The sequence below is a fragment of the Candidatus Poribacteria bacterium genome (assembly GCA_021295715.1).
Classification (GTDB): domain Bacteria; phylum Poribacteria; class WGA-4E; order WGA-4E; family WGA-3G; genus WGA-3G.
In genome coordinates this window covers 1-230,686 of sequence record JAGWBV010000003.1, presented here as the reverse complement: position 1 = coordinate 230,686, position 230,686 = coordinate 1, and the positions used below count along the sequence as shown (strand labels likewise).

Annotated in this window: 185 protein-coding genes, 3 tRNA genes and 2 pseudogenes (1 of these 190 cut by a window edge); 104 read left to right on the top strand and 86 right to left on the bottom strand. The window is 48.7% G+C overall.

The genetic code is table 11. From position 1 onward, the window contains the following. The 7 genes and pseudogenes from J4G07_01985 to J4G07_01955 all read left to right on the top strand — a co-directional run. A pseudogene (locus J4G07_01985) lies at positions 1-3 on the top strand (NADH-quinone oxidoreductase subunit L); it begins 2,170 nt to the left of the window's first position. 287 nt (positions 4-290) lie between these two features. Further along, complete coding sequence (locus J4G07_01980) at positions 291-1,799, top strand: NADH-quinone oxidoreductase subunit M (GenBank protein MCE2412749.1); 1,509 nt, start codon at positions 291-293, stop codon at positions 1,797-1,799. 220 nt (positions 1,800-2,019) lie between these two features. Beyond that, positions 2,020-3,510 (top strand): NADH-quinone oxidoreductase subunit N, encoded by a 1,491-nt coding sequence (locus J4G07_01975; protein MCE2412748.1) that lies wholly within the window; start codon positions 2,020-2,022, stop codon positions 3,508-3,510. 77 nt (positions 3,511-3,587) lie between these two features. Beyond that, positions 3,588-3,658, top strand: a tRNA-Gln gene (locus J4G07_01970). Positions 3,659-3,679: 21 nt separating this feature from the next. Continuing rightward, positions 3,680-3,751 (top strand) — tRNA-Glu (locus J4G07_01965). A 102-nt stretch (positions 3,752-3,853) separates the two neighbouring features. Continuing rightward, positions 3,854-5,917 carry a thioredoxin domain-containing protein gene (locus J4G07_01960; protein MCE2412747.1) on the top strand — a complete coding sequence of 688 codons (2,064 nt, stop codon included), beginning with the start codon at positions 3,854-3,856 and terminating at the stop codon, positions 5,915-5,917. A gap of 232 nt (positions 5,918-6,149) precedes the next feature. Further along, on the top strand, positions 6,150-7,025 hold the full coding sequence (locus tag J4G07_01955) for a phytanoyl-CoA dioxygenase family protein (protein MCE2412746.1): 876 nt from the start codon (positions 6,150-6,152) through the stop codon (positions 7,023-7,025). 64 nt (positions 7,026-7,089) lie between these two features. Here the strand turns inward: J4G07_01955 and J4G07_01950 are convergent, their stop codons facing one another. Together J4G07_01950 and J4G07_01945 are read right to left on the bottom strand one after the other, a co-directional pair. After that, on the bottom strand, positions 7,090-7,899 hold the full coding sequence (locus J4G07_01950) for a phytanoyl-CoA dioxygenase family protein (GenBank protein ID MCE2412745.1): 810 nt from the start codon (positions 7,897-7,899) through the stop codon (positions 7,090-7,092). 150 nt (positions 7,900-8,049) lie between these two features. Next, complete coding sequence (locus J4G07_01945; GenBank protein ID MCE2412744.1) at positions 8,050-9,330, bottom strand: hypothetical protein; 1,281 nt, start codon at positions 9,328-9,330, stop codon at positions 8,050-8,052. A gap of 309 nt (positions 9,331-9,639) precedes the next feature. Between J4G07_01945 and J4G07_01940 the strand changes: the two genes are divergently transcribed. Beyond that, a complete protein-coding gene (locus J4G07_01940; protein ID MCE2412743.1) occupies positions 9,640-10,254 on the top strand; it encodes a hypothetical protein in 615 nt (204 codons plus the stop codon). Here J4G07_01940 and J4G07_01935 read toward each other — a convergent pair. From J4G07_01935 to J4G07_01925, 3 genes are all read right to left on the bottom strand, one after another. Continuing rightward, entirely contained in the window at positions 10,251-11,324 is a 1,074-nt protein-coding gene (locus J4G07_01935) for an alcohol dehydrogenase catalytic domain-containing protein (GenBank protein ID MCE2412742.1), read from the bottom strand. The genes J4G07_01940 and J4G07_01935 overlap by 4 nt on opposite strands. Before the next feature lie 180 nt (positions 11,325-11,504). After that, on the bottom strand, positions 11,505-12,017 hold the full coding sequence (locus tag J4G07_01930; GenBank protein ID MCE2412741.1) for a tRNA methyltransferase: 513 nt from the start codon (positions 12,015-12,017) through the stop codon (positions 11,505-11,507). 202 nt (positions 12,018-12,219) lie between these two features. Then, a complete protein-coding gene (locus J4G07_01925) occupies positions 12,220-12,882 on the bottom strand; it encodes an aldo/keto reductase (GenBank protein ID MCE2412740.1) in 663 nt (220 codons plus the stop codon). Positions 12,883-13,302: 420 nt separating this feature from the next. Between J4G07_01925 and J4G07_01920 the strand changes: the two genes are divergently transcribed. The 7 genes from J4G07_01920 (at position 13,303) to J4G07_01890 (ending at position 21,574) form a co-directional block, all read left to right on the top strand. Beyond that, positions 13,303-14,448 carry an amidohydrolase family protein gene (locus J4G07_01920; protein ID MCE2412739.1) on the top strand — a complete coding sequence of 382 codons (1,146 nt, stop codon included), beginning with the start codon at positions 13,303-13,305 and terminating at the stop codon, positions 14,446-14,448. After that, positions 14,445-16,055, top strand: a complete 1,611-nt coding sequence (locus J4G07_01915; protein ID MCE2412738.1) for a tetratricopeptide repeat protein — start codon at positions 14,445-14,447, stop codon at positions 16,053-16,055. Before J4G07_01920 ends, J4G07_01915 begins: the two co-directional genes overlap by 4 nt. Positions 16,056-16,238: 183 nt before the next feature. Beyond that, positions 16,239-17,849, top strand: a complete 1,611-nt coding sequence (locus tag J4G07_01910) for a CRTAC1 family protein (protein MCE2412737.1) — start codon at positions 16,239-16,241, stop codon at positions 17,847-17,849. A gap of 648 nt (positions 17,850-18,497) precedes the next feature. Continuing rightward, positions 18,498-19,334, top strand: coding sequence for a hypothetical protein (locus J4G07_01905; protein ID MCE2412736.1), 837 nt, complete (start codon positions 18,498-18,500; stop codon positions 19,332-19,334). An 89-nt stretch (positions 19,335-19,423) separates the two neighbouring features. After that, positions 19,424-20,269, top strand: coding sequence for a LamG domain-containing protein (locus tag J4G07_01900; protein MCE2412735.1), 846 nt, complete (start codon positions 19,424-19,426; stop codon positions 20,267-20,269). Between the two features lie 91 nt (positions 20,270-20,360). Next, entirely contained in the window at positions 20,361-20,747 is a 387-nt protein-coding gene (locus J4G07_01895; GenBank protein ID MCE2412734.1) for a VOC family protein, read from the top strand. A 32-nt stretch (positions 20,748-20,779) separates the two neighbouring features. Beyond that, on the top strand, positions 20,780-21,574 hold the full coding sequence (locus tag J4G07_01890) for a phytanoyl-CoA dioxygenase family protein (GenBank protein ID MCE2412733.1): 795 nt from the start codon (positions 20,780-20,782) through the stop codon (positions 21,572-21,574). Positions 21,575-22,032: 458 nt separating this feature from the next. Here the strand turns inward: J4G07_01890 and J4G07_01885 are convergent, their stop codons facing one another. The 7 genes from J4G07_01885 to J4G07_01855 all read right to left on the bottom strand — a co-directional run bounded on the left by J4G07_01885 (position 22,033) and on the right by J4G07_01855 (position 29,386). Further along, entirely contained in the window at positions 22,033-22,791 is a 759-nt protein-coding gene (locus tag J4G07_01885) for a class I SAM-dependent methyltransferase (protein ID MCE2412732.1), read from the bottom strand. Positions 22,792-22,994: 203 nt separating this feature from the next. Continuing rightward, positions 22,995-23,756: a sugar phosphate isomerase/epimerase gene (locus J4G07_01880; GenBank protein ID MCE2412731.1), complete on the bottom strand. Its 762-nt coding sequence runs from the start codon at positions 23,754-23,756 to the stop codon at positions 22,995-22,997. A 53-nt stretch (positions 23,757-23,809) separates the two neighbouring features. Continuing rightward, complete coding sequence (locus tag J4G07_01875; GenBank protein MCE2412730.1) at positions 23,810-24,829, bottom strand: Gfo/Idh/MocA family oxidoreductase; 1,020 nt, start codon at positions 24,827-24,829, stop codon at positions 23,810-23,812. A 75-nt stretch (positions 24,830-24,904) separates the two neighbouring features. After that, positions 24,905-25,957, bottom strand: coding sequence for a zinc-binding dehydrogenase (locus J4G07_01870; protein MCE2412729.1), 1,053 nt, complete (start codon positions 25,955-25,957; stop codon positions 24,905-24,907). 66 nt (positions 25,958-26,023) lie between these two features. Further along, the gene (locus J4G07_01865; protein ID MCE2412728.1) at positions 26,024-26,308 is read right to left on the bottom strand and encodes a hypothetical protein; all 285 of its coding nucleotides are present in this window, start codon (positions 26,306-26,308) and stop codon (positions 26,024-26,026) included. A gap of 117 nt (positions 26,309-26,425) precedes the next feature. Then, positions 26,426-27,262 carry a formate dehydrogenase accessory sulfurtransferase FdhD gene (gene fdhD, locus J4G07_01860; protein MCE2412727.1) on the bottom strand — a complete coding sequence of 279 codons (837 nt, stop codon included), beginning with the start codon at positions 27,260-27,262 and terminating at the stop codon, positions 26,426-26,428. 48 nt (positions 27,263-27,310) lie between these two features. Beyond that, the gene (locus J4G07_01855; protein MCE2412726.1) at positions 27,311-29,386 is read right to left on the bottom strand and encodes a tetratricopeptide repeat protein; all 2,076 of its coding nucleotides are present in this window, start codon (positions 29,384-29,386) and stop codon (positions 27,311-27,313) included. 257 nt (positions 29,387-29,643) lie between these two features. Between J4G07_01855 and J4G07_01850 the strand changes: the two genes are divergently transcribed. Continuing rightward, positions 29,644-32,034 (top strand): ATP-dependent RNA helicase, encoded by a 2,391-nt coding sequence (locus J4G07_01850; GenBank protein MCE2412725.1) that lies wholly within the window; start codon positions 29,644-29,646, stop codon positions 32,032-32,034. Here J4G07_01850 and J4G07_01845 read toward each other — a convergent pair. The 11 genes from J4G07_01845 to J4G07_01795 form a co-directional block, all read right to left on the bottom strand. Then, positions 32,031-33,026: a PD40 domain-containing protein gene (locus J4G07_01845; GenBank protein MCE2412724.1), complete on the bottom strand. Its 996-nt coding sequence runs from the start codon at positions 33,024-33,026 to the stop codon at positions 32,031-32,033. The two genes, J4G07_01850 and J4G07_01845, sit on opposite strands and share 4 nt — an antisense overlap. A 36-nt stretch (positions 33,027-33,062) precedes the next feature. Then, positions 33,063-33,695, bottom strand: a complete 633-nt coding sequence (locus tag J4G07_01840) for a hypothetical protein (GenBank protein MCE2412723.1) — start codon at positions 33,693-33,695, stop codon at positions 33,063-33,065. 14 nt (positions 33,696-33,709) lie between these two features. Further along, positions 33,710-34,615 (bottom strand): hypothetical protein, encoded by a 906-nt coding sequence (locus J4G07_01835; protein ID MCE2412722.1) that lies wholly within the window; start codon positions 34,613-34,615, stop codon positions 33,710-33,712. A gap of 114 nt (positions 34,616-34,729) precedes the next feature. Continuing rightward, positions 34,730-35,662, bottom strand: coding sequence for a hypothetical protein (locus J4G07_01830; protein MCE2412721.1), 933 nt, complete (start codon positions 35,660-35,662; stop codon positions 34,730-34,732). A 116-nt stretch (positions 35,663-35,778) separates the two neighbouring features. Next, complete coding sequence (locus tag J4G07_01825; protein ID MCE2412720.1) at positions 35,779-36,336, bottom strand: hypothetical protein; 558 nt, start codon at positions 36,334-36,336, stop codon at positions 35,779-35,781. A gap of 71 nt (positions 36,337-36,407) precedes the next feature. Continuing rightward, positions 36,408-37,034, bottom strand: a complete 627-nt coding sequence (locus tag J4G07_01820) for a hypothetical protein (GenBank protein ID MCE2412719.1) — start codon at positions 37,032-37,034, stop codon at positions 36,408-36,410. A 122-nt stretch (positions 37,035-37,156) separates the two neighbouring features. After that, positions 37,157-39,178 (bottom strand): TonB-dependent receptor, encoded by a 2,022-nt coding sequence (locus J4G07_01815; protein ID MCE2412718.1) that lies wholly within the window; start codon positions 39,176-39,178, stop codon positions 37,157-37,159. Beyond that, complete coding sequence (locus J4G07_01810; protein ID MCE2412717.1) at positions 39,175-39,591, bottom strand: carboxypeptidase-like regulatory domain-containing protein; 417 nt, start codon at positions 39,589-39,591, stop codon at positions 39,175-39,177. Before J4G07_01810 ends, J4G07_01815 begins: the two co-directional genes overlap by 4 nt. 161 nt (positions 39,592-39,752) lie before the next feature. Then, positions 39,753-40,766 carry an NHL repeat-containing protein gene (locus J4G07_01805; protein MCE2412716.1) on the bottom strand — a complete coding sequence of 338 codons (1,014 nt, stop codon included), beginning with the start codon at positions 40,764-40,766 and terminating at the stop codon, positions 39,753-39,755. Between the two features lie 56 nt (positions 40,767-40,822). Beyond that, positions 40,823-41,965, bottom strand: a complete 1,143-nt coding sequence (locus J4G07_01800) for a DUF1501 domain-containing protein (GenBank protein MCE2412715.1) — start codon at positions 41,963-41,965, stop codon at positions 40,823-40,825. Between the two features lie 125 nt (positions 41,966-42,090). Beyond that, positions 42,091-43,476: a DUF1800 domain-containing protein gene (locus J4G07_01795; GenBank protein MCE2412714.1), complete on the bottom strand. Its 1,386-nt coding sequence runs from the start codon at positions 43,474-43,476 to the stop codon at positions 42,091-42,093. A 404-nt stretch (positions 43,477-43,880) separates the two neighbouring features. Here J4G07_01795 and J4G07_01790 point away from each other — a divergent pair, with 404 nt between their 5' ends. The 26 genes from J4G07_01790 to J4G07_01665 all read left to right on the top strand — a co-directional run bounded on the left by J4G07_01790 (position 43,881) and on the right by J4G07_01665 (position 77,608). Continuing rightward, positions 43,881-44,168 carry a hypothetical protein gene (locus J4G07_01790; GenBank protein ID MCE2412713.1) on the top strand — a complete coding sequence of 96 codons (288 nt, stop codon included), beginning with the start codon at positions 43,881-43,883 and terminating at the stop codon, positions 44,166-44,168. Positions 44,169-44,531: 363 nt separating this feature from the next. Next, positions 44,532-44,732: a hypothetical protein gene (locus J4G07_01785; GenBank protein MCE2412712.1), complete on the top strand. Its 201-nt coding sequence runs from the start codon at positions 44,532-44,534 to the stop codon at positions 44,730-44,732. A 167-nt stretch (positions 44,733-44,899) separates the two neighbouring features. Then, a complete protein-coding gene (locus J4G07_01780; protein ID MCE2412711.1) occupies positions 44,900-45,901 on the top strand; it encodes a hypothetical protein in 1,002 nt (333 codons plus the stop codon). Positions 45,902-46,177: 276 nt separating this feature from the next. Next, entirely contained in the window at positions 46,178-47,077 is a 900-nt protein-coding gene (locus tag J4G07_01775; protein MCE2412710.1) for a hypothetical protein, read from the top strand. Then, complete coding sequence (locus J4G07_01770; GenBank protein ID MCE2412709.1) at positions 47,007-49,139, top strand: T9SS type A sorting domain-containing protein; 2,133 nt, start codon at positions 47,007-47,009, stop codon at positions 49,137-49,139. Before J4G07_01775 ends, J4G07_01770 begins: the two co-directional genes overlap by 71 nt. 141 nt (positions 49,140-49,280) lie before the next feature. Then, complete coding sequence (locus tag J4G07_01765) at positions 49,281-50,354, top strand: hypothetical protein (protein MCE2412708.1); 1,074 nt, start codon at positions 49,281-49,283, stop codon at positions 50,352-50,354. 211 nt (positions 50,355-50,565) lie between these two features. Continuing rightward, positions 50,566-52,512: a sigma-70 family RNA polymerase sigma factor gene (locus tag J4G07_01760; GenBank protein ID MCE2412707.1), complete on the top strand. Its 1,947-nt coding sequence runs from the start codon at positions 50,566-50,568 to the stop codon at positions 52,510-52,512. Between the two features lie 336 nt (positions 52,513-52,848). Then, the gene (locus J4G07_01755) at positions 52,849-54,702 is read left to right on the top strand and encodes a tetratricopeptide repeat protein (protein MCE2412706.1); all 1,854 of its coding nucleotides are present in this window, start codon (positions 52,849-52,851) and stop codon (positions 54,700-54,702) included. Between the two features lie 150 nt (positions 54,703-54,852). Next, positions 54,853-57,912 carry a sigma-70 family RNA polymerase sigma factor gene (locus J4G07_01750; protein ID MCE2412705.1) on the top strand — a complete coding sequence of 1,020 codons (3,060 nt, stop codon included), beginning with the start codon at positions 54,853-54,855 and terminating at the stop codon, positions 57,910-57,912. Between the two features lie 55 nt (positions 57,913-57,967). Next, positions 57,968-58,972, top strand: coding sequence for a PD40 domain-containing protein (locus J4G07_01745; GenBank protein ID MCE2412704.1), 1,005 nt, complete (start codon positions 57,968-57,970; stop codon positions 58,970-58,972). 97 nt (positions 58,973-59,069) lie between these two features. Next, complete coding sequence (locus J4G07_01740) at positions 59,070-59,495, top strand: hypothetical protein (GenBank protein ID MCE2412703.1); 426 nt, start codon at positions 59,070-59,072, stop codon at positions 59,493-59,495. Between the two features lie 703 nt (positions 59,496-60,198). After that, a complete protein-coding gene (locus J4G07_01735) occupies positions 60,199-61,641 on the top strand; it encodes an ABC transporter permease (protein ID MCE2412702.1) in 1,443 nt (480 codons plus the stop codon). A gap of 77 nt (positions 61,642-61,718) precedes the next feature. Further along, positions 61,719-62,564, top strand: coding sequence for a LamG domain-containing protein (locus J4G07_01730; protein MCE2412701.1), 846 nt, complete (start codon positions 61,719-61,721; stop codon positions 62,562-62,564). Between the two features lie 336 nt (positions 62,565-62,900). Continuing rightward, positions 62,901-63,104, top strand: coding sequence for a hypothetical protein (locus J4G07_01725; GenBank protein MCE2412700.1), 204 nt, complete (start codon positions 62,901-62,903; stop codon positions 63,102-63,104). Then, positions 63,094-63,405 carry an ABC transporter permease subunit gene (locus tag J4G07_01720; GenBank protein MCE2412699.1) on the top strand — a complete coding sequence of 104 codons (312 nt, stop codon included), beginning with the start codon at positions 63,094-63,096 and terminating at the stop codon, positions 63,403-63,405. The genes J4G07_01725 and J4G07_01720 overlap by 11 nt, the downstream gene beginning before the upstream one ends. After that, positions 63,375-64,274: an ABC transporter permease subunit gene (locus tag J4G07_01715; GenBank protein ID MCE2412698.1), complete on the top strand. Its 900-nt coding sequence runs from the start codon at positions 63,375-63,377 to the stop codon at positions 64,272-64,274. The genes J4G07_01720 and J4G07_01715 overlap by 31 nt, the downstream gene beginning before the upstream one ends. A 64-nt stretch (positions 64,275-64,338) precedes the next feature. Further along, positions 64,339-67,236, top strand: a complete 2,898-nt coding sequence (locus J4G07_01710; protein MCE2412697.1) for a sigma-70 family RNA polymerase sigma factor — start codon at positions 64,339-64,341, stop codon at positions 67,234-67,236. A 57-nt stretch (positions 67,237-67,293) separates the two neighbouring features. After that, complete coding sequence (locus J4G07_01705; protein MCE2412696.1) at positions 67,294-68,052, top strand: DUF1080 domain-containing protein; 759 nt, start codon at positions 67,294-67,296, stop codon at positions 68,050-68,052. A gap of 257 nt (positions 68,053-68,309) precedes the next feature. Beyond that, a complete protein-coding gene (locus tag J4G07_01700) occupies positions 68,310-69,389 on the top strand; it encodes a mandelate racemase/muconate lactonizing enzyme family protein (protein ID MCE2412695.1) in 1,080 nt (359 codons plus the stop codon). 399 nt (positions 69,390-69,788) lie between these two features. Further along, positions 69,789-70,595 (top strand): DUF547 domain-containing protein, encoded by an 807-nt coding sequence (locus tag J4G07_01695; protein MCE2412694.1) that lies wholly within the window; start codon positions 69,789-69,791, stop codon positions 70,593-70,595. A 191-nt stretch (positions 70,596-70,786) separates the two neighbouring features. Beyond that, positions 70,787-71,821 (top strand): Gfo/Idh/MocA family oxidoreductase, encoded by a 1,035-nt coding sequence (locus tag J4G07_01690; GenBank protein ID MCE2412693.1) that lies wholly within the window; start codon positions 70,787-70,789, stop codon positions 71,819-71,821. 262 nt (positions 71,822-72,083) lie between these two features. Further along, positions 72,084-73,196, top strand: a complete 1,113-nt coding sequence (locus J4G07_01685) for a terpene cyclase/mutase family protein (GenBank protein ID MCE2412692.1) — start codon at positions 72,084-72,086, stop codon at positions 73,194-73,196. Positions 73,197-73,430: 234 nt separating this feature from the next. Then, positions 73,431-74,258 carry a carbon-nitrogen hydrolase family protein gene (locus J4G07_01680; protein MCE2412691.1) on the top strand — a complete coding sequence of 276 codons (828 nt, stop codon included), beginning with the start codon at positions 73,431-73,433 and terminating at the stop codon, positions 74,256-74,258. 488 nt (positions 74,259-74,746) lie between these two features. Then, on the top strand, positions 74,747-75,643 hold the full coding sequence (locus J4G07_01675) for a DUF58 domain-containing protein (protein ID MCE2412690.1): 897 nt from the start codon (positions 74,747-74,749) through the stop codon (positions 75,641-75,643). Positions 75,644-75,645: 2 nt separating this feature from the next. Then, positions 75,646-76,182 (top strand): O-acetyl-ADP-ribose deacetylase, encoded by a 537-nt coding sequence (locus J4G07_01670; GenBank protein MCE2412689.1) that lies wholly within the window; start codon positions 75,646-75,648, stop codon positions 76,180-76,182. Between the two features lie 217 nt (positions 76,183-76,399). Further along, positions 76,400-77,608 carry an MFS transporter gene (locus J4G07_01665; protein ID MCE2412688.1) on the top strand — a complete coding sequence of 403 codons (1,209 nt, stop codon included), beginning with the start codon at positions 76,400-76,402 and terminating at the stop codon, positions 77,606-77,608. Positions 77,609-77,735: 127 nt separating this feature from the next. Here the strand turns inward: J4G07_01665 and J4G07_01660 are convergent, their stop codons facing one another. Together J4G07_01660 and J4G07_01655 are read right to left on the bottom strand one after the other, a co-directional pair. Continuing rightward, complete coding sequence (locus J4G07_01660) at positions 77,736-78,203, bottom strand: hypothetical protein (GenBank protein MCE2412687.1); 468 nt, start codon at positions 78,201-78,203, stop codon at positions 77,736-77,738. Positions 78,204-78,245: 42 nt separating this feature from the next. Further along, a tRNA-Leu gene (locus tag J4G07_01655) sits at positions 78,246-78,331 on the bottom strand. Between the two features lie 237 nt (positions 78,332-78,568). Here J4G07_01655 and J4G07_01650 point away from each other — a divergent pair. Next, positions 78,569-79,318, top strand: a complete 750-nt coding sequence (locus J4G07_01650; GenBank protein ID MCE2412686.1) for a LamG domain-containing protein — start codon at positions 78,569-78,571, stop codon at positions 79,316-79,318. 280 nt (positions 79,319-79,598) lie between these two features. Further along, positions 79,599-80,090, top strand: a complete 492-nt coding sequence (locus J4G07_01645; protein ID MCE2412685.1) for a gamma-glutamylcyclotransferase — start codon at positions 79,599-79,601, stop codon at positions 80,088-80,090. A gap of 10 nt (positions 80,091-80,100) precedes the next feature. Here J4G07_01645 and J4G07_01640 read toward each other — a convergent pair whose 3' ends face one another. The 5 genes from J4G07_01640 to J4G07_01620 form a co-directional block, all read right to left on the bottom strand. Continuing rightward, the gene (locus J4G07_01640; protein ID MCE2412684.1) at positions 80,101-81,846 is read right to left on the bottom strand and encodes an arylsulfatase; all 1,746 of its coding nucleotides are present in this window, start codon (positions 81,844-81,846) and stop codon (positions 80,101-80,103) included. Positions 81,847-81,947: 101 nt separating this feature from the next. Then, the gene (locus tag J4G07_01635) at positions 81,948-83,135 is read right to left on the bottom strand and encodes a pyridoxal phosphate-dependent aminotransferase (GenBank protein MCE2412683.1); all 1,188 of its coding nucleotides are present in this window, start codon (positions 83,133-83,135) and stop codon (positions 81,948-81,950) included. A gap of 90 nt (positions 83,136-83,225) precedes the next feature. Next, positions 83,226-84,095: a DnaJ domain-containing protein gene (locus J4G07_01630; GenBank protein ID MCE2412682.1), complete on the bottom strand. Its 870-nt coding sequence runs from the start codon at positions 84,093-84,095 to the stop codon at positions 83,226-83,228. A 179-nt stretch (positions 84,096-84,274) separates the two neighbouring features. Next, entirely contained in the window at positions 84,275-85,414 is a 1,140-nt protein-coding gene (gene mtnK / locus J4G07_01625) for an S-methyl-5-thioribose kinase (protein ID MCE2412681.1), read from the bottom strand. A gap of 15 nt (positions 85,415-85,429) precedes the next feature. Next, positions 85,430-86,428: an aspartate-semialdehyde dehydrogenase gene (locus tag J4G07_01620; protein ID MCE2412680.1), complete on the bottom strand. Its 999-nt coding sequence runs from the start codon at positions 86,426-86,428 to the stop codon at positions 85,430-85,432. A gap of 457 nt (positions 86,429-86,885) precedes the next feature. On the opposite strand from J4G07_01620, the gene J4G07_01615 reads away from it, so the two are divergent. The 7 genes from J4G07_01615 (at position 86,886) to J4G07_01585 (ending at position 92,240) form a co-directional block, all read left to right on the top strand. Next, positions 86,886-87,167 carry an HU family DNA-binding protein gene (locus J4G07_01615; GenBank protein MCE2412679.1) on the top strand — a complete coding sequence of 94 codons (282 nt, stop codon included), beginning with the start codon at positions 86,886-86,888 and terminating at the stop codon, positions 87,165-87,167. Between the two features lie 291 nt (positions 87,168-87,458). After that, the gene (locus J4G07_01610; protein MCE2412678.1) at positions 87,459-88,517 is read left to right on the top strand and encodes a GHMP kinase; all 1,059 of its coding nucleotides are present in this window, start codon (positions 87,459-87,461) and stop codon (positions 88,515-88,517) included. Between the two features lie 115 nt (positions 88,518-88,632). Further along, positions 88,633-89,640 (top strand): MoxR family ATPase, encoded by a 1,008-nt coding sequence (locus J4G07_01605; protein ID MCE2412677.1) that lies wholly within the window; start codon positions 88,633-88,635, stop codon positions 89,638-89,640. 14 nt (positions 89,641-89,654) lie between these two features. Beyond that, positions 89,655-89,849 carry a hypothetical protein gene (locus tag J4G07_01600; protein MCE2412676.1) on the top strand — a complete coding sequence of 65 codons (195 nt, stop codon included), beginning with the start codon at positions 89,655-89,657 and terminating at the stop codon, positions 89,847-89,849. Positions 89,850-89,879: 30 nt separating this feature from the next. Beyond that, on the top strand, positions 89,880-91,259 hold the full coding sequence (locus J4G07_01595) for a UDP-glucose/GDP-mannose dehydrogenase family protein (GenBank protein MCE2412675.1): 1,380 nt from the start codon (positions 89,880-89,882) through the stop codon (positions 91,257-91,259). A gap of 99 nt (positions 91,260-91,358) precedes the next feature. Then, a complete protein-coding gene (locus J4G07_01590; protein MCE2412674.1) occupies positions 91,359-91,919 on the top strand; it encodes a DUF309 domain-containing protein in 561 nt (186 codons plus the stop codon). A gap of 42 nt (positions 91,920-91,961) precedes the next feature. Then, a complete protein-coding gene (locus J4G07_01585) occupies positions 91,962-92,240 on the top strand; it encodes a hypothetical protein (GenBank protein MCE2412673.1) in 279 nt (92 codons plus the stop codon). Positions 92,241-92,249: 9 nt separating this feature from the next. On the opposite strand, the gene dgoD is transcribed toward J4G07_01585, so the two are convergent. Together dgoD and J4G07_01575 are read right to left on the bottom strand one after the other, a co-directional pair. Then, positions 92,250-93,374 (bottom strand): galactonate dehydratase, encoded by a 1,125-nt coding sequence (gene dgoD, locus J4G07_01580; GenBank protein ID MCE2412672.1) that lies wholly within the window; start codon positions 93,372-93,374, stop codon positions 92,250-92,252. Between the two features lie 10 nt (positions 93,375-93,384). After that, positions 93,385-94,449: an exo-alpha-sialidase gene (locus J4G07_01575; protein ID MCE2412671.1), complete on the bottom strand. Its 1,065-nt coding sequence runs from the start codon at positions 94,447-94,449 to the stop codon at positions 93,385-93,387. A gap of 136 nt (positions 94,450-94,585) precedes the next feature. Between J4G07_01575 and J4G07_01570 the strand changes: the two genes are divergently transcribed. Beyond that, entirely contained in the window at positions 94,586-95,266 is a 681-nt protein-coding gene (locus J4G07_01570) for a class I SAM-dependent methyltransferase (protein MCE2412670.1), read from the top strand. Positions 95,267-95,269: 3 nt separating this feature from the next. Here the strand turns inward: J4G07_01570 and J4G07_01565 are convergent, their stop codons facing one another. Next, on the bottom strand, positions 95,270-96,073 hold the full coding sequence (locus J4G07_01565) for a class I SAM-dependent methyltransferase (protein ID MCE2412669.1): 804 nt from the start codon (positions 96,071-96,073) through the stop codon (positions 95,270-95,272). 256 nt (positions 96,074-96,329) lie between these two features. On the opposite strand from J4G07_01565, the gene J4G07_01560 reads away from it, so the two are divergent. Further along, positions 96,330-97,082, top strand: coding sequence for a phytanoyl-CoA dioxygenase family protein (locus tag J4G07_01560; protein ID MCE2412668.1), 753 nt, complete (start codon positions 96,330-96,332; stop codon positions 97,080-97,082). Between the two features lie 18 nt (positions 97,083-97,100). Here J4G07_01560 and J4G07_01555 read toward each other — a convergent pair whose 3' ends face one another. From J4G07_01555 to J4G07_01545, 3 genes are read right to left on the bottom strand one after another with little or no spacing between them, the layout of a single operon-like run. Continuing rightward, positions 97,101-97,565: an NUDIX hydrolase gene (locus tag J4G07_01555; GenBank protein ID MCE2412667.1), complete on the bottom strand. Its 465-nt coding sequence runs from the start codon at positions 97,563-97,565 to the stop codon at positions 97,101-97,103. Positions 97,566-97,573: 8 nt separating this feature from the next. Then, positions 97,574-98,827 carry an amidohydrolase family protein gene (locus tag J4G07_01550; GenBank protein ID MCE2412666.1) on the bottom strand — a complete coding sequence of 418 codons (1,254 nt, stop codon included), beginning with the start codon at positions 98,825-98,827 and terminating at the stop codon, positions 97,574-97,576. Between the two features lie 31 nt (positions 98,828-98,858). Then, positions 98,859-99,701, bottom strand: coding sequence for a carbon-nitrogen hydrolase family protein (locus tag J4G07_01545; GenBank protein ID MCE2412665.1), 843 nt, complete (start codon positions 99,699-99,701; stop codon positions 98,859-98,861). A 159-nt stretch (positions 99,702-99,860) separates the two neighbouring features. Here J4G07_01545 and J4G07_01540 point away from each other — a divergent pair. Together J4G07_01540 and J4G07_01535 are read left to right on the top strand one after the other, a co-directional pair. After that, a pseudogene (locus J4G07_01540) lies at positions 99,861-100,974 on the top strand (mandelate racemase/muconate lactonizing enzyme family protein). A 125-nt stretch (positions 100,975-101,099) separates the two neighbouring features. Continuing rightward, positions 101,100-102,041: a zinc-binding dehydrogenase gene (locus J4G07_01535; GenBank protein ID MCE2412664.1), complete on the top strand. Its 942-nt coding sequence runs from the start codon at positions 101,100-101,102 to the stop codon at positions 102,039-102,041. Between the two features lie 157 nt (positions 102,042-102,198). Here the strand turns inward: J4G07_01535 and J4G07_01530 are convergent, their stop codons facing one another. From J4G07_01530 to J4G07_01490, 9 genes are all read right to left on the bottom strand, one after another. Further along, positions 102,199-103,326, bottom strand: coding sequence for a mandelate racemase/muconate lactonizing enzyme family protein (locus tag J4G07_01530; protein MCE2412663.1), 1,128 nt, complete (start codon positions 103,324-103,326; stop codon positions 102,199-102,201). Between the two features lie 246 nt (positions 103,327-103,572). Beyond that, a complete protein-coding gene (locus J4G07_01525; GenBank protein ID MCE2412662.1) occupies positions 103,573-103,935 on the bottom strand; it encodes a hypothetical protein in 363 nt (120 codons plus the stop codon). Between the two features lie 116 nt (positions 103,936-104,051). Next, positions 104,052-105,464 carry a hypothetical protein gene (locus J4G07_01520; GenBank protein MCE2412661.1) on the bottom strand — a complete coding sequence of 471 codons (1,413 nt, stop codon included), beginning with the start codon at positions 105,462-105,464 and terminating at the stop codon, positions 104,052-104,054. After that, a complete protein-coding gene (locus J4G07_01515; protein ID MCE2412660.1) occupies positions 105,464-105,853 on the bottom strand; it encodes a hypothetical protein in 390 nt (129 codons plus the stop codon). Before J4G07_01515 ends, J4G07_01520 begins: the two co-directional genes overlap by 1 nt. 29 nt (positions 105,854-105,882) lie before the next feature. After that, positions 105,883-106,710 carry a phytanoyl-CoA dioxygenase family protein gene (locus J4G07_01510; GenBank protein ID MCE2412659.1) on the bottom strand — a complete coding sequence of 276 codons (828 nt, stop codon included), beginning with the start codon at positions 106,708-106,710 and terminating at the stop codon, positions 105,883-105,885. A 31-nt stretch (positions 106,711-106,741) separates the two neighbouring features. Continuing rightward, positions 106,742-107,545 carry a phytanoyl-CoA dioxygenase family protein gene (locus J4G07_01505; GenBank protein ID MCE2412658.1) on the bottom strand — a complete coding sequence of 268 codons (804 nt, stop codon included), beginning with the start codon at positions 107,543-107,545 and terminating at the stop codon, positions 106,742-106,744. 172 nt (positions 107,546-107,717) lie between these two features. Next, complete coding sequence (locus J4G07_01500; protein MCE2412657.1) at positions 107,718-108,152, bottom strand: superoxide dismutase family protein; 435 nt, start codon at positions 108,150-108,152, stop codon at positions 107,718-107,720. Positions 108,153-108,372: 220 nt separating this feature from the next. Then, positions 108,373-109,176 carry a phytanoyl-CoA dioxygenase family protein gene (locus tag J4G07_01495; protein ID MCE2412656.1) on the bottom strand — a complete coding sequence of 268 codons (804 nt, stop codon included), beginning with the start codon at positions 109,174-109,176 and terminating at the stop codon, positions 108,373-108,375. A gap of 158 nt (positions 109,177-109,334) precedes the next feature. Then, positions 109,335-111,497, bottom strand: a complete 2,163-nt coding sequence (locus tag J4G07_01490) for a sigma 54-interacting transcriptional regulator (protein ID MCE2412655.1) — start codon at positions 111,495-111,497, stop codon at positions 109,335-109,337. Positions 111,498-111,993: 496 nt separating this feature from the next. Here J4G07_01490 and J4G07_01485 point away from each other — a divergent pair, with 496 nt between their 5' ends. After that, positions 111,994-112,404: a VOC family protein gene (locus J4G07_01485; protein ID MCE2412654.1), complete on the top strand. Its 411-nt coding sequence runs from the start codon at positions 111,994-111,996 to the stop codon at positions 112,402-112,404. A 131-nt stretch (positions 112,405-112,535) separates the two neighbouring features. On the opposite strand, the gene J4G07_01480 is transcribed toward J4G07_01485, so the two are convergent. Both J4G07_01480 and J4G07_01475 read right to left on the bottom strand, forming a co-directional pair. Beyond that, positions 112,536-114,380 carry a hypothetical protein gene (locus tag J4G07_01480; GenBank protein ID MCE2412653.1) on the bottom strand — a complete coding sequence of 615 codons (1,845 nt, stop codon included), beginning with the start codon at positions 114,378-114,380 and terminating at the stop codon, positions 112,536-112,538. Positions 114,381-114,459: 79 nt separating this feature from the next. Then, on the bottom strand, positions 114,460-115,830 hold the full coding sequence (locus J4G07_01475; protein MCE2412652.1) for a hypothetical protein: 1,371 nt from the start codon (positions 115,828-115,830) through the stop codon (positions 114,460-114,462). Between the two features lie 520 nt (positions 115,831-116,350). Between J4G07_01475 and J4G07_01470 the strand changes: the two genes are divergently transcribed. Then, positions 116,351-118,273: a hypothetical protein gene (locus J4G07_01470; GenBank protein MCE2412651.1), complete on the top strand. Its 1,923-nt coding sequence runs from the start codon at positions 116,351-116,353 to the stop codon at positions 118,271-118,273. Between the two features lie 48 nt (positions 118,274-118,321). On the opposite strand, the gene J4G07_01465 is transcribed toward J4G07_01470, so the two are convergent. Continuing rightward, positions 118,322-120,355, bottom strand: a complete 2,034-nt coding sequence (locus tag J4G07_01465) for an SUMF1/EgtB/PvdO family nonheme iron enzyme (protein ID MCE2412650.1) — start codon at positions 120,353-120,355, stop codon at positions 118,322-118,324. Between the two features lie 422 nt (positions 120,356-120,777). Here J4G07_01465 and J4G07_01460 point away from each other — a divergent pair, with 422 nt between their 5' ends. Continuing rightward, positions 120,778-122,268 (top strand): glycoside hydrolase family 32 protein, encoded by a 1,491-nt coding sequence (locus J4G07_01460; protein ID MCE2412649.1) that lies wholly within the window; start codon positions 120,778-120,780, stop codon positions 122,266-122,268. Between the two features lie 26 nt (positions 122,269-122,294). Here the strand turns inward: J4G07_01460 and arsM are convergent, their stop codons facing one another. Beyond that, a complete protein-coding gene (gene arsM, locus J4G07_01455) occupies positions 122,295-123,056 on the bottom strand; it encodes an arsenite methyltransferase (protein MCE2412648.1) in 762 nt (253 codons plus the stop codon). Between the two features lie 72 nt (positions 123,057-123,128). Then, positions 123,129-124,019 carry a creatininase family protein gene (locus J4G07_01450; protein ID MCE2412647.1) on the bottom strand — a complete coding sequence of 297 codons (891 nt, stop codon included), beginning with the start codon at positions 124,017-124,019 and terminating at the stop codon, positions 123,129-123,131. A 188-nt stretch (positions 124,020-124,207) separates the two neighbouring features. Here J4G07_01450 and J4G07_01445 point away from each other — a divergent pair, with 188 nt between their 5' ends. Continuing rightward, positions 124,208-125,017, top strand: a complete 810-nt coding sequence (locus tag J4G07_01445) for a LamG domain-containing protein (protein ID MCE2412646.1) — start codon at positions 124,208-124,210, stop codon at positions 125,015-125,017. A 146-nt stretch (positions 125,018-125,163) separates the two neighbouring features. On the opposite strand, the gene J4G07_01440 is transcribed toward J4G07_01445, so the two are convergent. The 4 genes from J4G07_01440 to J4G07_01425 all read right to left on the bottom strand — a co-directional run bounded on the left by J4G07_01440 (position 125,164) and on the right by J4G07_01425 (position 130,191). After that, the gene (locus J4G07_01440) at positions 125,164-126,906 is read right to left on the bottom strand and encodes a phytanoyl-CoA dioxygenase family protein (GenBank protein MCE2412645.1); all 1,743 of its coding nucleotides are present in this window, start codon (positions 126,904-126,906) and stop codon (positions 125,164-125,166) included. Between the two features lie 51 nt (positions 126,907-126,957). Next, positions 126,958-128,382 carry a sulfatase-like hydrolase/transferase gene (locus J4G07_01435; GenBank protein ID MCE2412644.1) on the bottom strand — a complete coding sequence of 475 codons (1,425 nt, stop codon included), beginning with the start codon at positions 128,380-128,382 and terminating at the stop codon, positions 126,958-126,960. Between the two features lie 173 nt (positions 128,383-128,555). Then, positions 128,556-128,939: a hypothetical protein gene (locus J4G07_01430; protein MCE2412643.1), complete on the bottom strand. Its 384-nt coding sequence runs from the start codon at positions 128,937-128,939 to the stop codon at positions 128,556-128,558. Between the two features lie 112 nt (positions 128,940-129,051). Further along, a complete protein-coding gene (locus J4G07_01425; GenBank protein MCE2412642.1) occupies positions 129,052-130,191 on the bottom strand; it encodes a DegT/DnrJ/EryC1/StrS family aminotransferase in 1,140 nt (379 codons plus the stop codon). Positions 130,192-130,476: 285 nt separating this feature from the next. Between J4G07_01425 and J4G07_01420 the strand changes: the two genes are divergently transcribed. Next, positions 130,477-131,829, top strand: a complete 1,353-nt coding sequence (locus tag J4G07_01420; GenBank protein ID MCE2412641.1) for a sulfatase-like hydrolase/transferase — start codon at positions 130,477-130,479, stop codon at positions 131,827-131,829. A 6-nt stretch (positions 131,830-131,835) separates the two neighbouring features. Here the strand turns inward: J4G07_01420 and J4G07_01415 are convergent, their stop codons facing one another. Together J4G07_01415 and J4G07_01410 are read right to left on the bottom strand one after the other, a co-directional pair. Further along, positions 131,836-132,897 carry a cupin domain-containing protein gene (locus tag J4G07_01415; GenBank protein MCE2412640.1) on the bottom strand — a complete coding sequence of 354 codons (1,062 nt, stop codon included), beginning with the start codon at positions 132,895-132,897 and terminating at the stop codon, positions 131,836-131,838. A gap of 22 nt (positions 132,898-132,919) precedes the next feature. Next, complete coding sequence (locus J4G07_01410; protein MCE2412639.1) at positions 132,920-133,456, bottom strand: hypothetical protein; 537 nt, start codon at positions 133,454-133,456, stop codon at positions 132,920-132,922. Between the two features lie 151 nt (positions 133,457-133,607). Here J4G07_01410 and J4G07_01405 point away from each other — a divergent pair, with 151 nt between their 5' ends. The 7 genes from J4G07_01405 (at position 133,608) to J4G07_01375 (ending at position 141,617) form a co-directional block, all read left to right on the top strand. Further along, positions 133,608-134,645 (top strand): Gfo/Idh/MocA family oxidoreductase, encoded by a 1,038-nt coding sequence (locus tag J4G07_01405; protein MCE2412638.1) that lies wholly within the window; start codon positions 133,608-133,610, stop codon positions 134,643-134,645. A 59-nt stretch (positions 134,646-134,704) separates the two neighbouring features. Continuing rightward, entirely contained in the window at positions 134,705-135,856 is a 1,152-nt protein-coding gene (locus tag J4G07_01400) for a cysteine desulfurase (protein ID MCE2412637.1), read from the top strand. Positions 135,857-136,039: 183 nt separating this feature from the next. Then, on the top strand, positions 136,040-136,627 hold the full coding sequence (locus tag J4G07_01395) for a Uma2 family endonuclease (GenBank protein MCE2412636.1): 588 nt from the start codon (positions 136,040-136,042) through the stop codon (positions 136,625-136,627). Between the two features lie 35 nt (positions 136,628-136,662). Further along, a complete protein-coding gene (locus J4G07_01390) occupies positions 136,663-138,711 on the top strand; it encodes an AMP-binding protein (protein MCE2412635.1) in 2,049 nt (682 codons plus the stop codon). Between the two features lie 126 nt (positions 138,712-138,837). Further along, on the top strand, positions 138,838-140,055 hold the full coding sequence (locus tag J4G07_01385; GenBank protein MCE2412634.1) for a DUF362 domain-containing protein: 1,218 nt from the start codon (positions 138,838-138,840) through the stop codon (positions 140,053-140,055). Positions 140,056-140,134: 79 nt separating this feature from the next. Next, positions 140,135-140,887: a phytanoyl-CoA dioxygenase family protein gene (locus J4G07_01380; GenBank protein ID MCE2412633.1), complete on the top strand. Its 753-nt coding sequence runs from the start codon at positions 140,135-140,137 to the stop codon at positions 140,885-140,887. Positions 140,888-141,188: 301 nt separating this feature from the next. Then, complete coding sequence (locus J4G07_01375) at positions 141,189-141,617, top strand: hypothetical protein (GenBank protein MCE2412632.1); 429 nt, start codon at positions 141,189-141,191, stop codon at positions 141,615-141,617. 129 nt (positions 141,618-141,746) lie between these two features. Here J4G07_01375 and J4G07_01370 read toward each other — a convergent pair whose 3' ends face one another. The 3 genes from J4G07_01370 to J4G07_01360 are packed head-to-tail and all read right to left on the bottom strand — an operon-like array spanning position 141,747 to position 144,284. Continuing rightward, positions 141,747-142,529, bottom strand: coding sequence for a LamG domain-containing protein (locus tag J4G07_01370; GenBank protein ID MCE2412631.1), 783 nt, complete (start codon positions 142,527-142,529; stop codon positions 141,747-141,749). Between the two features lie 27 nt (positions 142,530-142,556). Next, positions 142,557-143,420: a phytanoyl-CoA dioxygenase family protein gene (locus tag J4G07_01365; protein ID MCE2412630.1), complete on the bottom strand. Its 864-nt coding sequence runs from the start codon at positions 143,418-143,420 to the stop codon at positions 142,557-142,559. 12 nt (positions 143,421-143,432) lie between these two features. Continuing rightward, positions 143,433-144,284 carry a phytanoyl-CoA dioxygenase family protein gene (locus tag J4G07_01360; protein ID MCE2412629.1) on the bottom strand — a complete coding sequence of 284 codons (852 nt, stop codon included), beginning with the start codon at positions 144,282-144,284 and terminating at the stop codon, positions 143,433-143,435. Between the two features lie 230 nt (positions 144,285-144,514). On the opposite strand from J4G07_01360, the gene J4G07_01355 reads away from it, so the two are divergent. The 4 genes from J4G07_01355 to J4G07_01340 all read left to right on the top strand — a co-directional run bounded on the left by J4G07_01355 (position 144,515) and on the right by J4G07_01340 (position 150,023). Beyond that, on the top strand, positions 144,515-145,693 hold the full coding sequence (locus J4G07_01355) for a hypothetical protein (protein ID MCE2412628.1): 1,179 nt from the start codon (positions 144,515-144,517) through the stop codon (positions 145,691-145,693). Between the two features lie 537 nt (positions 145,694-146,230). After that, entirely contained in the window at positions 146,231-147,322 is a 1,092-nt protein-coding gene (locus J4G07_01350) for a transposase (GenBank protein MCE2412627.1), read from the top strand. A 259-nt stretch (positions 147,323-147,581) separates the two neighbouring features. Then, the gene (locus J4G07_01345) at positions 147,582-149,024 is read left to right on the top strand and encodes a circularly permuted type 2 ATP-grasp protein (protein ID MCE2412626.1); all 1,443 of its coding nucleotides are present in this window, start codon (positions 147,582-147,584) and stop codon (positions 149,022-149,024) included. A 9-nt stretch (positions 149,025-149,033) separates the two neighbouring features. Next, positions 149,034-150,023, top strand: a complete 990-nt coding sequence (locus J4G07_01340; GenBank protein MCE2412625.1) for an alpha-E domain-containing protein — start codon at positions 149,034-149,036, stop codon at positions 150,021-150,023. Positions 150,024-150,093: 70 nt separating this feature from the next. Here J4G07_01340 and J4G07_01335 read toward each other — a convergent pair whose 3' ends face one another. Then, positions 150,094-150,915, bottom strand: coding sequence for a transposase (locus tag J4G07_01335; GenBank protein ID MCE2412624.1), 822 nt, complete (start codon positions 150,913-150,915; stop codon positions 150,094-150,096). 276 nt (positions 150,916-151,191) lie between these two features. On the opposite strand from J4G07_01335, the gene J4G07_01330 reads away from it, so the two are divergent. The 4 genes from J4G07_01330 (at position 151,192) to J4G07_01315 (ending at position 158,911) form a co-directional block, all read left to right on the top strand. After that, entirely contained in the window at positions 151,192-154,578 is a 3,387-nt protein-coding gene (locus J4G07_01330) for a transglutaminase family protein (protein ID MCE2412623.1), read from the top strand. Between the two features lie 140 nt (positions 154,579-154,718). Then, a complete protein-coding gene (locus J4G07_01325; protein MCE2412622.1) occupies positions 154,719-157,424 on the top strand; it encodes a circularly permuted type 2 ATP-grasp protein in 2,706 nt (901 codons plus the stop codon). Between the two features lie 115 nt (positions 157,425-157,539). Beyond that, positions 157,540-158,439, top strand: coding sequence for a transglutaminase family protein (locus tag J4G07_01320; protein MCE2412621.1), 900 nt, complete (start codon positions 157,540-157,542; stop codon positions 158,437-158,439). Positions 158,440-158,626: 187 nt separating this feature from the next. After that, positions 158,627-158,911, top strand: a complete 285-nt coding sequence (locus J4G07_01315) for a nucleotide pyrophosphohydrolase (GenBank protein MCE2412620.1) — start codon at positions 158,627-158,629, stop codon at positions 158,909-158,911. A gap of 13 nt (positions 158,912-158,924) precedes the next feature. Here J4G07_01315 and J4G07_01310 read toward each other — a convergent pair whose 3' ends face one another. From J4G07_01310 to gap, 5 genes are all read right to left on the bottom strand, one after another. Continuing rightward, complete coding sequence (locus J4G07_01310) at positions 158,925-160,205, bottom strand: glucuronate isomerase (protein ID MCE2412619.1); 1,281 nt, start codon at positions 160,203-160,205, stop codon at positions 158,925-158,927. 122 nt (positions 160,206-160,327) lie between these two features. Beyond that, on the bottom strand, positions 160,328-161,374 hold the full coding sequence (locus tag J4G07_01305) for a Gfo/Idh/MocA family oxidoreductase (GenBank protein ID MCE2412618.1): 1,047 nt from the start codon (positions 161,372-161,374) through the stop codon (positions 160,328-160,330). A 653-nt stretch (positions 161,375-162,027) separates the two neighbouring features. After that, on the bottom strand, positions 162,028-162,447 hold the full coding sequence (secG, locus tag J4G07_01300) for a preprotein translocase subunit SecG (protein ID MCE2412617.1): 420 nt from the start codon (positions 162,445-162,447) through the stop codon (positions 162,028-162,030). Between the two features lie 134 nt (positions 162,448-162,581). Continuing rightward, positions 162,582-163,346 carry a triose-phosphate isomerase gene (gene tpiA / locus J4G07_01295; protein MCE2412616.1) on the bottom strand — a complete coding sequence of 255 codons (765 nt, stop codon included), beginning with the start codon at positions 163,344-163,346 and terminating at the stop codon, positions 162,582-162,584. 11 nt (positions 163,347-163,357) lie between these two features. Then, positions 163,358-164,362 (bottom strand): type I glyceraldehyde-3-phosphate dehydrogenase, encoded by a 1,005-nt coding sequence (gene gap / locus J4G07_01290; protein ID MCE2412615.1) that lies wholly within the window; start codon positions 164,360-164,362, stop codon positions 163,358-163,360. Positions 164,363-164,760: 398 nt separating this feature from the next. On the opposite strand from gap, the gene J4G07_01285 reads away from it, so the two are divergent. From J4G07_01285 to J4G07_01250, 8 genes are all read left to right on the top strand, one after another. Next, the gene (locus J4G07_01285; protein MCE2412614.1) at positions 164,761-165,582 is read left to right on the top strand and encodes an RNA methyltransferase; all 822 of its coding nucleotides are present in this window, start codon (positions 164,761-164,763) and stop codon (positions 165,580-165,582) included. Positions 165,583-165,666: 84 nt separating this feature from the next. Then, on the top strand, positions 165,667-168,792 hold the full coding sequence (locus J4G07_01280) for a fused MFS/spermidine synthase (protein ID MCE2412613.1): 3,126 nt from the start codon (positions 165,667-165,669) through the stop codon (positions 168,790-168,792). Between the two features lie 531 nt (positions 168,793-169,323). Then, positions 169,324-171,363, top strand: a complete 2,040-nt coding sequence (gene aspS / locus J4G07_01275) for an aspartate--tRNA ligase (protein ID MCE2412612.1) — start codon at positions 169,324-169,326, stop codon at positions 171,361-171,363. Positions 171,364-171,446: 83 nt separating this feature from the next. Further along, positions 171,447-173,042: a dicarboxylate/amino acid:cation symporter gene (locus J4G07_01270; GenBank protein ID MCE2412611.1), complete on the top strand. Its 1,596-nt coding sequence runs from the start codon at positions 171,447-171,449 to the stop codon at positions 173,040-173,042. Positions 173,043-173,236: 194 nt separating this feature from the next. Beyond that, complete coding sequence (locus J4G07_01265) at positions 173,237-175,513, top strand: AI-2E family transporter (protein MCE2412610.1); 2,277 nt, start codon at positions 173,237-173,239, stop codon at positions 175,511-175,513. Between the two features lie 333 nt (positions 175,514-175,846). Then, complete coding sequence (der, locus tag J4G07_01260; GenBank protein ID MCE2412609.1) at positions 175,847-177,295, top strand: ribosome biogenesis GTPase Der; 1,449 nt, start codon at positions 175,847-175,849, stop codon at positions 177,293-177,295. 136 nt (positions 177,296-177,431) lie between these two features. Continuing rightward, on the top strand, positions 177,432-178,403 hold the full coding sequence (locus J4G07_01255; protein ID MCE2412608.1) for a D-glycerate dehydrogenase: 972 nt from the start codon (positions 177,432-177,434) through the stop codon (positions 178,401-178,403). A gap of 179 nt (positions 178,404-178,582) precedes the next feature. Continuing rightward, a complete protein-coding gene (locus tag J4G07_01250) occupies positions 178,583-179,911 on the top strand; it encodes an NCS2 family permease (protein ID MCE2412607.1) in 1,329 nt (442 codons plus the stop codon). A 293-nt stretch (positions 179,912-180,204) separates the two neighbouring features. Here the strand turns inward: J4G07_01250 and J4G07_01245 are convergent, their stop codons facing one another. Then, complete coding sequence (locus tag J4G07_01245; GenBank protein MCE2412606.1) at positions 180,205-181,077, bottom strand: phytanoyl-CoA dioxygenase family protein; 873 nt, start codon at positions 181,075-181,077, stop codon at positions 180,205-180,207. 240 nt (positions 181,078-181,317) lie between these two features. On the opposite strand from J4G07_01245, the gene J4G07_01240 reads away from it, so the two are divergent. The 5 genes from J4G07_01240 to J4G07_01220 all read left to right on the top strand — a co-directional run bounded on the left by J4G07_01240 (position 181,318) and on the right by J4G07_01220 (position 185,479). After that, positions 181,318-181,863, top strand: coding sequence for a hypothetical protein (locus tag J4G07_01240; GenBank protein MCE2412605.1), 546 nt, complete (start codon positions 181,318-181,320; stop codon positions 181,861-181,863). Positions 181,864-181,934: 71 nt separating this feature from the next. Then, a complete protein-coding gene (locus J4G07_01235) occupies positions 181,935-183,344 on the top strand; it encodes an amidophosphoribosyltransferase (protein MCE2412604.1) in 1,410 nt (469 codons plus the stop codon). Positions 183,345-183,392: 48 nt separating this feature from the next. After that, complete coding sequence (locus tag J4G07_01230; protein ID MCE2412603.1) at positions 183,393-183,698, top strand: hypothetical protein; 306 nt, start codon at positions 183,393-183,395, stop codon at positions 183,696-183,698. Next, a complete protein-coding gene (locus J4G07_01225) occupies positions 183,688-184,728 on the top strand; it encodes a phosphoribosylformylglycinamidine cyclo-ligase (protein ID MCE2412602.1) in 1,041 nt (346 codons plus the stop codon). The genes J4G07_01230 and J4G07_01225 overlap by 11 nt, the downstream gene beginning before the upstream one ends. Continuing rightward, positions 184,715-185,479, top strand: coding sequence for a hypothetical protein (locus tag J4G07_01220; protein MCE2412601.1), 765 nt, complete (start codon positions 184,715-184,717; stop codon positions 185,477-185,479). Before J4G07_01225 ends, J4G07_01220 begins: the two co-directional genes overlap by 14 nt. Before the next feature lie 60 nt (positions 185,480-185,539). On the opposite strand, the gene J4G07_01215 is transcribed toward J4G07_01220, so the two are convergent. From J4G07_01215 to J4G07_01175, 9 genes are all read right to left on the bottom strand, one after another. Further along, the gene (locus J4G07_01215) at positions 185,540-186,490 is read right to left on the bottom strand and encodes an energy transducer TonB (GenBank protein MCE2412600.1); all 951 of its coding nucleotides are present in this window, start codon (positions 186,488-186,490) and stop codon (positions 185,540-185,542) included. Positions 186,491-186,708: 218 nt separating this feature from the next. Then, positions 186,709-188,967, bottom strand: a complete 2,259-nt coding sequence (locus tag J4G07_01210) for a carbohydrate binding family 9 domain-containing protein (protein MCE2412599.1) — start codon at positions 188,965-188,967, stop codon at positions 186,709-186,711. Positions 188,968-189,067: 100 nt separating this feature from the next. Then, a complete protein-coding gene (locus J4G07_01205) occupies positions 189,068-191,314 on the bottom strand; it encodes a TonB-dependent receptor plug domain-containing protein (GenBank protein MCE2412598.1) in 2,247 nt (748 codons plus the stop codon). A 63-nt stretch (positions 191,315-191,377) separates the two neighbouring features. Next, entirely contained in the window at positions 191,378-193,600 is a 2,223-nt protein-coding gene (locus J4G07_01200) for a TonB-dependent receptor (GenBank protein ID MCE2412597.1), read from the bottom strand. Positions 193,601-194,042: 442 nt separating this feature from the next. Next, positions 194,043-194,891: a phytanoyl-CoA dioxygenase family protein gene (locus J4G07_01195; GenBank protein ID MCE2412596.1), complete on the bottom strand. Its 849-nt coding sequence runs from the start codon at positions 194,889-194,891 to the stop codon at positions 194,043-194,045. Positions 194,892-195,190: 299 nt separating this feature from the next. Beyond that, a complete protein-coding gene (locus J4G07_01190) occupies positions 195,191-196,267 on the bottom strand; it encodes a formylglycine-generating enzyme family protein (GenBank protein MCE2412595.1) in 1,077 nt (358 codons plus the stop codon). 69 nt (positions 196,268-196,336) lie between these two features. Beyond that, a complete protein-coding gene (locus tag J4G07_01185; GenBank protein MCE2412594.1) occupies positions 196,337-197,119 on the bottom strand; it encodes a lipoate--protein ligase family protein in 783 nt (260 codons plus the stop codon). Beyond that, a complete protein-coding gene (locus J4G07_01180) occupies positions 197,119-197,751 on the bottom strand; it encodes a hypothetical protein (protein ID MCE2412593.1) in 633 nt (210 codons plus the stop codon). Before J4G07_01180 ends, J4G07_01185 begins: the two co-directional genes overlap by 1 nt. Positions 197,752-198,305: 554 nt before the next feature. Continuing rightward, positions 198,306-201,332 carry a hypothetical protein gene (locus tag J4G07_01175; protein MCE2412592.1) on the bottom strand — a complete coding sequence of 1,009 codons (3,027 nt, stop codon included), beginning with the start codon at positions 201,330-201,332 and terminating at the stop codon, positions 198,306-198,308. Positions 201,333-201,648: 316 nt separating this feature from the next. Here J4G07_01175 and argG point away from each other — a divergent pair, with 316 nt between their 5' ends. After that, a complete protein-coding gene (argG, locus tag J4G07_01170; protein ID MCE2412591.1) occupies positions 201,649-202,887 on the top strand; it encodes an argininosuccinate synthase in 1,239 nt (412 codons plus the stop codon). A gap of 4 nt (positions 202,888-202,891) precedes the next feature. On the opposite strand, the gene J4G07_01165 is transcribed toward argG, so the two are convergent. From J4G07_01165 to J4G07_01130, 8 genes are all read right to left on the bottom strand, one after another. Beyond that, positions 202,892-203,884, bottom strand: a complete 993-nt coding sequence (locus J4G07_01165) for an AAA family ATPase (protein ID MCE2412590.1) — start codon at positions 203,882-203,884, stop codon at positions 202,892-202,894. 270 nt (positions 203,885-204,154) lie between these two features. Further along, complete coding sequence (locus J4G07_01160) at positions 204,155-205,513, bottom strand: sulfatase (GenBank protein MCE2412589.1); 1,359 nt, start codon at positions 205,511-205,513, stop codon at positions 204,155-204,157. Between the two features lie 49 nt (positions 205,514-205,562). Next, positions 205,563-206,129: a Uma2 family endonuclease gene (locus J4G07_01155; GenBank protein MCE2412588.1), complete on the bottom strand. Its 567-nt coding sequence runs from the start codon at positions 206,127-206,129 to the stop codon at positions 205,563-205,565. Positions 206,130-206,320: 191 nt separating this feature from the next. After that, positions 206,321-208,741, bottom strand: a complete 2,421-nt coding sequence (locus tag J4G07_01150; protein MCE2412587.1) for a VWA domain-containing protein — start codon at positions 208,739-208,741, stop codon at positions 206,321-206,323. Positions 208,742-208,777: 36 nt separating this feature from the next. Beyond that, the gene (locus J4G07_01145) at positions 208,778-209,773 is read right to left on the bottom strand and encodes a Gfo/Idh/MocA family oxidoreductase (protein ID MCE2412586.1); all 996 of its coding nucleotides are present in this window, start codon (positions 209,771-209,773) and stop codon (positions 208,778-208,780) included. A 36-nt stretch (positions 209,774-209,809) separates the two neighbouring features. Continuing rightward, on the bottom strand, positions 209,810-210,784 hold the full coding sequence (locus J4G07_01140; GenBank protein MCE2412585.1) for a Gfo/Idh/MocA family oxidoreductase: 975 nt from the start codon (positions 210,782-210,784) through the stop codon (positions 209,810-209,812). A 49-nt stretch (positions 210,785-210,833) separates the two neighbouring features. Beyond that, complete coding sequence (locus J4G07_01135) at positions 210,834-212,048, bottom strand: Gfo/Idh/MocA family oxidoreductase (GenBank protein MCE2412584.1); 1,215 nt, start codon at positions 212,046-212,048, stop codon at positions 210,834-210,836. A gap of 169 nt (positions 212,049-212,217) precedes the next feature. After that, complete coding sequence (locus J4G07_01130; GenBank protein MCE2412583.1) at positions 212,218-213,159, bottom strand: dihydrodipicolinate synthase family protein; 942 nt, start codon at positions 213,157-213,159, stop codon at positions 212,218-212,220. A 229-nt stretch (positions 213,160-213,388) separates the two neighbouring features. On the opposite strand from J4G07_01130, the gene J4G07_01125 reads away from it, so the two are divergent. The 14 genes from J4G07_01125 to J4G07_01060 all read left to right on the top strand — a co-directional run bounded on the left by J4G07_01125 (position 213,389) and on the right by J4G07_01060 (position 226,356). Beyond that, on the top strand, positions 213,389-213,835 hold the full coding sequence (locus tag J4G07_01125; GenBank protein MCE2412582.1) for a cytochrome c maturation protein CcmE: 447 nt from the start codon (positions 213,389-213,391) through the stop codon (positions 213,833-213,835). A gap of 61 nt (positions 213,836-213,896) precedes the next feature. Then, on the top strand, positions 213,897-215,918 hold the full coding sequence (locus J4G07_01120; protein ID MCE2412581.1) for a heme lyase CcmF/NrfE family subunit: 2,022 nt from the start codon (positions 213,897-213,899) through the stop codon (positions 215,916-215,918). A gap of 18 nt (positions 215,919-215,936) precedes the next feature. Beyond that, the gene (locus J4G07_01115) at positions 215,937-216,494 is read left to right on the top strand and encodes a cytochrome c-type biogenesis protein CcmH (protein ID MCE2412580.1); all 558 of its coding nucleotides are present in this window, start codon (positions 215,937-215,939) and stop codon (positions 216,492-216,494) included. Between the two features lie 57 nt (positions 216,495-216,551). Then, positions 216,552-216,899, top strand: coding sequence for a hypothetical protein (locus tag J4G07_01110; GenBank protein MCE2412579.1), 348 nt, complete (start codon positions 216,552-216,554; stop codon positions 216,897-216,899). Between the two features lies 1 nt (position 216,900). Beyond that, entirely contained in the window at positions 216,901-218,220 is a 1,320-nt protein-coding gene (locus tag J4G07_01105) for a carboxypeptidase regulatory-like domain-containing protein (GenBank protein MCE2412578.1), read from the top strand. Beyond that, positions 218,213-218,608, top strand: a complete 396-nt coding sequence (locus tag J4G07_01100; protein ID MCE2412577.1) for a hypothetical protein — start codon at positions 218,213-218,215, stop codon at positions 218,606-218,608. Before J4G07_01105 ends, J4G07_01100 begins: the two co-directional genes overlap by 8 nt. Positions 218,609-218,612: 4 nt before the next feature. Beyond that, positions 218,613-219,224, top strand: a complete 612-nt coding sequence (locus tag J4G07_01095) for a HEAT repeat domain-containing protein (protein ID MCE2412576.1) — start codon at positions 218,613-218,615, stop codon at positions 219,222-219,224. A 390-nt stretch (positions 219,225-219,614) separates the two neighbouring features. After that, positions 219,615-221,399 carry a 2-oxoacid:acceptor oxidoreductase subunit alpha gene (locus J4G07_01090; GenBank protein ID MCE2412575.1) on the top strand — a complete coding sequence of 595 codons (1,785 nt, stop codon included), beginning with the start codon at positions 219,615-219,617 and terminating at the stop codon, positions 221,397-221,399. Positions 221,400-221,417: 18 nt separating this feature from the next. Continuing rightward, the gene (locus J4G07_01085) at positions 221,418-222,326 is read left to right on the top strand and encodes a 2-oxoacid:ferredoxin oxidoreductase subunit beta (protein MCE2412574.1); all 909 of its coding nucleotides are present in this window, start codon (positions 221,418-221,420) and stop codon (positions 222,324-222,326) included. 27 nt (positions 222,327-222,353) lie between these two features. After that, the gene (locus tag J4G07_01080; GenBank protein MCE2412573.1) at positions 222,354-223,181 is read left to right on the top strand and encodes an ABC transporter ATP-binding protein; all 828 of its coding nucleotides are present in this window, start codon (positions 222,354-222,356) and stop codon (positions 223,179-223,181) included. A gap of 26 nt (positions 223,182-223,207) precedes the next feature. Next, positions 223,208-223,900, top strand: a complete 693-nt coding sequence (locus tag J4G07_01075) for a heme exporter protein CcmB (GenBank protein ID MCE2412572.1) — start codon at positions 223,208-223,210, stop codon at positions 223,898-223,900. A gap of 104 nt (positions 223,901-224,004) precedes the next feature. Continuing rightward, positions 224,005-225,306, top strand: a complete 1,302-nt coding sequence (gene eno / locus J4G07_01070) for a phosphopyruvate hydratase (GenBank protein MCE2412571.1) — start codon at positions 224,005-224,007, stop codon at positions 225,304-225,306. Positions 225,307-225,373: 67 nt separating this feature from the next. Next, complete coding sequence (locus tag J4G07_01065; protein MCE2412570.1) at positions 225,374-225,655, top strand: septum formation initiator family protein; 282 nt, start codon at positions 225,374-225,376, stop codon at positions 225,653-225,655. Between the two features lie 296 nt (positions 225,656-225,951). After that, positions 225,952-226,356: a DUF5069 domain-containing protein gene (locus J4G07_01060; protein MCE2412569.1), complete on the top strand. Its 405-nt coding sequence runs from the start codon at positions 225,952-225,954 to the stop codon at positions 226,354-226,356. 84 nt (positions 226,357-226,440) lie between these two features. Here J4G07_01060 and J4G07_01055 read toward each other — a convergent pair whose 3' ends face one another. Both J4G07_01055 and J4G07_01050 read right to left on the bottom strand, forming a co-directional pair. Beyond that, entirely contained in the window at positions 226,441-227,499 is a 1,059-nt protein-coding gene (locus J4G07_01055) for a Gfo/Idh/MocA family oxidoreductase (protein MCE2412568.1), read from the bottom strand. Positions 227,500-227,699: 200 nt separating this feature from the next. After that, positions 227,700-228,380, bottom strand: coding sequence for a DUF1080 domain-containing protein (locus tag J4G07_01050; GenBank protein MCE2412567.1), 681 nt, complete (start codon positions 228,378-228,380; stop codon positions 227,700-227,702). Between the two features lie 507 nt (positions 228,381-228,887). Here J4G07_01050 and J4G07_01045 point away from each other — a divergent pair. After that, positions 228,888-229,793 carry a hypothetical protein gene (locus J4G07_01045; protein ID MCE2412566.1) on the top strand — a complete coding sequence of 302 codons (906 nt, stop codon included), beginning with the start codon at positions 228,888-228,890 and terminating at the stop codon, positions 229,791-229,793. A 20-nt stretch (positions 229,794-229,813) separates the two neighbouring features. On the opposite strand, the gene J4G07_01040 is transcribed toward J4G07_01045, so the two are convergent. Next, positions 229,814-230,650, bottom strand: coding sequence for a phytanoyl-CoA dioxygenase family protein (locus tag J4G07_01040; protein MCE2412565.1), 837 nt, complete (start codon positions 230,648-230,650; stop codon positions 229,814-229,816). Positions 230,651-230,686: the final 36 nt, after the last annotated feature.

Sequence of the window (230,686 nt, the reverse complement as noted above, 5' to 3'; positions counted from 1 at the left end):
TAACTGTTGGGTTTTCACCCCGCACTCCATTCCATTACGCGCAGGGACTTGGTGTCGCACAAACCCGTAGCCCGTAACGAAGTGGAGGTTTTCTAATTGTTCGCAAGGCGTTAAATGAAGGGGTTAGTTTCATAACGATTTTGGGGGCTCCGCCTGCTCCGTTGTTGCAGGCTGCTGTCTTAAGTTAATTTTACAAAACGCATAGTCCGTAATGAAATGGAGGACGGGTATACGGAAAGGCATTCTAAACCTTAAACCCGCCTGACCGAACCGCAAGGAATAATTAAAAAATGTTACTGTCGCTAATGATTTTTATCCCGTTGCTCGGGATGATCGCTGTTTTACTTCTGCCGCGCGAGTCAGAGGAACTGGTTAAACGCGTTACGCTCCTTTTTACACTCATTCCTCTCGCACTCGCTGTCGCTTTATTCATATCCTACGACCGCTCGACTGCAGGAACGCAGTACGTCGTCAACGTTCCTTGGATCCAAGCATTTAATATCCAATACCACATCGGCATTGACGGACTCAGTGTGACGCTTCTGCTCCTCACTGCACTCTTAGGTCCTATCTGCGTTATTGCCTCTTGGCGCAACATCGAGAAAGGTATCAAGGCTTACATGGCGTTGTTCCTACTGCTCGAAACCGGGATGCTGGGTTTCTTCGCTGCCTTGGATCTGTTCCTTTTCTACGTTTTCTTTGAACTGACACTCCTGCCGATGTACTTCCTTATCGGTATCTGGGGCGGACCGCGCCGCGAATACGCTGCGATTAAGTTCTTCCTTTATACGCTCTTCGGTAGTGTGTTAATGTTGGTTGCGATGATAGCGGTCTATCTCAACAGTGGAGCACCGGGTGCGCGGACCTTTGATATTCCGACCCTCATTACGTTAGCATCTACAGCAGGACACGCCCTTAACAACCCCGACTTCCAGATCTGGGTTTTCGTGGGTTTCTTTATCGGGTTTGCCGTTAAGGTCCCGATCTTCCCGTTCCATACATGGCTTCCCGATGCACACGTCGAAGCACCGACAGCCATTAGCGTTATCCTTGCGGGGATTCTCCTAAAGATGGGAACTTATGGACTGGTTCGGGTTAACATGGCGATGTTCCCACAAGGCTTGGACCATTTTACGAACGGGATAGGTTTCTGGGGCAATAGTCTTGCACTTCTTGGATTTATTAATATCGTCTACGGTTCCTTCTGTGCGTTGGCACAAACCGACTTTAAGAAGTTGGTGGCGTATTCCAGTATCGGGCACATGGGCTTCGTTATCTTGGGGCTTGCCGCTCGAAATGATAGTGGCATCACCGGTGCGATTCTTCAGATGTTTAACCACGGTGTCATCAGTGCGATGCTCTTCCTACTCGTTGGTGTTCTTTACGACAGAGCGCACCACCGTGAAATCAATGGATTCGGCGGCCTGGGAAGTAAAATGCCCGTCTATACTGGCATTACGACGCTTGCGTTCATGGCTTCTTTGGGACTGCCCGGCTTGAGCGGATTCGTCGGAGAGGCACTCTCCTTACTCGGTGCCTACGATAGATTCAAACTGTTGACTATCTTGTCCACAATTGGTATTGTTGTCGGTGCGGCATATTTCCTCTGGACGCTTCAACGGGTTTTCTTGGGGACACTCAACCCTAAATATGAAAAACTGTCCGAAATCAATGGACGTGAAATCTTGACACTGGTGCCGCTTGGAATCTTAACCATCGTGCTTGGTGTCTGGCCCAACTTCGCTATTGATATGTTCAGAGAGTCGGTTACCAACCTCATCGGTGTCCTGCATCAGTAACGGCAGTAGACACATTATCATTCCGAGTCGGTTACCAACCTCATCGGTGTCCTGCAGGTAAATTAAAAACGGATTCTGTCAATCAGGTAAATGAGAAAGCCTGCAACAATACGCAGAAACGCCCAAGCAAAGACCCCAAGCAAAAACACGCAGGCGGTTATACGCCGATAAACATTATTGAACCCACGCACCTGACCGAACCGCAAGGTATAATTAAAATATGCAACCCTTAAGCAACATCGAAAGCCTCCTCTACTTCAGTCCAGAAATCCTCCTTGTGATTTTTGCCGCCGCTGTTGTGCTCCTTGACCTCGTCGTGAAGGATAGAGAAAGTTCCGCCGTCGCACATCTCTCCCTCGCAGGCTGTATTTGCGTTTTTGCCGCTGTCCTTATCACACACTTCTCTTTCGGCGATGAAGGTCCTATTTCTCTCTTTTTGGGAATGGTCCGACTTGACGTGTTTTCCAGCTTTTTCAAAGTTTTGTTGCTGCTCGCAACGGCTGCAACGATTCTCTTTTCTCTCCGCTCCGAGGAACTCGACGCACGATTGAAAGGCGAATACTACGCGCTCTTGTTAGCCATTACCCTCGGAATGTTCCTGATGGCTTCGTCAACGAATCTGTTGATGATATTCATCTCGTTGGAAACGGTGAGTCTTACCTCCTATATTCTCGCTGGATTCTTGACGCATAACCCCCGTTCGAGTGAAGCCGCATTCAAATATATCACGTATGGGGCAGTCGCGTCGGGAACCATGCTTTTTGGATTGTCCCTACTCTTCGGGATGACTGGCTCCGGCGATCTCGGTCAAATTAGCGTGCGACTCACCGAGCTCCTCGCATCTGGGGATGTTGCCCCTCTTGCCGTGCTGATTGCGATAACCTTCATTCTTGCGGGTGTAGGCTATAAGATAGCCTCAGTCCCGTTTCACATGTGGTCCCCTGATGTCTACGAAGGCGCACCTATTCCAATCACTGCTTTTCTGTCGGTTGCCTCAAAATCCGCAGGTTTTGCCTTGTTCATCAGGTTTTTCTACTCCGGGTTCGGCAACTCTGAATTGATGCAAGCTGTTGATTGGACCTTTATGTTAGCAATAGTCTCCGCATTGACGATGACTGTCGGAAATCTCGCCGCTTTGCCACAGCAGAATGTGAAACGTTTATTGGCTTATTCCAGCATCGCACACGGGGGTTACCTTTTGATGGGCGGTGTTCTGCTTACCTCTGAAGGCGTCGGCGCTATCCTCTTCTACCTCGTTGTTTATCTCTTTATGAACTTAGGCGCGTTTTATGTCGTTGTCCTGATTGCGAATGAGGAGGGGAGTGAAATGATTGAGGGCTACCGGGGTCTCGCCTCGCGTGCACCATTGGTCGCTTGGGCAATGGCGATTTTCCTCTTTTCGCTGACAGGGATTCCGCCGTTCGCGGGTTTCTTCGGAAAATGGCTACTCTTTGCCGCTGTCCTTGAGCAAGGATATTACTGGCTCGCATTTGTCGGTCTACTCAATAGCGTCGTCTCGCTCTACTATTATGCCCGTATTGTGAAAGCGATGTTTCTCGAAGATGCTGCGGAGGAAACAGCGCAGGTCTCCTTTTCTACCGGCACGTTCGTGCTCTTGAGCGTCTTTGTCATCCCAACGATTCTCATTGGATTCCTCAATATTTTCTATACCCTTTCCAATATCTCAGTCTCGGTCATACCAATGCAGTAAATTCTTGAAAAAGAATTGACAAACGCTGTTAATTAAGATATACTTAAAAACGCAACAGGTCTGCAAATGTGGATCAATGCCCGGTCGTCTAATGGTAGGACGCGTGGCTCTGGACCACGTAGTGAAGGTTCGAGTCCTTCCCGGGCAGTCCCTTTCATTCTATCAATGTGCCGCTATCGTCTAGGGGTTAGGACGGGTGGTTCTCAGCCACCAAACCGGGGTTCGAATCCCCGTAGCGGTATCCTCTTCACTTGGACGGGCGGGGTTTCTTAGCACCCGCCCATTATCTTAAGCGCGCAGATATCCTCTGAGTTAGCGTCCCACACATTGGAGAAATGCCCACATGCACGATACATCTCAGCATACCAACCGCCTTATCCATGAAACAAGCCCTTATCTGCTCCAGCACGCGCATAATCCCGTTGACTGGTATCCGTGGGGCGAAGAAGCGTTGACGCGCGCCAAGGATGAGCAAAAGCCTATTCTTCTGAGTATCGGCTACTCCGCTTGCCATTGGTGCCACGTCATGGAACGTGAGTCCTTTGAAAATGAGGAGATCGCCGCGGTCATGAACGAACTTTTCATCAATGTCAAGGTCGATAGAGAAGAGCGCCCTGATTTAGATGAAATCTACATGAACGCCGTCCAGATCATGACGCGTCAAGGCGGCTGGCCCATGACAGTCTTCCTCACGCCTGATCTGAAACCCTTTTACGGCGGAACCTATTACCCACCGACTGACAGATACGGTAGACCCGGGTTTCCAAAGGTGATGCACGCTGTTGCCGAGGCGTTCAGCGATCAGAATGTGGAGGTCCTACAGCAAGCCGACCAAATTACCGCACACCTTACCCAGATGAGTAACGTCGTTGACCCGCACCACCATGAACTCACGGAAGAATTGATGACCCATGCTTTTCAGCACTACCACTCCCAATTCGATTCGCAACACGGTGGATTCGGCAATGCCCCTAAATTCCCGCCCAGCATGGGATTGCCTTTCCTGTTACGCTATTGGCATCACAGTGGCAACGCCAACGCCTTAGAGATGGTCGAGCTTACGCTGGAGAAGATGGCGCGCGGTGGTCTGTATGACCAACTCGGTGGCGGTTTCCACCGATATTCCACCGACGCACACTGGCTTGTCCCGCATTTCGAGAAAATGCTTTACGACAACGCACAACTCGTCGTCGCCTATTTTGAGGCGTACCAAGCCACTCAGAAACCGTTCTATCGCGATATAGCCACCGAAACCCTCGACTACCTTCTTCGCGAGATGTACGACGCAGAAAACGGCGGTTTCTATTCCACCCAAGATGCTGATAGCGAAGGCGTAGAGGGCAAATTCTTCGTCTGGGAACCGAACGATGTGGAAGACATCATCGGTGAGGCAAACGCCGAAATCTTCTGTGAGTATTACGACATTACACCACAAGGCAACTTTGAAGGAGAAAACATTCTCCAAGTCCAAACGCCACCTGACATTCTTGCCCGAAAACTGCAGATGGATGTCGGAGAACTGGAAACTCTCCTCGCAGATGGGAAACAGAAACTGTTTGATGAGAGGGAAAAGCGGATTAAACCTGGATTAGACGATAAAATCCTCACCAGTTGGAACGGAATTATGATCCGCGGTATGGCGATGGGCTATCAACTGACTGGGAAACCGGAATACCTTGAGGCGTGTGAAAAATCCGCTGAATTCGTCTTGACAACCCTATCTCAAGAGAACGGACTTCTTTTGCGCACCTATCGTGCTGGTAAAAGCCACCTCAACGCCTATCTTGAGGATTACGCCTACTTCATCGCTGGGTTAATCGCTCTCTACGAAGCCAGTTTTGAACCGAGATGGCTTACTGAAGCCGAGCGTCTCACACACATCATGATCGATCAGTTCGGTGACGACGCAGGCGACGGGTTCTTCTTCACCGGCAAAGCGCACGAAACCCTTATCGTCCAATCCAAATCCGCTTACGACGGTGCCACGCCTTCCGGTGCATCTATGGCGATTCACAGCCTCTTACGACTCGCCAAACACCTCGACAACTCCGGATTCCACGACAAAGCCGTTGAGACGTTGTTGCTCTACTTCCATCAGATGGAGGGGATGCCCGCAGGATCCGGTCAACTGCTCTGTGAGTTAGCATTCCTGCTATCGACACCGAAAGAGATTGCGATTGTTGGTGAAAAAGGGGATGCGAAAACGGACGCGATGTTAGCAGCATTACACGGCACGTATCAGCCCAACAAGATCGTTGCTTTCAGTGAATCCACTGACGGACAGACATTACCGCTTCTCGCGAACAAGTCCCAAGTTGACAACACCGCAACCGCTTACGTCTGCGAGAATTACGTCTGCCAAGCCCCCACAACGGATGTCGAAGCATTTGTAGAACTGCTTCAATAGCACCTCTTTCCCCTATTTGTCTGCTGGCGAGGTTTCCCAACCTCGCCTTAGAGCGTCTTCCGAATTTGATTTGTGGTTTAATACGTCTTCGGTATAATATAATCAGAAGAAAGGAGTATTTCTGCACCCTGATAAGGGGGAAGGGACTTCCAGAGAATATCCTGTCACGATAGGATCAATGACCCATAGCGAAGAACGAAGTTGTAGGTAATAACCGCGCCGGAGGACAACAATGGCACACACAAACGAAGCAGCGATTGACCTCGACTGGTATCCGCTCTCCGATGAAGACATACGTCATTTTGACGACAATGGCTATCTCATCGTCCGGAACGTGCTGGATTCGGATACTCTTGAAGAACTCATTGAAGCGAGCGATCGACTCATGGCGAGCGATCGGCGTGAGAACCGCCAACACAACTCCAACAACTTATATGACAGTTTCCGAAATTGCATTTCCATTGACGATACCTTCATTCCCCTCATCGCGCAGGAGACCATTCTGCCTGTTGTCGTGCAGCTGCTCGGGGCGCATTTGCAACTCATGACCTCACACCTGATATATAAACACCCGGATCCACCGGACACACCGGACACCGCCCGTATGCCGGGTTGGCATCGCGACTACGCTATCGCGACAAGAACACACGGTAACACGTTACCACGCATCTTGCTAAAATGCGCCTACTACTTCACCGATCTGAGCGAACCCAATTCCGGTGCAACGCTCGTCGCTCCCGGTAGCAATCATCTGCTCGAACGGATTTCCATTCCAGAAGGAAAGGTGGATCCAGAGGGTGCCCTCGAACCGAGCCTACAACCCGGCGATTGCCTACTGTTTGAGAATCGTATTTTTCATGCAGGGGCAACAAACCTAACTGACCAGACGCGCAAAGCTGTAATGTTCGGTTACGGTTACCGTTGGGTAATGCCGATGGATTATCGGACACAGGAACAGGATTTGTTGGATAAGTTGTCGCCGCTCGATCGGTATCTGGTTGGAGAACCCTTCAAGAAAACGCAAGAATATCATCCAGGCGGTGGTGAAAGCCCACTTGCCTCATGGTGTGAGCAGCATGGCACGCCAGCAGTAAGACCCGTCGATTAACGCAAATCTAAGAACGCATTTGGGGGGAGGGTTTGTAACCCCAAAGTGGGGGTTGTAACCCCGATTACGTCAATGTAATAACATCCTTTTTAACGATCTCTTTCGTGTGATAGTGGTCTGCCTGGGAGATGAGTTCCAGCGTTTCTGGTGATAATCGTGTTCTAACCTCTGGCGGCACTCGACTCTCGCCACGATGTTGCGGTCTGTAGCGTAAGGTCAGGACGCAACGATAGCGGTCTTTCGGTTTCCAAGGCAGTGCACCGTGCGTCAAGAGTTCAGAGATGATTACGAAATCCCCTGCCTTTGGTGTGATGTTAACGACCCCTTCTGGAACATCATCAGTATCCTTAATCTTTCCGTTGTTGTAGAGGTGTTCGGGACGATCAAAAAGAGTCTTGTGTGTGCCGGGAACGACCAGCAATCCACCATCTCCCGGATGCACATCGAACAGATACGGAAAGACAACAAAATCGTCACAGAAGATTTGACCGTGTCGGACCTCATAACGGTTACAGTGCCATCCAAAATCCTCTCGTGCGCAATGCAAGCGGAGCCCTTCCGCCGACTCTGACACACCCGCCCGATCCGCAATCATTGTGCCACGCATCAACTGCGGTTTGTTATTCGTCAGTTCCTTGATGATCGGCCACGTTGATCGGTGCATCGTGAGTGCCTCTAAGGGTTTCGCAAAGGCAAAGCCGTTTGGGAGGTTCTTTTCGCTGGAATTAAATCCGGGTGGGAGTTCTTCAGTAGGCGTGTTGATGTATTCGTTTGCGGCTTCTTGCGCCGTTTTCAGTTCTTCGTCACTCATGACATTCTTCAGGTGAAGGTAACCGGTAACATCGAAAAGATAACGTTGTTCAGGTGTCATCATAATATGCTACTCCTTGTCATACAGGTTAGCTGATTCGTGCGTAGTGCGTAGGTTGGGTAGAGCGGAGATCACGGAGAACTCCCAAGACTAAAGTCTCACCTTCGGAATTCAGGCATCTTAACATCATTGGGATTATAGCGAAACCCAACACTAAACCGATGTCTCCCACACGGGCCAATCTCTCTCCTGTAACTGCTTGAAGAGTTGGTCAAACGCTTCACTACCGTCGTCCTCCCACTCATCCAGACGGACACCCGGAGCATAAGATTCGTCCACCCCCTGCTTCATGAGACGTTCCGCTTGTTGCAGGTTTCGGTAGTAGTGCTTTATGCCACCCGGTAACGTGACAACGGAGATGTGCCGCGCCCATGTCGGTTCAGGCGTTTGGGAATACCGTTTCACGGCATCTTCATCTAATGCGACACCGAGACCGGGACCGTCAGGGACCTGCATAAATCCGCGCTGGACTTTGTGCGGTGTAACAAGTAGATCGCTTTCATAAGCGTGGCTCGCAGTGACACCCGGTATAGTGGCTGTCGGTATCACGGCTCCCAGATGACACGCAAATGCCGCCGTAATACCAGTCCCGACATACTGGAGTAGGATCGGTGTATTCGCAGCAGCGAAAGCCCACCCCGATGCCAACGCACTTTTGACACTCTCGTGGCTACACAGCGCACCGTCAAAATCGCCTACCCGAAGTCCAATCCATGGACCAGAGGGTTGACGCGAGGCACCCTCCCGGATAACACCGACACCATGCAAATAGAACGGAATCCGAATCTCTTGATGTAACCGTCGCCACCCCTCCACATCATAAGCGAAAATCGGTTCTTCGAGACCCTTGACGACCGGAATTTTCTCCAGTTCCCGTAGGATAGGTAGTGCCTTTTCGACATTAATTAACGAGCCGTTGAAGTCGAACTCCACGCGAAAGTCAGGGGACGCGACCTCTTGGATCGCATGCGACTGCTCGACAACATCGTAGAAAGCCCGAGCTTTACACTTCAAACCGCGGTATCCGCGTTCAGCAGCGACTTGAACCTCAGCAGCGGTGTCCTCAGGAGACATACACGGCATCCACCACCCCATCGCAACCCACTGTCGAACCTGTTGACCCATCAATTTCCATGCTGGCAGACCAAGATGTTTCCCCATCAGGTCGTAGCACGCCATGTCGAGATTAAAACGTCCGTCACCCATGACGTGATCGAACGGATTCGTGCCGAGATAGGCATCCAGCACCTCCTGATCAAACGGCGGTCCTGGGTTCTCTCCGAGACCGATGAGACCGGTATCGGTATAAAATTTATAGACCGTGACCAACTCGGTCATCGCGAAGTGATAGTATCTCTTGCGAATCCGTTCTTCGTAAGGCACACGCAATGGAATTGATTCAATCTCGGTAATTTTCATCGGAAAATTAGGCAAGAAACCGGAGGGATTGCCTAACTCCTTATATTCTCGTATATCGTTTTTTGTTTTGGTTGTTCTTACTGTCTCTTCATATTCCCGTGTATTCTACCAGAGTTTTTGAAAAGGATCAAATCTAAAATGCTGAAATCGGTTTACCCCTCTCCGCGTATACGCGGAACTCCGTATCTGTCCACACTTTTCATCCACTCCAAGTGTGGAATACGGTATGAGAAAAAGATTACGTTTATATTCTATATTGAGATATAATATATGTTAATCCGAGTTGTTACCTGCAGGTTATTATCCACCGGAGGCATAAAAATCATGGCATTTAGTGATTTCAAAAGGGTCTCTGAAGTCCAAAAAAAATTTAGAATCAAATACATAACAAATGACTTTTTCAAAGTTAAAGCGGCGAGCCCTTCGGAGCAGTTTTTGCAAGAATTCAAATTTACTATGGAAAACGTCAACGTTTTCTCATCTGAGGCATCGCGCTGTGAAGCGATTATTTTTCCTGTTTTAAAGGAGGCTTACAAAGCGTATGCTGATACTTACGCGCTCTGGATAAGGGAACCCATTACCTATGATGAAACCCTGAACGGTACGCCAGATTACCTCGTCGCTACAAAATCCGAATTAGGGATGACTGTTGTTGGAACACCCTTGATAATTGCTGTTGAAGCAAAGAAGAATGATTTTGAGCAAGGCTGGGGACAATGCTTGGCAGAATTAGTCGCTGCCCAAAAAATCAACGATGATCCGGATACCCCGGTGTACGGTATTGTCAGCGATGGGGAACGATGGCAATTTGGGAAACTTGTTAACGATGCCTTCATCCAAAATAGAACGGGTTTTAGTATAGATAATTTGCCAGTTCTCTTCGGGGCAATTAATGCCGTCTTCAAAGCGGCAAGTCAGGCATCTGTTGGACAAAGTTAAGGCACCAACTGTACCTTAATCGAATCCGCCCCTTCTTGAACCATCTCGAATCCTGTGAGATAGTCCGCCAACGGCAGTTGATGCGTCACAATATGCTCGACTTCAATTAAACCGCGATGGATATAATCAATCGCCAGCGGATACGCATACGGTCCTAAATGCGAACCGTGGATATTCAATTCTTTCGTGTCGCCGATGATCGTCCAGTCCACTGTTACCGGTTCCCGCATAACGCTGAATTCGACGAAGGTGCCTGCCTTCCGAATCATGTGCAGTCCCTGCTCAACCGCCTTCGGGTGTCCCGTTGCCTCAATATAGACATCACAGCCGTAGCCTTCCGTGAGATCCAACACCTCTTGAACAGCATCCGTTTCCGATGGATTAATTCCAATATCCGCTCCCAATTTTTTGGCAACCTCTAACCGGTTCGGCATCAGGTCGATGGCGATAAGCACACCCGGATTTTTCAACCGTGCCGCGCCGATCATACCGAGTCCAAGCGTGCCTGCCCCCGCAATCACGACAACATCACCAAACTCAATGTTTCCGCGTTGGATGGCATGAATAGAACAAGCGAGTGGTTCAATCACTGCGGCATTTGCTGTCGGAATCTCAGAAGGCACCTTGTAGACAAGCGAGCGCGCCGGGAACTTCATATAGTCCGCCATACCACCGTTCACGACCGGTTGAAACCCATAGATGTTATGGACTTGGCAAAGCCAGTACTTCCCAGTTCGGCAATACCGACACTCCCAACACGGAACTATCTGCTCTGCAATAGCCGTATCACCGATTTCAAGTTTATACTTCTCGCCAGCCCCCTGACCGAGTTCCACGACTTCACCGATGAATTCGTGTCCAGCAATAACGGGTGCTTCTACATACGGTTTGCGATTCTCATCTCCCCAGAAGAGTGGCGCGCCTGTATAACACTTAATGTCGCTTGCGCAGACCCCGCATGCATTCACCTTAATGACGACTTCGCCGGGACCTGCCTCTGGCATCGGGACCTCTTCGAGGCGGTAATCCCACGGTTCGCGACACATAATCGCTCGCATCGTTTTCGACATTTTTTACTATGGTCCTCGCTACGGTTGATCCATTAAGTCAATCGTCGTTCTCTGATTGGATACGTATCTCTTTGTAGTTATGAGTTGTCGGCTGTCGGTTATAAGTTAAAAGACGGTATTGTTAAACCAAGATCTCTTAACTGATAACTGAAAGCGCAGCGTGCTGATAACTGACAACTATTAAAATTGATGTAAAATGTGATAGGCGGCGATACCGAGCGAGACGTGAACGTTCAGTGAGGCTCCCGCGCCATACATTGGAAGATAGATGACCATGTCACAGGCAGCAAGCGTTCGTTTCGTTACCCCGTGGTCTTCGTGTCCTACGATGAGACAGATTTTTTCTGGATAGTCTGCCTCATCGTAACGCATGGAGTGCGCAGTAACTTCTAAAGCGCAGCTCATGTAACCATCGGCTTTAAGTAATGCAATCGCGTCCGCTGCCTGCTCAGTGTATCGCCATTTGACCCTTCTGTGTTTCCCGCGTGCCACTTTGCGCACCAATGGGTGGGGCGGTTGTGCGCTGATACCTGTCAAGATTAGTTCTTTCACACGACATGCGTCCGCTATCCGAAATGCAGAACCGACATTCACCGGGTCTTGCACGTCTTGTAGGATAAAAACCAGTTCTCTTTCCGGCGGTTTCACCTGCTTCAGAAAGTCTTTGAGCGGTTTGCCGCGTAGTTGTTTCAATTTTTTATTTTTACCTTGCGGAGGAACAACGTGCGTTTGGACTATTACGTGCTTCCCTTATATCCGCCTGCGTGTTTTTGCTTGGGTATTTCTGCGTATTGTTGCAGGCTATCAGTTTGGTTGTAAGAAAACCTCTTTACGGACCTCTTTCTGATTGCTAATTGCCAGTCACCATTCGCTAACAGCCAATTGCCAACCGCCTTTAAGCCGCTTTACGTTGTATCAAACGTCGTCTCGCACTCGCACGGGCAAGACCGACATCCAGTGTGATGTGCGGGTAATCGCTGATACCGAGGTTGATCGCATGTGCCGTTTCGAGGTTAAAACCCCACGCAATCCATTCCGGCATATCTGCCTCTGGAATATCACCTGCGACGATAACCTTCATGATACTGATGCCTTTACCGAGCGAATAGGCACGTTCGATGTATTCCAGATGCCGATTAAAAGGACCGCCCTCTAACATCTTACCCTCTTTATTGGCTGTCGTCAGAATTACCTCAAGTTCTGGGTGGTCAATCACTGCGTCCATCACCGAACCTGTATAGATATGTGTAGAACAGCCAATAACTCGGATTTTGCCAGCCGCTTTTGCTTCTCGGAACGCGTCGAGTGCGCCTTCTCGCGATACTAAATCTTCAGGCGAGGCGATACCGTGCAGTAATAGAACATCTAAGTAATCCGTTTGCATTTCCTGAAGAGAACGTGTTGCCTTGGCACCTTCATAATCTTTCGCACCGGTTTTCGTTTGTATGACAACTTCCTCTCGCGGAATTTGACGTACTGCCTCTCCGAGATGCGGTTGACTTCCATAACCTTCGGCGGTATCCCAGAACGTGATACCTTCGTCAAGAGCCTTCAACATCAGTTTGCCGCCAGCTTCATAGTTTTCACAGGTGTTATTGAGATGCCCTGCCTTTTCCGTATGCTAAATATTCCATTTTGTCCTCCACGTCCAAATCGTTACTCCCTTCAGCAGAAATTTCGGCGTGACCTATATGTTCCGAAAACTTGCTCCGAAGAAATCAGACGATAGTTCCGTAAACTGGTTCAGATGTTCTTGAATATACTTTAACCGAATTTCGCCAAAAAATGCAACCCTTTTTTCTTGGTAACAAATCCGTTTTCAGGTATTATAGAAACCATTGGGAACCTTTAGTGTTTGGGTAGCAAGGCTTGGTTGGAAGGTTGCACAGTCGGACACCTATCTTTCCATTCTTCCATCTAAGGGACTTTCAATCTTCTATTCCGCGCTGACTGCTGATGGCTGACTGCTATAAAAAACATGAAATTTCGTGGATGTACACTTTTCAATAACACCCCTACCGAGATTGTTCTGACTGATGGGCACGTTCAAACAATTCACAAAGTAGGCTCTGTCAACAGCAACACATGGATCGCACCGGCATTGATAGATATTCAGGTGAATGGTTTTGCTGGATTCGACCTCAATGTTGCTACCGTTACGTCGGAAGATGTATCCGAAATGGTCCGCGCCCTGTGGCGGGTCGGCACCGGCTTCTTGTGTCCCACAGTTGTGACGGGTTCTTTTGAGGGAATCCGTAATTCCCTTCGTGCTATTCTAAAAGCGTGTAAAGCCGATCCGCTTGTTGCACACTCAGTGCTTGGAATCCATCTTGAAGGACCCTATATCTCCGCCGAGGATGGACCGCGAGGCGCACATCCGTTAGAGCATGTGAGAGAACCGGATTGGGACGAGTTTCAGCGGTGGCAGGACAGTGCCGAAGGGCAAATCACCATTGTAACGCTCGCCCCTGAAAAAAAGGGTGCCAGTCCGTTTATTGAAAAGCTGGTCGCGAATGGGATTGTCGTTGCATTGGGACATACAGATGCTTCGGCGGACGATATTCGAGCGGCAATTGACGCTGGCGCGAGACTGTCCACGCATCTCGGCAATGGTGCGCACGCCTTAATTCGTCGCCATCCGAATTATATTTGGGAGCAACTCGGTGCTGATGAGCTCTGGGCAAGCCTTATTGTTGATGGGCATCACCTCCCGCCTACCGTTGCTAAGTCGATGATACGCGCCAAAACGCTTGATCGGTGCCTTCTTGTCAGCGATGCTGTCGCTTTAGCCGGAATGAAGCCCGGTATCTATCAGTTTGCAGGAAAATCGGTGGAATTGACCGCAGAACGATGTGTCCGATTGGTCGGGACAGAGTATCTCGCCGGTTCTGCTATCGAATTAGCACGCGGTATTGAGAACAGTGTCCGGTTTGCAGGTATTTCCCTTGAGGAATCAGTCTCACTCGCCACGCTACAACCGATGCGTCTCCTTAACGCAAAAAAACGCGTAGAAGCGCAGACGAACCTAATTCTCTTTGAATGGGATCCAGCACACTGCGAAATCAATCTGCTGGCGACAATTATTGGAGATGCCTTGGTATATCATTCGGAGGCACAACGGTGAAGCAGATGTGGAATCACTTCAAAAGCGGTCATGGGAAAAAAAGTTGGTTTGTGACGAACTTCCTCGCTTTCTGCTTTGTTGCATCTCTGGTTTTTGCTCAGCAAACCGATAATGTGTTTGACGACGAACAGTCCAAATATTATGCCAGCGGGATGCGCGCAATCCAATTGGGACTTTATGACGAAGCACTCGCCGATTTTCAGCGAGTCTTGCAATTGAACCCACAAAATGCAGAGGCGTACTGCGAACTCGGTGCGGTTTATAGACTCAAGGAAAAAACCGACGATGCGTTAGAGGCGTATCTCCATGCTTTGGAATTGCCTGCATCGCCACGGACTCACGGTGTTGCCCATGTCTGTCTGGCGCGGCTTTACCATTCACAAGGAAGGTTCGTAGACGCTGAAAACCACGGGCAACACGCTGTCGCCATGCTACCAAAGAACGCTGAACCCTTTTTCCGACTTGCCGATACTTACGTCCAAAGAGGTAAGTTGGCGTTGGCGAAACGTGCGTATCAGCAGGCACTCGCACTGGATGAAAGCCTCGCACCCGTCTATCAGGGGTTGGGCAAAATTGCGTTCCTACAGGATAGATTAGAGGACGCCGCCCAGAATTACCAGACGGCTCTCACGATCGCGCCGTATCACGCCGAGACCCATTACAATCTCGCGCTCGTTTATCGACGTTTGGGACAGCGTTCGGATGGTGATGTTGCCAAACAGAATCTGGCGGAAGCGAAAAAATTGATGACCTCTTTCCAACGGGTGAAAACCTATAACGATCAGACGAACCGATATCGCAGACGCTTGCTGGAGCAACCGACTGCCTTAGAGCCACATGTGAAACTGGCAGAAGCACACATTGAAATCGGCAACTCTAAGGAAGCAATTCACGCCTATAAAATCGCTACTGCGTTGCATCCCAATACACTCCTGCTTTATCACAATTTGGGCGGACTTTACATGCAGACGGGGCAGTTCGCAGAAGCAGTTTCAGCTTTTCAACACCTTATTGCGCTTGATGATACAGACGCTGAAGCACATCTCCATCTCGGTTGGTTGCACGCTCGCCAACGCAAGTTCACTGAAGCACAGAGTTGTCTTCAAACAGCGATTCAACGGGATAAGAATTTAACCCCAGCCTACTATGGACTCGCAGAGGTCTATGCCCAGCAACACATGTTTGCCGACGCGATTGCCGTTTACCAACAATTGACATCCATCCATCCCAATGACGCAAAAGCGTGGGTACGACAGGGCGTTCTTCATCTCAAACAGCAGCAGGTCTCAGATGCTATTCACGCTTTTACGCAAGCGATTGCTGTGGATGAAAACTCGGCAGATGCGCATAACAATCTCGCGTGGCTTTATGCATCGCAAGGTGAGCACCTGAAGCGCGCAGTTGAATTGGCGGAACGTGCTGTCGCGTTAGACGCTAATGCCGCTCGCTTGGATACCCTCGCTTACGCATACTACCGCTACGGAGCATATACGCAGGCGGAACAGTCTATCTTACGCGCAATTGACTTAGAACCGAAGAATACCGCCTACAAAGACCGCTTGAACGAGATTCGTCTGGCGATGGAGGCTACAAAAAAGCGTTTTTAATTTCTGTCTCCGTTAAGACGTGTTCGTTAGACTCAAAGCAGTAGCCTGCAACAATACGCAGAAATACCCAAGCAAAAACACGCAGGCGGATTTGAGAAAGGCATGCCACAGATGAAACCCACAGTGTTTATCCGCAAGGTAAAATTAAAAATTCGTTTTTCTTTCCTAATGTGTGCCTTTTTCGTGTCGTCTGTAGTATACGCTGTCACTTTTGTTGAGGTGGCTGAAGAATCAAGGATTCACTTCAAGCACACCGACGGTGAAAGCGGCGAACGTCTCTTTAATGAGCAATACGGATCAGGCGGTGGCTTCTTCGATTACGATAACGACGGATATTTGGACATCTACCTTATCAATGCGAGTCCGCAGGGAGAGCAGGTCGCTGCGCCACTCCCTACGAACGTTCTCTACCACAACAACGGTGATGGCACTTTCACAGATGTCACCAGCATCGCAGGTGTCGGCGATACCCGCTATGGTGTCGGCGCAACCGCCGGCGATTACGATAACGATGGCAACATAGACCTCTATGTAACCAACTTCGGTGACAATGCACTTTACCGTAACAATGGGAATGGCACTTTCACCGATGTCGCAGCCGCCGCACAGGTCGCAGATACCGGATGGGGAACGAGTTGTGCCTTTGCTGACTTTGACAATGATGGGTTTCTGGAACTCTACGTGAGCAATTATGCGAAATATACCCCTAATACTGACAAACCGTGTTATCGACACGACATTGCTGTTTACTGTGGTCCGAGTTCTTATCCCCCGCAACCAGATGTATTGTATCGTAACAAAGGGGACGGCACTTTCATCAATCTGACCGAACAGAGCGGTTTGTTAAGCGTCCCTGCTGCGCACGGTCTCGGCGTTGCCATTGGAGATAGTGACAACGATGGTGACATTGACATCTATGTCGCCAACGATCAGGATTTCAATTTCCTATTTGAAAATCAAGGCGACGGCACCTTTGAAGAGGCGGGATTGCTTTCTGGTGTCAGCTGCAGCGATATGGGAAAAGCAGAAGCGGGGATGGGGGTCGCCTTCGCAGATTATGACAACGATGGCAAATTAGATCTCACAGTCAGTAACTTCCAGAACGAGACGAATACTCTCTACCACAATGAAGGGGACAACTTTTTCATTGATGCCACAATTCCTGCTGGGGTTGCCGAACACACACATCGTTACCTCGGTTGGGGCATCGGTTTTCTCGATGTCGATAACGACGGTTACAAGGATATATTCGTCGCAAATGGGCATACCATGGACAACATCGCCGAGGTCGATCGATCCACGACGACACCGCAGCAAAATCTACTCTTTCGGAATTTAGGTAATGGGAAATTCGCGAATGTCACAGCACAGATGGGAGAGGGGTTCGCACTGCGTAAGACAAGTCGAGCTGCCGCTTTTGGCGACTATGATAACGATGGCGACATCGATATCCTTATCACGAACTGGAATCAGACCGTTGATCTCCTGAGAAATGAGGGGGGGAACCAAAACAATTGGATACAGGTGCAAGCCGTCGGCACAAAAAGCAACCGTTCCGCTATCGGCGCGCATATCAAAGTTGTTGCTGGTGGACTCACGCAGTATGCAGAAGTGAAGAGTAGTGGAAGTTATCTCGCATTCAGCGACCTTCGGGTTCATTTCGGACTGAAGGATGCTGAAAATATTGACTTGTTGGAAATCCGTTGGAACAGTGGAATTGTTGATACTGCAACCAACCTTTCGGTGAATCAACGGCTTATTGCAGTTGAAGGGAAAGAAATTGTTTCGGAATGAATTTTTTTTCTTGACAAAAATAGTTATATAACATATTGTTTTTTAATAGAGCGTGAACCCTCATTTCTGCGTCAGATTTCTTATATTACAAGTTGAATTTGTATCTGGGTCGGATGAAAAGTCGGCGCGAAGTGTGTAAATCGCTAAATAATCGGGACCACGGGGAGTTCCTTCTCAGTATTTTAGCCTGTGCCCGGGTAGAAACACTGCAACGGAACCCCCATGGTATTGAAAAGCAAAACTGCCAAGTGCTTGTCTGTTAGGTAGCAACTTGGGTTACTGGGATTGTGTAAATCTCCAAAGAGGCATCTCTGTTTTGCTTTCACTTATTAGACAAGTTTTTGCGGAAAAAGTTTACTTTTTTCGTTAAATTCTTTTTAGATAATACTGCGTCTCATTCTTGATGTATATGTGACAGGACAATTTATCATCACTGGGACGCGTAATGAATCGCACTACGATGAATGCTTATGCGGTGTCAGACCGCTATCTATTATGGGCAGTCCGCACGTTATAATTTAGAAATGGACGAATTGGACAGCCCGAATTATAAAGTTGGTGCGGATAACGCCAACCTTACAAATTTTTCTTCAAACGGTTCGTTGGTGTTTGTTCGCTACCAGAATCCACTAACGGAGGACAATTAAAGTGAAACTATATATTTCTATACTCGCTATCGTTGTGTTAATGATCGGTGTTTCAGTTTCTGCGTTCGCAGACATAAATGATGGCGTCATCGCTGCCTGGACCTTTGACGATGGAAAGGTGACGGATGCCATAGGGAATGCACACGGCGAACTCTTCAAGGGAGCTACAATCACGGGTGATGGCAAATTTGGGAAGGCGTTGGATGTTGATGGGAATCAAGATTCACGGGCGGATATTGAATTTAACGCCGATCTTGAGTCAATAATTGAGGGAGCACATACTGTCTCCTATTGGCTCTATGTCCGCGAGGGAAGAAACCACTCTGGGGTTTGGAAAGGCGCAAAGGTCGGTTGGGGTGCGAACTTCACCTTCCGTATCGTGACAACCAGTGATACCGGTCTGACGTGGGGAACAACAAGTGGCGGTGCCGAAAATTGGTTCGCCACGGATGGTGCCATTGAAACCGATAAGTGGTTCCATCTCTGCCAGACGGCAGATGGTGAGGAGGCAATTGGATACGTAACACCAGAGGGCGGGAAAACCGAAATACCTGTGAGTGGTCAACAAAACCCAAAATTGGCACCGGAACCCTATAATCTGTTCAAAGATCGTCCTTTGGAACTCGGTGCAGGTCGAGGTATCGGGGGCAATGATGGCAACGATACATTCCTTGATGGCATCATCGACGATGTTATCATCTGGGACCGCGCCCTCTCTGAAGAGGAAGTCGAGGAACTCGGTAGTGGCACACGTCCAGAAAAGGCACTGGCTGTCAAAGCGGAAGGCAAATTAGCTACCACTTGGGGAAAGGTCAAATCCTATCATCATTACCGCTAAATACAATTGAGGAACTAAAAACAGTGCGGGTTCGTGCGATTCTATCGCAAACCCGCTAAGTTAGAATTGAAACGATAAGGAGCTTTATTATGAAGCACATTTGTCTGTTTTTCATTTTAGCACTTATGATGCTCGGTGTCAATAGCTACGCCGGGCTTGAAGATGGTCTCGTCTCTGTTTGGAACTTTGACGATGGCACGGCAAACGATTCCATCGGAAGTAACGATGGCGAATTTGTGAACGGGGCGAGTGCCATAAACGCGGAATTCGGTATGGCACTTAACGTTGAGAATCCAGAGAATCCCGCAACCGGCGAGGACACTGGACAGTATGTCGCAATCCCTTCCTCCGCAAGCCTTGAAAAAGAGGACGGTATCTTCTCTGTCTCCTTGTGGTTCTACATCAGAACAGGCGGGGGCAGGAACCACTCCGCGATGTTCTTCAAAGGCGACAAGGTCGGTTGGGGTGACCACTTCATGGTGCGAATGTGCACCACGTCCGAGGCAAATTTGACCTGGGGCAGCTGCTGGGCAGGCAGCGAAGGTTGGTTTGCCACTGACAATGTTTACGCAGAAGAGGAATGGGTTCACGTCGCTTACGTTGTTAATGGTGAAGAAGCGACAGCGTATGTAACCTCCTCTGTTACCGGTGATACTGTAGTTCCCGCCAGTGGACAGCAGAATCCGAGACCGATTGAGACCCCACTATTGACGTTCCCGGAGCGTCCGGTTGAACTCGGTGTCGGACGGCAAGTCGGCGGTAATGCTGGCAACGACTTCTGGATTGATGGCATGATTGACGAGGTCTACTTCTGGGAACGTGCGATCAGTGAAGACGAAGTAAAAGAACTCGCTGGTGGCGCAGTTCTCGGTGCCGTTGCTGTGGAAGCGCAGGGGAAACTCGCTACCACATGGGCACACATCAAGAAACGCTAAGGTATCAGTAGCCTAAGACAAAGAGGCTCCGGATTTCACCAATCCAGAGCCTTTTTGTTTACCAGATACCGTAGTGTCGGAGGGATACGCTATGAACGGTTATTACGGCATTGGAGAAGTCTTCGTTAAAGTTGCCAATCTTGAACGCGCAGCGGAGTTTTACCGAGATCTACTCGGATTTGAAGTTCTTGAGCGCAACAATCGGCAGCTTTATATCTACTTAGATAATGGACATCTTGTCCTCAAAGAAGCAGGAAGCCCCGGGCATGATGCAGGGGGACCCATGCACTTTGCCTTCGTGACGGACACCGATCGAATTAATCAACTCACCAAACAGTTCGCTTCTCTGCCATATCGGACTCGCGGACCTTTTGATTTTGATGACCCGCGCGGTAAATGTCGGGCTTTCTTCATCTTTGATCCGGATGGAAACGAAATTGAGTTTAACGACCTCTACTGTCCAGACAATTCGACTTAGAAACTGTTACCATGTCATGAGGTAAACCTAAGATGCTAACCCACTCAGAAATTGATGCCTTTGTTGAAAATGGTTATATTATTCGTAAGAGCGCACTCTCTGAAACCGACATCCAAACCTATCGGAATGCTATCGATCGGATACTCCACAAATGCCGTGTTGAAGGTCTACACGCCGACCACCTACGCTACATAGATAGCGAACGCGATGACATCTGGGGGGTCAATAACATTTTTCACCCAAGCATTCGCGAGCAAGCACTCGTCGGCGCGCTTGCACATCCGCAGATATTAGATGTCATTGAAGCACTTATTGGGCAAAGGTTAAGGTATCACCTCTGCACGCTTCTCCTCAGTTCCGATCGAAAACCGTATCACATCAATTGGCATCGAGATTCCGCTCCCGATGGGGAAGTCCCACTTGAAACCCTCCGTAGTCGACTCAGAAGCCACGTTCAACTCAATGGTGCGCTTTATGACGATGAGACCCTTTATATCGTCCCGGGTAGCCATCGACGTGAACTCACAGATGCCGAGCGCGCTGTCATACGACAAACCCCACAGGCAGCGATGCCGAACCAACGGGTCGTAGACCTGAAAGCCGGTGACATCGTCTTTTACAATTCAAGCCTGCTCCACAAAGGATACAACCTTTCTGGGAAAAAACGGCAGACGCTCCACTATGCTGTTCTCACTGTTCCTTCGGAAAATGAACCTCCAAATCCACAGAGTCCGACCAGTCAAGAATGGCTCAACGAACCCACTTTTTTAGGAAGTCTCCCCGAACGGCTCAAACCGCTTTTTGACAATTGGCTGAAACATGGCTAACAACGGCAAAGACTTCTCCGCCATGCTATACCACTTCTAAAAGTTTATATTGCATTAAACGCGACGTTCACCCAGACCCCGATAGGTTCGGTTCCCTAACCGAACCGGGTTGAACCCAAGAACAATGCGCCCGTAGGTTGGGTAGAACGGTGTTGAGAAGGCGAACATCGGGGTGCCAAACACACCTGAAATTTGATAGACACCCTATACTCTCAAAAACACAGTGAAACCCAACTTCATGCGGTCAGTGTCACGGAAGTCTCCCCCCAAAGCGTTGGGTTTCACTCGGTATCTGGTGGCTATAGCGTGTCTGGCGAGTTTCCATTTTTCTGTGCCTTTTTCGGGGTTTGATGGAATCCGTTCTACCCAACCTACGGTACCACGATCAGTTTTTTCTTAAATTGACACCTATGGTTCAACCCATCCTACGCACTTAACTATGGAAGTATGTCAGATCACTAATCTCTGTGGCAAATCATCGCAGTAATCCAACAGAATCGCTTGAGGAATGGTAGGCATTTCAGGAGAGATGTATCAATCACTTTAAGGATGCGAAGGCTCCACCGATAAAATAGTGGGATAGAAATGCATTTCTGCCAAAACAGTGCGCTCACGGCGGAGAGATGAAACTCACGATGCTCCAACTTCTCAAATTCAGCACCGACGGTTTCAATATCCCCCACTGAAAAGTAACGCAGTTTACCCGAATACTTCAGGAACATTTTCCGATACAACCATACCATCGGGTGATGGCGCATGTTTTCCATGAAGATCGCTTTTCCCTCCGGTTTGAGAACGCGGTAGCATTCTTTCGCAGTTTGCCGATGATCTGTGAAAACCAATACGGATTTAGAAATGATAAAATCGAAGGTATTATCGGGAAAGGCGAGATGCGTCGCGTCCATCAGGGCAAAATTAACCGCCTCAACGACGTTGTGTTCTGTTGCGCGCGCCTGCGCTTCAGCGAGTCGAAAAGGCAGTAAATCTATGCCGATAACAGAGGCACCCCGTTTCGCCAGCAGCGTCGCAGTGCCCCCAGTACCAGTACCGAGTTCAAGGACCTTTTTCCCTTCCAGATTCCCAATTTTTGGGAGGACGTACTCGAAAATGGGAAGATAAAAATCTTCCCACCAGAGCAAAAGATCTGTTTCAACACTATCGGAACGACTGGTAGGTCGCTGTCCTTTAGGTGTCAATCTATTTTTGGATTTTAGCATAAAAAGCGCGCAGCTTGAAACGAAGTGGAAAGCGGATCTACGGAAAGGTTTTTAAACGCAGCTTGCAACAATACGCAGAAACACCGGATTTAGTCTGGGAATAGACGAAATTCATTCCTTGTATTACATTGCAAAAACACGCAAACGGATTTGAGGGACGCACGTTAGCGTTCAAACGTCCGTTGTTTCTCCGCAAGGTATAATTAAGAAATTTTCCCCATCTTTCGTAGATTTTCGATGCAGCGTTCCGCACATTCAAGAGGTGGATAGGCGTAACTTTCCTGTTCAACGATGTACCACTCCGTGCCACCGACGGTTTCACAGGCATGGAACACAGCCTCCCACGGAATCTCACCTTCACCGACGTTTGCCTTGTCATTCGTAGGTGAATACTCTTTCAGGTGCACCAATTTCGATCTACCGGGATAGCGTTCAATATACGCCACAGGGTCGGCACCTGCGCGAAGGGCATGACCGATGTCAATTTGCATCACGACATCGTCACGGGTGTTCTCGCCGAATATATCCCACGGAACTTCATCTTCCATCGGTGTGAATTCACCTGTGTGATTGTGGTAACCCGTGAACATCCCTTGATCAGCGATTTTTTCAGCAATATCGTTGAAGAGTTTTGCTGTCTCACGCCATGCTTGTTGCGAACCTTGGTACTCCGCAGAGAGTCCCGGCACAATCAGATACGGATTGCCGAGTCCCTTGTTGAATTCAACCGTTTTGGCGAGTTCATCACCGAGAAGTGTGTTTATCCCTGTATGCGTCCCCGCAACTTTCAATCCGAGGTCATCGCACATCCCGCGTAATTCTTCGGCAGTCCGATCATAGTAACCCGCAAACTCAACACCTTCATAACCCATCTGTGCGACCGCTTGGAGCGTTAAAGATAGGTCGCCTGCACAATCATCTCTAACGGAATATAGTTGTAACGCTATTGGAATTCTATTGCTCATCAATTTCTCCTGACGTTCCTATGGGCACGGTCTGAAACCGCACCCGTGATACTTTACGACATCGGCAAGTTAACAACCTGTCCACTATCCGCTGACACCAGTCCCGCTTCGAGGATTTCTTGGGCATCACGGCTCACTTTGGCACTGCACAGACCTTCAATCGGTTCGCCTGTCTCCAAGCAGTGAATAAAGTATTCCGCGGCGTTGCGTTTGCCCTCTGGGAGTGGTTCAGGGGTAACTACTTCAGCGTCGCCATTTGCAGGATGCAGGTGAACTTCGTTGCCGCTTACCATCAACGCGCCCTCCGTGCCATAGACTACCGGATTCGGTGTGATATAGCCAACCTTTTGGGTCCAAGATGCTTCCGTGAGTCCAAACGCATTGCCGTATTTCATGACGATGACGGCGTTGTCGTCAGGGATCGGATAGTCTTTAACAAAGGTGCCGCGGAACGCCGTTACTTGCTGTGGCAGACCGAGGAGGTAGGCACACATATCGGCGCAGTAACAACAGTAATCCATCAACGCACCTGCACCATTTTTCTCTTCATCGTAGAGCCACTCATAGAAGTAGCGAGAGCACCCGATTTCCATCGGTCCATTATGTGCGGAACGCCATTTGAAATAGAAAATGTCGCCAATCGCCCCATCTTTGATGAGGTTCATTGCGGTGTTGAGTGCGGGACTCCATGCGGTGGGCCAGTTCACCATCAATAGGGTACCAGCGTTCTCCGCTGCGGCAAGCATCCGATCCGCTTGTGAGAGTCGCGCAGCCATCGGCTTTTCGGATACGACGTGGATCCCTTTCGCCGCTGCCGCTTCGACGATGTCAGCACCCGCATTGTTTTCCGAGGCCGCTTGGACAATATCTAATTCCTCTTTCTCCACCATTTCTTGCCAAGAGTTATAGATATTCTCGATACCGACTTCTGCGCTGAATTGGGCGCGTAATTCCGCATTGACATCGCCTGCAGCGACAATTTCAACGTTTGGATGTGCCTTCCAGTGGCGAAGTTCACCCCATACATGGTCATGCACAAGAGATGCGAAGCCGACGCGATACGTTTTTGCCATTAATTATGCCTCCTGTGGGCGCGCGATACCAGCGCACATTATATGCGCTTGAACGCACGATTTTCTTGAATTTGTTTATTCTTCAGCCCGAACCGCAATTTTAATCGCCGTTTCACCTTTAATACGATAACCGCCGTCAAGTGCCTTAAATCCGTCCCCAACCTGTGAGAGTGGCAGTTGGTGGCTAATCATGTCGGCGAACGGCAAATTGCTCTGTTCAAGGAGTGGTAAACCACGAACGAAGTGCTCGTAACTGCTTCCCCAAATAGCTTCAACACGAAGGTTTTTGCGCATCAACAATTGGTTGATATTGAAATCGATTGAACCCATATCTACAAAATGCCCAACTTCAACAAAAGTCCCGCTACGGCGTGTGTAACCCAAACCCTCTGGCGTTGCCGGAAGGAAACCCGCGCATTCAAAGACGACATCTGCCCCCTCTTTACGGGGCGTTTCCGCTTTCACGAGTTCCGTCCGTTCCTCGACAGAAGTGACCTCCTCAATGTCAATCGTTACGTCGGCACCGAGTCGTTTCGCGAGTTCCAATCGTCCGGCAGGTCCACCGACCATAATCGCTTTTGCGGCACCGCTCAATTTCGCACACGCAAGCGTCACAAGCCCAATAGCACCGGAACCCTGCACAACGACGGTATCCCCCAATTTTATTTCACCCCGCATTGCGGCGTGAACACCGACAGTAAACGGCTCTGTGAGTACAGCAACTTCAGGTGATGCATCGGTCTTCATGAAGCATGTATTCGGGTAGTTGAGATACATATAATCCGCAAACCCACCGCGAAAATGTGGTGCCTCATCTGGGTTCCACTGAAAGCCGTAGGCACCGTAGTTTGTTCCCGGCGCGAAGATGACCCTGTCACCCTCTTTAACCGGTTTACCCACATAATCGGTTTCCACGCCTTCACCAATCGCCTCAATAATACCGACGTTTTCATGTCCGAGTAAAACTTCTTGTTGGAAGCCGTTCTGCCAGTTGTGAAGGTCAGTTCCGCAAATCCCTGCTAACTCCTGACGAAGCAGCACCGTGTTAGGTTCAGGTTCAGGAACCGGGTACTCACGAATTTCAAAATCTTTGCCGCACGCGACCACGGCTCTCCCTGTCCGACTCATATTTAGCACTCCTTAGGTTCATTTTTTGGGTAGCGCGCGTTCAAGGCACACCACCCTTAACTTTGCTCATACATATCTCCTTTTCTTTCGCGAGATAAGCACAATAACAATAATGGCGACAATCGTAATTGGCAGCCAGAACGCTTCAAAAATTTCCCAGAAAAAGTTAAATCCCATCCAAAGTAGGACTTCGATCCCGACAATAGAGGCTGTTTTGCTCCACGGAAACTCGGCACCGTACTGTTTCTTCAACCGGCTGGCATATATCCACGAGACCACCAAAGTCCCAACAATAGCTACGAAAAATAGAAGATTGACGAGCCCTTGGATGCCGTTTAAAATGCTTAACATAAAAATTTTGCTCCTTTATAGGAGGGCTTTGTAAGCCCGAATTCCTTTTACCCCTATAGAGACGCGTCATCTCAAAAAGATAGCAAAAGTTATCCGACTCTCCTTTTCGTTTGTGCGCTATTGACAGTGAATGCGTTCTGGACAACTATAGACTGCCATGCTCTGCCCCCGCATGAAACCTATTAACGTGAGGTTACCCTCTGTGGCGAGATCTACGGCGAGTGTAGATGCTGCCGAGACGGCGACGATAATCGGGATACGCGCAAACAGAGCTTTCTGGACGATTTCAAAACTGGCGCGTCCGCTCACCATCAAGATATACCGATCAAGCGGCACCAAGTCAGATAGTAACGCGTGTCCGATCACTTTATCGACAGCGTTGTGTCTGCCTATGTCCTCCCTGATAATCAGGAGTTCACCCTTTTCATCGAATAACCCAGCGGCGTGGAGTCCACCCGTTTTTTCAAAAACGGATTGCGCTTTTCTTAACCGATCGTTGAGTTTATAGAATACCTCTTGATTGGTGTGGAATCCGGAATTCAACGGCGATACCTGCTGTCTAACGGATTCAATCGTCATTTTGCCACAGAGTCCACAACTCGCATTTGCGTGGAAATTCCGCTGCCAACCTGATTCGGCATCAAGGTCCAGTTCCTCCGTAAGGCGAACGTTGACAATATTCTGCAACGACGATAAACCCGACGACTGCGTCCCAGAATCTTCTTCATCACAATAGGCGATGATTTCGATGTCATCACCGGAAGTGATGAGGCTTTCCGTATAAAGAAAGCCCGCGGCGAGTTCAAAATCGTGTCCGGGCGTCCGCATCACAACGATCAAACTCTGTTGTCCCACCCGAATCTCAAGCGGTTCCTCAACAACCAACTCGTCCTCGACCTGGATGGGTTCACCAGTTGCCCAACGCGTAATAAGTTTTGTGGATGTCGGTTGCATTTTATAAATTTACCTTGCGGTTTTCGTATCTTACGCTTGCGAACAGGTTTATTGAGCATTCATAGTTGCTAAACCGTTAGAGGTCGCTAACCAGATTCTATTGTTTACCACGACGAGAGAATCTACTATCAATTCACCCGTGAGTATCTGGGGTGTCGTTGTGTACTCCCATACATCCGCAGAGCGAGTGTGATGTGTATACAGATCTTTGTTCGTCGCTATCCACAGGACCAACGGGATTTGTGGCGTGGGAGGCGGTGGTTCAGTTTCTAATCCTTCTATTTCCGGTTCAATTCCGAATCCTTGTGTCTCTGGTGAAAATTCGGGTATTGTCGGATCCGGTATTTCTTCTACCGGTTCTACCTTAGGTTCTTCTTTCGTTAGCGGTGAGGTGTCAAGCGCACCTCTGATGTAGATGTTCCTTAGATCGTCTTCATTTTCTATACCTGTGTCCAGGGTAGTCGATTTCCCATTCCCGCCATCCAGGTCTGCTCGAAAATAACCGTTGGATTTTTCATCGGCATTGAACCACGTAAAGAGCAACTGCTCTTCTGCAATATCGAGCCCCACCACCTTCATGCCCTCGCGGATTTCCGTAGAGCGATAGGAATCCCACTCCTCTTTTTCCCGATCAAACATTATGACATCTCCGGCTGCTGAGGCACACCAAACCGTTTGAGGCGTGAGCAATAAGGTATCGATGTCGTCTGTAGTGATGAAACTGGTCTCGGTATTGTAGAGAAGAGGCGGATCAACGCTCCCGCGAATCCGCCGAATGATTCCCGTATCTGTAGCGAACCAAATCTCCGTTTCATCCATCTTAATGTCCTTAATCCAAGCAGGAAATCCATCAGCTGGGGAGTAGTTTTGAATGTCGCCTGTGAGTTGACTATAGTGAATCACACCCTGAGAACGTGTCCCGACCCACACTTCTTGCGAGTTTGCTGCAATGGCTGTAACATCTGGCACGTTTTCCAAGGCAGTGTTAATCAGTTGTGCAACAACGTCAAACGCAATCCATTTGTCAAAGGCAGTCTCGAATAACATTACCCCTTTTGGGGTACCGATCCATAGCCGTGTGCCATCGGTCGTCATTGCTTGGATGTGGTTATCGGGGAGTCCGCTTGACTCGGTGTAAACTGTCCATTTCGTCTGATCCAGAATTTTTTTTGCTTGTTCCTTTATCGCCGCATCTGCGCTAATCTCGCTGACGTGAATCGCTTCATTCGCCGCTGCTTCCAGTCTACCCAATTTTAAGTTGGTCGCTGCACGGATGAGGTGTGCGTCATAAATCCACTCACTCTCTGAATAATGGGTGACAAATCTGTCTAAGGTGTGGAGCGCATTTTCCAACGGGTCCATATCTGCCTGTAGTTTTCCAATCAGAAAGAGTGCTTTTTCATGTGATGCCATGTCCGGATAATCTTTGACTGCAGCTTCGAGAAGGAATAATCCGGCACTTGGATCATCCAATTGCTCGACGAGTAGGAAGCCCGTGATATATTTTAATCCTGGGACATCGGGGTGATCTGGATAATGGGTGAGAATCAGTTGGTAGTTATCCGCTGCGACATCGTAAGTTTCGTTCGCAAGGGCAATATTCCCGAGTTCATGAAGGAGTGGCACAAGGTCGAAACTCGGAGCATCAAGGATGGCTACGGAACGAAATCGTTCCAATGCGTTCGCATTGTCACCGTTTGCTCTGTAAAGTAATCCGAGTTGATAGTGAGCATCCGGGTATTTTGGGAATTCTTCAATAGCGGCTTCAAATCGTCGTTGTGCGTTTTCGGGAAGTCCTAACTCCAGTAATGTAAGTCCATTGCGATAATACTTTGCAGCGGTTCGGTCGGGAACGTGCGCCAAATCTGATGGAAATTTGAGAGTGTGTCCTGCCAGTGGCAGTTGTAAAATCTGCCCATTATATTCGACTTTGAAGTGCGTATCCGTGGCACCGCGCCAATTGCCGGTGAGTCTATCGCCTTTTTCACTCTCTACAATGACGTATTCTTGACTATAAGCATAATGCTGGAAAACCAATAGGAGGGCTAATGCTATCAATGAAAATAGACAGTAAACTTTCTGTTTTTTTGCTTGTGTGTTTTTTGTCAGTTTCTGCTGCAACATAACTTATTTACCTTTAAAATATTTGTTGATTGATATGGAGTTATAATATCAGAAAGACCCAGAAAAGTCAAGAACGTTTGAGGCGCGTTCAGCTCCTCAATTCTTCTGTAGGAGGCAACTCCGATTCCCGACGCATTCTAACCAGTCCCCGCTGGCGCGGTTTCTAACCTCGCCTTCTGATCGTTCTCACTGCGAAGCAAACTGAAAACTGATAACCCTGCTTGATACTGAATCAACTATCCGCTATAATACCTCTCATGAACGAAGTCGCGCTTCCAATTACAGAATTAAAGGGGACGTTTCAGGAGACAATCGCAGCAGGTCCTGTGGTAATTGTAGCACCAACCGGTAGTGGAAAATCGACACAAATTCCCCCGTGGTGTGCTGAACTGTCCGATGCTCCAGTACTTGTTGTCGAACCGAGGCGTGTCGCGTGTCGTTCGCTCGCACGGTGGGTGGCAAAGCAGTGCGGCGAACCGTTAGGGCATTCTGTCGGTTATACTGTCCGCTTTGAAGATGTTGGTTCCGATGCTTTAACCCGTATCCGTTTCGTCACACCCGGTGTCGCTTTGCGGTATGCTGCAGGATCGGAATTGGATCAATATGGGACCATCGTCTTAGACGAATTCCACGAACGCGGTGTCGAAGCAGATCTCTTTCTCGCGATATGCCGAAAAAAGCGACGCGATGCAAGGCTCGTTATTATGTCTGCCACGATAGCCGCACAGCACCTCGCACGGTTTATTGGAGGACGGGTGCTGCGGGCGGAAGGACGCGTCTATCCCGTTAACGTGCGGTATCTTGGTGGAACAGTCGTTCCGACCTCCCGTGATTTAGTGGAACGCGTTGGAAAAGGTGTCCGTCGTGCCCTCAAAGAGACTACCGGAAATGTCTTGGTTTTCCTGCCCGGCAAAGGTGAAATCAATGAATGCCAGGATGCCCTTCGCAAGATGCAAAACATTGAGATTGTTCCACTTCACGGAGATCTGTCCCCCGATGCCCAAGACATAGCATTCGAGACACATTCCGAACGCCGCCGGGTCATTCTCGCAACCAACGTCGCTGAGACATCAATCACACTTCCGGGTATCACTGCGGTTGTAGATACTGGCTTGGTGCGCCAGCGTATCCATCAAAACCGACGTATTGTTTTAGCATTGCGTCCGATCTCCCAAGCGTCAGCCGAACAACGTCGCGGACGAGCAGGTCGCCTCGGTCCAGGAATCTGCTACAGACTCTGGGAGGAACAGGGGCAACTTGAGCAGGAAACGCTTCCAGAGGTGCGGCGAGAGGATTTGACGCAATTTGTGCTAACGGTCGCCTCGACTGGCTTTCGTCCACAGGATTTGACGTTTCTCGATGCGCCGCCTGACTTCGCAGTGGAACGTGCGCAAACTGCGTTGAAAAGTTGGGGCATCCTCTCTGGTGATGGCATGCTCACAACCGAAGGCGCGAAAATCTGTGCGTTACCTGTCAATCCACTGCATGCTCGGTTGCTCGTAAAAGCACCACCCTCTCTCCGACGCGATCTCATTGATTTGATAGCCACTTTGGAACGTCCTGCTCCGTTATGGCAGCGCATGACCCGTATGCCGATTGAACAACAGGACGCTGTTCGGAATGCCCGCCAGAAAGACCTATTTCGCGATGGGTGTGACGCAACGACGGCGATCCGAACTTTACGCTGCGGTGATGAAAAACGCCATCATCTCCACAGGACCGCCATTGCTGAGTGTCGCAGGATCGCGACGCAGCTCAGGGCGTTTTTTCAACTGCCACCCGTGATGAAAGAGAACGCATCGCCACAACCTGACCGAGCCGCGCTTACTGCTTATCTTTTACGTGAGTGGGACGCTTGTGCTTACGTGCGCAGACGAAAAGGGAAGGCATGGGGGAATGAGCAAGGGGAGGTTTTACTTGATTCCGACTCACTCCTTCCAGAAGGACAGCATGCCGCTTTAATCTTGGAAACCGTTGGTGTTGGCAAAGGCACACGCGTTCAATTGCTCGGACGCACTGCCGTGCCTTGCGCTTTTGCCGATCTCGTCGATGCGGGGATTGGCACTTCGCAACTTACCGCCCCCAGATTGGAGGGTGAGGACATTGTTGCAGAAGTGGTAACCGAATATGCAGGCAGGGAGATCGGACGCGAACGCCGCCCGCTACACGGTGCATTGTTAAGAGACGCATTGGCATCTCTCATTCTCTCTGGATCTCTGTTCCGTGGAGTTGGTGAGCAACTCACACGAGCGATCGATGCTTGGCAGCTGCAGTGTGCCCTCAATCCTGATACGCCTATCGCGGAAACCGCAGATGTGACACCGCACACATGGTTGGTCTCGCGACTCGCTCTGTTAGGGGTGGAGGTTGCAGAGGAATGCCAACTCCTTTCAATGGACGATCTGGTGTTCACTGAGATAGACCCTGACACCATCGCTGAAATGGAAGCACAGTATCCAAGAGAATTTTCTGTCAACGGTGCTAAATTCGATGTAGAATACAATCCTGCCCAAAAATTGGTCACGTTGCGATGGCAGCGCGGCATCCGGCAGCCAACATTAGCCGCAGTGCTGCTACCGCGTTGGAACAATTGGAAAGTCCAAGTTGACATTCGAGGACAACTGCGGACAGTCCGTCCCGCTTCCTAATCCACTTTAATTTTTCCCCACACTGAGGTGGATAACTGTGGTTGTGGTGTAACAGACAAAGCCAATGGGTCGAACCAATCCGGATCCGTATTGTGATCGCTGTCTGTCAGTTGTTGTGACACGCGACTACCTACGTTGATTTCAAAGAGTTGAAATTGCTTTCCAGCGAGTCGTTCATACACGAGTTTATTGCCGCGCGGTGCCCAAGATGCGTCAGAAGCTTGGGCATCATCAAAAACAACTTGCGCTAACCCACTGCCATCTCGGTTCACAGTATAGATGGTCTGAGCCGGACCCTTTATAAGTTTCGCGCCATCTTTTAAAACGCCACCCAGAATAAGCGCGAGCAAATCTATGCGGGTAAAAGCGATTTTACTTCCATCAGGTGACCAAGCCGGATCGAAGGCGGTTGCTTGTTCCATCGCCAGTACTATGTCTTCTGAACGGGTTTGCAAGTTGATAGTGCGAATCCCAATGTCATCCAATGAAACAAAGGCTATTTCGGAGCCATCTGGGGACCACGCTGGATGCCAGCCGTCTGCGATTCGTTCCTCCCCGGTGCCGTCAATTGCAGCGATGTAGATACCTGTTTTGTCATTTGCGTCAATACGATAGTAAGCAATCTGTTTTCCATCGGGGGACCAGGTGCCGTGTTGTCTACCTGTCAGTTTCCGAAATACCTGTTGGACGTTTGTTCCGTCCGGATTCATCAGAAAAAGGTCCGAGAGACCATCGCGATTTGAAGTAAAGAGAATCTTTTCTCCTGTCGGCGACCATGCAGGTTGCGAGTCGGCTGCAGGATGTCGCGTTAACTTGACCTGTCCTGTCCCGTCTGGGTTCATGATATAGATGTCTCTGTTGCTCTTCAACTTAACGTTCGGTTCGGAGGAATAGATGATTTTCGCCGTCTCAGGGGCTCTCGCGAAACCGGAAAGCAGACTGCCAAACATGAATAATAGCGTGAGAGTAGAAAAGATCGGTTTGTGTTTCATGAGATGTGCTTTCATGCCATGTTAGGTTCAGACAAACTATTCAATCCGCTCGAAGGAACAGCGGATGTTCCCGCGGTGAAGCCATCCGTCGGGTGCTAATACCATGCCGAGATCTAATGTTAAGTCCATCTGTCCCTCTTTCATCGAGATTCTCGGTATGTCTATCTTGAGTATTGTAGAGAGGGCTTCTCCATCACTTAGAAGTACCTGTTGAGGAGTGCCCTTTGCGAAATTGAACAGGAGATCCGGTATCTGGGTGCCGGAGATTGGATAGAAGTGGATTCTGCCACTCTTCGGTTTATCTTCCCTATGGGCTGACCTTGTTGTATATGTTCCGTGGGTCTTTGACATCATGTTTTCGATCTGGTAATTGTAAGCGGTATCGCCGCTTTTCCAGAATCGAAGTGTAAGTCCCTTAAGCCTGCGAGCGGTGCGTGCGGCTTTCACTTTCAGAATGTCCTCGCTCCCACCCCGTTCCTCAACGACGAGTTCAAGAAATCGCCACTTACCGAGCATATCATCCGACACAAAGTCTCGACTGCGTTTAACTGCCTCTTTTCGGCGGGCATCTTCATACACTTCCCGACGGATGTCGCGTTCGTTCTGGATCCGCTGGTGTTTCACGGAGGTGCAACCGGCGAACACCACAATCAGAATGTAGAATAACATTAAAATCTTGGTCTTTATTCGATCCGTTTGAAAGTGCATCGCAGCCCTCTGGTTCGCATCCAGCCTTGTGGTGTTAATTCTATATCTCCATAGAGGACTAAATAGAGCGTGTCCTCCGTCACCGTAATTCCTGCGATTGAGGCAATCGTATAGGTATTTTTTGCGGAGGCTCTCCGTCCGCCTTGTGCTCCCATCCTGCGTCTTCTCTCAACATCTTTTCGTTTTTTCTTCGCAACCATCTGTTTGATAGGTTCGGAACCGAATAGGAACTCAAGCATCTTCGGTCCCGTCCGCCGATTGAAACTGATGAATGGGAACGGGTCGTCGCCGTATCGCTTGGTAGTGATGGAACACTGTCCTGTGACATTCGTGCCGCGATTGCTACCTCTGTAATGGTACGAGCCACGGTCTTCGGAAAATTCGATCGTCAGGTTTTTGCGCGTAGATGCGATGAGTGCGGCTTTCGCGCCGAGCATCCGTTGATTGGATTCTTCATCCATTACCTCAATGGGTGGCAGACGGGGTGCGTTCGCTGCCGGAGACTGCGCGCCTGCCTCTATGTTCGGTGGGTTTTGTGCTTCCCTTTGTTCAGAGGCATTGTGTGTTGTCGTTTGTTCGTTTTTTATGCCTTTAGGAACCACCGTTGTAGAGGGAGTCGATGCATCGATCGTCTGCTGAGCCATCGGGCTGATCCGCTGCGCATTCACATTACCTTCTTCCACCTCTAAACCGACATACTGCCACTTCCCGACGAGAAGGTCTTTTACGACTTCTTTAACTCTTTCAGGATTGTGTTTTTCGCGTGCGGCGTCATACGCGGCGATCAGGCTTTCTCGTTCATACTGAGTTTCCGGGGATATCAGCGTTCCACAACCCGTGAACACCATCATCACAATACCCAGGGCTATTAACATTTTCATTGCTTGTTCTCCTTGCTTCAAAGTGCTACACGAATGTCGCCCCGCTGGGCTGAAGATAGATACTCCAAATCGCTCTTTCCAAACGCTGGCGAGGTTCCTAACCTCGCCTATACACTATTCAATCCGCTTAAAGGCGCACCGCAGTCCACCGGTTCGTATCCAACCTTTCGGTGTGAGTTCCATATCTCCTTCTAAGATTATATAGAGTTTGTCGTCTGTCACCTCGATTCCGAGTGCTGAAGCTGGAACGTAGGAGACCCCTTTGGGGGAGGCTTTTTCGCTACCCCTTCCACCCAACCGACGGACGTTTTCATGCTTGTCCCACCATAGGGGTTCGTTGGTATTTACATAATTTTTGCCTTCAGTCCGCTGCATGTTTTCGGCGTATGCTTGCTTGCCTCTGGCGGACCTAAGCCGTGTGGGTTCGGAAGTAAATAGGAACTCAAGCATCTTCGGACCTGTGCGCCGTCTAAACCGGATAAGCGGTAAAGGGACATCTCCAACTCGTGGTGCCATGACGTTACATTGCCCTGTGACCTTCCTGCCACGATTGCTACCGCGATAATAAAGGGATGTCCGTTCCTCATAAAATTCGAGCGTTAAATTTTTACGGTTCGCCGCCGCTAAAGCCATCTTCGCTGCAGCTATCTTTTGGTTGTCTTCACGTTCCTCGACTGTGATCGGCGATAATCGCACCTGATCGCCTTCAGTTATCCGTTCATCCGTATCAGTCTGCGGCGATTCATGTGCTGTTGGCGTTTGTGCGTTGGTATCGGAAGGCAGTGCTGTTTCGCTGTTTTCAGATATTGGGTTCGCTGTTTGTGCATTGACAGTCTCGTTTGGAATTTCTATGCCAATAAACTGCCATTTTCCGGTCAGCTGTGTCTTTATCTCACTTTTCATCTCTTCTGGGTCGAATCTCCTACGTGCATCTTCATGATCCTCGATTAACCCATCGCCTTCCTGCCGTGCTTCTTGGTATAGCGCGCTGGTACAACTCGTAAACACGACTAACGCGAGGATAGTGAGTGGTATTAGCATTTTCACGATCTTCCCTCCTCAATACACATAATTCGGGGTGTTTTTGCTCGGGCGTTTCCCCTCCCACAAAAAGTGGAGTTTGAGGTATTATGCCGCTCCCACAAGAGGAAACCCTTACAGTCTTATTTAGCCCGCTGGAAAATACAACGGATCCCGCCGCTCCGAGCCCAACCGTTGGGAGTTAATTCCATCTTTCCGTACATCGTCAGATACAATTTGTCATCTGTCACCGAAACACCGAGCCAATTATCTTCAGCAGCTCTCATGGAAACGTTATCTTGGTTCTTCAATCTGCTTGTGGACATATTCGTTAAAAAATCGTAGAGTGGCAAACCTGTATCCCGAAAAACCCGAAGATACGGAAACGATTCATCACCGTAACGCCGTGAGCTGATTTTGAAACTTCCCGTCACCTCTGTATCTCCATTTTTACCGCGATATCGACGGAACACATTTCGGTCCATAAAAAAATCGAGTGTGAGATTTTGGCGAGTCATCACATGGCGTTTATACTTTAATGCCGCTATCTCTTCGCTGACATCGCCTTCAGCAACCTCTATATCCAGAAATTGCCATGTCCCCATCAGTTTATCGGTTAAGGCAGTTTCCAATTGCCGCGGGTCATGTTTTCTCACGGCATCTTCATGGGCGGCGCGTAGCCTATTGCGTTCATTCTGCATCTCTTGGTACTGCACACTGGTACACCCTGCAAAAACCAATATTACGAAACTACAAGTGGTTAATATTCTCATTACTTGACCCTCTCAAAATAACATCGCACGCCACCGCTTTGCACCCAGCCGTTAGGGCTTAATTGCATCTCGCCGTGCATTGTGAGATATAACCTGTCCTCCGCGACTGAAATACTAATCTCTCTCGCTGTGTCAAGCCCTCGAGCACTTGATAAACCGAGAGGCTTCCCATCGGAACTTGCGGCAAAGAGGAGTTGTGAAATCTCCGGACCCGTGCGTCTGATGAAGCGAATAAAAGGGAACGGTTCGTCCCCGTACCGAACAGTGATCACGGTCAATTGACCCGACACATCCGTTTCACCGTTTTTGCCACGGTAATTATACATACCTTTCTCTTCAAAGAATTCAAGTGTGAGATTCTTCAGATCAAGAGCATAAAGGGCGGCTTTGGTTTCGGCGACTTCTTGACTGACATTGCTTTCCTCAATTTCAAGGTTCAGGAACTTCCACTTCCCGAGGAGTATATCGGTTACGTTGGTTTTGACTTTGAATTCGTTGTGCTCCTCGCGGAGGTCAGCGTAATTCTTGAGCAGCTGATCGCGTTCTGCCTGCATCTTTTGGTACTCGGCACTCGTACAGCCAACGAGCGTTAGAATACAGATACCAAAAATAATCCAGATTTTCATGGGTGTTTCTCCTTATTATCGACATGCACACGGGTGCCCTCCCGTTACAGCGGTATTATACCAGAGCAACCTGTAAATGGCAAATCCCTGATCCAAATTGCGCATTGCTTCACCCGTTGCTGTCAAAATTCAAGCGTCAATCCAAAATAAACTATCCGAGGCAGTTGCGGGGCATCAAAGACTTCACGTTCAATGCCGATCTCCTGACCTTGGACGTCAAGCGTTGCCTCTTCAAAAATGAACTGTATCGTATTCTTGCGATTGTATACATTCAGAATATCAAGAAATCCACCGACACGCAATCCCCAGAGTCTCCATTTATAACTCACCCGAAGGTCTAACTTATGATACGGTGCAAGTTCGGTACTTAATTGTTCGTCCGCACTCGCCAAAAGCGGGTTCAATCCACGTGTTACGGGGTCTTGGATAAGAACGATGGAGCTGATAGGTGCTTCGGAGGTGCCGCTGAGATATTGCCATTTCGCGCCGACCTCAAAATTAGGGCTGAAGTTATAGTTGGCAACCACACTAACAATGTGCGTGTTATCGAAGAGGTAAGGTTGATAAGTAGCGGTTGGATTCTCGCGTCTCTCAGCGTGTGTATAGGCGTAGGAAATCCAACCGAAAAACTTATCTGGAATCCGATGCCGTAAGAATACCTCCGCACCCGCGACAGACGCTGTCCCTTGATTGAGATAGTTCGAGACTTCATCGGGTGTTACCAACTTCTGGGCATCCTTGTAATAGGTGGCAAGTTTCAATTCAGTTCGCGATGAGAGTTCATGTTCTAATTCCATGATATAGTGTCGTGTGAGGCTTGATGCCAAGGCACTATTGCCATCTTCCGCCAACAGTTGAGAGGGTTGTGGACTCTGTTCATAATGTCCATACGCGAAGCGGAGATTTGAACCGTTCGGCAGTATGAAACTCATACTTCCTCGTGGTTGAATGGAAACCTGCTCTGTCACATTCAGATAGTCAACTCGAACACCGAGTGCCACCGACAGAAACGAGAGTGGGTCATAGCGTCCTTGGAAGTACCCTTCGGCACGGTAAAAATCGTGTCCAAATTCGTCGTGTATCTCCTCAACAGTGCGCTCCGTAATCTCATGAGTCCCGTCACTCCGTCTGGCCACTGTGACTGAATCTTCATTCTCCTGTGCATATTCAAGGATTTCCGGAAGTTCCGCCGGATCTTCCACCTCACGTGTTTCGTACTCAGGAAATCTGCCATCCTCAGAACTGTTGGCAGGACTAAAAGAGAGGAGGAAACCCGGTTCAAATTGAAACTTCGGTGTGAACTGGTAGGATATATCTTCACGGAGCATATAGACCGGCACGTTAATCTTTACATCGTAGTGGCCATAGTCAGCGGAATGAACCCATTTCCCGTCGGGGTTCCGAGAAAACCGCTCCCTGACCGGAGCTTCAAGCGCGATCGTGAGAAAATTGAAGGAACGGGTCAGCGATAAATGCGAGGTGAGATTTTCGGTAAAGTCCGAACGGAGGTGGACACCTTGCCCATCGAAACCGTTTTTGAAAAGCACAGAGGCGCGTGCCCTTTCAATGTCCTCAGGCACTGTTTCGCCTTCAATTTCAAATTCTTCAAATTCGCTGTCTTCCTCCTCGATCTTAAAATGGTCAGTTGCGGCGAAGGCATTCACCGTGAGGTGATGTTTTTCACCAAGCGTCCGGGCAAATTTGAGTTGATAATCTGAGAAATAGGGCAATTGTTGCGTCGTTTCTGATTGCTGCGCAATGATCGGTCCAGCGATGAGGTCTAAGTAACTACGCCTCCCGGAGGCGGAGATATATCCCTTGTCACCGATTCTGGCTTCAAGGAGTCCTTCGGAATAGAGGATATTCAAGTTAAATTTTCCATCTAACCGCTCCGCAATGCTGTCACGTGCATGGATGTCAAGCACGGCTTGCGAGTCCAGTCCGAACTCGGCTCCGTATCCACCCGCATAGATGTCAATTGTCTCAATCGTTTCAGAGCTGATCGTTGAAAGTAAACCGCCCCAATGGAAAGGGTAGCCGAGAGGCGTTCGATCGAGATAATACAGGTTTGAGCCGGGTTCACTCCCACGGATGTAGAGTGCCCCAAAGTAATCGTTTGGGATACCGATGCTGGGGAGCGTCATGAGCCCTTTAAGGGTGTCATTGAAGGTGCCGGGAATCCGTAGGAGTTCACTGCCACGGATTTCCGTTTCCCTTCTACCACAACTGTTTCGAGTGTAAAGGCTGCACCGAGGTGTATTTTGACTTCAGTGGTATCGCCGCTACTGATGTCCATCGACACTTTTGTGGGTGCCGTTTCTGTGGGATGCTTCACGACGAAAGTATATGTGCCTTCGGGGAGTTCTGTGAACTGGAAGACCCCATTTGCATCGGTTTTTTGGTGTTGGTCGGTTTCGAGGATATGGACATCAGCGTCTACGAGGGACTTTCCTGTACTTCGCTGATAGACGGTTCCTTGAATATCGCCGGTTTGGGCTAAAACAGAGAGTGGCATGGTGACAAACGCAAGTAGAACTATGATGAGTTGTGACTTCATTCAGTCGTTTTGACCTCCGATTCGGGCATTAGCATAACAATTCAACGTTCAATTGGGTTCTTGGGTTTACCTGAGATCACTTTCCCGCCAGTACGCAAAAAAGCCAAGCACATGGACCTCCACATGCTTGACTTCTCTGTGTTTTAGTATTTGTCCAAATGTTATTCCTGATGCAGCGTAACCGACCGACGCGGTGGGCTAAATTCCTGCTCTGACAACGGCACTGCCATATTCCGATAAACCTGAACCCGATAGGATCCAAAGTCCGGCACAAACATCAATCCATCATCGCTGACGGCGACAGATTTCGGTGAACGCAGGTATTTCTGCGGTTCCAGGTCCGCCATATCGCGCATCCGATTTGGACTGGCGTTCGTCATCATGTAAGCCTGGGACACCTTTGACAAAGTAGCATCACCGAGGAATTTCTGAACATACCGCCCTTCGGCGTTGAAGAGTTGAATGCGGTCATTCCCTCGGTCGGCGACATAGATATCGCCGTATAGGTCAACGTCAATACCGGCAGGACGGTTGAGTTCACCGTTGCCACTGCCGGATTTCCCGAATGTGAAGAGGAATTCTCCCTCAGCGTTGAACTTCTGTATCCTGTCGTTTCGCCAATCAGAAACGTAGACATCGCCGAGTTCGTCTACAGCGACGCCCCACGGCATGTTGAATTCACCTTCACCCTCGCCATAACTCCCCCATCCTAAAAGGAACTTACCGTCTTTCGTGAACTTCTGCACCCGATGACTCAAACTGTCAGCGACGTAGAGATTCCCCTCTGGATCGAAGTCCATACCCGTGGGACCGTTGAGTTGCCCCGACTCCGTGCCGTGTTCACCCCATGTGCCAATGTGTTCACCTTCGCTGTTAAAGGCGACAATCCGATGCAGGTATTCATCGGATACATAGAGGTTTTCTTCGCTGTCTGGAGTAATCGTCACGGGCCACGTGAATTGACCATCACCGTGTCCGTAACCGCCCATCGTGCCGAGGTCTTCATCCTCAACGGTATATTTCCGAATCATCGCAGTGCCGTCGCTACGGCACATGATATACAAACGTCCCTCTTTTCCGATTGCGATATCGACCGGAAAGTTGGTCGTCCGCCGCATGCTCAGGGTCTTGTGAAATGGATACCCGGCACGCAGCAAACCGTAAGGTCTACCCATGATTGCCTCCTACCGTTATTCGTGCGTCATTAGAATAGCAAGTTTCAGTTTGCAAGCTACACTGAAAACGGATGAATCTGTTCAAAATTCCCGCCAACGATATGGGTCGGGTCTACACCCATCCACTGCTCTAAAAGCGTTCCGTATATCCCGCGGAAGTCGATGGTATGCTCAAGATCTTCGCCGTGTACCCAACGGGACGGATCGAGAGACGGGTATTCCGAGTAAAGACCGCCTTTCACATGATCACCGATGATAAATGCCCCGCCACCAGTGCCATGATCCGTACCACTGGCGTTGTCTCGGATACGTCTGCCGAATTCCGTGAAAACGTACATGACGATCTCTTCGGAGGCGTTCTGGGACCGTAGATCCGTGAAGAACGCTTGAATGGCTTCCGTGAGGTCGGTCAGGAGCCGTGGGTGCGCCGGAACCTCGTTGGCATGGTTGTCATAACCGCCGTGCTGCGTGTAAAAAACACGTGTGCCGAGATCAGCGAGATGGACCCGTGCGACATCTCGTAAGCTTTTTGCGATTGCGCTTTGGGGGTACTCCACTTCGGATTTATACGTCGCCGGTGCCTTCTTGAGTTCATCGGCACCTTTAATCACATCTAACCCGGTTTGGCTGAGGTAGTCCATCACGATACCGGTGCCAACCGCGCTACTGTACATCCCTTTGAATATCTCAAGTGCTTTCGTCCGTTGTGTTTCATCGCCAATGCTGGTCATCAACCCATAGTTATCCAAATCGCCAACGGAGGTGACCGGAATGCCGGAAAGCGCACAGGCGCGCGGAAGTCCTTGTCCGAAACTGACACCCGTTAAGACGTTGTGGCTCTGTGGATCGAGTTCTCGGACGAGTCTGCCGACCCAACCTTCATCACCGATTTTCAGAGGCTCACAGGTATGCCAGATATCCATCGCTCGGAAATGTGAGCGGTTTGAATCGGGATAGCCGATTCCCTGCACAACAGCGACATCACCGGCATCAAACATTTTTTTCAGAGGGTCAGCCTGTGGATGCCAGCCCAACTTGTCATCTACCTCTGAGGGTAGCACATCTTCCGGTTTAATACCGACAACCGGACGGGAATCGTGATAAATCCCGGCTGTGTAGGGAATGAGTGTATTCATGAAGTCGTTGCCACCACTGAGTTGTACAACGACAAGGACGGGATCTTTCTTGATAGTACTCATGTCGATGTCTCCTTTTATTCGCTTTCAGCAGTTAGCTGTCAGCAATCAGTAAAGAGGTTTTCGTTTAAAAACTGCCTCTTGTTACTCACCGCTGACGGCTGAAAGCCGAAGGCTGTACAAAAAGGTTAGCCAAGTTGATACTCTCTTGAAGCCACGATTAACTGGAGCATACTGACGACCCGTGCTTGATTCTCCTCCGCAGCGTCATCATCTGCAAGGTTGAGTTCACCGTTCGCTTCCGCAAATTCGGTCAGATACTCACGGGTGGTGTCCCCTATTGTCAGGGGTCCAGCGAGTTCAAGGCATTCGTCCACAAATGCCTCCGGTGAGAGCGAATCTCCGTTATTTTTCAAGCGTGTGATGATGTCCTGAATTCCGGGTTTCGATGCGTCGCTGACTTCACGAACGGCGAAATTGACGCGAGCGGTAAGCAGACCCCCATCGATCCACTCTTTACCGGTGTGCCACCCTTCTACAGTCGGTGGATCCATGAGTTTCTGTCCCATCAATTGCGTGGCACTGGCATATTGTCCTATTCCGGGTTGAGGACCTTGGAAGGCACCTACCAGTTTCACGATCCCCGTGACGAGTTCCGTCGGGCTTTTCACCTTCTTGAATTGGGCTTCTTTGAAGAAGTCAGAATTGAAAAGGACCCCGAGGACGTGGGAAATATTCCCATCAGATGCCATAAATGCGTCTGAGAGTGTCTCGATCGCGTCCGGATCTTGTGGGGGTGTCACGTTCCACGACGGAACTTGTGGTTCATCTGCGACAAAGAAGTTATAGAGATGTCTGGAGATAAATTTGGCACAAGCGGGTTGTTCGACGATGATGTCGATGATGTCTTCGCCGTTAAGGTTTCCAGTATGTCCCAAGAAGGTTTTCTCGCAGTCGTCGTGTTCCTCTTCATCGAACAAAAAGGGTGGCGAGTAGTAACCGTGCGGGTACAACGGAATCGGCTGTCCGAATGTCCAACCTGTGAAAGCGAGAGCGCAGCTCTTTATATCATCTTCACTGTAGTTACCCACCCCTAATGAGAAAAGTTCGAGGAGTTCTCTCCCGTAGTTTTCGTTGGGTTCGCCTTTACGGTTGTCGTTATTATCGAGCCAGAAGATCATCGCCGGATCTTTGGAAAGTTCAATTAGAATGTCTCGCATCTGTCCCATACCGACGCGCCGAAGCATATCAATCTGGTTCGAGGATGCGAGGATATGCTGATTCTTGCCTAACCCCGTTGCAAAGACATGGTGCCAGAAGAGTGCCATCTTCTCTTGAAGTGGACACCTGCTGTTCAGCATCCGATAGATCCAAATACCAACATAAGCACCTTCACCGCCGAAGTAGCGTTCTAAAATATCTTCATCAATGGGGGTCCCGCGTTCAGGATGGACGAGATCGTCAACGACATTCTCGTAGCCTTTTTCAACGTAGGCTTCCAACTCGGTGCGGGTTGTTCCGAACCCTGCGCGGCGCATGAGGTGCGCCATTAACGCAACATCGTTCGTTGACATGTTCACCTCCGATACGTTCTGCGTGAGGAGGTCCCTCACGTGAGTAACTTTCGATGGAATACCGTTCTGATGTTCGGTTCTGTGCAAGCCTATAGAGGCTTGCAGGATAATGGATTGGAGAAGCCGCTATAAGATTACCTATATCTTAAAATTAAGTAAAAAAAATGTCAAGTTTTTTGTTTCCCTTACCGCACGGATTTGGCTCTTCTGTAGGAGGGATATCCGAATCCCGACTCCTGACCGCGGACCACTACCCTCATTGAATTAAAAATCACATTTTTTACATTTCTTTCAGATTATGCACAATTCCCATTCTAAAATTGTGTCTTTAATAATAAAAGGGACTTTCTTTCTACGCGTTCTTAGGTTGAACACACGTTTTTTAGACGAAAAAGGAGAAAAAAATGACACACCGATACATCCTGACATACCTCTTTTTACTCACATTAATTCCGTTGAGTGCCAAAGCATTCCCACCCGCTTCACCCGCCGGTGGAAACTATTTAGTCCTCGATGGCGTGGACGACTACGCCGTTTTAGACTTTAAAACCTCCGGTGTTCTCTTGCCGAAAGGCACAGAAGAGTTCACCGTTGAAGCGTGGGTCTATCCGACCACACCACCTGATGGGAATGTATATGCCATGATTCTCAGCCAACAGGTGGAGATGCACCTCGCGAGCGATAATGGGTAACGGGAGCACATAAAGGCACATATCGATTGGCAGGAGGGTGATTTAATCCTATCCATTCGAGGGCATATTATGGTTAAAGGAGGTCCCGCTGAGATAGGGCGCATAATGGCACTTTCCCCGAACCAGTGGCATCACATCGCATATCAGTCAGATGGAAGAGTGCAAGCAAATATCGTTAACGATTTCGCAGAAATACGGAACTGACCGAGAGGATGGCCGCTCGCCCACGATCTCTCACACTTCCAGTACCCAAAGGATTTTACGCTTGGAGGGTTTGGAAAGAAAATTGAGATTCACGACAACTTCTTCCGGGGACCCTTTATCTCGACGGTTGCTCGTTATGATGTCAGTAAAGACGGATTTATGCCGCATAATAAATTCAAAAAAGACCGTGAGACACTCGCGTTGTGGCATTTTGATGAACCCGGTGGAAGACGAATATTCTCAGATGCATCCGGTAATGACCATCATCTGGTAGGTGAAGGTGGAGCAAGGACCGGCATCCCACTCGCAGTCGAAGCAAAAGGCAAACTCACAACAACATGGGGACGACTCAAGCAATAAAATCTCTTGTAGGAGGGATCTCCGAACCTCGACGGTTGACCACTGTATTCACAAAATATGGAGGCATTTCCAATGTCAAGAATGTTCAATTCTAAAAAAGCCATCGTTATTAGCGTTGTTTTTCTCATTTTTTCGCTGATGCAAATAGAATCCTTTGCGGGTCAGGATTGGGAAGTGATAACGCAACTCCCACGAAGAGATGGGAATTCGCTACCTCAGTCGTAGATGATAAGATTTACCTTATCGGTGGCAGTCTTTTTCAAAACAATGCGGGGCCGTTTGGACTTTCAACTGTTGAGATGTATGACCCGCAAACCAACACGTGGCAACGAGTCGCAGATATGTCAACGCCACGCACAAATGCAAAAGCAGCTGTCGTCAATGGCACGATCTATGTCTTTGGGGGGTATCATTCAAAAGACAAATTCCTTCAGAATTGGAAAATGGCGGATCACGTAGAGGCATACGATCCACTCACAGATACATGGACCCAGAAAAAGGAGATGCCGATTTCTCGCTTCTACTTCGGTCTGGGTGTCGTTGCTGGAAAAGTCTATCTCATTGGGGGGACAGCAGGCTTAGGTGAGGGAAAGGAACAACGGATGGACCGCGTTGATATCTATGATCCTGCCACGGATACGTGGACGAAGGGTCCCAAAATGCCGACCCGGCGCGATCCTGGGGGTGTGGAGGTTGTCAACAATCGTATTTATGTCATTGGTGGAGAAGGATGGCCACTCCCCCAAAAGTGGGGTGTGGATCCGTTTCTGGGGAGCATTGAGGAATATGACCCAATAAACCGTCAATGGCAGAAAAAGAAGGAGCTGTTGGAACTCAAAAATTGGTTCTCGAGTACTGTTGTTGGGTATGAGATCTATCTGATTGGGGGTTACACACTCGAAGGAGGCTTGCAGCAAGTAGCAACTGTGAATGTGTATCATCCGAGGACGGAAACGTGGCGGGAGATTTCAGCATTGCCAAACCCTCTTGATACTTTTGATGCAGCAACGGTCAACGGAAAGATTTATGTCTTCGGGAGTCTTGATGCAGATGTGCGATTTTCTACAGATGTTCTCGTCTTTGATACTGGCTTTCGTGCAGTAACGGCAAAGGGTAAACTGTTCACGCCTTGGAGTGAACTCAAAGCAGAACATCAAAACCAACCTTAAATACACTGACTGCTAACTGATGACTGCTGATAATTAACTGGCAATCACTGTTTCTGTAGGAGGGAATTCCAATCTTGGGGAAACACTTTCTTCGCATTGGATTTTAGCGTTTGCAAAAACACTCTTAACTGAGAACCGAAAACTGATAACCAATTTTTACATTTTTCTCAAATTATGCACACTTTCCGCCCCGAAATTGTGTCTTTAATAGTAGAAGACGTTCTCTTCTTGAACGCTCTAAGTCAAACGCATGTTTTACACGAAAAAGGAGAAAAAATGACACACCGATATATCCTGACATGCCTCTTTTTATTCACATTAATTCCGCTGAGTGCCAAAGCATTCCCACCCGCTTCACCCGCAGGTGGAAACTATTTAGTCCTTGATGGTGTGGACGACTATGCGGTTTTAGACTTTAAAACCTTCGGTGTTCTCTTACCGAAAGGCACAGAAGAGTTCACCGTTGAAGCGTGGGTCTATCCGACCACACCGCCTGACGGAAATATATATGCAACGATTCTCAGCCAACAGGTGGAAATGCAGGTCGCGAGCGATAATGGGCAACGGGATCACATAACGAAACATATCGATTGGCAGAAGGGTGATTTAATCCTACTAATTCAAGGGCACATTCTGGTTGGAGGAAAGCGCGCTACGACAGGGTCCCGCCCAGTAGCACTTTCCCCAAACCAGTGGCATCACATCGCATATCAGTCAGATGGGAAAGAGGAAGCAATCATCGTTAACGATTTCGCAAAGATAAGGAACGTGCCGAGAGGAACACCGCTCGCACACGATCTCTCACACTTCCAGTACCCAAAGGATTTTACGCTTGGAGGGTTTGGAGAGAAAATTGAGATTCACGACGACTTCTTCCGGGGACTATCTCGACGGTTGCTCGTTATGATGTCAGTAAAGACGGATTTATGCCGCATAATAAATTCAAAAAAGACCGTGAGACAATCGCGTTGTGGCATTTTGATGAACCCGGTGGAAGACAGATATTCTCAGATGCATCGGGTCGTGCGCATCATCTGGTTGGCGAAGGTGGCGCGAGGACCGGCATCCCACTCGCAGTCGAAGCAAAAGGCAAACTCACAACAACATGGGGACGACTCAAGCAATGAAATCTCTAAAAAAACTAAGGAAAGGAGACGGCGTTCCTTCCCTGAATAAATTCGGGTATTTCCACGCCGAAGATTTGATGAAAAGCACAATTGTTAATCGAAAAAACCTGGCAGTGATTTTAGGTGTTGTGTTGATAGGCATCGGCGCGCAGGGTATTAGTTATGGTCAAACTGCGGACGAGTACCCGCCAGCAGCAACTATCGAACTACTCAAGGACGGAATTAAAATAGGCTTTGAGACACACGGAAGATTTTCCGTTTTTAACGTAACGCACCGCAGTACTGTTTCTACCAATTCGGTTCGTAACTCCAAGTGGCAGCGGCGGGAGGATGCAGCGAGTCTTTGGGTTGATGTTCCTGATTCAGAAAGAGCTACCGGATTATACGGCTATGCAGTAACGCTTCCCGGGGAATACAGATGGGTTGGCGAGGTTAGCCACAATAGTGTATGGGGCAAATACGCCAGTGGGAATATTCTTCAGCTCACACCAGACGGAACAGTGACGAGTCGTCGCGCAGAAGTAGAGGGTGTCCCGAGCGATCCACACAAATTGGCACTTGAGGGGCATAGGGATGATGTCCTTGCCGTAGCGTTCTCTCCCGATGGTCGTATCTTAGCAAGTGGGAGTCGAGACAGGACGATTCGGTTATGGGATACTGACACCGGTGAACACAAAATGACGCTTGAAGGACATACGAATGGTGTCACTTGCTTAGCGTTCTCTCCCGATGGTCGCACGTTAGCAAGTGGGAGTTGGGACCGGACGATTCGGTTATGGGATGCTGAAACCGGGCAACCCCTGCAGACACTTGAGGAACATACGGACGGTGTCCGTTCCGTAGTGTTTTCTCCCGATGGTCGCACATTAGCCAGTGGCGGTTATGACAATCGGCTTCGGTTGTGGGATACTGAAACAGAACAACATAAGCCGGCACTTGAAGGGCATACGGATTATATCCGTTCCGTGGTGTACTCTCCCGATGGTCGCACGCTGGCGAGTGGGAGTTATGATAGGACACTTCGGGTGTGGGACGCTGAAACCGGAGAACTTCTGCGGACACTTGAGGGGCATACGAATGGGGTCCTTTCCGTAGCGTTCTCTCCTGACGGTGGCACGTTAGCGAGTGGGAGTTATGACAGGACGCTTCGGGTGTGGGACGCTGAAACCGGAGAACTTCTGCGGACACTTGAGGGACCTATGGATGATGTCAATTCCGTAGCATTCTCTCCCGATGGTCGCACGTTAGTGAGTGGGAGTTATGTCGATACGATTCTGTTTTATGGCGATACGCTTCGGTTATGGGATGCAAAAACCGGGCAATACCTGCAGACGCTTAGAGGGCACAGATATGCTGTCGCTTCCGTGGCCTTCTCCCCGGATGGTAGCATGCTGGCGAGTGGAAGTTATGACAAGACAATTCAGGTGTGGGAACTGACACTCGCCACGCCCACTGTTGAACCCTCTCAACCCGCTACGCCCACCGTTGAACCAGCCCAACTCGCAGGTGATCTCAACACCGACGGTGTTGTTAATATCCAAGATCTCGTCCTCGTTGCATCTCAATTCGGGCAAGCTGGACAGAATGCGGCAGACATCAATGAAGATGGTGTGGTCAATATTCAAGACCTCGTTTTGGTGGCACGGGCGTTCGATACGACTGCGTCGGCACCCTCCGCACATCCACAAGTCGTTGAGACACTCACCGCAGGAGAGGTCCAAGGATGGTTGCGCGGTGCCAAGCAGCTTGAAGGTAAAGATGCAACGATGGCGAGAGGAATCGAGATGCTGAAAGATCTATTGGCACTTCTGACGCCAGCAGAAACCGCGCTGTTGCACAACTACCCAAACCCGTTCAACCCAGAGACATGGATCCCCTACCAGTTAAGAACACCAGCAGAGGTTCGCATCACCATTTACAACCCGCGTGGCGTTCTGGTGCGTGAACTGTCGCTTGGGTATCAGGTAGCGGGTCAGTATACTTCGCGCGCTCGTGCAGCGTATTGGGATGGCAGGAATACAGTCGGCGAACCCGTCGCAAGTGGTTTGTATTTTTACACATTTACCGCCGGAGATTTCTCAGCGACACGCCGGATGGTGGTTTTGAAATAGCACCGAAAACGGATAACTAATTTTTACATTTTTTTCAGATTATGCACAGTTTCCATCCTAAAAATGTGTCTTTAATAATAGAAGGCGTTCCCTCTCTGAACGCTCTAAGTCAAACTCACATTATAGACACGTAAGGAGAACATGATGCTCGCAAAATGCAGGTATTTACAATGGGTTTTTATCCTCTTACTTGTTATCGTCTCTACCAGTTTTGCTGAGAATTGGGAGCAGATAACTGAACTGCCAATATTGAGAATTGGACATGTTCCCGCTGCTGCGGGTGGTAAAATTTATGTTATCGGCGGGTTCGACCACCATGAAAATTTAGGCGGACGCGCGCCTGCGCTTTCAACGGTGGATGTCTACGACACACAGACAAACACATGGCACATAGCCGCAAATATGCCAACCCCGCGGGTTGCGCCGCAAATTGCAGTATTTTCCAACGAAATCTATGTGTTTGGGGGCTATGACCGAAAGGTACCCGGGGGTGCACTCAGATACAAAAAAACCGTCGAGATGTATGACACTGCAACCGATACATGGAACAAGAAGGGGGATATGCCGACGCTCCGTCATGCGTTTATGACCGCCGTCGTTGATGGAAAGATATACGTCATTGGTGGGAGTGTTCACGATAAAAAACTTGGTCGTGATGTGGCAATAGGTCTCGTTGAGGTCTACGATCCGTTAACCAATAGATGGGAGAAGGGCGCAGACATGCCGACGGAACGAGGGGCAACCGATGCTGTCGTTATAGACGGTAAAATTTATGTTATCGGCGGTTATAATTGGCAGTGGGGTCCTCTTGTTGACAAGTTTGTTACATCTATTGAAGCATACAACCCGAAAACCGACCAATGGCGTGAACTCCCTGACATGCCAATACGCAAATTTTGGTTTGTGTCCATTGCCATTGATAACGAGATTTATACAATAGGGGGTGCTAATACATGGGGCGGAAATAAAATTACACGCATCAGCGATGTGGATGTTTATAATCCAATGACCCACAAATGGCGCAAAGTCGAGCCAATGACGATTCTAAAAGCGACAAGGTCAGTCGTTGTGAAGGGGACAATCTATGCCTTGGGAGGACAGGTAGATCGCGGACAATTTTCGCCAATCGTCGAGGCGTTTGACACCGGTTTTCTATCAGTTGACCCAAAAGACAAACGCCTGACACGCTGGGGTGAACTGAAAAAATCCCAGTAAACCACATGGTTAGGTCTCGTCCGTATCCAACCTATGAAAAAAATAGAAATATGATATACTGTTTTATGTCAGAGAAAATATTATGCGGTAAATCATTTGCTTTGCTTTTCTCGTCTACCTAAGCGTGTTGATTCAATTAATTGTTTGTGGGATAACTGATGATAGGAATGTGGGTATAACCAAAGCTGTTCGCGTACCTTGGAGGATCCCGATGGTAGCAGACGATGTTCAACTCATTCGTAGAATTTTGTCAGACGATGACGAGGCATTCAGCATTTTGGTCCAAAAGTACCAAAAGAGTGTTCATGCACTTGCGTGGCGGAAGGTTAACGATTTTCACTATGCCGAAGAAATTACACAAGACACCTTCCTGCAAGCATACAAAAAACTCTCGACACTCAAAAACCCTAACCAATTTGCTGGATGGCTCTACGTCATTGCGAATCGACTTTGCATTAATTGGCTCCAACGCCACAAGCCTGCACTGCAATCGCTGGAGGACACGTCTATGGAAGAGATAGAGGAATCCGCGTATAACCATTATGCCGCGGAGCAGCGCGAAGCCGAAGGTGCCAAGTATCGCCAAGAAATCGCCCAAAGACTGCTGTCCAAATTGCCGGAGAGTGAACGGACAGTCATGACGCTCTACTACCTCGGTGAAATGACAGCCAACGAGATAAGCAAATTCTTAGGTGTCTCGGTAAACACAATTACAAGTCGGCTCCGGCGGGCACGAGAACGTTTGCAGAAGGATCAAGAACGCTTGGTTCAGGAAGTACTCGGCGGTGTGCAGTTATCCAACAACCTTACCGAGAACATCATGCGGCAGGTCGCCGACGTGAAACCGATACCATCTCCGGTAGCGAAACCGCTGCTCCCGTGGGGTGCTTTTGGTATCGCGACCCTTCTAATTGCCTTGCTATTAGGCGCGACGGGTCAATACCTCGTCCGCTTCCAGAGACCCTATAGTTTCGATGCAGTCTCCGAACCCACGGTTGAAATTATTGATACCTTTATCGTCCTTGATGCCGATTCAAAACCCGATGTGCGGAACCAAGTCGGACGTGCGACTTCCGCCGATAAAAATATCGGGACAGGACTACAGGCTTCCGAGACACCCATGATATCCGATACACAAGGAAATTCTCTCAGATTTACTACAGCGCAATGGACGCAGAAAGCCGACATGCCAACAATCCGGTCTGACTTTTCTACCTGTGTTGTGGATGGAAAGATATTCGTGATAGGGGGCAGTCTACGGCTCAAAATTGATGAATACGGGGACCTGTCGCTTTCAACCGTAGAAATGTACGATCCTGAAACCGATACATGGGCAGGAAAGGCGAATATGCCGACAGTTCGGTCTAACGTCTCTGTCTCAGTTGTGGATGGCAAAATTTATGCCATTGGTGGATCAAAAATGAAGAAGTATCAGGTGCCTCGCGGTTTCGGGCATGAGTCTGAAGAACTTCCAACTGTAGAAATGTATGATCCGGCGACAGACACATGGACCCAGAAATCGGATATGCCGACACCACGGAAGACCAAGACTTGCGTCGTGGATGGTAAAATCTATGCCATTGGTGGGTGGTCAACTGCTAATGAACAGTCGCAGTTAGAAACTGTGGAAGTCTATAATCCAGCGACAGACACATGGGCAAAAGCCCAAAGCATGAACCGTGCGCGTTGTTCTGCAGCAATTAGTGTTGTGAATGGAGAAATCTATGCTGTGGGTGGGATAGGGTGGCCCCCGAATTACGACCAGTCAGGTCGGTATCTTTCATCTCTATATCTTTCCAGTGTTGAAGTGTTCAATCCCAAGACGAATCAATGGCAGGAAAGAACAGAGATGTCTGTTCCGAAAGCGGCTCACTCAACAAGTGTAATTGATGGCAAAATCTATGTCATGGGGGGCTACTTTCAGGAAGAAAGGAAACTTAATCGCCTTTCAACGATTGAGGTCTACGATCCCGCAACTGATCGTTGGACCCAAGAGTCGGACATGCTGATTGGAAGATCGGGACATGCGACTGAAGTCATAGATGGGCACATCTACATTTTGGGCGGAAGTGCTGTTGGTAAAGGTCTGCTGACGAGTGTTGAAGTCTATAACCCAAGAGAAGTTTCCGAGCGTATCGATTCAATGGGAAAGTTGTGAGACAGGTGCAAACCAATTACAAAAACAATAATTGAATCTCCAATGGCGAGATTTCACCTTCATCCACCCTCATCTTTTTTCCAGCCTTCCAATCGGACCCTCTTAACTAACCTCACTGGATTAAAATCCAAATTTCTTTTATTTTTTCAAATTATGCAAGCCTTCCCTCCAAAAATGTGTCTTTAGTAATTGAAACATATTGTGGACCACGTTCAGGTGAGTTTACACTTTGAATTCTATTTTTTCAAATTATGCACCCTTTCCGTCCCAAAAATGTGTCTTTAATTATAGGGGAGTATGATTCCAACGACCTTTAAGGCAAAGGGATATGTATAGATGAAATTCATTGGCAAAGTGTCGGCGTTAATCGGGTGTTTAGTGTTAGGTTTCCTGTTGTCCTACGCAGATGGGCTTGCACTGCAGGAGGCGCACATCGAAAGAAACACTCTGTTGCTGAACCCGAACCAACGCACTGCACATATCGGAAAAGCCGCTACGGTCATCTTAATTGTTAACGCCGATGATGGGACAATCGGCAACGGGAGCGGTTTCTTCGTTGGACGGGATCTGATTGTTACCAGTGTTCACGTCCTTGCCGGTATTCATGGCAAGTCCTATACTTGGGAGATGGGCTCGATTAACCAACCGACGCAATATTCGATTAAAGGCGTTGTGGCAAGCGATCCAGAATACGATCTGGTTATCTTAAGGGTCGAAGGTAAGGAAACAGCGGTTCTCCAGCTTGGCGATAGCGATACAGTGAAACTTGGAGAAAAGGTTATCGCCGTGGGAACCCATGGGAACACCAATAAGGATACTTTGGGTAGAGCCATAGAGGGCACGATCAGTCGAATCGCTGCCACTTTCTTCCGTGTGAAAGCCACACTTTTGCCAGGATACAGTGGCGGTCCCGTCCTAAATAGCGCAGGAGAAGTGATAGGGATTTCTGTAGAGGGCGGCGAAACCAAGAGTTCGGGATACGTTATCCCTTCAAATCGTCTCAAAGCACTGCTTGAAAACATGTCTGAACGGGAGAAGTCTGTGGAAGAATGGCGAGCCGAACCCATGATACGTGCCTACGCACTTGCCAATCTTGGTGATGCAGAGAAGGTCCTTGGAAATGCGCAAAGTGCCATCGCGGCTTACGATGCCGCGATACGCCTAACACCCGATTTTGCGGCTGCCTATGCCAAACGAGGGTCAGCAAAATATAGTTTAGGAGATTATAGGGGGACTATCAAAGACTACGATGCCGCTATTGGCACTGGGCTCGATTATGCGGCTGTCTACGTGAATCGTGGTGTAGCGAAAAGGAACGTGCGACACCATAAGGGAGCCATCAAAGACTATAACATCGCGATTCGCCTTGATCCGGAGAATGTTGAGGCTTACCTTAACCGCGGAAATATAAGGGTGGATTTGGAAGATTATGAAATGGCGATTGAAGACTACAATACGGCAATTCGTCTAAAACCGAAGGGCATCATGCTTCCGTTTGCCTACGTTAAACGAGCCGGCGCGAAATTGGATTCAGGGGATAAGATCGGAGCTCTCACAGATTATGATGAAGCGGTTCGTCTGAAACCAAACACCCGGGGTATCCTCATCGTTGCATATCTTAATCGCGGGATCGCAAAGTTTGATGTAGGAGACAATCAGGGTGCTATTGAAGATTATGACGAAATGATTCGCCTGAATCCAGGGAATGCGATGCTTGCCAGTGCATACGTCCATCGTGCTGACGCAAAGGCTAAATTGGAGGACAAGGACGGAGCCATCAAAGATTATGACGAGGCTGTCCGTCTCGCCCCAGAGGATGTTGACTTTGTTGCTTATGTCTACAGCAAGCGAGCCGTTGTGAAATTGCAACTTAGCGACAGTAAAGGAGCGATTGAAGATTGTGATGCCGCGATTCTGCTTGACCCTGAGCTTGCTGAAGTCTACAAAACTCGAGGCGAGGCACGATCGAATTTGGGAAACCATAGTGGAGCCACCAAGGACTATGATACAGCGGTTTACATGAAGCCTGATTATGCCGAAGTCTACTATAAACGGGGGTGTGCAAAGGTTGAAATCGGCAACATCTCAGAGGCAAAAGTGGATCTCCGAACCGCGTTGAAACTCGCGAGGTGGGAAAGCGATCAGGTCCTCACGGCAGACATTGAGGAAACCCTCCGCCTTTTGAAATGAAGCATTTGTGACGTTTGCGAAGTTTCTTTACATCCCTGCATGTCCACTTAATTATCGATTCTGCTATAATATCTTTGTGAAGGGTAGGTGTCTCTGTTTCGTAGGAATGTGAGTGCGACCAAATTTGTTCGTGCATCATGGAGGATCCTGATGGTAACAAACGACGTTCAACTGATTCATAGAATTTTATCGGGCGACGACGAGGCATTTGGTGTCTTGATCCAAAAATACCGAAAGGGCGTTCATGCCCTCGTATGGCGGAAGATTGGCGATTTTCACTATGCTGAGGAAATTACGCAAGACGTTTTTCTTCAGGTATACAAGAAGCTTTCGACGCTCAAGAATCCCAGCCAATTTGCCGGGTGGCTCTATGTCATTGTGGATCGACTCTGCATCAATTGGCTCCGAAGACACAAGCCTGCGGCGCAATCGTTGGAGGCAATGAGTATAAAAGAGATAGAGGAATTCTCTTATGCCTGCTATGTATCGGAGCAACGCGAAACAGAATCGCTTGAGCGTCGGTATACAGTCGTCAAGAAATTGTTGAAGAAGTTACCGGAAAGTGAACGCACGGTGGTAACACTCTACTATCTCGGTGATATGACAACCAAGGAGATAGGCAAATTCCTCGGTGTATCCGTGAACACGATTAAGAGCCGATTGCGTCGGGCACGGAAACGTTTACTGGATGACCAAGAACGCTTCGTTCAAAAGGTTCTCGGTGGTGTCCAGTTATCGGAAAACCTAACAAGCCATATCCTGCGACAGATCACCGACATGGAACCGATACCGCCTCCGACTGCGAAACCACTATTCCCGTGGGTTGCTTTCGGCACCGCTGCTCTTCTAATCACCTTGCTATTAGGCGCGAGTCAACCCTACCTCACCCGTTTTCAACAACCGTATAGTTTTGAGGCAGAATCCGAACCGACCATTGAAATCATTGATGTGCCTTTCACGCTTGAGAGTGATTCAAAACCGAGTGTCCGGAATCAGACCGGAAGTGCTGTGTCCCCGGGTAAAAACAACAGTGCCGGTTTACAGACTTCTGAAGCACATTTGACGACCATTAAGGAATCGGATGGACCCGCTAAATTCTCTACAGCGCAGTGGACACAGGCAAGTGGTCCACAAGGGACCCCCATCTTTGATACTTTTGCTGCGTCTGACGGCACACTCTACATTGACACACAAACGGGGGTCTATAGGTTAACAGCGGACACATCTATTTGGACACGCATCGTCCCGGATATCTCAACCCCTGGCGGTTATATGTCTATGACAGAGTATAACGAAACCCTCTATATCGTTTCTGATGATGAAATCTTCGCTTCCAGTGATGATGGAGAGACATGGAACGCCTTTTGTCCTCGACCAGAGGGACCTTATCATGTTGGGCTGATCGTAACCGATGCACCGCAAATCATGCCTTCGCGAACAGGCATTGCAATGTATCTTGCGTTTCGAGATGAAGGCGTTTTTCGATCTACGGATGCCGGTACACGATGGGAACTCCTTGACAAAGGATTGACAGGTAAACGCATACGCGCAATGGTCGGAATAGGAAGCGCGGTATTTGTTGGCACAAACGAGGGACTCTACCGTCTCAGTGCAGAGCGATGGGAGCAGGTGCCGGTGGAAATCTTCAAAACTACCCAATCCTTTGAAAACGAAGCTTTTGCTGAGGCTGACACCGGGTTCTACCGTCTCAACGCAGATCGTTGGGAGCAGGTGCCCGTGCAGTTCTCCAATGCTATCCATTTCCTGAAAGTCTTTGAAAACAATCTCTATGTTGGTGTCGGTTCGGATCTGTCCATGTGGCACTCGCGTGAAACGAAAAAAGGGATAATAGTAAATCCAAAAGCACTCAGAGGAGCGATTTTCCACTCGGACGACTTAGGTAAATCGTGGACGGAGATAACGCCTAAAAATGAGCCTCTCTTTTTTACGGCAAGTAGGACTATAGAATTTTGGGTCGCTGGCGAGACGCTCGTTTTAAACGGTTCTGAGCAATTTCGGTCAACAGATGCGGGAAAAACTTGGACAAAGCTTGGCGTTAACACGCGTTCGTTGACGGGTCTTAATTCACGACATATAGGCGTAAACGGAACGACTTTTTATGCGGTTGGAACGAACGGGGTTTATCGAACAATTGACGCCGGTGAATCGTGGTACCCATTTATGGATGGGATCATAGGGACGAAGATAGGAAGTTTGGTGGCATTCAACAACCGACTCTATGCGTATACCTACCGTGATATTGCCCAATCAACCGATGCGGGTGAATCGTGGAAAAGCGTTCTGATAGATTCCAAATCGACGAAGGAAGAGCAGTCTCCCACTAATTTCTCTTCTAATTCAAACTTGGTGGTTGAGGAGGGCGAGCTTTATGCGATTACGTCTGAAAAAGAGAATCTGCGGATTTACCGCTTATCTACGGATACCAATGTCTTCTCGCCAGTTCAAGGGATACCCGCTTTTCATGCAGGAATGTTGTCCACTGAATTATGGAAAAATATTACGGAAGCCAAATATATCTCTCTCTATAATCGCATGGAAATGGATTCGCGGTTGATAAGTGCGTTGCGTAGTGCAGCAACCCGGGCAACAACCGGCGGATTTGCAATCAATGATGGAACGTTCTACGTGGAATACCAGCGAGTACTTTTCAAATGGAAAACCGGCGATTCAGAGTGGACGAATACCGGATTAGTAGACCTCACCGAAGACTCGTGGAGGGGTAGGCCTTGGAGGCAAGGATTCAAATTGGCGACTGCAGGGCAGACCGTCTACGTCGGAAAGCGAAATGGCACACTCTTTCAATCGCTTGACGAAGGGAACAGTTGGAGAGATATTACACCGAACCTTCCACTCCACTTTACCCGTTTCAAAGAGATAATTTTTGTCGGGGCAACGATTTACATCGCAACGGATGAAGGGGTCTTGGTTTCACAGAATGGCGAACACTGGCGTGTGCTCACCGATAAAATGGGGACGCGTCCTGTCATCGATAGATTCGCAGTCGATCATACTGAGGTTTATGGTGCGGGTAATGCAGGAGTTTATCGTTTAGATGACCATAGCAAGTGGGAACAGATTTCTCCAAGCATTCGGCGTAGAATTGACGCGCTTGTCGTCAGTAATGATAAACTTTACATTGATCTTGAGCAAGGTGGGATGTCCCATATCCCGCTTGAAAACCTACAGTAGATTCAGTTTCCCAACAGCGTTAGATATCTAAGGAAAATAAAGGAGCCATTCTGAAATGAAATACACGCGAACCTGTATCGCATTCTGTATCGCATTCCTGCTCAGTAGCAGTTTACAAGCCGCTCAGGGTCCAGTGCTTTCCTATGTCGTTGAGCAAGCAGGAACGGCTGAAATACACTGGGCAGATACTACTGGCAATATTATCCGTCGTATTAAAACGGACGTGCCTAATATGGGTTCGCTCTCATGGTCTCCCGATGGACGGTATGTCGCCTATCAATCCAATCACGAAGGCACTCCCAATATCTATGTGATGGACGTCCAAAATAAGACATCTCGTCGGTTAACAAACCATGAGGGCAGAAATCTGAGACCCGCGTGGTCACCAAATGGAAAATGGATCGCCTTTGTCTCGGATCGAGCAGGAGAGTATCTGGATGTCTATAGAATGGATACCGACGGTTCAAACGTTAGACGGTTGACAAACCAAGGTAATAACTGGAGGCCGGGTTGGTCTCCAGACAGTCAATGGATCGCCTTTACCGCCACTCATGGCAGACGTACCGCCCTGTATATAATGACCGCCGATGGAAGAGGTCGGAAACAGCTGAAACAAGATGTGTCCACATCGTCTGGAGGCACATGGTCCCTAAATAGCAAACAGATCGCCTTTGCGGCTGGGAATCTATTTGAAGATGGCATAAACATTCGTGTCATTGATACGAATAGAAACAATCCACAAAAACTAACGCAGGTTGGGGCATTGTCGTCGGCGACACATCCAGCATGGTCTCCCGATGGTGAGTGGATCGCCTATTCTGTGAAAAAGATAGTGAATCTGCCCCCACCGGGTGTACGCGTCCCCATCGCTGAAGTCTATAGCAAATGTACCATCCATATCGTCAAGGCTAAAGGGAATGCCGGTGAACCCCATGAAATCGTCAATGGGTTACCGCTACAACCGATGCCAGCATGGGTGCCAGAGACTGCATTTCCCGTCTCACCGAGTACAGAGAAACAGACAACTCTCTGGGGGAGACTCAAGCAAATGAACGAGTAATACAGTCACACAAGAATCCACACTAACCCCTGAAGTCCCACCTACGAAGGAACGGATTGAAGTAATGGAAAAACACCTATCAATGAAGGAAAGTATCATGAAGTACTTAGTTTTACTCACGACTCTGATCGCTCTGCTCAGTTGTGGAAGCGGTTCAAACCCTGTAGCACCCAACCTCTCGATGGATACAAGCCAATCCGCCGAGAAAAATGAGTCGTCAGTTGTGGCGGATCCGTTAGTAGTACCTCCGGAAGTTATGGTTGAACCACCGGTACGAGTCATAGCACCTCCAGAGGTAGTCGTAGACCCAGAAATAGAAGCGATCATAGAAGCAATCGTCCGAGATCTTCCCAAACCGCCTGAACCCCCAGAAGCTGAGGCTGATCCACCGCTCAGAATAATAATAGAACCACCCAATCCACCCGAACTTCCAGAAGGTGTGGCTGATCCACCGGTCCAAATAATAATAGAGGCAATCGTCCGAGACCTTCCCGAACCCCCAGAGGATCCGCCGGACGAGTAATCGCACCAAACCTTGTTGACAATACCTGTTCGATCCCGACCCTATAATCAAGGCTCGGATATAGCGCGGATGTGTCAGAATTTAGCAATGGAGGGGCGACACCATGTTCGCCCTTTCCTTCAATCCTATAAATCCCAATTCAGACAATCTCGACGACCAACCACTGAAGCCTATTTGTACCGCCAACCGTTAATTTACGGCATAAGCCCGGTAATCCTCCCACCTCCTGCATCTAATCACCACCACCAACACTATCTTCTATAGGAGCGACCTCTTGGTCGCGACGCTCACACCCTCTAATAAGGGAGTTAGGGAATTCCTCACAACTGGTAACTCGCAACTATATAGTAGGGATATCCGAATCCCGGCTACCGACTGCTAATTTTTTACATTTTTTCAAATTATGCAAGTTTTCGCCTCAAAATTGTGTCTTTAGTAATTGAAAGAGATCGTGGATCACGTTCAGATGGATTTACGCTTTGAATTCTATCTGCTACAATTTGAGATGTGGCGCGAAACAATGTCACCCTAAATATTGTGACAGCACAGTTATTCTGGGTGAAAACAACAGCATTTTGATGGAATAGGATGGGTGTTTGCTACGTCCGCTTAGGAACCTTTCATAAACGGCAGTGTGTTATTGAACAAAGAATCGTCCAAAAATTGTTACCCGATACCAATCAAGTCAATGAGGGGTCCTTTAATGTTAATAACACTGATTCAGAAAGAGATAATGCATCATATCCTGAGTGCCCGATTTGTCGCGCTCCTTTTGATGTGTGTCCTGCTCATTCCGCTCAACTTCCATATCAATTACCGTCGTTACCTCCACCGCCAAGTTGACTATCAAGAAGCCGTCGAAAAGGAAAAGAATAAGGACCCGGCGGAACAACCTTGGAAACAGAGAAAGACGACAGATCCGAATCTTGAGGTTTCCAAACTGATACTTAAGCCCACACCTTTGAGTGTGTTTGCGACCGGTTTAGAATCCGCCCTTCCGAATTCCCTCGGAATGACACGCAATGGGATAAAGCGTGGGGAAGCGGCACTGTCTACCGCGCCAATCGCTTTTCTTTTAGGTCATCTCGACTTTGTATTCGTTGTCAGCACTGTCTTTAGTCTGCTCGCGCTCCTGTTTACATTTGATGCAGTCGCAGGCGAAAGAGAAGCAGGAACACTTCGGATAACGCTCGCCAACGCGCTGCCACGTGATATCTTTTTGTGGAGCAAACTCATCGGTGGATACCTCGTCTTCACCCTTCCGTTCTTAATCTCATTAATTATCGGCTTACTTGTGCTGGTCTGGCAGGGGTTCCCGTTGGCTGAACCGGACATCTTTCCGCGCGTCCTTTGCCTTGCCCTTGTCTCACTGCTCTACATAGCTGTCTTTTTTGCAATGGGGGCGGTGATCTCGATTTATTTCGACAGTTCCAAGACAGCACTCATCGTTGCCTTTACCATCTGGGTGTTCGCTGTCCTAATTTTGCCACGTGTTGGGTTTCTCGCAGCGCAAATCGTCGCGCCGACTTCAACAACAGCGGAAAGCGTCTACAGGGAAAAGACAGCGAGGCGTGCAGAAATGCGGCTTTCCCTCGAAGCGAAAAGAGGCGAAATTATGGGTAGAATGATACAGGAATCTAATGCGAATGCCCTACAGGGGGAGAAAACGACGGGCTTCTTTAGGTTAGATGAAGAATTCGTTGACAAAATGAATGAGGAGATGGCACCTCTTGAAGAGGAAGCCCGGTTGAAATACCGAGACCTCGCGACGCAACTTGACAGGCGTTACCAACAGGAAAGAAAACACCAAGATGCAATCGGCATAAACTTTTCCCGAATCACGCCTACGGCTTCCTTCATCTTTCTGGCGACGGATGCTACGCACACCGGTCAGGCGAAAAGAAATACCTACTTCCAAACTGGGACCCGCTACTACGAGACACTCGATACGGAGATGTTCAGCAAAATGTCAGAAGCGGCTCTTATTCATGAAGAAATCTCGGACCCGATGCCACCCCCGTCGCTCGCGGAATTGAGCTTAGAGGAGACACTCCAACATGCCGCCCTGGATTTGCTGTTGCTCTGCTTCTTCGCAGGTGGGTTTGCAACCGTGGCGTTTCTGAAATTCTTCCGCACAGATATTTGAACGAAAACCGTCAGAGTTTGAAAATTGTGGATGGATCCAAGTGCTTGCAAACACTATTCTACTATGGGAGGACAAAAATGAGACATGTATTTCTCCAATTTATATTATTTGTTCTGATACTTATCACAGCAAGATACACTACAGCAGATCTCACTAAAGGACTTGTTGTTTACTTTACGTTTGACAACGTTAAGGACAAGCAAATTCTTGATGAATCCGGCAACGGTCTGGATGCTAAGGTTATCGAAAATACGCAATTTGTCATGGGTAAATATGGGAAGGCAATCCGTATCACTCGTGAGACTGAAGATTGTGTGAATATCCCAGATTCCCATAAATTGAAAATCGACGATGATATAACGATGATGGCATGGGTGTATCACGAGAATTGGAAGGGGCGTTCTTCCCAATGGTTCGATAAAGGGATTCGTAGCAAAGATCGCCATAGTGCATACGGTATGGCAGTCTACGATGAAAAGGATATTGGCGGTGCCGGATGGTTCGAGGATGGCTCCGGTATTGGCATAGTATTGGGAACGGGTGAACTTCAACACCAGCAAATGATCCTGGTTAATAATACAATGAAGGATAGAAAGTGGCATCACATTGTGGGGACTGTGGGGGATAATGGCGTGAAAATCTATCTTGACGGAGAATCTATAGTCCAAACTTTAAACGAAAACGTCAACTTCAAAGGCACGAATAAGGAGGATTTGCGGATTGGCTGTGTGAAGAATAAGCCACAGTATGCCTTTGAAGGCGGTTCCATCGATGAAGTCGCGATATGGAGTCGTGTGCTCAGCGAGGATGAAATCAGAACCGCGATGCGGGGTCCCTTGCTCGCGGTTTCTCTGAAGGATAAGGTCACTATGACGTGGGGCAATATTAAGCGAAAGGCGTTTTATAGTAAAGTTTACAATTAAGTAGACACCTACCTCTCGCCTCCCCTGCTTGCGGGGAGATTGAGGGGCGTGTCCATAATCCATAAATGGAAAATTGAATGTCTTTGATTAACCTTTAGCTTAAATAGGACTTACGCATTGATGCGATAAATCGCATCACTACAAACGTAAGGGTTATCCTTTGAAGGATGCCTGTTTCTCAAAAGGCGCATGGTTCGTAGTAGTGCAATTCATTTCGCAGTGCGTAAGTCCTGTTAAAATTTTGGTTTTTTCAGATTATGCAAGTTTTGCCGCTAAAATTGTGTCTTTAAATAATTGAAGCGTATCATACCGCGATTTGGAAATGGAGACACTTTAATGTTAATAACCTTAATTCAAAAAGAGATAATGCATCATATTCTGAGCGTCCGATTTGTCGCGCTCCTTTTGATGTGTGTCCTGCTCATCCCACTCACACTTTCTATCAATTATCGACACTATCGCCAGAATCGAGTAGACTATCAGGAGGCAGTTAAACGTTCGAGTGCTGAAGCGAAAGAGGCACCGCCAAATGCCCATTAACCCAACGCCGTTGAGCGTCTTCGCGAACGGGTTAGAGGAAGCACTCCCCACCTATCTTGGAATGACCCGTAATGGTGTCCGACGGGGTTCAACAACACTGGCGGAGGCGCCGCTCTCTTATGCTTTAGGACACCTTGACTTTCTGTTTGTCGTCAGCACTGTTTTCAGTCTGCTCGCGCTCCTGTTTACATTTGATGCCGTTGCCGGGGAAAGGGAAGCCGGGACACTGCGAATTACCTTAGCAAATGCATTACCGCGTGACCTCTTTCTATGGAGCAAATTGATCGGTGGCCGTTCTTAGTCGCATTTCTATTCGGTTTACTCGTGCTTGTCTGGCAGGGGTTCCCGTTGGGTGAGTCCGACGTTTTTCCACGGGTACTCAGCCTCACCGGAGCTTCGCTGCTCTATATTGCGGTGTTTTTTTCGATAGGAACGGTGATCTCTACCTATCTGGACGATTCCAAAACAGTTCTCATCGTCGCTTTCACCGTCTGGGTACTTGCCGTGTTGATCGCACCACGCGCTGGTTTTGTTACCGCTAAGCTTATCACACCCGCTCGAACAGCGCAGAGTGTCTATATGGAAAAGACGGCAATTCGCAATAATCTCAATGCAGAGAAGGATGAGAAGATTACAAAAAAAATTATGGAAGCCGCAGGAGGCCGCCTTGAGATAAGACCCGATGGCGAGGACAATTTGCGAGAACTCCGCGAACCTATTGAGACGGAATATCGACTGAAATTCGAGAATCAAGCGAACAAAATTGACAGGGCATATCAACGTGAGAAGGCGAGACAAGAGTCCATGGGCGAGACACTTTCCCGAATCACGCCGACATCTTCCTTAACTTTTCTCGTCATGAACTTAACACAGACAGGAAAGTTAAAAAGGGATACCTACTTTCAAACCGGCGACTCCTACTATGCCCAACTCAATACGGATTACTTCACTCATATTTCAGATGATCCCTTTGCACAGATAGCACAAATGGCAGCTCGTATGAATCCATCTCAGTCAAGTGAGGAAAAAATCGCGCCACCCCCAAATGTGATCTTAACTTCCTTAGGCGAGACATTGCGCCGGTCTACAGTGGATGTTTTGCTGCTCTGTTTTTTTGCTGTAGTGTTAACAACCGTGGCGTTTTTGAAGTTTTTCTGGACAGATATTTGAGTGGAGATCGTTAGCTTGCGGATGTTCAGGGCGACTAAACTATTCATTATCATGGAGAATCCTAATGGAAAAAGAAAATGATGTTCAACTCATACGCAGCACCTTATCGGGCGACGACGCGGCATTCAGCACCTTGGTTCAAAAATACCGAAAGAGTGTCCACGCCCTTGCATGGCGGAAGATTGGCGATTTTCACTATGCCGAAGAGATTACGCAAGACACCTTCCTCAAAGCGTACAAAAAACTCTCAACGCTCAAGAATCACGATCAGTTTGCCGGATGGCTCTATGTCATCGCAAATCGGCTCTGTATCAATTGGATACGAAAGAAAAAGCCTACTTTGCAATCGCTGGAAGGAACACGTGCGGAAGAAGTAGAAAAATACTCCTATGGCCATTATATATCGGGAGAACGTGAGACAGAAGCCATTGAACGCCGTAGTGAAATCGTCAAAAGACTCCTATCCAGACTGCCAGAGAGCGAACGCACGGTTGTTACGCTCTACTACCTCGGCGAAATGAACGCGAAGGAAATTGGTAAATTCTTGGGTGTGTCCGTGAAAACGATTCATAGTCGCCTGCACCGGGCAAGAAAGCGCTTGCAAGAAAAAGAAGAACTCTTGGTTCAAGATGTCCTTGGTGGTGTGTTATTACCTACGCATTTGATCGAGAACATCATGCGGCAAGTCGCTGACCTGAAGCCGACACCGCCTCCTATTGGGAAACCGCTACTCCCATGGACGGCTTTTGGGGCGACTGCCGTCTTGGTTATACTGCTGCTGGGTGTGAGCAATCAATACATGACCCGTTTTCAGAAACCTTACAGTTTAGAGGCACAATCTGAGTCCACGATTGAGATTATTGACGCGCCTCTTGTGCGCAACATTGATTCAAAGCCTACTGTTCAGAATCAAGTTGGTCGTGCCGTTACGCCGAGCGAAAACTGGGGTCTGGGTCAACAAATGACCGAGACGGTTTTGGCATCCAATACGCAGGAGAATTCCGCGAAGTTCGATAATTCGCAATGGACACGAACCAACGGACCTCACGGGGGTAATGTGTTCGATATCTTTGTTGCATCTACAAGCACACTCTACGCGGCGGCACCGACAGGTATCTATAGATTGGCACCGGACGCAACCGCATGGACACTCATCAACACGAGTATACCAATGGGGCAGTTCCGGATGCCGATGGCTGAGTTTGGGGACACCCTCTATATTGTTTCCACCGATAAAATATTCGCTTCAACGAATAATGGTGAAACGTGGAAGGTCTTTTGCTCCCGACCAGCGGGACATGCCGTTGGACTTATCATCATGAATGAAACAGGCGCGCATAACTCACAACCACGTCCTATAATGTATCTCGCCCTTCAAACGAAAGGCATTTTCCGATCCACAGATGCTGGTGTCCACTGGGATCCCTTGGAGTATGGACTCACAGTCGAAAATGTTTATGCAGCAACTGCGGTTAAAAACACGGTGTTTGCTGGCACAAACAAGGGGCTCTACCGCCTCAATTCAGATGTATGGGAGCGATTACCCGTCCATCCATCCGAGCAAGCCATCCTGTCTCTAACCGTTTTTGAAAATAATCTCTATGTTGTAGCGGGACCTGAGCCAGCAAGATGGAAGTTTTCCCAATCAATCGAAAATATTGCAGTACAGATACACATCACGGACAGTCCAAGTTTAGAGAGGGTTTTCCACTCAATTGACTTAGGGGCATCGTGGACTGAAATAACGCACGGAAATGGATCCCCCTTTCGGAGTGCAGCACTTGGTGCGGTAGTTCTGACGAACACTGGCGAAACGCTTTTACCACAAGGGGTTGTAACGGCAGACAAGAATACTTTTTACAAGGGTGGTTCATTTGGTATTCATCGCACAACTGATGGCGGCAAATCATGGCATCCATTTACGAACGGGATAATGGAAACAACAATACAGGATCTCGTCGCAATCAACAATAGACTTTATGCACGGACCGATAGGGGACTCGTTCAGTCAGTTGACGGGGGGGAGGTGTGGGAAACCGTTGGAATTGATTCGGATAAGCACGCGCTTGAAGGGATAGGAGAAGAGGTTTCTCCGCTGCATTTTTCTCTCGCTTCACACTTAGAAACTGTTGGCGACGTTCTTTATGGAATCGCCCCCGGAAACGACAACCTACGCCTTTTTCAATTATCTGCAGGTGACAACACATTTGTCCCGGTTCAAGGGGGACCCACTTTTGAACGGGAATTCTCGTCTATTGAGTTAGAGGCATGGACAGAAGAATTCAAACAGGAACTTTTGTCAGATAATAATGAAGAAAATGAGGACTTTCCAGCAGGAGTAGCGTCCTTGGTTAAAGACTATAGCGGCGTTGGTGGGTTCGCAGTCAGTGGACAGATGTTCTACGCCGAATGGAAGCACCGACTCTTCAGGTGGAAGCCCGACGACTCGGAATGGACAGACACGGGATTCGTAGACACCGATAGCACGCTTGATTATGGAATTGGTAAAAGCTTTGAATTAGCCGCCTCGGAGGAAACCGTCTACGTCGGGAAACAGGACGGTAAGTTGTTTCAATCACTTGATGAAGGGAACAGTTGGAAAGATGTTACACCAATCCTTCCGCTTCGCTTTACCCGTTTCAAGGAAATAATTTTTGCAGGATCAAGGGTTTATGTCGCAACGGATGAAGGTGTTTTGGCTTCACAGAACGGCGAACACTGGCGTGTGCTCACCGATGCAATGGGTGAGCGTCCCGTCATAGATAGATTCGCCGTCGACCACACAAACGTTTATGGTGCGGGTAATACGGGGGTCTATCGTTTGGATGACCGTGGAAGATGGTATCAGATTTCTCCAAGTGTTCCAGATGAAGTTGGTTCTCTTGTCGTCAGCAATCACAAACTTTACATTGCCACCCGACATGGCAGGATGTTCCACATTCCTCTTGAAGAACAGTGGTAGATTCGGTTTCCGAAACCCAAAATTCACCTTCTAATCGCAAACTGGAGGAGACGCATAATGAAATGTATATGTATTGTCACTGTCCTTCTCCTCTTGCCCTTTTCCGGCTGGTCAGGCACATTTTTGGAAACCTTTGATGACAAAGATTTGGAAGGATGGCAGGAACTGGTCCAACTGAATAAGGCACCCGGTTCTTGGGAGATCGTCAATGATGAACTTCACGCCGTAAGTCCTGATCCGGCTATGCGTTTACTCACAACAGGTGATGAAACGTGGGAGGATTATACTTTAGAATTTGATGTCAAGCCAGAAAAAAAACACGGTAGGGGGGCTATAGCGATTGCAGCACGGGTTAAGGGAAGTGTGTTGTTCTACTGTAGGTTTGCGGACCCGGTGGTACTGGACGATCCTCTCGCCGGATCATTGTTGAGTTGTGTGACGGGCGATTTGCACGATGTAGAATTTGTAGTTCTCTACTTTGAACCTCACCCGCTTTTAAGATTAAACAAGTGGGCACATCTAAAGTTAAGCGTTAAGGGTGAAAACTTCACTTTTTCGTCAAATGGTGAGAAAATTGTGGAAACAGGTGATGATTTTGCTTTTGTGCATGGCGGGAAAAAAATTGAAGTAAAGGCAGGTAAACTTACTAACGTCCTGACAGGCGGTGTCGGCTTCGGTCTCGCAAATTATACAGCACGCTTTGATAACATCACTGTCACTGGTGATAGCATTCCAAATAGTGGCGGATTCGCCGTAACCCCCTACGGAAAACTCACAACAACATGGGGCAACTTAAAACTGACTGCCGGCCGCTGATAGTTATCTTCTGTAGGAGCGATCTCCCGATCGCGACTTTCCCAGAATTACAAACTCTCCGCTATGGGAGGAATTTCCAATCCCGATTTCGCTCACTTGGATGATGTACCTGCCGCCTTTTTGAGGCTGACTGCCGATTGCTATCCTATTTCCGTTTTTCCTGCAAAAAATATAAAGATGTGGTAAAATAGAGGGACATTGTGAATACCAATACGACACAAAGAACGGTCTAAAACCACACCGTAAACACCCAAACTATGAAAATCACTGACGTTAAAACCTACAATTTACGTTATCCACTCGTTGAATCCTTCGCGAACTCACGCGGTTGGACGAGCACGCGAACTGCCGTCGTCGTCGAAATTTGCACAGATGCCGGCATTACCGGTTGGGGTGAAGGCGTGAGCGTTCCGTCCGCTGCTGCAGTTGAAGCACATCTCATAGGACAATCACCTTTTGACACGGAACGGATTTGGGAGGCGATGCGCGGCGATATTGGTGCGCTGAGCGGCATAGACATTGCACTCTGGGACATCATGGGCAAAGCATTGGACATGCCCATCTATCAACTCCTCGGTGGCGCATTCCGATTGAAGATTCCGGCTTACGCCAGCGGACTCTTCAAGAAAGACAAACCCGACATAACGCAAGCGTTGATGGACGAGGCGAAAGGATACGTCGATGCGGGGTTCCCCGCTGTCAAGATGAAAATCGGTTTCGGCGAGGCTTATGATGTCAAAAACGTCGCTGCAGTCCGACGCGCCATTGGAGACGATACTCTCTTCGCTGTTGACGCAAACTGTGGATACGATGTCGGGACAGCAATTGATGTCGGACAGAAACTTCTGGACTATGACCTTTTCTGGTATGAGGAACCGATTACGAGTGACGATGTAACGGGTTATCGAGAGATCCGACACGCATTGAAGGTGAGAATCGCTGGTGGTGAGATGCTGAAAGGACGCTGGGCGTTCCGAGACCTACTGCAGGAACGTGGGTTGGATATTGTGCAACCCGATCTGAGCATCGCAGGCGGTTTCACGGAGTGCCGAAAAATCGCTGCTATGGCGAGTGCGAACTACGTGCGAGTGCTGCCTCACATGTGGGGTGGTAGCATCCGCCTCGCTGCGACGTTGCACTGGCAAGCCACACTCCCAGATGCACCCCACGCACTCAATCCGATTCCTTCGTTGTTGGAGTTCGATATGACCGAAAACCGTCTCCGAACGGCCTTGGCACCGCAACCGATTAATGCCGTTGATGGATACGTTGACGTTCCACAGGCACCCGGATTGGGCATTGACATCGACCGGGACGTTTTGGAAGAGTATGCGTGAGGACACTTCACCTTTGCTGGCGAGGTGTCGCTTGGGGTGTTGTCTGCGGTTTTTGATAGGGTGGTTCTGCGGATTTTCCTCCTAACCTCACCCTTTTACATGTATTCATAATTATGGCTTTACTATAACCTAATGCTGTGTTGGGTTGAAGGGATTTTCCCTGTAGGGGCAGTCCCTTGTGGCTGCCCACATCCATCATTTTAGGAGTGACACAGCACTAAGCTGCCACTTTGTAGCATAATCTGTTAGGTTGTGCATATTATGACGCAGACTCACAGTCTACGCTATAAAACGCCTGAGATTCATGAACCATTTTTAATCAAAAAGGTCGCTGTCTACCTAAAATCTTGTAAGTAGCAATTTGAGTTACTATAACCGACAACCGACAACCGAAGACTGATGACTGTTAAAAAACGTATCCTAATTGTATGTCTTTTACTTTTATCCTTATGCAGCATTCTTTTTCTTTATCACTTCCGTGTCGAAACGGATTCACGAATCCAGCAGCCCGCGGAAGGCACTGTTTTTTCTCATGACCTGTTTGATCAGGTTTTGCGGGAACATGTCGATGAAAAGGGACGGGTCGATTATACAAAACTGAAGGCGAAACCTGGGAAATTTGAGGCGTATCTGGACCTATTGGCTGTTGCGAATCCAGAGGCGTTATCCTATAATGCGCAACTGGTGTTTTGGGTGAACGCTTACAATGCGCTTGTTATTAAAGGCGTTATTGACCACTATCCGATAACGAGTGTCCGAAAGGTCAAGCTCTTCAACGGATTTTTCTCTCGACTGAAGTTCCACGTTTCGGGTAAGATATACAGTCCGGATCAGATTGAACACGACATTGTCCGCACAGAATTCGTGGATCCGCGTGTCCACTTCGTCCTTGTATGTGCGTCGAGGAGTTGTCCACCTTTGTGGACCCGTGCGTATTCTGCCGATACGATTGAGGAACGTCTTGAGACCGCAACCCTCAACTTTCTTCGGAATCCTGAACATGTTCGGATTGATCGCGCGAAACGACACGTTCATGTCTCTAAAATTTTCAAATGGTACAAAGACGATTTCAAAGAGGGGTACGACGGCATAGCGGATTTCCTCGCCGACTACCTACCGCCTGAAGACGCAGAATTTTTGGAATCGACAGACGTTGAGTTTCGCTACTTGGATTATGACTGGACCCTGAACGATCAAAAACAATAACGGAGTCCATAATGTAATGGATGGCGACTTTTTGATGATAAGGGTTCTGCCCTCTACCACGCTTACAGCGGGTATTTTGTAGAGTCTTCTTAGAATCGGATCCGTAGCCTGCAACAACGGTGCAGGCGACTCGATAAGAAGGCATGTTAAATTTGAAACCCGCGTTATTCACCCGCAAGGAAAAATTAAAAATGGTAAATACAGCCGTTATTGGCTACGGATATGCTGGACGCGCTTTCCATACCTATCTCGTCGGTTTGGCAGATGGACTGAATCTTTATGCTATTGCAACACGGGATGCCGAACGCCGTGAAGCCGCACGCGAGGCATATCCAAAGGTACAGATGTACCAAACGATTGACGAAGTCATCGCAGATGACGCTGTGGACCTCGTTGTGTTAGCTACGCCGCACGATACACATGCCGAACTCTCTATCAAGGCGATGGATGCCGGTAAGAACGTCGTCACAGACAAAATCATGGCAATGAATACCGCCGAGGCGGACGCGATGATTGCGGCGAGCGAGCGGAACAACGTCCTGCTCAGCGTCTTTCATAATCGCCGGTGGGATTGGGATTACAACACCGTGAGAAAGATTATTGATGACGGTTTGCTTGGAACGCCTTACCTTTTTCAGGTCGCGATTATGCGATACGGACCGCCTCGTGGTTGGCGCGGTGTCAAAAGCCAGAGTGGTGGCATCCTTTACGACTGGCCCGCACACTTCGTGGATCAGGCGCTACAACTCGTAACGGCACCGGTTGAATCTGTGTATTGCGACGTTCACTACAATTCGAGATGGGACATTGATATCGGCAACTACGCCAACCTCATCATTAAGTTTGAGAACGATGTACGGTATCAAATTGAGATTGGTAACCTCTCCAAAGCAGAGAAACCGCGTTGGTATATCGTCGGCGATTTAGGTGGGTTGATCAAATACGGCTTGGACCCACAGGAGGGACCAATGGTAGCCGGTAATATTGATGCCGCGCAGCAGGATCCCGAAAACTATGCGAAGGTCTGGACAGAAGCAGGCGACGAGAACAGAGAACTCGTTGTTGAAAGCGTTCAGACGACGTGGAAGTCTTATTATCAGAATATCGCGGATGTGCTGAACAACGGTGAGGAATTGGTGGTCAAGCCTGCGGAGATTCGCAAGCTCATGCAAGTCTACGACGCGGCGATGCAGTCTGCTGAAACAGGAGAAACCGTCCGGCTATAGGCGCGATTTCTTCGTTAGTTTCAAAACCGTAAGCCTACAACAACGGCGCAGTCGACTTTTGAGGAAGGCACGTCAAATCCCTGACCTACGGTCTTTAACCGCAAGGTAAATTAAAATGTTCAGATTGTGGACAATAGCGTTCAGTTTTTGACACAATTATCCATTGAATTCCAAGAATTCACGCCGAAACAGGCTTTTAGAGTTGGCATTGTATTTGCTAATATCATAACTAACAAATAACTTGTCGAAAGGGAGAAACAGCATGAAAATGAAAATACAGTGTGGATTCATATTGGCGTTGCTTCTCATACTTACCGTTGTCCAGAGTGGTATAACGGCGGAGCACGAGACGGACACATCAGCCTATCACGAATTAAACGAGCAGGTCGTTGCGAGTATTGACCGCGGGTTGGAGTGGCTGAAGGGACAGCAAGCCGAAGACGGGCTATTCGCCAATCATCCGGGCATAACGGCTCTTGCACTCACCGCTTTTTTACGACATCCTCAGAACAAGTACTCGGAGGCAGAGCATCCCTTTATCCAGCAGGGACTTCAGCGATTGCTTGCGATGCAACAGCCGGACGGTGCCATCTATGATATCGAGATGCAACCCGCACTGCCGAATTACAATACCGCTATCTCAGTGATGGCACTTTCCTCAACCGGCAACCCAGAATACGCGCTTATTATTGAAAGGGCGCAAGTCTTCCTGAAAAGTTTACAGGTCACAGATGAAGAGAGCGTCTATCATGGTGGGATCGGTTATGGAAGTCGTGAGACTGTGCATGACCTATCCAATCTGAACCTCGCCATCCAAGCGTTAAAAGAGAGCGGTTCCGACGACCAAGAGGTCTGGGACAAGGCGATTAAGTTTCTGGAACGCACACAGAATCGGAGTGAGAGCAACGACCAGTCGTGGGCAGGCAACGATGGCGGCTTTATCTATTCGCCTGACGGTGAGAGCAAAGCCGGCACAGATACCGCGGGAAGCCCGCGCTCCTATGGGAGCATGACGTATGCCGGATTGTTGAGTTTCATCTACGCCAATGTCGCTAAAGACGATGAACGTGTACAAGCCGCGGTCAAGTGGATTCAAGAACACTTCACAACCGAAGAAAACTACGGTATGGGTGCACAGGGTCTATACTACAACTATCATACGATGGCGAAGGCGTTACGACTTTACGGTGAACCCGTTCTTACGGACGCGAAAGGTATCTCGCACGATTGGTACCGAGAACTGGCAGAAAAACTGATTGGGGTCCAGAAACCCGATGGGTCTTGGGTAAATGAGGAGAGTCGTTGGATGGAGGCACTTCCTGTGTTAGCAACCAGTTATGCGATTCTCTCTCTGGATACTGCTTACCCGAAATAGGTAAAGTCTTTCCATTTCCTTCAAGCGAGGTAGGTGCGGTTTCTAACCGCACCGATGTCCTTTCTGAAAAAGTAGACGAGTTTAAAACCTCGCCTATAGGAATTTATCGTAGGCTGGGTTGAGTAGACGAGAACGAAACATTAAACGTAGCCTGCGACAACGGCACAGGCGGATACTCTGAAAAAACCGTCAGATTCCTAATTCCGTCGTTCTCCCGCAAGGTATCATTAAAATATGTATGCGTCGATCAAAGTTTCCGCAATTTCGTTGAAACCTACCAAATGGGATAAAGCCTCCAACGCTGAGAAACTGGAGGCTTTCTTCGTTGAAGCCGCCAAGGATACCCCTCAGTTGATTTTGGCAACAGAGGGGGTCCTTGAGGGTTATGTCGTCATGGATGTCATCGAAGGCAGGGCGGCACCAGAGGCAATGCTTGAAATCGCTGAGCCGCTCGACGGTGCTTATATCCACCGATTCCGTCGGTTAGCACGCCAACTCAAAACCTGTCTCTGTTTCGGGTTCGCTGAACGGTGTGGGACTGCTTCTGTCTATAATTCCGCTGTGTTTATTGATGCCAATGGAGACATTTGCGGCACCTATCACAAAACGCAGTTCGCCGAAGGGACACATCCATCGTGGAACTTCAATTGCATCGGCGAAACGATTCGCGCTTTCGATACACCTTTCGGGCGTGCTGGCATTTTAATCTGCAACGATAGGTGGAATCCGCTGATTGCGCGCACACTTGTTTTAGACGGGGCACAGTTCCTCCTAATTCCCTCGTATGGTTCAAAGGGCAAGGCACAGAATCAGACTGTGCTCGCCAGAGCGCGTGAAAATGGTGTGCCGATTGTAGAAGCGAACGTCGGAATGAACCTCATCATCAGCAAAGGTGAAATTGTCGCATACAAATGGGGCAACGACCAGATTAGCACGGCAGACATTGATATCCCGGTCCTCCCTTCAACCGAGGCAGCGCGTCGTTCTGAACAGGCGTACTTGCAGTCCCAAGGACCTGAGATGGAAACCCGCTATCGGAAGACGATTGACCGTTTACGCTAACGCCGTAGCATTCCTTTATGAAGCATGCCGACAAACACTTGTAGGAGAGATTTCTAATTCCGAACTCTTCCGCTCTTTGCTGATTGCTGACGACCCATCTTGTCGGAATGACCTCCCGGTCGCGACTTTCCACTGAAATCCAACTCGCATAAACCTATTTCCAATAATTGTGTCAAATACTATATTGGAGACTAAAAAGGATGTAGGAATCCAGTAAGATCGAGAGCACAGCTCGCTCCTACAGGAAAAGAGTGCGACCCGTATTAAGAATGGTTAAAGACATAAGCCTGCATCCTCATTGCAAAACAGGCGTAGGCGGATATACGGGAGATTGTTTGAATCAGTATTCATAATAGGTTTCTTCGATCTTTACAGGCTTGTATTTTTAGTAATACCCAAAACGTAGCCTGCAACAACGGCGTAGGCGGATGCTGATCAAAAACCCTCAAATTCCTAATTCCCTTGTTCTCCCGCAAGGTATCATTAAAATGCTTACACCGCAATTCTTAAAGCAGCTTGAACCCTTCCATATCCGATCCTATCGCTCGTTCCGAGGTAAATTCAGAGGTGAGCGCCGGAGTCTGAACCGGGGTGTAGGTATGGAGTTTGCCGATTATCGCGTCTATGAACCTGGCGACGACCTACGGCATGTCGATTGGAACATCTATGCGCGTTTGGGGAAACTCTTTATCAAACTCTTCCACGCTGACGAGGGATTACCGCTTGCACTTCTCATTGATAACAGTCGTTCTATGGCGTTTGGTTCACCCACCAAGTTAGCATGTGCCAAACAGATTGCCGCAGCATTAGGCTATATCGCTTTGGGGCACACGGATAGTGTTGCTGTCTATACCTGTGCTGAACGGCTCTCCGTTGCACTACCACCCGTGTCGAGTACATCACAATTTTCACGTCTCACAAGGATCTTGACCGCAATTGTTGCAGATGATGGGCAAACGCGGCTGACGGAATGTCTCAAGCAGCTTCCGATGTATCAACGACACCCGTGCGCTGTTGTCATTCTTTCCGATTTTTTGGATCCGAATGGCTATGAACAGGGCTTCACATTGCTTGCAGGACGCGGCTTCTCGCTCACAGCTATCCACCTGATGAGTCCAGAGGAGATGAACCCGCAGATGTTGGAAAACGGATCTACGGGTGGAGACTGGTTGGTAGAGGATGCCGAAACCGGCGTAACGAGACCCATCACAATCAATCCGGAAACGCTCTCGCAATACCAGAATCAACAACAGACATTTTGCGACACCTTACAACGCTTCTGTACCGACCAAGGGGTTGGTTACACACAACTAAAAGGTGATATGCCTATAGAACCCTTTATCTTACAGGAGCTGCACAGAACAGGTTTGATTCAGAGGAGGTAAAAATGAAAACACAGATTGCACAAACCGGTTTAGAACTCATCCAAGGCGACATAACCAAAGCACCGGTTGATGCTATCGTGAACGCAGCGAACAGTGCGCTTGTCGGTGGTGGTGGTGTGGATGGTGCAATACGTCGCGCGGGTGGCGATGCCATCGAGCAAGCCTGTGCGGAGATTCGCGCCCGTGAGGGGGGCTGTCCTACCGGTAAAGCGGTTATTACGACAGGCGGCGATCTCCACGCAAAATACGTGATTCACACCGTCGGACCCGTTTGGGACGGTGGAAATTCGGGTGAGCCTGAACTGCTTGCGAGTTGTTATCAAGAGTGCCTCCGACTTGCTATAGAAAACGGTGTTCAAAGTATCGCTTTTCCTTCTATTAGCACCGGTGTCTTTGGTTACCCGACAGAGAAAGCGGTACTCGTTGCACTGACCACGGTGAGAGGTTTTCTGCAACAGAGCGACACCGCGCCAGCATCTGTTCAATTTGTGCTGTTCGATGAGGCGACGTATACATGCTATGCGGACGCGCTGTTTTAACTATCGGTTTCGGTTCCTATAGAGGAACCCCAAGATCCCATGTAGGAGGGTGGAAACACTTTCTTCGCATTGGATTTTTTTGGACAGGCGATCATCTGCAACGAAGTGGTAGATGGTAACGGTGTTGATCACAGACGAAGGAATGAGCAACACCCTCGCCCGTCCGTAAGCGTTTGCAAAACGCTCCGATTTCCGAATCTTCCAATGAAGTTCTCCAGTGGAGGGTTTCCACGTCTATAGACCCAAATTGAACCACCGCAAATTTAGCCGAACCTCACTCATCTTTCCCATCTATATTCCAGCGTTTCTGTTGGCAACAGGCGGGGGTATCGTTTCACCGACGCTTTCGATTTATGTTAAATCGTTTGAGTTATCCTATACGTTGACGACAGTTGTCCTTGCTGTTGGTGTGCTTGGAAATATTCCCGCTGGCATTTTAGTGGAACGACTCGGTCGCAAACCATCAATGTTGGTCGGTTTAGTTATGATAGGGCTGTCAACACTGGGCATGGGAACGGCTGGGAATTTCTTCCAATTGATCGGTGCCCAGTTACTGGGGGGCATTGGACAAGCTTTGTGGATGCTGGCACGGCATGCGTATATGACGGATGTAATTCCGATAGCGAATCGTGGGAGAGCGATTGCCCTGTTCGGCGGTGTGAATCGGATGGGCACCTTCGCGGGGCAGTTCTGCTCTATCTTTCTTGGGGTAAACCTACGTTTTCCCTTCTTCATCTATGCCGGCATTGTGATGCTGAACCTGTTCCTCTGTTTCTTCTTTATTCCTGGGACGCGGCGCACCACAACCGAAGTGGCAGGGAAGAAGATGCCTTACCTAAAACATCTCCTTGAGATCTCGCGTCAGCATGCACGGCTCCTCGCTACTGCAGGGGTCGGACAGGTATGTGTTCAGACGCTGCGCCGCGGGTGCAATATCATTATCCCGCTCTATGCGGATGAGGTGGTCGGGTTAACGACACAACAGGTTCGCTCGGTCGTCATGATCTCCTCAGCAGTAGATATGTCAATGTTCCCAATAGCTGGCCATATGATGGATCGGTTTGGTCGAAGATATGCAACGGTGCCCGGGGTTTTCATTTTTGCTACAGGGATGGTGTTGATGCCGTTTACTGGGACATTTACGGGACTGCTGCTTGCGGCAATCTTCATGCGGATGGGGAACGGTATCGCTTCCGGGACAATGATGACACTCGGTGCAGACTTGGCACCCCGCGACGGAACAGGAGAGTTCTTGGGTTTGTGGCGGCTCACGGGTGATTTCGGCGGTTCGGCAGGACCAGTTATCGTCGGCAATCTTGCCGATCTGTTCGGATTGAGTTATTCCGGCTTCGCGTTAGGGAGCATCGGTTATCTCGCCGTGAGCATTTTCCTGTGGTTGGTACCGGAGACGTTGCGCAGGGAATGACGTTTTCTATCTATCAGTAAGAACAGGCACCACACGAACGGAAGTGTGAGGGACCCTCGAGGCGGAAACGTTATCCACTGCGAACGCGTCCAAGGTGGAAAATTGGCTCAAAGTCAGAAGCGTTTGGTTAAGAATTGTTCTTTTTCGCCTGTTCCAAAAGTTGTTCCGCCCGTTCGGCGCGCTGTCGTTCTTGTTCGGCGCGCTGTCGTTCTTGTTCGGCGCGCTGTCGTTCTTGTTCCAAAAGTTGTTCCGCCCGTTCGGCGCGCTGTCGTTCTTGTTCGGCGATTCGTTTCGCGTCTAAATAATACATAATACGCTCCAATCCTTTACAAAAAACGATAGTCAGTATTGTTAATAGAACAGTAAAAGCCGACAGATGCGTTGTGATGGATTCTGCTGTTTCCAGTACCGGCGTTCCGGTTTTTCTACCTTCACGAATTTCACCGCTTATAACCCACGAAGCGTATCCAATAAAGACAATGACAAAACTGTAAAACGCTGGATTTAACCATTTTTTCGGGATTCCGCCCGGAAAAGCAACATATTTGTCAGCCTGCTCTAAATCTTGGAGCGTTTTTCCGTCTTCATTGTCCAAGTGAGTGTTCTCCACCGATTGATTCTTAAATTTGTCAGTGAATGCCGGGAAAGGGACTCGAACCCTTACGCGCATAAAGCACACTAGACCCTGAACCTAGCCTGTCTACCAAATTTCAGCATCCCGGCGAGCAATTATAGTATACCCGAATTTTCGTCCCTTGTCAAATTATATTTCGGACGTTTAGGTCTTCTGTAGGAGCGAGTTTTACTCGCGATCTTCCGACTCAATTGTAGGTGCGAAATCGGATTAAACTTGCAATATACTTAATCAGTCTAATGTAATTAACATACCGATTGCTTTTCTGCCAGTAGAAACGTTTTTGGGTCATGATTCTCTGAACAACAAAAAAGGAGCGCAAATCCATGAGAATAAGAATATTTGTCTGCACGATACTCGCGCTAAGTCTGGTCGTCGGCTATAGTCAAGCTGAGATCGATCCGGATAGGATTGTAGGTATCTGGTTAATGGACGAAGGTAAAGGCGATGTCGCTGAAGACATCTCTGAAAACGGGCGTAAAGGCACGATTACACGAGGCGAATGGGCAGAAGGCAAGTTTGATGGTGCCCTTGAAATCAAAAAGGGTGGGACAGTCACGATTCCGCTCGGTAAAGGCGTAATTGAAGATAAAGTGACATTCACTCTGTGGATAAACTTTACCGACATCGGCGGTCAACAGAACTATTTCTCGATATGGGATCAGAGCAACAACCGCTATGTTCCTTACAAAAACGGTGGCAACCTCCTCCGCAGTTGGACGAACACTTGGGATGTCGCCAGTGGTGTGACCGTCAAAGATGGAACCTGGTATCATGTCGCCAATGTCTACGATGGGGAAACCTGCACAATCTACGTCAACGGTGAAGAGGAAGTCTCACAAAAGGTGCCGAAGTTCCAACTCCAAGACCAGGATCAGACGGCGTGGCTCGCGACGGATAAAGGAACCGGTTTCCTCTCCGCCACGATTATGGACGAGGTCGGTCTCTTCAACGATGGACTCACCGAAGATGAAGTTCAGAGCATTATGAACGACGGTATCTCCTTTACCGCTTTTGCTGTGGAGCCGTCGGGTAAACTCCCTGTGGTCTGGGGAAGACTGAAGTCACATTTTTAATTGTCACTTACGGTTTTTAATTATCTCTTGCGGATAAGTAACGAGACTTGTAACTTGATGCTTTTCGTGTTTGAGGCTGAGAAACGCACGGAAAGGTCTAAACGCTCGAAGTTTAACCGCAAGGCAAAAGTAGCAGTCAGTTGAGAGGTAGTCGTCTAACAAACGGTTGCTCTTAAGATAGTTTCAAAACTCGTAGCTCGTAATGGAATGAAAAGCGGATATAGGCAACGCCCGTGAAAGTTCAAACGCCCGTGATTCCTCCGCAAGGTGAAATTAAAATATGATATATTTTGCTTATGGATCCAACATGAACCGCTCTCACATGCAACAGCGGTGCCCGGGTGTCACGCACATAGAGAAGTTCCAACTCGAAGGGTTTCGCCTTGTTTTTAAATACCACGCCGATATTATTCCTCTGGAAGGGTGTACAGTCCACGGGGGACTCTGGGAAATTACAGAGGATCACGAAGAGGCACTTGATACCTATGAGGGTTATCCTGACTATTACGGCAAGTATTACCAAGACGGTGTCATGTTTTACAGGATGAGAGAGATGTATGAGAAGGATGTTGAAGCACCTTCAAAATGGTATCTAAAAACCATCATTCAGGGTTACCGTAATTTTGGGTTGACGCAAGAAGAATTTAAAGAGAGCCTTGGTCTCCAACAACTTGGGTTAACCCAAAAGGATCTTGAAGAGAACCTCGGTGTGTCAGCGGATGAACTTGCCCGCCTATTTTCCCGCGTCGCAACCGCTCCTGTCTACCAATAAACACCGTTCCTCAAATCACCCGTTTCGCATACACATAATACGCACCGATTGCCAACGCACCCGCTTCGTCGGTGAACTCGGTATGCATGCGTGTCTGACCAGCGGTGAGATAGAACGTAAACGTTACGCCCTTCGCATCTGATGGAATTGTTTTCGTGGCAACCTGATCCCCGATACGGATTTCCGCGGCTGTTAATGGCAGAGCCTTACCACCGTTGTAAAGGTCAATGTGCTCACCCGGAATGCCATCCGTTATTGCCCGATCCTCGGCGAGGGGCCACCGACGTAACTCGAAACTGTACTCCCCGTCTTCAGGAATCTCAATTGCCCAATAACCGTTGCATTCCATTCCTCGGCGAATCATTCCGTGATTCCAAGCTTGTGCTTCCCCGTGCCAATCGTGGGTCGTAATACACGTAACGGGTTCGTTTTGCGTCCCGATAACGATCGGACAGTCCTCATCAAACCGTTCCGAAACCAGTTTCCACCACACTTCATAATGTTCACGGAGTTCCGCAACGACTTCAGGATGTTCGCCAGCGATGTCGTGCCGTTGTCCGGGATCGGCTTGTATATCGTAAAGTTCAGTTCCATTGATGAGTCGCCACTGTTGCGACATCGTCGCGCTGTCTTTCCACTTAATCGGGTTCTCAACGCGCTGCGAATCGGTGACAACAACCCGTTCCTCCCATGACTCCGTTTCGTCTTTCAACAACGGGACAATACTCTCGCCGTGGAAGTGCGTGTTCGAGGAGACCTCAAGATCGCACAGATCTATCAGCGTCGGGAGTAGGTCAATGTTTGCGGTGAGTTCATGCACCTCGTGCTTTTCGGTGAAGCCACCATCGGGCCAATGCATAAACAGTGGCACACGGTGCCCACCTTCATAAGGTGACCCTTTTCTACCGCGCATTCCGGCGTTGTAGCCTGCCGTGACGAACTGTTGGGCATCCAGATCACATCCAGCGGCGGAACCATTATCGGTCATGAAAATGAGAATCGTGTTTTCCTCAAGCCCCAGGACTCGGAGATGGTGCCGCAACCGCGCCATGTTGTCGTCGATATTGGTGATCATACCCCAGAAATTCGCACGGTCGCCTTCTACGCCTTTCCGTCGGTATACCTCACCGTAGGCATCGGGGACACGGAATGGACCGTGCGGCGCGTTGGTAGAGAGATAACAGAAAAACGGACGGTTCTGATTCCCTTCCGCTTGTCTCTCAATGAACGCCATCGCTTCTTGAAACCAGACATCTGTGCAGTAACCGTCGAAGGGTTGTTCGGAACCGTTGCGGAAATAGGTATCGTCGAAATAGTCATTGCCCCAATAGTCCGGAGTTTGACTGATGCCGCCACCGCCGTGGTAGAGGGCTTCGTCAAAACCTCTGTCGTGTGGACGGAACGGGTAATTGTCGCCGAGATGCCATTTCCCGAACATACCCGTCTTATAGCCGTTGCGTCGGAAGATGTCTGCCATCGTGACTTCATTGCTGCGGAGGAGGGAGCGTCCGCCGATGGTATGCCACACCCCGGTGGAGTTGCAGTAATGCCCCGTCATAATCCCTGCGCGTGTCGGTGAACAGGTCGGACCGACGTGCAGATTCTGTAGTTGTACGCTCTCTGCCGCAAGTGCGTCCAGATTCGGTGTGTTGATAATAGGGTTTCCGGTGCACCCCAAATCGCTGTAACCTTGGTCATCCGTAATTACAAAAACGAGGTTCGGTGTCGTCTGTTCTGCCACGATGGTATCTCCTATGTGTCCTTAAAAGGCACGCCTGCCAGTTGCTCAGCGGCGTGCCTCCAAGGTATACAGCATCAACAATGCCATAAGTTTATTTGAACGACAAGACGAGAATTTTACGCCAACGCTTTTTTGATTCGATCCAGCCCGCGGTTAATCTCCTCGGATGAGGTAGCGAAGGAGAGCCGTAAATGATTGTCCGCACCGAAACCGTCCCCCGGCACAACACCGACGCCTGCCGAATTGAGTAGGTAGTCGGTTATATCCATCGAGTTTTCGATCTTCTGACCACCCAGCGTTCTGCCGTAGTGTGCAGAGAAATCGGGAAAAATATAGAACGCACCCTGCGGTCTGGCGTAGCTGATCCCATCAATCTCCTCAAAACGTTGACAGATCACATCTCGGCGTTCCTCGAAGGCTTTTCGCATCTCTTCGACAGCGTCCTGCGATTCGTTAAGTGCGACAACGGCGGCTTTTTGTGCAATTGATGTCGGATTTGAAGTGCTGTGTGATTGGATACGCGACATCGCCGATACCACGTCTTCGGGACCAGCGGTGTATCCGATCCGCCATCCTGTCATCGAATAGGCTTTGGACATTCCGTTGACAACAAAGGTAATCGCTTTCGTCTCCGCGTTGAACGAAGCCGGACTCTGGTGCGTTGCGCCGTCGTAGAGCAGTGCCTCATAGATTTCATCGGAAATGAGATAGATTTGGTGTTTCACAGCGAGGTCGGCGATTGCCTTGAGTGTATCCACATCATACGTCGTGCCAGTCGGGTTGCTCGGACTGTTAACGAGGATCGCCTTCGTTTTTGCCGTGATGGCCGCCTCGACTTGATCCGGTGCCATACAGAAGTTCTGCGCCGGAGTCGTCTCGATGACGCGCGGCACTGCCCCCGCAAGTTTAACTTGTTCTGGGTAGCTGACCCAATACGGTGCGGCGAAGATGACTTCGTCGCTCGGATCACAGATGGCTTGGAAAATGTTATAGATGGTGTGTTTAGCGCCGCATGAGACGATAACTTCGGAAGGTTTGTAATTGAGACCGTTATCTCGTTTGAATTTTTCTGTGATTGCCTCTCGGAGTTCGGGAGTGCCGGGGACAGGGGTATATTTCGTGAATCCCGCATCGAGTGCGGCGATTGCGGCATCTTTGATATAATCGGGTGTGTCAAAATCGGGTTCGCCTGCGCCGAATTTGACGACATCTACGCCATCAGCGATCAGCGCGTTGATTTTCGCGGTGATCGCCAAAGTGGACGATGGCGTTACGTTTTGGCTCCGTTGTGATAATGAGATCATTCGTTCTCCTTTGAAAATGGATTTTGAGTTTATTTGCGATTCTGTGCCTTTTCCGCCGATCGTTAAAGCTGTTTCTCAGAATGCACTTTTTTATAACGTCTTATCAAGCTCTTTTAGGAGATTCCGCTGTTTGCGAGACAAAGATTTCGGAATTTCCACAACCAACCGCACCCGCAAGTCGCCTTTTCTGCCGGAGGTGTCTACTCCACCGCGTCCACGTAAGCGAAACTGTTGTCCAGGTTGTGCTCCAGACGGGATTTTCAGATCCACATCGCCTGTGAGCGTTTGTACCCGAACAGAACCCCCTAACGCCGCTGTCGTCATAGAGACATTTGCATCTGTCAACAGGTCTGCCCCTTCGCGAGTCAGTGTCGGATGTGGTTGAACAGAGACAGTCACCAACAGGTCACCCGAAATGCCGCTGCCGAGAGATTCTCCATGCCCCTGAATACGTAAGGTTTTTCCATCCTGAATACCCGGCGGGATTGTGAGCGTCAGACGCTTTCCTTGGACACTGACCTCTTTCTTGTTCCCTAACACCGCATCCGCAAAAGGAATACTGACGTTCATGCGGATGTCGCGTCCGCGAGGCGGAGCAGTTGTGCGCCGTTGTCCGAACACATCACCGAAGGCATCGCCAAATCCACCGAGTCCACCGAATCCACCGCGTCCAAAAATATCGTCGAGGTTAATGTGCCTGAAAACGTCATCCATATTCCGGTAACCTTCAAATCCCATACCCTCAACGCCCGCGTGTCCACGGATATCATACATACGTCGCTTTTCAGGATCGGAGAGGACCGAATATGCGTTCGATGCCTCCTTGAACTTCTCCTCTGCCGTTTTGTCACCAGGATTCTTGTCCGGATGGTACTGGACCGCAAGTTTGCGATAGGCTTTTTTGATTTCTTCTGGAGTGGCACCTCGATTCACACCGAGGATTTCGTAGTAGTCTCTCATATTTTAATCGTTATCAGTGGTCAGTTATCAGTAATGGTCAGTTATCGCTTAAAAGAGGATATTGTTAAACGAGGGAAACACTTTCTTCGCATTGGATTTTAGCGTTTGCGAAAACACCTCTTAACTGAAAACTGACTACTGAAAGGTTTTTTCGTAAGAAAAAACCGAACCGACAACCGTTAAAAAAGCATCGCGAGAACTGCTGGCACATCTCGTAGGGATGAGTACTGTTTAACGAGTTTTAATCCGAACTGGAGTGCTGCCCTTTCTACGCGTAGTTTTTTGGATATATCAGTAATACCTTCTATATCTTTGACGTGCGCTGCACCGATAAGACGACGCAGCATTTCCAATCCCGCAAACCCTACTGCTTCGTAAAAGATTTGTTGTAAGGTTTGTTCTTTCAACGTTCCGTCGACTGTCCTGAATTCAAGCGTGTAGGCGTGCCATGTTTTTGCAATCGCTGTCTTGAGTGCGGCTTGCACGTCCGAGGTATCTTGATGTGAAAAATAGGATAAGAGATGGTTCGCCCAATACAATCCGAGGTCAAATCCTACGGGACCATAAAAGGCAAACTCGGCATCAATCACTTTCGCTGTGTTGTTTTGGACGAGAACGCTTCCTGTGTGTAGATCACCGTGGGTTAAAGCTTGTTGCGCTGTTAGAAAAATCTGTTTGAGGACCTCTGCATGCTTCAAAAAGTCCGTATCCGCCTTCAGTCGCTGGATATCAGGCTCTAAGCCTGGGGTCCAGAAATTCGTTTCATGCTCGGTGTACGGAAAAGTGAACACGTAATCGGCAGTTATCGACTGCATGGTAGTGTTCGCAAATTGCTGTCTATACTGCTGCATGGTTGTGCTATCAAGGTTCCCGATGTATGTACGACTGTGTACGGTACCCATAAACCGCCCAATCTGTTCAGCGATATCGGTGTCCACGCTGCCTGCGATTAGGTCGGCGCGCAGGACCTGCGCATCTCGGAGGTCCTCCATTGCAATGACCGCGGTTTCAGCGTCGAAATAGTATAGTTCAGGGACGCTGCAGCTTGCGAACTGATTGTAGATGTCCAACGCGCGGGACTCGTAAGTCAAACGTTTGATGGATAACGGATACTCGGGTCCTAATATCTTAATGTAGGGTGGCGCGTGTTTCAGGACGATCGAACGCTCTGGTTGCGCTGCGTCTGAGACGCGATAAACTGTATTAAGATTACCATCGCCAATCTCTTCTATACGGAGTTCCGTCTCCGATTCAAACATGCGGATCTCAGCACATCGTTGACGTAGGTAGTCCGGCAGCGTGGCAAGGTCGAGTTCCATATCCTTCTGACAACCTTACAGCAGATTTTCGGCGATTTGGATAGCGTTCAGCGCAGCACCTTTGCGGAGGTTGTCTGCGACTACCCAGAGATTCAAACCATTTTCTATGGAAGCATCATCGCGAATTCTACCGACATAGACTTCATCTTTTCCAGCAACATCAACGGCGAGCGGATACTGTTGGTTGTCGGGATCGTCCATGACTTTTACACCGGGGGCAGTGGCGAGGCACTCTCTCGCTTGGGCTGCTGTGAGCTTCTCGTGTGTTTCAAGGTTTATTGATTCAGAATGTGCGAAGAAGACAGGGACTCGGACGGTTGTAGCGGAAACGCCAATCGCATCATCTGCAAGTATCTTCCGGGTCTCATTAATCATTTTCACTTCTTCTTCGTTGTCACCGCACTCCAAGAAGGGCCAATCAAATGCGACGTTGAATGCCATCTGATGTGGGAATTTGTCTAAGGTGATCGGCTTGCCTTCGAGTGCTTCAGTCGTCTGTTGAACCAGTTCCATAACAGCACGCCCACTTTTACCGGAGACACTTTGATAGGTGGACACAACGACCCGTTTGATGCCGACAAGGTCATAGATGGGTTTCAATGCTACCATCATTTGGATGGTAGAACAGTTTGGATTGGCGATAAGTCCATTGTGAGCACGGGCAGCGTCCATATTGACTTCCGGGACAACGAGAGGGGTTTCGGGGTCCATGCGGAAGGCACTCGTATTGTCGATGACGAGCGCACCTTTTTCTACGGCTGTAGGCATGAACTCGCGACTGACAGCACCGCCTGCGGATGAGAACACTACGTCCACATCTTCAAACGAGTCGTGTGTCAGTTCCTCAACAATAATGGGTTCATCTTTAAAGGATAGAATTTCACCGGCAGAGCGGTGTGATGCTAATAGTTTGACGGAAGCAACGGGGAATGATCGCTCTTCGAGAATTTGCAACAGAGTATTACCGACGGCACCCGTTGCGCCGACAACCGCGATACGATAACTCTCACTCATTTCTGATGTTTTCCTTTATTGTGTTATTCAAGCAGAATTTTTGTTAAGTTTAATGTATAATTCTACCACAAACCCGCCCTTTAAGCAAATATTTCGGCAAAGAATGCCGTGTTACAAGGGAATACTTCGCCTTCAGGACAAAAAAACTTGACAAATTGCGTAGTCTGTGGTATTAAAATTAAGACATCTATGTATTATGTCAAGCTTCGTGTTAGATTTTTTCTATCTCTAATACGTTTATTTACGGTTAAACGTGGGCTTTCCCTGTAACCCATTTTAATTTTTTGGCGTTAATCTAATTTGTCTTGACATATCTATATTTGTATAGTATAATATAATTACTATTAGTTTTTTGTTAAATCCATTTTGAGTCCGAGGCGTGAGAATCGCGTTTTCCGAACAGTTCGGAAAACATAGCATTTTCTGAATTGGGCTAAAAATTAGAGGAACATTTGACATGGCAAAATTAATGAAAAGCGATGTGGTCAACAGTATCGTTGAAGAAACAGGCCTTAGCAAAAAAGATGCGAACGCTGCTGTTGATGCTTTTGCTGCGACTATTTGCGAAGCTTTGAGTAATGGCGATTCTGTTGGATTAATTGGTTTCGGAACATTTGAAGCCAAAAATCGTCCAGCGCGCACGGGTCGCAACCCGCAGACTGGCGCACCACTTAATATTCCAGCAAAGACAGTCCCTGTCTTTAAAGCTGGTAAGAAACTTCGCGACGCTACTGGCTAAAACTGGTAGTTTTCTCGCTCAGTTTCTGAAAAAGCCGCCGGGCTGTGCCTCGTTTTTAATGGAGGGATGCCTGCGGCTTTTCCACGTTACGCCTATTGACAAAAGTCTCTGCGGGTTTTTTCATAACAGTATTCATCTTCATAACATATTCTAATACTCTATTATCACCTGCAGTTATTGACACAACTTTTCTCTTGCCCGTTTGTAGGTACGCTTCCATTTTTTGTTCGCATCATTTATGGGCACGCTTTCCGGGCGCGTTGGTTAAAATTTGATGTCAGGAGACTCATCATGTTAATCCGAACGAGAGCCCCAGTCCGCATTGACTTTGCTGGCGGATGGAGCGACGTAGACCTCTTTACTGAACAGTCAAAAGGGTTGGTCGTCAACGGGGCAATTAACCGATACGCTTATGCGACGCTCCGCTGTGAACGTCAAGTGGCATACGACGATTCTGTTGAGCTCCAGCGCGTTCTGGATAAAAGCATTCGTATCTATTCTGCGGATTTTGACACATTCATTGAAGCCGACGATGTCCGTCAACTTGAATACGATGGAAACATTGATTTAGTCAAGGCAGCTGTGCGACGCATGTCCATACAGATTGGTGGTTTCGACCTGATTACGCAATCTACCGCGCCGCCGGGAAGTGGATTGGGCACTTCCGCAGCAATGGGAGTCGCACTCATCGGTGTGCTTGGCGCACTTAAGGAAGCCACTTATCTTCCTTATGAGTATGCGGATCTCGCAAGCAATATTGAACGTCATGAACTCGGTATCCTCGGCGGGAAACAGGATCAGTACGCCAGCGCAATCGGCGGAATTCATTTTATGGAGTTTCAGGGGGAAGAGGTGAAAACCTCACCATTGAAATTTCCACTACATATCCGTTGTGAACTTGAAAAGAACCTTGTCCTCTGTTATACCGGGAAGTCTCGCCTCTCTGGTAATATACATCAAAACGTGACCGATGCTTATAAAAGCGGAGAACCCAGTGTCCGCGACGCATTGGAAACCCTCAAAGCCACCGCTGAGGCAACAAAAACAGCACTCATGCGCGGTCGCCTGACCGAATTCGGCGAACTCCTTACCCAAAATTGGCAGAATCAGAAAAGGTTACACCCCTCTGTCACAAATGAACAGATAGAATCCCTCTTTAAAATTGCAATGACGCATGGTGCGATCGGAGGAAAAGCTTGCGGTGCTGGTGGTGGCGGGTGTCTACTGTTTTACTGTGAACCTACACGTGAACACCGCGTCCGTCAAAAACTTCAAGAAGCGGGGGCGCGGGTTATTGATGTTAACTTCGATTTTGACGGGCTCCAAATGTGGAAGGTCTCAAACGATTAAAAGGAACGGCTTTCGGCTGTCGGGAACCATCAGCAAAAAGGTTTTCTGGTGAGGTTACACATTCTTGCTGACCGCTGACCGCTGATGGCTGATGGCTATTTCTATGAAAAATGATATGTCAGCGACGCAGACCGGAACAGATATAGAAGCCGCCGAAGTCTTGAAAACGGCGAAGGAAAATATTTTAAACCAACTCAGGAAGCGAATCATTGGACAGGACGAGGTCATTGAACAACTTCTTATCGCACTTTTTTCGCAGGGACACTGTTTACTGGTGGGCGTGCCGGGGTTAGCCAAGACACTACTCATCAGCACATTCGCGCAGATTCTGAAACTCCCTTTCAATCGAATCCAATTTACGCCGGACCTGATGCCATCGGACATTATTGGTACCGATATTATTGAGGAAGGTGAGGCAGGCAAACGCGCTTTTCGCTTTATTAATGGACCCGTCTTTGCTAACATCGTCCTTGCCGATGAGATTAACCGAACACCCCCCAAAACACAAGCCGCACTCTTACAAGCGATGCAGGAGTACCAGGTCACCGCAGGCGGCAGAACCTATCCTTTGGAACGTCCGTTTTTTGTTTTAGCGACGCAGAATCCGATCGAGCAGGAAGGCACCTATCCGCTACCGGAAGCGCAACTCGATCGATTCATGTTCCATATCACGCTGGATTACCCCGATAAAGCTGCCGAAAAAGAGATTGTGATGACAACAACTGCGGCTTATGAACCGGAGATAGAACCTGTTATCACAGGAGAAGAGGTCTTGCGAATCCAACAGGTTGTCCGGAAAGTACCGATTGCTGAAGCAATCGTGGATTATGCGGTGGAACTGAACCGGCAGACGCGACCTGCTTCAGAGGCCCTCGATTTCATTCGGGATTGGGTGCAGTGGGGTGCAGGACCGCGGGCATCACAGTATCTCGTGCTCGGGGCTAAGGCGCGCGCTATTCTCCATGGACGTTATCATGTCGCATACGACGATATTAAGGCAGTCGCTATACCTGTGCTACGCCACCGAATTTTGACGAATTTCAACGCCGAGGCTGACGGTATTACAAGTTTGGATATCATCAATAGATTGTTGGAAAACGTCGAACCACCAGCGGTTCAATAACCGGAGGTTTTCGTATGCGTGCAATTGATACTTTTAAAATGGATAAGGCAACGTTTTCTGTGCTATCGTCCTTTGAAGAAGCCGACAAAGTGGACAGAGCATATTGGCATTCTAAGACTTTCTTCGACCCGCTTGGAAGCCCTGGAATTAATGCGGCAGATCAACTATGGCTACAACCCAATTACCGAACGACTTCAAAGAGTTCTTGAAGTTGATAAACTCATTTGATAGTTTATAATATGAAAATTGCAATTATAGGAACAGGATACGTCGGCTTGACCACGGCTGTGGTGCTGGCACATCTGAATCATGATGTCGCTGCGGTGGACAAAGACGAGCGCAAACTCAACCTTTTGCACGAGGGAAGAAGCCCTATCCACGAACCCGGCATCCAAAGTCTGCTTGAAGAGGTGCAGCACACCATCCGTTTCACGCCGAGTGTGGCTGAAGTCGTCCCAGAAGCAGAATTGATTTTGATTGCTGTGGGGACGCCACCGAAAAAGAACGGTGAAGCGGATACGCAACATGTAGAACAGGCTGCCAAAGAGGTCGCCCAAGTCTGCCTGCCTGATAGACACTACACGCTTGTTGTGAAATCGACAGTCCCGATAGGCACGAATCAACGTGTTGCTGAAGTTGTGGCGGAGGTATTTTCGGAACGTGGGATTCAAGGGAACGTTTCCGTCGCTTCAAACCCAGAATTTTTGCAAGAGGGATTGGCGTTGCAAGGCGCGTTCTATCCAGATAGGATCGTTGTCGGTGCAAACAGCGATGAAGCAATTGATACCTTGCGTCGTCTCTATAAACCGATCCTCGAACAGACGTTTGATCCACCAAGCGAGTTCCCGCGTCCCTCTTCTTACCACCTACCGCCAATGATGACAACAGATCCCAATAGTGCTGAAATGATTAAATATGCCGCGAACACCTTCCTCGCACTAAAGATTAGTTTTATCAACGAAATTGCGGGGCTTTGTGAGGAGGTAGAGGCAGACGTAACAGAAGTCGCCCGCGGTATCGGACTTGACGGACGTATTGGGAATCAATTTCTCCAAGCAGGTCTTGGATGGGGCGGCAGTTGTTATCCGAAAGATACCGCTGCTTTGTTAGGGGTCGCAGCACAGTCTGGATACGCAATGCCGATTACAAAAGCCGCGCGCGCCGTCAACTTCCACCAGCGGGAACGTGTCATCGAAAAATTGCGCAGCACATTGGGCACACTCAAAGGTAAGACGATTGGTATCCTCGGACTCGCTTTCAAACCAAACACCGATGACATTCGAGAAGCACCCGCACTTGACATTATCCGCGAACTGATTAAAGCGGAGGCGACAGTTCGGGCACACGATCCGATCGCTATTGCAAACGCACACCGCGCCTTAAGTGGGAACGGCGAAACCGACGATAACAGAGTGATTTTCACGGAAGATGTATACGAACTTCCTTACGATGCCGATGCCCTCGTGCTCGTTACTGAATGGGAACTCTATCACAAGCTTGAACTCCGTAGGCTTGCGAAGCAGATGAAGACTCCGATCCTCATCGATGGACGCAATGTTTATTCTCCAGAAGAAGCGAGGGCTGCAGGTTTCCATTATATCGGAATCGGCAGAGCGTAAATCCTAAGTATCAAAAACGTTAGCCCGTAACGAAGTGGAGGGCGGGTTTAAGGAACGTACGTGATAACTCAGGCGCACGTTGTTTAACCGCAAGGTAAAATTAAAAATCCTGAACCTTTTGATGTCAATTGGCAGCGATATTGTCCACAAAAGCCGTTTCCGTCATATCGACATATACCCGGTGTCACACCACATCCGATCCGCGACCCACTTGGCCATAGTTACGGCGTGGAAGAAGATCATGACGTTGAACCCTTGTCGCCAAAGATGTGGAGACAGAACGAGGATTATCTATACGGCGTGGATCTCTACAACTTTGCTTATTGGTGGGAGGCACATGAGGCGTGGGAAGGGTTATGGCACCGAGCAGAAGACACCTATCGCTTGTTCCTTCAAGGATTAATTCAGGTGTCGGCAGCCTTCATCAAGTATCATACACGGATGCTGCGTCCACTGCGCACGCTTTCGACTGCAGGACGCGATAAATTGCGGCGGGTTGTGGTTGAATGTGACGACCCATCGGGAAATTATATGGGACTCAATTTACCAACGTTTTTGGACACTGCCGACGCGTTTTTCGATCCTTTCTTTGACGACACCGTTACGGAATCTACCTTTCGTAGGGACTCTGTTAAGCCGCTCATACTGTTGATGGATTAGCAAGTTGTCCTGGTTATTTTCATACTTGGCGCGAATTTGAAAATGCCTTTTCTCTTTTTCAGCCTCTTCTGTGCCTTCATCATCGTGTTGCTGGTTGTTCTATTCAAAGTAGGTGCCTATTTTGGCAAGAGCGATGCCGATGAATTTCGTGCGGTTCGGTGTCCACAATGTCAAACCCGACGGAAACCCGAAAAGACGGGCACTGTCAGAAACCTCGTTGAACTTGAGATGCGTTGTCCGCGTTGCGGGTATATCTCATGGGATGTTCCGCCGAAAACGAATCTCTCCACACGTCCCACGGATCGGGACAACTCACTATAAGGACTGCGGCTAATAATCAGCGAAAGCTCCGTCGTCTGAGTGCCAGAACATTCCACGCAACCGAAACGTTTCATCTCGAACCGCTTCAAGAGCAGCATCGTCCATATCAACACCGAGTCCGGGGGCTGTTGGGAGTTCAATGAACCCATCCTTGAACACTAAAGGGGTTGAAAATAGTCCTTCTCCGCGTCGGTGTCCACCCTCACATATCAGTAAATTCGGCACAGTTGCCATCACATGTACCGATGCAGCAACTCCGATAGGGCCGGCGGCATTGTGCGGAGCGACTGCCATATTGTGAATTTCCGCCATTGCTGAAATCTTTTTCAGTTCCAGGATCCCACCGCAGTGCCGGATATCCGGCTGCAAGATCGCGCACATCTCGCGTTCAATGATCTCTCGGAAACCCCATCTTGTCAAGTGCCGCTCACCGGTTGCTATCGGCACCGTTGTTGATTGAGACAAAGACAGTAAGGGTTCGTTGTTTTCTGGATGACACGGCTCTTCAGCGAACAACAATCGGAAGGGTTCTAATTCTTTCACTACAATCATCGCCATCGTTGGGCTTAACCGACGATGCAAGTCAACAGCGATGTCTACTTCATCACCTGCTGCTGTTCGGACTGCCGCCACCCGCGCCACCATCGTATCAATTGCCTTCGGTGTATCGACGAACCGCACAGGTTTTGATGCGGCTCCCATCTTCACGGCTCGGAATCCTGCTGCGACTGCTTTTTTAGCACTCTCTGCACACTCCTCAGGCGTTGTGCCGCCTATACCCGTATAAACGCGGATCCGATTCCGTACTGAACCGCCCAATAGTTTCCATATCGGCATCCCGACGACTTTTCCGAATACATCCCACATTGCCATCTCAATACCGCTCAATGCGCCGACCAAAACGGGCATACTCCGGCTATAACTTGACCGGTACATTGCCTGCCAATGGTCCTCAATCTGTAGCGGATCTTTGCCAACGAGGTATTCTGCCATGTCGTCCACGGCTTGGGCGACGACGCGCCAATGCTCGTAGTTCATAGGTTCACCGTAGCCGATGATTCCTTCGTCGGTGAACATTTTCAACACCATTGCGCGACCCTGAATCGGTATCGTCTCAAATCCGGTAATCTTCATAATGTTTGTCCTAAACCGGTTGCCACCGGATCACACAGAAGTGTGAGTTCCCTGTGGCGTTCTCCCATTTGCTGACATCGCCGTAGCAGGAACCGATGAAGGTTAGTATCTCTTTTCCATCTAAGCTAATGTGTCGTGGAAAACCAGCGACGTGTCCGTGACAGAGGTAATAGATCTCGTCAGACCAATTCTCGCCATTGTCGTCACTTACCATTGCGCGACCGCTGCCGAGTTCTCGCGGATAACGGTGATCGTAAGCCACAACAGCACGGTTATTAGAAAGTCCCACTGCGGCCCCGTGGCATTGCCCATGCACACTCGTCAATTGACGCAGATTCGCCCATGTCGCGCCGTTGTCCATTGCGTCTGCGAGGAAAACGGTTTTATTTGTGTGGGGTTGATCTGACGGTCCAGGTTGGTACCGGATAACTGCAAGCAGTCTACCGGGGAATAGTTCAGCAATGTTGACCTCGTTACCGTAATCCGATAAGAAAAAACGATTCGAGAAGGTGTATCCATCGTCGTCCGAAACGAAGACATACGTCGGGTTCGTGCCTTCGTAAAACGGGTCATCACGTCTTTTGATAGGTAGGAGGAGCGTCCCATTGCTGAGTCGAGTCAAACTTGAACCGGCAACGGTCTTCTGAAATGGCGCAACATCTATTTCACTCGTCTGCTCCCACGTTGCGCCCTCATCATCGGATAGCCAGACAGTGATTGGCGATTCTTCACTCTGTTGGCTCACATTGATGAGTTTCCCGTGGTTATTGGCTTGCAGCAACCATCCATTGAACCCAAAAGCAGAAGGATCTCTGTTGAGATGTTCCCATGTTCTGCCATCATCCGTAGACTTAGAGATGATGGTCTGTTGCACCGCATAGATGGTGCCATCAGGAGCGAGAACGAAATTCAATCCTTGGTAGTGCGCTTGCGGGTCCAAGGGCATTCGGGTTTTCTCCACCTCTACCTTGTTCAGCATACCATCGCGAGCGTGGAGAATGTAGTCGTCCGCTTGCATCTCACCTAATTGACTTGGGGTGACGACAACACCTCCCATGTTTTCAGTCGATAGCATTTGCAGGACTCCTTCTACGGTGAATTTCCTCTTGTCTAATGTAATAAATTATGACAAAATGTCTGATGTATCCTATCCCACTAATTTACACGATAGTACCGTATAGGGCAAGCCATATTTGAAGAAAGAGAAGTATATGAACATATTTGACGCGACTCGGAAACACTACAATGCCGCTGGTGTCCATCCGACGACTGACCCTGATAACCCAAGATCACAATTTGCCGTTGACAGATACAAAAACCACCTACCTAAATTAATAAAGCCCGGCATGCGCGCATTAGACTTAGGCTGCAATGCAGGGCGGTATACGTTCGCCATGGAAGAGATGGGAGCCATAGCAACAGGTATTGATTTCGCAGAGATTCCACTTCTCCACGCCAAAGAGGTTGCCGAAAAAAGAAAGAGTCGATGCCAATTCAATATAGGAGATATAACTGCTCTACCTTACAAAGAGAATTCTTTCGATCTTGCGTTGCTTCCTCAAAATAATGGTTACTTATCATATCAGACGCTGGAGAGCTTAACAGTTCAACTTAAAGAGATTCTATCGGACAATGGCATCTTCGTTGTTATTATGCACGATGAATTGGTCAAGAGAGCGGGTGAGGAAACCCTTCCAGAGCGATATGATGTCCAGACAGGTCTGATGGCAGGACACATCACAATTCCGGGTAAAGGCGTTTACGCTTCTCCATGGGTCTTTTGGACAATTGCTTTTGCCAAGTACATTGTTGAGAAGCACTTTGCTTTAGAACAGGTAGAGCAAATAGGAGAAAATAGATATATGTTGGTGTTTCGGAATAAAAATAGATGAGGGTTAGCCAGCCTGACCAATGTATAAGATATGCTCAGCCATGTCCACGATGGCGGGTTCCGTCGCTGTTTCCAAGACTAACTCGACCCAACGTTCCCACTTTGCTGGGTCTTTTGCCGCTGTATTAGTCGCCGCAGATAATCCCGTTGAAAGCCCCTCACAGCCCACCATTTGTAGTGTGATTAACCCACACGATTCAGCAAGTTGCTGAAGTTCGGAAGCCCGAAAAAAATGCCATAGGTTACCACCAACAAGGTTATTTCCTTTTCCTTCTTTTATTAATTCCCAATACTGAGGTGTTATCAATTCCTGACTCACACGACTGAGAACCGTCCGCAGCATCGCCAGATACCCTACAACGGCAATCCCGACGATCCCTCCAGGCTTGGCGACCCGAACCAATTCAGAGGTAGCCTGGATCCGCTCGGTTGCATCGCTAATATGTGTTAGTGGACCACCGAGGCATAGCACGGCATCAAAGTCATTCGTGTTAAAACGTGAAAGGTCTCGTATATCCCCAACAACCGACGCGATGAGTCGGCTCGAAACGTGTTTCGGTTCTAATCTGATTTTTTCTTCAGCAAAAGTCGTGTATGCTCGGTCAATATCCAAGAGAACGACATCATAGCCTGCCCGACAAAGTTCAAGCGTATAACGCCCGGGTCCACCACCTGCATCTAAAATCTTACCTGTCTCAGGAAGGTGTTTCCGAAGGTAATGCATCGTGACCAAGAACTCCAGCGAATGATAAGTATCCTTCACAAGCCGATTCCATTCACCAGTTTCGACTTCATTTTCTTTTTTCATGAATTCTATCTCCGTCATCAGTGTCCAGCGACTCATTTCAGTTAGGGCAAGGATGCTCAGAAACCTGTCCAAAAGCTTAAATCCTATAGAGTTTTGAAAATTCGTAATTTTTCCGCTTGTTCGCACACGATAAGGCGTGGTAAAATAGCCAAAACGCTTTTCAGGACTGCCTTCGCATTGATTTTTTGCTTCAATTAAACACAATAAGTACGCACTGATACCGAAGGATCCTCTGAAAAGTGCAGGAGTTCCATAAATGCCACAACAAGACGCAATAGAACATCTCGAAACATTCGGCTACTGTTTGATTGAGGATGCGATTCCTGCCGTACAAGCGGATGCAATGGCGGAGAAATACTTCCAACTTCACCGAAACCCTGCGAATCACGCCGCCTTTCAGGACCCAAATGCTGACCTGTATCAAACGCTTTTCGGGGTAGTCAACCTCGATGAGATGTGTTGGGAATGCATCGCACATCCACAGGTGCTACAGGTCGTCCGCCATTTTCTCGGCGATAACGCGCGACTGGGTGAGGCGTGTACAAAATGGGTTAAGCCGCGTGCATCACAAGGGGGTATCCATTCCGATTCGACGCACGACTTGCCATCGCGCCTACCTGAAACACCGTGGATGATTAATTCAATCTGGATGATGACGGATTTTACCGTTGATAACGGCGCGACCCTTGTTGTGCCATTCAGCCATCGCGCACGGCGGAGACCTTCAGCATCCGATATTGCGGAGAGTCATCCAGTGCCCGTCTGCGGCCGACGCGGTTCCGTGTTGTTGTGGCATGGTGGCACATGGCACGGGCAGGGCGCGAACACAACCGACAACCAACACCGCATGGCGTTGAATATTGCCTACTACCCTCCTTGGTGGAATCTCATGCGCGAGGGAGGTCATCAACCCGTTTTCCCGGAGACGTTTGCGCGTATGCCGGAGGACCTTCAAGCACTTACCCGACATAAGGTGGCAAAACGACGTGCAGACATCTATGAGGTATAATCTAATCAAACGCCGGCATCATCGTTGCGATGCAGTCCTGAGAATAGCCTTGGTAGCATCCGAGATGTTAAGCGTTGTGAACGCCGCATCAGACAACGCAACTAAGTAGTATGCCTGATGTTCAGCAGGGTCCAGTTTGATCTCACCGTCCTCCACCTCAACGAAAAAGTTGAAATGTCTCGTTTTTTTACCGGAACTGGATCGATAATCAAAGGATCCGAGACATTCAAGGACTGATATTACCACAAGCCCTGTCTCTTCCTGCACTTCCCGTGCGAGTGCTGTGAGTAGATCCTCCCCCGTCTCCACGGTACCACTTGGAATTTCAACAAATCCACCCATGAAGTCAGATAGCACTCGCTCCAAAAGCAGGAACTTGTTATTTTTCGAGATTACCGCCCCCACAACCAATTTTTGGACGCCATCTTTTTGAGAATCGGTGACCAACTGCTGAATGATAGTGTGGTCAATGTTTGACTGCATATTGTGGTTTATTTCACCCGTTGTCCGGCTTGAAATACCGCAATCACTCGGCTAAAGGCATCTACGTCATTTGTCGGATCGCCCTCAAAAGCAACGAGATCAGCAATTTTCCCCACCTCGATCGTCCCAATCTCATCTGCCATTCCGATCGCCTCGGCGGAAATGCGGGTCGCTGAGATAAGTGCCTCCGCAGGCGTAAATCCGACTTGAACGAGCAGTTGCAAATCATAATCAAGATGACCGAATGCGAGATTGCCGACCCCTGAATCCGTGCCCGGAACAATCCGATCGCGGAGTCCATAGTCAAGCATGCGTCGCATCACATCTAAACGGACTTCTGCCCGCGCCTCAAGTCGCTGTAATTCGGTTGCTTCGTCAGCAGAAATCGCATCCGTGTCCCGTTTCGTGCGGAGTTCAACGATGCGAGGATAACCCGTCCATGCTTGAAGGGTTGGACTGATCCAGATGCCGGATTCTGCCATCATTTCGGCAATTTTGGGATCGAACCGGAGTTCACCGTCTGGGTCGAGGAATTCCGCATGCTCCATCAGATCAATGCCCGCTTCAACCGCACGCACCATCGACTCCTTTGCGCGGCAATGCGCCACCGTGAGCCGATGGAAGTGGTGTGCCTCGTGAACAGCGGCGTGCAACTCAGCAACAGAGTAACTGGCGCGTCCCGGAATCGTTCCAGCAGTCCCTCCGCCAGATGCCATAATCTTGATGTAATCCGCACCCTCGTGAACCAAGCGGCGGACGGAGCGTCGCATCTCAGCCACACCATCCGCTGTCTCGTTACACATGTGGAAATGCCCACCTGTGCAAGTGATGGGTCGTCCGCTTACTAAGGTGCGGGGACCAGGAATGTAACCGCGTTCAAGCCCTTCCTTGAGCGTGAATCCTACCTTATTCCTTGCTCCGTGTTCGCGGATGGTTGTGATCCCTGCGGTGAGATGGCGTTGCAGATTCATCGCACCGGTCAGCACCATCATCTCATCGGTTTCCGAGAACATCTGAACGTAGTTCCGCCCATCGCCTGCGAGGCTCAGATGTGTATGTCCATCAATGAGTCCCGGTGTGATATACGCGTCTCCAAGATTAACAACTTCTGCGTCAGGTGGTGTCTGTTTCGCAATCTCTTCGTAATGTCCAACGGCATTAATCCGTCCATCAATCACAAGAATCGCCTGATTGTTCTTAGCGTATGTACTGATCCCATCGACGAGCTGACCGGTACGGATCTGGACAGTTTGATTTGGCATATATCTAACTCCTTCAGATACTATACTGATTTCAGACTTTTACAACGAATTCGCACCCTTGTCGGAACCATTCCCGCAGGATGGTGTCTTCATTGTAGGTTCGTTTCGCCTGCGAACCTGTCGCCTGTGAGAGGTCTATCGTTGCCGAAACGATGTCATCTCCGAAGAACCCAGCCTCTATGATAACATTACCATCTGGATGCACAATCTTAGAGTTGCCGTGTGAGGCACCCGTTGCCCGCAAATCATCTGGATCTGCAGGTGTGTTCGCCATCAGGAGATAGATACCGTTTTCTGTCGCACGTGAGATCGGCATAGCGCGATAAGCGGAGAGTTTATATTCCGATAGCAACCCTGCTTCACACGAGCAGAAGATGCAGAGTTGCGCGCCCATCGCTGCAGGCAATTTGACTAACTCTGGATAGCGAACATCGTGGCAGATGATGAAGCAGCACGTAACACCAGCGAGTTCCACAATCGGTAGCGGACCGCGATTGTTGGTACACCACTGTTCCCCTGCGAGAAAGGTTTTGCCGTAACGGTATTTGAGGGTTCCTTGCGGATCGAAAATAGCAAGGTCGTTGTGCCAATTCTCTCCATCGTGATGCGCGGAGCCGACAATAACGGCGATTCCATGCCGACGCGCCGCTTCCGCTATTTCCGCCTCAGCTTCTTTAAAAACCTGTGGCGAGATACGTTCCCAATAATCCGTCCGACAGCAGTAGCCGAACAGGCATCCTTCAGGGAATGCCGCAATCTGAATCTCCATCTCTGCACACGTTTCAATCTGCTGGAGCACTTTTGCAGTATTGGTAGAAACATCTTCACTGGTGAGCAATTGACACGCCGCGATTTTAATCTGGTTATTAGTCATCTGAGTGCCTCCCTTCTGTTTCTGCAATTGTAACATACCTGTCCGTTTGGTTCAACCATTGCTGATGTCCACAAAACACGAAAACCAATTGACACATGCCAAGCAATTTGGTATAAGGGTTAGAAATCCAGCACGAAGTTTGCGTAGGAGAGAGGCATTATGAAAATTACCGATATCAAACCGTATCCTGTTTGGGTGGGACACAGAAATCAACACATTGTCAAGGTGGAGAGGGCGAGTCTGGACTTTCGAGTCGAGAATTGGCTGTCGTGGGTGCAGTTAGACACTATCGCGAATTCCTCATCGGGCGTAATCCGATGCGGATCGGTGGGTTGTGGCAGGAGATGTACCGGAGCCAGTATTTTGAGGGTGGTCGGGCATTGACAGGCGCGATCTCAGCGATCGACATCGCACTGCACGATATTGTCGGGAAGGCGTTGAACGTGCCGGTCTACCAATTGCTCGGTGGAAAGCAACGCGACGCTGTCCCATGCTTTGCAACGACGGGGGCATCCACAGTTGAGGAATTAATTGCGAACGCGAATTTATTGCTTGAGAACGGATGGAACGTCATCCGAACAAACGTCTTGCACCGTGCGAAGCCGGGCGAGGAGAACATCTTTGAACCCCACGAGTCCATCAGCCTCGCCGCGGAATGGTTGACGGCACTTCGAGAAGCCATCGGATCCGAACCTGTTCTTGGCATCGACTATCATCACCGGCTCAGCGTCGCGGAAGCGGCATCTTTTTGTCAACGTATGCCCTCTGGCACGCTCGACTTTTTGGAGGAGCCGATCCGAGATGAGACACCAGAAGCGTATGAATCCCTGCGGACGATGGTCGATGTCCCATTCGCGATTGGCGAGGAATTCTCCAGTAAGTGGCAGTTTCTCCCGTACCTGGAACGCGGTATTACGAACTTTGCCCGACTTGATGTGTGCAACGTCGGTGGGTTGACGCTGAAGCACACTATATCGACCTGATGCCACACAACCCATTAGGACCGATATGCACGGCTGCGACGGTTCATCTGGCAGCCGCGGTCCCGAACTTCGCGTGGTTAGAAATCCGAGTCTCTCCAACAGAAAAATCTGGACACTATGATGAGGACCTATTTCCCGTGCAACACAAACTTGACGGTGCAGTCATACCAGTACCAGACGGTCCTGGCTTAGGGGTTGAAGTTGATGAAGAACTCGTAACGGCACAGACCTACAAATTCTCGGAACCGCCACACCTTCGCCGACGCGACGGATCGCATACGAACTGGTAGTGTGCTTTAGGAGAAGTGTGCATCTCACACAAAAGTGGCAGTTGCATTCAGAATGTATGCTATAATCTGGAAAAATCGTGGTATTGTTCGCTGTTGACCAATGTAAGGAGGGTTGTGTTAAACCGATGAAAACGCAAACGATCAGGTATGGAGAAAACGGTGGGGTCGAGATTATTGATGTTAATGTATCCAATCTGCAGGCGGATGAAGTGCAGGTTCAAAGTGCCGCCTGTGGGGTCTGTGCATGGGACTTAGCGACCTTTCGGGATGGTGGTTACGCGCCTCCGGGGCATGAAGGCGTTGGTTATGTCACAAAAGTTGGGAGCGGGGTCCCGGATATTGAGGAGGGGATGCGTGTTGCGAGTGTAGCGTTGGGATTCGATGGTATCAAGAACTGTCCAGCTGAAAACATATATGTCCTTCCGGAATCGGATATTTCGGATGAGTATTGGCTCGTTGAGCCGGTTTCATGCGTTGTAACTGGGCTCGACACTGCCCCTTTGCGACCCGCTGACAACGTTGCAGTTATCGGGTGTGGTTTTATGGGACTTATGTTCGTTCAGGCAATGAGCCGATTCTACACAAATGACCTGATCGCCATTGATCTCGTTGAGAAACGTCTGAACCTGGCGAAATCGCTCGGTGCTGAACTCACGTATAATCCTCAGGAAATCCCTGCCTCCGAGTTAGTGTCGGAGCTAAAAGCGCGTCCGATTGACGTGGTATTTGACTGTTCTGGCAAAGGGGCAGGGTTAAATCTCGCCACGAAGATTGTTCGTAGAGGTGGGCATATCAATCTCTTCGGTTGTATTCGGGAGCAAGTAACATTCAACGGTTCCGAGTGGCATGGCGGTGCGTTCAATTTGGTGAGTTCGTCGCCGGGTGCGAAGATTCGGGACACGTTCCCACCAGCGATCCGGCTTCTTGAGCGTGGGCATATTGACCTGAGACCACTCATAACGCACATCGTCCCACTGCAGGATTATCCGGCACTCCTCAAGGAAGCAACGGGTGGAGACGCGGGTGGAGACGGAAGTTACATCAAAGGTGTTGTGAAAGCCGTGTAATGAAGTTCATTGTCTGAATCGCGGATTGATACGGATTTTACAGATTTCGCGGATTTTAAGAGAGCAGCCACAAGTGCTGCCCTTACAATAGTGAGTTCAGGGACTTTGGTATGATGTTGGGTTTCAATTCAACCTGCGAGCTGCCGATTGCTATTTGCTATCCAAACAGATATTTTTCCACAATATCTTCTCGCACCGTGACCCCCAATCCCGGAACGTCTCGGATAGCGACATAACCGTCCTCTTGGGCCCACGGATCGCTGACCAATTCATGCTGCATCGGGGATTCATGGGGCTTAAAATCCGTGCAATCGGCATGCGGTGAACTCGCAAGCATGTGCAGACTCGCAGCGGTGTTTAAGGCACTGCTCCATGAATGGGCACTGAACAGAAGATTCTCCGCCTCAACGAGTTTGATGACACGTCGGCTACCGGTGAGTCCATGGCAACGCCCCGGATCGATTTGTACGATATCAACGCCACCCGACTGGATAAGGCGTTTGTAACTTTCGACATCCCATTCATCCTCACCTGTCCCGATGGGTGTCATAACCGCTGACCGCAGTTGGGCGTATGCTTCAAAGTTTTGGGGGGGCAGGGGTTGCTCAATCCATTTGAGCCGATAGGGTTCGAGGTCCCGGAAACGTTGAATCGCTGTCGGGACATCCCAAATACGCCGGTGACCAGGTGTATCAATCACAAACTCAAGTTCATCCCCAATCACCTCACGCACACGACGAATCATCTCAATATCACGCTGGCGATCGAGACCGAATACCGCCTCGGGTCGCATCCCCCATCCGCCTTTGACGATACGGTAGTTTTGCTCACGCAACCACCGAAATTCGTTCAGTGTCCAGTCCAAGTCTTCCATATCGAAGATGAATGATGCCATTGCAGCGATTTTGTCGTGAAGTTGACCCCCAAGGAGTTGGCAGACGGGTAGACCGAGGGCTTTGCCCTTTAAGTCCCATAACGCCATATCCACAGCACTGACGGCGAACGCAGCGATGCCTTCAGGACCATACCACCAGATGTGGTCGAGCATTTTATGCCAGTGTCGTTCCACATCTAAGGCATCTTCACCGGTAAGCATTGGTGCAAATCCCTGGTCAATAATTATCTGTGTTGCGAGTGTCGCTTCTCGGAATTGCGAGATACACTCCCCCCAACCCACGAGACCGTCGTCGCTCTCCACGCGGGCAAGCGTGATGTAACGCTCGATACCTTTGTAGTGTGGCTCTGGATATGCAAGTGGAAACGCCTGAATTTTTTGAATTTTCATGTTTTTAATATCCCTTGCGGAGGAATTAAGTGCGTCTAAACTATCGAATACGTTCCTTAAATCCGCACTCCACTCCGTTACGTGCTAACGTTTTTGACGTTATGAAGTTAACAGTATTGCAAGCACAGCTCGCTGCTACACCAAGATTGGACGCGGCGGAATGTCTATAAAAATACAGACATCCGCCAAACCCTAAGCCCCAGCGGGGCGACAATTGTGTCCTATAGTTGTCGACAGTTTAGTGTATTAAGGCCAAATTCCATAAGTCGGTATATTAAACACCATCCCCAATATTGTCCACAGACTCCCGACGGTAAATTGCCCCAATATCAACCCCAAAAAAAATGGCATTGCCTTTCGATGGGCATTTCTCCCACCGTATTTCAGCAGAACCAATTTCAACACCCACACGATGCCCAGGCTAAACCAGATGTAATTGACTGCCCAGCTCCCACACACGGTGGCATACGCTGCTGGATGAAAAGGAAACCAGAAAAATTTCATCCGCATCAGCATAAGGAAAAGCGCGAACAACAAACCAATTCCGGTAAATCCTAACGCCCAATAGTCTGGATCAAGCGGATGTGCTAACCACTTCTGCAGTTGCATCCACGGTTCAGATCCGTATATAATCGGGACGCGAGACATCTCGTGTAAAGCACCGAGTCGATAAGGAACGGATATAAGTGCCCAAAATTGCGAGAGGATACCAACGAACAGTGCGATCAGGATCGCAAATAGCCGAGTTTGAAGCCTTCAAGTTGATGGGGCATCGGATGCGAATCGAAAGTGCGCGTAAAAAACCAAAAAAAAGAGAACATCGAAAGATTATTCGGTCCTAACCTACGAGTGCCTACAGCCGCAACCATGACTCGTTCGGGTCCCGTATAATGCAAGTCGTGCATTGGCGATCCGAGCTCGGCTCGCATCCGAGAAACCGCCGTGGAGAAGGCAAAATAGAGTCCAAAGAAGACAAGAATCGTCCAGAGGGACATACCCGCTCTCAAACAAAAAAAGGTCAGAAACGCAATGCCAGCAATAAGTGCGAGAAGCACCGTCCGGGGTGACATCGGTTCATCTCGCGTGGATGTGGGACGAACTTTCGCTGCCAGCAAATTCTGAAGGTATTTTCTGCCCCTCCATAAGGCAATCAGAAAGATGCCCATATAGGCACCAAATCCCTGATAGTTGACGTAAGGATAACCCGTCCCTTCTAAACCCATAATGCTTCCAACGACCTGTTGCCCCTTCCACACCCAAAAGAAAAACCAACTCGAAAATAACAGATCCAACGGAATTAGAAACCCAATGCCTAAAACAAAAGGGTAGATACCCAATCTCAGCCACCCCATTGCGGAGAAGGGTTTCTCTGTGAATCTGAAACGGTATGCTTTCTCGTACACAGAGGGTATCGCAGGAAAGACGTGGTGGAGACCGTTAACGACATCGAAAGCCGCCACAAGCCCGAAACCGATCCACATCAACCGATTTGTGAAGAAACCGTCGCTCGTCATCCGAGCCGGAAGTTGGATAATCGGATACGCCAGTTTCTCATCTTCCGTCCACGGTTTCCGAACGATGACAGTGATACAAACCATAACAAACAGCATCACAAAGAGAAAGGCGAACCAATTCATCACAGGCGTTAGCCAACCCAACAGATGCCGCGTTGTGTAGAGCGTAGAATCTCCCTCGTAATAGCCTGAAAGAACGCCCTTGTCCGACACGGCAAGCCAACTCGGAATATACCGCCAAAACAGGTCTTTCCAATCGTTCTCCGGCGTTGCGAACCAGAAAGCGTGCCCTAACGTGGAAACCAAAATCTCCATCATGCTGTGTCCCGCAGTGGCAGACGCTACGGATAACATGACATAGATGACAAGGAGTTCACCTTGAGATAGCGCGAACTGGGGCAGGAATCGCTTGAGTATTTGGTTGAATCCGATCAACACAAGCACGTTGAAAACAACCGTGAAAATCAGCGAGACGATTGTGGGCTGCGCGGAGTATTGTACCAGTTCAATATAAGTAATCCAATAACAATTGATCGGGATGAGAAGAAGTCCAATTGCTATGGACCGCCAGCCGACGGATGAGGACGGTCTTGATGGGGATAGGGGCGGTTTCGTGTGCGGCATTACAGATTCTTTTTATACTTGATAAAAATCGATTTAACCTGTAACACTTTTGTGGTTATTGTCTGCTCGGTACCCACGTTATTGTCTATGGTTACTTCTCCGGACTTCACGCGATCAAATTCTTCAAATACGATTCCATCAGCTCCACTCTCTCGCGCCTTCTCTATTAGCTTTTCTTGTAACTCCCCCGCTTCATCTCCCTCTATAGTCGCATGTCCCATCACCAGATAGTCTTCGATTACATCATTCTCTGAAAAGTAAACATCCACATGGACGGTAGACGGATAGGAGTCGCCAAGATAATCGACATCGCTACCACAAGCGGTAAGAAATAATATCATCGATAGAATCAACACGATAATTTTTCCATTCACATCTACACGCCACATGAGAAAACTCCCGATATTCGGTTTTCGATTTAAGACTGATTTGGCAATGTACTACCCTCTTGATACGAGAAAATCAGTGGCAGATGTGCATCGTCCGCCAACACATCGCCGACCTCTAACTTCGCAAATACTTCATCGGGCAACGCGCTTTTCTTCCCATTGAACGTGGCATCCTCCGGCATAAAGAGCATGGCGAACGCACGGCGCGGGTGTGTTGTCATATTCGGTCCCGCCGCATGCGCGACCATCCCACTGATGAACACGCCGGCTCCCGCTTTCATCTCAGCGGCGTAGGGTTCAATCTCCGCCCACTCTGGATACTCTCGGAACAGCTCACCGATACCAACCTGTCCGAGGCTCCCACCAACCTCAAAGCCGCTCGTCTTATGTGTACCGGGCAGAAAATACAAACAGCCGTTTTGAAGCGTTGCATCATCAAGAGCTATCCAGAACATGATTGCCTGATGTGAATAGAACGGGTCATACGGATTATCGACATGGAAGTTCGTCGGATTTGCCCACGGTTGCTTAACCATGGCGTGGTCGTGATACAATCGCACACCCGAAGTACCGGCGAGGTCTGCCGCCAGACTACCCAACTCAGGGTTGAGAATTAACTGTTTAATCTTCTCGCTCGTCTTCCACAAATTGACGCATTGAACGAAGACATTCTTGTAGTAGCTGTCTTCTCCGCTTTGGTTGTGATAGGCATCAGAACGGCTCACATGCTGCGCAACAGCCTCGTCCACGGTATCCTGCCACAATAACAACTCGGAACCGTTCAGGAAATTGTCAATAATCAGGAATCCATTTTCGCGGTAAAATTCGATCTGATCGTTCGTAACTTGTGTATTCATGGCATCTTAAGTGGATCGGAAATACGTGCCTTTAATCGTAGTTACTGGGTCGATGATCGCCCATGAGTCGTTTCTGCTGAGGGTTCGCTTGGGCGAGGATCGAGGCATCAAACTGAAATTTATTTAGATAGGGTGGGTACTTCTGTGTAATCATCCGCTGGGCATAGTGCACCTGCAAAAGATAGCGGGTTTCGTCACTCGTGTTGGCTGAACCACGATGCCAGACTTCACTGCGGAAAAGCACCACGTCCCCAGCATTGCATAAGATGCTCTCTTCACCCCGGTTATTCCATTCGGTTTGTCCGTTTGGAGAACACCCAGAAAAATGGCTGCCCGGAACAAACTTCGTCGGTCCTAATTCCTCATACATATCGTTGAGATAATAATGGGCAGTAGTGATAAAGATTGGGACTTTGACGCGCGGATCGGAACGAATGTCTGCAGGTAGGCTGATTGGCAACCAATCTGTGTGTAACCCCTGATCCGGACGTCCCGGTCCCGTCACCCACGATTGCATGCCGATGCAATGACAATCCTCGCCGTGCGTTGCCTCGGCAACTTCAATAATGGGTGATTTGTCAAGGAATTGGAGATACAACGGGTCTCGATTAAACGAGTTATTGATGATTTTGTTGAGGAATTTTCCACCATTTTGAGGTGTTTGGTGCCGATCCAAACACTCTGGGATCGTCTCTAATCGATCCACCATGGCTCGCAATTTGGCGACTTCCTCAGCATTAAGCACGTTAGGGAAATAGACATAACCATCCCTTTCCAGTGCTTCCACTCGGCTTTCTAAGTCGTTGTAGGCAATCAGTGAGAGGGCTTTTGCCATTTTCAGTACTCCTTGATGATTTTAAAAATTGTTCAAAGTTTAATAACGGGACTTACGCACAAAGCAAATATTGGGATGAAAGGATGAAAGGAAGGATGGAAGTCCACCTTCCACGCTTCCATCCTTCCAATCTTCCGATCCTGTGAGGAAAGAAAGGAATTTTGCGTAAGTCCTATTCTACTAATACAATGGCACCGCACCCGATACGCGCACCAGCAGCCCCCGAAGGCTGCGAAGTGAAATCGTCCGCACCGGCATGGACAATAATACCTCGACCGACAATATCTACGTCGGAACCGGTGCCGATCTCCCAGAGATCCGTCGTCAATGTAATACTGCCCATTCCATCTTCTCCGACGGTGATATTGCCGATGTCCCCAAGATGGAACTCACCTTCTCCCCATTTTCCGTGTGCAACACCCGTGGGATTCCAGTGACCTCCGGCGGATGTACCGTCGGGTGAACTGCAATCACCGTTTGCGTGGATATGAACGGCGTGAAGACCGGGGGTTGCGCCCTGAATTTCAACCGTGAGCGTGATTTGGTCGCCGTTTTGTGTGTAGACTGCTACTCCAGTTACGCCACTGTCGCTCGATGAGGCAATCATGGCGTTTGCTTGTTTTCTGGGTGTGATTGAAAGAACTCCTGCCTGTTGGCGCGTTCTTTCGCAACCCACCAATATAATAAAAATACCAATCAATAGGAAAACTGTGGACTTTACAGTAATAGAAATTAAACGTGTTTTCATTGATAACTCCTTTGTTAAAGTTTGTTAATCTAACGTGGGTCAGATAATTGAAATATGATAGAAAGAATCCGTAAAAATCTCAATCATAGTTACTCGGTCGATGGTCCCCCATGAGTCGCCTCTGTCGTGGGGTTGCTTGGGCGAGAATCGACTCGTCAAACTGGAACTTATTCAGATAGGGCGGATACTTCTGTGTGATCATCCGCTGGGCATAGTGCACCTGCATAAGGTAACGGGTTTCGGCACTCGTATTGGCTGAGCCACGATGCCAGACTTCACTACGGAAAAGCACCACGTCCCCAGCATTGCATAAGATACTCTCTTCTCCGCGGTTATTCCACTCGGTTGCGCCGTTTGGAGAGCACCCAGAAAAATGACTGCCCGGAACAAACTTTGTTGGTCCTAATTCCTCATACATATCATTGAGATAGTAATGGGCGGTAGTGATGAAAATGGGGATTTTGACGCGGGGATCGGAACGAACGTCTGCGGGTAGAGAGATTGGCAGCCAATCCGAATGTAGTCCCTGATCCGGACGTCCCGGTCCTGTCAGCCACGAATGCATACCGATGCAATGAAAATCCTCGCCGTGCGTCGCCTCGGCAACTTCAAAAACGGGAGGTCTGTCAAGGAATTGGAGATACAACGGGTCTCGATTAAACGAGTTGCTGATGAGTTTATGGAGGAATGCGTCGCCATTTTGAGGGGTTTCGTCCCGATCATGAGACACTGGGATTGCCTCTAATTGATCCATGGTTGCACGCAATTCAGCAATTTCATCGGCATCAAGCACGTTGGGAAAATAGACATATCCATCCCTTTCCAAGGCTTCAACTTGGCTTTCCAAGTCATCATAGGCAACGAGGGAGAGGGCTTTCGCCATTTTCGGTACTCCTTTCAAACAGTAGCAACGAATCAACGCTTATCCGATATGATATGTTAATCCCAACGAAGTTGTCAATGAAAAACGTGTCGGCGTTGGATTTCAAGCGTCCAGATTTCTTCTAAGGTATCCACAAAGCGATTGCCCCGATACCACAACTATACTGCCTTGAGTTTGCGCCATAGGGTTGTCCGACTGATTCCCAAACGTTGTGCAGCGAGTTGCGGCTTTCCATCAGACTCCTCCAAAACCCGTTGAACGAGTTCACGTTCCAAGGCAGCAAGCGGATTGCTTTCCCTGAGTGCCTGCGTAACAATATCATCCCGCGACGAAATAAGATCGGGCGGTAGATGTTGCTTTTCGATGCTGCCACCCTGACATTTAACGAATGCATGCTCTATAATGTTCTCCAACTCTCGCACATTGCCGGGGTAAGTATAATCCACTAAGATTTCAAGGGTATCGGGTGAGGCGCGATGAATAGATTTTTGGGTCTGTTGATTGAATTTTTCGATAAAGTGTTCAATGAGGCGTGGAATGTCATCTCGTCTTTCACGGAGTGGCGGCGGTGTAATCGGGACGACATTGAGCCTGTAGTATAAATCCTCGCGAAAACGTCCAGCATCAATTTCTGTTTTCAGGATTCGATTTGTTGCTGCAATGACACGAACATCTACTTTCCTTGTTTCGGTTGAACCGACCATTTCATATTCGCCCTCTTGCAAGACGCGGAGCAACTTTGCTTGTGTTCCGAGACTTAACTCACCGATTTCATCAAGAAAAAGGGTACCGCGGTCCGCGGCTGCGAACCGTCCTTCGCGCGTTGCGATGGCATCCGTAAACGCACCTTTGACATGTCCAAAGAGTTCACTCTCCAACAAATTATCGACCAAGCCAGCGCAATTGACGCGGATGAAGGGTTTTTTCGTCCTCTCGCTATTGTCGTGGATTGCGTGAGCGATCGGTTCTTTGCCGGTCCCGCTTTCACCTTGAATCAGGACGGTCGTTTTCATGGGCGCGACGAGTCGAATTAACTCGAAAATCTCCTGCATTTTCCGATTTTTCCCAATGAGATTCCCAAACGAATGGTGCTCCTTCAGTTGGGCACTGAGTGCCTTTACCTCCGAAAGATCGCGCGCGAACCCCTGGACAAATTCCCGTTCGTCATGCACAATCCGGATCGCTCGAATTTCCAATGGTAAGCGGCTTCTGTTTTTACGGGATAGTTCAGTTTGGAAAGTAATAGGATTCTGTTGGTCGAGGCCTTCGAGCGTTTCGCTGGCTTTTTGAAATTCATCAGGGGGCGTTAGATCACGCAGGGACAGATTGACGAGTTCTTGGTGTGTGTAACCAAGCCATGCACAGAAATTTTCGTTTACAGTAACAAACGTTTCTGTGAGTGATGGACAAATGAAAATTGCGTCGTTAGACATCTCAAAAAGTGTGCGGTATCGTCTGTTGTTTTCGGCGAGTTTGTCTATCCAATTCCCTTTTTCAATGAGAATTGAGAGTTGTCCGGCAATCGGTTTCAGTCGTCCAATATGCGCCTCGGAGAATGCCCGGGGTTTTTCGCTGGTGAAAAAGACAACCCCAATGGGTTTGCCCTGCACTTTAAGTGGAAGTGTCAGATTTGAGCGCATCCCTTCTTGGACCATCAGTCTTGTCCAGTCCGTCGGTCTTCTTGCGAGAATTTCCTGAAAATCGTCAATAATCCGTGCTTCCCCTGAATTGAGGATAGGCTCAAGGCTTGACCCCTTGATCTTTGCTGAAAACCCGTTGTCCAGCAAGATTTTTCTGTTGGATTTCGTTTTGCACTGCACTAAATTACCGGAGGATTCGTCAATGAGTGCGATCCCTAATCGGTTATGTGGGACCACATTCTGAAGTCCCTCGTGGATATTCTCAAAGACTTCATCGAGTGTCTTTCCAAGCTGAATCTGCTCAAGGATTTCATAGACCTGATCGGTTTCAATGGTTTGGTTAAAAACAGTCCCTTCGAGCCTGTTGTTTGCTGATACTTCAGGGGAGATTGCGATCTGAAGTGTATCTCTATCAAGCCGAAGTGGATAGGTTCGGAGGTTTGGCGTGGTAATCGGACATCCACTTTTCAGATTGTATTGCCAACCGTGCCATGGGCAGGTAACGACTTCACCCGCCAGTGTTCCCTCGTTGAGGGGTCCCCCCTGATGCGGGCAGGTATTATTGATCGCGTAAAATTCTGTGCCTGTATTGAAGATTGCAATGTTTTCGCCGTCCCATTTGACGAGGATATTCTGTCCCGGTTCAATTTCAGATGTTTTAGCAATGTTAATCCACTTCACTACTTCCCTCCACGCGTGAACAGGGTTTGTTACCTATAGGTTACAGATTATCACACGGTGAATCGGATGTCAAGAATTTTGTTTCATAAATGAAAAACGTTTCATTTGTGAAATTCTGAAGCAATTATAGTAAAATTCACAATTACTTGGACATTCCAGGAAGGCGAGGATACAATCCTCGCCAGCGGTGGTGATGGACTTTATTCATAGAACGACTGTTCACAAACTCAGTTCGTAGTAGCGCAATTCATTGCCCGTTGCGTTAGTCCTATTTCTATGATCTCTAAGCAATTAATTCAGATTTTGTTTCAGATTTGAAATACATCGGAAAAATCTAAAATTTTATTTTACCCTGCAAAACGTTGAACTATCTCAATTGTATAGGAACCTGAAGGTTTGGCATCAAACTTGCAAACCTATTGTAAAGAAAAAAGAGAACTAACCCGATTTGGATTAGACGATAAGGTTTATCTCTAAATTTCAGGAGGATTTAAAAATGAGCCGTTATCTTGAACACGCCAACATGACCGTGAATGATCTTGAAAAAGCGATCGATTTCCTAACAACCGCCTTCCCAGAATTTCGAGTCAGGGGTGGTGGTGATAATGCGAACGGAACGAAATGGTGTCATCTTGGGACTGACGATTTTTATATTGCGTTGTCAGACCGCAAGCATCCGTTCACAGGTGACCGGAAAGGCACCTATGTGAACCATCTCGGTTTTGCTGTTGATGACGCTGAAGGTATCAGGGAACGTATGCTCGCTGCCGGATATAAGGAAGGTTATAAAGTCGAACCACATCCCCATCGAAAACGGATCTATTTCATTGATGCGGATGGTTTTGAATGGGAGTTCGTCGAATACTTCACGGATGAGCCAGCGAAACGGAACGATTATTCACAGTGAAAATAAATTTCGCTCGGGATGCAATGCTTATTAAAACTTGTAGGGTTCAGGCGTGGTGCTTGCCCTACAAGTTTTTTGCTGCCGTGCTGGATGTTCTAAGGGAATGTGTGGAATTTAATGACCTGTTTGGTTCAGTCTTCATCAATGGACCAAGTGCAGTTGATATTGTTGTCCTTGTAAAATTGCTTGAGGGCTGGCTTATCAAACCATAGCTGCATTTCTTTGCTAACAATATGCCCGACACTGCTTACCTTGAGGTAGAGACCCCCCGCTGTCCATCCGGGGATGATGTCGTAGCGTTCGGTTTGCGCGGCGTAGATGCTGAGCAACGCCAGCGGTTCCATTGCATCAAGATTTGCGGTTCTATGGGTATCCTGCAGGAGTTCAGCCACGCTTTTCCCCTCATGTCCCTCCTGTAGCTCCGGCTTATCCATGACCTTGCTGTGAAGTATAAAGTCATCTTCGAGCGTAAAAAGTCCGCTATCTGGGTGCTGTCTACCTTGAAGTAAGTTGTCCCCGATTCGCTCCGCCATCGCCAGAAATTCTGCCTTCGGTTCTACCCGATACAAATCAACCAGTGCGAAGATATAAGCGGGTTCCAGAGCAGTTGTATCAAAATTGAACAGTGGTTCGCGGTTTTTGTCAACACCGATGTCGCCAATCCCAAAGGCTTTAAATAGCGTGCGTAAGTAGTCTCTGAACTCCCTTCTGCCCCCAGAAACCCGATATCCACGGGCACACACGGACGTAAAGAGCGGCGTGATGTTTTGTGGCAGAAATGCACCGCCTTCTTTCGCGCCAAAGTAAAGTTTTTTTCCCCTGAAGGGTCCCTTTATCCGAAAACCTGTGAGATCTGTCCCGTCAATAATGATACTTTTCAGCGTATTGCTTTCTTGATCGTAGGAGGCGTCTAAAAAACCGATGATGTGTTGCTCGACCGCTTCTTTGATGTGCGCCATTTCGCCGATACGTCCGTACTTTTCGGCATTTTCTACGATTGTCAGCATACCCATCATCTGGGTAATGGTGTGGTTTAACTGATTGCCGACATAGACTCTCGGTTCGGTCGCCTGCGGATACCGTCTACCGAATACGTTAAGCCCGCGTTTAGAGATTTGTGGATGAACCAGATTGGGCAAGATACCGGTCTCTGGGTCACGTTGCTTTATAATCAGATTTAAGAGACGTTCCCCCCAAATTCGCGGTGCCTCCTCCTGCTTTTGATACCCCAAACTGTAAGCAGCGTAAGCCAGATCCAGTGCCACACTGATAAACGAGAGATCCTCACTGATTTCGGGGGTTTTGTATCCATCCCAGGGTCTGTTCCAGGTATTGGTGTGATCGACCTGCTTTTTGAAATCACCGTGTCGGTTGTAGTGTAGAGCGCCCCAATCTTTGATATTTGCTTCCCAAATCCCTTTCATCAGCATCTCGCCGCGGTCTGCCTCTACTGCTCTCAGTAGTTCCCAGTAGGGGTATACATCCTCTATTTCGTGGACAACACCCTTCATACCGTATCTATCCCCGGTTACCAAGTCCACATAGCCGTGTCCGCCCCAATGCAGAACGCCACTTTCTGGATACCAGTAGTGATTGAACATGTATTCGGCGGCTTCTCCCGCGGCATGAACATATTTACCATCCCCAGTGAACTGGCTTAAAGAAGATAGTAACCGCATCAGGTTCTGCTGATTTTGAAAGAAACTCCAGACCGCCGGTTTCGGCTCGGTGCCTGTGCGGTGAGACGTCATAGATCTGGGTGCCTTCAAATGATCGGTATGGAGGCAATCCGCAAAAAGCGGCATATCTTTGCCACTGTATCTATCTCTCCCATACTGGACAGCTGTATCTGCGAAGAGACTCGCCGCTTTCAAAAAGCGATTATCATTTATTTCGTTGAGGCTCAAGCGGTCTCTGCCAATCCACCGATCCAATTTTTTTAAACTTTCCTTGCGGGAGAACCTCGTGGGTTTCATATTTGAAGTCCCCTTCTCAAGAATCGCCTGCGCCGTTGTTGCAGGCTTACGGTTATATCCTACGCGAAAACCTGATAGATTAAAAACCTTTCTTCCACGCGATGACGGCACATCCGAACACGGCGAAGCCGAAGAAAGTAAAGGGCATCTGCCACAGAAGAAAACTCATGTGCGTATGAATGTATGAGTGTGCCTTGAAGATGACATACCACGATAAAGGTGCCAGAATTGAAAACCACGTCGTCCAGATTAATGCGATATAGTGTTGTCGTTGCTCTGCCATCGCCCTTTTACTCTGCCAAAATAGCAGCCCAGACATCACCATAAAAAGCACGATTAGGTATGCATAACGGATTTTCAATAGGAAGTCAGAGACGAAAGTGTTCGCGTTGGATAGATAGTTATTGAGGTCAAAGAAAATACCGTTCACGTAAGTAATGACCACCCCTATCGTCCCGGCTTCAAGACTGGCAGCATACACCTCTGGAAAACCTGCTGTCTCTCCATGCGTTCGCTTCCCGAAGGAATAGAACACATGGGCAACGCCGTCCATAAATCCGTCCTTCGCAGCACCGATTTGGAAGCATAAAAGCAGAAGACTCAAAAGGATTGCTACGCCCGATCCGCACACGGCTGCAAGCGTCCACTTCACGTATTGGTGCCTATTCCAGTTGTCAAGGACAGCATAATAGATACACGGTGTCACCATCATTACGAGAGTAGTCGTAATATACTCAAAGCCGTTAATGAAACACTTAATGAGAACTGAGATGCAGATTAGGATACCGAACCTGATAAACTGACGGTTCGATGGGACCCTGTGGCGTTTAAGGAGGTACAAGACGACAATCATCGGCAGGTAGAATGCCCATAGACTCCACCAAAGATTCTTACCAAAGACTGTCAACCATTGTGAGAGCACAGCTGAACATAAGACGAAAATAGCGACCCATCCGCCAAATTCCTCATAGAACCAACCGATAATTGCGGTCAATGCGGTTGCCGAGAGTAGAGCCGTTAGCACATAGAATGACCACAACTTAATTTGAGGCGATAGCGGAATGCGTCTATCGAGTCGACTGAAAATCATTCCTTGTCCGCCGGGTTGTGACATGTAGGGCGAGAATTTATCAAAGGAGCCTTTGTTGAGATAGGCTGCATATTGGTTGTCAATCTGGTTTGCAGATATCCAGTCCTGCTGAATATTCGTTGTAACTCCTGCCCCCGTCAATCCACCTACCGAGAAGATACCATCTTGGCGAGATTTGACCATCCTACCTATAATCAGGCTTTCGGTGTCTCGCTGATGCGTGTCAAACCACTGCTGTTCAGCGACATGCCATACATTAGAGAAAAACCCAAAGAATAGGAGTCCGATGGATAGTGCCCAAAGAGCTATCTTCCTTGCGAGTTCTGATTGACTGAGATGTTTCAGCTGCATCGTAAACATATCGTTATGTTACCACGACTCTTTCCTTTTAGCAAGCCGAAGAAAGTGCCGGATAGGGGTATTCAGTTCTTCTGTAGGAGTGGGAAATCCGTAAGAATACGCAGAAATGCCCAAGCAAAACACTCCGATTCCCGACGCTTACATTCCCTGCTGGCGAGATTTCTAACCTTACCCCTTGTGGTTGCCCACACATAAAACAAAAATCCACATTTTAACTGACGTGTGCTATAATCTGGGGAAATTGCGTTATTGATGGATGCTGTGGGATTTTTGAGCAGGTCTTACAGCCGAATGATCGCATAAAATTTTCCAACACAAAAGAGGGAAAATTAGATGAATGGAAAGATAATTTTGGCAAATGATGCCATTTTAGGAAACCTAATTTCGTTATGAGCTCTACTATAATTGTGGGTTTTACTATAAACCAAATTTGTAGCCTGCAACAACGACGAAGGCGGGTCTACGGAGAGGCACTTCATTCATCAAACCGACTTGACCGAACCGCAAGGAATAATTAAAAATGTCAAATAGGGCGTTGGGTATCGGCATCGTCTTAGCTATCTTAGAATGCTTGATTGCGCCCTATAACGATTTTGTTATTCGTAACACCTTTCTGGCAGGTGGTCACTTTCCGCTTGCCCCATTTTTTGTCCTGACCGTCTTGGCTCTGGTTGTTAATGCTATCCTAAGATGCTTACATCCGAAACTCGCGCTCTCCGCGCAAGAACTCGTTATTATCTGGTGTATCATGATTGCCGTCGCGGGTATCCCGTCATCGGGAATGATGAGAGACGCACTATCGACTTTCGCGGCTTACAACTATTTCGCCACACCAGAGAACGAGTGGCGATCCCTTTTCTTTCAATATATCCCCGAGTGGCGTGTCGTGCAAGATGAGAGCGCGATTGTCTCCTTCTATGAAGGCTTATCTGTCGGCGAGAGAATCCCTTGGGGCGCGTGGCTGAAACCGCTTTCCGTGTGGGCGTTGTATGTTTTAACTGCCTATTTCGTTATGGTGTGCCTCGCGGTGATCCTCCGAAAACAGTGGATCGAATATGAGAAATGCACGTTTCCACTCGTTCAACTGCCTGTGGAAATTTCCGTCCATCGTTCAGGCATTGTCAATTCATTCTTCAAAAGCAGAAAGATGTGGCTCGGATTCGCGATACCGGCGTTCATCCACACCCTGAACGGGCTACAGGCGTATTTCCCTACCCTTCCACACATCCCCATCCGAATTTGGCTTGATCCGTTTCTCGTCGGCAGACCGCTCAACGCCTTAAGACCCTTTCAGATTGTCGTGCTGATGTCGATGGTCGGATTCAGTTATCTGCTCACACTTGAAGTCGCATTCAGTCTCTGGTTTTTCTTTCTGTTTTTCAAGCTACAATGTCTCATCGGCGGTATGCTCGGTTTTCTCATAACGAAGGGTCCGGGTGTAAAATGGACAGCGTATTCGTTCAGTGCTGCGCAGGAAGCAGGTGCGTGTCTGACGCTTGGCGGATTTGCTCTCTTCAAGGCAAGGCGGCATATCAAGCAGCTATTCTTAAGTGGTTTTGGACGCGGATCTCCTCAATCTGATGTCCAGAATGAGCCGATACCTCCGGGTCTGACAGTCATCGGGCTGATTGGGGGCTTGCTCCTCTTGATATACTTGAGTGTCCTGATGGGAATGTCGCTCGGATTTGCGGTGATCTTTGTGATCTTCTCGGTAGGTGTGTTTGTTGCCTTGACATGGCAGATTATCAACGGCGGGATCCCTTTTATCAATCCCTCATTTTCACCGCAAAGCTTCTTCCTCACAACACTTGGAACGGCACGTATGACCCCCTCAACGACAACGTGGCTGTTCATGCAACCCACCGGCTTAACCTCACACCTGAGAGAATTTATGATGCCAAATGTGATGAACGGGTTGAAGGCAGCGGATACGGTTAGAGCCAACCGGCGCAAACTCCTCATGGCGATGGGAGTGGCGATGGTGCTCGGGCTGCTTGTTTCATATTATTCTGTGCTGAAAGTCAGTTACCAACACGGTGCCTTACACGTGCACACGGGCGGTAGCGGCGGCGTGCGCTGGTTGAGTGCTGTCCTTACCAGTCCTTCAATAGGAACAGATTGGACGAATACCGGTTTTACACTTTTCGGCGGTGCGTTTACAATTGGGTTGATGTGGATGCGAAAAGTTTTCGTCTGGTGGCCGATTCATCCGATCGGATACACGATGCTAAGCTCATGGGCATCGTTCAAGCTATGGTTCTCTATCATGCTCGGTTATTTTCTGAAATACGGCGTTGTGAAATACGGAGGACTCAGAGCATATAGAGAGGCGCGCCCGCTGTTTCTTGGATTGATCCTCGGTGAGATGACTTGCGCTGGACTCTGGTCGATCGTTGGGATGATAACCGGGGTTCAAACCGGCTATCGCATCCTACTGGATTGACAGAAGACTTGAATGATGAATTCCCATCTGGGACCCGCGTAATTCCTATCAATGAGAACGTTGCACAACACACCGAAATCCTGGATAATAAGTCCGTGTCGGATGCCCCCTATTACGGTTATTGACCCGGATAAGATTATCATAGTTTTCCCAACTCCCTCCGCGTATCACACGCTCCGATGTTATAGCTTTATAATCCGACAATGGCTCACCCGCTAACGGATTCTCTCGTGGACTGGCAGCGTAGAAATTTTGCTGATACTCATCAAGACACCACTCCCAAGCGTTGCCTGCCATATCGTAAAGTCCGTAACTATTGGGCGGAAAACTCCCGACAGGAAACGTTGTCTTTCCACCGTCGCTTCCCAGAAAATCGTAGTTTGCGCGGTGCTGTTCGTCATCTTCCGGTGCGGTGTTACCCCATGGATATTTCTTCGCAACCAAACCACCACGTGCGGCTTTCTCCCATTCTGCTTCAGTAGGCAGCCGTTTACCTGCCCATTCTGCATACGCCATCGCGTCATACCACGTCACTCCGACAACAGGGTGGTTCGGTTGATTATATTGTGGATCATTCCAGAATTTTGTCGGTTCTGGGTGTCCGGTAGCTGAAATGAACTGTTTGTATCGGGCGACCGTTACTTCGTATTTATCAATATAGAAGGCATCAAGGTGAATGGTGTGCACTGGCTTTTCATCCATATCACCGGCATTGCTGCCCATCTGAAACTCACCCGCAGGAATAAGCACCATCTCTGCACCATCTTTGTCCCAAATGATGGTTTCAAGCCTCGTTGCGCTCGGTTGTCCCGATGGTGTAACAGTCGTGATCTCTTCCGGCTCGGCATCAGCCATATCCAGTCCTTCCAAACTCCAGAGCGCGAGATGTGAAGCGTTCTTGATGAGGATGTACTTATCCAAAATGACGGGATGCGCCCAAGTCGTTCTATCCGCAATTGAATACCGAGCAATCGGTTCAAACGCTTGTGCATTCGGCTTAATGAGAATCAGTTCCGCATCGCCTGTTAAACAGAACAACACCTCACCTGCACTGACAATCGACGCAGATTCACCCTGCCGCCCTTCGCTTGTCCAAAGGACCTTTCCGGTCCGCGGGTCAAGGCAGAAGAATTGCCCCTTACGCTGCATAGAAAATCCATACAACAAGTCACCATTCAAGACAAACGATGCAGTGTACATGTGAATTTTCGGATTCTGCCAAACCAGTTCGGCTGCCCATTCATCACCATCCTTGCGGACACGGACTGCATGCGTCCCTGTTTCTGCAGCCGAAAGAACAAGAGTATCTTTGTAACGAACCGGGGTAGGGATAGTCTCGTCCCACACCTGTTCAAAGGGCGTTTTCCAAAAAAGTTTGCCAGTAGTCGGTGAGATGCCGATGCAGTATTTCCGAGTGAGTACAATGAGTTGTTTTGTTCCCTCAAATTCAACGCAGATTGGGGACGCGTAGGATGGACCATCTTCAGTCCACTGCCATGCGACATCACCTGTACGTGCGTCAAACGCCGTCAAGGCGCCGTTCTTCGGTTCACCTACATGGACGATGCAGTAACCTGACTCCACAATTGGCGATGTTGAACTCCCGAAGCCGAGGTGTTTTTTGAAATCTTTTCGCCAAAGCACCTGACCCGTTTCGGCATCAAATGCGGAGAGGGCTTGTGTGACTCCCAAGGTATAGACAACCCCATCGTGAAGTATTGGCGTGGAAAATGGTCCTTGACCCCGCGATTCCGCCCCATGCCAAGGCCACATATATGGCACCGGTCCATAGGAATCCCGCCAAAGCACCTGACCCGTTTCAAAGTCAAGTGCAGTAACAACTTCATTTTCGCCTTGCCGTGTGTGCGTATAAATCCGCCCTCCGTTGACAATAGGCGAGGCATCCCCACTTCCCAACTCTACATGCCAGAGTTTTTTCAGTCGTTTCGGCCAAACCGATGGTGCAGAGAATTGTGTCAGAATGCCGTCTCGGTTTTGTCCGCGCCATTGTGGCCATTGGGCAAATGCAATGGTGGCATAAAGGCATACGATGATCCAGATACTTCTTGAAAATCGTTTCATTTTTTCTTCTCTCAATAGGTAATTTGAATTCGTAGAAAGAGTTTTAAACAACTAACGGAATGGCAGGTATGGGCAGAAAACGCTCTTGATCGAGCCTCGTACAATCACTAACAATTATATCAAACCTTCCTCAAAACATCAAGCAAAACCTCTCATCTGTCAGGACCATTTAGTTTTAAGGTTTTTGTCCAATTTATCGGAAAAGTCGGGAACCGGGGTGTTTTTGATAGGGTGTTTCTCCCCTCCTACAGCAGATTCGCAGGGACCGAAAATCTAAAATTTCGGAAAACTGAATAGCCCTATCTCATCTGTTTCTTCTTTTTCCTTGACTTCTTCTAACAGACAATGTATTCTCGTCTCTATAAAATAATCAATACGAAGGATTGTAGATACTCGGAAACCCGTGCAAAGAAAGGCAAACCATGCGTAGGTATGATGATTTTTTAATGGAGTCGTATCAAGTCAGAGAAAAGATGGTCGCCGATAAATTGCGACCGAAGTACCACTTTTTACCACCACACGGGCGTTGGAATGACATCAATGGTGCAGTCTTCTTCAACGGTAGATACCATCTCGGCTACCTACAAAAGATCAGAAACGGTCCCGATGAGAGGGACTTTTCGAGTTGGCAACACATTTCGAGTCGGGATCTGTTGCATTGGACGTATCACACTGCGTACCTCGACGAGCCACTCGAAGGGAAGAAAGGCGATTATTTCAATAGCGGCGACATCATGGACGGGATGGAAATTCCGACGATTATCACCAACATGCCCAGAAGAGGAATCTGCATTTATCAATGCCACGATGCCGATCTCTCACACTGGACACCCTTAGCAGAAAATCCGGTGATTCCAATTGATACGGACGAATTTCCCGAATGCGTGATTTTCGATCCGAGCGGCTGGAAAGAGGGTGATACCTACTACGCCTTAATCGGCAATAAAAACCATCGTCCCGGCTACGAAGGTGATTCGACCAGCCTGTTTAAGTCGAAAGACCTCAAGGAGTGGAATTACGTCGGTCCCTTCTATAAATCTTCGCGCAGATGGACAGCAGCGGTTGAAGATTGCGCCTGCTCTGACTTCTTCCGATTTGGGGAGAAATGGATGCTGCTGATGCACACCCATCATCCCTTTAACAAATGCCAGTATTACATCGGACACTACGAAAATGAAACCTTTTATCCCGAAATTAACGGACAATTGAGCCATCGCGGCAGTATACTCTCCGGTCCCGAAACCCTCATCGACGATAAGGGCAGACGCCTTTTTTGGGGATGGATCGGCGATGCCCGCGACGCAGACACATATGGCTGGCAGAGCATTATGACGCTGCCGTGGCACCTAAAACCAACACCGGATAACTGTCTGAATATCGAACCGGCTTTAGAATTACAATCCTTGAGATACAATCCATTTCAAGTCGGAAATCTGTTTTTAGAAGCGGGGCAGGAGATCACCCTTGACGGGATTGCTTCCGATTGTATGGAGTTGAAACTGACAATAGAGCCACATTCCGCGCAGCGATTTGGGTTAAAACTGTTCTGTTCGCCAGATCTTGAGGAAGAGACGGTGATTCGTTACGATACGGGCCAGCAAGCCTTTATTGTCGATTTTGAAAATGCGAGTACCGACAAAACGCTTTCATACCGGTGTGGACGTGAGGTGCTGAAATCTGGAGAGTTCAAGCAAACCGTGCCCTTCACACTCGGAGACGACCGAGTGCTTGAATTGGATATTTTCGTTGACAGATCGGTAATTGAAATTTTTGTCAACGCTGAGGTGTGCATTGTCCAGCGAGTTTATCCGATGCGCCCCGACAGCAAAGAGGTACGATTGTTTTGTGAAGGTCGACGGATTGCAGTCAGAAATATTGTGAAATGGGAGATGGACGCAACCAATCCGTGGTAAATTTGTGGCTACAATATCCTGTCATCTCATACCGGTTTAACTGCTGCCACTTTAACGCTCGCCACCTCCACCGGCCCCATTTTCGCATAGGCTGACTTACTGAGAACCCGAACGTCTTCAAATCCGGCTTGGCGAATCGAACCTAAATACTGGTCCTCAGGCAACGCGCCTGAAATACAACTCACCCATGTGCTGACTGCAGTCCTCACCCACCCGGGCATATTGTTGGCGACCATATCGGATACCACCAATTTACCGCCCGGTTTGAGGACGCGGAACGCTTCTTCAAAAACCTTGTCCTTATCCGGCGACAGGCAGATGACGCAATTCGAAATGATCCAATCCACACTTCCATCTTCGACCGGCATGGATTCGATCTCACCCAAACGGAAATCGACATTCTTCGCACCAACCTCCTCAGCATTCTGTCGCGCTTTCTCGATCATCTCAGGGGTCATATCAATACCGATCGCGCTGCCGCTTTCACTGATAAGCTGCGATGCGAGTAACACATCAATCCCGGCACCAGAGCCGAGATCCACCACAACGTCACCCTCTTGAACGTCTGTATATTCCAATGGATTCCCGCACCCAAAGGAGTGTTCAGCAGCATCGGTGGGGATGCTGGAAATCTGTGCTTCGGTGTAACCATTCTTTTCTGCGGGGCTATCCGTATCGGTGTCTGGACAGCAGGTGACTGATGAACAGCACGACTCATCCGTTTTTATTCTATCGGCATAGTGCTGACGAACGGATTCCTTAATCTGTTTTACATCCTGAGACTTCATAGTTTCCCTCATATAAAAACTGGGGTTTGTATAGCAAACCATTTCACGATTTAATTCCAATAACCCGATGTGTCACAGTATCCGCCCTTTAGGTATCTGCGAGTTCGGGTACCATCGAGAATCAGAAGGCGGTGCGGGTTCAGGCGGCTGCAGGGAAGCAAACGCAGTCAACTTCGGTCGGATCTCGTCTTCCCAAATCCCTTCGACATCATCAAACGTCAGTGGCGTGTGATTCGACACTTCCGCTTCATAAGCCGATAACAACTCCCGCGTCTTTTCACCAAAATGCGCCACAATATCGATCACCATCTGTTCCCCAACTTGACGACTGGAGGACTCGTTGAAATCCCCCATTGCGAAATCAGGTGCGCGTGTGTCATCCGTCGGCATCCGCGACATATCCACGCAATCGGGTGCCACCGCCCAAAGCACGGACGTTTCACCGCGTCCAGCATGCCCACCCAATCCGTTACCATCCTCGAAACGCTCGATATCCGCACCGATACTCATCGTTGAATACATCCGAACGCCGACATGTGCCTGCATAATCTCAATCACTACTGGCACGTCCAACCGATGGGGACCCGAATGCCCTGAAAATAGAATTGCACCCTGAAAACCCAACGCATCCACTGCTCGAATGTGATAGCAGATATTTTTCAAAAACATCCAAGGCGGTATGGCTGTCAGCCACGGTCGCTCTTGGTCGACTTGATTGTGTCCCCATGAACCGTAACCACCAATCTCATGGCAATGCCAGTAGAACGGCGGTGCGACAATCCCACCGTGTGCTTGCGCCGCCTGACACGAGCATTCATGTGCCCGAATCGCATCCATCCCAACCGAATTGTGCCAACCGTGCGGTTCGCACAACCCATAAGGTAGATACACCATTGGACACGTCTCAAGTGCCGCTTCTAACTCATCTGGGAACATTCGTTCCCACTGCACCTCATGTCTCATATAATATCCTCTCCGATTATTTGTGAAACTCCCTAAAATCCCAATTCAATCCAACCTAAAACGCCTTGCATAAACCTACTGAATATGCGATAATGTCAAGAGTCTAACAGATTTTTAAACTTGATGTCCACTCATTTTTATTACAATCATTCAGTTTTCCGAACCTATAGGTTATGGAGGGAAACCCAATGATCCGTCTAATATTAATTGCTTTCAGTATCCTGTGCTGTCTTGCTATGCTTGTGAGACACAGCGATTCTGAAATCGACCCGACAACTGCCGTTGGCGTGTGGCTTTTTAATGAGACCGACGGTAACACAGCACATGACTCCTCTGAAAACGGCAACGATGGCACACTGCAAGGTGACCCGAACTGGGTCCCCGATGGCAAATTTGGCAATGCCCTGGAATTGGATGGTGCAGGTGATTATGTCAGCGTCCCGGACCATGAAACTTTAGATACCGAAATCAGTGAGGTATTCTCAATCGTCATCTGGGTTCAAGGCACTTACAGACCCAACGATTGGCACGGGTTAGTGACAAAAGCACAGGGATGGCGAGTCGATATGTGTTACCTGTTGCAACGGGCTGCTAATGGCAAATTCGAGTTTGCTCTTTTTGGAGAAGGAGGTAACGACAGCTGGACAGCATCCAACATCCTTCCAGAAGATGACACATGGTATCATGTGGGTGCTGTCTATACCGGTGAAGAGGCACAGGTTTACGTTGACGGCGTGCTTTCTGCCACGCGTGTCTTTTCTGCGGAGATTGCCGACACAAATGCTCCCGTGGTTATTGGAACCAATTACCCAGGCGGCATTCAGCCAGTGGATGGTCTTATCGACGAGACTGCGATTTTTAGTGTTGCTCTGGAAGAAGAGGATATCAACGCCATCATGAACGACGGCTTGGAAGAGACACTCGGTATATTGGCTGTCGAACCTTCAGACAAATTGACTTTGACTTGGGGTGACTTAAAAGCCGGTAATGACAAATAATGCCCTGTTGAGTTGATGACGAATACGGTGGTAAAATCCGATGCGAACAAAGGTGTTTTTTCTTTAGGCTATCACTGACCATTCGTCGGTTTCGTACTGCAACGGTCAGTGATAGCATACAATTCAGGATTCAGTCAAAAGGCTTGTTACACCTGCTTTTCACCTGGTTTTCGTCGATGCTTTGATGCATAACTATCCCCTTCTGGATCGTAGGAAACGGACACCTGCCCATCTTCCACAACCAGTCTCGGTACAGTCCGATGACGACCATCCCGTTCAGGGCCCCGCATGACAGCGAATTGTTCCTCGGTCATATCTTCAACCATATCACCCCACCGCTCCTGCGGATCAATCACACCACCGCCCCAATTGACATTTTTTGACTGGTACTTAATCAGGACCCCGCGTCTGGGGACAGGATTTTTCCACGCTAAGGCACCGTGTGTGCAACCGCCGTCCATGAAGAAGAGCACGTCCCCTGCTTTCATCACAGGTTGGACCACCAAACCCATCGTATCATCACACGTCCGAATGCCGGAAGGCATGGAGTACTGGGTCTTGTGAGATCCTGGTACACATGCGAAACCGCCGAGTCCTGGCTCGACATCGCGCAATTGCCATGTAATGGTGACGGTCTCCGCATAACTGCGTCCATTCTTAAAATAATAACCCCGTGAGGGGCTCATTGGCTCGTTGCCATCGTGGAGCGAGTGCCCCGATGTTCCTTTAACCGCGCAGAATACGGTCGCGCCACTCGTGCGATAGCCGCTACCGCCCATCCAATTGAGTCGCTGCACCACGGTAGGATGCGCAATCATGCACCGAAACGGTGCGTTATAGGGTTCTGGTAAGTCTAATAACCCCGACAGGAGTGGTCGTCCTGTGCCAGCCTGACTTATCGACCCGCGAGCGAGTTCCTCACCTACGACGATACGATCTTGGAATTTATCCACCGCTTCGTTGGCTTCCGCAAGCCACTGCTCATTCATCACGCCGCGCACCACCAGATACCCGTTCAGATCCCAAAAGTAAAATTCTTTCTCATCAATGCCTGAGTTGGGGTCGCGAGTATAAATTGATGGGTGAATGACAGATGGATCTTCTTCCACCCATGTATCTTCGCCATCTGTATTGATCACCGGTGGTGGACTTGAACCCTTATATCCGGGGACGTACAAGACCGCCTTTTGCGCAGGTGTTGCTTCGTCCGCCCATCCGGGTAAAGATTCGGTCTCTGAGTAAGGTCCATGTGGATTGGACTGCACTGCTGCACGCGCCGCATACCAATAGGACAACAACCTTTTCGGATCGCTTTTCCACGGTCGAACCCCTTGGAGCGTAGGTACCGCGACCAAGAATAGATCGCCTGCCTTGAGTTCCGGCTGCACCACTATCCCCATATCATCAGTGCCGGTCGCCAATTCGTGAGGCGTTTCGACATTGCTCTTGTGGCTTGCCTGGACAACAACCAATCCACCGTCCCCTTCTTCAACATCGTCCAACACCCAGATCGCTCTCACGCCCTGACAACTCCGCCGACCGTTTTGTTGGCGATATGCTAAGGAGGGATTTCTCGGTTCGTCGCCGCCGATGAGTGTTGAACCGACTTCACCCTCCCGATTCCCCAACAATTGAGGTGCCTGATCAAGTCGGAAACCGTGTCCGATGATCTGGTTCAAATACCACACCAATTTCGGATGGATCAGTAGGTCCCGGAACAATTCGCGGTGCGAACTCTCTCCGCCTAACAGTGTCTCACGCTCTCCAACGACATCTAATGCCGCGTTGAGTACTGCTACCTCTTCTGGATTGAGGACACCCGGAACGTGTAGATAGCCTGCTACATCAAAAGCATAATTTTCTTCATTCGTCATGACTTCGTTATCCATTTATTCCTCCTATTATCGGAGATGGTGCAACCAACTCGTGTGAGCGTATCGCTATAAGCACCACGCATACGGACCGGGACCCGTCCGACAAACCATCTCAGCGATCTGCTGGTGCATCTGTGTGATGCGGTTTTGGTGTTCAGGGCGATTGGCAACATTTCGCATTTCGTCCGGATCTGTCTTCAGGTTATACAGTTCATCAATATCAAAGCGGTTCCGAATATATTTCCAGTCTCCATCGATAACCATCACATGCGCCGCGAGTTCTTCTGGTTCGTTAGCATCGTGATAGATCGCATCGAGGCTGGCGATTTCAGCGAAGATCGGCTGATGTTCGGGTTCTTGCCCTTTCAAAATTGATTCCGCGACCGATCGTCCATCAATCTGTGTTTCGGGTGTCTGTCCCGCGAAACTCAGCAAAGTCGGCATCAGATCCACGCCCGCCAGAGGGGTCGTGACGCGGAAACCGGACGGCAAATGGTCGGTCCATGAGAGCAGACACGGCACCCGCACCGAAGCCTCATACATCAAACACTTCTCGGTGTAACCGTGGTCGCCGAGCAACTCGCCGTGGTCACTCATGAAGGCGACAACCGTATTTGTTCCTTCAAGCGCATTCAGCAGGCGTCCGACTTGGGTGTCGATGTGTGTGATGAGGGCGTAGTAGTAGGTCATCATTCGGCGGAATTCATCGTCAGTGACCGTTGAAGGGATACGGAATTTTCCGCGCGTTTGAAATTCGGGCTTCCCATCAAGCGTGTCACGCAAAGAGGAAGGTAGTGGCATATCTTCTTCGCGATAGTATTCCAGTAGGTCGGGCGGCACCAAGACAAGCGGGTGTGGATCTTTGATACTCGCAAATAGGAAGAACGGGTTATCGTGCTGCTGTTGGACAAATTCGATGGAACGGTCAATTGTCCAAGTGGTGCGTTGCTGGCGAGGGTCATTGATCGTGCCGAATTCCAAGATATTTCCGTACTGCGTCATCCCGGGTGCCCCTGAGCGATAGAGGTTTTCAATCCCTTCCGTTTCAAAATAGTCAAAGAGTGGATCTGGATGGTCTCCCTGATAACGATAGGTACACCAGAAATCAGAAAATCCGTGTTGTGGACGATGGTCGTCCCCCAAATGCCACGGTCCGACGATACCACACCGATAGCCAGCACGTTTGAGCATATCCCCGATAGTGATGCGGTCGTGAGGCAGGTAGCCGCCGAACTCGCCCATCCTTTTGGGTCCATAATTCCGTAGTTGTAAATGGGCATGGGGATAGAGTCCAGTCAACCAACTTGCGCGTGCTGGTGAGCAGACCGGAGATGCACAGTAAGCGTTTTCAAAGCAGACACCGCTCGCCGCTAACCGATCCAGATGGGGCGTTTGAACGACCGAGTTGCCAGCGAAACCGGCAGCGTCCCACCGCATCTGATCACACATAATGAGTACGATATTGGGTCGAGAGGTCATTGTGCTACCCATATTTTAATGTTCCCTTGCGGAGTGATGAAGGGCGTTTGAACGGTTGCGTGCGTTCCCTCTATCTGCAGAAACGCCCAAGCAAAAACCCGAAGCAAAAACACACAAGCGGATATACGGAGAGACACTTCATCTATCAAACTGAACTAACCGAACCGCAAGGAAAAATTAAAATATTACGGTGCGAAACTCGATCGTAGTTTGATGCCCCAGCACCCCGATTCGTAGGTTAAGACATAGAGCGATTCGTAGGAAGCAATGACCGTGCCATCGGCGCGATAGCGTGTGAATTGCGTGTCAACGTGGACTTTGGATTCTGAGGCATGGACAATATTGCGTCTGTCCCAACCGCTATGATGCCAACCCCTTGCGGTTAGGTTCTTTCTGATTCTCTCTACATCCTGTTCACCCGGTTCGTTGAGGATTCGCATGTTGCCAGAAGCGAGACGGTAGTGTGGAAAGTGAAACGTTTTCTCCCATGCAACTATATCAAGACGATTAAAGGCAGCCATCCACGTGTCCAGAACCTTCAGGATTTCGGCTTCGATTGTTTCTTTCATTGTTTCACCTCACATAGATATTACCAAACGTCCGCTATTCTATCACAAATCTCCTATGCATACAAGCCGGTGATTTTTGACGAAAATTAGGGGTATCAACACAGCGACCCGTTCATCGCTGGCTCTCTTTGACAGCGCGTTCAAAGGTGTAGAATAGATCTTGGATATCCTGACGTAATAGGGTTGGGTTCACAGTCAGCATGATATGTCCGGCATGATCGCCATCTGGAGGTGATACAGATACTGAATGCGCCTCAAGCGTCTTGACGAAACGTGTACTATCAACATCCGATTCTAACTTCAGTGGAAATATATTAGAACCGTGCTCAAAACGTTCAATACTGACGCTCTCCAGCGCGTTGATTTTATCAAAAAGTGCTCTTGCCCGTATCATAGCACGATTGAAACGTTCTTCAAACCCTTCTATACCCTGAAGTGCCAACGCTGCCGCAAAGTTTGCTGATGCCAACCCGCCCCCAAACATACGACGGTCGTGATATAACCCGTCCATGAACTCAGTTGTGCCTGCCAATATCGCCCCGAACGGTGCCCCAAAATATTTATACAACGACACATACACCGTATCAAACAACGCCGCATAATCAGCGGGCGGAATACCGGTCGCACCTGACATCATGTAGAGCCGTGCGCCATCAAGATGACTCCCAATCTGTTTGTCCTGACAGTAGTCCGTTACCGCCTTCATTTCATCAAACGGCATAATTTTACCCGATTGGCGGCGCACAGGGCTTTCGATCATCACTGCCCCAACCGGATTGATGACTCTTCCACTCTCTGCCTGCTCTACTGCGGTTTTCAGTCTTTCGAGCGTAAAATAGGGGCACCTCTTTGCTAAAGGTATGAGGTTTATGTTACTCAGCCGCGTTACACAATCGCCACTGTCATTGTAGAGATGGCTTTGCTCTTGGACGATCGCACGCGGTTTGGTGCCGCAGAGTTTCCGGATGGCAAGATGATTGGCGAGTGTGCCAGTTGGCATAAAGACCGCCGTCTCCTTGCCCAACATTTCAGCGCATTTTTTCTCAAGCTGCTCGACAGTGCCACCGAGAGAATAGGTATCCTCTCTAAGCGTAAATTTTTGGTCGAACTCTGCAAGTCGCTGTAGCATCATTGATGGTGTTTTCGGCTCTCCATCCCCTCGAAAGATAACGGTGTTGCTCGGCGGAACATCCGGAATGAGAGTCGTATCTGATCGAAGCAAATGGGGAACATGGCGGTTCGTTGTTTGCATCAAATTGGCCTCCTTAAGGAGTTTCCTGTGCATATCATATCACTTTTTGGCAAGATTGACGACTGATTTCTTGGGTTTGGAAACAGGGGTTGCTAATACTTCTGAAAATAAAAAATTGTCGCTTCCTTTCTCCAAATCGGATATACTTCTATAGAATCTTAATTCAGTGTTAATAGCAAGAAATACGGCAAAGTTATGAGCCTGCAACAACGGCACAGGCGATTCAAGAGGAAAGCACGTTAAACATGAAACCCGATCAACGACTCCGCAAGGAAAGTTAAAAAAATGAATATTGTCTTTCTATTTTCAGATGAACACGCGGGGGCTGTGATGGGGAATAGTGGGCATCCCGTTGTCCGAACTCCACACCTTGATAGTCTCGCTGGACAGAGTTACACCTTCGACAACGCCTATTGCAATTATCCAATCTGTACGCCTTCACGCTTATCAATGCTCACCGGACGTTATCCGCATCAAATTGGAGCATGGGATTTGGGAGTAATTGCGGATCAGCAGTACCAAACGTGGGGGGATTACTTGGCGGAAGCGGGTTATGAGACTGTGCTGTGCGGACGGACGCATTTCAACGGAACTGACCGACTCCTCGGCTTTTCCCATCGCTTGCTGGACGACTTGCCGCGATGGTGTAGCAGAAATGGAAGGCCGCCACGACGCACACCAGACGCACGTCGAGGTTCCAACTCACACGTCACCGAATGCGGACCGGGAGATCACGAACACACGGAATATGACAGAAACGTCACAGACTTAGCAGTGGATTTCCTTCGCGAAAAAGTCGCGTCCCCGGAGGACAAACCATTCCTGCTCTATTGCGGATTCATGCACCCGCACTTTCCACTGATTGCGCCACCCGAATTCTTTTCACTGTATGATCCAGACACACTCGAATTACCTGAGACATGGAACGAACCGCTTGAATCTCAGCATCCCATAATCCAACACCACCGTTGGGCATGGCGGAACGACATCCCACCGCCTGAAGCCGTTGTCCGTTGTGCCTTAGCCTCCTATTACGCGCTTGTCTCGTCCCTCGATGTACAGGTCGGGCGGATACTTGAGGCGATTGATACGTCTCCGTTACGCGAAGATACGCTTGTCATCTATACCAGCGATCACGGCGAAATGGCAGGACACCACGGCATCTGGCAGAAGCAGTGCTTCTATGAACCGGCGGTAAGAGTGCCGTTGATGCTTCGCCTACCTTCCGGTGAGAGCGATCGCGTGGCAGAAAATGTCTCTTTGGTAGATGTCCTACCGACCTTACTCGAAGTGGCTGGTTTGGAAGCACCTTCTGATTTACCCGGAGACAGTTTGCTGGAGATAGCGCGACACCCAGCGAACGAAACGAGGCGTGCTGTCCTTTCGGAGTACCATCACATGGGTATGCTTAACGCTGGGTTTATGCTCAAGCGCGGGGATTACAAATTGTGTCATTACGTCGGAAGCGAACCGCAATTATTCAATGTAGGTATTGATCCATTGGAGAATGATGACTTAGCGTCGGACCCTGAATATGCGGCGATACGTAATGAAATGGAAACTACCCTATGTGGGGTTGTCAATCCAGAACAAGAGGATGCTCGGGCAAAAGAGAATCAGAGATTGCGTGGAGCGTAGGTTGTGTTAAACCTCGCCATCCCAATAACTCAGACTTGGGTCTCTACGATAAATCTTTCCGACTGCATACGGGAGGACCTTATTAGAATCGGGATATTCACTCACATCGTGCGGTGTAGTCGTGCCCAGAATGAACAACGTGACCGGTGCATCACTGCTATTTACAAACTTATGTGCACCGATGGTGCCCGGCGGAAACGCAAGGAAGTCGCCTTCACTGACTTCTACATCGCCTCGCGGGGTTTTAAGCGTACAAGCACCCTCCATGACGTAGCACATCTCCTCTCCGAAATTGTGGAAATGCATCGGGAAACTCATCTTACCGGGTTGTAGTCGAATCACGCGATACCCTAAATTCTTGCCACCGATGAGCGGGTCGATGTCCTTGTCCTCGAAGTCGTATGGGTGTGGCGCATTTTTATGCTGCCACGCGATTTCATCGACATGAATGCGGTTGATGTAGATATCGCGACGCGCTTGCAGACAGTCAATGAGGTATTGGCGCGCATCTTTAAAGATGGAGTGACCGTCACCGACAAGGATTGTATTAAATCGGAGTCCCAAAATTTTGCGCAGTTCAAGTGCCGCTTTCGGTGGATCGCTCAGCTTACTATCGGCGAGCAGCGTCAGCGCGCCCATCGGTTCACCTACCACAAGATCCCCGAACAGGACGGTCTGTTTCTCGGGAAAATAGAGGGCAATCTCACCAGGCGTTTTTCCGTGCCTGAGATGGATGGCGTGTAATCCCGGAACAATCGTCTCATGGTCCTGAAGCGTTCGAGCGGCTGTGATGTTCAGCGCGTCGGCATCGGCTGCGTGAACAATCACGTCTGACCCCGTCCATTTCTGAAAGGCAGCGGCTTCACGTTCATGATCGGCGTTCGTCAAAATGATCGATTTCGCGCCACCAAGGGCTTTCAGGTGTTCTTGGTCGTCGTCAGACATTGGAACCGGATCTATCAGGATGTTTCCGTCTGGACGCACCCACAAATGTCCATTAAAGTCTATCTGACGGTCTCGGCTAAAGACCCCCCAACTGTATATATCTTCAAAAATCAAGCGTTTCATTGTTGTCTGCCCCTTATGCTATTCACTCTGGGGATTCCCCCTTTGAGACGAGTCCATAAACCTCAAGTTCATGTATAAAGGCTCTACCTAACCTTATTTGCGGGACGATTGCACCGCGCCTGGGATCATACCGACTGGCTTGTTTTTCATCATCGGTGGTGCCGCTGATGTAGATGCGGATTGCTTCCGTCACGACACCGCTGACGCGCATTTTAATGATTGGGCTTTCGTTGTTCTGGATCTGCATAAAAGCACGCCAACGCCCTTCACCTTCCAATTTCTCGTATATCATAGCATTTATAATATTAGTTCCATGGATGGTAATCCGGTGAAGCGCCTTTTGTTTTGGTAAGTTTAGGTGAATCCACCGTCCGTCAGCATAGCCCTTTGTCTTCACATCACCATCTATCATTTCTTGGGACGTGCAGGTAACGCCTTCTGTAACAGCGTAGTTGTAAAGTTCCTGTGGTTCGATCAGCATTTGCAGTGCCTTGGATTGGCATCCTGAAAAGAGGACTACTGCAGAGAACGTTATGAAAATAGACAGGTAACGTTGCATCTTTTCCTCCCGCGCTATGTTTCTACTTTTCAGAATATTATACCGCATTTCCGTTTTTCTTTGAATTGAAATTTTGTGAAAAGCGTTGCTTTAAAACGACATTCGCCCTATAATGCATTATCTGGATTTATACGCAAAAGGAGACACTACAATGTATAAAAGTGCGATTTTAGGATGTCGAGGACGTGCGCGCGGGCACGCACGCGCCTATGAACACGTCAAGGGTGGTAAACTTGCCGCTATTTGCGACATGCAGGAAGAGCTACTCAACGATTTCGGAGATGAGTTTGGCATTGAAGCTCGTTATACCGATCTCGACGAGATGCTTTCAAAGGAGAAACCGGATCTCCTGCACATCGTTACTGCGCCCGTGTTGCGCGGGAGTAACAAACGCATCCGCTACCCGCTAATGAATCAAGCCTCTGAACACGGCGTGCCTGCAGCAATCGTTGAAAAACCAATTGCTGTGGAGAGCGAAGACTGGCGGCAGATTTCCGGGCTTGCCGAACGCACCAAAACAAAGTTCGTTGTCAATACACAACTCAACTTCCATCCACAGAACCTTGCCCTCAAGCGTGATGTCGCAGAAGGCAAAATCGGTGCGATTAAGTTTATTGAGGCAAGCGCACGCAACCCACCCGTCGACCAAGCACCACACGTCTTACAACTCGTGTCGTCCTATATCGATAACTCGCGACCCGTGAAGGTCCAAGGACAGATCTCTGGTGCGGAACAACTCGATTCCGCGCAACCTTCGCCTGCCAACGCCACGGCACTCGTGACCTACGCGAACGGTGTGCAAGTCTCAGTCGCATTCGGACCAGAGATGGCACCACGCGTACTGCCCGATACAGGAAATAATCGGCATAAGCGCGTCTGCGTCTTTGGTGAAAAAGGATTCGTCCACTGGCGGTTTGAGAGTTGGGAGCGGAATCTACCGGGCAGTGGATATGAAGGCGGCGATCTCAACTACGGCGCACAGGATGTTATTGCTCAAGGTGGACTCACAGACGCAGTCTTTGCGTGGCTCGATGATGAAACTCAGGAGCATCCAACACACTTGAAGCAATCCCTCGCGGAGTTCAACCTGTTGCTGGGAATTTACTATAGCGGTTTGACAAACACTGTCGTTGAATTGCCGTTTGATCCACCTGATGGTATGATTGACATGTTCCGCGAACGCCTTTAAAAGTAGTAGACGCGTGCCGTGTGCCGTCCACTTTTCCTCCGCACAAAAGGAACACCTTCATGAAGAACATTATCTACATGGACAACCATGCCACAACGCCAATTGCCCCCGAAGTTTTGGAGGCGATGCTGCCTTACCTCACGACGAACTTCGGCAACGCGTCCAGCACACACCCATTTGGTATTACGGCGAAGGATGCTGTGGAAAAAGCGCGCCAGCAGGTCGCTGGACTGCTCGGTTCTTCAGAAGAGGAGATCGTCTTTACCAGCGGTGCGACCGAATCGGACAATCTCGCTGTTAGGGGAATCGCCTACGCCTGCAGAGAGAGGGGAAACCACATCATCACAAGTACGGCGGAGCATCACGCAATCCTCGATACATGTCACGTTTTGGCGACAGAGGGATTTGAAACTACATATCTTCCGGTAGACAAATACGGGAGGGTGAGCCCTGACGACGTGGAAGCTGCCATTACACCGAAGACGATTTTGATGAGTTTCATGTACGCGAACAACGAAGTGGGCACGATAAATCCGATTGCCGCTGTTGCCGCTGTTGCCGCTAAGCATGGCGTGCCGTTCCATTCGGATGCGGTGCAAGGCATCGGACAGTTGCCATCGGATATGGAGAGACTCGGTGTAGGTCTCGCATCCCTAACGGCACACAAGATTTACGGACCGAAGGGGATCGGAGCACTTTACATTCGTCGAAACGGCTCTCGACCGCGTTCGCTTTTCCACGGCGGTGGACAGGAAGATGGGGTTCGTCCGGGCACTTTAAACGTCGCCGGTATTGTTGGATTAGGGGCGGCGTGCGAACTTGCTAAAAACTATATGGAGACCGGAAAAAACTGCGTGGCGATTTTGCGGGATTCACTCCATCAGAAGTTGAATACCCGTTTGGAGGATATTCATCTCAATGGACATCCTGAGCAGCGACTACCGGGTAATCTGAACCTCTGTTTTGCGGGTGTACAGAGCCATGCCCTATTGATGGGGCTTAAAAGCGTCGCGGTGTCAACTGGGTCGGCATGTGATTCTGAATCGGTGAAGGCATCACACGTCTTAGTTGCAATGGGAGTCCCCAATGAATTGGCATTGACTGCTGTCCGTTTCGGCTTGGGACGTTACAACACCGCGGAAGAAATTGATGTTGTCGCCGATGAGGTTGTAAAGGCCGTCAATCGGTTGCGGGCCTTAGCACCGGAATAGCATGGACACGCCATTCCCTCAATACGAGCTATTTCCCAGTTGCGAGGCTCTCACTTTTCGCTGGCGAGGTTTCTTAACCTCGCCTTTTTTCATGTTCGCAGAATGGTTGCAATTTTCTTAATAATATGCTATACTCTAAAGTATTGAACCCTATCCTAAAGCAACATGGTATAGGAGGCTTGTATGTCATCTGTTGCAGCTCAAACCTACTTAACGCCTGAAGAATACATCGCTGCCGAACGGAAGGCAACGCTCAAAAGCGAATATCTCAGCGGCGAGATCATCGCGATGTCCGGAGCTAGCCTTGCGCATAACCTTATCACAGTGAACACCGTAACTCAACTCTATAATCAACTCACAGAAGGCGGATGTAGGATTTTTACCGGGGATATGCGCGTCGGCATTGGTGCAGAAGTCTCCTACTTCTATCCAGATGTAACGGTTGTCTGTGATGAACCCAGTTTTGAGGATGATGCTTTCGATACACTCATCAATCCGCAGGTCATTATTGAAGTGCTTTCTGCTTCAACAGCAGGCTATGATCGAGGTGAGAAATTCATACGCTACCGGCAATTAGAATCACTCCAAGAATACCTCCTTATTGCACAGGATCAGGTCCAAGTTGAACACTATCTCCGTCAAGATAAACAATGGGTACTCAGCGAATTTAGCGCACTTGAGAACGTGTTGCCACTCGTTTCAATCGGGGCAGAACTCTCCTTACGTCAGATTTACAGATTCGTTGAATTTGAAACTGATGCCGCCGTTTAAACGACCCGCAGCGTCTAAAAGAGGGAACCCGTCTCATGCTGACTGTTGAACAACTCATCGCTTGCGGATTGGACAAAGCAGAAGCATCAGAAATCACAGAGGTCATCAATCGGATATTGGAGACGCAATCTCCGACTGCCTGTTGGTACGAAATTTCACGCCACATTCTCACGCCATACCATCCATTTGCCCTCCATCAACTGCTTTATGAGACGGTATATGCCGACTTTGATCGCACAACCTGTGGACCACCACCTGCATGGTTTCCTACGAACGAAGACATCACCAAAGCAAATATTACCCGTCTAATGATGGCTTTAGGCTTGAAAACATACTATGAACTTCATGCTTGGACAGTCCAAAATCGGGACACGTTTTGGCAGATGATGATTGAGGCATTGGGCATTAAGACGGTATCCACGAACGCCGAGCCAAAACAAGACGCAACAGGCATCACGACAAATCTACGTGAACTCAACATCGTCGAAAGCTGCTTCAACGCGCCTCCTGATGCTATCGCTATTGTTACGCAACGCGAAAACGACGGAAATCTGGGAACGCTTACCTATCGTGAGTTGGAATCCTTCACCAATCGTGTCGCGAATGGACTTGTCGAAATTGGTTTGAAACAAGGTGACGCGGTAGCAGTTGACATGCCGATGAATGCTGAATCTGTCGCTATCTATCTGGGGATCGTCAAAGCGGGGGGCGTTGTTGTTGGCATCGCCGATAGTTTTGCACCAGATGAGATAGCCACCCGTCTCCGTATCGGCAATGCCAAAGCGATCTTCACACAAGACTATATCAATAGGGCAGGTAAACGCCTCCCGTTGTATGAGAAAGTGATCGCCGCAAACGCACCAAAAGCAATCATTTGCTCATGTGAAGGTGGGGGCGGGGTTACACAGACCTTACGCAAAGGCGATATGGTATGGAGCGATTTTCTGAGTGACACGGAAACCTTTACCGCCGTCCCGTGCCATCCTGATTCCCATACCAATATCCTCTTCTCCTCCGGAACCACTGGTGAACCGAAGGCGATTCCATGGACGCATACCACTCCTATCAAATGTGCTACGGATGCTTATCTACACCACGACATTCATCCCAACGACGTGTTGGCATGGTATACAAACCTCGGTTGGATGATGGGACCGTGGCTCATCTACGCCAGCCTCATCAACAAAGCCACTATTGCTCTATATGATGGTGGGGCTCCGACAGAGCGCGACTTCGGTGTTTTTATCCAGAAAGCGAAAGTCAGCATGCTCGGTGTCGTACCTACCCTCGTCCGAGCGTGGAAAAATACGGAATGCATGCACGGGTTGGACTGGCACGCAATCCGAGCTTTCAGTTCAACGGGTGAATGCTCTAATCCAGAGGAGATGTTTTACCTCATGTCCTTGGCGGGTTATAAACCGGTGATAGAGTATTGCGGCGGCACCGAGATCGGAGGCGGGTATGTCACTGGCACGCGGGTTCAACCTGCTGCGCCTTCGACCTTCACAACGCCAGCACTTGGTTTAGATTTCCGACTTTATGATGATCATGGAAACCTCTCTGACAACGGTGAAGTTTTCATCGTCCCACCTTCCCTTGGTCTCTCCACGAGCCTACTCAATGCTGACCACGGTGAAGTCTACTTTGCAGGGACACCGAGTCCGAATCTGCGCCGCCACGGCGATGCGATCGAAAGGTTCGGCAGCAAATTTGAAGATGAACCTTGGCTTACGGGGATGAAATATCGGGTTCACGGACGCGTCGACGATACGATGAACTTGAGCGGTATCAAGGTGAGCTCCGCGGAGATTGAAGAGGTACTTAACGTTATTGATGGGATACAGGAAACAGCGGCGGTTGCTGTCTCACCAGAAGATGGTGGTCCGAGCCAACTGGTCATCTATACTGTACCAGCAGCATCGGAATCCGTTTTAACAAAACAGGAGGTACATGATGCGTTGCAAGCCTCGCTCTCCCAACATCTCAACCCGCTGTTCAGAATTCACGATGTCGTCATCGTGGATGCCTTGCCACGAACCGCTTCTAATAAGGTGATGCGCCGCCTTTTGCGCGCGCAATTATAGCGAAAAATTGAACTCTACATTTTTTCGACGCAAACTACGGTTGCATGCTAAATCCTATCGGACTTGACAATTTTTGAATAGCATGCTACTATTTTGAAAATTCACGCCCGTAAATGGAGTCACCTCATGCAAGAGAAACAGTTCAAAGTTAGAGCGGCACATTGTGATTATCGCGCAACAGAGGAGGAGATTTATCAAACACTCCGCCGTATCACTGACCCACTCGCCGAGGCATGGAAACCGATTGAGACTGCTAAGAAAGTGGTCATGAAACTCAATATGATGAAACCGGCTGAGCGTATTATCTACTTTGAGGGTCGTCGCCGAGAATTGGTAGACGATGCGGTTTGTCGTGCCGTATTGCGATTAATCAAGGAACACACCACGGCGCAGTTGGTCGCTACCGACACAAACCCGTATACCCACGGGCATCGGATGCCCCCCGGTTTCAACTATGAATACCTTCTGAAAGAATTCGACGTGCAGTTCGTCGATTCCAACCTGCCACCCTTCAAAGCCTACGATGTCCCCGGCGGTGGTTCAATGTTTGATCGCTATACGTTGAGTTCTTGTTTTGACGATACGGATGCAGTCGTCTCTGTCGCGAAGATGAAAAACCACGCCTTCATGGGCATCACTTTGTGCACCAAAAACCTGTTCGGGTTGCCACCGATGCTTCTTCCAGAAGGCAGGACACGTAGTTATTACCATCATCTCATCCGACTCTCCTATGTACTCCCGGATCTGGCACTCATTACGAAGCCGTGCCTCAATATTATTGATGCGTTGACGGGACAATGGGGACGCGAATGGGGCGGTGAAGGCAGAATCTGTAACGCACTCATCGCAGGGGATCATCCAATCTCCACCGACACTGTGGGTATGCACCTGATGGGACACGATCCACAGTCGGATTGGCCCACCCCCCCCTTCAAGCGCGATCGGAACCATATCCTCATCGCCGCACAGCGCGGATACGGCACCGTCAACTTGGATGAGATCGATTGGGAGAGCGAAGTCAAGGCACCGTTGGCAGAATTTGATTCTATCGAAACGGATACGCCGGAAACAGTTGCGAATTGGCGGCGAACGACTTGTGAACAGGGATTGGCTTACCTCGAAAACCAGAAGGACCTCATTGACCGGTATCGTAACAACTTCATCTATATGCAAGGCGGCGAAGTCGTCTGGAGTGGACCGGATCCGTCGAATCTTGGCAGCCGTCGACAATTGAGTGGTGACAAGAAGGACAGCGCACTCTGGCTCAAACTTGTTGATGCTGAAGAGCATGAAGGCGAACATTTTAACGTCTATGAGGAGTGTCTGAATCCCTTCGCGGCGTAAGTAAATCCGGTTTCCCTATATCCGGTAGAAGCGGTTTTCTGGAGGAAACACCCACTCACCTATTGAAGGAGAATGCAAAATGGGTATCACCGAGGCGGAAAAAAAGCAATTGGACGAACTGGGGTGCATCGTCATTCCTGATGTGCTTTCCGACGAAGAAATTAGGGTTTACAGAGCCGATATACTTCGATTAGCGGAGGAAGAAAAGCAAAACGGGTTGGCACGCCAACATACTGATGGGCATGGTCAGCACGTCCGTTGGTTAGTCAACAAGGGACAGATGTACGAGCAGCTCGTCGCTCGTCCGAAGGTGATGCCCTACTTTGAACATCTGCTCGGTCCTGATTATACACTCAGCACACTCACTTCTAACATTATCGATCCCGGCGCGCCGGATGGTGGCTACCACGTTGATAGCGTACTTGGCTCAATGCCGGAGCCGCTGCCGAGTTTCCCATTGGTTGCCAACAGTCTCTGGTTGCTCGACGATTTCACGCCAGAGAACGGTGGAACTCGTCATGTACCGGGTATCCATCTCCAGCGGATCAAGCCGCCTCCGGGTACCACCCACCATCCCGATGAGGTTCGGCTTTCCGCCCCGAAAGGTTCCGTGTTCCTTTTCAACGGTGCGATCTGGCATTCCGCGGGTGCCAACACAACCGATCGGCAGCGTATCGCGTTAATCTGTTTCTGTTGTCGTTCCTTCGTCAAACCGATGTTCGATTTCGTGCATCATCTCAAACGAGAGGTCGTCGAACGCGCCACCCCGACCATGCGTCGTATCTACGGGTTCGATTCCCAACCCCAACCTCCAGATCAATCCACGCGGTAATCACCTTTTACCGACGAGGTTTCCTGCGGAAATACCCAAGCAAAACACTTCGCTTTCATAAGGTTGGGCTTTTCGCTAACGACGGAAAGAAAACCCACACGCGGTTTTTTCTTTTCTTCGCTAACAAAACTGTACCGTTAATCATATATTTCACGTTATAATTCAAAATGCCTGTCTCATTCTCTGACTCTGTATGATTAATATAATTGGCATGGAAAAAAGAATTCGTTTAATAAAAGTTCGTTATTCGGGTGCCGAGTAATCGCTTTCCGGAAAGGAAAACAGGAGGAGATTCCGTATTATGACGATGATAACCGTTCACTGGCAAAAATGTATCAAAAACTCCCTCTGGTGTCAATTCAATGAAAAGATATTAAACGATGGCCGTCTTGAGGCCCGTCTTGGCGACTATAGTGTCGGTATCAGCGGGATCTATATCATCTGGACGGGAATTGACAACAATCGCACGGTGCTTAAAGTCGGAAGCGGAATTATCAAAGATAAATTGGCAGCGGATCTCAAAGACCCTGAAATTCGAGCCTATAAACCTACACGATTGTATGTTACGTGGGCATCTACCTTATCTGTAATAGGACCAGAACAGATACAAAAAGGGATAGAGAAGTTCCTTGGCGTCGTATTCAAACCGAAATTGAAGGAAAATCTTCCTGATGTTGATCTTGTAATGGTCAATCTGCCTCGTTGGAATAAAGGGGTACCGCCGCTGTGAAGAGCGAAAATGGGAATCAGTGCCGTATCACTGTGCGGATGTCAGCAATGTAAAATCCAACCTCAATATAGGAGATTGCTGCAAAGTTCCTAACTCACCAGCGGAGAAAAAAGGACGAAAATTTTCGGATTAGTCCCGTTCAATTTTTGACTGCTTGAGTGCTCCCCATGTTACCGTAAGTTTCCCCGATGCCTCGACTGCTAGGGCATCTCGCATGTTCATCGTGATGTCCTGAATCTCGTCTTCGGTAAGTGCCTGATTGAACATTGCGACCTCATCCAGCACGCCTGACCAGAAATCGCCTCTCGGATTCCCCCAACGCCCAATTCGGACAGGTTCCGTATTATGATCGGGCGGAATCTCAGTCTTGGTTTCGCCCTCCATCACACCGTCAAAATACGCCCGAAGGAACGTGCCATCAAAGGTCGCAGCGACGTGATGCCATTTACCATCGGCAGCGACTGTTTTGCTAAAGGTTGTCTTCCATGCGCCAGCAGTGGTGTAGTTCACACCGAGCAACTTCGTATTACCCGCAACGAAGATCCCATAATTTCTGGGGTTCCCCGCAACGGGTTCCTTTCCTATCACGGTTTGCCAGAGTCCGGTTGGTTCCGTTTTGATCCACGCCGATATTGTGTATTCCGTGAGATCGAAATCGGCGTGATGTGGGATTTCCACGATATTTCCATCACCGTTGAATTCGAGAGCCGTTCCTATTTTGCCTTGAACCCATTTCGCACCCTGAATATCGCCCTCATGGCCGTTTCCAGATGCATCTTCCGCTGTCCCCCCTTGGTTCTCGTCGAAAAGCCATACGCCAACGAGCGCATCTTCCAACACATCCGCTACGCATATACCAGTGCCACACAACAGAACCATCAATATCATCACAGGTGATTTCCAATCAATCATTATTACATCTTCCTTTGGTGTTGAATGTCAAGCGGATTCGGAAATGGGCAGCACATCGCGCTCGACTTCGTGAACTTTATCGGGGAAGGTCTTACCGCGAATCCACATGACGGGTTGTCTTCGCCTGCCATTGAGTGCCGCAGGATGTGCCCATTCTGCTTGCGCACTGAGGTAGTGGATGACGTAACTCCGGCGAAACCGCAGGCTGTGGTTATCCGTGCTCTTATGCAGGAGATGGCTGTGGAACCAAATGACCGCACCGGGTGGCACCTCTACTGCGACACCGTCTTCATCGCGAACACCGCGTGCGAGTTTGAACTCCCGTTGTTGTGAGCCTTCGAGGTCGTCATGCTCAAAAATATCGCGTTTGTGGCTACCGGGAATCACATAGAGGCAACCGTTGTCTCTATCTGCGGCATCGATAGCCGTCCATGTCCCGACAGTTGTCTCTGTATTAAACCGATTGCGGAAGTAGAATTTGTCTTGGTGCCACGGGAAACCAAGACCGATTTTCGGTGCCTTCCAGATAAATAGATTATTGATGCCGAGGATGTCCCGACCGAGGATGTCAACGAGTGGATCCGTGAGACGCGCGTCGCGCACACGTGTGAGAAATTCCGGGCAATAACAACTCGGATGATGAATCTTGTGCATCGCATAGATGCCTTGCTGCTCTATTTTCCCATCTCTGACGAGTGCGTTCTGATCAATGTTCGTGGTTGGATATGGACGTTTTCCGTCCACGATGTCTTCAGCAACTTGACGCAGAGCGTCGTTCTCTGCCGGAGTGAATACGTTCAAACGGACGAGGTAACCGTTCTCGTTCCAATATGCTAACTCATCTGGACTTAAGCCAAAACGTCGGCCTTGTAGTGTTGCATCTGTGTTCATCAATAATGCTTCCTAAGATTCGGGGATGGGTAGAACATCATGTTCAACTTCTTGGACTTTACCGGGATGGGTTTTGCCGCGAATCCACATGACGGCGGACCCTCCGGTCGGTTTAGGCTTTACCCATTCCGCTTGCGCACTGAGGTAATGGGCGACAAAACTCCGGCGGAACCGCAGACTGTGATTGTCCATGCTCTTATGCAGAAGATGACTGTGGAACCAGATGACTGCACCGGGCGGGACTTCCACCGCTACACCGTCTTCGTCTCGAACACCTTGTGCCATTTTGAATTCCTGCTGTTGTGAGCCTTCAAGAGCGTCGTGTTGAAAAATATCGCGTTTATGGCTACCCGGAATCACATAGAGGCAACCGTTCTCTCGGTCTGCAGGGTCGATAGCTGTCCACGTCCCGACAGTTGTCTCCGTATTAAACCGAGTGCGGAAGTAGAACTTATCTTGATGCCACGGGAAACCGAGACCAATCTTTGGGGCTTTCCAGATAAACAGCGTATTGATACCGAGGATATCCGGACCTAGCAGGTCAACGAGTGGATCCGTGAGACGCGGATCCCGAACGCGTGCAAGGAATTCTGGGTCGTAGCAGCTCGGAAAATGGATTTTGTGCATCGCATAGATGCCTTGCTGCTCTGCTTTCCCGTCTCTGACGAGGGCATTCTGATCGATGTGGACGGTTGGAAATGGGCGTTTCCTGTCTACAATGTCTTCGGCGGTTTGGCGGAATGCATCGTTCTCTTCCGCGGTGAATACGTTCAAACGGACGAGGTAACCGTTCTCATTCCAATGTGAGAGTTCATCTGGACTTAGTTTAAAACGTCGATCCTGTAGCGGTGATTCTGCATTCATAATCATCTCCTATTTCTTGGTTTGCAGCGGTGGGCGCAATCTTTTGAACCGCTAGAAAAATAATAACATATTTGATGGAAAAGTCAAACCGATTTTTCTTGACAGATACTGCCGAAAGGTGTATCTTCATGTGAAATTATCAGGCACTACCCACTAATGTTTTGGGAAATATGTGAAGTGTGCTAAAATAGCGTTCTGGCTCAAAGTTACTGTCTAATAGGAGGGAAAAAATGAGCACGAATGAATCACCAGTGAAAGAGACCTACCGCGCGACAGCGTTTGCGGATTTCGAACCTGAACTTTCAGCTCCCGGTGCTACGCCTGAAAGATTAGCGTACCTGAAGGAGCACGGTTTTGTCATCATCAACGACTTTGTTGATAACCCATGGATTCCCATTCTTCGAGAGGCGGGTCGCCGTGTTACGGAGGCGTGTGCCCCCGAAAATAGTTACGACATCATCGACAGCTCAAAGGGGTACGTCCACCGTGCAGCGGAAGATGAACCGTGGGCGATTCGAGGGCTCATCCATCCCGCTTTTGAAGAGCCGAGTTTCTCCGAATTTCACGGCTCTTCGGATTTCCTGGATTTTGTTGCCTCTTGGTGTCATGGGCTTCAACCTGATGACTTGACGTTTAGTGGTATGCTGCTGTGGGCGAACCCTCGACGGAACGAAAACGGGCCCAGTTGGCACAGAGACGTGACGTGGTGGGGGGACGGCGCAGGTTACTTCTCACAGCGGGAAATTCGCGGGGACGCCCCTGAAGATTATTCCGAAGAGGTAGAGCGGATCCGCTGGAAAGAAATTCAAGAAAGCAACGAGAAACGAATTGCCGAACGGAACGGCGTGAGCATGTTTTTGGCACTCACGGACGACGAATGCCATGAGCTTATCCCGGGCAGCCATCATCGATGGCGCACCCCTTTTGAGCATGACGTGCTACTTCCACAGTCGATGAAGGATCAGGGTGTCCCCTATACGCCGAGTTGGAACAAATCTGACCCATTGCCCGATCAGGTTGCTATCCGACTCAAGCCGGGCGAGGCACTCATCCGCAATGGCAACAATATCCACACAGGGCATACCGTGCCTGAGCGCGAGCGCAACACTTTGTCGATCGGTTGGTCGAAATGGTCAGGTGAATCCACCGGTGAACCTTCGGTCGCAGACGCTCGAAGTGCTTGGCAACTCGATCCTGCTATCCGAGACGCTTTACCACATGAGTTTATGAAGACGGCATGGGACCGGTGGGCAGAAACCCAAAAACTCGGCGATACGCTTGAGGACCGATATGCCGGGTATGACATTCGGCAGATTAAGTCTGGAAAGATTGTTGGGTGGCGCACTGAATTAGAACGTCAAGCCGCAGCAGCGGGCGATGCCTGGGAAGCTTTCCAAACCGCTGTTTAAATACCACGGTTCAGGGCAAACTTAGGAGAGTGGTTTCTATTCGTGCTGCTCCAACTATCCAGTTTTTTGTGTAGTTGGAGCAGCCTTATTTTTTTCTGCTAAAGATTTTGCTTGACTTTACATCCTCAATATGGCGTTATGGAATTCAACCTATTTCGCGTTTGCACCATCAATCGATCGGTGCATCATAATTAGACAGGAGTCGACCACACTGCCTAAAAAATTAGCAAGCAACCAACGGCGGTCAAGTTGTGTTTTCATTCCGGACAACGTCCGAAACGGGTTGGCTTACGCATACGTTAAAATTGGCATTGGCATAAGTATTGCATCACGTCTGAGTATAGGGATATGTTGCAGTTAGCAATTTCCTATAAAAACCTATAAAAATCTAAAGTTATGCTGTTTTTTTTTGATAATATTTTGAGAAAGTGCTATAATATTTATATCACGTGGCGAGGGCTTGCTACCTGCCTGCAAGGGCAGTCCCCTCGCCGACCGACTGTAGCAAGCGGTAAAAGCATGATACGTGAGAACCCAATGCAGTTACGCGCACAGCAAATAGAGTTAAACCCCAATAACAAGCAATCCACGCTTATGTCTCAACATGCTGGCTATGCCCGTGTTGCGTTTAATTTCGCTTTATCGTCCTTTAAAGCAGGATTAGATAAAGACGAATGGCGTAGCCACGTGGACATCAAACGTGAGTTTAACGCTGTTAAGCGTGATAAGTTTGATTGGTGTGATGCCCTATCACAGTATGCCTCCAAGAATGCGATTCACAATTTCGGAGACGCGATAACCCGCTGGAAAAGTGGACAAAACAAGTTTCCCATCTATAAGAACCGAAGTGGTAAATGTTCTTACCAAGCCGACAATGGACTCGGAACGGTTGAAGTCTACAAAAAGCGTATTAAGTTGCCGAAAATCGGCTGGGTGCGCATGCGTGAGGAATTGCGGTATACCGGTGAAATCAGTAAAGTCGTTGTATCTAAACGCAATAATCGCTGGTTTGTGTCTATTACCGTCCGAAACCTTGAGAGCAACAATTATAATCATCAACCGTCTCTCTTTGACGATAAGCAGCCGATGGGCATTGACGTGGGTATCAACACACTGGCGACTTGTTCAAATGGCGATACCTATGAGAACCCACGCCCCCTGAAACGATATGAGCGGAAGTTAGCGCGTGCCAATCGTGCTTTATCGCGCAAGGTGAAAGGCTCACAGAATTGGCATAAGGCAAAGAAACGACTTGGTGGTGTTCATTATCGTATATCAAATATCCGTGAAGATGCACACCACCAAGCGACTACAAAGATTGTCCGTAAAGCAAGTGCTATTGGTATAGAAACACTGAACATCAGCGGACTCTTGAAAAATCGGTCATTAGCAAAGGCGTTATCCGACTCGGCATTGTCGAGATTTCTAACGATGCTCAAATACAAGGCAGAAAGGCGTGGGATACCGATAACCGAAGCCGATAGGTTCTTTGCCAGTTCTAAAACCTGTAGCCACTGCGGACACAAGCAAAAGCACCTTACGCTCTCAGACAGAGTATACAATTGCCTAAAATGCGGTTTTTCCTGTGACCGAGACCTCAACGCGGCTATCAACCTGTGTCCCGCTTGACCTTTAACTGTCGCCACGAGTTGCGAGGAGACGTAAAACGCCTGTGGAGTTTCAGTAAGACCTTGTTTGAGAGGCACGAAACGAAGAAGCAGGAAGTAGACACAAACTCAAAGACCTATAGGTTTTGATAGGTTCTTGAGGTTTTGGCAGGTTTTACACAACGGCTTAGGTGATCCGCAACCCGTAGTCCTTAGTATTTTTGCATCTCGCTGCGAAATCACTGAATTCTTGACAGTGCGAGGTAGGGAGGCTCATTGCAATGACAGGATTTGATGGATACAATACTGATGGATTTTATGATGAGATGTTCACGCCAGACGGAAATGCCCGTCCTGCTGTTCAGATGCTGGTAGAACGCATTGAAAGTTTTCCTGAAGGCGAGTTAAATCGCCGCCAAATTGCCGCTGAACACGCCTTGCTCCGAATGGGCATAACCTTCAACGTCTATGCCGACGAACAGGGTATCGAAAAAATATTTCCTTTCGATCTTATCCCGAGAATTATTAATGCCAGCGAATGGAACTGGATAGAACGCGGGCTCAAACAGCGCATCCACGCCCTGAATTTATTCATTGACGACGTTTACCACGATCAGAAGATTCTCAAGGATGGCGTTGTCCCAGCGGACGTTGTGCTTTCATCGGAACGATACCTACAGCAATGCATAGGTTTGAATCCACCGCGCGGCGTTTGGTGCCATATCACCGGAACGGATTTGGTTCGTGATGGCGACGGACAAATCTATGTATTAGAAGATAATCTTGGGTGTCCATCCGGGGTTTCTTACGTCGTGGAAAATCGGCAGTTAATGAAACGGACCTTTCCACAACTTTTTGGGATGTCCCAGATTCAACCTGTGGAGGAATACCCGAGTCAACTCCTGAATATGCTCCGGTATCTTGTGACTGACAAAGTGCTGTCTCCCGAAGTTGCCTTGCTTACACCCGGTATTTACAATTCTGCCTACTTTGAACATTCCTTCCTTGCACAACAGATGGGGGTTGAATTAGTTGAAGGACGCGATCTCGTCGTGGTGGACGGGTTCGTTCACATGCGGACGACAAAAGGTTTTGAGCGTGTTGATGTGATCTATCGCCGCATTAACGACGATTTCCTTGACCCAACCGTGCTTAATCCTGAATCAATGTTGGGTGTCCCAGGGTTAATGGATGTTTACAAAGCAGGGCGCGTTGCTTTGGTCAATGCCCCGGGGACTTGCGTCGCCGACGACAAAGTCGTCTGTTCGTTCGTGCCAAAGATTATCAAGTACTACCTCGACGAAGACATTATCGTCCCAAACGTCCCGACCTATATGTGCTGGGAAGACACAGATCGAAAATACGTTCTGGAGCATCTCGAAGAACTCGTTGTGAAGGAAGCAAACCAGTCTGGCGGCTACGGGATGTTGATCGGCCCGCATTCAACCAAAGCAGAACGCGAAGAATTTGCACGCCGCATCAAAGACAACCCGCGCAACTACATCGCCCAACCGACACTCTCGCTTTCACGGGTGCCGGTGCTGATTGACGACCATTTTGAAGGACGGCACGTCGATTTGCGCCCCTTTATCCTCTACGGCGAAGATATCTATGTGCTTCCGGGTGGGTTAACACGGGTCGCACTCAAAAAGGGATCCTTGGTCGTCAACTCCTCTCAAGGTGGTGGCAGCAAAGATACCTGGGTCTTATCGAATCCGACGTAGGAGGAGGTCATGCTAAGTCGCGTTGCAGAATCAATTTACTGGATGAGTCGCTACATAGAACGTGCTGAAAACGTTGCCCGTTTTGTGGATGTTAACTTGCAACTGATTCTTGATGCACCAGCCGATATGCAGACGCAGTGGGAACCGTTGGTTGCTACGACAGGTGATGATGAGGTATTCGCTGAGCGATACGGGGAATCATCACGCGAGGCGGTAATTCGGTTTTTGGCATTCGACGCTGAAAATCCGAATTCGATTGTCTCGTGTCTGCGAGCTGGACGTGAAAATGCCCGGTCGGTACGCGAAAACATCTCATCAGAGATGTGGGAACAGTTAAATGATGCCTACTTATTAGTGGCAAACACCTCCGAACAGTGGGCAATGGATGAACCGCATGAATTCTTTCGAGAAATCAAACTCGCCTCCCACCTCTTCATGGGACTGACAGATAACATCATGTCACATAGCGAAGCGTGGCATTTCAGCCAGTTGGGACGTCTTATCGAACGCGCTGATAAAACATCAAGAATCGTTGATGTCAAATACTTTATTTTACTGCCATCTATCTGGGATGTGAACACGCCATTTGACGATATTCAGTGGGGCGCGCTGCTCCATTCCGCCAGTGGCTTTGAAATGTATCGTCGGACGTATGGGCTTATCTCACCCGACGATGTTGTGGCGTTTCTACTCTTAGATCGCGATTTCCCGCGCTCTGTGCTTTACTGTCTCTCCAAGGCAGAGGAGTCCCTACACGCCATCTCTGGTACTCCCTCAGAGACATTCTCGAATCCGGCAGAGCAGCGTTTGGGACAGTTGCGTGCTGAATTTGCGTATACTCAAGTCAAACAGATTCTCTCGACGGGTTTGCACGAATTTCTTGATGCCTTCCAAACTAAGTTGAACTTAGTCGGTGATGATATCCATAAGACCTTTTTGGCTTTGCGCCCCGTCAATGGAGAATCCGCGAACAGCCTGTCAAAGGTACCCACTACCTGAAGGTAGGGGCTTGTGCTTCCTCGCGACTGCGGTTTTCTCTAAGAGTCCACCGTCTGACTGTCGCTCCACTTTAGGCAGCCAAGAACGCTGTGCAGAGTTCGTCAGCACGTTTCCACTGCCAATCTTCTCTTTGTCGGGCAACTTTTCTGTGGTGCCGTGCTAAAGCACGGTACGTACGATACCAATTGTTAGAACCTTTGACTTTACGACTCAATGCTTTGTTGAGAGATCGTAACGTCTTGAGAGATTGTTTGAAAAACTGCGGAGATTCTATCTTAGTGCCTTCGTCGCTTGTTAGGAATGTTTTGTTTCCGTAATCAAAACCTGCGCTCTTACCCGTCTTGGCTTTGGGTTCGGAATCGTTAACATTCTCGCACGAAAAGCATATCCAATAGTCGCCGCACCTATCGCGTTTGATTGTGATCGTTTTAATGACACCGTTAATTTCACGGTGTTTATGAAAAGAGAACCATGTGTCTATACAATTGATTTTGATACGATTATCTTCAAGTGTGTAGCCTGCTTGTGTAAACGTCATTGAGTTGTATTTCTGACGCGGTTTTATCTTCGGAAAACCAACTTTACGTGTTGTTTCACCCGCTTTACGAGCTTTTATGTTATCAAAAAAAGCGTCCCGAGATTTGCCGTAACGTAACACAACGTCTTGAATAACTTGACTTGGTAGGTCTGCCCAATGTGGTTTTGTTCGCTTTTTGAGTTTTGTGATATGCTTATTGATGCGATTGGCTGAAAGGTTCTTACCGAACATACGATAATACCGACGTGCCAATAGTAGGACATGAACGTGTATATCCCACATATCGTCAATCATATTGCCAAGTCTGATTGTGTTAGATTGATTTTGTAGTTTATGTTTGTAGGCTTTTCTCATGGTTTATCAGTTATCAGTTCGTTTAACCCCGTTCAAGTGGGTAGGCAGACACGCAATCTTGCGATTACGCTTGAACTGTCTGCCAAACTGATGCTATAATTATACAATATTTTGGACGAAATGTCAAGTGTTTTTTAATGGTAAACCTATATGCCGTCTACATCCCGCAAGCTAAAGCATGGGGATTTGACGGGGAATGTTAAATTTACCTTGGGGATAGCCGATTGCCATTCTTACCGCAAGGTATAATTAAAATCCGCAAGGTGTAATTAAAAGATGGCTATCCATGTAGCAATCAACCACAAATCTCTGTATCGCTATGATCGGCTTGTCAACCTGTCTCCACACGTTTTTCGGTTGAGACCTGCGGTCCACTGCCGCACACCGATTGAAGCGTATTCACTCAGAATCGAACCTGAGAATCATTTTATTAACTGGCAGCAGGATCCATTCGGTAATTATCAGGCTCGTGTTGTTTTCTTGGAACCCACGCGTGCTTTGTCAGTTGAAGTCGATCTTGTTGCGGATATGACCATCATCAATCCGTTCGATTTTTTCCTGGAAACGAGTGCCGAACACTATCCATTCACTTACGACGCGCAGCTCAAAGAGGAATTAGCCCCTTTCCTTGAGATCAAAGAAAATGGTCCCCTGCTTACAGCTTGGTTAGAAGATGTTCCACGGACGAAGCAGGAAACGAATGATTTTCTCGTTGACATTAACCAACGCCTATGGAAAGATGTAAAGTACACGATTCGGATGGAACCGGGTGTCCAATCCTGTGAAGAGACGTTAGAAAAGCAGATCGGTTCATGCCGGGATACGGGTTGGTTGCTCGTTCAGATTTTACGCCACCTTGGCTTAGCCGCTCGGTTTGTCTCTGGATACCTCGTCCAACTTGTTGCGGATCAAAAACCTGTAGACGGACCCGCCGGTCCACCCCAAGACTTTACCGATTTACATGCTTGGTGCGAGGTTTACGCACCCGGTGCAGGCTGGGTAGGGTTGGATCCTACGTCCGGCTTATTTGCAGGCGAAGGGCATATTCCGTTGGCGTGTGTGCCGGATCCGGTGAGTGCGGCACCCGTCACTGGCTATACAGATCCGTGTGAAACAGAATTTACCTATAGCAACACCGTCCAGCGTATCCATGAAGACCCGCGCGTGACAAAACCTTACACGGAAACGCAGTGGGCTCATATTAATGGCCTCGGACAGCAGGTTGACGAAGATATAATTCGGAACGACATTCGACTGACAATGGGCGGTGAACCTACTTTTGTATCCATTGATGACACGGAAGGTGAGGAATGGGATACCGAGGCGGACAGTCCGAGGAAAAGGGAATTGGGAGCAGGACTTTTACTGCGTTTGCGCGATAGTTTCGGACCCGGTGGCGCGCTCTATTATGGACAAGGAAAATGGTACCCCGGCGAGCCGTTACCCCGTTGGAAGTTCGGGTGTTTTTGGCGGAAGGACGGGGTCCCCGTTTGGCGAAACGATAAGCTTCTCGCCGAACCACATAAAGACTATGGTTTCGGTGCTCAAGATGCCGAGAGATTCGTGCACCACCTCGTCAAACGCTTGGGACTCTTGCCCGATCAAATAGTCCCCGCTTATGAAGACGCGTTTTTTTTCCTTTGGACGGAAGAGAGACTTCCTGTCAACATTGATCCGCTTGAATTTGATTTCAAGGAAGCTTCCGAACGACACCGACTCGCGCAACTTCTACAGACTGACACGCTCGGGGAACCGATCGGGTACGCGCTACCGCTCCGTTGGGATCTTGTAGCTAATGTTTGGGAGAGTTGTTCGTGGCGTTTTAGGGGTGGACGCATGTTCTTAACCCCCGGTGATTCATCTATCGGGTTACGTCTACCCTTGGAGTCTTTAGAGTGGGTGCCGGAGGAACAGCAGGAGATAGTTTACGAACGCGACCCTCTGGAGCCATGCGAGGAAAGTTTGGAGGTATTGGGCGCAGACCACACGGAAGACACACCTGCAACTGAAAATAGAGATACACAAACTCAGAAGTCACGCGATCACAATCATCGTGATGGCGCGCTTCCGCCGATTTTTCAAACAGCTCTGTGCATTGAACCGCGGGACGGACGATTGCACATTTTTATGCCCCCTTTGACGCATGTAGAGCATTATCTGCAGCTTCTTGAGGCAACTGAGGCGACTGCCGAAGCGTTGAACATGCCGGTGATTCTCGAAGGATATGAGATTCCGCATGATTCTCGGATTGAATCCTTAGACGTGACACCCGATCCAGGCGTGGTTGAGGTGAACATTCATCCGGCGAAAAATTGGGAGGAAGTGGTCCAGAATACCACGACCCTTTACGAACAAGCGCGGTTAGAAGGACTTGGTGCTGAGAAATTCATGTTGGACGGTAGGCACATGGGAACCGGTGGCGGCAATCATATTGTAGTTGGTGGTGCTACTCCTGCGGATAGTCCATTTCTGAGGCGACCGGATTTACTGAGAAGTCTTATCACCCACTGGCAACATCACCCCAGTTTGTCTTATCTCTTTTCCGGTACATTTATTGGACCCACGAGTCAGGCACCTCGAGTGGACGAAGGACGTGATGAACAACTCTATGAACTTGAGGTCGCTTTTGAACAGATGCCGTCTGTGGAAATGATCGGTGATGCTGAAGATGTTCCACCTTGGTTGGTAGACAGGTTGCTGAGACACCTTATGGTAGATCTCACGGGGAATACGCATCGTGCGGAATTCTGTATTGATAAACTCTATTCCCCTGATTCAGCAAGTGGAAGACTCGGACTGCTTGAGCTTCGGGCTTTCGAGATGCCACCGCATGCACAGATGAGCATTGTGCAGATGCTGTTAGTGCGCGCATTAATCGCCAAATTCTGGAAGACCCCTTACAAGGGGAAACTCGTGCGCTGGGGGACAGAATTGCATGACCGATTCATGCTGTATCACTACGTTCGGGCTGATATACAGGAGGTCATTACCGAACTGCAAGAGGCTGGTTATCCGTTTGAGATGGCATGGTTGGATCCATTTTTTGAATTCCGTTTCCCGAAGTTAGGCAGTGTGAATATACGAGATATTGAAATCGAATTGAGGATGGCGATTGAACCGTGGCATGTGTTGGGCGAGGAGGTTACCCGAGCAGGTACCTCACGTTTTGTTGATTCATCTGTTGAAAGGCTTCAGGTGAGAGTATCTGGATTGACGGACTCCCGATACATTGTGACGTGCAACGGGCGTCGTTTAATTCTTCACAATACAGGGACACATGGGGAATACGTTGGTGGAGTGCGCTATCGTGCATGGCAACCCCCATCAGCATTGCATCCAACTATCGGTATACACTCACCGCTTGTGTTTGACATCATTGACACGTGGAACGGTCGTTCAATCGGAGGTTGCACCTATCATGTCTCGCATCCGGGTGGGCGGCACTACGACACCTTCCCTGTCAACGCCTACGAGGCGGAATCCCGACGCGTGAATCGGTTCGGGACTGACGGACATACGCCGAGCGTTATGCAACCGCCTCCGGTTTCGGCATCAACCGGAGAGTTTTCTCCAGCAGGGAATCCGCCGGGTCCGATGGTCGTTCCACCGGAAGAAACAAATGCCGAATATCCGTACACATTGGATCTCCGTAGAAACTCTTGACATGGTGCCAGATGTGGAGCCACAAGGTAGTTTGCAAGTTAAGAAGTTAGGAAGTTGCAAGAGGGTTTAATCGCTTCTGACCATTTTACAACTTTGAAATTTTAGACCCTTGGAAACTTTACAATTTTATCAGGACAGATATGGAAAATTGGAAGGTGATTGACGATAGTTATAACACCGCTCATTCCGCTGACTTGCCTTATGGAAGTACAGGCGACTTTCCGACTGGACAGATTGATGAAATGCTGAACCGGGATGGACGGATCAATCCGCACTGGCACGCCTTTGTGCAGGCACTCGACACCTTAGGACTCGCAGAGATGGAATCTCGCGACAACGAGGTGAAACGCCTGCTCCGTGAGAATGGTGTTACTTACGTCTTACACGGGGAGCAGCACGGACATCGTCCATGGGAACTTGATCCCATTCCATTTATCATCTCGAACACTGACTGGCAAACGATCTCTAATGGACTTACCCAACGTGCGGAACTGCTGAACCTGATTTTGAACGATCTCTACGGGGAACGCACCTTGATCAAAGATGGGGTGATACCACCGGAAGTGGTTTATGCACATGCAGGGTTTTTACGGGCGTGTGTCGGACTTGCTTCCTCTGGATTCCCATTCCTGCTGAATTATGCCGCCGATTTGGCACGCGGACCAGATGGCAATATATGGATACTCAGTGATCGGGCACAAGCACCATCAGGTGCCGGTTACGCGCTCGAAAACCGTACCGTTCTTGCGCGAGCACTGCCGAATTTCTTTGGCGAAGTCGGCGTTCATCGACTCTCCTTTTTCTTCCGTGCACTCCAAAACAGTGTGGCAGATCTGCAATATCAACTCGAAAGTGCCATCCGTATCGCGCCGCACCAGGCAGAAAATCCGCACGTCGTTGTACTCACCCCTGGTCCCCTCAACGAAACTTACTTTGAGCATGCCTATCTCGCGAATTACCTCGGTTATACTTTAGTCCAAGGTGACGATTTGACGGTGTGGGATGGACGGGTCTGGCTAAAATCACTTGACGGTTTACGTCCCGTCGATATCATCCTGCGCCGAGTAGACGACACCTTCTGTGACCCGTTGGAACTCCGACAAGATTCGCAACTTGGCGTTGCCGGCTTACTGGAAGCAATTCGACAGGGAAACGTGATCGTGATAAACCCACCCGGCAGCGGTGTTTTGGAAAATCCGGGGTTGATGCCCTTCCTGCCGGGCATCTCAAAGCACTTGATGGGCGAAGACCTCCGTCTCCCATCTGTTGCAACATGGTGGTGTGGGGAACCGAAGCAGCGGGAATATGTGTTGGCGAACCTTGAAAAGTTGGTTATTAAAACCATTCACCGTCAACCAGGGGAAGGACCGCTGTTTGGGATGCAGCTTAGCAAGGCGGCACTTGACACACTCCGTATCCAGATTAATGCAAATCCGCACTTGTATGTCGGACAGGAACATATTCACTTATCGACAACACCTTCGTTGATTGAAGGGAAACTTGAACCACGCCGCGCAATCCTCCGTTGTTTTCTATTTGCTGAAAAAGAGGGCTACGCCGTGATGCCCGGTGCACTCACGCGTTGTGCCGGAGACAGAGGTGAGTTGACGATCTCAATCCAAGATGGTGGTGTTAGTAAGGATACTTGGGTGCTCGCTTCAGAACCTGAGCCGCATGTCAGTTTATGGCAGCGGCGTATCACTGAGGTGCGGGGTCCTGCTTCTACGAATCCTGCTGGATTGTCGAGTCGGGCAGCTGAAAACCTGTTCTGGGTCGGTCGCTATGCGGAACGCGCCGAGGGACAGGCACGTCTCCTCCGAATTATGTTGGATAAGGTCAAGATGAGCCAGATGGGTTTGGAGACTTCGACTTTAGGCGAGGTGCCACCGTCCACTGTTTTCACGGAGATTGTTGGCGAAGATGCGAGAGAGGTTTCTGAACTTGCGTACCTCCGTAGTATGCTTCGTTCTCTCACGGGTTTAAGGTCGTCTCACCCCGGTTTTGTCAGAAAAGACGAACAATCACTGGAAAGCGAACTCCTTTCCATCATGCGGGATACAGAAAACAGCGGGAGTCTCGTGTCAACGCTTCAGGCACTCCTTAGTGCGGCGTATGCTGTCCGAGATCGCTGGTCCACCGATACGTGGCGTGTGATGAACAATATTGAGGATTTATGCGCCGCACTTGATAGACGTATGCCCAAAGAAGGCGACACAGACGCACAGATACTAACGGATTTTATCTTACAAGACACAGAATTGGCTGCACTCGATCAGCTCATGATTTTTCTTTCAGCATTAAGCGGACTTAACGCCGAGAGCATGACCCAAACGATCGGCTGGATCAGCATGGATATGGGGCGGCGTATTGAACGTGCGATGCTTCTGATTGTGCTGTGTCGTTCCAGTCTCGTCGCAGTGCAAGATGAATGGATCGAACGACTCCTACTTGAATCTGTTCTCGCTGCGGCTGAAAGTTTGATCACGTATCGCAGTCGATATCGCGCAGCACTTCACTTTCCAACTGTTCTTGAATTGCTACTTCTCGATGAACACAATCCACGCTCACTTCTATATCAATTAAAACGGCTTGAGGAACAAATCCGTGTGCTTCCGAGAGAAAAACTCGGCTATCGACTCAGCGAGGAAGAACAACTCATTTTGGAGGCACTAACGCAGTTGCAGCTTTCCGATACAGTGGAACTCTCGGAACGTTCGGAGCATACAACACAACGTAGAGGATTAGAAAAACTCTTGGTCCGGCTCGCGCAGATAATGATTGCTATCTCCGATGTCCTGACGCAGACCTATTTCAGTCACGTCCAAGGACCCCAGCAGCTTTTTTAGAATAGCCATTAGCGGTCAGTAATCAGCACGCTAACTGCGTTCGCTTTCAGTCGTCAGCAAAGAAAGATGCGTCTTTACTGACTGCCAGTGGCTGATAACTGACAGCCATTAAAATATGAACTACAAGATTATTCACAAAACCGAATACAGTTACAGCGACTCGGTGAACCTCTGTTACAACGAAGCGCGCTTGACGCCTCGAAGTTTTGTGCATCAACACTGTAGCAATAGTCAATTCGTTGTCGATCCCGAACCTGGGGCGTGCCGAGAACGCCAGGATTTCTTCGGAAATACCGTCTACTATTTCACAATCCAGCAGCCGCATCGGGAACTCACCGTTACAGTTACGAGTCATGTGCAAGTCAGTGGCAGAGAGATGCAATTAGATTTCGCCGAACATTTGGCTTGGGAAGAGATACGCCAGCGGATACACACAGATATGGATCCAGAGGTTCTGGAGTTGCGACAGTACATCCTCGACTCCCCAATGATTCCGATGATGTCTGAACTCCAGACTTATGCTGAGAAGTCATTTGCCAAAGAACGACCCCTCCTTGAAGCGGTTGAAGAGTTAACCACTCGCCTCTACACTGACTTCACTTATGACCCGAATTTCACAACAATCGCGACACCGTTGGCGGATGTGATACGGCACCGGCGAGGGGTCTGTCAAGATTTTGCGCATCTCGGTATTGGCTGTCTACGGGCGTTGGGGCTTGCTGCCCGTTATGTCAGCGGGTATATTGAAACCGATCCACCACCCGACCAGGCCCGGTTAGTAGGTGCTGATGCATCCCATGCATGGTTTTCGGTCTATCTTCCGCAACTTGGCTGGGTAGATTTCGATCCAACAAATAACCAAAAACCGATAGATCGACATATCACAATTGCGTGGGGACGAGATTACTCGGATGTAACACCGCTGAAGGGCGTTATTTTTGGAAGTGGTACACATGAATTGTCCGTTTCGGTCGATTGCCAACGGTTTTTAAATAATTCGCAAGACGGTCAATGAAAGGATTTTTAATCTGTGTGCCTCTGGACTGCTCTGCATTCCATTATGAGTAGGTTTTTGGTCAAACCGCAACGGATTTGCGGGTTTGTAACGAACACGAAGCCTGCAACAACGGCGCAGGCGACTCTATACGGAAGCACGTGAAGCCCCGAAACCGTGGCACTTAACCGCAAGGTAAAATTAAAAAATGAGAATTGAAGCGTTTCAGAAACAGATTGAAGATATCTACTACACACGCGATGCTGAGCGTGGCGTGCCACTAACCTTTACATGGTTCGTTGAAGAGGTGGGCGAGTTAGCGAAAGAGATCCGCAAGCAACCACAAGACATAACGCGGCTCCATGAGGAGTTTGCCGATGTTTTTGCATGGCTCGCTACATTAGCAAGCCTGCTCGGTATCTCTCTTGAGGATGCCGCGAAAATCTACGCAGAGGGTTGCCCGAAGTGCAGCGAAACCCCCTGTTGTTGTTAACCCGTAAGTGAACTTAGTTCCCATTCAGAAATCGCTCGAAATTCCCGCCGAACAGGTTATTGACATCGCGTTCAATTTCTGCTGAAGTCAGTGTCCACCCGACATCAAGGACTGTCTGATATTTTTCTACCAAAACGTCTGCGATAATTCGTCGTGAGTGTTTCCACTTATAGAGGAGTTGATCCAAAATTCTCGCATCCGAGTGTTGCGGGATGACGCTCAAACCGAGCAATTCAATCCGTTCTCGTGTGATCTCCTCAATGACGCTCGGATTGTTCATAAACCACCAACATCCGAATATCATTAGATTTTTGAATTTTCGTCCGATCACACACAACTCGTGCTGATTTTCACGCGATAGGAGTGTAACGAGAAACTTATTATCAGGATTTTCACGGAGTAGTGTTTCCAGACTTGTCAAGTCTGCCTTTCCACTTCCATCGCCTGCCATCTGAAGTTGTGGATTAACCGCACGCTTCACGCCGATCATGAGTGCGAATGGAACGTTAAATTCACGGGAGATCGGTAATATACAGTTGTCAAACAACCGTCCGAGAACACCATCATCGGGGTATTGGAAATCCGGTGGGAGAGAGACCGCCATGTACTTCGGGTTCATTCGTTGAATCCACGTCTCTAAAAATCGGCGAATTTCTTTGTAGGTTTTTTTCGTTGATAGACTCGGATCGACATCGTAGCCGAGACCGCGAAGATGTTCATAACCGACTTCTTCGTAGGTGTTGATGAGGACATCCATTCGGAGAGCCGCTTCAAACCGCGTGTCGCCAGTGTCGCCGGATTGCCATACGGGTGCTTCTGCCGAATCGAACGGATCGTTCGTCATCACCACTTTAGAGACTTTCGCGCGTTCAAAGACGGTGTCAATAAAAGCCTCGACGGTCGTATCCGCAAAATAGTCGCGATAGTCCTGTAGGTTTCGCGATCCGACATCCAAGCCTAACGCATCTAAAGTTGTCACGACACCGCGGCACGCCTCGCTCAATGGTGAATTCTCAATGAACAATGTTTGCCAGATCAATTCCGCTTGTTCCGTCTGTGACATCGCCCAAAATTGTTGGTATGAGACGTCAGCGTTGCGGAACACTTCAGCGATGAGGTAGTGGTAGGTCAGCAGTTCATCAATTCCCCATAGCAATAACTCACCGAACGGAGGACTAAAGAGGTGTGTGTGGATATCTGTGACACTTTGAGTGTCCACAGCATCTAAAACGGTGGTTTTTAGTTCTTCTGTAGTAGCAATTTTCTGTGCATGGTTCGATTCAGAAACGTTCATCGTATCCTCTCCTGTAACAAAATCAACTAAAAAAACGGACGTTGATTCCTTCTAACTCTTTCTGTATGAATTCTCGACAGTCGTCAATTGACTTGAGGAACGGGTGGTTCTTCGTTTCGATGTCAAGATTTTGGACATATTATTACCCCAGTTTCGTTTTCAGGCGTAGCAAAAACAGACTTAAACTTCGGATATTTCAATCCCCATTGAGATCTGATAGTATCCATAGTCCTCATGATGGATAGAGACTCATCCAGTGGCATCACATCGCTTTCAAGTTTCCCTTCCCGGAGACAGTTGATAACCTCCATTGCTTGGTTCTCGAAGCCGTTGCTTTTGAACGGGATTTCGATGTGGACAGGATCCCTTCCGGTCCGAGTGAGCGTTGCAGAAGTCGCTTGCCAGAATTCAGGAATATGTATTGACCCCTTGGTTCCGGTGATGCGTGCCTCGCTTGGGGTCTCGGTTCTGATGGCGCAGAATAGGTTGGCGATTTGCCCAGCATCGTAGCCTAACAGGATAGAGGCTTGTTCGTCCACATCGGTTTCCCCGATGTGTGCGAGACTTCTGATTTGAGCGGGCGCGCCAAATACCATGGATGCCAGCGCGATCGTATAGACCCCAACGTCCAGGAGTCCGCCACCGCCGAGTTCTGGATTGAAGAGCCTGCCTTCGAGGATCTCAGTGCTCAGTGTCTGACGAGAGGCTTTGTCTGCTGTTAGTAGACGCGGTTCGCCTATGGCACCCTCGGCTAACCATTCCTGAACTTTAACGATTACGGGAAGAAAGCGGGTCCACATGGCTTCCATCAGAAATTGGTTATTTTGCCGTGCGCATACGATCAGTTCTTCAGCTTGTTTCGCGTCTACAGTGAGAGGCTTTTCACATAGAACCGCTTTTCCGGCTTCCAGACAGAACATTGCACACTCTTTGTGAAAGGGATGTGGTGTTGCCACGTAAATAACATCTACTTCAGGGTTGTGGGCAAGATCGGCGTAATTCCCGTGTCTGTGTGGAATACGAAACTTATTCCCAAATGCGTTGGCTCTTTGGAGGTCTCGAGAGCCGACAGCCGTAATTTCTGTATCGGGAATCGCTTTCAATGCAGTGGCGAGTTTCTGTGAAATGGTGCCGGGACCCAGTATGCCCCATCTTGTTTTCCCTTGCATCTGCGGTTCCTTTGCAATATTCAGGAAGAAGATTCTGGCGAAATCTTACTGGTGATAAAATTAACAACTTCCTCGGGGGAGTGTTTTCCAAATCGAACGTAAACACCGCGGAAGTTTTCAAGGCGTGTCGGATGAGCAAACGGGCTGAGCAATACTCCGTTCGCGTCAACATAGAAGCTGCGAAATGTTTCCCAAGATCGCTCCAGTCTATAGCAGCAGCTTGTGATGATAAGTTTATCTGCTTCACAGTGGTGGTGAAACGGGAGAAAATATTTATAGAGCGATCCGAGTAGGAAAGTGGCAGACAGCAGGGCGATGTGAATTGATTGGAAACCCCAATAGATGCCGATGAAAAGAAAGGTTAGAAAAGCCCCTAATAAAATGGATTTGCGCCAATTCTCAACGAGTGGATGTACCGTCCATGAAAGCGTTTTTGTAATTTTCCTTACGGTTCGGTCAGGTCGGTTTCAGGTTTGACGTTCCTTTCCGTATATCCGCCCTCCATTATATTACGGGCTATGTGCTTTGGTTTACCCAAGACAGCAGCCTGCAACAATACGCAGAAACACCCAAGCAAAAACACGTAGGCGGATTTGATCAACGCACGTCAAAGTCCAAACGCCCGTTGTTACTCCGCAAGAAATAATTAAAAACTACTCTGTGTTGTCAGTGGTACCACTATCGAGTTCTGTCTTTGATGCGTCGTCGGCTGTGCCTCCGCTGCCTCCATCTGTAGTCACTTCAATGCTTCCTTCGCCTGTAGTGTCAACAGGTTCGGTAGTGGCTTCTTGTGTTGTTTCCTGTTCGAGCGGTGTGAGTTCACCACCCCTATCTTCGCCGTAGAAACGCATCAGGAACAGTGAGATAACCATGAACCCGATAGCAAGCCATGTCGTCAGTTTACCTAGGAAGGTTGCTGCACCGCGTCCTCCGAGAACAGACTGCATTTCGGCACCACCAAATGCGCTCGATGAAAGTCCTTCACCCTTGCTGTCCTGTAACAAAATGATTAGCGTCAAGACGACGCAGACCGGTACGAAGAGAAATACTACGAAACCAATAATAATTTCCATCTGATCCTTTCCTCCTAATAGGTAGCAATCGGCTATCGGCTATCAGTAAAGAGCGAATTGTAACAATCTTTTCCAAAGTGGAGAACTCCAAGAAGGGGTGAGTTGCTACAAGTAACCTCTTAACTGACTGCTGATTACTGACTGCTGATTGCTCTTTTCACGATTCCCGCGAACGATTCTGCCTCAAGACTTGCCCCGCCAACGAGTGCACCATCCACATCGGGCTGCGCCATGAGTTCTGCTGTATTCTCCGGTTTAACGCTGCCACCGTATTGAATGCATATCTGCGACGCGACTTCTGCCGAATACCCTTTCGTTAGCAAGCCTCGAATGAAGTTATGGACTTTCTGTGCTTGATCAGGTGTAGCGGTTTTTCCAGTGCCAATTGCCCAAACTGGCTCATAAGCGATAATGCAGGACGAAAGGTCAGCGTCGGATAAGCCCGCAATACCGCCCTTAACGTGGCTCTCAATCACCGTTTCTGTGTGTCCGGCTTCCCGTTCTTCGAGTTGCTCACCGACGCAGATGATTGGCTTTAAGCCGTGTGCTAACGCTGCTTTCACCTTTTGGTTGACGCTGTCGTGCGTTTCACCGAAATATTGCCGCCGTTCCGAATGTCCGATAATGACGTAATCACACCCTGCATCTTTCAACATTGGGACAGAGACTTCGCCAGTAAAGGCACCGCTGTCCTCCCAATAGGCATCTTGGGCGGCGAGACGAATGTTGCTACCCGCTATGGCATCACTGACAGCGGAGAGTGCAGTAAACGGCGGTGCAACAATGATGTCAACGTCCGTGGCATCCGCAACGGATGCCTTTAACGCCGTTGCGAGTGCGACCGCCTCTGAAATGGTTTTGTTCAGTTTCCAATTTCCCGCAATGATAGGTGTTCTCATAGTCCTTCCCATTAAAGTGTCTTAGCGACGAGTTCGACAAGACGGTTGGAGTAACCCCACTCGTTATCATACCAGGAAAGGACTTTGATTAATCCATCTTCAATCACTTTGGTGAAGGGTGCGTCGAGAACAGAGGAGAGTTTGTTCCCGTTGAAATCCGATGAAACGAGGTCGAGTTCGGAATAACCGAGGATTCCATCCAAGTTACCCACTGCTGCTTCTTTCAGTGATGCGTTGACCGCTTCGGCACTCGGTCTCTTCTTGAGATCGACGGTGAGATCGACCACGGAGACGTTCGGTGTCGGGACACGGATTGCGAATCCATCGAGTTTGCCGTTCAATTCTGGCAGAACTTTTCCAACAGCAACAGCGGCACCGGTCGTCGTCGGAATCATCGAGAGCGTTGCCGCACGTGCGCGGCGCATATCGGAATGTGGGAAGTCGTGAACCCGCTGGTCGCCAGTATAAGCATGAACGGTTGTCATTAAGCCGCTCTCAATTCCAAATGCTTCATGCAAGACCTTTGCAACGGGGGCGAGGCAGTTCGTCGTACACGAAGCGTTAGAGATAACATGATGTTCCGATTTGTCATATTTATCGTCGTTAACACCGATCACAATTGTGATGTCCTCACCCTTCGCGGGGGCGGAGATGACCACTTTTTTCGCACCGCCGGAAGTGATGTGTTTTTCAGCGTCTTCCCGCTCAGTGAAGAAACCGGTGGATTCGATAACGACATCTACACCGAGTTCACCCCACGGTAGGTTACCAGGGTCCCGTTCGGCAAGAACACGTATCTCTTTTCCATTTACCACCAATCCATTATCTGTGACAGCGATGTCATCGGACAAGATGCCGTGAATGGAGTCGTACTCGAGAAGGTGTGCGAGTGTTTCCGGGTTTGTCAAGTCGTTGATAGCCACGAAGTCTATATCTAACGCGGGGTTCTGTAATGCTGCTCGAAAGGCGTTCCTACCAATCCGACCAAAACCATTAATACCTACTTTAGTTGACATAAGACAGATAGATTCCTTCGTATATATTGTTTTGTTCTGAAAAGTTTCAAAAACGTTAGCACGTCATGGAATGGAGTGCGGATTTAAGAAGCGCATCTAAGAGTTCTGAACGCACATCATTTTTCCGCAAGGTAAAATTAAAAAGCCGTTACAGGGCTTTCTCCTAACAGCAAGTTTTAAAAACCTGCAAGCCATACAAGTACAGACGAACATACGGGGCTATTCACGATATAGGCTTGCAAGCGATGCCCCTTGATTTGTTATTATCCGAATTTCACAATTTAAGCCTTTTTAATTATACCTTAAAGTGAAGTAAATTGCAAGCGCGTTGTTAAGTCCACAGCCGTTCTAAAGCAATTCCACTTGACAATTCGGGAGGTTTCAGATACCCTATTGATATGTCAACAAACACCGACACAAAAACGATTCAACCCACCGGAAGTTTCCGTGCCATTCCTGTTGCGGTACCAGAGAATCTCACTAATATCCGAGTTATCCTCTTTGAACCGCGTGAGCCGGGAAACATCGGCTCTGTCGCCAGAGTTGTAAAGGGAATGGGACTCTCACAACTCTATCTCGTGAATCCAGTCCCGTTTCGCGATGTCGATGCGGCGTGGTATATGGCGCACGGCGCGAAGGATATTCTTGAAAATTGCCACGTTGTTCCTGAACTCAAAGATGCACTCGAGGGTATCCAATATTTGGTAGGGACGACGCACCGTCGCCGAGATGTCCGCCTACCACAGCCCGTCCCTGCCAGAGAAGCCGCAGAGACGATTGCCACAATTTCGCAAGACAAACAGGTCGCGCTGCTGTTTGGACGTGAAGATTTCGGTTTGTCCACCGATCAGATAAGTCTCTGCCAATTGACTGCGAGTGTGCCGATGGCTACAAAGAACCCTTCTCTGAATTTAGCGCAGGCAGTCCAAATCTTTGCCTATGAAGTCTTCACTGCAAGCCTCAACGAATACCCTCTCTCTGAGATTGATTATGCCGAAGTGAATGCCTTGGAAGAGTTCTATGAGCGCGTGACCCGTTTGCTGGATAAGGTCGAAGTGACTCCGTATAACGAGGATTGGGAGACGTATCTGAAATCCTTACGACGTGTCTTTTCCCGTGCCCCGTTGGAAGCGCGGGACATCGCTACGTTGGACATGATTTTCTCTACAACCTTTCGGTACATTGAACGATTGGAGAAGAAGGTAGAGGATTCTACTTGAAATTCAGGGGTTGGTTGACGTATCATATATGTAAAGAACCTGAGTAGTCTTGTAATGATGAAGTGTTTATAGCGTGGACAAAAAATGCGATACATCAAGCCCATCGTTTGGCTCATCTTTATCTTCTCCGGTGCCAGTGGACTCATCTATCAAGTCATCTGGATGCGGCAACTCACGCTCATCTTTGGGAGTACTGTTTTTGCAACGAGTACCGTTCTGACAGCCTTTATGGCAGGACTCGCACTCGGCAGTTATTACTTCGGTCGGAAAATTGACGAAAGCACACAGTCTCCGCTACGACTCTACGCGCTTCTGGAAGCCGGCATTGGTGCTTTCTGCCTTGTGTGGCCCCTCATTTTAACGGCACTTGGCGCGATCTATGTGCTGATCCATCGCAACGTCACATCAGAATTCTATACCCTCTCACTGATTCGATTCGTGCTGACATTCGGGGTCATCCTTATTCCCTCTACGATGATGGGGGGCACACTACCAGTGCTAACCCGATTCTTTGTGAAGAGACTGGAACAACTCGGGACGAACATCGGAATCCTGTATGCGTTGAACACTTTCGGTGCCGTTATCGGAACTGTGGCAGCGGGATTTTTCCTGATTGAGGCACTGGGCATCCGATGGACACTCGGTATCGGCATCGCTATTAATTTCGGTGTGGCAGCGATTGCTTTAGCGTTGACACAGAAGGTATCAGGAACAGAAGCGGACGAACCCGCTGAAGAAACACAACAAGCGGAATCTGAAGATGTACCTGATCTACCTGAGAGACAATTGGTGTTATGGGCGATAGGTATCTCCGGGTTCTGTGCGTTGGCGTATGAAGTGTTGTGGACCCGTATCATGGTCTTCTTCCTCGGGAGCACGACGTATGCCTTTGCGACGATGCTTGCGGCGTTCCTGTTCGGCATTGCACTGGGGAGTATGGTGTTTTCGCGCTGGGTCGACCGGATTAAACAACCTGTCGCAGTTTTCGGCATCGTTCAACTCGGTATCGGACTTTTCGCGCTTATCTTGATGCCAGCGTTTGAGGAATTGTACGGGATGAGCCAGGCGTTCCAATCTACCTTCGGTTCGAGTAGATTTTGGGCGTTCTTCTCCTGTTTTCTGGTAATGTGTTTGCCGACGTTTTTGATGGGCGCGAGTTTTCCACTCGTAACGAAGATTTATACCGGCAGCGCACGCCAATTGGGAAGGAGTATTGGAAACGTCTACGCAGTTAACACGGTTGGAAGCATTTTGGGCGCGTTTTGTGCAGGGTTTATCCTCATTCCACTCCTTGGCATCCGCCCGAGCATCGTTTTGACGGTAGTCTTGAACACGGGTATCGGGTGTCTCCTTGTTTTGAGGAGTAGGCAACTCACTGAAACGGGGAAATCGCTCCTACAAGGCGTAGGCGTTGGGATGCCGATTCTCAATGCCGGGTTGGCTGTAATCCTCTTACTTACGGTGAATCAACCGCTCTTTCTCAAGAGTACTATTTTCAAAACGCAGCGTCCCGGCGATACGCTCATTGATTACAACGAAGAGGTGGACGCCACTGTAACAACATTGAAAGATGATGAAGGGGTCTATCGCCTCTATGTAGATACAAATCAAGCGGCGGACGCCTCGCGTTGGGATTCTCCATCGCATCGCGTCATTGCGCACCTACCACTGCTGTTACACCCTCGTCCGAAACAGGCACTCGTTGTTGGGTTCGGTATGGGGCTTACCTCACATTCAATAACACAGCACGGGGTCCGGGTTGATGCGATAGAATTGTCCAGTGGTGTGATTTCCGCTGCACAAAAGCATTTCACGCACGTCAACGGGAATGTGTTTGAAAATCCGCTGTTTAGTTATAAGCTCAACGATGGGCGGAACCATATCCTGATGACGAAGACGAGATACGACATGATCTCAACGGGTATTATCCATCCGCTTGTGAGTGCCGGAAGTTCCAATATCTATACCGCCGATTTTTACCGACTGTGTCGTCGGATTCTCAGTGAGGATGGGATCATGTGCCAGTGGGTACCGTTGCATCGCTTGCCGGAAGCGCATTATAAAATGATTGTGCGCACCTTCATTGAGGTATTCCCGCATACGACGCTCTGGTACAAATACACGCCTGATTTTGTGATTCTCATTGGCACACCTGGACCACTCCGAATTGACTACAAAAACTTCATGGCACGTGCACAGATCGCGAGTATCCGCGAAGGACTTACTGCCGATGACCTCGACGGTCCGTCGCTACTGGATTCATTCATGATGGGACCTGAAACTGTGCGTAAATACGCTGGCGTTGGACCGATTCACACAGACAACCGTCCTCGATTGGAATTCTTCCATGGGGCAGACTTGGTCGGGACGACAATGCAAAACGTTAAAGGGATGTCAGAATATCGCGAACGGGTGCTACCTTATCTTGAAAACTACGGCGCAACACTCGCAGAGAAGCGGGTTATCCGAGAGAGACTCGACACCTACTTCAGAGCTACGCAGCGGTTAATCCGTGGACAGATTGCTTATGCCAGTGGGCAGTACCAGAGTGCAGCATCACTCATGAATGATGCAGTAGAAATCAATCCTGTTGATGAAACAATACGCTATAACTTTGGTGTAGTTGCGGGGTTGATCCGTGAGGGTGAGCAGGAAGAACTCCGACAAATTGAAAAGCAGGTCCAGCAAACGATGGCGCAGAATCCTGATGACATCCAGGGACATCTCCATCTAGCGACGTTGTATGAGATGCAAGGTGAACTTGGAAAGGCAACAAGGGAACTCGAAGAATTACTCAGACGAGATCCTAAAAGATTTGAGGTCTACCTGCTCTTAGGTCCCCTATATGAACGCCAAGAACGATATAAGGATGCCCTTCGGACTTACGAGCGACTTGAACGACAGGAAATAACTTCGCAGTTGCCTGCCCCTATTTTTGCGGCAATGGCGGGTCTCCATTTGCAATTGGGAAATCTGAAGGAAGCTGAAAGATATGGAAAGAAGGGCATCGCCGTAGATGCCAATTCGTGGCGCTCCCATTATATCCTTGGAAACGTTTTCGCCGCCATGAATCAGCCACAGAAACAGATAGAGTCCTACGACAATGCCTTGAAAGTACTTGATGAAATTGTTGGTGTTACCACAGATGCGAGCGATCTATTGAGTGCCAGGGAGCAGATCCAGAGTGAACTTGAGCAGCTTAGAAAATAATATTTGTTTCTGATGTGAATTTCAGAAACGATTCGGTGTTTAATGATACAAAATATCCGTCTTGACCGAACCGCAAGGAATTTTTAAATGTTCGCGAGGCGAGAAATGGGGTGTTTTGTTTATTGAGGATTTCCTCTTATATCCGCCTGTGCCGTTGTTGCAGGCTGCTGTCTTGGATAGAATGAGAAGCCGTAGCCTGTAACATTGTTCCGCAAGCCTCTATAGGAGACCGGCGCTAGTGCTGTGTGTTGAAGGGATTTTCCCTGTAGGGGCAGTCCCTTGTGGCTGCCCACATCCATCATTTTAGGAGTGACACAGCACTAGGAGGGCGGATATACGGAAAAGCGCGTTATTCTTCAAAACCCATCTGACCGAACCGCAAGGAACAATTAAAAAAACCGAACCGCAAGTAATAATTAAGAACCTGAATTTCGTAGGACGAGCAAGCCCGTAATGAAATGGAGGGCGGTCTACGAAAATAAGCGTCAAAGTGCTAACCCACTTGACCGAACCGCAAGGAAATATAGAAAAATGTCTCAAGAAACCCAAGAAGCCACATCGCCTTGTCTAAAACGAACCCATTATTGTGGGGACCTGCGCTTAACCGAGGTTGGTACGACTGCGCAACTCAACGGTTGGGTCAACCGCCGTCGAGATCATGGTGGTGTCATCTTTGTTGATTTACGTGATAGAACAGGCATCACACAAGTAGTCTTTGATCCGCAGATTGACGAAAAAGCACACGCCCTCGCAGATAGTATTAGAAGCGAATATGTGTTGAACGTCAGTGGCACCGTTCGCGAACGTGATCCGGGCGAATTGCTCTTCCATGCGGATGCTGCGTACCAAACCGAACTCGACGATGGCACCCTCTCTCCAGCGTTCCGATCCCTGTTTGCAGAGGTCGATACGAAGTACACGCTCTCCGGGGAGATTGAAGTGGTGACCCGCGTCGCTGGCACGCGATGGCTGCTCACCGATCTCGAAAATAATCGGACATATCATATTGTCATTGAAGATATGGGGGGAGAGGAAGGTCTCAGCATTTATCAAGGCACAGTCAACCCAGAACTCGATACGGGTGAGATTGAACTCGCTGTGGACTCTCTGAATATTCTGAATACTGCTAAAACGCCACCGTTTCCAGTTGAAGACGATATTGACGTAGCGGAAGACATTCGGATGCGCTACCGATTTATTGATCTGCGTCGTCCTGAGATGCAGAAAACTTTAGCAATGCGGCATAAGGCAGCACTCGCAGCACGTAACTATATGAACGAGCAGGGTTTCCTTGAAATTGAGACTCCTATTTTGATGAACAGCACACCTGAAGGGGCACGCGATGTACTCGTTCCGAGTCGTCATTACCCCGGCAGATTCTATGCGCTTCCACAATCACCGCAGCAGTTTAAACAGATTTTGATGATGAGCGGCGTTGATCGATATTTCCAGATAGCGCGATGTTTCCGTGATGAGGATACCCGTTCTGACAGACAGTTGGAATTCACGCAGCTGGATATTGAAATGTCATTCGCCGACGTCGACGATGTGCTTGAGGTGACCGAGGGGTTGATGAAACGCATATTTGAGGATGCGGGTGGTATTCCGGTCCAAACGCCTTTCCTACGGCTCCCGTATCACGAGTCAATGGCGCGGTTCGGGAACGACAAACCGGACACGCGGTTCGGTATGGAACTCACCGATCTCTCAGATGTTATGGCGGATTGTGAGTTTCAGGTATTTACGCGCACCTTGTCAGCAGGTGGGCAGGTCAAAGCCATTGCCGCCCGAGGAGGTGCGGACTTTTCACGCAAAGACATCGATGACCTGACCCAATTCGTCGCTACGTACCGGGCAAAAGGATTGGCATGGGTTAAGGTCACGACAGAAGGGTTCTCGTCGGGGATCGTTAAGTTCTTCACAACGGAGCAACTGGAAACAGCACAAGAAAGAACGGGCGCGAAACCGGGCGACATCATGTTCTTTGTTGCTGACAAGCCGAAAGTCGTCGCCGATGCCCTCGGGAATCTCCGCCTCCATCTCGGGAAAAAACTGAACCTCATTGACGAAACCCAGTACAATTTTCTGTGGATCGTTGATTACCCGCTGTTTGAGTGGAACGAGGATGAGAATCGTTACGAACCTTTCCATCATCTCTTCACCGGAGGGACAGAGGAGACATTACCGTTGTTAGACACAGATCCGGGCAAGGTTCAGAGCCAACACTACGATCTCGTGTGCAACGGGTATGAAATCTGTAGCGGGAGTGTCAGAATCCACCAGTGGGATATCCAACAGAAGGTTTTTGACGTTCTGGATATTACACCGGAGGAGGTTGAAAGTCGGTTCGGTTATTTCATAGATGCGTTGTCGTACGGTACACCGCCGCATGCTGGCATTGCACCAGGCTTAGATCGGATGGTCATGCTGATGCGAAACGAGGAGAACATCCGAGAGGTAATTGCGTTCCCGAAATCGCAACAGGGACTTTGTCCGCTCACACACGCTCCCTCTGTTGTAACAGACGCACAGCTTGAAGAGTTATCGATTCGAGTTGATGCAGAACTTTAAACGCAGTCCTGTTTTCGCTGGCGAGGTTTTTAATCTCGCCAGTAGCCGTTTTAAATTAACACTTAAAAAAGGGAAAACAAACTATGAATGAAAATGGAAGTAATGGAAGTAAACCAAGGGCCAGCCTCGGTCTGCTCTACGGGATTGTCATTGCCATTGTTGCAGGGGCAATCATCGGTGGGTTCGCGCCAGGATTTGCAGTCCATACAACAATACTCGGTGAGATATTTCTAAACCTACTGAAGATGATAGTGGTGCCGCTTGTCATCCTATCCATGATAGTCGGGATAACAAATTTAGGCGATATTCGCAATATAGGTTCTATCGGCGGACGAACCGTCCTCTACTATATGGCAACAACTGCTATTTCCGTTATCATCGGGATGATTCTCGTTAACATCATCTTGCCGGGGAAGGGACTATCACAAGGTGAAGATCGCGCTGATCTGAGTTACACGCTCTCTGGTCCTGAGATGCTCACTGTTGAGCTAAGCGGGGAATTCAATCGGACATATAACAATAAATATATCGTTACCCTCACCGATCAGGACGTGCGCGGCGAAGTGGAATCTATTTCTGGAACAACAGTCACAGTAAAAGCGTGGCACCCCATCGCCACGGATGCTCGCTACGTGACAACGGTCAGTGGCGAACGTCTATTATTCGTTGACGGACGGCTTGTGACAATAGAACCCCAAAATACCGGTAAAGGCATCGACGTCAATTTGCCAATTGCCACAAGAGTGTCCGGCAAAATGGAACGGACCATGGGCAGTACTATCAAAGAGGTATTTCTCGGCAACGAAGAAACCGGCAAAGAGGGAATGATCCCCTCAAATGTCTTCAAGGCGATGGTGCGGACTGACATTCTGCCTTTAATCTTTTTCTCACTCCTTATCGGTGCCGCTTTATCTATGCTTGGGGATATCGGAAAACCTGTCATCGCCGTGATTTCAGGGCTAAATGAGGCAGTGATGAAACTTGTTCACTGGATCATGTATGTCGCACCGGTCGGCATTTTTGGTTTAATCGCGGGGAGAATTGGCGAGGCAAAAGGGTTCGCAGGTTTTTGGCCCGAACTTGTGGCGGTGGGCAAATATAGCGCGACAGTCGTGTTAGGACTCGGTATACACGGTGCCATCGCTTTACCGATACTCCTCTTGATCTTGGGACGCAGAAATCCACTTAACTACTTCAAAGGCATGGCAACCGCCTTGCTCAACGCCTTTTCGACAGCAAGTTCAAGTGCTACACTGCCCCTAACAATGGAAGGGGTTGAAAATCAGAACGGCGTTTCCAGACGTACCTCCAGTTTTGTTCTTCCCTTGGGAGCGACCATTAATATGGATGGCACCGCACTCTATGAGGCAGTGGCTGTCATGTTCATCGCACAGGTCTATGCGATAAACATGGATCCAGCGCAACAAGTTGTTGTTGTACTGACAGCGACCTTGGCAGCAATCGGTGCGGCAGGAATTCCGGAGGCAGGTCTTGTCACAATGGTTATTGTCCTCAGAGCCGTGGATCTCCCCGTTGAAGGTATCACGTTGATTCTTTCCATTGATTGGCTACTTGACCGGTTCCGTACCACAGTTAACGTCTGGGGCGACAGCATCGGGGCAGGCGTGATTGAGACGTATGAATCCAGAGATTCAACGGATGCCCCGGCAACCGCGTAAGTAGCCGTCGGAAACCGTCAGCAAAGAAGCCGTCGGCGTATGAGTAATCGGCAATCAGTAAGGAGGGGTTTTTGCTTGGGTATTTCTGCGGGTTGCCCTTGTTAAACGAATACCTCTTCTACTGACTACTGAAAGGATTTTTGGAAAAAATCCGACTCGACCGCTGACTGCCATAAAACCGAAAGTTATTCACAATGAACACGCAAAATGAGCCGAATCCACAACAGCCAGTGCTCAGCGTCACAGCAATTCTCTCAATTATCAGCGTCGTGCTCGCCGCTGGATGGATAGCCTTTGCCTATTACAAAGGCAGTGCCAACAGCAGCCGAATACTCCTGCTGCATCCAGTTGTGCCAATACTGCTGATGGTTCTGCTTATCCGCGTTTACCGCTGGATCGACCTGAAAAGCATCGTCATTCTTGAGATATTGATGATAGCTGTATGGATTTTTATACGTTTGTTGGGCGTGCTGACCCCTTTCATTTTAGGATTTGGCTTCGCTTATATCTTTAGGTTTCTCTGGAATGCTCTCCCATTCAAAGCACAATACCAACGTGGGATCGCGACAGTCCTGATTGTTTTCGTCTGCGGTGCGTTGCTTTTCTATACCGGGAAACAGGTGAGTAAGCAAGCAACCCAAATGGGAAGTGGATTGCTGAAGTTTTATCATGAAATTGTTCTGCCTTATATCGTTGGTGAAACATTTGAAGCGGTCGCTATTAGTGTTAACGAAGGCAATGTAGCCGAAGCAGACGAACAGGCGACACCAGCAGAGACGTTCTACCTCGGGACGAATCACGGGGTCTATGAAATCCGACAGGGAGCAGAGCCGGAGCTTGACCGTATTGGTATTACGAACAGTGGGCTCCTTGGTAAACCGATACAAGCACTCGCAGCAGTTGGAAACGTTATCTATGCTGGTACTCGGAGTGGATTATATCGGTATTACAAGGCATTGCCTATTGATGCCACTAAGGCGATTGAAGATAATGTAACACGCATCCGGAACCCAAGAATATGGCACAAGGTGCAAGGAACCCCTTTCGATACTCTCTCTGTTCAAGCGATCAGCGTTCCGAATTGGGATAATACCCAGATTTACGTTGGCACGCAGAAAGGACTTTATAGCAGTAAGGATTTAGGACAAACTTGGCGTGAGGTGGCTCCGAACATTTATAGCGACAGGTCCATCATCAGTATTGTCTCAATTGTGGATACGAATGGTGATAGGATAATTTATGTTGCCAGTACAGCGATAATTGATGCAATGTCTGTAGGAGCCAGCTCCAGTTCGCTATCTCCTTCTATAACGCCTCAGGCGACAATGGTGCATTGGTATCTGGAGGATTCTTCTCTTGAGTGGAATCCACTTCCTTCTGCAACGCATCCGGTTTATGCGTTGGCAAGTGGTGGTAGAACGTGGAATGTCCGGCAAGCTTCTGTAGGCTTGCGTTTAGAAGATCCGTCACCGGAGGTTGATATTGAACTTTACGCTGGTACGCCGGATGGTCTCTATGAGTGGCATCGTCTCGGCACATGGCGCAAAACGGAAGGGACTGCTGCAGTCTCGTTGATAGCGTCTGCACCTTCCGGTGTATACATCGGTAATGGAATTTCTATCCTGCATCGCGCGCTGCCTGCAGCCGGATGGCAGCCGTTTGCGACGCGAAACGAAGGGATTAGTTACACCTATCGGGACGAGCCTATTGTCCAGCAGGTGAAAACATACTTGACCGAAAGAATTCCCACAATCGCTCAAACTGGTGGTGAGGCTGTCAAAGAAGGGGTTCAGTTAGCGGGTTCGATCGCTTTCGGATTTGGTGGATTTTTAGCCACAGTATCGCTTGCTTTCATTGTGTTTGTCTATGCAAACCAGTCGTTTGACAAGTATTTCCGGAGTTTCATCATGCTGGTCCCTGAGCTTCATCGCGAAACTGCCAAGACCTATCTGCGCGAAATTGACAGAAATTTACAGCAGTTCCTAAAAGGATTAGTTGCAGTTATCGCAATTGTGTCGGTCGTTTCCTGTATTGCATACAGCATTATCGGGGTGCCGTTCGCATTGGTCATTGGTGTCATCGCCGGGATCTGTAATGCGATACCGACCTTTGGACCCTTTATCGGTGGCGGTTTCGCCTATGTAGCGATGCTAATGGGGCTGGCGGCAGGGGATTTCGGTATCATTGATTTCCTTATTCGTAGTGCATTTCTGTTAGCTGCCATTCTTGGCATTCAGACGCTTGACAACTCATTAATTTCACCTAAAATCATGAGCACCGCTGTTGATGTAGACCCGCTGCTTATTATGTTTGCTGTGATCGTTGGGGCAGCTGTACTCGGATTTTGGGGGGTATTGCTTGCAATACCTATTATTGTTGTGGTAAAATCGGTTATTGCAGTTTCTCAATCTGTAGCGACAGATGGACGCTTGGAAGTTAACTCAGCCAACGATGCTACGGAAAATCCGTAACAGGGTGGAGGGCATTTGTAGGAGGGAAATCCTTCATCGCCCGTCAATAACCTAATCGTTACGTAAGTTAGAACAGGTAAACCCAAGCATCGCGCCGGGCTGGATATACGAAAACGACTTCCGTCGTAAAACCGACCTGAACGAACCGCAAGGCTTTTAATGTCGGGGTTCCTGGACTGCGCTCCATTTTATTACGCGCAGGTTCTTTGTGTAGTCCAAAATCGTATAGTCCGTAACGTAGTGGAGGGGTTTGCTTGGGCGTTTCCGCAGGTATACGGAAACGCACTCTAAACCTGAAACTCACCTCACCGAACCGCAAGGAACATTAAAAATATGGAAACCGTGCGACCCATTGTTGCGATCGTCGGCAGACCGAACGTCGGGAAATCGTCACTTTTCAATCGAATCACTGGAAATAGCCGCCGGCAGAAGCGTGGTGATCGGTTAAGAAATGATCCTGTTGAATCGGAGTCCTCTTTAACTGATGACCTAAAACTGGAAACTGAAGACTATAAAGTTGAAAGTCGGCGACTGAAAGCTGATCGCCGATACGCTGTCGTTCATGATACTCCGGGCGTGACGCGCGACAGGAACTACGCTGACGTAGAATGGGCAGACCGAGCTTTTACTATCGTTGACACCGGCGGTTTGGACGTTGATCCCGATGACCGACTCATTGATAATGTTCAAGCACAGGTGGATGCTGCCTTGGCTGAAGCGAGTCTTGTCCTTTTTGTCGTTGACGCACGAGTTGGTATCATGCCACACGATAGAGTTGTCGTTGATAAACTCAGAATCGCTGGTAAACCTATCTTCCTCGTCGTCAATAAGGTAGACAGCGACAGATTTCACAATGAAGCCGCCGAGTTTTACGCACTCGGATTGACAGAGCTGATGTGGACATCGTGCGTCCAAAACGATGGGATTCGGGAACTCCTTGACCGCGTTGTTGAAGTCCTTCCAGAGATCGACGAAACTGTTCACGACGCGCCTGCCACAATGAAAATCGCTATTGTTGGCAGACCGAATGTCGGAAAATCTTCGTTTATCAACAGTTTGTTAGGTGAAGATAGAATGATTGTTGATGACCGACCCGGTACCACGCGCGATGCAGTGAATATTCGAATCGTTCACGACAATATCCCTTTTGAGGTCGTTGATACGGCAGGAATGCGGCGTAAATCCACTATCAAAGATGAGCTTGAATCCGCAACCGTACAACGCGCGATACACAGTATTCGCCAGAGCGACATCGCTGTACTTGTGCTGGATGTAACCCAAGAGGTAGCGCAACAGGATAAGACTATCGCTAATTTCATCGAACGACAAGGGAAAGCCTCCGTTTTAGTCATGAACAAGTGGGATCTGGTTGATAAGGACAATACAACACATCCAACGTTTATGGATGCGATAGATGCTCAACTTCCGCAACTCGGCTATGTTCCACGTGTCTTTACTTCGGCGCTAACTGGACAACGCGTTACCCAAGTATTAACGACTGCTCTTGAGGTATACCGTGAGTATTGTACACACATCCCTACACCGGCACTCAACGAATTGCTTTTAGAATTGCGTAGTGCACATCCACCGCCGCGGGTTAAAGGTGTACGTCCCGCACTTAAATATATTACACAGGTAGAAACTAAACCCCCTACTTTCTTAATCTTCGGACGGAATATCCATCGCGTCCAGCAGCCCTATGATGCGTACCTTGTCAACAGTATTCGGAAGGAATTCGGATTTCACGGCACACCGATACGGATTTTTTATCGCAGATCATAGGAATGGCTGTCAGCAATCAGGCATCAGCGGTCAGTCACAAGAGACTTTTGTTAAACGATAATCTCTTTACCGATTGCTGAAAGGATTTTTTGAAAAATCCGCACTGACGGCTGATGGCTATTAAAGGAGGAATGCTTTGTCGAAATTTAAAGTCTTTGTTACGCGTCCTATCCGGGAAGAGATCCGCGCGAAGATAGCAGAAGAATGTGAGGTCGATATGTGGCACACGAGCGCCATTTTGCCGCCTATCGCAGATAGAATTCCGCCACTTGATGGGTTAATGACTTATGGGCATGAGCCTGTCTCTCCAGAGATGATTGCTACAGCACCGAATCTCAAAGCGATCTCTGTCGTCGGAGTCGGTTATGACCACGTCCATGTTGAAGCGTGTAGAGAACGCGGGATCGCGGTTGGACATACACCGGGGGTTCTCAGTGATACCACCGCCGATATGACCATGGCACTCCTGCTTGCCACTGCTCGAAATATTGTTCCTGCCTATAACCATGTCCAAGTTGATAAACAGTGGCATTACTATGACCCAAACATCCTCTGGGGAACTGATGTACATCATTCCACTTTGGGGATTGTAGGTATGGGACGCATTGGGCATGCGGTTGCCAAACGTGCCAGAGCCTTTGATATGCGTGTCCTTTATTACAAACGTGAACGTCGACCCGATTGGGAACAAGAACTCGGTGTAGAATACGGAACACTTGAAAATCTATTGGAAGTCTCCGATTTCGTGACGCTTCACGTCCCGTTAACCGAAGAAACAACACACCTCATCGGCGAAGCAGAACTTGCTTTGATGAAAAAGACAGCCATTTTAGTCAATATCGCGAGAGGTCCCGTCGTTGATCACTACGCTTTATATGATGCACTTAAGCAGGGACAGATTGCAGGTGCAGCCGTCGATGTAACCGAACCAGAACCGATTAATACCGACCATCCGCTTCTCAGTTTGGACAATGTTATTGTTGCCCCACACCTTGGGAGCGCAACTGTCCAAACGCGGATGAAGATGATGACAATGGCAATGGAGAATTTGCTCGCAGGTTTGAAAGGAGAGCAATTGCCTTATGGTGTGCTTCAACCAAATTTTTAATAGCCATCAGCCATCGGCTATCAGCAAAGAAGGGTTCTGGTATACATGGTTCCCTTGACTGCCACAAAATGGCTATCAGTTTCAGAAAGAGATGCTTAATGCGCATCGGAACCCTTTTTCTGATGGTTATTCTCCTGATTGCTGACCGCTGACTACTGACCACCAATAAAGGAGGGAAGATGATACTTGAAAAGCTATTTGCGTTAAAAGAAAGCGGCACTTCGTTGAGACGCGAATTCGTTGCCGGTCTCACGAATTTTATGACCATTTCATATATAATCTTCGTGCAACCCGCAATGCTTTCGCAGTCTGGTATGGATTATGGTGCCGTTATGGTTGCGACTTGCCTATCCAGTGCACTCGCGACGTTCTGCATGGCATATTTTACGAATTATCCTGTTGTATTGGCTCCGGGTATGGGGCTTAACGCCTATTTCGTTTTTGACCTTTGTTTAGGTTCAGGTATACCTTGGCAGGAAGCGTTGGGTATTGTATTTATAGCGGGTATGCTATTTTTCATACTCTCGTTTGTCGGGATACGCGAGGCAATCATGAATGCGCTTCCACACTCGCTCCAAAATGCCATTGCTATTGGGATTGGGTTGTTTATTGCCTTCATCGGACTACAGATGAGTGGAATTATTACAAAAGATCCTGCCACGTTTATAACCCGCGGTGATCTTGATGCCAGACCCGTACTCCTCTCAATCTTCGGTATTGCTGTAACGCTCACACTCATCGCACGCAAGGTGCGAGGTGCTATCCTGATTGGTATCCTCATTTCAGCTGCTGCCAACCTCATCGTTGGAACAGCCTCCTATGACGGAATTGTCGCTGCACCGCCGTCCATTGAGCCAACGCTCTTTAAACTACAGTTTCCCAATATATTTGCCAGACTGGAAATCATTCCCGTCATCTTTGTGTTTTTCGCCATTGATATGTTCGATAGCATTGGGACGCTTACGGCTATCGGATATCGAGCGGAACTGATGGAAGAGGGAAAACTCACAAAAGCCAGAGGGGCACTTTTGACGGATGCAGGAAGTACCGTTGGCGGGGCATTGCTCGGCACTTCGACTGTGACGTGTTACATTGAAAGCGCAACAGGTATCGCCGAAGGTGGACGGACAGGACTTACCGCTGCCTTTACAGGCATTTTCATGTTGCTGTCTGTCTTTTTATATCCGCTTGTTAAGATCGTTGGCGGTGGGTTTCAGATTAGTCAAGCTGCTTTCCTTTATCCGATTATCGCGCCAGCACTCATTGTTGTCGGTGGATTGATGCTCAGAAGTGTCAGTCAAATTGACTGGGAAGACATCACAGAATCGATCCCCGCGTTCCTTACGATGCTGATGATGCCGCTCTCCTTCAGTATTACGGACGGCATCGGTTTCGGGTTCATCTCATTGGCGTTTTTGAAGTTGGTGACGGGTCGTAGGAAAGAGATTCATCCGGTCATTTACTACTTCGCACTCTTCTTCATCGCGTGTTACATCGGTGATCTGTAGATGCAATGTGCAATTATTATCCTTTGCTGGTGGGGTTTGTAACCCCGCCAGGGGATCGTTAGTTAATTGTAAACTTCACTAAAGTCTTGACGACAGGAGATTTAACGCGCTTCGTATTATCTTATCCATTCTAAAGTGTAGATTTAAGTTTCTCCTTTTCCGTATGAGACTTCAGAGTAAACTTCCAGGATACCTCCTGCAAAAACCGCTGAGAATCCAGTCATGGTATAGGTTTACGGCTTTTTTGGAATCTATCATTTTTTGCGTTTTACTCTGAATACTCTGAAACGCGCTTACCCCTGCCAATTCAAATTGATACTGGTATACCCATGCGTATACTGCTGAAAATGCGGCGGTAAGTCCGCTAAGAACTGCCTGCCTTCTTCTGGGATTTCCCACGGAGTATCAATATGGTGGTCCCGATGCCGAAAACCGACACCGCACGACAACCGAATTTCATCAATCTGGTTCGGGAACGCGCCGTGATACGTCCGGTGCGCAAACACAATCATATCCCCCGGATTCGTGAAGAGTGGCACCAATCCCGGAATATCAAATCCTACATAAGCCTTTTCTTCTTCGCCTTCCTTATAGAAGGAGCGTTTGTCCGCTGTCAGTTTGAAGCCTTCGGGACCTTTCCAGTTCTCGACGTGAGACCCTTCAATGATGCACAACCCTCCGTGTTCTGGACGAGAACCCGTCAAATAGAACCATTTACCTGAGGGCCAAAGTCCACGGTTAAGCACATCACCTGAATTTTTGGGGGTGTCCGTTGAAAACCCACACCAGTCCGTATGCCATGCAACAGGCTGAGACCCAGGCATCCGAATGATAGCGGCAGATCGGTGGAGGGTCAATTCCTTTGCACCGATCAAGTGCCGATGGATTTTCATAAAGGGATCGTATCCGAGCAGCTGCCAAGCCCCCGGTCCAGACTCAATCCACGCGTGTCGGGTGCTGCTCTGTCCATGCTCTAATTCCCGTTTCGGATCTGTGCCGTCAAAGACCGCCTGCTTTAAACTATCGACCAAATCAGGAGGTAGGACATCTTTGATAATCGCAAAACCATGTGCTTCAAGGCATTCGGACACGAGGGAAAGTTCATCGGTTTCAAACTCGTAAGTGTAGTCAAGTTCAGGTTTCTGAATCTCTAAATATTCTTTCATTTCTTTTCCTCTGCGTAGAACAAGGCTGGTTGTCTATATTGTAAATACCGAGTGTTGTCGGCATTCTAATAAATATTTGCTGTTTCGTCAATCCCAATTTTTGTGATGGATGGATATTTCTCCAAACCAAAACTTAAAACTGAAGGACCCTACAGGAAAAAGATTAGATTGTTTTGACATTAATGTTGCATCATGTTACAATAGAATTGAAAATTTAATTAGACAGAAAGTCGAGAGCGCATGGAAACCAAAAATAACATTACATTAACGTTCGGGCAAATCGTCGCGGGGAGTGTCATTGGTCTGGTAGGTGGATGGATCTGCCTGATGATATTTGAGAGTCTTATTTGGCAATTCCTACTTGGAAACCGAGTCAATCACGGTTTCTGGGTAGGTTTATTTCTCCTCATCTCGCTAACCGTCACATACGGAGTTGTGATTATAGGTGCAAGTATGGGGATCCGTTTTCTGAGTCAAAAATTTGGTGCCGATATCCCTCTAAAGCCGCTCTGTTCGGGGGCATTTTTGGGACCACCTGCTGTCGTCGGTTTGCTGGCACTGCTTAACGTTCCGTGGGAAATATTTGGCAGACCGAATCTGATCTTGGCGTTGCTCTTACCCGTTCTAAAAACACTTGCGTATATTATCTCGTTACCCATGCGTGGGTGGGTTCACCTCGGTTTACCGGTCGAAATCTGGTATATTCTTGCTATTCCTATCGGTGCAATATTGGGGTACAGGTTAACACCGATAGAAGACACACAAGCGAGTACAGAACAGGCTTAATTTAGGAAAGGCTTCTTTGATGAACTGTTGCGTAAATTCAAGAGTGCACGCTGGAGGTTCCACCCATCAAAATGCAATACGATGATAAACCAAAGGACGAATGCGGTGTATTTGGCGTTTTCGGCCATCCAAAAGCGGTGGAATTGACGTATTTAGGGTTACGCGCCCTTCAGCATCGCGGACAGGAGAGTAGCGGCATCGTCGCATCAGACGGCGAAAAGTTTACATACCACCACGGTATGGGGCTTGTTCACTCCGTCTTCACTACTGAAGCTTTAGCGAAACTGAAAGGGCATATCGCTATCGGACATAACCGGTATTCAACTGCAGGGGCAAGTACGCTTGAAAACGCACAACCTTTGGTTCGGAACTACAAGCAAGGTCCCCTCGCGCTCGGTCACAATGGCAATCTCGTCAATGCCCTGCAAATTCGGAATCACTTAGAGAATGCGGGTTCCATCTTTAGCACCAGTTTGGATACTGAAGTCATTTTCCACTTGATAGCGCATTCGCGGAAGCAGGCGTTGGAGTATAGAATTATGGATGCACTGCGAAGTGTTGAGGGTGCGTATTCATTCGTATGTATGGATAAAAACACGCTGATGGGTGCTCGTGATGCTCATGGATTTCGACCGCTCTGGCTCGGTAAACTTGGGGATGCATACGTGTTAGCGTCTGAGACGTGTGCCTTTGATGTGATTGAAGCGGAACCGATACGTGAGGTAGAGCCAGGAGAGTTAGTGTTTACACGCTCTACACATCGGGGTGTAGAGTCATTTCGTTTTCATAAGAAACAGGCGCAATTATCGCAGTGCATCTTTGAATATATCTATTTGGCACGACCAGATAGCATGATGTTTGGGCAAAGCGTGAACAACACGCGCCGCGAATTCGGTAGACAACTCGCCCGTGAACACCCTGTCAAAGCAGATGTTGTTATCCCAGTACCTGATTCTGCAACAATCGCTGCGCTTGGATACGCCGAAGAGTCTGGCATTCCGTTTGATTTAGGATTATCTCGAAATACTTTCGTCGGTCGCTCCTTCATGAACCCAACACAGGATGTCCGGGAACTGATGGTGAAGATAAAACTGAATCCAGTGCGCGATGTGCTGCGCGGCAAACGGGTCGTACTTGTGGACGACTCAATCATGCGGGGGACAAACAGCAGGAAACTCATCAAAATCGTTCGGCAAGGCGGCGCGACAGCCGTCCATCTCCGCATCGCATCCCCTCCGAATAAATTCGCATGCTTCTATGGTGTGGACACACCGACCCGTGGCGAATTAATCGCAAGTTCGCACACAATTGAGGAAGTTCGAAAGTATATCCGGGCAGACAGTCTGGGGTATCTCAGCATTGAAGGACTGCTCAATTCAGTGGAAACACCCCAGGATTTTTGTACCACCTGTTTTGATGGAAAATATCCGATCCCGTTTGTGGAAGAATCCTCACAACAACTTCCCTTAATCGTAGATTAAACTCGGTCTTAACATGGGCTTGGAAGCGCGCCTTACGAGGGAAATTTTATGCAGTATAGACAACATGGTAAACAGAAGAAACCGAATCCGATAGGGACAGCGCAGGGACGATCTACACTCATTGCTCTACTTGGATGTGCAATTCTCGGCATGGTTTTGAGTAGAATCCTTCCGTTCTTGATTGGGAAGTTGCAGCCCAAGATGCCACCAGCGGAGGCGGAAGAGATTGGTGTTCTCGTAGCCTTAGGCATTAGCGGTATCGTGTTAGTCATTAGTCTCCTAAGGTCGAAGAAAGGCGTTTCACCGCTTCGTAAACAGTTATTGAAGGAACAAGAAAAATCAGATGGCAGCTAAAAAGGCTTTGACCTACGCCGATGCTGGTGTTTCATTTGAAGCAGAATCCGAGGCTATATCTCGGCTTAAACGCCTTGTCCAAACCACTTATCGACCTGAGGTACTCAGTGATGTCGGGAGTTTCGGCGGGCTTTTTGCACTTAAAACCTATCAAGAACCGGTTCTCGTTTCCAGTACAGATAGCGTTGGTACAAAACTAAAGGTCGCCTTTAAAGTCGGACGGCATGACACGGTCGGTTTTGATATTGTGGCACATTGCGGCAACGACATCGTCGTGCAGGGTGCAGAGCCACTCTTTTTTTTAGATTATATCGGTATTAGCAAAGTGGCACCAGCGGTGATTGAAGAGATCATAACCGGTCTCGCGTCAGGATGCAGAGAGATCGGTTGTGCCTTAATCGGCGGTGAAATCGCAGAGTTGTCAGATATTTATACACCCGGTGAATACGACTTGGTAGGGACTATTGTCGGTGCGGTTGAAAAGGCAGACGTGATTACCGGAGAGAAAATTACCCCGGGAGATCAACTCATCGGTTTAGGATCCGTAGGTTTACATACAAACGGCTTTACATTAGCTCGGCGTATTCTGTTCGACAGGTGCAATTACAGTGTAGACACCTATCTTCCTGAACTCTCAGCAACGGTCGGGGAGGCACTGCTTGCTTGCCACAAAAGTTACGTGAATTCTATTCTGTCCCTTCGTGAGGTATGTGACATTAAAGGTCTTGCCCATATCACTGGAGGCGGTTTACCAGCAAATGTAGAGCGGATTCTGCCAGACGGGTGTACCGCCTACATTCGGAACGGCACATGGGAAATTCCGCCCATTTTCCCGTTTCTCCAAGAGAAAGGGGATGTTGAAGCGTCAGAAATGTATAGGGTTTTCAATATGGGAATCGGGATGGTCGTGATCGTTGTTCCTGATGCCGTTGATGCTGCTCTGGAGTCTCTCAACGCGTCTGGGGAATCCACTTACCGAATTGGTGAAGTGATTGCCGGGAAAAAGGGGGTACAAGGTGTCCCTGTCTAACACCGATGCGCAGACCACATCCACCTTTTTAGATGAGACTGCACTACAAGAACTCACCGACTTGCTTGACGAAACGCATCCACAGGTGGCGTTGGCAGCATTCCAAAGTATTGACGATAGCGAGGCGGCAGTGTTTTTAGTTATGTGTACGCACTTAAAAAGTGAATCCACAGGAAATGCGCTCGCAACACATGCCGGAAAACTGTTCGCGCAGCTACCCTTTGATAAACAGGTGAGTATTGCTGAGAAGGTGACGACGACAGAGACGGTTGCCTCTGAATACGCTATGCAAATTTGGAATGAACAGATCGAGAGGATTAAGGAGGCGATCCAAGAAACCACCTTCTTGGGTGAAGGCACCGCGAACCTCGCCAAATTGTTATCATATCTGGATATAACAGAACAGAATGCGTTGCTGGAAGCGTTAGGCGAAAAGCAACCCAGTGTGGTGGATAGCGTCTCTGAGCAGTTGTTTACGTTTGAAGACGTAGGGAATTTGGAGAATGAAGCAATCAGAACTATTTTACAAGTACTGGACAAACCCACTTTAGCCCTTGCCCTACACAACGCCCCGACTGCTATACGTGATCGATTCTTTGAAAATATGTCAGCATCACAGGCAGAAGCCATTGAAACGGAAACTGCTCAACTCACATTTGAACAGACACAAATAGCCGATACAGCGCGCCATTCGGTTGTGAACTTAGTTCGTAACTTCGCGGCGAAAGGCTTGCTAAAAATTGGTTTTTAATATTGCGCCAGGGCAATCCCAAGGGCTGCCCCTACTCTTTTAAGACGGACGAGCCCACTACTATTTATCTTTGAGTGTAAAAGAATAAGGGATCTCAACCTGAAGGCTGATCGGGTTCCCCCCTTTTGTGGCAGGACGAAAAGTAGTTTTCCTCAACGCCGCCATCGCTGCTTCCTCAAATCCAAATCCAATATCTGTAATCGCTACAATATCCCTCGGAATGCCCTTCTCATCAATGGTTGCCTGTAGAATGACCTGACCTTCCTTGCCTGCCTTTGTGGCAGCTTCGGGATATTTGGGTTCCACCTTATATTTGTATTGTGGTCTAACGATGCCGGGCTCACTCTCAAAACTAACGCCATCCAACCCAAGGGCATCATCCGGAGCAGACGTGTCGAGTTTTTCCATCAGTGTGGGTGCCTCACGCTGTATCTCAAATCCGGGTGTCCGTGAGTCGGGTTCGATAGTCGTCGTGGGTTTTTCAAAGTCGCGTGGGACATCTATGAGTCTGGGTCCCTCATCGGCACTGGGTGTTGTGAGGTCACCTGTCGTCTCGGGTCCCTGAGGGATCGTAAATGCGTCCTGCGATAGCAGCTGGTCAGGGACAGTCACGGGACGTTGGACCTGGACTTTCTGCTGGGTCTGTTTTACCTCATTAAACTTCGGTGCTTCTCTACGTATGAAGCGGCGTTTGGTTTTTGGGTCTTCCGTGACGATACTAATATCAAACGTCTCTTGTTCAAATTCAATCCGATCGGCGATATAGAAAACGCCAATAATAATCGCTATAAGGACATGAAACACTATGGCGACGACAAACGCGGCGGAACTTCGTCCGACGTGCATTTGTGTGATAGGATGCTTCGGCATGTTCGTTTGTGCCGTAGAAATGCCATGCTCCTGACTGGCATCAAGCGAAACTTTTTTTAATGCGACAAAACGCTTCGGTTTTTTCCGATCAGCCCGGCGCTGCTGCATCTGACTGAGCATGCCCGAAGTTCTGCTATTCATCTGTTTTTCCTCCTGCGAAACAAAAGAGGGATAGTTTCGTGCTCAGCACATTGCTCGCTCGTGTTTCCTATATTAAGAGGGCGGCTAAAGTAAGTTTAAAAAAATACCTAATAATTATTCGCAATTCAGGCACCCTATGTTAGTATAAACATACTTTAATTGTAACACATTTTCAGTTTTGTGTCAATTTTTGTATCAAAACAGTCTCATTTCTCGGATTACGGGTTCCACCAGTAGGTCATCTTTGCAACCACCGTTGAATCCAGTAGGCGAGATCGAGTCGTGCCGTTCGTATCATACGTTTGATTGAAAACGAAGTAGAAATCGCTTCCCGGACGATAGATATAATTGATGAGGAAGTTGGTAGACACAACGTTGGTATCGGCATTCCACTGTGCAAATAGTTTCGCAAAGAGTCCCGTAGTGAAGGAATAGTCAAATCTACCTCTGAAAAGATTGACATAAACAGGACGGGGTTGCCCGTCAGTAAAATACACTTCCGGTAAATCCACTACCTGATTGAACTGATATTGTGCGCTCAGGCTTATATGCCCATTCGGCTTAACTGTGGTTTGGATATATGCTCTACGAACTACGCCTTTGTAGAAGTCTTCAATACCGCCACCAATCGTTGTACTGATCGGACGACTATCACTACTGGAGAGACGTACACTATACGAGTTGGATTGGTAGTCGCCTATCGGAATCTCTACGCCCTCCCTAAAATCGAAAACATCGTTCAGATGTTCAAAGCTGCGTCTCCCATTGAAAAGGATATAATCTCCAGAGCCAAATTCAAACCAGTTGGTGTAAGAAATGTCCCATTCTTCTAATTCGTTGTCGTGATTGAGAATATAGTTCATCTCTGGACCGGTCCAAATTTGTCGGATTCCGAACCTTTGGGGCATGGGTACCCATCGCATTTCACCGCGGAATTGTCGCATGCCGGTACGTCTCACATATCCGACTGCGGGATTAAAATCCTCGTCAATGTCGGTATACGAACCTTCTACACGGAAACGCTTGCTTCGCCAGTTGGAACCGATGTACCATGCATTATTGCGTCCAGAAGCATCCGGTTCAAACGTGCGAGACCACAGCCCTCGTACATCCACACTATCGTTGGGGCGGTATTCAAAGTCAAAACCGCCTGCGCGATTATAGTCGCCAATTTCATCTTTATTGACAGCGATCATGCCGATGCGCGAACCCGAGGCAACGTCCTTTGTAATTCGCATTACGGAATAATTGGTGTGCGGGATGTCAAGTGGATCATCTTCTGTATCAGCGTCATAAAATTCATCTGTTAGGACGTTGAGAAACCCTACGCCGTAAGAACCGATTTTGCCGCTCGTCTTTCCACCGAAGATAATCGGAATCGCGTTTCCTTCAGCAAGTCCAATACGACGGCTATAGAAAAGGAGCATCGGTGGCGGTCGGCGGAAACTCGTCCGCGGCACGCCGAAATCGAAAAGTCCGGCACCTTCCAAAAAGAACGGACGCTTTTCGGGGAAAAAGAGACTGAATCGGGTCAGGTTCACCTGTTCTTCATCGGCTTCAACTTGCGCGAAGTCTGTGTTATAGGTGATGTCAGCGGTCAGATTAGAGGTAATACCGTATTTGGCATCAAAACCAATTTTGAATTTTCCTTCTGTTTCAAGTCCTGTATCATTTTCATTGATTTGGGTCACGCCGGGAAGGATGTATGGAAGCACCTCTAAGTTCCGAGAGGGAGCAATGCCTGAGAGTCCGACGAGGTTGCCCAAGTTAGCAGTTCGATATTTCGCTCTGCCCCCATAGGATGCGGGGACAGGCACCCATATCATTTCTTCCTGATTTCGCGCGAGTTCGCGACCGGTGTTCATGCCCCATATTATCGGATCGCTCTTTTCAAAACGAAGTTGGCTAAACGGGATGCTTAGTTCAGAAGTCCAATAGGTGTCGTTGATTTTCGACTTGCATTCAACGACAGCGTCCCAATCCGAATTAAACGTGTCACCGCTGTTGGTTACGGCTCTGTCTTGTATCGCACCCAGGGCGTTCATACGGAAGAAGAAGCCGCTCCGTTTGTCGTTGTAGGTATCCAATATCAAGAACACGGTGTCATTTTCGTGCAAGTCCCGAGAATCTCGGCGCATCTCATTAGCAACCAGTTGCGATATATCTGAATCGAAGCAGGTAAAGCCGAAATAGATGTTCTCGTTATCGTAGAGAACCCGGACCTCCATCGATTCGGAACTGATTTCGCCTTCATACGGTTCAATCTGCACAAACTCGTTAATTGGCTCTGCGTGTTTCCAATCCTCCTCCGTTAAATCACCGTCGATTTCGATACTCTCGTAAGTGCGATATGCCTTAACTTGGTGATCGTGCGATTCGGCGTGTCCGCTGGGGACAAGGGTATGCAACAGCGCAATAAGGAATAAGTAGATTGGGACTCTTTGGAATTTCAGTGAAGAAGATAGATAGTCGTCCAAAAAACGTCGCCTCCTTTCAAAAAGGAATGTGGTTAATTTAATATTTAAAGACGAAAAAAGAGGCGAATTGGACTATATAAATTTCAATGAAACGGATTCCTCAGAATTCCAGCGTCATCGCTACAAATGGAATAATCGGTAATTGCGAAACAGGTTCCTCTTTTGTAAAATTCGGGCTGTAGCGCACTTCAAGGATGTTATTACGGTTATAAACGTTCCATACCTCAAGTGCCAACCCTAATTCCCAACCTTTATCCTCTAAACCGCCTAACAAACTAAATCGGAGACTCAAGTCTAACCGATGATACGGCGAGGTGCGCTTCCACTCTCCGTAAAGCGGTCGCCACTTTTTTTCCTTCGTCCGAAAGTTCGTAAAAGGGGTGCGACCTACTAACGGGGCATAGAGGACACCGCTCTGGTATTGCCACTTCGCGCTTATATCAAATGTGTCAATGAGTGGTACTGAGAGAAGAAGTTCTTGCGTGGCACTGTAACTCGTCGCGACAGTTAGCACATGCGGACTATTGTAGGTATAAAACCGGTGGAATTCTTCAGGAGAATCACGGCGTTTGGAAACTGTATAAGCATACGCCACCCACCCATTGAAGTTCTGGAAAATATCATGTTCTAAAGAAACTTCAAACCCACGCACAAATCCTTCCTGACCGTTCTGATACTGCTTTGCATCTTTATTGTAGATAATGAGATCTTGTAGTGTTTTGTAATAGCCGGCGATATTCATTTGCGTATTGAAGGGTAACGTTTGTCTCAACTCAAGAACGTAATGCGTTGCAAGGCTCTGTTCAAGAGACGCGTTTGATGGTACACCCAGCACAAACTGATCTAATCGTGGATTTTGCGCATAACGTCCATAACTGAAGTTCAGAGATGCATCTTGCCATGGAAGACTATAGTGGAGTTGGGCACGTGGCTGGAGGGATAGGTTATCCGTAAGATTGAAGAAGCTCGCTCGCACACCAAAAGTGCCCAGAAGGTCAGAATTGAATAGGTTCCGACTCGCTTGGAGGTACCCCTCTAAACGGTGAAGGTTTCGCGTCTCAGTGACGTAGACTTTCTCCAGTTGGTGCCGAATCCGAAACTCATAATCAGGATCTCCCTCTTCAACTCGGCGCGCGCCATCACTGATGACCGTTGAAGGGGTGCTTGAAAGCAAGTAGCCGAATTCTACAGTCTCATCGGGATTCTTTGAGGATGTGGTATAAGTGAAATCATTGCGGAGTGCGTAGACAGACGCTGCCGTCCGGTAGTAGTACTCTTCACCGAAAGCGAGTTCGTTTTCTGTAAACGAACGGGTGAATGACAGAATAGATCTAAATCGCGGCAATAAACGAGAATAGAAGTGAATTCCTTGGACATCAAAAGGGTTTTCTGAAATCGCGGGACCTCGAAGATCGCTGTCGTGAACTTCCCTCGCTCCCAAGTACAATTCAGATGCATCGTACGCGGTAACGGCGTTAACCACTATTCCATGAGTTTCATTGAGTTTGTAAACGCCCTTTAACTGATAACTCCAAAAACGCGGCACCTCTCGAACCAGATCCTCAAGTTCCACTAATCTCGATGCCAATTCAAAAAAGGGTTCCAGATAACTGAGTCTGCCGAAAGCGTACCAATATCCTTGCCCGGATAATGCCCTGTTTTCTAAGAATTCTTGGTCAGTGCTCGCCGATTTTCTGTCCTTTTCGTCTGCATCTCTACCGAATACCTGAGTATCGCCGAGAAGTATATCCTTGGAAAGATGGAAAATAGATTTTTTATCCGTTTCGTTTGGAACATTCGCCGCGGGGTTCTCTCGAAGGGATAAAGCACCACTGAGGAAGCCTTCGGAATAGATAAAACTCGGTTTTAGCATTCCATCCAACCACCCTAAAGACTCCATTTTTTGTGGGCGGGAATGGATATCAATCACCGCTTGTGAGTCCGCTCCAAATTCAGCACCAAACCCACCCGGATGCACATCAACCTTTCCAATGACCTCGGAACTCACGACCGAAACAATACCGAGGAGATGATAAGGGTATCCCAATGGTAATCGGTCAAAGTAGTAAAGATTATCTCCCGGCGCACCACCTCTAATGGAAAGGACCCCCATGAAATCGTTAACTGTCCCAACGCTTGGAAGTCGGGCTATCCCGCGAAGAGGATCGCCAGCACTGCCTGTCGCGCGCCTGAGCAAATCTCCGCTCAATGTCTTTCGGAATCTTGTTTCCAATCGTGTCGTCTCGACTTTTATTTCATCTAAAATGACAACAGATTGTGATGCTTCATCCTTTTCAGCGTCTGATTCGGCGGTATCATTCGTATCGGTTTGCCCGAAGGCCGTCAAGGGTAGTATGAAAATTAGAAGGATTAATGCCCGTTTCAGGTTTTTGTCTCCTCGGCAAAACGTCTAAAATTCCGCTGTAATCCCCAAATAGGGAATAATAGGTAATTGGTTAACATCTTCACGCTCAGTGTAGTTCTCGCTATACCTGTAATCGAGCAAATTCTGTCTGTTATATGCGTTTAGGAGTTCCAAGAAGGTGCCGAGTTTCCATCCGTTAAACTGGAAGGTTTTACTGACGCGCAGGTCGAGTCTGTGATAGGGCGGTAACCGATCAGAGTTAGTTTCAGCATAGATAGGAACGTAAATAGGTTCTCCGTTTCTCGGATCGAATCGGATTATTGCGTCTTCAATAGGTGTGTATGGATTCCCAGTCCGGTATTGCCACTTCGCACCAATCTCCCACGTAGGCGTAAGGTTGTAACTTGCAGCGAATGTAGCAACGTGCGTCTGATCAAACGAATAGAAGCGATAGGGTTCATCAGGACGGTCGCGGCGTTTCGACAGGGCATACGCGTAAGAAACCCAAGTGAAAAATCGGTCGCCGCCCCGATGTCGTAGAAAAATCTCGGTGCCTTGCGCATAACCGACACCTTGATTGAGATAAGCCGCTTCTTCGTCTGCAGTTACTAAGTCAGCAAGGTCTTTGTAGTAGGCTGCCATTTTGATTTCTGTATTTGGTGAAAGTGGCCGTTTAAGTTCCAGAATGTAATGACTTGCCTGACTCGACTTCAAGGCAGGGTTACCAATACTCGGAGAGAGTTGTGCCGGTATCGGGGTCTGATTGTAAATCCCATAGGCGAATTGGAGTTCAGAGTTGTTGGGAAGTTCCACGAGCACACTGCCGCGCGGCTGGACAGATAGCTGATTAATGCGGTTAAAATAATCAAATCTCAGCCCAAACACAACTGACAAAAACGGCAGCAGTGTGTATCGGTCTTGCAAATAGGCTTCAACGCGATACCCACGCACATACTCGTCTATGGCGACTTTTTCCTCGAACCGGATGTCATAGTCAACCTCGCCTTCATCAGGGATACGAGAGAAGGTGCCAGAGACTTGTCCGGGTTCAAATCCGAGGATTAACCCAGATTCAAGGCGGTGCTGCGCGTTTAACGCATAAGTAAGATCTTCGCGAAGAACATAATCTGGGGCATCGATTTCAAGTGAAAGTGATGGGCCGAAATTGACATCAAATAGAAACTTTGAACGGGTCAATGATAAATAGGAAGTGAGTCTTTCTGTCAAGAAGGAGCGAAGGTGGATGCCTGCGCCCTCAAAGCCACTTTCAAAACTCACATTTCCTTGAAAATCTTCGTCTATATTTTCGCCGTCCAACTTCAGGGCAAACCGATCGCCCGAAGCAAAGATATTAAAGAAGAGTTGATGCTTTTCGTTGAAGTCGTAGCCCGACTTTAGTTGGTAATCCCAGAAACGCGGAAAGGCAGTGATCGCTCCCGTCCCAAATGACAGAGATCCTATGAAAAGGTCGATGTAACTCCTGCGTCCGGCGGCATACCAGTAGCCCTTCTCGCCGACTTTGCCTTGAAGCAATCCCTCCGAAAAGAGAAGATTGAGGTTAAATTTTCCACGTAAATTTGCTGGACTGCTGTCCTGCGAGTAGATGTCAATTACGGCTTGAGAATCCACACCATACTCGGCACCGTAGCCGCCAGCGTAGACATCAATCCGATCGATAATTTCGGAACTCAGGGATGAGACGATCCCTCCGAAGTGGTACGGATAACCGACAGGCACTCGGTCGAAATAGTAGAGGTTATCTTCGTCGGAACCGCCACGAATATAGAGGGCACCGCTAAAATCATTCGCGACACCGATACCCGGAATTGCTGGAAGGGCGCGAAGGGCATCGCCGGCTGTACCGGGGAGACGCGTAATTTCCCGTGCCTGAAGGCTTTTTTTACTGACGGTCTTCGGGGCACTTTCGCCGGTTACTTCGACTTCCTCAAGACGATACTGTGTTGTTTCGACATAGATTTCAGGTTCCAGCGTCTCTTCTTCCGTAACAACAATAGAGGTGCGGTGCAACAACTCAGTATTAGGCACCGTGGTAATTAAAGTATAGGTTCCTGCGGGGATAGCACTAAAAACGAACTTTCCATTTTCATCAGTTTTCTGACGTGTGTCGATTTCAACGATGAAAACTTCTGCCCCTGCTAATGGCGCTTTCGTACTGTTGTCATAAACAGTTCCTTGAATTGATCCTGTTTCGGAAAAGGCAACCGCGGGAATCCAAAATACCATTAGTAGGCAAAAAAGCATCTTCATGAAAATTGGCAACTCCTATCCGTGTGAGAAAATTATATCCGATGTATTCAACGTGAGTCCAAATTTAAAAGTTTACAGCGCGCGAGCAGGAGGTTCGGTTGCTTCCATACATTAAAAGTAAAGAAGGAGAAAACAGAACGTGCGAACGCTATGTAGGTTGTCCCTTGCACCGTGCTTGAGTGTTTTTTGATGTTCTTATGCGGAATTTGCGTTGTTCTATAAAAGTATACAATTTTCTTTTCAGATATGCCAAAGAAATGTGGAATTTTTATGGTAAAATCTGCAATTATTTGGACAGTGCAGCGCGAGGTAAGATAGGGCTGCCATCCTCTAAAATCTTCGCATATTTTTGGATTTTGCTGTGGGAGTTTGGAAAGATGAGCCTCTCACCCTAAATGCTCATGAAGGGCGGACAGCGTTGCCCGCCCGTCGTGTTTTTGTGTTAGCGCGCAACAGCATCAGAACCGAGGTTTTCCTGAATCCACGCGCGAAGTGGCACATCCTTTTCACCGGGAGATGTAAAGCCGTGCCCACCTGTGCTTTTACCCAGAATCTGTTGGCGAATCGGGTCGGAACAGTCCATATAGTGCTCCACCGTCATGTCATCGCGTGGCTGCAGCCAGCGGTAACTGTAACCGTAAAACAATACTTTCCGAGTGACATCAGAGGTATTCCGTCCTGCGGAATGCCAGAGCCTGCGATCGAAAAAGACAGCCGTTCCCGGTTTGGCAAATACAGATGTCGCACCCTCGGGATCCGCCGTAGGATCATCGGGCATTTCTAAAGTATTCGATTTCTGGCTCCCCGGCACCACCGAGAAATTACCGCGTCCCGGCACGGATGTATCGGTCAGGAAAAATGCGACTTTCAACGATACGCGGGGTCGCGGGTCTCCTTCCAATTCAAAATTGAGTCTACCACTATCCTGGTGCCAACCAAGACGTTGGGATTTGTCGCGCTCTTCAGGAGGCAGCGGCGGTAGCACAATTAGATGTGAATGGTAGAGTTTGATGTTCCACCCTAAAATTCCCCAGACCTTCGGAAATGTCGTGTGCCAGTCAAGCAGCTCGATAAAGCTATCGTCTCTTCCGACAAAATCGAGGAGGTTGAAACGCGCATCGGTTGGGAGTTCATTTTTGCCCAGATGCTCTGCCCCGACTCGGTCAACAGCTGCGATCAACTTTTCAACCATCTCCTGCGGGATGGCATCCTCAACCACAAAGAAACCGTTGTCTTCAAATTGCTGTTTTTCTGTTTCGGTCAAACAGTGTTCCAAACATAGCGGGTTCATTATTCTCCCCTTATAGAAGCGACTTGAGGTCGCAATGCTTGAGTTTGCTAAAGTTTACACTGAATTCAAATTTCGGTCAATGCGAATTTTTAATTATTCGCAAGGTGTTGTATAGGGCAATCTGTTTAATAATGTTTCCGATTAAGGCCCGATACGCCGTTGTTACAAGCTACCGTTTGTTTTTGTGTGTTCAAACCCGTAGTCCGTAATAAAATGGAGGTGTTTTTGCTTGGGTATTTCTTCAGATAGGCGGCACGCCCACAAGAGTTCCAACGTCTTTGATTACTCCCAAGGTAAAATTAAAAATCGGACTCTACCTGTTTGGCTCGTGCTACTGCACGCCATCTCCGCCAGAAATTCACGCTGGCACTAAAAAGAAATCCGACCCCGATAATACCCGCTGTCACAGCACCCAATACCAATTCAGGCTTCTCTACAATACCGTAGATCGCGCCTCCAATGAGTAGGACAGCGATGAAGGTATCTTTGAGACTGTTCTTTTGCGCCCGTTTTTGAAGGAGATGTAGGTTACTTAACTTCCGTTCCTTTACATAGTCAGCAAGGGGGTCCGCAGGAACATGCACCGATTCGACTTGTCCGGGTAGCACCTCACGCACACACCGAAAACCGATATTCCCAGCGGCATAGTCTGGTGGTGCATGTAAACGATTGGCGCACCGAAAATAGCGTTCCGCAGTGCCATCACGTACTTCTAACCATGACCCGCCACGCATGGCTTTATGTTTATCATCTATTCCTTGTTTAAGCGGTTTTGGATTGGAATATGGTTGATACCAATCGGCAGTCCATTCCCAAACATTTCCTGCCGCGTCTCCGACACCGTAGGGACTTATTGTCGCAGGACGAACTCCTACAGGTGTGAGGTGTGCCGTCAGAATCTGTAAAGTTTCTGCTGGAGTTTCTGTGGATTCAGATTCATCAGAAACGAAGATATTGCCCCACGGATAAATCCGTCCATCAGGACCACGACAGGCTTTCTCCCATTCTGCTTCTGTTGGTAACCGCTTGCCTGCCCATTGTGCATACGCGTTGCTATCATGCCAACTTACATGAACAACCGGAAGGTTTGCCTCTTCAGGTGAGAAGGTTGCATTTTTCCAATGTGGCGGTGCTGGGTGATTCGTTGCCTGCACGAAAGCCGCATACTCGGTATTTGTTACGGGATACTGTTCAATCAGATATGCTTCGAGAAAACGGACATGCATTGGTGCTTCATCGAGTTTGGCATGCTCCGAATTGGCTAAAGCAGTGCCATAGAACGCTTCAATATCGGTACCCATGATGAACGCGCCCCGTGGAATAAGAATATTTTTAATTATACCTTGCGGAGAAATGACGGCAGTTGTAGCTTTCACGTGTGCTTCTTAAATCCGCCCTCCATTACATTACGGGCTACAGTTTCGTTGCTATTTGCTAATGTGCCTTTATCCAAAATTCCACGCGCTTGTAGCATACTTGGTCTCAGCCAAGGTTGCTGCCTGTGCACATTCTTCCAGTGATAGTTTTCCTGAATTAAACGGGATTCCGAATTCAAATGTTTCGCAAACGGTTTGGATAACCACATCCCTTGTTATAAAACGTCCATCTACATTGATAGCAGTCGATTTTTCGTGGAGGCTCTGTTGGACCTCCGGGTCCTTTGAAACGCGCTTGAGGATAAATGAAGGTGGCATATCTAATGTAATATATCCTTGAAACATAATTCCCTTCCGATTACGTCTCACAGAAACGCCTGCTAACTTCTTGTCGCCAGACATAACATCATGTTCGGCAGGATTCGTCAAACAGATATTTGGAACTGACTCGGAGGGATTGGGGCATTCAGTGTAGCATTGCGCGGGGACACCGAGTTTCTGAAATGCCTTGACGAGAGTGTGTCCGATGCGTTGATACGTGTCGGAAATACCCATCTCTGAAGCAGCCCGTGGGAGCACCAATGTATACGTCAATTCCCATCCATGCACGACAGTCCCGCCGCCCGTCATTCGTTTCACCAATTCGATGCCGTCTGCGCGGCACGCCTCCACATCAACTTCTGACGCAATATCCTGAAAATAGCCGAAACTGAAAGCTGGAGACGACCACTCATAAAACCGCAGCGTCGGTTTCGGGTGCTCCTGCTGTCCAAGCAGAATTGCCTCGTCGATCGCCATATTCATCGCGGCAGAATTTGCGCCCATATTCAGGAGCCGTCCGACTGTTTTCATCAGGATAATGCTACACGGCACACCGCAGTTGTATGTGCATCGCAATACCAGAAAGACCCATCCCAGTAAGTCATTCCATGCGGTTCAGGATGCGGTTCAGGTATCTCAATTTTGTTCAGATGGCTACCATCTTCTGGATTCAGATGGAAGATCGCTCGGTGGTTCGTCTCAACGCACCAGAGATCGTCGCCTATCCATGCGATACCGTGTGGTCGATCGCCGGGAGCAGGGAGCGTGTGAATGACTTTGAAACCATCTTCAACATCGACCTGATAAATGGTGGCGGATGGCGGGACCGCCAACCAGAGTTTATTGTCGCGCCACTCTAAGCCGTGGGCACCCGTCTGACCTGCACCCGGTGTGTCATAAGAAGCGAGTGTTTTACCGCTTTCCGGATCCGCTGAGAGGATTTCGCAACTGTAGGTAGACGCCAGCCAGAGGGTATTCCCTGTATCCGTGATACCGCTTCCTCTGTCGGAACCGGTGTCGAGTGTCTTTTTTACAACGCCATCATAAGAGACGAGGTGCACTTCGTTGGTCTGTTGGTCGAGAATCCAGAGCCCTTCTTCGGTGGCTTGCATTCCGTTAGGTTGTGGTCCTGGGGAGTCAAAAACTTTTTCGATTGTCGGCATGAGAAACCTCCGTATAAAACATACATTGCTTGAGGTTGCATTGTATGCTGTTTTGGAACGGATGTCAAGGATTTTTTGGCTGCATTGATGGTGGATTAAAAAAATAAGTTAATATTTCGCTGGACTCTTGAGGCGAAGCAAGCAGCGTGCGGTAGGGTCTTTCATCCAACCGCACCAGTGGAGAGTGTATAAGTAATTCTAAGATCTACCATGTATAATATGGAGGCAGCAAATATTCCAATCTGTCCTGCATGCGGGAGTATGTTCGCCGGAATGGCTTGGAAAAGGAGTTGGCGAGCAGCAGACAGAAAGCCTGCTGAACTGTTCCCTCTGCGCTCTACCAATTTCCTATTTAATTTGGAGTATGACTGAAATCATGATGACGTATGATGTATGAATGGATTTCAGTCATATTATATTATACATAGATTGATTCAGTTTTGCAAGAAACAATGCCAAAATTGTATAAAAAATACAATTTTGGCATAAAAAATCTTATTTTTTTATGAATTTCGCGCAAAAAATGCGTTTTTAATTAAAGGGGAGACACTTGCCTATGCCAACGCATAAACCCCGCGCCGGATCCTCACAATCTCACCCATTTCCACAAGATGGGTGAGTTCGTTTTTAATGGAACCCGGATTCCCCTGAATTGATTCAAGGATTTCGGATGTTGTTTTCTCTCCATCCGAAAGCAAATCTAAAATCTGCACATGGAATGGAATTCGCTCGAGTTTACTGCCCCTCAATCTCATCAAGATACGGTTTGCTTGTGCCTTGGAAACCCCAAGCAAATATTCAACGCGTTTTCGGCTCCAAGACGCATCCATGTTTGCGTATTCTGCCTCGTACCCTGCACGTATCCGAATCGTCTCTGAAAGTTTGTCCAACCCACCAGCAATCTCCAAGTCTTCCCAATCGAACAATTCCGTCTCTGGTGCGTCAGTGATAGCGGGTACCCGCAAAGCCGTGTTGAGAATTAGCGTTTTATCCGATGTCTCATTGAATCCAGCGATACGGATAATTTGTGTCAATGTCCCTACAGCATTCTGTTCGTAGAGTTCTTGTATCCGTTCATCTTCAAATTGATAAGGGTTCACAGTCAAGTTATAATTTAACGGTTGTTCTTGGTTTCCAAACAATATTTTCGCTTGTTCCCAGATGAATTTTGGGGGCCAATAGGGCGTGCCAACGATCCAGACAACATCAGCAGCTTCAAAGATGGATTGTAGAGCCTTGATGCGGTCGTAGTAAACGTCAGCAGCCTCAAAAGTGGATCGCAAATCCTCAGGGCGTGCCGGGGTGTCTCTGATGAGATCGTGGTAGCTGATAATCTTATCAAAAACATTTTTCAACATCACCACTGTGCTTGAGCTCGAAATAACAACATGATTGCAATCCGGATGCCGCTTCATTTCTTGATAGATACCGCGAAAAAAGCGACTCGCAATTTCAGAAAGGCCAAACACATCCCAATTAACCTCGTAGTTTGCGATTGCATAGGAGATATGAGGCGCACTCCGCAGCTGAAAAGACTTATTCCCTGAAAGCGATGTCTCCTGCGATTCAACCCATCTGACCGAAACGGTCTCTTCAGGAAACACTTCTTTGAAACAATCTCCCGCGAACGTTGGTGATATGAACACAAGTTTCTGAACCTCTTGATGAATTCGTGGCGGTAACCAGAACCGCAAAATCCCGTCCTCGACAAACATTGGAGCATCCATGTCGCGCGTGTAATGCGCAAAGAATGCCTTCAACTGATGCCATAACGTCCACTCCGGGTCGCGATACACATTTGGGGTCTGCGCTATGTTTTCTGAGGTCGATATATCCAAAATCCCAAACTCGATCGCACTATCAATATCTATTGCTAAGCTGCTGCCATCTTTAGATGTATAATTTACTTCACACATCTGCTGAACAATGCTATCTTCTAACCCTTCAAATGCCTGAACAACAGTGCGAGTCCGCTTCGCAATATCACCATGTTGACTGTCTGTAATCCGAATAGCGTTCAACATTGTTTTCGCGAATTGACCTAACGCCGCACCGCTCCAATTAATGAGCCATCCTTCAAGAATTTCGATTGACAAATGATGCTCTGAAAAGAGCTTGGCAGGATGGGATTCAGAATCATTTATAACACAGACCCTATCGGGAATAATCAACGCATCAACAAACGCCGCATACCGCTGATCCAGAAAGAGGTTCGGAATATCAGATACAATGACCTGCTTCTCCTTGAGCGTCTCGAATTGAGAAAGATACCCGCGCACTTGACACGCGTCATAAGCTGGACAACTCGGGCAGATACTCCTATTCGGATCACCACCTTTCTGTTCTAAGGCATCACATCTTTCGGCATCTTCGCAGACGTTCCGGTGCGCAAAAGGATTCTGCATCCGTTCAGCAATCGGTGTCCACTTCGCCTGCTCCCAGCGATAGTTTCTCGGTTTCCAACGTTCTACTGAAACGCCCAGCCTTTCATAATATTGCTCTGCCTCTTCAGCATCATGTGCGGTATTAGCGTTGACCCATAGAGGTGCCGTATTTAGAAACGTCGCTTCGATCTCACGTTTCTTTTCCGTGCTGATCGGACCCGTAATAATCCCAAGAATGCGTTCCTCACCTTCGAAGAGATTCCTCTCATCCTCAGCCCCAGTGCGTTCCAGTTTTTCAAGGATAGGTTTCGGTCGTCTGATTCCAATCGGACTTACCTCACCGCGTCGCACTGCAAGGATATTCTCATTCACAACTTGCTCTATTTCTAACGATTCTATGACAGCAAAATCGTCGAAATCCTGTGTATCCTCGATCGTTTCATCTATCCTGTGTAATTCCAATGCCGGGGCGGGTTCGTGCAACAGGTCTCGAAAGACATCGAGAAACGCAAAGAGCACATCTTTAGAAATGATGGGCGGGTCTAATAGATTGCCCTTAAGAATCTCGTAGCGGGCATCCCAGCGAGTAAAGCCTTTATCCCCAATAATTCTAACATACACATCGCAGTCGCGATGGCGGTCTTTGTCAGGTAGATGCTTATGAACATACTGCTGCTCATCCGTTGTGTTTGGGTGAAGATAGTCTGGCACTCGGCACGAAAATCGCAAGCCTCCAGCCTTGAGCAAGGTGAGTAGCGGATTCATAACAGCGTTGATGAGTGCGTCCAGACATGCAACAACGGCATCAGGGGCATCGCGGATCGCTCTGTAGGTGAACTCGATGTCATGCCAATTCGCTCCGTCGCGCGCAGATGGTGTTCCTGTATAGACCTGAATCCCCCACGACGAAAACCATCGTCTCGGCTCCCAGTTGAGTGTGCCTTGTCGTCTTAAGAGACGCGAGCCGCCACAATACACTGGGCCTCGATCGAATTCCGGTGCCTGTCCAATCGGCATAAACGAAATATTTGCCTGTTCAAGGTCATGCAAAAGCAACGGATATCGACGTGCACAATAAACAATATAGTGGTAAGGGTGCTCACCGTGCAACGTGGGTGAGACGATTGTCTCCCGCTGCTGCAGTTCCTTTCGTCGCTGTTCATGGCACTGTTGGATAATATCCTTGACAGATTCCATGCGGGGAAATCTCCATAGAAATGGATGTTCTCGGGTTTTTATGAACCTTAGAAACGACTTGAGAGAATCGTGTGAAAATTGCGAACCTAACGCCATTTGCAACAAGGTGAGGCGGAAAGGTCTCGCTATCTTCTACCTCTCAGAGTCGTTGCTCGGGATGGAGTAAGTGCCACCGCACCGTTTGAATTATTATGCTATAAACTGGATAAATTGTCAAATATATTTTTTTTTAGTGTCTCAATATTGATTTGCAAGCTGCACCAAAAAGTGGTATAATTCCGTCATAACTTAATAGATGATACCTTGGAGATTGCTTTTGAACATTGATGCATTAAAAGGAAAAACGGTGGGTGCCGCTGTTTCGGGCGGCTTAGATAGTTGTACCATCACTAAATGGTTGGTCGATAACGGGGTTAAGGTCGTCTGTTTTACGGCAGACCTCGGACAACCTGACGAACGGGACGTTTCGGAAATCCGGGAACGAATGTTGGCATGCGGTGCCGAAGATGCGATTATGGTTGACGCGAAGGACGCACTCGCAGAGGCGGGTATCCAACTCGTCCAGTGCCAAGCCATGTATGAAGGCGGATATTGGAATACGACTGGCATCGCGAGGCATGTCACCGTGAAAGCACTCCTGCCGGAGATGGAAAAACGCGGCATTTCCATCTTAACACACGGTGCGACGGGTAGAGGCAACGATCAGGTGCGATTTCAACTCGCCACCAATATGCTCAATCCACATTTCGCTGTCTATGCCCCGTGGCGAGATCCGAACTTCCTCACAGTGTTCGGCGGCAGGAAAGAGATGATAGACTTCTGCCAAGCACATAACCTACCGATTACTGCGACACACGAGAAACCCTACTCAACCGACGCAAATCTGCTGGGACTCACGCATGAAGCCGGACGCCTCGAATCTTTGAAAACACCAGCAGGCTTTATTATCCCCGGTATGGGAGTCCATCCAAAAGACGCACCTGATGACATAGAGCACTTTACGGTCATCTTTGCCCGCGGAACACCTGTTGAGGTTAACGGAAGTCCCGTTACACCCCTTCAGAGTCTATTAGAGGCAAATCGTATTGGTGGACGAAATGGTGTCGGCATCGGCATCCATACCGTTGAAAACCGGTTTGTCGGGATTAAGAGTCGTGGTGTTTATGAATCTCCGGGGATGGAATTGCTTGGGAAGTGTTACGAATATCTACTGCAACTGATTTTGGATAGACGCGCACGCCGACACTTTGATGGGGTCGCCGCCACGATTGCGGAGCAGGTATATCAGGGTTACTGGTTCGATGCGGCGACACAAGCGCTGTTATCTTCTATTGGACCGCTCACTAACTTAGCGAGTGGGAGCATTACAGTTGCACTCTACAAAGGGAATGTCGCGTTCTATGCCGCAGGTGGAGCACCGCATTCGCTCTATTCCGAAGAGACTGCCTCTATGGAGGCGATTGGTGACTTTGACCATGCCGATTCAGAAGGGTTCTTAGCAGTCCTCGGCGTAGGTGCACGGGCATCGGCTGTAGCAGGACAGACAGAGGAATAGACGTTCAAGGCACTTCAATCTTCGCGAATACCTGCGAAATAATACTCTCGACATCGCGCCCCTCCGCCTCTGCTTCGTAACTGATGATGACCCTGTGTCTCAGGACATCCATGCCGACTGTATGGATGTCTTCAGGCGTAACGTAACCGCGTTGAGAAAGGAACGCCCGTGCTCTCGCAGCAAACGCCAGAAAAATGGTCGCGCGCGGCGAAGCACCGTATTCAATGAATGTGCTGAGTTCATCCAATCGATACGCTTCTGGTGCGCGCGTCGCACACACCAAATCGACAATATAACTCTCCAACTGCTCTGCCATATAGATGCTGCGGACCGCCTCTCGGAATCGGAGAATATCTTCCGGAGAAATTACCGGTTGAATCGTTGAGATTTCTTCGGTCGTCATGCGTCGGAGAATTTGCAATTCCTCTCCATGTGAAGGGTAGTTAACCTTAATCTTGAGCATAAATCTATCCACTTGTGCTTCGGGGAGCGGATAGGTGCCTTCGTGCTCAATCGGATTTTGCGTCGCCAAAACGAGAAACGGATCGTCAAGCGGATAAGTCGTCCCACCGATTGTTACCTGCCGTTCCTGCATCGCTTCAAGTAAGGCACTTTGCACTTTGGCGGGTGCGCGATTTATCTCATCTGCGAGGATAATGTTGGCAAAAATGGGTCCCTTTTTCGTGTAAAAATCCCCTTTTTGTTGATCGTAGATAAGGGTCCCAACGAGGTCGGCGGGGAGCAGATCGGGTGTAAACTGAAGGCGATTGAAAGAAGCGTCTATCGTCTGCGCAAGAGCACTCACAGCGGTCGTCTTCGCGAGGCCGGGTACCCCTTCAAGTAGAATATGCCCGTTGCAGAGCAATCCAATCACTAACCCCTCTAACAGCGCACTTTGTCCGACGATGACTTTTCCTGTCTCTGTGAGAATCTGCTGTATAAGCCCACTGTCTGCTTGGATGCGGGCATTTATCGCCTCTAAATCGTAGTTTTGCAATTTTTAATTTTACCTTGCGGGTTCTTAATTTTACCTTGCGGAGGAACAACATACCTTTAAACGCTTGCGGGTCTCTCTTATATCCGCCTGCGTGTTTTTGCTTGAGGTTTTTGCTTGGGCGTTTCTGCGGATTTCTGCGGATTGTTGCAGGCTACCACTTTGGTATTGCCATGTAAATCCTGATTCAGACAACTGCCCGTCTATCTGTAATCATAAATCTCTTTACTGATTGCAGACTGTTGATTGCTGACCGCTGGTAACTGACTGATATTACGTGAAAAAAGGTTGTGTTTCGCCTTCTTGGAAGGACTGCTCAAGCCACGGATCTTCAGTTTTCTGACGGAATTCAATAACCTTTTGGCGCATCTCGTTGGCGATGTCTTGTAACTGCGGTGCGTCAATTAGATTTCGCGACTCGGCTGGATCGTTCTGCATATCAAATAAAGCCTCTCGGCTCTGCTGTAGGAATTCGGTCCGTTGTCGTTCACCGAGCTGTTGGACGTTGTCGTTCCGCACGGCTGTCCATGAGATTGAGCGGAACAGGTCGCTGGGGAGAGGTGTCTCCAACTGATATGCCAGATTTCGGACATACTTATACCGTCTACCACGCAGGACGCGATACGGATAATAGTTCGTCACCTCGTGGAAACAGTGGGAAAAGTACGTTTCCTCCCAGTCGCCGTTACCCGGGTATGGACTATCGTCCTCCAAGACAGTAAGCAGCGATCTACCAGGAAGCGCGTCTACTCCGTCCGGATGTGTAACACCGCACCAATCTAACATTGTCGGACAGAAATCTACCCAGTTAACGAGTGCCTGATTGTGAAAACCGCGTTTCTGTTGCGTTGGACTCGCAATAAGTAACGGACAGTGGTGTCCGCTATCAAAACTGGATGCCTTCGCGCCCGGAAATGGCATCGCGTGATCCGTTGTAACAAAGACAAGGGTTTCATCTGCACGTCCGGAAGTGTCAAGTGCCTCCAGAACTGAACCCACCACAGCGTCCCACCGCGACACACTCTCGTAATAATCAGCGAGATCTTCACGGACAGCGGGAACGTCCGGCAGGAAGTTCGGGACAATGATCTCATCTGGCGAATAAGAACTCGGTTCGATGCCAGCATGCGTTCGGTCATTCCCAAACCCCTTGCCAGCGCGATGTGGATAACTACTGCCAATGTGGAGGTAAAACGGTGTATCTGCATTCTCGTTGAGAAATTCTGTAACCTTCGCCGCCATTTCTACAGGACTACGGGCATTGACTTTCGGTTCAAAATCGAAAGGATAAACACTTTCAGGTTCAACGTGTTTCTTTCCGAGGCACGCCGTGGCAAATCCGTGCGCTTTCAAAATTTTCGGCACCGATTGCATATATTCATGTGTGCGAAATCCGTGAATGCCGTGGCAGTGTCCATATTGTCCGTGTGTATGGCTATGTTGTCCTGTAAGAATACAGGCGCGGCTCACAGCGCATGAGGGGCTTGTGCAGAAAGCATAATCAAACACAACACCGCGTTCGGCAAACGCATCGATGTGCGGGGTTCGGATGACCTCATTTCCGTAGCATTGTGCAATTCGGCTCCAATCGTCCGCGATGACAAACATAACGCTTTTATAGGGCTTGTTCATAATTTTCCTTATATGCGGAAGTGCAATAAAAAAGATTGCCTCAACGCAACTACTCGAAAAGTTGGGAGACAGGACAGGCGAACCCCGGCACGACCTTCTCACCCGTGAGTGTATCTTCGCGCGTGAGCAGCGCAATGTCACTTTCAGAACGATAAACTGTCACCGTTTTGGAACGGGGTTCAAGCACCCAAACGAGGCGTGTGCCTGCATCCAGGTAGGCAAACGCTTTGTCAACGACACGCGACTGAGCATCTGTCGGTGAGATAACTTCAATCGCCAGATCGGGAGGTATCGGAAATCCTTTGTTTTCGTCTCCATCCAACTGAGACGTTGGAACAAATGCCACATCTGGCTTCAGTCCACGTTCACCGACCTGAAAAGTTGCCTCTACGTGTACTTCCCCCAACTGATTCTCTTCCACATACCGATCCAAATATCGGATGACTTTAACACTAATCTTACTATGTATCCTTGTTGGTGGAGACATTGGCACTAATTCTCCTTTGACGTATTCATAGCCGTCTATATCGTTCTCAAGAAATTCCGCCAATGTCATGGAAAGGTCTTCGGGCGCGCGTGTTCCTTGCGCGACTTCGTGGAGTTCTCGTTGCGTCATGCTTTTCGCTCCTCTTTTGATATCCTGTAGCGAATTTCTGATAAGAATCATTGTAATATTTAAAATGCTGTTTGTCAAGTGGAAATCCTGACAAAAAATCAGGGAGCCATAACAGCTCCCGGTGCCAATCTATACCTGACAGGTTGAATTTTTTATATCCAAAAATTATGAGTTGATGACGGGATTTTCTGCTATACCAAGCCCCCACGTTTTCTTAAGAACCACTCGAACCCAAGGAGTGCGATAACCGCCCCAAAAATGAGAGGCATATCCCAAATATCGACATCCGTAATCTTTGATGTTGCACTTTCTACAAGCGGAATCTGATTTACAAGTTGCGGTGCCTCTTCCACGGTATAGTATTTTCCGCCACTCCCTTCCGCAAGCGTCTTGAGAAGCGCGGCGTTAAGCTCAGCATTGCTAAATTCAGCGTAGGATGTTTTTACCTCAAAGAGGGTCTGTTGTTCGCCTAAGTTTTCACTATTGAGGGTCCCGGTTGCGGTGACGGTGTATTCGCCGTAACGGTTCGGAATAAAACGCGCCGTGTAGAGTCCATCTTTACCGAGAACCTGTTCGAGTTTTAACTCCCGGCGTTTCCCCGACGCATCAAGAATCACGGCTCGGATTTTCGCGTTGTTTGTCAACTGGAACTCTGGATCCGTAGCGGTAACCTCAATTACGATAGGTTCTTTCAACGCGTAAACAGTTTTTGCGACATCGAGTTTAATGTGTTCCTTCGGGGCAGTCGTCAGCCATTTCGCAACCTGTCGCCAGAACCGTTCGGGACTATCCTCTTGATTCCAGGATCGTTGATCCGCATCTTCGTGAGAAGGTAGCATCTGCCAACGCCAAGAGGTGTGCGGTGTAAATACCATGACGCGCCCGGCATTGTAATTATGCGTCGCGATAAGAATTCGCTTCCCGAATTCATTTCGATCAGTTGGGTGTTCTGCCAAAACAAGTGCGCCCGCTTTAGCACGTTTCACCTTACTATATCCCTTTAGCGTGGGCAAGATTTGCCAGCGCTCTAAATTATCGGCAGGCATAGCCGCTAAAGCCATCAAAGTTTCGACTTTCCCGTCCGGTGTGAGTTGCAATTTAAAGCCGCTGTCTTCAATAGACTGCGAACTCCTGACCGACCTACCGATTCGCCTCGGTGCTAATGGAGGCGGCGGGGATCCAAGCTCCAATTCTACTGGGAGACACTGCGCAATCGGCGTGTTGATATAGGACACGGAAAGTTCGTGGTTCCCTAAAGAACTGGAACCCCCCAACATAAGCAGTCCACCACCTCGGGTGCGTACAAACTCAACTGTATTCTCCAGCTGCGACAGTGTAAATTGGGATGCATCCACATTGCCTAAAATGATGGCATCAAAGTCAAAAAGCATCTCCTTATCGTCGGGATAAAATTGAAAATCGTGTGACACTTCGGCACGAGTACCACCGTATGTTGGGAGACCGTCAGCAGTGAGCCCTTTCAAAAACCGATCCGTTAATTGGATGTTCGGATCGTTTTTCAAGGCACGCTTTATAAAGCCAAATTCATAACGCGGTCTACCGTCAACAAACAGGATTTTTACACGTTTGGTAGGTGCTACCTTCATTAAAAACGTTTTTGTGTTGTTTTGTGGGACGGCTTCCGTTTCTCCTAACTCTGCGTGTACTTCAAATTTTTGCGTGCCAGCTTCACGAGGTGTAAATTTAAGCAGAACGCGTTTTGTCTTGGTATCAGATTCTGAGTCTGCCCCGCTAAGCTGCGACATCCAAGAGGTTCCTTCATCCATATCAACGGACTCCGTTTTCAGGGCTCGTCCGTTACTTATTAATTGGATATTCACCTTCTTCCCTTTGAAACCCTTCCGTTTCAGCGTCGCCCATACCTCGACGGGAAAATCCTCTTCTGCGGTCCGAGGTACATCGACCTTCACAAGCTCCAGGTCTGAATTGCCCTCTTCTGCGCCAATGCCAACCGTATGGATAGGCAGTTTCCGTTCTCGGATTTGCATTGCGAATTTTGCGACATCAACACCACTTCTGTCCACACCATCAGTCAACAGGACAGCACCAGAGAGTGGAATTCCCTGCAAGTCATCAAGTGCTTCGTTTACCGCTTGTGGAATATCCGTGCTTTCTCCCTCTGCACTCGTCAATGCTTCGCTTGGAACCCGTTTTGCTGTAGTGTCAAACGCAAAAAATCTAACTTTGAATTTTGCGTTCAATTTTTCAAGGAGTCCCGCTTCTTCTGAAAAGAGTAGTTCGTTGGCGCGGCGCAGCCGTGTCACTGAATCCACAGAATCGGTAATCTGCATACTTTTGGACCGATCGATCATCACCAACAGATAGGAATCATCAGGATTTGTTTGATAAATTGTGAGAAAAGGTTTAAGGAGACAGAAGGCAAGCAGACAGAGTACAAGCGTGCGGAGGAAGATGAGAAAACCCCGAAAGACGCGTTGGATACGACCTTCGGTACTCCGATATGCCCATATTGTAGCGGCAAACAGTGCTACGAGCAGAACGGCTATAAGAAGCCCTGGCAATGGCACCCCAAATGAGAAATTCCCCTCTCGAAAAACGTCAATGGGATACTTCATCATTTTTTCAAACATTTTTAATTATTGGGCTCCTTTTACCGATTGAAAACCTTATGCAGAGAGTTTAATGCCCTGACCTGTGTGTGCCGATTCGTGTAATGCATCAATGGCACGCATATTTCCAAGCGCGTCCGATATTGGTAAATGCGTTGGCGCACCCGTATCCACTGCCCGACAGAGATCCAAAATCTCAGCGGCATAAGGGTTCACACCATTATCAACACGAATAGTTTCGCCGTTTACTATAAAATGGGATTCACCTTCCGAATTGCCCCAAGCACTCTGAACAAAGAGAGTGCCATCTGTACCAGCGACCTCATAAGATTCGCGCCACGTCCATCCAAAACTACAATCCAATTGTCCGGTAAGACCATCGCCAAAGTCCAAAGTTCCAATCAGAGTTTCCCAGACGTTGTTAATGGGTTCAAACTTGCCCGTTGCCCAAACCGATTGCGGTTCTCGCCCAACGAGATAACGGATGATATTGATGCAATAACAGCCTAAATCCATGACAGCACCCCCTCCGAGATCGCCTCTTAATCGCCAATTCTGCCGGTCTGTGAGTCCTGTTGAAAAAGTGGAGCGTGCATAGCGGACCTCTCCGATAGCCCCTTCCTCAATCTTCTGTTTCACGGCGAGCGTCAACGGATGGTGTCGGTACATGAAGGCTTCCATTAATCGGATGTCGGCACGTTCTGTAACCTGAATCATCTGCTCCAATTGCGTCGTGTTAACCGCAATCGGTTTCTCAACAAGAATACCTTTGATGCCGCACCGCACTGCCTCCAGCACATTTTTGAGATGATTCGAGGGCCACGTTGCAATCACTAAGACATCGGGTTGCTGTTTCTCCAGCATCAGTCGGAGGTCGTTGTAGGTATTCTGAACGTTATATTCCGTAGCAAAACGCTTGAGCGGTTCAAGTTTCTCGTCGCAGGCTCCTACAATTTCAATTTCTGGCAGATTTCGCCATGCGTTTCCGTGCGCGTTAGAGATACCACCACATCCGACGATGGCGATACGATATTTTGGCGAAGTTTGCGACATAACCAACTCCTTTTAGGACAGGTCAGGAAGGTATCCTCACAAAATCTCTGAAATGGCGATAGGTCTGTTTTCTTGCGCAGACTGGTTCGCTGCCAGCGATATTGCGAGTGTCTTGACTGCATCACTATATGGACTCAAGATTGAAGAACCATCACCGCTGCGCACTGCGTCCACGAATACCTCATCAATTGTTGGGCTTGGTTCTGTCTTATCCACCCATTCCCCATCTTCCTGGACCAAGACCCTTGATGGATTCCAATTCAACAACTCGTCTTCATACAGTAAATCCAGGATATTCGCGTTCGACCAGTCTCCTGCATACGCCCAAGTGGCAGTCAACGAACCGACGGCACCGCTCGCAAACTGAAGAGTGACACTATTGGCATCAGGACAATCCGTCTCTTTGAGAAGCCGGTTTGCCTGCATCGCATAAACAGTTTCCACTTCTCCGCCCATGTAACGCATCATATCGATTGTATGTGTTGCTTGTTCGACAAGTTGACCGCCGGATTTGTTCATCTGGCGGAGCCATGCATTTGGGTCCCCATGCCCAGTGCTGCACCAGTACTTACCAACGATCATGTTAATAGTTCTTTCCTGCAGGATCTGCTGCGTTATTTGCGTCGAACCGAGATAACGGAGTTGATAACCGACACAAGTTATGAGTCCAGCGTTTGCAACTGCCGTTTCAACCTCGCGGGCGATGTCCATATTGATAGCAACAGGTTTCTCCACAAAAAATGGTAAGCCTCGCTCGATGACATCAAGTTCTGGTTGTCTATGTACAAAAACTGGGAGGCTCAAATAGACGGCATCCAAGTCATCACGTTCGAGCAGGGCTTGATGCGCGGTATAGGGGTCAGCGTTGTGTTTCTCGGCTGCACTTTGCGCCCGTTCTGCTTGAACGTCGCACACAGCCACAACGCTTGCGCCTTTGATTCCGGCTAATTGGTTCATGTGTCCATTCGCATTACCACCACATCCAATAAATCCGATTTTAATTTCTGTCATTACTTACCTCTATAAATACCTAAAAAAATTATTGCCAACTTCACTTCTGCTAACGCGCTTTGAAATTAACTTGTAATGCTTTTTCAATGTTTTCGCGTGGATGAACACCAAACTGGACTTCAAAATCGCGATCAAACGCGTCTTCTTCAGCCGGATTAGGTTTAAGGGGAAGTTCAATAGGCTGTCGATTCATTTCGATTGACCGATGCGCCGCAATCACCATCTCCTGATCTGCTTTGCCCATTTCGCCTGTCCATAGCGGTTGGGTGTCTTCTCGGACGGCACGTGCGATACCGTCAAGCATTGTCGCCAATGAGATACCCGTCTCTGAAATGTCTGTCCCCCGATAAGGATTTATCCACTCTATAGTGCCCCCTAAAGACGCTGGAAGTTCCACAAAGATACGCTGCAAAGTGCCATTGGCACTATATTCTCTCTGGAATTCGTATGTCTGTGCCCTTCCGCCCTTTAACGTGAGGTCTTCATCTGTGCAAACATTGACTGTTTCACCACCAGTGGCACCCTGATTCCCGTTGGTGATAATCGTGCCGCGCTCACCACACGTTTCGAAACCGACAAGTTTATTCCGTCCGAGGCATCCATTCTTGTTGCCTACCATAGCAATGCCGATACCGCCATTCTCGAAATCTACGGCATAAAACTCAAGACCTTCCCGATTGTGGTCCCGTTTTGCCCTATCAACGTAGGGAGAAACAGGCATCGTATGCCCGATACTGCTAACTCTTTTGGGGGCGGTATCCATACGGCACCGTATGGCGGCGAGTCCGTGATACCCCGTTGTAGAAAAAAGTCGGTAACACTTGTGAACGTTCCCGATCACGCCGTCCTTAATAAGTTTGTATACAAACTGTTCCACAGGAACAAAGGGGAAATTTTCCGATGTCTGAAGTTTTACGCCATTCTCTGCAGCATCGGTTATCATCATATCCATCAAACCGAGTGTTGGTGCAAGCCCTGTTTCTACGTTATGTGAGATGCCACATCGGGAAAGGTAACAGGAAACGATATGGTGTAGAGGCATAGGTACAACGACATCGCAGACATCCGGCGATGTTTCATCGATCATTTTCCGGACATCGGTATAGGCTTTAACGCTGAATTTCGCGGCACCCGCCTCTGCAGATTCTGCGTGCGCATCACACACAGCAACTATGTCAAAGGTATCCTTTAACATAGCGACTGTTGACAGATGCGAGGCACCGCGTCTACCGTGGCCAATTAAGGCGTATTTTAGACGTGACATTTTTTAAATATTCCTTGCGGGGAAACAATGTTCCATAGAACCATCAGGTGCGTTGCTTAAATCCGCCTGCGCCGTTGTTGCAGGCTACCCGTTTGGGTTTAGCAAAAACCTATTCACCGAACACACTCAACCGATAACCGATGACTATCCTTCTGACCGTTGACTGCTATTAATGAATGCACTGATAACCGGTCTCTTCAAGACGCGTTCGGATTTTATCGACTTCGACTGTAGACAATTGACGAAGCGGGCGGCGCATCGTCATCGAGGGAAATCTACCCATCAACCAGCGAGCGCATTTCATTCGCTGATGCGCGTCACTGCTCGGTTCACCGAAGTTATAGACAATCCGCGCCAGCGAGTCTACTTGACTGCGCGCCTTACGGGCACCGATAAGATCGTTGTTGAGTGCGGCGTGGACCACGTCTACCATTAGTTCTGGCACAAAACCCGCGAACCCGATGAGTGCACCATCACTGCCCTCGAGTAAGGAGGCAAGCAGATATTCATCATGACAGGTCAAGATAGGCACATCGGGTGCGACTTCTTTCAACTGTTCATAGTCCCACCGCCAGCGCGCCATGTCACGAGTGCCCATTTTAATGCAGATAACCTGTGGGATCTTCACCATTTCTAACATCTCTTCAAGGCTATAGCCTGCCTTTGTCCATGCCGGATACTGGTGAACAATAATCGGTATATCAGCACCTTCGGCGACATCTTGAAAGTAACCCACAGCGGTTTCAGGTGTTCTTCCAAAACGCAGCCAGTGATGGGCAGGCATCAATAGGATGGCATCCGCCCCGGCTTCCTTCGCCGCGAGCGCGTCGTCAATCGCTGGAAGGCTCCCTTCCGCGCTAACCCCCGAAATGACTTTAACTCGATCGCCAACGGCTTCAGCGGTAATTTGCGTAACCCGTTGTCTTTCATATAAGCGGAGGGACATGATTTCGCCGGTGTGTCCATTACAGACAACACCTTTTATCCCCGGAACACTTGCGAGTTCCTGCATATATTGACGCAATCCGACTTCGTCAATCGATTCATCTTCATGAAACGGACAGAGGGTCGCCGGAAATACACCTGCCCACGAGTGATGTTGCCAATTCATTTTCATGTTTTCCTGTTCGTTCATCTCACCTGACGGCTTTTTTATTCAGAATTCTGCACACTGCTCCAAATTAAATTCTATTTTAACTTGATTTTGCATCTAAAATCAAGTATTATTTTAAATAGAGAGATGCATCTCGTCAGTACGGTTAACTTTTATAATAGCAAGGTTTGGCTTTCGAGTTACGCCAAATCACGCCTACTGATTCTGATTGATGGAGGAAGTCCCAGTGCAAAAACAGAGAAGGCTCAAGGTGATCGCCGCGAGTGTCATTTTGTTATGTGGTATGGCACTTTTGGTGATGGTTGGGATTAAAAGGACAAGCGTTCGGCATTTCACGCCAGCTGCACTTGTGGCAGACGGAAACAAAATGAACAGTCAACAGGTCCAAGTTGATGGGCTCATTGCAGAAGGCAGCTCCGAATGGGATGCTGTCAATTTTAAGCTCACCTTTGCTGTTCGGGACCGCGAAGCTGCAGCAACAGTCAACGTGATTTACAAGGATCGACTTAAACCGGATAATTTTACGGATGGTGGTAGCGTTTTCGTAGAAGGTAAATACGATGCAACGCAGAACCTCATTGTCGCATCTAAACTCATGACGAAGTGTGCCTCGAAATACGAGGGAGCAGAAAGTGCCACACCCACGAGTGAAACCTCTTATATCTCGGAATAAAGGATAAACAACACCTTAACAATATGTTCAAAAACACTTTTTTAAGGAGGCACAGCAACGAATGACTGCGGAAATTGGACAAGCCGCTATATTTCTCTCTGTGTTCTCTACCTTGTGGGCGATTGGCTTTCTCTGCTTCGGGCTACGTACGCGAAATCAGAACGCCATCCGGAGCGGCAGGAACGCCGTCATTGCTACCTTCATTCTTAGCAGTATTGCAACCGGTGCCCTAATCTACGGTTTTGTAACCGACGACTTCTCAATGCGCTATGTTGTTGAAGTCTCAAGCGCGGCACAACCCCTACTCTATAAAATCACAGCACTCTGGGGACGAATGTCAGGATCCCTCTTGTTCTGGCTCTGGTTGCTGACTGTCGCAGGCGCGATTGTCGTCTGGCAAAATCACCAGCACAACAAAGAAACAAATGATACCCTCTCGGATTATACCCTCATTCCTATCGCAGTCGTACAACTGTTTTTCATTATACTCGTCACCGGCTTAGTCGAAGGCGTTTATAATCCACTCGAGCGCTTCCCCAATGGTCAGATGGCACCAGATGGTGCCGGTATGAACCCACTCCTTCAAACCCCAAGCATGGCATTTCATCCGCCAACGTTATATATCGGCTGGATCGCCCTGACGGTGCCCTTCGCGTTTGCCGTTGGAGCCCTCGCATCCGGTAGAGTTGGAAGTGAGTGGATACTGCGCTCACGTAGATGGACGCTCTTCTCATGGATCGTTTTGACTATTGGTATCACGCTCGGTGGCAATTGGGCATATCGTGAGTTGGGTTGGGGCGGTTATTGGGCATGGGATCCTGTTGAAAACGCCTCTTTTATGCCGTGGCTCCTCTGTACCGCTTATTTACATTCCGTGATGATTCAAGAGAAGCGGAATATGTTCAAACTATGGAATATCCTTCTGATTACGCTTGCCTTCCAATTCACGCTCTTGGGAACCTTCATCACGCGTAGCGGAATTATCACATCGGTACACGCCTTCGCACAATCTGATATTGGCGGATATTTCCTCGGGTTCATCTTAGCCTCGACTGCAGGGGTCATCGGACTCATCATCTATCGCTGGAGACGGTTGAAGAGTGCCAACCGTTTGGAATCCCTGCTCTCCCGTGAAAGCGCGTTTGTTCTGAACAATTGGCTGTTTGTTGGGTTAACACTGATTATCCTCTGGGGCACGTTGTGGCCAATTATCTCTGAAGCGATTAATGGTGAAAAATCCTCTGTTCCCGAAGCGTTTTTTAACCAAGTCGTTATTATTCCCGGGTTGTTGCTTCTTTTTCTCACAGGTGCGGGTCCAATTATCTCATGGAAAAAAATTACCGCCAACAACTTTCAACGGATGTTCTTATTGCCACTTGTTATCGGTTTAATCGCCGGGGCATTGACGTGGGGATTTCTCGCATTCGTCAAGGAAGAGACTTCTCCGATCTATTCGGTACTCTGTGTTTCCGCAAGTACCTTCGTGGTTGTCGCAATTTTAGCTGAATTTTATCGCGGTGCGAAACTCCGCGCGAAGCGGCAGGAAACCTCCTTGCTCAACGGTTTGAGTCTCCTCATCCAACGGAATAAGAGACGATATGGTGGTTACATCGTCCATATCGGTATCGTTATCCTCTATGTAGGCATTATGGGGTCGAAAGGCTATTTTCTGCTTGAATCTAAAGGCTTGAGAATCGGGGAATCGATGGAGGTTGGACAGTTCCAACTCACAATGAAAGATTCATTTGAGAAAGAATTCGCCAACTATCGTCGAACAGGCGTTGTTTTTGATGTCGCAAAAAACGGGAAACAGGTAGGGACGATGGAACCAGCACGCCACTTCTATTACAAGACCGGACAGGGAGAACAGGATACTATTGAATCTGCCATCCGACACTTTGGGGTGAACGACTTTTATATTGCCCTCGGCAGTATCCCGCCGGACGTTAAGACAGGCGGCGTTGTGAACGTGCAGGTGTACTACAATCCTCTCATCGGTGTTGTCTGGATCGGTGTCGCAGTAATGGTGCTGGGCGGAATTGTCGCGATAGCCGAGAAATCTGAACACAGTAGGGATGCTTAACCCGCGAAGGACAAGATCTTGAAAACTGGAAGATTTGAACACACAGTAATCTCCAACGAAACTGTAATTCTTAATTTTGTGCAGATTGTTGCACTTTTCATGGCTTGCTGCTTTATCACCACCGCGCACGCGCAGACACAAGCACCTCGCACAGCAGAAATAGATGCCGCAATTACGTCTAAATTAGAGGAATTACTGACCACAGTCTACTGTTACTGCGGTTGTACGCGAGAGACAATTGAGGTATGTGTATGCGACACGGCAGCCATGATTGAAAAGGATTTTCGTAACCGACTGCTTGCGGGTCAGACAGTCGAGCAGATTCGCACGAATTATCTTGATACGTTCGGACCGCAGTATTACGCCGTCATGCCAGCAGAGGGTATTAATTTACTTGCCTACATTATGCCAGCCGTCATTCTTGCCCTCATCGGTGGTATCGCCTTTTTCGCACTTCGCAAATTCAAGCAGCAACCCGTAACTGGTGATGGGCTTGAAGAAACAAATCAACAGGTCTCTGATACAACTGTGAAACAGGTTGAAGCCGAATTGGAAAGGTACAAACGGCAAAACTAAGCGCGGCGATTTTTTTTCGGTAAAATAGGTACTTCGTGACTTCAGGAAGGGTATTTCATGTCTTTCTTCGTGCTTTTATGGATGGTAATTCTCGGAATCGCGCTCCTTGTGTATCTGGGAGTTCCAATTTTTTTCAAAACAGGTTCACAACTTGCTGCAACGTCCGACGATCTCATCGAGGAACGGCGACGAACCCTCTTTCAGGAGCGTGAGCGCAGCTACGCCGCACTGACAGATCTCGACGAGGATTACGAAACCGGAAAACTCTCGGATGCCGACTACCAAGAATTGCGTGAGGAACTCCTGCAAGACACTGCGCGCGTCATCATGCAACTCGAAAATGAATCCCTGACAGATGTAGAAGCAGAAATTGAAAGGTTCAAACAGCAACAACGTGGGACATAATATGTACACGAATCTATTCGCATATAACAAATCGAGGGACAACTCGCAGATTCACTGTATCACTCTATGGTGGATATGTAGCCTATTCGCGGTTGCCTTGACGCTTCTTTTCTCATTTTCCATCCTCCACGCACAAACAACAGAACTGGGCGGTATTCAAGGCACAGTTATTGATAGAAAGCAGGACAAACCCCTCGTCGCACAGCCCGTAACCCTCACTATCCATAGGGCAGACGCTACTGAGATCCAAAAAACGATGACAGATAAAAGTGGGAACTATCGTTTTGGGAATCTGCCGCTTGATCCTCTTGTCCACTATACGGTTTCTACGGTTCATGCAGGAACTGATTATACTGAGAAGGACGTGGTCTTGTCCACTTGGGCTCCTAATATCAAAATTGACTTTGAGATCGGGGGATTTACGGAAGACAAAACACAAATCCGTGTGAAGTCGCATAGTTTTGTCATCGCGCCTCCGCCTCCCGACCATGCACCAGATGGTGCCGTCACTGTTATTGAAGCAATTGGGATTGAGAACCAGAGCGACCTACCTTTTAGAACTGTGCATGGCACGCAAACAGTCGGACTGTATTTAACCCTCCCGAAAGGGACCGAAGGTTTTCAGCCACATCAGACAACGGAACTCGCAATAAATCCTGCTACCAATCAAGCCATTCGCGCGACACCATTGCCACCAGGAGAAACGCATTTAGGCTATACTTATATTTTTCACGTCGAAAAAGACAAACTGGATTTATCGCGTCGTTTGAATTTTGCCACAGCGGAGTTCTTATTCTTTGTCCCAGAAGGTATCAACTTTGCGCCCCGTGCGAAGTTTTTCGGCGCGCCAAAGCGCGAACAGATTCACAATAATATTTATCTTATATATCAAAGCACTGCGCCAAAAGCGTTTGCTGCTGGTACTACGGTTGATTTAGCACTTAATGTAAACATGGGCTCTGCCGGTGGTGCCCTACCGGAGCAAACATCTAACCTCGGGCAGTTGATACTTATTGCTGTCACAGCAGCATTGACCGGTGGATTCTTCGTCGCCGCTCTCTTTAAACTCCGCACAGCAAACAACAGGGACAAGTCTGACGCCGATGACACCGCAACACCCTCAGACGCAGGCTGGCTCCGTAAACTGAGTCCAGATGATTACGAGTATGTCCGCGTCGCAAGGCTTGAATTTATCACGCATCTCGATGATAAGTACGAGAAACAAGAGATTTCGGAGCGCGTCTATAAACGATTGCGCCGAGAACAAACCGAACGCCTCACGACACTCCTCGAAGAACAAAAAAGGAGAACCGATGCATAGCAAACACCACATCGCTGATCTGATAATCATGTTGGGTCATATAGACGAAAACGTTCGAGATACCGCTAAAGCGGAATTAATTGCCATCGGCAAACCGGCGATTCCGCAACTCATTGATGTCCTGACGCAGGAATGTTGGCATATCTCTGGATACGGAGCCGAGTTTTACACGCACGTTGAGGAATCCGCGCTTCCTGTTTATATGGAGCAGATGGCGAATCACGCTGCGGAGGTCCTGGCAAAAATCGGTGAATCTACCGTCCCTGCACTCACGGCGGAACTCACCAGAGCCGAACGTGAGTTTTCCGAATGGTTTTATAAGTACTTGCGACCCGAGCAAACTGATCGTCTTATCACAATGTTGGCGTATGTTAAAAAAGGTCAATAGATAGATGGACAACGAACACGTTATAGCCGACTTGATTGATGAGTTGTCGGATATGGAGGACGATGTCCGCGATGCTGCGAGAAAAGAGCTGGTCGCTATCGGCGAACCCGCTATTCCACAACTCATCGAGGCACTTTCAGAAAATTTGTGGGATATTCCCGACCAAGCGGCAGACATTTTGGCAGAGATCGGTGCTCCCGCAGTGCCGGCACTTATGGAAGAGTTAGCAATAGCTGAACGACATCACGCTCTTAGCATAAGCGATACATTAGGCAGAATTGGTGCCCCTGCTATTCCAGCACTTAGCGAAGCATTACAAGCTTTAGATGAGCAACTCCGCGAATATACTGTCCGTGCATTCTGCAACATGGGATCAGCGGCAATTGGGGCGATACCGGTTCTTATTCAAGCTTTAAGCGATCCAGAGGCAGAGGTTCGGACCTATAGTGCTTATGCACTCTCAAACCTTGAGGAAGCTGCCGCGGAAGCTGTGCCTGCGTTAATCAAGGCATTAGCGGACGATTCCGAGCGGGTTCAATATCACGTGGCGTTTGCATTGGATAAAATTGGAACTCCCGAAGCGAAACAAGCACTCGTATCGTTGACCCGAGCGTAGGACAAAAATTTCATACCCCCTAAAATTCTTCCGAGATACAAGACAGGCACACATTTTAATGTTTATTTATAGCTACAGAGTTCGCTGAAAGCCTGCTTTCAATAGACTCAATTCATAAAAATTGATGTCCAATAAACGTTGCAATAAATTCGTTAAATCTTAAAAAAACTTGAAAAAATACATCGAATGTAGTATAATTAAAAAAAGAAAACTGTTTTATGTGTCCATGAATATTAAGAAAAAGGCGCAAATATCGCAATGTAACTAACATACGAATCAATTTGCTTATTTGTCCGCCACTCTGGTGTCGTCAGGTTTATCGAACCGTGGCGTATCTTCGGTGAATTCGCTACACCAGAATGGAATACAAAAAATTAGAAGGGAGCCAAGATGGCAAAATACGATTTTGTAATGGCTGTAGGAGGGGCACCCGGACAGGGAATAGACTCCGTAGGTCAGGTTTTGACTCGGATCTGTGCCCGGCACGGTTTGCATGTCTTTACCTATAGTGCCTACCAATCCCTCATCCGCGGCGGTCACACCTTCCTTACTGCCAGAATCAGTTCTGAACCGGTCGCTAATCAAGGCGACAAGCTTGATTTGGTTATTGCCTTAGACCGGAATAGCTTGGAGACACACCTTCCACATGTTGCCCCCGGTGGCACACTCATCTATAACAGCGATGATGTCAAGCAGACACCAGAGCGTGATGACATACAACTGGCACCTCTGTCCTATCAAGAATTGTGTAACAACACCGATAGAAAAAAGCTGATGCTAAATGTCTGTATGCTCGGGGCAGCGATGAAACTCGTGGGCGGAGATTTAAAAGTCTTTGAGGATATGCTCACTGTTCAATTCCTTAAAAGTAAAGGACAAGCGGTCGTAGATGCGAACATAGATGTCGCGCGTGCAGGCTACAATCACGCAGTTGAAAACTTCACCGCATTTGATGCCCAATTTGAGAAGCAGGAACCAGTCCTCGCTGTCGCTGATGGCAATTCGGCAATGGCAATGGGCGGTGCAGCCGCAGGTGTGAAATTTTACGCCGCCTATCCGATGAGCCCCTCAACCGGTGTTCTGCACTGGATGGCAAACAACGCTCGCGACCTTAGCATTATGGTCCGACAATGTGAGGACGAAATTAGCGTCGTCAATATGGTAATAGGTGCTGCGCATGCTGGATGTCGAGCGATGTGTGCTACTTCCGGTGGCGGATTTGCTTTAATGACAGAAGCGATCGGCAGCGCAGGCATGATGGAAATTCCCATCGTCGTTATTAACGTCCAGCGTGGTGGTCCTTCCACAGGCTTACCGACCAAGACGGAACAGGGCGATCTATGGCAAATTCTCGGTGCAAGTCAAGGCGATTTCCCGAAGATTGTTGTTGCCCCCACGAGCATTATGGACGGTTTTGACACTATCCCAGAAGTCTTCAATCTCGCAGACAAGTTCCAATGTCCTGCCATGGTCCTCTCCGATCTAACGTTGTCCATGGGCTTCACGACGTTCGAGCCAGATTCCATCAATTGGCAGCCGGAAATAGATCGGGGTTCACTCATTAATGGAGCCGCGCAGTCTGACGGTAAATACCTCCGCTACGAAATTACCGACAGCGGGATCTCACCGCGAGCGATTCCCGGTACCCCGGGCCATGTCCACGTTGTTGCGACTGATGACCACGATGAAGATGGCACGCTGATTAGCGACGAATTCACAAATCCTCACAAACGGCGTGACATCATGGAGAAACGGCAACGGAAGATGGACGGTCTTACTGCACTTCTCCCGCCGCCGACGCTCGAAGGCCCTGAAGATGCCGAAGTCACGCTCATCGGGTGGGGCTCCACACAGAGTGTGATTGGGGAAGCGGCTCAACTCCTAACAGAGGCTGGCGTTTCCACGAATCACATCCATTTCAAGTGGCTCTATCCGATAGACGAAGATGCAGTGAACGAAGTGCTTGAAAAATCGGCACATTCGATTATCGTCGAGTGTAACTACACCGGTCAATTCGCACGATTCCTGCGTGGTGAAACCGGCTTTAAGGCAGACGGTCAAATCCGCAAGTACGACGGTGAACCGTTTATGCCACATCATATCGTTAATGGTGCCCGCGAACTCTTAAGCGGTAAGACAGACCTCTATGTCCCCTATCAAGAAATTGTAGTCTAAAAAAGGAGGATGAATCAGATGGCGAAACGAGAAAGATCTACTCGACGAGAAAGACCTGTTAAGGGCGCGCCTACGGCGAAAGATTTTCAGGGTGATGTTCGTCCGGATTGGTGCGCAGGCTGCGGTGATTACGGTGTCCTCAGTTCCCTGCAAAGTGCTTATGCAAAACTTGGCAAAGGCAATCATGAACACCTCACCGTGAGTGGCATCGGTTGTTCCTCCAACCTTCCCGGCTACATCCAGACGTACGGAATGCATACCCTGCATGGACGTTCTCTTGCTGTGGCTACCGGTGCGAAATTTGCGAATCACGAAATGAACGTGGTTGTTACCGGCGGTGATGGAGATGGATACGGCATCGGCGGAAATCACTTCATTCATACGATGCGAAAAAATATTGACCTCCTCTATATTGTGATGGACAACCAAATTTACGGGTTGACCATCGGTCAAGCCTCGCCGACGAGCTTGATGGATATGAAAACTAAAAGCACCCCGTTTGGCAATATAGAGGCTCCGCTCAATCCGATTGCTATGGCGATTGTCACTGGGGCGACTTACGTTGCCAGAGGGTTTAGCGGTAACCCAAGACAACTGACAGAACTGATGTACAACGGCATGCAACACAAGGGATTTGCCCTTATTGATGTGTTTAGCCCCTGTATCACTTTCAACAGGGACAACACGACTGCCTTTTTCAAACAGCGCGTCAACGAGCTTGAAGATCACGATCCAAGCGACAAGGCTGCGGCACTTGAACAAGCCGTCAAGTGGGGCGACGAGATCCCCATCGGACTGTTCTATCAAGATACAAGCCGTCCTGCCTTGGATGAAATGGAACCCGTTTTGGAAAACGGTCCCATGGCACATCAACCGCTTGGTATTAGCCAAGAACAGGGCGATGCAATCATCCGGCGTATGATGTAAAGACGAAAGAAAGACGGAAGGATGGAAGTGCCCCGCAATCTTCCAACCTTCCAGTCTTCCAAAACGATAGACCGACGGAAAGATGGGAGATGGAAGAATTTCCACTTTTTCGGTCAGCATGGAATCATTGACATCATGCGCCTTCGTGCTTCCCAACTCACAAAGGACTTCGGACATCGCACGATTGTCAAAAATGCCACACTTTCGGTTTATCCCGGAGAAGTGGTTACGATTTTCGGTCCCAACGGTGCCGGTAAAACAACGCTCATCAAAATTCTCGCAACCCTCCTGAAACCGACCTCTGGAAAACTTGAGATTGAAGGGGCGGATGCAATCGCAGATTACTCGGATGTCCGTCGCGCGTTGGGGGTCGTTATTCATGAAAATCTCGCCTACCCTTCGTTCAGTCCTTATGAGAACCTCAAGTTTTTCGGACAGATGTACGGCATTAAGCAGTTGGAACATCGTGCCACAACACTGCTTGCTGAAGTCGGGCTGCAGCGTTTTTTACATGAACCCCTTCGCATCTTCTCTCGCGGCATGACACAGCGTTTCATGATCGCTAAAGCCCTCCTCCATGCCCCCTCAGTGTTGTTACTCGATGAACCGTTCTCTGGACTGGATGCCGCTGCCAGACAGTTTGTCCTTGATCGTATTGCACAAGAACGACAAAAAGGCACAGGCATCGTCATTACAACACACAACACAGAGTTGGGCTATCTTGCTGGCACAAGGTTCCTCTTCATGATAAATGGAGACTTGGAAGAGATTGCGCAGAAAGATGAAATCGAAGCAGAGACATTACTCCGCATGTATGAGAAGAGGTTGGCAAACAACGCTCCGAAAGGGCTATAGAGCGTCTCTTTCAAACCGAGATAGATATGAAGGCATTCCGTCAAATTGGCGCGTTGATTCGTAAGGATCTTGGACTTCAGTTCCGTTCGAAGGAGACGTTGGTATTAATCTTCGTTTTCAGCGTACTCGTTGTCCTCATCTTCGCTTTTGCGTTCGGTCCGATTTTTCCTGAAAAGGTAGAACGTGGTAAATTAACCGCCAGTGTCCTCTGGGCAGCGTTCGTTTTCGCAGGAATTATTAGTTTGAACCGTTCATTTACCTTAGAACGTTCACACGGTGCGATAGACGGTGTTCGACTCACCGGCGTTGATGCAAGTAACCTCTACCTCTCCAAAGTCGTTAGCAACGTCGTATTTCTATTTTTGTTGGAAATTGTCATCACGCCTATCGCACTTCAATTCTTGGATCTGCTTGATGTGGTGACGATGGGCGTATTATTGAAACTCTTCGGCGTGCTGAGTATCGGCACGCTCGGTTTTTGCGCTGTTGGTGTGCTGTTAGCAGGCATGTCCACAAGCGCAAACGGCGGTGAAAGTCTGCTTTCCGTTATTCTACTTCCGCTCGTGATTCCGATCATTATAGGCGGTGCGAAATGCACTGTTTCACTTCTGGTAACGGGTGGGTTAGAAGGCGGGTTCTGGCTGAAATTGCTCGCCGCGTATAGTTTAATTTTTTTAGCCGCTGCGTATCTGCTCGCAGAGGCTGTTATTGAAGAATAGTGGCTTTCGGTTTCCGTCGGTAGTATATGTGGCATCAAAATATAAATAATCCACAAACGGTTCTTGCTGAAGGTTCCGATAGCCATTAAAAAGGGAGAAAAACCTTGTCAGAAATCATTGATATACACGCACGCGAGATATTGGACTCGCGGGGTAACCCGACAGTCGAGGTAGACGTTAATTTAGCGACAGGTGCATTCGGACGCGCCGCTGTCCCCTCTGGTGCGTCTACAGGTGAACACGAAGCGGTCGAATTGCGCGATCAGGATGCCAATCGGTATTTGGGGAAAGGTGTTCAGCAAGCCGTTGAAAATGTCAATACCGTCATCACGGATGCCCTTGTAGGGGAAAATGTCTTTGCACAAAACGACATAGACACCGCTATGTGCGAACTTGACGGTACAGAGAACAAAAGCAAACTCGGGGCAAACGCGATTTTAGGTGTTTCGTTAGCTGTCGCGAGAGCCGCCGCAGACGAAGTCGCGCAACCGCTTTACCGCTATATTGGTGGCACAAACGCGAAAGAGCTCCCTCTACCGATGATGAATATATTAAATGGGGGGTCTCACGCCGACAACAACGTGGACATTCAGGAATTTATGATAATGCCAGCGGGTGCAAAGAATTTCGCCGAAGCACTCCGCATGGGTGCCGAAATCTTTCACAGTCTTAAAGCGGTCTTGCAAGCCCGTAATTGCAACACGGCTGTTGGTGATGAAGGTGGGTTTGCACCCGATCTCGGTTCAAATGAGGAAGCCATCGCGGTAATCATTGAAGCCATTGAGCGTGCGAATTACGCACCCGGGAGCGATGTACTTTTAGCATTGGACGCTGCTTCCAGCGAATTCTACAATCGGGACACCGGCACTTACGAATTAAAAGCAGAGGCACAACCGACGAAATCGCCAGCAGAGATGGTCGCTTTTTACACGGAACTCTGTGAGAAATATCCAATCGTCTCTATAGAGGATGGTATGGACGAAAACGACTGGGACGGTTGGAAACAATTGACGGAGGCAATCGGGGATAAGGTCCAACTCGTCGGTGATGATCTCTTTGTGACCAACACCACCCGTTTGCAACAAGGTATTGATGAGCAGATAGGCAACTCAATTCTCATCAAAGTGAATCAGATTGGGACCTTGACGGAAACGCTGGATGCCATTGAACTCGCGCGACGCTTCAATTACACGGCTGTCGTTTCACACCGGTCAGGTGAGACAGAGGATACAACTATCTCTGACTTGGTTGTCGCAACAAACGCCGGACAGATAAAGACCGGTTCGCTCTCCCGGACCGATCGTGTCTGTAAATATAATCAGCTCCTACGGATTGAGGAAGAATTGGGAGAGAGTGCTATTTTTGCGGGTCGAAAAGTTTTCTATAACTTGGAGGATCCTCAGTAAATCTTTGTATTCAGCGGGCAGGCACAGACCTGCCCCTACAATTACCCTATAATTAGAGGGGTGCCCTATGCGAATTTTTCGCCCAATCTTAATCTTAATCGCGCTTGGCTTACTGATTGTGAGTGTCAGGCAATTTATGAACGGTTATAGTGACTGGCAGCAGGCGCAGCTTGCCGAAGAAGCCTATCGTGCTGAGATACAGGAATTGGAAGCGGAACGCGATCGGTTGAAGCAACGCGTCGAGATGCTACAAAACGACAGACTAACAAAAGAACGCCTCGCCAGAAAACGACTCGGTTATATCAAGCCCGGTGAACTCAAATTTAAGGTCGTTAAACCCGATTTTTAATTTTTCCTTGCGGTTCAGTCAGGTGGGTTTGGTAACTGAAGTGCCTCTCCGTAGCCCCGCAGAAACGCCTAAGCAAAAACCCTGCGCCGTTGTTGCAGGCTCTTACTTTGGGTTTAAGGAAAACTCTTTACTGACTGCCGACTACCATTCTGCTGATTGCCATCCGCTAAATTTTTTCTTGCTTTTTTTCCGGGTTGTGCTATAATGACGTGGAATTTCGCATGGCAGGCAACTGCACCTATTGTGACGATGATGCCCGCCTATTATTCACAACATTTATAAGAAGGAGAAAGAGAATGGCAGGAATGATTCCGACAATTAGTTCCGGGGTTGCAGGACCACTCGGCGTGTTGCACCTCCCCCGATTCTGGTCGAAAGTACTTATGGATTCCAAAGGTCAGCTGCATGAAGATTATCCCGCATGCGGCGCGGGCTTCCTGGACAAAGACACTACACTGGCGTACATCAGTGACAATTCTCCCACCTATCCACAGTTTGAAGCATGGGTTTCGGAAAACGGCAGTTTTGACCAAGCGGCAGTCGACGAACTGAACGCTGCAATTTCAGGCTATAATCACGATGACGACACCCGTGGGGGCATCCTCGGTGCAAGCGGCATTGATGATGACGGCTCCATCTTAGACGCTGTTAATCTCAACAACCTTGATGACTGGTATGAACTTCACGCCAGTTTAGGTTAGACCTATATATCGTTTCGTGTAGGCGCGGCAAAGAGGCGCGCCTACATGAAGCACGCCTCTTATAACTATATCCTTTTTCCTTATCTACTTATCTGCTTCTGTTGTCAATTCAATTGCCCTACCCGCCTCAGAGGACTTAAGCCCCGCAAGCAGGATTTCAGTGACATGCCGCGCCGTGTATGCATTTGAGAGTGGTGGTTGCGTGCCCTCACGGATACACTCCGCAAAATGTGTGTGCATTCCGCTCGGTGCTGCATCTGAACAGTTGATCGTTTTAACATCAACAGGCGCGTGTTCGCGTGTATAAGAGGTCGGTGTCCACTGACTGAGCGTCGCGCCATCTTTGCCGGGCATCGTGAATTTACCAGCCGTGCCATGCACACTCGCTTCACCCGTCCGCGCAGGATCACACCAACTCGTCTCTGCTGTGACGATTCCGCCCGATTGCATCTCAAGCACGAGTGTCGCGACATCTTCTAATTCTGTCGGTTTGTCGAAGGTCGAAACGAAACCCGTCACCCGCTTGAAGGTGCCGAGCATCGCGACGAGACCAGAAACGGCATAAACCCCCATGTCGAAAAGCGCACCGACACTCGCTTGTTTCGCATCGAAAAACCACAAATCATCGCCAGATTCACCGAAGATGTCACGAATCTCCGCGTAGTAGATCTCGGGACCGCCATGACTGCTCCGCATCCTCGCGCCGGATACCCGTCCAATCGCATTCTCTGCAATCAATTGACGAATTTTATAGATAGCGGCGTTGAAATGTGGAAGACACATCACCGTTTTGCCACTCGCTTCAGTTGCTGTTACAAATTGATTCGCTTCGTCCATATCCCCACAGAGCGGTTTTTGCATGAGCACGTGTTTGCCGGCTTCCAACGCTTTGATACCCCATGAAACGTGTAACGGATGTGGGGTCCCGACAAGTATCGCATCAAGCGTGTCATCAGCGATGATTGCGTCGTAATCCTGTGTCCAACGGGGTATGTCGAATTCTTGACATTGATGTTTGAGGCGGTGTTCGCGCCTGCCGCTGATGACACTCACTTCAAAATCGTTGCTTTCTGCGAGGTCAGGTAGGTGCATCCGGCAGACAATACCACCTGCCCCGATAACACCAAGTTTCAGTTTTTGCATAACAATTCCTTTTTTTAATTTACTTTGCCGAGTTATAGGGGGTGTTAAGTCCATTGCGTGCGTTTGTGTCCATCCTGTTCTTCTGCCTTTCTTCCATACCCTTCATTACGGACACCAAAACCTGTAGCCTGCAACAACGGCGCAGGGTTTTTGCTTGGGTGTTTCTTTAGATTTGAGGAAGACACGTCCATGCTTCAAATTCACACTGTTTCTCCGCAAGGTAAAATTAAAATATTGCGAAAGGCAACAGGTCCGTGGTCGCCTTGCAACATTAACGGACCCGTAGGTGCTTCATCTTCAATCATTGTGCCGCGCGTGCAACCCGCCACTTCAACGTCTTCATGGATTACCTGTCCATTCCACACGACTTTGACGAAGGTAGCATTGGCAATCTTGTTACCATCGGCATCGAATTTTGGTGCCCTGAAGGTGATGTCATAGGTCTGCCACTCACCCGGTGGTTTACTGGCGTTAACACGCGGCGGCACGCCATCTACCGGTTGATTGTCGATCCAACGGCAATATACTCCGCCACAAGTGCCATAGCCGAGTTCCGTTTCACCCCAACTGTCCAGTATCTGGATTTCGTATCTCCCCATGAGGTAGACACCAGAGTTAGAGCCTTGTGGCACCATAAATTCTACATGGAGTTCACAATCACCGTGCTCAGCCTCGGTGTAAATATCGACGGTGCGTCCAGTAGCACCGTTGTAAAAAATGCCTTCGCCTGCTGTTGTGGTCAACAGTTTGCTATCGTCAGTGTTGAGGGCGACGCTGCCAGCGGCATTCCATTCATGTTCTGGAGCACCACCGCGCGCATGCCAACCCTCCATATTTTTACCATTGAAAAGGTTAATTCCGTTTCCAGATTGAGACATCATAGTCCCTCCTATAGTCCGATCTGTAGATCGAAATTTCCTCGCGAGCATAGCACAATATTAGGTGGAATTTGTGTTAAGTTCTACTTAAAATTAGCAAGCGCGCGTCGTCTGAAAGGAAGTGAAAGCGTTTTTGCTTGGGCGTTCTTCAGCTTTATGGAGTTGAACTTAAAAATTCCAATCCATCTAACCGAACCGCAAGAATAATTAAAAATTGACATATTTCATAAGGTAAGGTATGCTATTTAACCAAGAGAAGGTATACTGATATGCTCCGACGGTTAAAGCAATAAGGTTCTATAGAACATCTGCTTTGGTCACTACCTCTACCTAAAGGCGGGACCTGTGCAAACCATGTACCAAACGTCTATTCCATCTCGTTACTAATGGATGACCAAATTAAAAAATCTAGGATCCAAAATGGGTATAGGATCACCGAAAACCACCGCGTATTGTCCCGTAAGCCTTAGGCTTGCGCAGGAGCGGTGCCCAGGAGAAATAAATTAAAAAATGAAACAGGTTTTTTTATTTTTAGGGTTGTCCCTACTGATGGGAACGGTTGCCCTTTTCGCGCTTTGTGGCTACGACAATATTGCGACACTTCACGCAGCACCTATAGAGACTGCTACATCTAACCCAGCAACTCCATTTGCTGAAGGATGCATCAAGTGTCACGGCACTGAACCTGCCTATCAAGAATGGAAGCAAGCGGGGCATTCGCATGCCCTTGTCAACCTGATTGAGGGTCCGTATGAGCTTCAGAACTCGTGCCTCAGCTGCCACTCTTCTGGCTATGAAGTTTTCAGCGATCGGGTCTACCCAGGGCATACCTATAACATCGAAACAGCGGTAAACGCCGTTGCGTGTTCCTCATGTCATTCACACAACAGCAGATCGGAACACTTATTGGTAAAACCCGCGAGGAAATTGTGTGTTGAGTGCCATAAAATGGACTGTGGTTGTGCAGGTGCTGGTATCGTCCATCAATCACAGTCAGAGATGTTCCTTGGGCGCGAGGGTGCCGGTGTGAAACGGATGCCATCCCCACACGTGCGCGCAATGAAAAAACGATGTGTGCACTGCCACATGGCAAAAGAGGATCCAGAAACGGTCGCGCAACACGGGGGACACACATTCAAGGCGGATTTCTCGACATGTAGCACCGCGGGCTGTCACGACAGTGCCGACAACAGTATGGAGACGAAGTTACCACAATACCGTGCCGAAATAGAGGCAAAGATGCAAACCGTCAAAATGATGCTTGACGCTACGCCTGACAAAACTTCGCAAGCCTATCTCGACGCAAAACTGAACTACGATATGGTTAAAGGCGACAGTGGCTACGGGCTTCACAACATACCGTATGCAAATGCGTTGCTTGACTACAGCCTTTCGCTCAAAAGCGAACTGGAATAGGAAGGAACTACCGCCTCATTCTAACCCTGTCCATCGAGTAATGCCCGCAGCGGTACGTCTTGTTCCTTCGGTAGATAATAACTGAGCGGATCACTGACGACTCCAATCAACTGCTTCTGAATTGGGTTACACTTAGCAACCAGTTCATCAGGCATCGTGATATAATCCATCGGTTTGACCCAACGGTAAGCATAGCCCATAAAAATGGTTTTGCGTGGCATACTGGACCAGTTGTGTCCAATACCGTGCCATGTACGCTGTTCAAAGAGGAAGGCATCTCCTGCATTGACATTCATAGAGATAGCACCGCGTGCCCTACCTGTATCTGGGTCGAGTGGTGGTCTGCCCGTCAAGCGGTTACTCCCCGGCACCAGCACCGTTGCACCCGAAGCAGGATCGGACTGGTCACTAATAGCGTAAGCAATCTTGAGCATGATGCGAGGGTGGGGTTCCTGCATCTCGCCATGTGACGTGCCACCGTCGCGGTGCAAGCCGATACGGTTCTTCACCTCAGGCGGTGGTTCCTCTTTTGGGGGGAGTACAATGAGGTGAGATGTAATCATCTGGACGTTCCAATTGAGAACCCCGTAGGCGAGGGGCGCCGTTTTTTGCCAGTCAAGAAGTTGGAGGAATGCTTCGTGGTGCGTGATGCAGTTACGGAGGTTTAGTTTGCCGCCAGCTTCAAGTCTACCTGCGGCTTTCTCTTTCGCATAAACCTCGTCAACGGCAGTATCAATTTCCGCGACGACATCGGAGGGTAAGGCATTTCTTATGAGCAGATACCCATTGTTTTCAACAAATTCCTTATGCTCCGGCGTAAAGATTGCGGCTTCATTAAGATCTGTTATAGTGTCCATGGCGTTTATCCTTTAGTGAGCTGGCTTTTGATAGCA

Coding starts and splice junctions, on each gene's coding strand:
- J4G07_01980 (MCE2412749.1), top strand. CDS start 291: ATGTTACTGTCGCTAATGATTTTTATCCCGTTGCTCGGGATGATCGCT.
- J4G07_01975 (MCE2412748.1), top strand. CDS start 2,020: ATGCAACCCTTAAGCAACATCGAAAGCCTCCTCTACTTCAGTCCAGAA.
- J4G07_01960 (MCE2412747.1), top strand. CDS start 3,854: ATGCACGATACATCTCAGCATACCAACCGCCTTATCCATGAAACAAGC.
- J4G07_01955 (MCE2412746.1), top strand. CDS start 6,150: ATGGCACACACAAACGAAGCAGCGATTGACCTCGACTGGTATCCGCTC.
- J4G07_01950 (MCE2412745.1), bottom strand. CDS start 7,899: ATGATGACACCTGAACAACGTTATCTTTTCGATGTTACCGGTTACCTT.
- J4G07_01940 (MCE2412743.1), top strand. CDS start 9,640: ATGGCATTTAGTGATTTCAAAAGGGTCTCTGAAGTCCAAAAAAAATTT.
- J4G07_01935 (MCE2412742.1), bottom strand. CDS start 11,324: ATGTCGAAAACGATGCGAGCGATTATGTGTCGCGAACCGTGGGATTAC.
- J4G07_01925 (MCE2412740.1), bottom strand. CDS start 12,882: ATGTTGAAGGCTCTTGACGAAGGTATCACGTTCTGGGATACCGCCGAA.
- J4G07_01920 (MCE2412739.1), top strand. CDS start 13,303: ATGAAATTTCGTGGATGTACACTTTTCAATAACACCCCTACCGAGATT.
- J4G07_01900 (MCE2412735.1), top strand. CDS start 19,424: ATGAAGCACATTTGTCTGTTTTTCATTTTAGCACTTATGATGCTCGGT.
- J4G07_01895 (MCE2412734.1), top strand. CDS start 20,361: ATGAACGGTTATTACGGCATTGGAGAAGTCTTCGTTAAAGTTGCCAAT.
- J4G07_01890 (MCE2412733.1), top strand. CDS start 20,780: ATGCTAACCCACTCAGAAATTGATGCCTTTGTTGAAAATGGTTATATT.
- J4G07_01885 (MCE2412732.1), bottom strand. CDS start 22,791: ATGCTAAAATCCAAAAATAGATTGACACCTAAAGGACAGCGACCTACC.
- J4G07_01880 (MCE2412731.1), bottom strand. CDS start 23,756: ATGAGCAATAGAATTCCAATAGCGTTACAACTATATTCCGTTAGAGAT.
- J4G07_01875 (MCE2412730.1), bottom strand. CDS start 24,829: ATGGCAAAAACGTATCGCGTCGGCTTCGCATCTCTTGTGCATGACCAT.
- J4G07_01870 (MCE2412729.1), bottom strand. CDS start 25,957: ATGAGTCGGACAGGGAGAGCCGTGGTCGCGTGCGGCAAAGATTTTGAA.
- J4G07_01865 (MCE2412728.1), bottom strand. CDS start 26,308: ATGTTAAGCATTTTAAACGGCATCCAAGGGCTCGTCAATCTTCTATTT.
- fdhD (MCE2412727.1), bottom strand. CDS start 27,262: ATGCAACCGACATCCACAAAACTTATTACGCGTTGGGCAACTGGTGAA.
- J4G07_01855 (MCE2412726.1), bottom strand. CDS start 29,386: ATGTTGCAGCAGAAACTGACAAAAAACACACAAGCAAAAAAACAGAAA.
- J4G07_01850 (MCE2412725.1), top strand. CDS start 29,644: ATGAACGAAGTCGCGCTTCCAATTACAGAATTAAAGGGGACGTTTCAG.
- J4G07_01845 (MCE2412724.1), bottom strand. CDS start 33,026: ATGAAACACAAACCGATCTTTTCTACTCTCACGCTATTATTCATGTTT.
- J4G07_01840 (MCE2412723.1), bottom strand. CDS start 33,695: ATGTTATTCTACATTCTGATTGTGGTGTTCGCCGGTTGCACCTCCGTG.
- J4G07_01835 (MCE2412722.1), bottom strand. CDS start 34,615: ATGAAAATGTTAATAGCCCTGGGTATTGTGATGATGGTGTTCACGGGT.
- J4G07_01825 (MCE2412720.1), bottom strand. CDS start 36,336: ATGCAGAATGAACGCAATAGGCTACGCGCCGCCCATGAAGATGCCGTG.
- J4G07_01820 (MCE2412719.1), bottom strand. CDS start 37,034: ATGAAAATCTGGATTATTTTTGGTATCTGTATTCTAACGCTCGTTGGC.
- J4G07_01815 (MCE2412718.1), bottom strand. CDS start 39,178: ATGACGCTCCCCAGCATCGGTATCCCAAACGATTACTTTGGGGCACTC.
- J4G07_01810 (MCE2412717.1), bottom strand. CDS start 39,591: ATGAAGTCACAACTCATCATAGTTCTACTTGCGTTTGTCACCATGCCA.
- J4G07_01805 (MCE2412716.1), bottom strand. CDS start 40,766: ATGGGTAGACCTTACGGTTTGCTGCGTGCCGGGTATCCATTTCACAAG.
- J4G07_01800 (MCE2412715.1), bottom strand. CDS start 41,965: ATGAGTACTATCAAGAAAGATCCCGTCCTTGTCGTTGTACAACTCAGT.
- J4G07_01795 (MCE2412714.1), bottom strand. CDS start 43,476: ATGTCAACGAACGATGTTGCGTTAATGGCGCACCTCATGCGCCGCGCA.
- J4G07_01790 (MCE2412713.1), top strand. CDS start 43,881: ATGACACACCGATACATCCTGACATACCTCTTTTTACTCACATTAATT.
- J4G07_01785 (MCE2412712.1), top strand. CDS start 44,532: ATGCCGCATAATAAATTCAAAAAAGACCGTGAGACACTCGCGTTGTGG.
- J4G07_01775 (MCE2412710.1), top strand. CDS start 46,178: ATGACACACCGATATATCCTGACATGCCTCTTTTTATTCACATTAATT.
- J4G07_01770 (MCE2412709.1), top strand. CDS start 47,007: ATGGGGACGACTCAAGCAATGAAATCTCTAAAAAAACTAAGGAAAGGA.
- J4G07_01765 (MCE2412708.1), top strand. CDS start 49,281: ATGATGCTCGCAAAATGCAGGTATTTACAATGGGTTTTTATCCTCTTA.
- J4G07_01760 (MCE2412707.1), top strand. CDS start 50,566: ATGGTAGCAGACGATGTTCAACTCATTCGTAGAATTTTGTCAGACGAT.
- J4G07_01755 (MCE2412706.1), top strand. CDS start 52,849: ATGAAATTCATTGGCAAAGTGTCGGCGTTAATCGGGTGTTTAGTGTTA.
- J4G07_01750 (MCE2412705.1), top strand. CDS start 54,853: ATGGTAACAAACGACGTTCAACTGATTCATAGAATTTTATCGGGCGAC.
- J4G07_01745 (MCE2412704.1), top strand. CDS start 57,968: ATGAAATACACGCGAACCTGTATCGCATTCTGTATCGCATTCCTGCTC.
- J4G07_01740 (MCE2412703.1), top strand. CDS start 59,070: ATGAAGTACTTAGTTTTACTCACGACTCTGATCGCTCTGCTCAGTTGT.
- J4G07_01735 (MCE2412702.1), top strand. CDS start 60,199: ATGTTAATAACACTGATTCAGAAAGAGATAATGCATCATATCCTGAGT.
- J4G07_01730 (MCE2412701.1), top strand. CDS start 61,719: ATGAGACATGTATTTCTCCAATTTATATTATTTGTTCTGATACTTATC.
- J4G07_01725 (MCE2412700.1), top strand. CDS start 62,901: ATGTTAATAACCTTAATTCAAAAAGAGATAATGCATCATATTCTGAGC.
- J4G07_01720 (MCE2412699.1), top strand. CDS start 63,094: ATGCCCATTAACCCAACGCCGTTGAGCGTCTTCGCGAACGGGTTAGAG.
- J4G07_01715 (MCE2412698.1), top strand. CDS start 63,375: ATGGAGCAAATTGATCGGTGGCCGTTCTTAGTCGCATTTCTATTCGGT.
- J4G07_01710 (MCE2412697.1), top strand. CDS start 64,339: ATGGAAAAAGAAAATGATGTTCAACTCATACGCAGCACCTTATCGGGC.
- J4G07_01705 (MCE2412696.1), top strand. CDS start 67,294: ATGAAATGTATATGTATTGTCACTGTCCTTCTCCTCTTGCCCTTTTCC.
- J4G07_01700 (MCE2412695.1), top strand. CDS start 68,310: ATGAAAATCACTGACGTTAAAACCTACAATTTACGTTATCCACTCGTT.
- J4G07_01695 (MCE2412694.1), top strand. CDS start 69,789: ATGACTGTTAAAAAACGTATCCTAATTGTATGTCTTTTACTTTTATCC.
- J4G07_01690 (MCE2412693.1), top strand. CDS start 70,787: ATGGTAAATACAGCCGTTATTGGCTACGGATATGCTGGACGCGCTTTC.
- J4G07_01685 (MCE2412692.1), top strand. CDS start 72,084: ATGAAAATGAAAATACAGTGTGGATTCATATTGGCGTTGCTTCTCATA.
- J4G07_01680 (MCE2412691.1), top strand. CDS start 73,431: ATGTATGCGTCGATCAAAGTTTCCGCAATTTCGTTGAAACCTACCAAA.
- J4G07_01675 (MCE2412690.1), top strand. CDS start 74,747: ATGCTTACACCGCAATTCTTAAAGCAGCTTGAACCCTTCCATATCCGA.
- J4G07_01670 (MCE2412689.1), top strand. CDS start 75,646: ATGAAAACACAGATTGCACAAACCGGTTTAGAACTCATCCAAGGCGAC.
- J4G07_01650 (MCE2412686.1), top strand. CDS start 78,569: ATGAGAATAAGAATATTTGTCTGCACGATACTCGCGCTAAGTCTGGTC.
- J4G07_01645 (MCE2412685.1), top strand. CDS start 79,599: ATGATATATTTTGCTTATGGATCCAACATGAACCGCTCTCACATGCAA.
- J4G07_01635 (MCE2412683.1), bottom strand. CDS start 83,135: ATGATCTCATTATCACAACGGAGCCAAAACGTAACGCCATCGTCCACT.
- J4G07_01630 (MCE2412682.1), bottom strand. CDS start 84,095: ATGAGAGACTACTACGAAATCCTCGGTGTGAATCGAGGTGCCACTCCA.
- mtnK (MCE2412681.1), bottom strand. CDS start 85,414: ATGGAACTCGACCTTGCCACGCTGCCGGACTACCTACGTCAACGATGT.
- J4G07_01620 (MCE2412680.1), bottom strand. CDS start 86,428: ATGAGTGAGAGTTATCGTATCGCGGTTGTCGGCGCAACGGGTGCCGTC.
- J4G07_01615 (MCE2412679.1), top strand. CDS start 86,886: ATGGCAAAATTAATGAAAAGCGATGTGGTCAACAGTATCGTTGAAGAA.
- J4G07_01610 (MCE2412678.1), top strand. CDS start 87,459: ATGTTAATCCGAACGAGAGCCCCAGTCCGCATTGACTTTGCTGGCGGA.
- J4G07_01605 (MCE2412677.1), top strand. CDS start 88,633: ATGTCAGCGACGCAGACCGGAACAGATATAGAAGCCGCCGAAGTCTTG.
- J4G07_01600 (MCE2412676.1), top strand. CDS start 89,655: ATGCGTGCAATTGATACTTTTAAAATGGATAAGGCAACGTTTTCTGTG.
- J4G07_01595 (MCE2412675.1), top strand. CDS start 89,880: ATGAAAATTGCAATTATAGGAACAGGATACGTCGGCTTGACCACGGCT.
- J4G07_01585 (MCE2412673.1), top strand. CDS start 91,962: ATGCCTTTTCTCTTTTTCAGCCTCTTCTGTGCCTTCATCATCGTGTTG.
- dgoD (MCE2412672.1), bottom strand. CDS start 93,374: ATGAAGATTACCGGATTTGAGACGATACCGATTCAGGGTCGCGCAATG.
- J4G07_01575 (MCE2412671.1), bottom strand. CDS start 94,449: ATGCTATCGACTGAAAACATGGGAGGTGTTGTCGTCACCCCAAGTCAA.
- J4G07_01570 (MCE2412670.1), top strand. CDS start 94,586: ATGAACATATTTGACGCGACTCGGAAACACTACAATGCCGCTGGTGTC.
- J4G07_01565 (MCE2412669.1), bottom strand. CDS start 96,073: ATGAAAAAAGAAAATGAAGTCGAAACTGGTGAATGGAATCGGCTTGTG.
- J4G07_01560 (MCE2412668.1), top strand. CDS start 96,330: ATGCCACAACAAGACGCAATAGAACATCTCGAAACATTCGGCTACTGT.
- J4G07_01555 (MCE2412667.1), bottom strand. CDS start 97,565: ATGCAGTCAAACATTGACCACACTATCATTCAGCAGTTGGTCACCGAT.
- J4G07_01550 (MCE2412666.1), bottom strand. CDS start 98,827: ATGCCAAATCAAACTGTCCAGATCCGTACCGGTCAGCTCGTCGATGGG.
- J4G07_01545 (MCE2412665.1), bottom strand. CDS start 99,701: ATGACTAATAACCAGATTAAAATCGCGGCGTGTCAATTGCTCACCAGT.
- J4G07_01535 (MCE2412664.1), top strand. CDS start 101,100: ATGAAAACGCAAACGATCAGGTATGGAGAAAACGGTGGGGTCGAGATT.
- J4G07_01530 (MCE2412663.1), bottom strand. CDS start 103,326: ATGAAAATTCAAAAAATTCAGGCGTTTCCACTTGCATATCCAGAGCCA.
- J4G07_01525 (MCE2412662.1), bottom strand. CDS start 103,935: ATGCAACTGCAGAAGTGGTTAGCACATCCGCTTGATCCAGACTATTGG.
- J4G07_01520 (MCE2412661.1), bottom strand. CDS start 105,464: ATGCCGCACACGAAACCGCCCCTATCCCCATCAAGACCGTCCTCATCC.
- J4G07_01515 (MCE2412660.1), bottom strand. CDS start 105,853: ATGTGGCGTGTAGATGTGAATGGAAAAATTATCGTGTTGATTCTATCG.
- J4G07_01510 (MCE2412659.1), bottom strand. CDS start 106,710: ATGAATACACAAGTTACGAACGATCAGATCGAATTTTACCGCGAAAAT.
- J4G07_01505 (MCE2412658.1), bottom strand. CDS start 107,545: ATGGCAAAAGCCCTCTCACTGATTGCCTACAACGACTTAGAAAGCCGA.
- J4G07_01500 (MCE2412657.1), bottom strand. CDS start 108,152: ATGATTGCCTCATCGAGCGACAGTGGCGTAACTGGAGTAGCAGTCTAC.
- J4G07_01495 (MCE2412656.1), bottom strand. CDS start 109,176: ATGGCGAAAGCCCTCTCCCTCGTTGCCTATGATGACTTGGAAAGCCAA.
- J4G07_01485 (MCE2412654.1), top strand. CDS start 111,994: ATGAGCCGTTATCTTGAACACGCCAACATGACCGTGAATGATCTTGAA.
- J4G07_01480 (MCE2412653.1), bottom strand. CDS start 114,380: ATGAAACCCACGAGGTTCTCCCGCAAGGAAAGTTTAAAAAAATTGGAT.
- J4G07_01475 (MCE2412652.1), bottom strand. CDS start 115,830: ATGTTTACGATGCAGCTGAAACATCTCAGTCAATCAGAACTCGCAAGG.
- J4G07_01470 (MCE2412651.1), top strand. CDS start 116,351: ATGTCAAATAGGGCGTTGGGTATCGGCATCGTCTTAGCTATCTTAGAA.
- J4G07_01465 (MCE2412650.1), bottom strand. CDS start 120,355: ATGAAACGATTTTCAAGAAGTATCTGGATCATCGTATGCCTTTATGCC.
- J4G07_01460 (MCE2412649.1), top strand. CDS start 120,778: ATGCGTAGGTATGATGATTTTTTAATGGAGTCGTATCAAGTCAGAGAA.
- arsM (MCE2412648.1), bottom strand. CDS start 123,056: ATGAAGTCTCAGGATGTAAAACAGATTAAGGAATCCGTTCGTCAGCAC.
- J4G07_01450 (MCE2412647.1), bottom strand. CDS start 124,019: ATGAGACATGAGGTGCAGTGGGAACGAATGTTCCCAGATGAGTTAGAA.
- J4G07_01445 (MCE2412646.1), top strand. CDS start 124,208: ATGATCCGTCTAATATTAATTGCTTTCAGTATCCTGTGCTGTCTTGCT.
- J4G07_01440 (MCE2412645.1), bottom strand. CDS start 126,906: ATGGATAACGAAGTCATGACGAATGAAGAAAATTATGCTTTTGATGTA.
- J4G07_01435 (MCE2412644.1), bottom strand. CDS start 128,382: ATGGGTAGCACAATGACCTCTCGACCCAATATCGTACTCATTATGTGT.
- J4G07_01430 (MCE2412643.1), bottom strand. CDS start 128,939: ATGAAAGAAACAATCGAAGCCGAAATCCTGAAGGTTCTGGACACGTGG.
- J4G07_01425 (MCE2412642.1), bottom strand. CDS start 130,191: ATGCAAACAACGAACCGCCATGTTCCCCATTTGCTTCGATCAGATACG.
- J4G07_01420 (MCE2412641.1), top strand. CDS start 130,477: ATGAATATTGTCTTTCTATTTTCAGATGAACACGCGGGGGCTGTGATG.
- J4G07_01415 (MCE2412640.1), bottom strand. CDS start 132,897: ATGAAACGCTTGATTTTTGAAGATATATACAGTTGGGGGGTCTTTAGC.
- J4G07_01410 (MCE2412639.1), bottom strand. CDS start 133,456: ATGCAACGTTACCTGTCTATTTTCATAACGTTCTCTGCAGTAGTCCTC.
- J4G07_01405 (MCE2412638.1), top strand. CDS start 133,608: ATGTATAAAAGTGCGATTTTAGGATGTCGAGGACGTGCGCGCGGGCAC.
- J4G07_01400 (MCE2412637.1), top strand. CDS start 134,705: ATGAAGAACATTATCTACATGGACAACCATGCCACAACGCCAATTGCC.
- J4G07_01395 (MCE2412636.1), top strand. CDS start 136,040: ATGTCATCTGTTGCAGCTCAAACCTACTTAACGCCTGAAGAATACATC.
- J4G07_01390 (MCE2412635.1), top strand. CDS start 136,663: ATGCTGACTGTTGAACAACTCATCGCTTGCGGATTGGACAAAGCAGAA.
- J4G07_01385 (MCE2412634.1), top strand. CDS start 138,838: ATGCAAGAGAAACAGTTCAAAGTTAGAGCGGCACATTGTGATTATCGC.
- J4G07_01380 (MCE2412633.1), top strand. CDS start 140,135: ATGGGTATCACCGAGGCGGAAAAAAAGCAATTGGACGAACTGGGGTGC.
- J4G07_01375 (MCE2412632.1), top strand. CDS start 141,189: ATGACGATGATAACCGTTCACTGGCAAAAATGTATCAAAAACTCCCTC.
- J4G07_01370 (MCE2412631.1), bottom strand. CDS start 142,529: ATGATTGATTGGAAATCACCTGTGATGATATTGATGGTTCTGTTGTGT.
- J4G07_01365 (MCE2412630.1), bottom strand. CDS start 143,420: ATGAACACAGATGCAACACTACAAGGCCGACGTTTTGGCTTAAGTCCA.
- J4G07_01360 (MCE2412629.1), bottom strand. CDS start 144,284: ATGAATGCAGAATCACCGCTACAGGATCGACGTTTTAAACTAAGTCCA.
- J4G07_01355 (MCE2412628.1), top strand. CDS start 144,515: ATGAGCACGAATGAATCACCAGTGAAAGAGACCTACCGCGCGACAGCG.
- J4G07_01350 (MCE2412627.1), top strand. CDS start 146,231: ATGCAGTTACGCGCACAGCAAATAGAGTTAAACCCCAATAACAAGCAA.
- J4G07_01345 (MCE2412626.1), top strand. CDS start 147,582: ATGACAGGATTTGATGGATACAATACTGATGGATTTTATGATGAGATG.
- J4G07_01340 (MCE2412625.1), top strand. CDS start 149,034: ATGCTAAGTCGCGTTGCAGAATCAATTTACTGGATGAGTCGCTACATA.
- J4G07_01335 (MCE2412624.1), bottom strand. CDS start 150,915: ATGAGAAAAGCCTACAAACATAAACTACAAAATCAATCTAACACAATC.
- J4G07_01330 (MCE2412623.1), top strand. CDS start 151,192: ATGGCTATCCATGTAGCAATCAACCACAAATCTCTGTATCGCTATGAT.
- J4G07_01325 (MCE2412622.1), top strand. CDS start 154,719: ATGGAAAATTGGAAGGTGATTGACGATAGTTATAACACCGCTCATTCC.
- J4G07_01320 (MCE2412621.1), top strand. CDS start 157,540: ATGAACTACAAGATTATTCACAAAACCGAATACAGTTACAGCGACTCG.
- J4G07_01315 (MCE2412620.1), top strand. CDS start 158,627: ATGAGAATTGAAGCGTTTCAGAAACAGATTGAAGATATCTACTACACA.
- J4G07_01310 (MCE2412619.1), bottom strand. CDS start 160,205: ATGAACGTTTCTGAATCGAACCATGCACAGAAAATTGCTACTACAGAA.
- J4G07_01305 (MCE2412618.1), bottom strand. CDS start 161,374: ATGCAAGGGAAAACAAGATGGGGCATACTGGGTCCCGGCACCATTTCA.
- secG (MCE2412617.1), bottom strand. CDS start 162,447: ATGGAAATTATTATTGGTTTCGTAGTATTTCTCTTCGTACCGGTCTGC.
- tpiA (MCE2412616.1), bottom strand. CDS start 163,346: ATGAGAACACCTATCATTGCGGGAAATTGGAAACTGAACAAAACCATT.
- gap (MCE2412615.1), bottom strand. CDS start 164,362: ATGTCAACTAAAGTAGGTATTAATGGTTTTGGTCGGATTGGTAGGAAC.
- J4G07_01285 (MCE2412614.1), top strand. CDS start 164,761: ATGTCAACAAACACCGACACAAAAACGATTCAACCCACCGGAAGTTTC.
- J4G07_01280 (MCE2412613.1), top strand. CDS start 165,667: ATGCGATACATCAAGCCCATCGTTTGGCTCATCTTTATCTTCTCCGGT.
- aspS (MCE2412612.1), top strand. CDS start 169,324: ATGTCTCAAGAAACCCAAGAAGCCACATCGCCTTGTCTAAAACGAACC.
- J4G07_01270 (MCE2412611.1), top strand. CDS start 171,447: ATGAATGAAAATGGAAGTAATGGAAGTAAACCAAGGGCCAGCCTCGGT.
- J4G07_01265 (MCE2412610.1), top strand. CDS start 173,237: ATGAACACGCAAAATGAGCCGAATCCACAACAGCCAGTGCTCAGCGTC.
- der (MCE2412609.1), top strand. CDS start 175,847: ATGGAAACCGTGCGACCCATTGTTGCGATCGTCGGCAGACCGAACGTC.
- J4G07_01250 (MCE2412607.1), top strand. CDS start 178,583: ATGATACTTGAAAAGCTATTTGCGTTAAAAGAAAGCGGCACTTCGTTG.
- J4G07_01245 (MCE2412606.1), bottom strand. CDS start 181,077: ATGAAAGAATATTTAGAGATTCAGAAACCTGAACTTGACTACACTTAC.
- J4G07_01240 (MCE2412605.1), top strand. CDS start 181,318: ATGGAAACCAAAAATAACATTACATTAACGTTCGGGCAAATCGTCGCG.
- J4G07_01235 (MCE2412604.1), top strand. CDS start 181,935: ATGCAATACGATGATAAACCAAAGGACGAATGCGGTGTATTTGGCGTT.
- J4G07_01230 (MCE2412603.1), top strand. CDS start 183,393: ATGCAGTATAGACAACATGGTAAACAGAAGAAACCGAATCCGATAGGG.
- J4G07_01225 (MCE2412602.1), top strand. CDS start 183,688: ATGGCAGCTAAAAAGGCTTTGACCTACGCCGATGCTGGTGTTTCATTT.
- J4G07_01215 (MCE2412600.1), bottom strand. CDS start 186,490: ATGAATAGCAGAACTTCGGGCATGCTCAGTCAGATGCAGCAGCGCCGG.
- J4G07_01200 (MCE2412597.1), bottom strand. CDS start 193,600: ATGAAGATGCTTTTTTGCCTACTAATGGTATTTTGGATTCCCGCGGTT.
- J4G07_01195 (MCE2412596.1), bottom strand. CDS start 194,891: ATGAACCCGCTATGTTTGGAACACTGTTTGACCGAAACAGAAAAACAG.
- J4G07_01185 (MCE2412594.1), bottom strand. CDS start 197,119: ATGAAAACAGTCGGACGGCTCCTGAATATGGGCGCAAATTCTGCCGCG.
- J4G07_01180 (MCE2412593.1), bottom strand. CDS start 197,751: ATGCCGACAATCGAAAAAGTTTTTGACTCCCCAGGACCACAACCTAAC.
- J4G07_01175 (MCE2412592.1), bottom strand. CDS start 201,332: ATGGAATCTGTCAAGGATATTATCCAACAGTGCCATGAACAGCGACGA.
- J4G07_01160 (MCE2412589.1), bottom strand. CDS start 205,513: ATGAACAAGCCCTATAAAAGCGTTATGTTTGTCATCGCGGACGATTGG.
- J4G07_01155 (MCE2412588.1), bottom strand. CDS start 206,129: ATGACGCAACGAGAACTCCACGAAGTCGCGCAAGGAACACGCGCGCCC.
- J4G07_01150 (MCE2412587.1), bottom strand. CDS start 208,741: ATGTTTGAAAAAATGATGAAGTATCCCATTGACGTTTTTCGAGAGGGG.
- J4G07_01145 (MCE2412586.1), bottom strand. CDS start 209,773: ATGTCGCAAACTTCGCCAAAATATCGTATCGCCATCGTCGGATGTGGT.
- J4G07_01140 (MCE2412585.1), bottom strand. CDS start 210,784: ATGACAGAAATTAAAATCGGATTTATTGGATGTGGTGGTAATGCGAAT.
- J4G07_01135 (MCE2412584.1), bottom strand. CDS start 212,048: ATGTCACGTCTAAAATACGCCTTAATTGGCCACGGTAGACGCGGTGCC.
- J4G07_01130 (MCE2412583.1), bottom strand. CDS start 213,159: ATGAATTGGCAACATCACTCGTGGGCAGGTGTATTTCCGGCGACCCTC.
- J4G07_01120 (MCE2412581.1), top strand. CDS start 213,897: ATGACTGCGGAAATTGGACAAGCCGCTATATTTCTCTCTGTGTTCTCT.
- J4G07_01110 (MCE2412579.1), top strand. CDS start 216,552: ATGTCTTTCTTCGTGCTTTTATGGATGGTAATTCTCGGAATCGCGCTC.
- J4G07_01105 (MCE2412578.1), top strand. CDS start 216,901: ATGTACACGAATCTATTCGCATATAACAAATCGAGGGACAACTCGCAG.
- J4G07_01100 (MCE2412577.1), top strand. CDS start 218,213: ATGCATAGCAAACACCACATCGCTGATCTGATAATCATGTTGGGTCAT.
- J4G07_01095 (MCE2412576.1), top strand. CDS start 218,613: ATGGACAACGAACACGTTATAGCCGACTTGATTGATGAGTTGTCGGAT.
- J4G07_01090 (MCE2412575.1), top strand. CDS start 219,615: ATGGCAAAATACGATTTTGTAATGGCTGTAGGAGGGGCACCCGGACAG.
- J4G07_01085 (MCE2412574.1), top strand. CDS start 221,418: ATGGCGAAACGAGAAAGATCTACTCGACGAGAAAGACCTGTTAAGGGC.
- J4G07_01075 (MCE2412572.1), top strand. CDS start 223,208: ATGAAGGCATTCCGTCAAATTGGCGCGTTGATTCGTAAGGATCTTGGA.
- J4G07_01065 (MCE2412570.1), top strand. CDS start 225,374: ATGCGAATTTTTCGCCCAATCTTAATCTTAATCGCGCTTGGCTTACTG.
- J4G07_01060 (MCE2412569.1), top strand. CDS start 225,952: ATGGCAGGAATGATTCCGACAATTAGTTCCGGGGTTGCAGGACCACTC.
- J4G07_01055 (MCE2412568.1), bottom strand. CDS start 227,499: ATGCAAAAACTGAAACTTGGTGTTATCGGGGCAGGTGGTATTGTCTGC.
- J4G07_01050 (MCE2412567.1), bottom strand. CDS start 228,380: ATGATGTCTCAATCTGGAAACGGAATTAACCTTTTCAATGGTAAAAAT.
- J4G07_01045 (MCE2412566.1), top strand. CDS start 228,888: ATGAAACAGGTTTTTTTATTTTTAGGGTTGTCCCTACTGATGGGAACG.
- J4G07_01040 (MCE2412565.1), bottom strand. CDS start 230,650: ATGGACACTATAACAGATCTTAATGAAGCCGCAATCTTTACGCCGGAG.